This window comes from Halomonas sp. DP4Y7-1, assembly GCF_019800705.1.
Lineage (GTDB): Bacteria > Pseudomonadota > Gammaproteobacteria > Pseudomonadales > Halomonadaceae > Halomonas > Halomonas litopenaei_A.
The window spans coordinates 342,212-564,690 of the sequence record NZ_JAHVKS010000003.1; the positions used below are offsets into that span (position 1 = coordinate 342,212).

A 222,479-nucleotide genomic window follows, 5' to 3' on the forward strand; every position below is an offset into this window, starting at 1 on the left:
TCGACAGGTAGTGCTCATTGTGGGGATTCAGCCCGGTGGTCAGGGCTACGCGCTCCACCACCTGCACCCCGGCCTGGGTCAGGGCATCGACCTTTCTGGGATTGTTGGTCATCAGCTTGAGGCCTTGCACGCCAAGGTGATCGAGCATGGGGACGCACAGGTCATAGCGTCGCAGGTCGGCGGCGAATCCCAGCCGCTCGTTGGCCTCCACCGTGTCGGCGCCCTGATCCTGCAGATGGTAAGCGCGGATCTTGTTGAGCAGACCAATGCCGCGACCTTCCTGGCGCAGGTAGAGGATCACCCCGCGCCCCTCTTGAGCGATACGCTTGAGCGCCTCTTGCAGCTGATAGCCACAGTCGCAGCGCATCGAGAACAAGGCGTCTCCCGTCAGGCATTCAGAATGCACGCGACCAAGCACCGGGGCGCCATCGTCGATATCGCCTAATGTCAGGGCGATATGATCCTTGCCGGTGGCTTCGTCTTCGAAGCCATGCATGGTGAACGTCGCCCAGGGAGTGGGTAGGCGGGAGGCGGCGATGAAGCGGATCGTCACGAGGTACCTCGAAGTCAAGACAACGGTCGGGCCGTCAAGGGGGCGTTTAGTCTATCAGGAACTCGCGCTGGGCTCACGGGAAGCACTCGGGTAAGCCACGACACACGGTCGCAGGGGCCTCTCGTCAGCCAGTCATTGCGGTACAATGCGGGCAAATCTCCTGTTGGATGATGCCTGCATGGAACTGAAGAACGATCGATTTTTGCGCGCTCTGGCACGGCAGCCAGTGGACCGGACACCGGTATGGATGATGCGCCAGGCGGGGCGCTACCTGCCCGAGTACAAGCGGGTGCGTGGCGAGGCCGGGAGCTTCATGGACCTGTGCCGCGATACCGATCGTGCCTGTGAGGTGACGCTGCAGCCGTTGGAACGCTTTCCGTTGGATGCCGCCATCCTGTTTTCGGACATTCTGACGATCCCCGACGCCATGGGCCTTGGGCTGTACTTCGAGACTGGAGAAGGTCCGAAGTTCCGCAAGCCGGTGAGAACCGCCGCTGACGTGGCTGCGCTGCAGGCGCCGGATGCCGAGCGAGATCTCGACTATGTGATGCGCGCGGTCTCCACCATTCGGCGTGAGCTCAATGGTCGGGTGCCGCTGATCGGGTTCTCCGGGAGTCCCTGGACGCTGGCGACCTACATGGTCGAGGGAGCCTCCAGCAAGGACTTCCGTCACGTCAAAAGCATGCTCTACGCCACCCCCGACGTCATGCATCAATTGCTGGATACGCTGGCGGATGCCGTGACGGACTACCTCAATGCGCAGATTCGTGCCGGTGCACAGGCGGTACAGATCTTCGATACCTGGGGAGGGACGCTGTCGACGCCGGCCTATCGCGAGTTCTCGCTCAAGTACATGGAGCAGATCGTGGCGGGACTGGAGCGGGAGCATGACGGTCGCCGGGTGCCGGTGATCCTGTTTACCAAGAATGGCGGGCAGTGGCTCGAGGACCTGGCGGACACCGGGGCGGATGCGCTGGGATTGGATTGGACCACAGAGCTTTCCAATGCGCGCGGCAGGGTCGGCCGGAAGGTGGCCTTGCAGGGCAACATGGACCCGAACGTGTTGTTTGGCACTCCCCAGGCGATTCGTGCCGAAGTCGGCCGTATTCTCGATAGCTACGGCGAAGGGCCTGGTCACATCTTCAACCTGGGCCACGGGATCAACCAGTTTACCGACCCGAGCAACGTGACTGCCTTCATGGACGCGCTGCATGAATTGAGCCCGGCCTACCATGCCAACATCGCGACAGGCTGACGCTAGTGGCGCCACCCGCCAGCGCCCGCGTCATTCAGGCGGGTGGTGGGGGATGGCGTTGTTGCTAGCGGCGGTCATCGCCTGGGGCAGTTTGATGCCGGCCAGCGAGTTGCCCGAAGACCTGCCATGGGACAAGGCCAACCACCTGCTGGCGTATGCCGGATTGGCGGCGTTGGTGGCGCTGGCCTGTGACAGGGCGTGGCTATCGGTGGGGCTGGCCGTCGGCTACGGGGTGCTGATCGAGCTTGCGCAGATCCCGGTGCCTGGCCGCCTGGGGGGAGACCTTTGGGATATGCTGGCCAACACGCTAGGTGCGCTGCTGGGCGTACTGCTCGTCTGTCAGTGCCGACGGCTATGGCGGCGACGGTTATGGCGAGGACGCTGACAGCCGCTTTGGCGGCGCGCTAGAGGCTTGGCTCCTGGCGTCGTCCGGCGGGCTCTTCCTGCTGGGCACGATGGAAATCCAGCCCCGGCTCGCGTTGCTTGCGTTGGGCGAGGGGCTCGGCCTCGCGGGTCACCCGCGCGCTGCCGACGACGGCGTCGTCGTCCTCGATGGAGCGTGCCTGCGATGTCCAGGCCTTGTCGCCATCGTGTACCGCCGGACGCCGGTCATAGGAGCGCGTCACTACGGCGCCTGGCGCAAAGCCGGGGCGCTGGGCACTCAGGTGGTGGGGCAGTAACCACAGCTCCGCCAGCAGACGCAAAGCCAGCATCGTCAGCAGGGTGACCCCCGCGCCCACGGCCAGAGGTGGCCAGCTGTCACTCCAGCTCGACATGGTGACCCATGGAGAGCGTGGTATCAGCCACCACAGGCCGGCAGCAAGAACACCGAGTTGGGCCAGAAGGTGGCAACAAAGCAGGGTGCGCCGGGCCAGGGGGGCGCGGGGTAGCAGGAACTGGCGCATGGTCTGGGTCCTCCAGCAGGTAGCCCGTTTTGGACTATCCACAGATATGAATCTTTGCTCGGCGGTGGAGAGTGTGTGCTCACTTGGCTCGCCGGTGGGCCAAGTCGCTGCATCCTACCCCAAATAGTGTCCTTGTGGTCAGTGTCCGAGATGGGCGACGCAGGTGTCGCCGAAAACCATCAGTTGACGCATCTGAGGTCCGTTGCCATGGTGATTCTGTACCGGTCATTGTGCCGGAGTGACAGAGCTCAGGGAGGCGAGGACTGATCATGACGACCTATATCGTGGTAGCCGATGCGTCACGGGCGCGGATTTTCACCCGTGAAGGGCGCCGGTTTGAAGAGCTGGAGAGTCTTGTGCATGCCGAAGGCCGGCTGCATGAGGGGGATCTAGTGACCGACAAGGGCGGCGATGTTCATGAGTCCAGTGCAACGTCATCTCGCCAAGCGGGTAGCGAGGACGTCGCAACGCATCACCACGAAGTACTGTTCGCACGAGAAGTGGCCGATCGGTTGTACAAGGCCCGAGTGGATAACAGCATGGAGAAGCTGATCATGGTGGCGCCCCCCCGCTTCCTTGGTCATCTGCGCGATAAGCTCGATGCTCCGACTGCCAAGTTGGTCATACACACGCTGTCCAAGGACCTGACCAAGGCAGACAGTGCGCGTATCAGCGATGCGGTGGATGATCTGCGCTGAAATAGGCCCCACGTCGAGCCGTGCCTGTTGCACCGCCGCGACGTGGGGCGCCGTCACGGTATCTGGGGCAGATCGATCTGGTCGCTGCGCTGGATGCCCTCTGTCATGTGGCGGCACTGTCTAAGGAATTCCCGCATGCCGGCCGTGAGGTACTTGTGCCGGTGCCAGATAAAGGTGAACTGACGACTGAGATCCAGCTCCGGTGTGGGCAACGGGGTCAGGCTGCCACGCCGAAAGGCGTCGCGTAGCGCCAGTCGTGAGACGCAACCGATCCCCAGGCCCGACTCCACCGCACGTTTGATCCCCTCGGTATGCTCCAGCTCCAGCAGGATGGTAAAGCGTCCACGACGATGACGTGCCGCCTGCTCCAGGGTCAGGCGCGTTCCTGACCCTTCCTCTCGCATGATCCAGGGCTCTCTCAGCAGACGGTCCAGTTCCACTGGCCCCGTGTTGGCGAGGGGGTGGCGGGGCGAGCAGAACACCACCAGATCATCCTCGACCCAGGGCTGGGTGATAACGTCATCTTCTTCACATTGCCCTTCGATCAGGCCGAGGTCGAGCTGGTGGTGGCGCACCGCATCAATGATGGATCGGGTATTACGTACCTGCAGGCGGACGCGACTGCCGGGATGTCGCTGCATGAAGTCGCTGATCAGCAGGGTCGCCAGATAGTTGCCGATGGTCAGGGTGGCGCCCACATCCAGAGTACCGATGCCCTGCTGTCCCCGTAGCAGTTCTTCCACTTCTTCGGCGCGGTCGAGCAAGGCCACCGCCTTGGGCAGCAGTTGGAAGCCCAGGGCATTGAGCTTTAACCGTTTGCCGATGCGATCCAGCAATTGGCAGTCGAATTGTCGCTCAAGCTCTGCCAAGGCGGTACTTGCCGCGGACTGGGACAGGGACAGGGCGCGGGCTGCCTGAGACACGCTTTCGTGCTGGGCGACGGCCACGAAGACCTCCAGCTGGCGAAGGGTGTAGCGCATGGTTGAGGCTCCTTGAGGGGGGATCAGGCACCCGCCGCGGATAGCAAAATTTCCCGATGAGGACTGCCTATATCAAACAAATAGATAAGACATATCCATACAATTCATTTAACAGATAATATGGCCGGTCTTAGAATTATCCGCAAGATTAAATATCAAGGCTTATTCTTTAAACGTATAAGCCCACGCTTTTAAGGAGTTGGCATGAGCAAGTTTGCCCTGGAAGAGGTGCTGAGCGTTCACCATTGGAACGATTCCCTGTTCACCTTCCGCACCACTCGTGAGCGCAGCCTGCGCTTCAAGAACGGCCAGTTCGTGATGATCGGGCTCGAGGTCAATGGCAAGCCACTGATGCGTGCCTACTCCGTGGCAAGTCCCAATTATGAAGACCACCTTGAGTTCTTCAGCATCAAGGTGCCGGATGGTCCGCTGACGTCACGTCTGCAGCACCTGCAGGTGGGCGACCAGATCATGGTCAGCCGCAAGCCTACCGGTACCCTGGTATGCGACGATCTGCTGCCTGGGCGTAACCTTTACATGCTCTCCACCGGCACCGGCCTGGCGCCGTTCTTGAGCCTGATTCAGGACCCCGAGGTGTACGAGCGCTTCGAGAAGGTGGTGCTGGTGCACGGTGTGCGTCACGTGAATGAGCTGGCTTACGCCGACTTCATCACCAAGGAGCTGCCGGCTCACGAGTACCTGGGCGAGGAGATCAGCGAGAAGCTGGTCTACTACCCCACCGTGACCCGTGAAGACTTCCACACCATGGGCCGCCTGACCGATCACATCCGCACTGGCAAGCTGACCGACGACAAGGGCCTGCCGCCCATCGATCCCAAGCAGGACCGGGCCATGATCTGCGGCAGCCCGGCCATGCTGGATGACACCAGCGCATTGCTCGACGAGCTCGGCTTCAATATTTCCCCGCGCATGGGCGAGCCCGGCGACTACGTCATCGAGCGTGCCTTCGTGGAGAAGTAAGGCACCTCGACAGGACGCCGTAAACGACGACGCCGATGGCCACTTGCCATCGGCGTCGTCGTTGGAGCTGGCGGATTGAATTGCCTGGACTGGCCGGTGTGGCAGTGGTCACTCGCCGAGCGCCTCGGCGATCTCGCGTTCGCCGTCCAGCAGCACCGTCTCGTGGTTACGAATCTTTCTCTGCCCCAATAGATGGACCAGGGCGTGGGCCACGTTGGCTCGGGATATCTGGTTGTTGCCCCCGGTCTCGTCCAGTGACGTGGCCACCCGGCCGGTGGCGTCGTCGTCGGTGAGCCGGCCTGGCTTGACGATGACATGGTCCACCTTGCTGCTGCGCAGATAAGCATCGGCGGCGAACTTGGCGGCCATGTAGGGCCTGAGCTTCTCCGGCGCTTGCAGCGGCTGCTCGGCTCGCATGGCGCTGACCATCAGCATGCGGTCCAGCCCCAGGCGGCTGGCCTCGTCCGCCACCCGTGTAGCGGCGTAGAGGTCGATCAACAGTGTCTTGTCGGGCCCGGTGTTCGGACCGGAGCCGGCGGTGAACAGCACCTGATCGCAACCATCGAAGGCGGCGGCGAAGTCGTCCTCCAGGTCGGCGACGACCGTCTCGATCCCCTGTTGCTCGAACCAGTCGCGCTGCTCGGCGCGGCGGACCATGGCGCGAATCGGATGTCCCTGACGGTGAGCGATGGCGCAGAGCTGGCGGCCGATCTGGCCGTTGGCACCTATCACGAGTGTGGTCATGTCGTCCTCCTTGTCGATACCTGGGAATGACCATGGCGTCGATGGGGAAGACTTTCAATGGGGAGCGAATCGATGGCGACGCCGCCTGCAGGCCGTTACCCTGTGCGTCTTCCCCTTACCCACCCGCTCAGGAGCAGCGATGAATCCTCAGGACTTGGAACGCCTGGTTACCTTGCCGATGCCTTTCGGCAAGCATCAGGGCACCTTGATCGCCGATCTGCCCGGGCCCTACCTGGCGTGGTTTGCTCGGGTCGGGTTTCCCCCCGGAGAGATTGGACGTCTGCTGGCGTTGATGCACGAGATCGACCACAACGGCCTGAGCGACCTGCTGGAGCCGTTGCGACGCCGGGGGTAAGCGGCAGCGAGCGGTATCGGGAAGGAGCCCCCAGGAAGCCGTCGCAATGACGGCGTCCGTGCCGGTCTAGTCAGACCGCGTCCTTGTCGGTCTCGCCTGTACGAATGCGGATGACCTGCTCCAGGGGGAGTGGCGTAAAGAAAGCTGCCATCGCCCTTTGGCGACCACCCGCACCCTTCAAGGTTCGCTTAGACCGCGTCCTTGTCGGTCTCGCCCGTACGAATACGGATGATCTGCTCCAGGGGAGTGGCGTAAAGAAAGCTGCCATCGCCCTTTGGCGACCACCCGCCACCCTTCAAGGTTCGCTTAGACGGCGTCCTTGTCGGTCTCGCCCGTACGAATACGGATGACCGGCTCCAGGGGAGTGGCGTAAAGAAAGCTGCCATCGCCGGTCAGACCGCGTCCTTGTCGGTTTCTCCGGTGCGAATGCGGATGACCTGCTCGAGGGGGGTAACGAAGATCTTGCCATCGCCAATCTTGCCGGTGTTGGCGACCTGCACGATGGCTTCGATGACCTGTTCCGTCATGCTGTCATCCACCGCGACTTCGAGCTTCACCTTGGGCAGAAAATCCACCACATACTCCGCGCCTCGATACAGTTCGGTGTGGCCCTTCTGTCGTCCAAAGCCTTTGACCTCTGTCACAGTAATGCCCTGAACGCCGATCTCGGAGAGCGACTCGCGCACGTCGTCGAGCTTGAAAGGCTTGATAATCGCGGTCACCAGTTTCATGGCGGTTTCCTCATCCTGTCCGTGTAGGGGCGGCGTGCGGCATGTCCGTCGCTAACCCGTGGGCGGCGCGCCGTTGCGCCTGACCTGACTAGTGTGACAAAGCATACCCCTGGCAACCAGCAATAAAAAAGGCCCCCGAAGGGGCCAGGTGGAGCACGCCAGCTCACTGGAGTCGCGGGTAAGCTCAGGCTTACTTCTTGGCGACGTTAAACTCGGGGTAGGCTTCGAGGCCGCATTCGGCAAGGTCGACGCCTTCGTATTCTTCTTCTTCGCTGACACGGACACCCATGATCGCCTTGATGATCAGCCAGACGACCAGGCTGGCGGTGAAGACCCAGGCGAAGATGCCGGCAATACCGAGCAGCTGGGCACCGAAAGTGGCGTCGGCGTTGTTCAGCGGTACCGCCAGGACGCCCCAGATACCTGCAACACCGTGGGCAGAGATGGCACCGACCGGATCATCAAGACGCAGCTTGTCGAGCACCACGATAGCGACCACCACCAGGATGCCGCCTACTGCGCCGATCAGGGTGGCGCCCAGGGCGCTGGAGGACAGCGGGTCGGCAGTGATGGAGACCAGGCCGGCGATGGCACCGTTCAATGCCATGGTGAGGTCTGCCTTGCGGAACCAGATCTTGGCCAGGATCAGTGCTGCAATGACGCCACCCGCGGCAGCCGCATTGGTGTTGACCAGTACCTGGGCCATGTTGTTGGCAGAAGCGATGTCGGAAACCTTGAGCTCGGAGCCGCCGTTGAAGCCGAACCAGCCCAGCCAGAGGACGAAGGTACCCAGTGTGGCCAGCGGCATGTTGGCGCCAGGAATCGCGTAGATCGCGCCGTTCTTGCCGTACTTGCCCTTACGCGGGCCGAGGACCAGCACACCCGCCAGGGCGGCAGCGGCACCCGCCATGTGAACAATGCCGGAGCCTGCATAATCGGAGAAGCCTGCTTCAGACAACCAGCCGCCGCCCCAGGTCCAGTAGCCAGACACTGGATAGATGAAGGCCGTCATGACCACAGCGAAGGCCAGGAAGGCCCACAGCTTCATGCGCTCGGCAACGGCACCGGAGACGATGGACATGGCGGTGGCCACGAACACGACCTGGAAGAAGAAGTCAGCGCGAGCAGAGTAGTAGGGGGCATCTTCGCCACCGGCCAGCACGGCATCGACGCTGTTCTCAGTGCCGATCAGAAAGCCCAGATTGGGAATGATGCCGCCACCGTCGGACGAATACATCAGGTAGTAACCCACCAGCAGATACATGGTGCAGGCCACGGCGAACAGCACGATATTCTTGGTCAGAATTTCGGCGGTATTCTTGGCCCGGACCAGCCCGGCCTCGAGCATGGCGAAACCGGCTGCCATCCACATGACCAGGGCGCCGCAGATGAGGAAGTAGAAGGTGTCCAGCGCGTAGCTGAGTTCACTGATATCAACCATGAGAGTGTCTCGCTATTTATTATCGGGAGTCAGGGCAGGGGCGGACATCAGACCGCGTCCGAACCGCGTTCGCCGGTGCGAATGCGGATGACATCTTCCAGCGGCGTGACGAAAACCTTGCCGTCACCGATCTTGCCGCTGTTGGCCGCGTTGCAGATCGCTTCCAGCACGCTGTCCAGGCGAGCTTCGTCGACGGCCACCTCGACCTTGACCTTGGGCAGAAAGTCCACGACATATTCCGCGCCGCGGTAGAGCTCTGTGTGGCCCTTCTGACGGCCAAATCCCTTGACCTCTGTCACGGTGATGCCCTGGACGCCGTTGTCGGCCAGCGCTTCACGAACGTCGTCCAGCTTGAAAGGCTTGATGATGGCGGTGATCAGTTTCATGGCATGGCTCCCTACGTGCATGGGTGGCGGCTTGTTTCCGCTCGGTGCATGGATACGTTGTCATAGCGGGAAATGTGCCACTTTATTCCTAATATCTTTTATTACATGAACTTGGAGTTAATTGAGGGCGTGTTGGATATGCGGGAGGCTGCATAGCGGGGGTAAATTGCGGCACTGCATCAATGACGATGCACTACTTTGGTGCTTGGCGCTGAGGCGCGTGCGCCATCAGTGAGCGCGCGACGTTCCGTCATGACGGCGGGAAGGACCGTCGTCGTTAGCCCACCTGGCCCGCCAGCGTTGTAGCCAACGTAGGCAGCCAAGAGACATGCGTTGGGCGTCAGGCTTGCGTATGCTGTCGGCAATAGAGTCGCCGTTTTGATGCACAAGGAGAGCCCCATGATCAGTCAGGATCGCATCAGCCGTTTAGCCCAGCAGATTGGAGAGCGTCTGCAGGGCGCTTCTCAGGCCCCGGAAGACATCCAGAAGGGCGTGCAACAGGTAGTGCGTGGCGCCTTCGACCGCCTGGAGCTGGTCTCGCGTGAAGATTTCGACATCCTGATGGATGTACTGCAGCGTACCCGCTCACGCGTCGAGGCCCTCGAGAAACAGGTCGCAGCCCTGGAGAGCCTGGTCGATGAGCGCGCAGCGGCGGGTCAGACAGGTGCCGATGCAACGCCCGCGGTCAGCGAGGAGGCTGCCGAAATCCCCGTACCCCCTGCGACCCAAGGACAGGACGGTGCGGCCAAGGGCGGTGAAACGCCATCGGCGTGATCTCTACCAGAGCACTTGGCTAATGTAGCGGGCCGGCATAGGGATATGCCGGCCCGGCTGTTTCTGGCGTGTGCAGGCGGCGAGGGGTCGATGATCGTGGTCTACTGACAGCCATAACGTCAGCCGTCAGGCAGGGAGCCCATGACGCTTGCCATCATCACGACCCGTGCCGGGGTGGGGCTGGATGCTCCAGAAGTTCAGGTCGAGGCGCACCTGGCCAACGGCTTACCCGGAATGACCTTGGTGGGACTGCCGGAAACCGCCGTCAGAGAGAGTCGCGAGCGGGTGCGCAGTGCCTTTGCGACCTGTGGTCTCGACTACCCCTTGCGTCGTATCACCCTGAATCTTGCCCCTGCCGATCTGCCCAAGGAAGGGGGACGCTTCGACCTGCCTATTGCGCTGGGACTGCTGGTGGCATCGGGGCAGTTGCCTGCGGCGGCGCTGGACGGCATCGAGTGTGCCGGAGAGCTGGCGCTGGATGGGCGGCTTCGTCCTGTCGCCGGCATGCTTCCCTTTGCCATGGCCACCCTTCGGGCTGGGCGGCGATTGATCCTGCCTGCCGCCAATGCCCAGGAGGCTGCGCTGGTCAGCGGCCTTGAGGTGCTTCCCGCCGACCATCTGTTGGATGTCATCGCCCACTTGAGTGGACGGGTGCCGCTACAGACGTGTACTGCGGCAGCATCGTCGATGCCGGTCGAGGCAGCCTTGGATCTCTGTGATGTGCGCGGACAGTATCAAGCGCGTCGCGCCCTGGAGGTAGCGGCGGCTGGCGGTCACAACCTGCTGTTCGCCGGTCCGCCAGGTACCGGCAAGACATTGCTGGCCAGTCGCCTGCCCGGCATCCTGCCTCCCCTTGAAGATCATGAGGCCCTGGAAGTGGCGGCCATTCGCTCCGTCTGTGCGCTGCCATTGTCAGAAGGCTTTGGCTGTCGTCCCTTTCGCTCTCCCCACCACACTGCCAGCGCGGTGTCCCTGGTGGGAGGCGGGTCGAGGCCGCGTCCCGGCGAGATTTCCCTGGCCCACTGCGGCGTGCTGTTTCTCGATGAATTGCCTGAGTTCAGCCGGCAGGTGCTGGAAGTGCTCAGGGAGCCACTGGAGAACGGTTGTGTTATTCTCACACAAAATCAGCGAGAGATTGTGAGATGCCGAAAGCCATCGCGTATATACGTTACTCGTCAGCTATTCAAGCTGACGGGGACAGCGTAGAGAGACAAAAAGCCCCGCTGGAAGCGTTTGAAGAGCGTTTCAACGTAAAAATAAGCGAAATCATTAGTGATGAAGGGGTTTCATCGTTCAGGGGCGACAACATCAAGAGAGGAAAGTTCAGTCAGATTTTAGAAAAAATCGAAAGCGGAGAAATCAGTGAAGGTGACTATATCGTCATCGAATCTATTGACAGAATCAGCAGACAGATTCTATCTAAAACAGCTACGACATTATATCAAATATTAGAGAAAGGAGTCTATATATATACGACTTCTGACGATAGACTCTATCGTACTAAAGACGAAGAAAAAGATTTAGAGAACTATTTGATGATAGGTCTCATTGCGAAGCGTGCGAATGAAGAGAGTGCGACGAAATCGAAACGCAGAAAATCTGCGTGGTTGAAAGCGAAGAGAGAAGCAGAAGAAGGAAAATCATTTCATACAGCCCTGCCGTATGGACTAGAAAAAGACGAAAATGGTGAAGTAGTAATTCACGAAGAGAGAGCGAAAGAGATTCGCTTTATTTTTGAGAATCTGAAAGTCGAAGGGATAACAGCGACAATCAGAAAAGTGAATGAGTGGTCAGAGCGAAAATGGACAAATCGTCACATTCATTTGATGTTTTTGAATAAGTACCCAACCGGCGCTTTGATGAGTCAAAGAAGAGAGGGAGGGAAGAAAGTTTTTGAGAAATATATTGAAAATTATTTTCCGAAAATCGTAGATGAGAAAGACTTTTCAGACGCGCAAAATGCGATGAAAAAGAGGGGAGTTCGTAAGGAATACGGAAACCAATCCAAAGGGTTTCTCAACATATTCCGGCACTGTATAAAGTGTGGAAAATGCGGGGGAACAATGATTTTTATGATAAACAAAAATCAAAGAAAGCAAAAGTTTTGCTACCTCAATTGTGTGAAACGCAAAGAATACAAAAAGGCTTGTGGAGAGCAATTCATACGCTATGAATACGTGCTTGCGTTGTTTCTTGAGAGAGTTAGAAATGTTTTTGAGTTTCAAAATAGACTCAATGAAGAGATGAAAAGTGTTGAATATGAAGTCGATTCATTTGAGTCAATACTAAGTGAGAGCGAGAAAACGCTTCTTGAATTAGTAACAGAAAAAGAAGACAGCGAGCAAAAAACAAAACTTAGAGAGAAAGAGAGAGAGCTTGCGCGTGCGAAATCTATTCTCGAAAATATAGAAAAGAGCCTCGATAGTCTAGAGGGTGTTTATCCACAAATATTGATGAGAAAGCTTCAAGATTCTGAAAGTGAAGTTGAGAGATTAGAGAAAGAAATTGACTCGATAAATCAAGGGAGAAAAGAGAAGATAGGCGTTGCTAGTTTTCTCGAATTCTCTAATTTACTATATACAGAAGCGGGAAGAAGAAGAATCAATGAAGCGCTAAAAAGCAACGATGTTGTTTTTGAAGTAGAGTTCGAAAAGAGAAACAAAAAAGTGACTTTTAGAGATAAAAGCGGAGAAGAAGATGAGGGGTATTTTTTGAGAGGGAGCAGTGATTTTGACTTACTTGATGAGTTTAAGCTCCGCAATATTTCTTGCTACGCTTAGCGTTTCGCGTGTAGCTCAACGAGTATGTTTGCGTAAAAATCGAGAACAAAATCGCGCTGTGCTTTGCTGTTTTTTGCTAAGTTAGGGTTGGCAAATGTGAAAGGTTTTGCTTTCCACATCTCAACCAATTCGTTGAAGTATTTTTCAAAAAGAACCGGGATATTTTGCGGGTCTTTTGCTGTTTTTCCCATTTTTTTGAGGTCAGAAATTAGAGCGATGATGCCATCGAGACCTTCTTCCTGCGCAGCTTTGAGAAGGTTTCCACGTTGCTTGTGTGCGATGATTAGTTGCCAATCTTCGTCAGTAAGATTGACTAGCAAATCAGCGGGGTCATCAGACTCGCTCGCGTCGATTTCATCTTGCTTCTCTTCTTCTAATTCTTCAAATCCAATGAGGTTTTTAAAGCCGGGCGACCAGCTAAGCTGAGAGCGCCCTTTAGTCCCCCTCATATAGTCTATAAAGATAAAAACATCGCGCATATTGTCTGCGCTATCTGCTAAAACTTCGAAAGGAGTTCGAGAGCTAGAAGTGCCTTTTTTCTTTGATTGTTTTGCGATTTCGCCGTCTGCGCCCCACGCATACTCTTTGCCTTGTTTCGTTAAATAGTCAGATTCTGTAGCAAAAGGAATCACGTCAACACCGTATTTACAAAATGCGCGATATTGTTTCTCGTTGTCTTTGTCGAGAAGACCGATTTTGTGAAGAGCATTCCCCCAATTTTTGAGAAAGAAATTGCGGAAAAGGTATTCAGTTTGGTCGTTGTTTTTGTTGTTTTTGACTGTCATCAAAATATGCCTGTGTACGTGCGGGCCATTATTTCCAAACGTGATTTCTGTGCCAATAATTTCCCCTACGAACCCAATTTCTTTTTTGAAATCTTGCCACTTTCTGCCTGATTTCAAATCTCTAGTTGCGAGAATGAAATCTTCAAAAAGAGAAACGGTGGTATCATCTCTTGAGTGAGGGGTAGTGAGCGTGAGCATCACGACTTTTAGGTCAGAACGTAAAAGGTCAGGCGTTGGCATATGCTGTCTTCTTTTTTTCTTTGTGATTTTCCCCTCGTCAAAAAGCTGGTCTTCATAAGCTCTACGCTGATACTCTTGCTCAGAAAGAGCAATCGCTTCAGTGCGTAAATCGGGGTTGTAAGACCACTGGAATGTCTTGATGACGCGCTCAGCGCGTCTTGCTTGAATCAAAGGGGCACAGACAGGACAAACCCATGCGCGAGCGCATACGATGAGGCCACCATAGTGAGTGGTGCCGTGCTCTTTCGAGCGAAGAACAGACACGTTGTCAGCGTGCTTGACGATGCGACACTTGCTGACTTTGTGCCAATTAGCGGGATAGGTTAGACCCTCTTTTTTGCCTTCTATGAAAGCGATTCTTGAGGCTAGGTTTTGGAGTCTGTATCTTTCTACTACTTGCTCTGTTTGTGTTAGTTGTTCTTTCATTTTCTTTACCTTTTAAATTAGAAATTGTTAAAAATACTGCTTTTTTTCTACGGGGAAGCGGATTCGGTGTTACTACCAAGAGAAGCTTAAAACCTTTTCCCTTTTCCGGCCCTTTTTAAGAGATTAACTGCTTGAAAAAGAGCAAAACCAGACAAAATGACAGCTAATGCTGTCAATGTGTTCAAGTGAAATGCTGTCTCGCCATTGATGCTTGTGAATACCATTTGAGAATCCTCCTTTTTTGTTTTCAAAGTATTCGCGCTACGCGCTTAGTCATTGATGTGAGAGAATGTTTCTGATTTGTTAATCAATAGACTTTCAATATATCACAAAGTTTCAATTTGTAAAGACATACAAAGTGTATACTTTTTATGTTAGAGTATGTTAATACTGTAGTTTCGCTGTTTCTATATAGTTAAATTATTTTTAAAAAGACAAAAAAAAGCCGGGGAAAGGGAACCCCGGCAAACAATGGTCAACTAACTAACACAAAACAACTAGCGCGAGAAGTCGAAAGAACTCTTCAACTTCTTTTTAACTTTCTTAAAGAGATAGCGACAGTCAGACTCTTCAATACCAAACATTTCTGAAAGTTTTGAAGGAGTCAAATCGTTAATATTATCGCTAACATATTGAGTCAAATCTTTTTTTTGTTCTTTGCTTAAGTCTTTGTATTTAATCATAATGAAATCCTTTTCATTTAGCTCCTTAATAATATTATATATTATTATTTTTATTTGTCAATAGTTTAATTGTCATTATTTGAATTATTAAAGTTATCAAAAAGACTCCCGCTTATGCCCCCCGCATCGCGGGTCCCGTCATTAGCGGGAGGTCTTTTTTGATTCTGTAAGTAATCAAAAGGCGGACTCGTAGTGATGTAGCGAGAAAAAGATTCACAATCTTTATATTCTAAAAGTGCTGAAAATATCAAAGCGTTTTTGAAGTTCTTATCAACAACAGTAGAATAGTAAGTCTGCCCGTTAACTGTCACATACTTTCTGTATTGCTTCGGTTTCTCATCTTTCATATATATATTACTGAGCTTATAACCCATTGTTCTTAGCTGTGAAGCTGAGAAATAGCTGTCGTATCTCAAACCATCTTGATATGCGAAGAAATAATAGTCACCGTTCTTATATGAATAAAAACTGAAGTCAAAGTTTTCGAGCGGGTGTCTACAAGCTTGTTGCTGTTCTTGTTGTCTTTCAAGAGCAGCAAATCTTGCTGCTTCTTTCATAGCTTCAACATCAATAGATGATGACTGCTCAGGTGCTGAAGTCTGCTCAGTCTGTTGAATAGGTTCTTGCCCTTCTTCGTTAGAACCGAAAAGCTTTGACATAGAGTCACTAGTGAGAAGATTAACAAAACCATACCCTACAATAATATAAAGCAATATCATTTTCTTTTGAAGGAAAGGACTCTTTGCGTCTTTCATTTGACCCTCTCCATTACCACCCAGAGTATATGACTGATAGAAAGGGAAAACGCTTTTCTCATATCTTCTGATAACTGATGCGTCTGCGTCTGTAGACTTTGCGGGGTCTTCTTTGTATAAGACTTGATAAGAGTTCGAAAAACCCAGCATTCGCAGCTTGCGAAGCTGTTTTATTTGCTCTGCTAAGTCCATTACATTCTTGTTGACTTTAGAAGCATTCTGAGTCATTAGAACAACGTCTGAAGACATATGCCTATGCATAGAGAACCAGTTCTCTATATCTCTATAAGTCTTGTCTGAGGGGCCGACTCGGGGGAGGACTTCGTGACACTCGTCAATAATATATAAGGGGCCAAGCGTTCCGCCCGGCACCTTCCAGTCCTGATATTTCGAAAAGTGTTCGAGTCGAGAAAATGGTTTGTTTTCAACGTCGCCATTTTGAAGAATGATGAGATATTGTGTGTCATAACCTTGACTTTGAATATAGTCAACGTTGAGTGGTAGGTTAGTAATAATATAGCGACGTTCGTCTCTCTTCTTTTCTTCTTTCTTTTTTTTAATTAGTGAAAGCAGTGAAGAGAAATTCTTTCGAGAGAATTTCTCTTCTCCAGATGATTTTTTGACGAGTGACGGGAGTGCGTGTTGCTTTGTTGCTTCAAAACTTTTGCCAGAACCCGGCTTTCCAAGTATTGCTGTAATCATTTAGAACTCCTTTTTTTTATTAGAATATAAAACGTCCAATCTGAATAATTTTTCTAACTGTGTAAGCTGTGACGATTATTTGAAAAGCTTCAACTAAACCGATAAGATTAAAAATCTGTAACATCTCGCGAGGAAGTTTTGCGAGAACTTCTTCGATGTTGATATCTGCGAGAATACCTGCGGGTATCATATTAAGTAGATAAAATATCAAGTCCATCCCTTCCAGAGTCAAGATATAAAATATATCGTATAGAGTAGATGAGCCAATAAAGAACTCTATCAGAAAATAGAAGCCCGATGCGGTAAGTAGAAAAACTATGATAATAAGTGGAAATAACATTTTTTAAACTCCTTTTAATCGTCAAAAACTATTCTATATGCTGCTAAGCAAGCAAGTATGAGAATAAGTGTTCTAATATAACCCCATATCCAACAAGGTATCTCGGGCTTAGCGTCAATCCCGAGAGACTCTAAAAGGGGGTGGTGCGGTTGAGGACAAGATTCAGAGCCTACTTGTGGAAACTTGAATGAAGAGAGAAACTTCCCGAGGTCTGTTTCTTTTAGTTTTTCAAATCCTTCTCCAAGACCATCTGAAATACCTCCACGGATTCCATCTTTGTCGAGTTCGTTTTCTGTTTCAGTACAGATAGAGCGTCCGAGCATTTCGAAACACTCAGGTTCTTCGCCGTCGCCTTCGCCGTCGCCTTCACCATCTACACCACCATTGTTGTCAGGGTCAGTAGGGTCGTTAGGGTTTCCACTTAAGTCATCGTCAGTGCCGTCATCAGTGCCATCGCCGTCACCAGTGCCGTCTCCATCGCCTTCACCGGGGTCAGTAGGGTCAGTAGGGTCAGTGTCGCCGTCTCCATCACCAGTGCCGTCGCCTTCATCAGGGTTTGTGTCAACTTCACCACCGGGTTGACAGGGTTCACCGTCTATATAGCAGTCGTCAGAACCGTCATCAGGCTCATCGGGGTCAGTCGTGTCGTCATTTATAGAGTCGTAATATTGATAGTAATCATCGATAATTTCATCGAATGAAGAAGGTAAATGTCTAGTGTCAAAGTCTTGACAGTAAGCATATAAACCATTAGCACCAGAGCCATACGTGTCAGTATCTCTCATAGAGCCATCAGGTTTATATCTAGCGAAATAGCCATAGGCATCCATCACATATTTATATACATAGCCTTCAAAATACTGACCATACTTATTAGGGCCAACAAAGTATTCATCACAACCAATGTGGTATTTTAAGCCTTTGTTTGACTGCGGGTATTCACTGCGTGGCATATTAGGGGGACGTGTGAGACGAAGAACTGGAAGTTTTGTGAAACCTTCACCCGAGTTTAAAACGTCTGAATAGTCAACAAGAGCGATGATTTCTCTGTCACCATTTTCATTGACTTGAGTTTCATAGCATCTAGTGAATCTGTCGTCATAGCTTTCAAACGTTATGTTTGAGCAAGAGAAACGAGGGTCAGCAGGTTCTTCGCTGTCACCGTCTTCGTCGGTGCCATCTTCATTACCGTCCGGGTCGCCGTCAGAACCGTCGTTCGGGTCTTCACCGTCGCCGGGGTCAGGGTCAGTTGTGTTGTCGTCATCGCCTTCGTCGCTGTCGCCTAAGTCGTCGTCGGGGTCTTCTTCTGCGCAGAGTTCGTCACCGCACGCCTTCCCCATAACGCGGAACTGCATTTCATAATTACCTGATGCGTCTTGAAGCCAGAACGCTGAAACGGGTTTATAATAGCACCCTGTGCTCGTGAATGCCGGGGGCTTGATTTTTTCGTCTATTTGCTTGCGTATATATTCATCTGTTTGATAGTCTTCTTCTGTGTAATAATCAATAAATAGTGGAACACTGTTGCGAGAGCGACACTGTTCGTGAGTGATTTCAGTTTCAGCATCGTCAGATTCTTGAGCGTGAGCGTTAAAGCTGAGAAGTAGTGTTGTTATAAGTATAGTTAGTGTTTTCATATCACGATGTTATTCCTCTTATAAAAGCAGAACCAGAAAGCGCTCCGACAATGAAAAAGCCTGCGTATATAACGCCATCCAGTGTTTCTAAGAGTTGAAGTGCTGTTTCTTGTTCCATTTGTTAATGTCCTATATTAAGTTAAAAAAAAGGGCGGGCAATGCCCGCCCTGTCGGTGTTTACTTACTGCCTTTAATCATATTTTTAGCAATATAAACTACAGCAATAGTAGCAACAACAGCAAGTACAGCAGGACCCGCGTCAGCAACAACCACTTGTACTTCTTGGATGTGCTCAACTACTTTTGCGCCTAGTTCAGATGCTCCAGATGTATTCTCTTCCATAAGTCACCTTCCTTATTTTAAGCAACGACAGACCGGCTCTGACAACCTGCCACACCCCCGTGGTGTGGACTAAAAACGGGCAACGCCGTTAATAAGTTTGCGCCCGATAGCTATGCCGTAACCTAAAAAATAGGGGGTAACAACAGCAAAGAAGCCAAGCAACATTGCGCTTTTAGCAACCTCGGGCGACATCCTTTATTCTCCTTGTGAGAGATTAAGTGAGCCAAGAGTAAGACGGCCCTGTCTGTTTACGTAGACAGAAGCTTCAAAGTCTAACTCGTACTTACCGGGCTTATATTCTTTATCGAATATGCCTTCAGCCTTGGTTGGATATAAATCTTTGCCATTGTGTAGCCAGTATGTACCAACTACAAAAGTGCGGTCATTTTTTGAAATTGTTTTCGTTTCTTGTACTTCAATAATCATAGGCGTCTCCTTTATTAGTTTATGCCGTTTTGAATCACTTCATTGAAATCGTCGTCGGGGTCAATAAATGAGAAGAACTCTGATATTTCTTCGTCAGTTATAATTGCGCCACAAAGTTTACATTCGCTATCTTCTTCATATGCTAAACAGTTGTGTTCTATATCCATATTAAAACCCTCTCTTGTTGTTGTTTCAATATATAATATTATAATATTAATATATTAGTCTTGTCAAATAAATAGAGCAAATTAAATTGCCTATATAGAATATGTAGAAGTGCTGATATATGTGCTATTTTCATAAAATCGCGTTGCTCTTTTATGAAAAAAGTTCCCGCGCGATTGTTCGCGCACGGGAACTAACACCCTATATGATATGTCTATATGTTAATATATAAAGAGACGACTGCGTGTCGCTTAAGGCGCGGTTATGCGTTGTACCAACGCCGCGCTCTCCGAGGGCCCTGCCGGGGGCTTATATGTGGATATATAAAGAGTATACGATGTATAAACATAACAATATGAGGATATGATTATGAAAGTATTTGCGAGACTTGAAGTCAAAACGTTCAGCAGAAAAAAAGGTCATTCAGCAGTGAAAGCGTCAGCATATCGAACTGGCGATGTGCTGTATTGTGAGCGAACGAATGAGAACTATGACTTCACAAATAAGAAAGATGTGCTTTTCAGTTCTTGCTCTAATGAGTATATACGACCTGAGCAGATGTGGAACGATGCTGAGCGTGCTGAAAAGCGCAAAGATTCGACTATACAGCGAGAGTTCTTGTTTTCACTTGATAAGCGTTTATCTGAAGAGAATCAGAAGAAGCTCACGAAGCGTATTTGTAAACAGATACAGCGCAAACACGGTTGCTTGTTTGAGTTTGCTATACACAAGGGAAGAAATGGCGACCAACCACACGCGCACATCTTGCTGACTACTAGAAGATTTGAGAACGGGAAGTTCACTGAGAAGACGAGAGAGCTAGACGACAGGAAGAGCGGAGAGATTGACTGGTGGCGCAAGAACGTTGAGAAAGAGACAAGAGACGTTCTGCGTCATCAGTTGAGAAAAAGCTTAAAAAATCAGGGTATTAGCTTTGATTTAAGACCAAAGCTTGGAAGTGTGTGAATCATCTAGCCATTCGAGAGTGGAGAGATTCACATCACCCGAGCCAGTCACGAGCGTCGTTTTCCGGCTCGGTTCCAGCTGGTGGCTGCCATGAACCCCTGCCCCTGCGGCCACCTGGGGGATCCACGCCAGGACTGCAGCTGCACGGCGTCACAGATTCAGCGTTACCAGTCGCGGCTGTCTGGCCCGCTGCTGGACCGCATCGACCTGCAGGTCGAAGTGCCGGGACTGCCGGTTGAAGAGTTGACCTCTCAGCAGCCTGGCGAAAGCACCGCCATGGTGCGGGCGCGGGTGATGGCAGCGCGGGAGCGGCAAATGGCGCGGGGAGGGTTGAACGCGCGCTTATCGGGCAGGGCACTGGAAAACGCCTGTGCCCTGGATGCCACCGAGCGCGCCTGGCTGGCGCAGACACTGGAGCGCTTACGACTGTCGGCCCGGGCCTACCACCGCGTCCTGAGGGTGGCGCTGACGCTGGCCGATCTCGGTGCCAAGGACGCACCAGGGCATGGCGAACTGATCGAGGCAATTGGCTACCGCCAACTGGACCGTCTGCTCAAGCGAGGTTAGTGCTGAGCTTCTCGCCGGGAGATCGCGTGCCGCCGGCTGTCGACGGCACGCGGTCAGGGCTGCTGCCTACTGCTCAAGCACAAAGGGAGCGGTGTACTGGGCCACATTTTCGCGGGTAATCAGCAGGCAGTCGAATAGCACCTTCTCCTCACTGAGGCTGATCTCTCCCGTGCGAATGTACTCATCGGCCAGCTGTACTGCGTGTTCAGAGAACACCGCGACAGGCTGAAGCACGGTGTAGGCCATCTCGCCAGCCTTGACCGCATCGACGGCGTCCGGAGAGCCGTCGAAGCCGCCGACCACGATGTCATCCAGACGCCCGGCTTCCTTGAGCGCGGCAATCGCGCCGAGGGCCATCTCATCATTGCCGCTGATGACGCCGCTGATGTCTGGATTGGCCTGAAGCATGCTCTGGGTCTTGTTGTAGCCCTGGGTGCGGTCCCAGTTGGCCACATCGGAGCCGACCTTCTCCAGGTTTGGGTATTGGCTCAGGACTGTCTCGTAGCCGTTGGAGCGAGTAGCGGCATTGTTGTCCGAGGGGGCGCCAAACAGCTCCACGTACTTGGCATCATCCGCGAAGTGTTGCGCCCACTGCTGGGCGCCAAGGGCGGCGCCCTGTGCGTTGTTGGACACCAGCTGCGCCTTGGCCAGGCCTTGCTGGTTGATTTCGGCGTTGATGGTAAACACCGGAATGCCGGCATCCACCGCCTTGCGCACCGCGCCGATGGAGCCATCGGCGTTGGCGGGGTCGAGAATGATCGCCTTGGCCTGATTGGTGATGGCGGTATCGATCTGATTGCTTTCGGTGTTGGTATCGCCATTGTGCGAGGTCACGTGGGCCTGGTAGCCCAGCGATTCGGCGGTTTCCCGGGCCACCTTGCCTTCGGTGAACCAGTAGGGATTGGACGTGTCGTTGACGATGATCGAGATCAGTCCCGCGTCCTGGGCCTGGGTGACCCCGGCCAGTAGAGGGGCGGTCGCCGCGAGTGCGGCGATGAGCAAGCGCTTGCCTTTGGTGAGGATCATGCTGGTCCCTTCCTTATTGTCGTGTGTCAGGCGTGTGATGCCGGCTTGGCGGCGGAATGCCCCTGAGCCGACGGGCTCTTGGGCATGGAAGTTGCGCTATCTGCGCTGTTGGCGCGCTTCTTGCCGCGGTACTGGATGCTGTTGAGCATTACCGCGAGGACGATGACGGTGCCGGTGAACACGGTCTGCCAGTAGGCGGAGACGCCGATGATGACCAGCCCGTCGGACAGAAAGCCGATGACGAAGGCGCCCAGCAGGGTACCGCGGACATTGCCGCGGCCACCGGTCAGGGCGGCGCCGCCAATCACCACACCGGCAATGGCGGTCAATTCATAGGTGGTGCCGGCGGTGGGGCCGGCGGAGGTCAATTGAGAGGACAGCACCAGGCCGGCAATGGCAGCGCAGATGCCGGACAGCACATAGACGGTGACCTGGACGCGCTTGACCGGTACCCCGGACAGCTCGGCGGCGCGCGCGTTGCCGCCTGTGGAGTAGATCCAGCGGCCAAAGGGCGTGCGGTTGAGCATCAGCATGCAGACGGTGGCCACCGCTGCGAGTACGAGTACCCCGACGGGAATGCCGAACAGGCGATTGAAGCCGAGCCAGTCGAAACCGGTGTTGCCGAGTTCGGCGCTGCCGCCGAGGTTGTTGAAGGTCAGGCCATCGGTCATCAGCAGGGCGGCGCCGCGGGCCACATACAACAGGCCCAGTGTGGCGACGAAGGCTGGCACCTTGAAATAGGCGATCAGCACGCCGTTGATCGCTCCGACCAGGGCGCCGAGGGTGCAGGTCAGAAGCACCACCGCCCATACCGGGGGGTAGACCACCACGCCGAAGATCTCGAAGGACACCCCCTGCATCAAAAAACCTGCAAACACACCGCATAGGCCCAGGGTCGACCCCACCGACAGATCGATGCCACCGGTGAGAATCACCAGCAGCATGCCGATGGAGAGCAGTCCGAAGATGGCCACGTGGGAGGACATGGTCAGGAAGTTGTTGGTGGAGAAATAGACCGGCGACAGTAGCGAGAAAATGATGATGATCGCGATCAGCGCGAAAAAGGCGCGTCCCTCGAGCAGCATCTTGGCGAGGTCGAATCCGCCCTGGGGTTTGGTGATGGTTGGCTTCATGCGAGTGAACTCCACGGGGTCGGGTCAGGCAGCCACGGACTCGCCTGAGGCAGCCATGATCTGTTCCTTGGTCACGCTCGAGTCGAACTCCGCGCTGATGCGGCCACGACTCATGACGATGATGCGGTGAGCGATGCTTAAGCATTCGCCGACTTCGGACGTCGAGTAGATGACGGCCAGGCCTTGGCGGGCGCCCTCCGCGAGCAGCTTGAACACCTCGGCCTTGGCACCGATATCGATGCCTCGACTGGGCTCGTCGAGCATCACCACGCGGGGGTGGGTGGCCAGCATCTTGCCGATGACCACCTTTTGCTGATTGCCACCGGACAGCGAGCCGATGTCGGCGTCGCCGCCGTCGGTCTTGATATGGACGCTGCTGATCGACTCGCTGATCACGCCATGTTCGCGCGGTCGCGAGGTAAACAGCCCCCGGGTAAAGGCGCCGATGCTGGCCAGCGACAGGTTCTGGCCCACCGACATGGTCTGTACCAGACCATCGCGTTGACGGTCTTCGGGCACCAGCACCAGGCCAGCCTCGATGCGTTCAGCGATGTCCAGCGCCGAGATGTCCTGGCCATCGAGCAGGATCTGACCCGCGCTCAGTGGCAGGCGTCCGGCAGCGGCTTCCATGAGCTCGGTACGTCCGGCGCCCATCAGACCGTAGATGCACACGATCTCGCCCGCGCGCACGTCTAGCGATAGCTGATCCACCGCCGAGCGTTCGGGGACGCTGGCATCGGCCACGCTGACGCCGCTGATCGACAGGGCCACCTTGCCCATGGCGTAGCCCTCGGGAGGGGCGCCAAGGTCGAAGCCCTCGCCCACCATATGGCGAACGATCCACTCCAGGTCGATGTCGCGACGCTCGGCGTAGGCGGTCATCTGACCGTCGCGCAGCACCACCGCATGGTCGGTGATGGTGAGCGCTTCCTCGAGGTGATGAGAGATGTAGACGATGGAGACGCCGCGCTCCTTCAGGTCACGAATCACCTTGAACAGGACCTCCACCTCCGAGGCGCTGAGTGCCGAGGTGGGTTCGTCCATGATCAGGATGCGGGAACGGGTAGAGAGGGCGCGTGCGATCTCTACGATCTGCTGCTGGCCCAGGCGCAGGTCCTCCACCGGGGTCAAGGGGTCGATCGGTTCGTCCAGCTCGTCCATCAGCGCCCGCGTCTGGCGCTCTTCCTCGGCGTAGTCGATGCCGCCAGGCCCACGGATCTCGCGACCCATGAAGATGTTGTCGCGCACGCTGAGGTTGGGCGCCAGCGACAGCTCCTGATGGATGATCGAGATGCCGAGCTGCTGGGCATCGGTGGTCGAGGCAAAGGTGACGGGCTGGCCATCCAGCAGGATGCTGCCGGAACTCGGCTGGATCACTCCGGAGAGAATCTTCATCAGCGTTGACTTGCCAGCGCCGTTCTCACCGAACAGCGTGGTCACCTGGCCGCGATGGATATCGAAGTTGACGCCCTTGAGGGCGTGCACGTTGCCGAAGGACTTGGCGACATTACGCGCCGACAGCACGGCGTCGCCGAGGGCGCCAGTGGTGTGGTCGGGAGAGGGGGTGAGTGAGCTCATGGCGGGGGACTCATTGCTGGCGGCCATTACCGCACCTCCAGCGCAACGGGAGTGATCAGCCAGTGGTTGGGATTGATGAGCTTGAACACGCCCACGACGTCCACCGTCTTGCCGGAAAGGTTGGCGGCGTCGATATCGGCCAACACCTGACGTTTCATCTCGCCGTTGATGGCGGCTCCTGCGTTCTGGTACTCGATTTGGTTGGTGAACTGGCCGAAGGAGATCTCGCCGGTGGCATCGCGCAGGTCGGTGCCATTGATCGCAGGGCCAGTCTGCACCCGCACCACCAGGGATGCGGGAAGCTCTGCCACGCTGACCTCGTAGATGCCGGCCTTGGCCTCGCCGGCGACACCGGAGAAGCGAACCGGCATGACGGGCCCGATGCCGGCCATGACACCGTATTCCTGGCTGGCTGCGGCCTTGTCTTCGGCGATGGCGGAGGCCAGCTCGACCGCATCGACCGCACGCCGCTGTACGGCGTCGCGGATCTCGGGAAAGCGCTCGGTGCCGAAGCGCTCGGCAGAAAACTCCCCACTACGGGAGTCCTGCTCGGAACCGATGGTAATGATGGTGGTATCAAGCGCCATGGCAATGATGGCCAAGGTGGCGACGCCCGCGGCGAACAGCCTGCCTCTCTTCCTGCGCAGGCGTGTGGTTGGCCTGGTGAGGGTCGATGTGCTCATGGGTGCCTCATAGTGTGGTGGCCGATGTGCCTGAGAAGGCGCCGTAAAAGACGCCGGAGAAGGCGCCGTAAAAGACCTGTGGGGAAGGCGGACGGTGTGGCTCTTTAGTGATGTGCTTATAGCTATGCGCTTATGGCCATGTGCTTATGGTTATGCGCCTCCTGGTCATTTGATCGACAATAGATCAAATGATGCGACTACTTCAGTCTAGCTCGGCCTGCTTTTGTGTCATCTTTTTAGGGTTAGACTTTAGCAGTGGTGTTTATTCGGTTGATTTATAAGTATTTCCGAGATGGCCACATGGATGTTTTGGTATTTTTAACGTCTATTGAAATAAATAACGATTTTTTCTGTGCTTTTTAGTGTTCATATGATCGAAGCGGCAGAGCGCGGCGGTCCAAGCAGGCCGGCAGAAGTGAGAGCAGTCAGCGATGAGGAGGGCATGGCGGCAGGGAGGGAGGTAGGAGGAGGGATGTAGCAGATGAAGGACCAGCAAGCTGGTCCTGGGTGCAACATGAGGTCGCTGGTGAAACCACCAGCCAGGGTGCTGCTGCGCGTGTCGAAAGGTTACAGCGCGTCGGCGTCGAAGGCGCCATTCAGCACAGTCGACCACAGTGCCGCGCCGTCGCCAGGCCGCCTCAGGCGCAGTTCAAAGCGATAGGGCACCAGCTCTCGATCTGACAGACGCAGGCGCGGGCCATCGGCAATCAGACGGCTATCGATCAGCCACTGCTGGGTGTCCGCGGCGGGGGTATCACCGGGTTGCCAGTCCAGTACCTGGGGGCCATCGTCGATGGTCAGCAGGCCGCGGGTCAGGCTCTCCTGCACGCGGGCGACGCTCAATGACAACCGTTCATCCACATTGGGCGGCGACAGCAGCAGCACCTGATCGATCAGCGGCGTCTCCGCCAGGGGAGGAGCCTGGGCGACCTGCTCGGCGGCATGGTGGCCAAGTCCCAGCAGCGCCTGACGCAAGCTATCGGGGCGCTCCGGCGCTCCCGCGCAGCCGCTGAGCCAGAGCGCCACCAGCCACGTCAGCCATTGCAGAGTGCTGAAAGGATGACGGGTGCTGGATGGGCGGGCAAAGACGTTGGGGAGGAACCGACTCTGGGTCAGGCGTCTGGGCATCGTCGTGACATCCTTTTCACGGGGGGCTCTGCGCTGAGCTGTTGCTCCAAAAAGTGACGCACTTCCTCGAAAAGTTCCAGCCGTATGTCCTCGGCTTCATTCACCAGGTGGTGTCTCGCTTCGGCGTGGCAATGCACCGTGGCCTGGGGGAACTTCTTGCCGAGCACGGCCAGATTCCATGGGCCATCCACGGTCATGTCCTTTTTACCCTGCACGATCAGGGTAGGCAGCTGACAGGGCGGCAGTTGCATCAGGCGCGGCATCCAGCGACGCATGGCCGTGACCCAGCCAGTAGGTAAGCGGACCGGCTGCAGTGGATCCTGCTCCCGCAGGAAGGTCGCGAAATCATCATCGTTGGTATTGGGGCGAAACTTTCTTGGCACACTATCGACGAATGGGCTGACCAGCAGGTGGACCCATGCAGCCCGGGTCCACCCCCAGGGCCTGACCAGCGGTGCCAGCAGCACCAGCGCAGACCAGTGGCCGTCGTCACCGCGGCTCAGAGCGTCGGTGGCGAGGATCGCCCCTCCGGTGCTCTGTCCAAGCCCAATCCAGGGGCCAGAGGCGAGGCCATGGTCCCCCAGGTACTGCTGAAGGGCGCGCAGGCAGTCACCATAGTCCGCGAAGTCTTCAATATCGGCACGCTCACCGCTGGACAGGCCGTGCCCAGGTAGATCCCACAGCACCACGGTCAGTTCGAGCTCCAGCAACAGCTTGAGCAGATGCCGATAAAGGCCAAGGTGGTCGTAATAACCGTGGACTACTACAGCGGTGCCCCTGGGCTTTCGTGGACGCCAGACCTGCGTCCATAGGCGAAAGCGCGGGGTCTCGATATTGCCCGCATGCAGGGTGACCCGGTCGTCGAGTATCGCATCGAGGCGATAGTGCGACAGGTACTGTTCGAGCACCTGCTCCAGGGCCGGGGTGGCGCCAGCCGCGGACAGTCGGCCCCCCTGATTGACGATGGTCGTCAGCGTCTCGATGTCTTCGAGTGGGGTGTAATCGGTCATGGCATCCTCCGCGGGAAGGTGCGGCCGTGTGGCGGGAGCCCGAAGCCAACAAAGTCATCGGGTACGCTGGGTGGGAGCCACCAGCGCGCTGCCCCTCGCTTGCCTGCCCAGTCCCTGTCTGAGTAAGACAGCGAGATGGGGCCGGTGGTTGCCGTCATCCATCTGGTCCGGCACAGCGTGAGGCAGCCCATCGGCAGGCCTGAAAACCTTCCTGTTAACGCATCCTTGCTCATTCCATGCTAGCGATTGCGCCTGTTCGGCACCACTGTTTCCTAATCATTGGTTACGTCGCAGGCTTATCTTTTGGTCTAGCCTTGGGGGAAAGACGAAGCGTTTGGGTTTACATGTGGAATTATTTTCCACAAAATCTTTCGGGAGCAGTCACCTTTCATCCTGTCCGGCCGGATGGTGCCAGGGGGGCACCCAAGGCCCAACGAGGAGCTAGACCCCATGACGCAACGCATTACTCGCCATCGCCTTCAGGTGGCCGCCGAGCTGGACCAGTTCATCAATGATCAGGCGCTGCCCGGCACAGGTATTGATCCCGAGGACTTCTGGAAAGGCGTAGACGCGATCTTTCACGACCTGGCGCCCGAGAATCGTGAGTTGCTGGCCGAACGTGATGCACTGCAGCTCAAGCTTGATGCCTGGCATCGCGAGCACCCCGGCCCGGTCAGTGACATGGCGGCGTATCAAGCCTTCCTGAAGGACATCGGATATCTGGTGGACCCGCCTGCCAAGGTCGAGGTCACAACCGAGAACGTGGATCGCGAGATCGCGTCTCAAGCCGGCCCGCAGCTGGTGGTTCCGGTCAACAATGCTCGCTACTCCCTGAATGCGGCCAATGCGCGTTGGGGCAGCCTTTATGATGCCTTGTACGGCACAGACGCGATCTCCGAGGAGGACGGTTGCGAGAAAGGCTCGAGCTTCAATCCCAAGCGTGGGGCAAAGGTGGTGGCCTACGCTCGCAATGTGCTGGACCAGGCGGCGCCGCTGGCCACAGGCTCACATCGTGATGCGGTGAAGTACTTCCTGCGCGACGGCCACCTGGTCGTCTCACTGGAAGGTGGACGCGAGACCGGTCTGAAGGAGCCCGGCAAGCTGGTGGGATATCAGGGAGATGCCGCTGCGCCCAGCGCTGTGCTGCTGTCCCACCACGGCCTGCACCTGGAAATTCAGGTGGACGACAGTCACCCCATCGGCAAGACCGATCCGGCTCATGTCAAAGATGTGGTCGTCGAGGCCGCGCTGACCTCCATCATGGACTGTGAGGACTCGGTTGCGGCGGTGGACGCCGAGGACAAGGTGGGGGTCTATGCCAGTTGGCTGGGCCTGATGAAAGGAGACCTGACGGCCGAGGTGTCGAAGGGCGGCAGCTCCTTCACCCGTCGCCTGAACCCGGACCGTCAGTACCTGACGCCGGATGGTGGCGAGCTGACGCTGCCCGGCCGCTCGCTGCTGTTCGTGCGCAACGTCGGTCACCTGATGACCAACCCGGCCGTGCTGGATGCTGACGGCAACGAATTGCCCGAGGGCATTCTCGACGCCATCATGACCTCATTGATTGCGCTGCATGACCTCAACAAGAGCGATGATCAGCCGCGCAACTCGCGCACCGGCTCTGTCTATATCGTCAAGCCGAAGATGCACGGTCCGAAGGAAGTGGCGTTTGCCAACACGCTGTTTGGACGCGTCGAAGACCTGCTGGGCATGGCTCGCCATACCCTCAAGATGGGGATCATGGACGAGGAGCGGCGTACCTCGGTGAACCTCAAGGCCTGCATCAATGAAGCCACCAGTCGCGTGGTGTTCATCAACACCGGCTTCCTGGATCGCACCGGCGACGAGATGCATACCGCCATGGAAGCGGGCCCGATGCTGCGCAAGGGCGACATGAAGGGCGCCGACTGGATCCAGGCTTACGAGCGCAGCAATGTGCTGGTCGGACTGGCCTGTGGCCTGCGTGGTCGTGCTCAGATCGGCAAGGGCATGTGGGCCATGCCAGACCTGATGGCGGCCATGATCGAGCAGAAGATTGGTCACCCCAAGGCCGGTGCCAACACCGCATGGGTGCCGTCTCCGACGGCGGCGGCACTGCACGCGCTTCACTACCACCAGGTCGACGTGGCCCAGGTGCAGCGCGAGCTCGAGGAACTGGATGAAAGCGAGCAGCGTGAAGAGCTGCTCAAGGCCTTGCTGACGATTCCGGTGGTCACCTCCGCGGACTGGTCCGATGAGGCGATTCAGCAGGAGCTGGACAACAACTGTCAGGGTATTCTTGGCTACGTGGTGCGCTGGGTCGAGCAAGGCGTTGGTGCTTCCAAGGTGCCGGACATTCATGACGTGGGCCTGATGGAAGATCGCGCCACGCTGCGTATTTCCAGCCAGCATATTGCTAACTGGCTCTATCACGGCGTAGTGGATGCTGCGCGGGTGGAAGAGACGCTCAAGCGCATGGCGAAGGTGGTGGATGGGCAGAATGAAGGCGACCCGGCCTACACGCCGATGAGCCCGGACTTTGCCAACTCCAGCGCTTTCCAGGCCGCCAGCGATCTGATCTTCAAGGGGCGTGAGCAGCCTGCCGGCTACACCGAGCCGCTGCTGCACCACTGGCGCCAGGTCCACAAGGCGAAGTAAGACGCTCAAGACGTTCTCGAGCGCATCACCAGCACCCCCGGGACCCTGTTTCCGGGGGTGCTGCGTTGTGCCCTGGTGGCAAGGGCGTTGAGGTATGGTGTCGCGCCTTGGGGTATGGTGAAGTCGCTGGACTGCTTTCAGGGAGAGAGCCATGACCGTGATGACCGCCGCCGCCATCGAGGATTTTCTCGATGATGTCTTCCCACAGCGCTGTGGCACCATCGAGGCCGTGTCCGAGATGCGTGCGACCATGAGTCTGGCCATCGAGGACGAGCATTTGCGGCCCGGTGCCAGTGTGTCGGGTCCCACCATGATGGGCCTGGCCGACGTGTGTCTGTACGTGGCCATCCTGGCACAGATAGGCCCAGAACCCATGGCCGTCACCAGTAACCTCAACTGCCATTTTCTGCGTCGCGCGCGGGGTGATCGCGACCTTATCGCCAATGCCCGGTTGATCAAGCTTGGGCGACGTCTGGCGGTGGGGGAGGTAGAGCTGTTCTCTGATGGAGATGAGGCGCCGGTGGCCCATGTGACGGCGACCTACGTGCTGCCGGACGCTGACTGATGATCAGCGGGGCTGGCGCCAAAGTCCCCAGGCGAGGGCCAGCCATCCCAGCAGCAACAGCGTACCGCCGATGGGGGTGATCACCCCGAGTGGGCCCAGCCCGGCACCTGCCAGTCCCGCCATGGCCATGGCGTAGAGCGACCCCGAGAACAGCAGCACCCCCACGAGCCACAGTTTCAGGGCCAGCAATTGAGCAGGGATCGGGAACTGCGACCGCCATGCCAGCACGGCCATGGCGGCCAGGGTGTGCCATGCCTGGTAGCGCACGCCGGTGACAAAGGCCGCCGACAGGCGCTCGGGCAAGCGGTCGTGCAGACCATGGGCGGCGAAGGCCCCGAGGCCGACGACGCAGGCCCCGGACAGGGCCAGGGTGATCCACCAGTGGCGATCAGGCATTAGGGGGTCTCTCTGTGGGTGAGGCGTGGAGCGTCTGCCGGCGGCCGGGACAGTTGCAAGGAATCTGCCCCCAACCGTACCCCGAGACGCTGTGAGTCGCTACAATGTGGGCCCCGCGACATCTTGAAAATGAGGTGGCCATGCAGATCCAGCTCAATGGTGAGCCCCACGCCCTCGACCGCGAACAGACCGTGGCAGAGTTGATTGACGCGCTCGGCCTGGGTGGTCGGCGTATCGCCGTCGAACTCAACGAGGATATCGTGCCGCGCAGCCAGCACGCGCAGACGCCGCTGGCCGATGGCGACAGGATCGAGATCGTCCACGCTATCGGAGGTGGTTGAGGCGAGCCATCCCGCTTCACTCTCATGGTGCGCCGCTCGACGGCGGCCCAGAATCGCTTTGCGAGTAAGGACCAGAGCATGACCGATATCTTTCAGGACAGCCCGCTACGGGTCGCCGGCTACAGCTTTTCTTCACGCTTGCTGGTCGGGACCGGCAAGTACAAGGACTTTGACGAGACCGGCGATGCCATCGCCGCCAGTGGCGCGGATGTTGTCACCTTTGCGGTGCGCCGCACCAATCTGGGCCAGGAAGCCGGCGAGCCGAACCTGCTCGACGTCGTCCCACCTGAGCGTTACACCCTGCTGCCCAATACGGCAGGTTGCTACAACGCCAAGGACGCTGTGCGCACCTGTCGCCTTGCCCGTGAGCTGCTGGATGGTCACAAGCTGGTCAAGCTTGAAGTGCTGGGCGATGACAACACCTTGTATCCCAACGTGGTGGAGACCCTCAAGGCGGCTGAAACCCTGGTAGCCGATGGTTTCGACGTCATGGTCTACACCAGCGATGACCCCATCGTAGCCCGAGAGCTCGAGGCGATCGGCTGCTGCGCGGTGATGCCCCTGGGTTCACTGATCGGCTCCGGCCAAGGCATTCAAAACCCCTACAATGTGCGGTTGATCATCGAGCAGGCCAAGGTGCCCGTGCTGGTGGATGCCGGCATTGGCACCGCATCAGAAGCCGCGTTAGCCATGGAGCTGGGCTGCGACGGGGTGCTGATGAATTCCGCCATTGCCCACGCGCGCCAGCCGGTATTGATGGCCGAAGCCATGAAGCACGCGGTACAGGCCGGGCGCCAGGCGTTTCTTGCCGGGCGCATGCCTCGTCGCAACGCTGAAGCCTCCTCACCTTTCGCTGGACGCATCAACGTGTGAAGCCGGCCTTGGGAACGCGCTGTCGTCATGTTGCCAGTGCAGCAGTGGCGGCAGCGCTTTCCGCAGAAGCGCTGCTCACCAGTCACTTTTCACGCCGCCAGACACCATCATGACCGATCAAGAGCGCCCGCAAGAGGGCAAGAATACTGGCCCCGAAGGGCCCGAGGCACCGCTGCATCGTCGCGGTATCAAGAGCTATGTGCTGAGGGCCGGGCGCATGACCCAGGCGCAGACGCGTGGGTTGGAAGAGGTATGGCCGAAGCTTGGCCTGACGCTGGATCAAGGGCGCCAGGACCTCGACGCGTTGTTTGGACGCAGCGCCCCTAGAGTCGTTGAAATCGGCTTTGGCATGGGGGCATCACTGGTCGAGCAGGCTGAAACTCATCCGGATACTGACTTTATCGGCATTGAAGTGCATGCGCCGGGAGTCGGCAAGTTGCTGGATGAAGCCGACAAGCGTGGGCTGACCAACCTCAGGGTGTATCGCGAGGATGCCCTGGCGGTGCTCGAGCAATGTTTGCCGGAAGCCAGCCTGACCACCCTCCAGCTGTTTTTCCCGGACCCTTGGCCGAAGAAGAAGCACCACAAGCGGCGTATCGTTCAGCCAGCCTTTGTGGAGCTGGTGCGCCAGCGGCTCAAGCCGGGCGGCACCCTGCACATGGCGACCGACTGGGAGGCCTACGCCGAGTGGATGGCCGAGGTCATGGATGAGGCGCCGGGCTACGTCAATACGGCGACCGAGGAGACGACACCCTATGTGCCGCGTCCCGACTTTCGTCCGTTGACCAAGTTTGAGGCGCGGGGCGAACGGCTCGGTCACGGTGTCTGGGACCTGATTTACCGCCGCGCCGAGTAAGCCGCGCATCGGCTCCTCGCCCTGGACGCTGGCGCCCTGCAGCCAGCGCCCACAGGGCACCGAGCAACGACACGACCAGGCCACTCAGGCCAAGCATGTCGGTACGATCGCCGAGCAGGACGACACTCAATGCCAGTGTCACTGCGGGCGTCAGCGCGATCAGTGCCGAGGTCGGTGTGACCCCGAAGCGGCCGAGACTGGCGACGAAAAAGCCGTAGCCTCCGAAGGTCGACAGCAGCACCAGCCAGATCAGCGCCACGCCGCTGTCGAGTGTCAGTGGTGGAGGCGTGGGCATGCCTGGCTCCAACAGCAGTGCTGCGACCACAAAGACCAGCGTGGCAGCGCTCAGCTGCAGGGCTAGCCGCAGCACCAGGGAGAGTGGCTCAGGACGCGCATGCTGGGAGCCCGGGCGTGAGGTGTCAGGGGGTGTCAGCACGCTGCCCAGAGAGACCGCCGCCACCGCGAGCAACGGTAGCAGATAGGCCCACCAGGGCGCGCCACCGGCACTCTGCATGTCGCCGGTGATCATGGCAGCGGCGCCCAAGGTGGCCAGTCCCATGCCCCACCACTGAGCCTTCTCACTTTTCTCATGGAGCAGGTGCTTGGCCAGCAAGGCAGCCGCCAATGGCTGCAGGGCTCCGATCAATGCAGCCACCGAAGCACTCACCCCTTCCGCCACGGCGATCAACATCGCCAGCAGATAGACACCAACGGTCAGACTGCCGGTCAGCAGTTCATGCTGAACCTGTTGTCGATTCGGACGCAAACCGGGGCGTCGCCTGAGACAGGCCACCACGACCCAGGCCAGCGCCGCAGCCAGAGCGAAACGGTAGCTGTAGAGGCCCAACACAGGAGTGTTCAGCTCCACCGCCAGACGACTGCCCACGAAGCCACTGCTCCAGCAGAGCACGAAACCTGCTGCGAGACAGCAAGCTCCGACGGTCGTGCTGGGGGCGGTGAGAAGGCCGCGGTGCCCGACGTTTAGCGAAAGGGTGGGTCTTTGCATCGTTACCTCCTCTAGGTATCGGTGGATGAGTCAGCGTTGGCTTAGTCTGCCCAGATGCTAGACTTTCGAGTAGCGAAAGCTTTTGCACGCTGACTTCAATGTTGCTTAACCCTGGAGGAGGTATGGGAGAGGGCCCATCGTTGGATCTTGAAGCATTGCGCAGCTTTGTCACGGTGGCCCAGCAGGGCAGTCTGGCGGGTGCTGCGGCTCTGCGTCATCGCACTGTCAGTGCCTTGAGCATGCAGATCAAACGCCTGGAGGAACGCCTGGACGCGCGGCTGTTGATACGCGGCCCACGGGGCGTATCGCCGTCGCCGGCGGGTGAAGCCTTGCTCCAGGAAGCGCGTGAACTGCTGCGCCAGCACGATAGCCTGGTGGCCAGGCTGACAGGACAGGGACTGAGTGGTCGGGTGCGTTTCGGGATGCCTGAAGGCTATGCGCCGCATTTGGTGGAGCAGATCCTGCCTGATTTCCTGGCCAGCCATCCCAATGTCTTGCTGGAGGCGGTGACGGCGCCGAGTGGAGAGTTGGCGCGTCGCCTGGAACGCGGCGAGCTGTCGCTGGCCGTCGCGCTGGACCGACCCCACCAGCTGGGAGCGGGAGAGTCACTGTGGCAGACCGCCCCGGTGTGGGCTGCGTCGCGTGAATTTCGTCTCACTGATGACGCGCCGCTGCCGCTTGCTCTGCACCCTCTGGACTGCCCATTCCGCTCTCTCGGGGTAGAGGCCCTCGACAGCCAGGGGCGTGATTGGTACGCCGTCTTTACCAGTACCAGTATCCATGCCGTCGAGAAGGCCGTAGAAGTCGGCTTGGCCGTGAGCATTCTCGACCGCCAGCGGCTGACGCCCAGAATGCGGGTGCTGGATGAGCGAGACGGGCTTCCTGAGCTGAGTCACTCACACGCGTGTCTGTACTTCAGCAGGCGAATTGCGGCGGCGTCATGGCCAGCCGTAGACGCCCTGGCGACCTTGCTGCGACAGCGCCTGTCGGGTGCCGGGCCCTGGCCTGCCCATGGTCGCGAGTCACGACAGATGAACGCGGGTAGCTGACGGAGAGCGTCTCGAGGGTAGGCGGAGCACAAAAGAAAACCGCTCCAGAGGGAGCGGTGAAAGGACCGTGACTAGCAATGAGGAGGAGAAACCAGATAGCGACTGGCAGAGTCTGTATCTGGTGTCAGTGGCTCATCAACACTGACAACATCAGCGTAAATCATTCTCATTTTCCCCGTCAAGCGTAACGAGAATTCTTTTTATTCATGCCTTCTGAGCGTCGTTGATCTCTGGCTGGCTGCGTTGGTCTGCGTTGGTCTGGAAAGGGGGAAACAAAAAGGGGAAATGAAAAAGCCGCTCCCAAGGGGGAGCGGCGAAGGACCGTGACTAGCAATGAGGAGGAGAAACCAGATGCGACGAACAACGCCTGGTATCTGGTGTCGGCGGCTCATCAACGCCGACAAGGTAAGCGTAAATCATTCTCATTGATCGCGTCAATACAAACAAGAATATTTTTTATTTAAGGCGGCGGCCAGCGCTGCTGATGCCATCGCGTTGGCCTGGCCGATCGCGGAATGGCCACAGGCCACAATAGAAAAAGCCGCTTCCAAGGGGAAGCGGCGAAAGGACCGTGACTAGCAATGAGGAGGAGAAACCAGATAGCGACTGGCAATGCCTGTATCTGGTGTCGGCGACTCATCAACGCCGACGAAGTAAGCGTAATTCATTCTCATTCGCTTCGTCAACACAAACGAGAATCTTTTTTATATAGGGCCTGTACGGCTCAGGTCAGCTGCATCCACAGTGGCAGCGTCAGCATCGCGGCCAGGGTCTGCGCCGTGATCAGCCCGGCCATCAGCTCTGCGTCGCCACCGAGTTGGCGCGCGAGAATATAGGCAGAGGTGGCGGTGGGCAGCGCCGCAAACAACAGCGCCACATTCAGGCTGACCGGATCGAGCCCGCAGACCCAGCCAAGTGCGAGGACCAGTGCTGGCATGAGGATGAGCTTGGCCAGACTCGATACCCACAGGCCCAGGTCCCGGCGAAGCAGTGCCTGGGGACGAAGTGCCACGCCGACAGCCACCAGACCAAGGGGAAGCGCAGCTCGACCCAGCAGTTCCAGCGTACCGGCCGACCAGCCAGGTAGCCCGATGCCAGACAGGTTGAGTCCAATGCCGATCAGGCACGCCAGAATCAGAGGGTTCTGGGCCAGTGCCCACAGCGAGCGCCAGAGCCCGGAACGTCCCAGGGTTCCGGCGGCAATAAAGGTCAGCACACACAGGACATTGACGGTCGGAATCATCAGCGCCAGCGCTACCGCCGCGACGGTCGCGCCCTGGCTGCCGTGCAAGGCGGCCGCCCCCGCCACCCCGACATAGGTGTTGAAGCGCACAGCCCCCTGAAAGACCGATGTAAAGGCGGCGGCGTCAAGGCCAAGGCGCGGCTTGCACCACCAGAGCAGCAAGGATAGGGCAAGCATGGTGCCGAGCAGGACCACGGCCAGCCGAACCACCGGAACCTGGCTGATATCTGCGCGTGCCAGAGTCGCGACCAGCATGGCAGGAAACAGCAGAAAGTAGATCAGCCGTTCCATGCGTGCCCAGAAGTCGCCACCGGGGAAACGTGCAAGCCCGAGCAGAGCACCCAGCAATATCAGCAGGAAGAGAGGGCCAAGGGCCGCGGTGATGGAGGCCATGTACGATCCTTGTTCGAATGACGCCCGAGGCGACGTGGTGATGCGTTGTTGTCAGTCCAGCGCGTTGATAACTGCGACATTGTCGCGCAGGGGGCTTCGGGATTTTGCTGATAAGCTAAGGTGACACCCATTCTGCTCTGGAGGTCGTCCTCCAACATGGATTCGCGCCAGTCCTCAGCCTCGCGTGGCGCACGTCGTCCACGACTGCGCATGCTGATCACCGTTACCGTGGTCACGCTGCTGGTTGCCCTATGGTACCTGTTGCGCTACGAACTTGGCGATCATCAGGAGACGGTCTGGTACCCCGCAGCCCCAGGGTGCGATCTGCACCAGGGGCCCTGTTCGGCCAGCCTCGGAGAGGGGGAAAGCGTCTCTCTTGCCATCGCGCCTGACAGCAGTATTCAGCCTCTCGTCGCGCTGCCTCTGGCGGTTCGCATCGACGGTGTAGCTGCTGACAACGTGAGGGTGTCATTCGAAGGGGTCGATATGGACATGGGCGAGCACCGTTTTACGCTGTCCGCCGAGCCACCAGACGAGAACGGCGTCAGTCGGTTCATCGGTGAGGGGCAGCTGGGCATCTGTACGCGCGAGACCATGGTCTGGCGTGCCCGGGTCAGCTTCGATACGCCACGAGGGCGCGTAGGCAGTTTTTTCGACCTGGAAGTCGAGCGTAGCCTGCCATGACCTCCCGAATTTCTGCGCGGCGTCGCTGGGCCCTTGGGCTGGCGGGGGGGCTGGTGGTGGCGGCAGCCTTGCTCTGGAGCTTCAGACCCTGGCAGGTTACGCCGTCGTCGGGGCCTGTCGGCGGCAACATCGAACTTCCTGCCACCACCGGCACGTTTTCGCTGTCAGCATTGCAGGATGACCAGGTCGCCGTGCTGTTCTTTGGCTACAGCTGGTGCCCTGATGTCTGCCCCATCAGCCTCGCCGTCGTGCGTCAGGCGCGCCTATCGCTTCCCCCTCAGCTACGCCGTCGAGTGGTGCCGGTCATGATCTCGGTAGACCCCGTACGCGATACGCTGGAGCGACTGGAGGAGTATCTCGCCGCCTTCGGTGACGACATGGTCGGAGCCACAGGGAGTGCCGCCGAACTAGCGGACATTGGCGAGCGCTATGGCGTTGTCTGGCGCAAGGTCGAGACACCAGACTCGCAGATGGAATACGCCGTGGATCACACCGCCTCCCTGTACCTGGTCAAGCCAGACGGTACGATCCTTGAGCGTGTCCTGCATTCACCGACTCCAGGCCCGCTACAGGCAGCCCTTGATCGAGCGCTGGCCGAGTAAGCCAGCAGCCTTTGGGGTGATGCGCGTTGAGCGGATGACGTGCATCAAGGGCGTTGCTGCAGTCGATCGATCATGCTCATCAGCGCGCTGACCTGTCGGCCATCGCGGCTGTCATGCAGCGGGTCCTGTTGCCAGGTGCTCTCGCTGAAACCCCACCAATCCCAGCACCCTTTCGGGTTGGCCAAGCTTGCTTCCGCCTGGGGATACAGCACGACCAGGCCGAGGCGCTCGGCATAGCGATTCAAACCGCTGGCCTTGGCGAAGGCGGACGGCTGGATCGCCTCGTCGTCGGTGTCGTCCACCGCCATCTCACAGCCGTGGAAGGCGACCACGAGCTTGCACGTGTTCTGCTGCTGGTCACAGGCCTCGGGCAGGTACAGAAAACCGGTATCCGCCAGGCCCTTGGCGTCGAACTCGCGCTGGTCGAAGGCGATAAGTCGCGCGTCGCTCGCAAACTCCGCAGGCTCGGCTGACTCAGGTTGCTCGGCAGGCTGGAGCGCGCCAAGCCACCAGGTGAGGAAGTCTCCGGCCAGATCGGTATGACAGTCCAGCAGGTAAGGGGGGCCTCCTTCGCTGCAGTCTGCCAGAGGGATGTCGCTCTCCACGGTGGTGGGCCACCCATGTCCAGCGTCGGGATGAAAGACGGCTTGAAGCTGGCGTTCGTCAGCCAGCCAGCCTTGCCACTGGGTAACGGCTGCGTGGCCTACCGCGGGGTCGATGGTGCCGTCCTTGTCGCCGTGCCACAGGTACACTCGCAGCTCGGCAAGATCGTCTGCGTCCCCTACCCGCGATTGCTCACGATAGCCCTGCAGGCGCCGATCAATGGCTGCCAAGTCCGCTGTACCGTGCCGTTGCCCCATGCACTGACCGAGGGCCACCCCCAGTTCACCCAGGGCGCATCCCCACGGTCCGCTGGCGACCAGGCCCAGCGCCTCGAAGCGTGAGGGCCAGGCCACTGCCAGCTGCTCCGCCATGTAACCCCCGGAAGACACGCCAATGGTGGCGGTATGCTCGACTGATAGACCGAGCGCCGGGAGCGCTGGGGGCTGTGCCAGCGCTGGCATCGCCAAAAAAAACGCCAGCCCCCCGAGGAGGCTGGCGTTGGTCCGGCGAGCTGGGCGCACTGCCTCAGCCTTCATCACTGGGATTGATATCCAGCAGCTCGACCTTGAAGATCAAGGTCTCGTTCGGGCCAATCGGTCCCTGTCCACGGGCGCCGTAGCCAAGCTCCGGCGGAATGACGACTTCCCAGGTATCGCCCACGTTCATCATCTGCAGGGCTTCCTGCCAACCTTCAATGACCTGGCCGACCTGGAAGGAGACGGGCTCGCCACGCTCGTAGGAGCTGTCGAAGACAGTCCCGTCGATCAGCTTGCCTTCGTAGTTGACCTGGACAGTGTCACCCGCTTCAGGTGACTCACCGTCGCCTTCTTCCAGTTCCTTGTACTGAAGGCCGGAATCGGTGGTGGTCACGCCGTCTTTCTCGGCGTTGTCAGCCATGTAGGCCGCGCCTTCTTCCTGGTTGGCGTCTGCCTGTTCAGCCATTTCTTCGGCGCGTTTCTGCTGCTCCTCCGCGCGCTTGGCCATGGCGTCTTCCTGGAACTTGGTCAACGCCGCCGCAATTTCCTCGTCGGTCATGTCCAGGTCGCCGCCGGCGAACACATCGTTGATGGCGTCACTGAAGGCGTCGGTATCGAGGTCTTCCACGTCCTGCTTGATGCTCTGGCCCAAGGTCACACCCAGGCTGTAGCTGAGTTTCTCCTGGTCGCTTTCCGGTGCAGAGAAGGCCAGCGGAGCGGCACCCAGCAGGGCGATCAGCGAAGCGGAAGTCAGCAGTGTCTTCATGGAAATCCTTGTCTGGCGGCGTCGGCCGCAGTGTGAATGTCGTTGGTGTGACTGTATCAGGCGGCAAAGGGTTCCGCATCCGTCGCAGTCTACTCCATACGAACAAGACCCGGATCAGGGATCCGGGTCTTGTTTGTCGTGCTTGGCTTGCCGTCTGGTGACCGACTAGACGACCAGGGTAGGACACTGGGCGGAGCCGGAAACGCGCTGTGCGACGCTACCGAGGATCAGGCTGGCATCGCCGTTGGTGCCCTGGGCCCCAATGACGATCAGATCGCAGTCTCGCTTGCGAGCAAAGCGCACGATGGTGCGTGAGGGGCGGCCACCCTTGACGAAGGCACGCACCTTTTCCAGCGGCACCCCCAGTTCTACTGCATGGTTCTTGGCGTGAACGGCGATTTCGGACGCATATTCCTTGAGCGCGTCGTCTGGCAGATCCAGCTTGTCGGGACGGACCATCGACAGCGAGGCCTCGAGCAGGCTGTGATGCTTGAAAACGCACAGAATATAAAGCTCAGCGCCGGTCAGGTACTGCAGACCCACGCCCTTTTCCAGTGCTTTCATGGCGCCTTTGGAGCCATCTACCGCCACCAGGATACGATTGAACATCGGTTTCTCCTTGAGCCGTAGCTGTGCTATCGGAAGGCAATATCACGCAGGAACAGCGCAATCTGCGGGAACATGATCAACAGCGCTGCTGCCAGGATCAGCAGGAACACGAACGGTGGCGTGCCTTTGATCACGTCCAGATAGGGGCGCTTGAAGATCGCGATGGCGGTAAATATGTCGCAGCCAAACGGTGGCGTGGCCGACCCTATGGCCACCTGCAAGGTGATCAGGATGCCGACCAGCACGGGATCCAGGCCGGTCGCCTCGATGGCTGGCGCAAAAATGGGCGTGAGCACCAGGATCACCACGATCGGATCCACGAACATGCAGGCCACAAAGAAGGCCACGCAGATCGCGATGAGCACGCCGGTGGGCCCCGCCTCATTGATACCCGCTGCCTCCAGCAAGGCCTGGGGGATCTGGGCGAAGGAGATGATCCATGAGAAACCATTGCCTACGGCCACCAGAATGAACACCACGGCGGTGATCAGCCCCGTGGATTTGGCGATCGCATAGATATCGCCCATCTTCAGCGAACGGAACACCACGAACTCGAGCAACACCGCGTACAGTACGCAGGCAGCCGCCGCTTCGGTGGGGCTGAAGATGCCGCCGTAGATGCCGCCGACAATGATGACCGGGAAGCCCAGGGGCCATAGCGCCTGTCTGACGGACGCCAGTCTCTCGCCCCATGACGCCTTGGGTTCTGTCGGTACATCGCGAATCACCGCGTAGGCCACGCAGTAGAGAGAGAACATCAGTAGAATCAGCAGACCAGGACCAATGCCTGCGATGAACAGTTCGCCGATGGATGTTCCGGAAATGACGCCATAGATGATCATGCCGATGCTCGGCGGGATCAGGAAAGCAATGTCACTGGCGTTGATGATCAGGGCCAGGGTGAAGGAGTCGGAATATCCCGCCTTGAGCATGCGTGGACGCAGCGGTGAGCCGACGGCCACCACGGTCGCCTGGGTAGAGCCCGATACTGCACCGAATAGCGTGCAGGAGGCGGCGGTGGACACCGCCAGTCCACCTTTCACATGGCCGATAAAGGCCATGACCATATTGATCAGTCGCTCCGCCGACTGACCGCGGGTCATGATATCGGCGGCAAGGATGAACATCGGCACCGCGATCAGTGAGGCTGGTCTGATGCCGGCCATCATCTGCTGAATCAGTGTATCCATCTGATCCAGCCCGTTGAACATCATGAAGAAGCCGATCACCGCGGCGGTAATCAGCGGAATCATCATGGGAAAGCCCAGCAATAGCAGGGCAATCATGGTTGTGACCATTATCGTTGTCATTGGGCCATTTCTCCTGCGGCTACCGTCACATCACTCATACTTCGGTCTCCGTGTCCTTGTAGCCATCCACTACGCCTGTCGACAGGTAGACGTCGTGGGACGTCAGATTCTTGATGGCCGTCAGCAGGTACTGGATGCCTGTGATCAAGAAGCCCAGCGGGACCCACAGGTAGATCCAGAAAATCGGAATTCCCAGCGCGGGGAGGATGCGCCCCTTGTCGTAGAGGTCGAGGATGTAGATCACTGAGTAGTAGAGCAAAAAGAACATCACCAGTGAGGTGAACAGGGCAATGACCACCATCAGGACGCGGCGCCCACCTACCGGCAGGGCATCGTAGATGGCAGACATGCGGATGTGTCGGCCATGGCGCGCGGCGTAGCCGATGCCGGCAAAGGTGATCATGATGATCAAGATTCGGTTGAGCTCACCGCTGAAGAAGATGCTCTCGCCAAATACAAAACGCCCGATCACGTTGATGATGGTGTTAGCTGCCATCAGCAGCACGCCGACGGCCAGAATGGCGGCCTCCAGCTTGCTGATCGCGTTGTCGATGGTGCCCAGAAAACCAGGCAGCCCCGAGTGATAATTCTTTTCGGATTCTTCGTCGGTCATGTGGCAATCCTTGGTCGGGGGGTACCGGGTGAGAGACACGGGTCTTCACTGTAGCCCTGCCAGCAGCGTAGTGGCCGCGAGGCGCTGATGCCGATAGCGCCTCCAACGCTATGTGTACGCAGACCGGCAGTCGTGCAAACAAAAGGGGGCAGCCAGACTGCGGCTGCCCCCTTGGGAGCGGTCTCGTGGTGACGAGGTTTAACCCTCGCTGCCCTGCACCGCTTCGAGGTCGGCCTTGAACTGGTCAAGCAGCGTCTGACCGCCTTCACCGGTCATCTCGATGAACTTCTCCTCAACCTGAGGAGCGCGATCACGGAAGGCTTGGATCTGCTCTTCGTCCAGACGCGTCACGGTGACCTCGTCGGAGGCGTCCTGGATCTTGGCCAGCGACTCCTCGGCAAGCCCCTTGATGTGCTCGATGGTGGTGTCGTAGGCAGCATCGGTCGCATCCTGGACCAGTTGCTTGTCTTCGTCTGACAGGCCCTCGTAGAAGTCCTGGTTGGCCATCATGGCGGTGGTGAACCAGCCGTGTCCGGTGAAGGTCAGGTTGGGAGACACCTCATACAGACCGCCTGACTCGATCCAGAAGATCGGGTTTTCCTGGCCGTCGATGATGCCGGTCTGCAGACCGCCATACACCTCGCCCCAGGGCAGCGGGGTCGGCGTGGCGCCAAAGGCGTCGTAGGTCTCTGCCAGCAAGGGGTTGGTCATGGTCCGGATCTTCTTGTTATCGAAGTCTTCCGGTGAAGTGATCGGCTCGTCGGCGGTGACCACCATTTCCCCTTCCGGGTACATCTGCAGAAGCTCTAGCCCATGCTCTGCGTAGAGCTCGGGGAACATCTCGTTGATCGCTTTGCTCTCGTCGAAAAACGTGAGAACGGTGCTTTCATCGGTGGGCAGCAGGTAGGGGATAAAGAAGATCTGGGCTTCTGGAATCAGGGCGCCGGTGAAGCCGGGGGACTGGTTGACGAACTGCAGGATACCGTTCTGGGTCTGCTCCATAATGTCGTCAGATTCGCCCAGCTCGCCAAAGCGATAGACCTGGACGGAATGGTCGGAATTGTCTTCAACGTACTGCTTGAACGCCTGAGCAAAGACGTCCTGGACATCGCCCTCGTACTCCTCGTGGGCGTAGCGCCAGTTGTCAGCCATGGCAGTGGAGGAAAGACCCAGCATCAGTGCGCCGATACTGGCGGTGGTCAACAATTGTGTTGCCTTCATTCTTGTGGTTCCTCTGCAGGTGTTGGAGCTAGGGGCAGGTTGAGCGCGCACTGAAAAACGCGCTACACCGCTTTGGCTTCAGCGGGTTAGATTCTGCAAAAAATGCAGTAATTCTCATGCAGTTAAGTTCAGGCTAGCGCGCTGAAGGAAGAGGGTCAAGCTGGCTTTCCATGCTTCTCAGGGCCGTAAATTGCGTTTTTTTCTGTCGTTCGCTGCAAGAAAGAAGAACTTTTTCAAGGCGTGGTCTTGGCTCTGGCAAGGGGGTAAAAGCAAGCCCCTCAAGGCTAATTTTCATGAGCATCTCGAGGCATTGACGCTCCGCTTCGAGTTCTGCGCGCTGGATGCTTGAGCGCACACTCGCGATGCTCGGTTCGTGCTGGGCGGCACGCTTGAGTTGGCGACGAAGCTGGCGCAATGGAACCGTCACCGTTTGCTGCCAGTCGCTGACGTCCGCTGGAACCGGGCCTGTCGTGGCACCATGGCGAAACAGCCAGCAGCGCCAGATCAGCTCACACACATCCCAGCCGTGCTCGTCCTGCAGGATCAGGCACGCCGGCTCTACCCCCGGCCTGGCATAGAGAGCCAGGGCAAACTCCCATAGCGGGTCTGAGGCTAGACGGGGACGCAGCTGCGCGGCGAATTCGGTAGAATCGGTGGGCAAGATGACATCCTTCCTTATTTTCAGTCAGATGCTCGCGGGTAACAGGCCCGACGGGCCTAGTTCGATGGAGCCATGATGATTGCACTGCGCCAAGTCACCCTGCAACGTGGCGCCGAGCCACTGTTCGAAGGTGCCGACCTGACCCTGCATGCGGGGCACAAGGCCGGTATTGTGGGGCCCAATGGCGCCGGCAAGTCGAGCCTGTTCGGGCTGATCCTGGGCGAGATCGGCGCCGACAAGGGCGCGATTGAAATGAGCGGCGGTCAGCGCATCGCCCATATGGCCCAGGAGGTCGAGGCGCTGACCCGGCCCATCGTGGAATACGTGCTGGATGGCGATGCCGAGCTGCGCCGCACCGAAGCGGCTCTGGCCTCCGCCCAGACGGAGGGTGACCATCATCGCGAGGCGGAGCTGCATGGGGCCATCGAGGCGCTGGATGGCTACAGCGCGCCGGCCCGTGCCGCCCAATTGCTGGTGGGCCTTGGCTTCGCTCAGCAGGACCTGGACAAGCCGCTGTCGGCATTCTCCGGCGGCTGGAGAATGCGCGCCAACCTGGCGCGCACCCTGTTCATGCCCTCTGACGTGCTGCTGCTGGATGAGCCTACCAACCACCTGGACCTGGATGCCCTGCTGTGGCTGGAGCAGTGGCTGACGCGTTACCCGGGGACTCTGCTGCTGATTTCTCACGATCGCGACTTTCTCGATGCCGTCTGTGACCACATCGTTCACTTCGATCGTCGCCAGCTGGTGCTGTATCGGGGCAATTACACGACCTTCGAGCGCACCCGCGCCGAAAAGCTGGCGCTGCAGCAGGCCCAGGCCGAGAAACAGCAGGCCAGGCGGGAGGAAATCGAAAAATTCGTCGCTCGCTTTCGCTACAAGGCGACCAAGGCACGACAGGCGCAAAGCCGCTTGAAGATGCTCGAGCGCATGGGCGATATCGCCCTTGCTCACGTCGATTCTCCGTTTCATTTCACCCTGCCGGCGGCAGAGAAGACCTCCCACCCGCTGCTGGTGATCGACGATGCCGCGTTAGGCTATCAGCAGGCGGACGGCGGTCAGCGCGTTCAGCTGTCCAACGTCAAGCTGACGCTGTTGCCGGGCCAGCGTATTGGTCTGCTTGGGCCCAATGGCGCAGGCAAGTCCACTCTGATCAAGTCGTTGACCGGCGACCTGCCCCTGCTGGAGGGGCGGCGTGTGCCCGGCGAACACCTCGCCGTAGGCTACTTTGCCCAGCACCAGCTGGAAGGCCTCGATCTGCAGGCGTCGCCGTTCACCCACGTCCAGCGTTTGTCGCCCAAGGCCGCTGACAGCGACATCCGTCAGTTCCTGGGAGGCTTCGGGTTTCCGGGCGACGATGTCTTTGCCAAGGTCGATACCTTCTCTGGGGGCGAAAAAGCGCGCCTGGCCCTGGCCTTGATCGCCTGGCAGAAGCCCAATCTGCTGCTGTTGGACGAGCCCACCAACCACCTCGATCTCGAGATGCGCGAAGCGCTGACGGAAGCGCTGGCGTCCTTTGATGGCACGGTTATCGTGGTGTCCCACGACCGCCATCTGCTCAAGGCCACGGTGGACGAGTTCTGGAAGGTGGCGGACCACCGGGTAGAGCCCTTCGACGGTGACCTCGAGGACTATCGCGTCTGGTTGAAGACGCGCCTGGAGACGGCCCGGCGCATCGCCCGGGAAGAGAAGGCCGACAAGGCGGATGCCGCGCAGGCAGCACCCAAGGAAGACCGCAAGGCCTCCCGCCGAGCCGCCGCCGAGCTGAGAGAGAAGCTAAGGCCCCTGAAGCGCGAGCGTGATCGTGCGGAAAAGGCCATGGAGGGTGTGCAGGCTGAGCTCGCCGAGGTCGAGGAACGGCTGGGGGACGCGTCGCTGTACACCGATACCGCTCGCAAGCAGGAGTTGACCGAATGCCTGGGTCGCCAGGGCGAGCTCAAGGCTCGCCTCGACGACCTTGAGGCCGAGTGGCTGGCCGCCGAAGAGGCACTCGAGGAGATGCAGGACGCGCTAGCGAGCGGAGACTGAGGGGGCTTCCTCGGTGTGTCCGGGCGAGGCCGCATCCTGTGCATCCATTCGCGCCGCCATGCGCTGCCGTTCTGCCTGCTCGTCTGCCAGGCTGGTCTGCGGCAGCATCAGGTTGAGGGTGACGGCGCTGAGGGCTGCCACCACAATCGGTGAGCTGCCCAGAGCGAGCTGCAAGGTACTCGGGAGGGCCTGCATCGCTTCAGGCGCGGCGGCCAGGCCGAGCCCCAGTGCCAGGGACAGGCTGGCGATGGTCATGTTGCGGCCTGACAACTCATCCCGCGTCAGCAGTTGGATGCCTGTCATGGTGATCATTCCGAATACCGTGATGGTAGCGCCCCCCAGCACGGGATAGGGAATGGTGGTCATCAGCGCGCCGAACTTGGGAATCAGCCCCGCCGCCAGCATGAATACCGCTGCCAGTGCCAGTACGGAGCGGCTGACGACCTTGGTCATGGCCACAATGCCGACGTTTTGGCTGAAGGACGCTGTCGGCAGGGCGGCGAACAGCGCGCCAACCAGGGTACAGATCCCGTTGCCAAGCAGTCCTCCCGAGAGTTCCCGATGATCCAGCTCACGGTTCATGCCACCGATGGTGGTTGCCGACAGGTCGCCAATGGTCTGGACCGAGTTGACCACGCAGATGATCACCATGGACAGGATGGCGGCAGGGGCGAAGTCGAGCGATACCGGTAGCAGGCGTGGGGCGCTGAACCAGGCAGCCTGCTTCACGGCAGTGAAATCGACCATGCCAAGGGCCAGTGCCAGAACGTAGCCGACCACGATGCCGCAGATGATCGCCGCCAGCTTGATAAAGCCTCGGCCGAATTGGGACACCCCCAATACGACGGCGAGCGTGACCAGGGCAACCAGCCATTGCTGTCCGCTTCCATAGTCGGGGCTGTTGCGTCCTCCGGCCATGTAGTGGATGGCGATGTCATACAAGGATAGGCCGATGACCAGCACCACCACGCCGGCGACCACCGGCGGGAAGAGATGCCGCAGCGGTCGAATGCCGATGCCCACCAGCAGCATGGCGATCCCGCCACACAGCTGGGCGCCGAGGATACCTTCCAGGCCAAACTGTGCGCCTACCGCCGTCAAGGTGGGGACATAGGCGAAGCCCACGCCAAAGATGGTCGGCAAGCGGGCGCCGAAGCGCCAGACACCAAACAGCTGGATCAACGTGGACACCGCTGACGCCATTAGAGAGACCTGAATCAGCATCAGTGTTTGGGCCACCGGTGCACCCACGGTGCCCGCCACGATGATGGGCACGGTAATGGTGCCCATGATCATGGCGAGGATGTGCTGCAATGATAAAGGCAGGGCACGGCTCATGGGGGGCCTGCCGTGGAAGTCGAAGACCGAGCGGCTGGCGACATGTCGCTGGTGTGTCATGGATACGGTCATCCGTTGTTATTGTATACAGATGATTGTGGTAAATGTTTCCATGAACATCAAGCGACGTTTTCGACGACGGTCATGTCAGCGTATTGCGACGTGTCACGACCCCTAGCTTTCGAGCAGGAAGGTCACCGGACCGTCGTTGACCAGCGCTACCTGCATGTTGGCTCCGAACTGTCCACAGGCGACGGGGCTGTGGCGCTGGTTCGCCAGATCGAGCAAGTAGTGGAAGAGGCGTTCGCCTTCCGCAGGAGGGGCTGCGCTGGAAAAACTGGGTCTCAGGCCCTTGCGTGTGTCAGCCGCAAGGGTGAATTGCGACACCAGCAGGAGCCCGCCGCCGGCCTGCTGGAGGTTGAGATTCATCTTGTCATCGTCGTCGCCGAACACACGGTAGTGCAGCAGCTTGTGCAGCAGCCGTTCGGCCGCCGCCTCGTCGTCGCCTTTCTCGACGCCTACGAGGGCCAGGAGGCCGTGATCGATGGCGCCAATGGTGCGATCGTCGACATCGACGCTGGCGCGCCTGACGCGCTGAATCAGAGCTTTCATGATGCGAGTGCCTTGGCTGAAAAGGGCATCAGCCTAGCACGGAGAGGTAAGGGTAGGCAGAAGGCGCCGGTCAGCGCCCGAGAAGCGCATCACGGAAGCCATCGTCCAACGGATCGCTGCCCAACCAGATGGCGAACATGGCGATGGCCAGTTCCAGGTTGGGGCTCTGGAACAGCGGCGTTCCATTGAGCGAGAGGGTGAGCTGCTCGCCGCTCCAGCGCAAGGCGTAGCGATCCCCAGGCTGAACGTCGCGATAGCTGTCTGTGAGCCGAGATAGCTCTGAGCGCACGCTGGCGAAACTCACCTCGTTGACCTGCTCGCGCACCGTGCGAGTGGTCGCCTCGGCGAAGTCCTCGGCGTCGATGGCATGGAAGTAATGCAGCACCAACTGTCTCGGGACATCGGATAGCGGCGCCGGTCGAGGAAAGCCTGCGGCCTGGTAGTAGGCGCCGGCGTAGGCGTCCCACACCATATAGGTGAACAGGCCATGACCGAGCATGTCGTAGCGCCGGTCACCTTCAATCGTTCGCGCAAAGCTGGCGTCCTTGACCTGTACCTGCGGTGCGTTCGCGGTGGTGGATTGGGCGTCGGCTTTGGGGGGCAGCGCCATGGTCAGTGTCAGACACGTCATGAGGCTGATGGCGGCAATCAGTCGAGTGAGCGGATGTTGCTGGGGCTGGCGCGGGGGCATGAGACACGTCCTCTGGCACGATGTTGTACAGATCATGGCAAAGGATGCGTTGCTTGTACAGGTTTTGTATATCTTGCTGCGCCTTACCCGTCGGCGATTACCAGGCTCGACACAGCATGATGTCGCAGCGCGGCTCTGCCAGCAGGCGCTTGGTGATCTGGCTGCGACGTCCAGCCTGACTGCGGTTGCCCAGTGCCAGCAGGTCAGGAGGTTGGCGCCGGAGATGGGCGATCAGTACATCCAGTGGATCACCTTGCTCCAGTACCAGCTCCAGCTCAGGCACTCGTTCAAACTCTGCCATCAGCTGATCAATTTCATGTTCGAGCTGGTGTCGCAGGCGAATGACTTCCCGGTCGCGCCATTGGGCAAACTCCGCGTCGGAGCCCAGCTCGCGCTCGCCAGGCACGTCCCAGGCGTGCAGAAGCTCGAGGCGTGACTCCGGGAAATGACGCAGGGTTTCGCGTAGCGTGCGTCGGCAGGTCAGCGAGAAGTCGACCGGCACGAGGATGTCAGTCCATGGGGCAGAGGGCGGTTGGCTGACGGTCAGCACCGGACAGGGTGCGCTGAGCAACACTCTGGCCAGGGTGGTGCCACCGATCAGGTCAGGGTGACCCCGCTTGCGGTGAGTGCCGAGAATGATCATCTCGGCGCTGCGCTCGTGGGCCTCGCGTATGATTTCGGCGTAGGGAGCCCCGGTCACGGTCTGCACCAACAGAGGCGGTTCATTCAGCGCATAGTCTTCACGCAGATCCGTGGCGATGGCATGGATGTCATCGACGACGGCACCTTCCAGGTCACGCAGCACCCGCCGTGGCAGATAGGGGTCAAGGACGTGAAGTACGTCCAGGCGTGCGCCCATGTCGTTGGCCAGGCGAATGGCACGGCCAAAGGCGGAGCGGTTTTCGGCTGACAGATCACAGGCAAACAGCAGGGAGCGAGTCATGGCTCTGCCCTCAGAACGCCAGTGGAGGAACCTTCAGCATGGGTGGGCATGCCGATTCGCGCAAGCGCTCCAAGGTACCACTGCTGTCAGCGCATGATGATCTGATCCCTAAGCCTGGACGACAACAGAAGGTAGCGGCTACCACCAGGCGTGGAAGTGGTGAACCGGGCCCCGCCCGTGCCCCACGGACAGCCGGCGACTGGCATCCAGTGCCTGGTGCAGCCAGCGCTTGGCATCGCCGATGGCGTCGATAATCTGGGCTTCCTGGGCGTCGTGCGGCAGGTGTGCCAGTTTGGCGGTGATGGCAGACGACAGCGCGCAGCCTGTGCCGTGCAGGTTTTGAGTATCGATGCGTGGCGCTGGTAGCCACCGCTCCCCGGTGGGTGAGGCGAGCAGGTCAGGGCAGCTGTCACCGTCGAGGTGGCCTCCCTTGAGCAGGACATAGGGCGCCGATAGCGCGGTCAGTGCTGGCAGCATGGCTTCCATGTCATCTGCACTGGTGGGGATGGGCCGGTCAAGTAATACGGCAGCCTCGGGCAGGTTGGGCGTGATGACGTCAGCCAGCGGCACCAGAATGTCGCGTACGGCGCTAATCCCCGCCTCGTCGACCAGAATATCGCCACTCTTGGCGACCATGACCGGGTCCAGCACGATCCAGCGCGGACGCCGGGCCTCGAGCGCTTCGCGCAGCACCTCGGCGACGTCGCGGCTTGCCACCATACCGATCTTGACCGCGTCGACGCGGACATCATCGAGCAAGTGGTCGAGCTGAACGCGGATGCTGGCGGCCGTCACCGGGTGCACCTCGCGGACCCCACAGGTATTCTGCGCGATCACCGCGGTAATCACATTGGTGGCATAGGTGCCTAGCGCCGACAGCGTCTTGAGGTCACCTTGCAGACCTGCGCCACCGGACGGGTCAGAGCCGGCAATGGTCAGAGTGTGGGGGATGGCTGTGAGCTGGGACATGAACGGCACCGGAAAGTCAGCAGGACCCACAGGATACAAGAGACCAGGTCGAGGGAGCCATGTTCAGTCTGTTTGTGGTAGCGATGGCCAGTGCGACCTTGTTGCCGGGCGGCTCCGAGGTGTGGCTGACGGCACTGTGGTGCCGTGGCGAGTCGCCGTTGGCACTGTGGTGGGTGGCGACGCTGGGCAACACCTTGGGGAGCTTGATCAACGTGGGTCTGGGGCGCTATGCCACCCACTACGTGGATCGGCGGTGGTTTCCGGCATCGCCGCAGGGACTGGCGCGGGCGCAGCGCTGGTATCGCAAGGGGGGAGAAGCCAGTCTGCTGCTGGCCTGGGTGCCGGTAATAGGAGATCCACTGACCGTGCTGGCGGGAATCGCGCGGCTACCTTGGTGGCGCGCGCTGGTGTGGATTCTGGTGAGCAAAGGGGGGCGCTATGCGCTGGTATTGTGGTTAGCGGACAGCTACTTCTCGTGTGGCGCCTGAGCCTGGACCAGGACCTACCACCAAGCCCTATAGCCGGGCCCTATAGCCGGGCCCTAGAGCCAGGCCCTATAGCCAGGCCCTATAGCCAGGCCCTATAGCCAGGCCCTATAGCCAGGCCCTATAGCCAAACCCAGGCTTGACGGAAGCCCCGGCCCAGCCGGGGATAGCAGAAGGGCTGCCGAATGGCAGCCCTTCTGCTGTCGATATCACCGCTGACGGCGATGGTCGACGCGGATCACTCCTGCCCGAGACTGGTGCCGCCGTCCGGGTTACGGGCGTTGTAGTAGGCCTGTTCGGAAATGGCGTGGTAATTCACGACCTTGTCCTGAAACTCGCGATAGGACTCGTAGATGCGGCCGGCGATATCGCTGGAGTCGGCGAGTTCCTGCACGACCTCGGCGGAAATCTCCTGAGCCTGAGCAAGGACATCATCAGGCAGCTTGCGCAGCTGAACGTCGTGCTCGTTGATCAGCGTTGCCAGGGCGTCGTTATTACGTGCGGTGTACTCGTCGAGTACGTCCTGGTTGACGTCGCGAACCGCGCTACGCAGGATCGCCTGCAGGTCGGCAGGCAGTTCTGCCAGAGCGTCATCGTTGATGATGGCTTCGAACATGACCGTGGGCTCATGCCAGCCCGGGTAGTAATAGTATTCGGCGGCCTGGTGAAGGCCAAAGGCCAGGTCGTTATAGGGGCCGATCCACTCGGTGGCGTCGATGGCGCCGGATTGCAGCGAGGTGAAGATTTCGCCGCCTGGCATGTTGACGATGGCCACGCCCATGCGGTTCATGACCTCGCCACCGAGGCCAGGCATACGCATCTTGAGACCGTCCAGGTCGGCGACCGAGTTGATCTCCTTGTTGTACCACCCGCCCATCTGCACCCCGGAGGCGCCGGCCGCCATGACTTCTACTCCGAAGTCGTCGTAGAGCTCGTTCCACAGCTCCAGGCCGCCGCCATAGTGCAGCCAGGCATTCATTTCCTGAGCATTCATGCCAAACGGAACGGCAGCGAAGAACTGGGCAGCGGGTGCCTTGCCCTTCCAGTAGTACGACGCGGAATGGCCCATCTGCGCGGTGCCCTCCGCTACTGCGTCGAAGACCTCGAAGCCGGGAACCAGCTGGCCGGCGCCGAACACTTCAATGGTCAGTCGACCGTCCGACATTTCTTCCACCAGCTTGGCCAGGCGCTCCGGGCCTTGGCCAACGCCGGGAAAGTTCTTGGGCCAGGACGTTACCAGTTTCCACTCGAAGGTGTCCTGAGCCTGTGCCTGGGCACCGATCAGCATAAGGCCGGTGGCACTGGCGAGGGTAATGGCCTTGGCGATTGAGCTGCGTTGCATGTAAGTCCCCTTTTATATGGTGTTGGCGTTGTCGGGACCTGCCGGCCGGGGTAGGGCCAGCGGGTGAATGGCGCTGCCGGGATGTCGGCAGCGTCATGATGCTCGGTCATGCGTCTTGTTGATATAGCCCTTTGATAGGGCTCTTGGATATAGCCCTTGGGTATAGCTCTTGGCTATAGCCCTTTGATATAGCGTGTAGGCAAGGGTCGCTATGGCGATGCAGCTACTATAGATGCCGCGCCGTGGTGCACGTGACTGGCGCCGTCCACGCATCGCCAACGCGGGGGCCATTGCGTGCGGTATGCGCACGCCCATGGCCATGATGATGCCCCGTGTTCCTGTCTGAAAGCGCCGGAAAGCACCGGGAGCCGCTTGTGACCGCGCTCTCCCGGCCTCCTTGAGCAGCACATCCCGAGTTAGAACTGCTCCGGCAGCCAGGTGGCAAGGCCCGGGAAGAACGCCAGCGCCAGCAGCATTCCCAGCTGCAGTACGATGAACGGAATCACACCACGATAGATGGCAGACGTCGGAACGGATTCCGGAGCGACCCCGCGCAGGTAGAACAGCGCGAAACCAAACGGTGGCGTCAAGAACGAGGTCTGCAGGTTGATCGCGATCATGATGCCGAGCCAGATCGGGTCGAGGCCCATGGCCAGCAGAATGGGGCCGACGATCGGCACGACCACAAAGGTGATCTCGATGAAGTCGAGAATGAAGCCGAGCAGGAAGATGACCAGCATCACGATGATGGTGGCACCGACGACGCCGCCAGGCATGTTCTCGAACAGGTGAGTCACCAGTTCCTCACCCCCGTAGGCACGAAATACCAGCGAGAACAGGGCCGCCCCAATCAGAATGAGGAAGACCATGGTGGTGACATGGGTGGTGGAGCGCAGCACTTCCTTGAGGGTGGCCATGTCGAGGCGACGATAGGCCAGGGCCAGCACGAAAGCACCGAAGGCACCAACGGCGGACGCTTCTGTGGGGGTTGCCAGGCCGGTCAGGATAGAGCCCAGTACCGCGACAATCAGCACGATGGGTGGTACGAGCCCCTTGAGCAACAGTAGACCCAGGCCCGAGGTATGGCCCATTTCCGCCATCAGCTCCTGGCGATCAGCCGCGGGTGCTGCGCTGGGCTTGAACATCGCCACCAGGCTCACGTAAACGATGTAGACCAGCACCAGAATCAGGCCTGGCACCAGCGCACCCATGAACAGATCGCCGACGGACACCGTCTTGGGACTGAAGATGCCCATGGACAGCTGGGCCTGCTGATAGGCGCTGGAGAGCACGTCGCCGAGCAGGACCAGGGCGATGGACGGGGGAATGATCTGTCCTAGCGTGCCGGTAGCGCAGATAGTGCCGGTGGCCAGGGACTGGCTGTAGCCACGCTTCAGCATGGTGGGAAGCGACATCAACCCCATGGTGACGACGGTGGCACCGACGATCCCGGTGGAGGCCGCCAGCATCATGCCGACGATGGTCACCGAGATGCCCAGTCCCCCGCGCAGCGAGCCGAACAGCAGTGCCATGGCGTCAAGCAGGGTCTCGGCGACCCGGGACTTTTCCAGCAGCACGCCCATCAAGACAAACAGCGGCACCGCCAACAGCGTCGTGTTGGTCATGATGCCGTAGAGTCGATTGGGGAAGGCGTTGAGATAGCTGCCATCAAAATTGGCGTCGATACCGATGGACTCGAGGCCGAAGCCAAGACCGGCGAAGGCCAGCGCGGTGCCGGCCAGCGACAGCGCGACCGGATAGCCGAACATCAGGACCGTACAGATGACCGCGAACAGCACCAGTGGCATGAACTCCAGCATTTACAGGTGCTCCTCGTTGGCATCGTGGGGGGCTTCGTCTGGGGTCAGGCGCCCGCTAAGGATGAGAGAATTGCGGCAGATTTCAACGATCCCCTGCAGGATCATCAGTAGCGCAAAGGCCGGTATCAGGGTCTTCAGCAGGAACACGCCGGGGATGCCGCCGGCATCGGGGGAACCCTCGAAAATGGCCCAGGATTTGCCGACGTAGCCAAGGCTGGTGGCGATGACGAACACCATCACCGGAAGCAACAGGAACAGCGTGCCCAGCAGATCGACCAGGGCTTTTTTACGTGCCGACATGGCCCGGTAAAAGATATCGACGCGCACATGTCCGCCATGCCGCAGGGTGTAGGCCGCCGCCAGCATGAAGACGGTGGCATGCATGTACATCACCGATTCCTGCATGGGAATGCTGTTGACGCTGAAGGCATAGCGCAGAATGACGATCAGGAACTGAATGATCATCATCGCCAGAATGAGCCAGGAGAGGCCTCTACCCAGGCGTTCGATCAAGGCGTCGAGGGCCGCCAGTGGCCCCGGCAAGCCGGAGGTTGTGGACATGTGAGCTCGCAAGATAGTGTCAGGGCGATCTTGTTTCAGGCAGCGCATCCGCGCGCGGGGAAGCGCGGAGCGGCCTGGCGTCTTGGATAGTGTTGCACGCGGGACCCGTTGCACAGGGTGGCGCGCATCAACGCTGACTATACGGCAGGCAAGGTAGCACTGTCATGGCATCGAAAGTCGAGCCTTGCCGCGGTATCGGTCGTGTGATGCTCGGTTCAGGCGAGTTGTTGGGAATGGCAGGCGCGAATGGCCTTCAGGCAGGGATCTGGCAGGCGAATATCCACCGCGACGGGCAGATGGTCGGAAAACAGCCGGTCGAGGACCTCGACCTCGTCGGCCTCGAGAGAGGACGACAGCAGAATATGGTCCAGCGCACGACTGGGGCGCCAGGACGGGTAGCTCAGCGGCGGATGCACCGGATGCAGCGGCAACGATGCGCAGAATCGATCATGGGCATGCAAGCGCTCTGGTGTGCAGTTCAGATCGCCCATCACCACCACATGCTTGAGGGGCTGGATCAATTCACTCAAGTAGTCGAGCTGCAGGTTCTGGGTGCGCTGGCCGAGGGCCAGGTGTGCCACAAAGAGGTGTAGCGCCTCGGGGCCCTCACCGAAGCGAGCGTGGATGGCACCGCGGCCGGGAAGCGTTCCCGGTAGTCGGTGTTCCTCGATACGGCTAGGTGTCAGGCGCGACAGCAGGCCGTTGCTATGTTGCGCGATACGGCCGAGATTGCGGTTCAGCTGCTGGTAGTGGTGAGGGAAGCCTCCTTGCCGTGCCAGGTAGGTCAGCTGATTCACCTGGCTCGAGCGAAAGCTGCCCCCATCCACCTCCTGCAGTCCCACCATGTCAAAGTGCGACAGCACCTCAGCCATCATGTCCAGGCGACGTTGCCGCTGGGGATGTGGCAACAGGTGCTGCCAGCTGCGCGTCAGATAATGGTGGTAGGCCGAGGTTTGAATGCCCACCTGAAGGTTGAAGGTCACCAGTCTCAGGTGACCTCCTTCGAGGGTAGGGTGATGTTCCTCGGCCAGGGAGCTCATTACTGCGCGGCCTCGCGTTCTTCGCGAACCTGCTCCACCAGCGCTTCGGCGATGCGCGGCATATTGTCGAGGCTGCCAGCGTTGCTGGGCGATACGATGTAGCGGCCATCGACGATCAGTGCCGGAACGCCCATCAGCTGCAGGTTACGCATGGTCGCGCTGGCGCGGTTGATCTGCGATTTGACGCCGAATCCATCCAGGGCCTTGAGGGCATCCTCTTCGCTGACGCCGTAGTCGCTGAAGAAGGCCGCAATATCGTCCGGGTCGGTCAGCTGCTCGCCTTCCTGGTGGATGGCATCAAAGAAATCCTCGTGGACCTCGTCGAGAATCTCCAGCTGTTGGGCAGCATAGAAGGCGCGAGCGTGCTTGACCCAGGTTTCCCCCAGGGTGGCCGGCATGCGTTCGAATTCCACGTCCTCTGGCAGGTCTGCCACCCAGGCGTTCAGCGGATCTTCCAGCGCGTAGCAGTGAGGGCAGCCATACCAGAACACCTCGGTCACGTTGATCTTGCTGTCATCGCTGCCCAGCTGAACAGTGTTGGGTGCAACGGTGTAGTCCTTGCCTTCAGTGACCGGGGCAGCAGCAGCCATGGTGGACAGGCCCAGGCCTACCAGGCCCATCATCAGTGACTTCAGCATGTCAGTATGTCTCCTTGAAATAGACGGTGTACTTCCGCGACCGGCGAGCAGCAGTTCTGCTCCCCTGAGGCTGAAGCCACAAAGCGAACGCTGTTTTGAGTCTACAACGTTAGAAGGGTTCCCGAATATCCCGAATGGCCATGGGGTTGCCGCTGAGTGTCGCCAAACGCAAGCGGGGCGGCTCAAGAGCCGCCCCGCTGATCCGCCAGAAAGATGGTCAGTGCAGTCCTTGCACGTAGTTGGCCACAGCTTCCATGTCGGCGTCGCTCATCTTGGCGGCGATATCCGACATCATGCCGCCAGGACTGTTGGCACGATCACCGGAGGCGAAGGCCTTCAACGTAGTGACCACATACCCCGCGTGCTGTCCGGACAGTGCCGGATAGACCGCGGAGCCTATACCACTGCCGGTGGGGCTATGGCAGGCACTGCAGGCGGGTATGCCCTTGGCGAGATCGCCCGCGCGATAGAGGGCTTCGCCGCGTTCCAGCAAGGCCTCGTCGTCCTTGGCCTGGCCCACCACCGGCTCCTGGCCGGCGAAGAAGGCGGCCACGTCCCAGGCGTCCTGGTCGCTGAAGTTGTCCACCTGACCAGCCATCTGGGGTACCAGACGATGGCCATCTCGAATATCGAGGATCTGCTTGGCCAGATAGGAGGCCTGCTGTCCTGCCAGATTGGGGAAGGTTGGCGCGATGCTGGCGCCGGTCTGGCCGTGACACGCGGCACAGGCGGTTGCCTTGTCGCGTCCAGCGGCGGCGTCTGCGTCACTCTGAAGATCGGCATGGGCGGCGCCAACGACGCCGATGGAGATTGCCAGGCTTGCCAGTAACTGTCTCATCGCTAGTTCACTTATGCCGTTATGATGTTTTCACGGTCCTGCGGGGCGTGGCCTTGAGGCATGCCCGAGTTGCAGGAGGAAGCGCCCGCGCTGAGGCCGGTCGCTGGCAACAGCAGCACAATGGTAAGATGGGTCTCCGGGTCGCAGCCGCCTCAAAGCTTACTATAACCAAACACCCTGAGGGCGGGAATGCCAGGGCCCTCGCCCCTACTTTTGACCACCGTCAGGATTTCTTCCATCTCATGGCTTTCAATTACTCCTTGGCCCGATTTCTTACCAGCGCCCCTACCCTTGCCCGCTGCCCTGAAGACAGCGGTGTGGAAGTGGCCTTTGCGGGTCGTTCCAATGCGGGAAAATCTAGCGCCATCAATGCGATAACCCAGCAGAAGGCGCTCGCCAGGACGTCCAAGACGCCGGGACGCACACAGCTGATCAATGTCTTTTCGCTGGGCGACAACGTGGACCGGCGTCTGGTGGATCTGCCGGGATACGGCTACGCCAAGGTGCCTGAAAAGGTAAAGTTGGAGTGGCAGCGTCACCTGGCGGAGTACCTGCAGAAGCGCCAATCACTGCGCGGCCTTGTGCTGGTGATGGATGTGCGGCATCCGCTGACCGAATTTGACCTTGCGCTGCTGGATGTGGCGGACGAGCGAGATCTCCCGGTCCATATCCTGCTGACCAAGGCAGACAAGTTGAAGCAGGGCGCGGCCAAGAATGCGTTGCAGCAGGTGCGGTCTCGTCTGCGCGAGTGGGAAGACCTGGTCAGCGTCCAGTTATTCTCGGCACTCAAGCGTCAGGGGGTTGAAGACGCCCATCGACGTCTGGATGGGTGGCTCGACCAGGACTGAGCCTGCCAGGGTTGTGGCTCAGCACCTATGGTGCGAGAGCTCTCGGTGTGAGAACACGCCCCTTCAGGACAGCAGGGCCTCTAGCTCGGTGACACAGGTCAGGTGAAAGACGCCGGCAGGCAGGTCCGTCACCTGCGTCTGTGTCGGCGCGATCCAGGCGGCCTGCATGCCTAGCCGTCTGGCAGGCAGGATGTCCTCCTCCCATGAATCTCCCACGTGCAGTGCTCGTTCAGGGCGCACGTTCAACCTCGCCAGCATGGCCAGGAAAGGGCGTGGGTCGGGCTTTGGGGCCAGCATTTCACCAGCGGCGATACGCTCATGAAAATGCCGTGCAATGGCCAAGCGCTCAAAGGCCACATTGCCATTGGTGATGCTGCCGAGCCGGTAGCGTGAGGCGAGACGCTCCAGCATGGCGTCGGCCCCGGGGAAGGGCGTGACGTCGATGCGCAGCTGATGGAACTGCTGCATAGCCCGTGCCGCCCACTCGCCGGCGCTGTCCTGATCCAGGCCGTTTTCGACCAGCAGCTGAACCAGGCTGTGCTCGCGCAGCCAACTGAAGTCGCCGCGTCGGGACCAGTGCTGCCGAGCCATGGCCTGGCGTGCCGCGAGATAGCGCTCAAGATTGATGGGGCCGGTGGCAGGCTCGCCTCGGCGGGCCTGCCACGCAGCAAGCTGGGTATTCAGCCAGTCGACGTGGCCGTGCTCGGTGCGCTGCATGACGCCGGCGTTGTCCCACAGCGTATCGTCTAGATCAAAGGTGATGGCTTCCAGCCGAGACAGGTATGCGGGCGCTAGCACGGTGTCTCTCCAACAAGGTCAGGGTCATCAGGGTCTGGTGCGGTGCTGGCCGGCCTGCGCCGAGCCCTGGGGTGGGCGCGATCGTAGCTCTCCGACAGGTGCTGCCAGTCCAGGCGGGTATAGACCTGGGTGGTCGACAGGTTGGCGTGGCCGAGCAGTTCCTGAACTGCACGCAGGTCCTGGCTGGACTCGAGAAGATGGCTGGCAAAGGAGTGACGCAGTCGATGAGGGTGGAGGTGCTCGGGGAGGCCGCGACGGCGCGCTTGAGTGACCAGGCGCGCCTGAATGGCGCGATGACCCAGGCGTTTCCCGTGCTGTCCGACGAACATGGCCCGCTCGCCATCAGCAGCCAGCGATCCTCGCAATGTCAGCCATTGCTCGATGGCGGCTCTGGCGCGGGAGCCCACGGGTACCTGGCGCGGCTTGTTGCCCTTGCCGACGACCCTGACGCTGGCGCCATGCACATCCCCCAGATCCAGCGCCGATAGCTCCGCCAAGCGCAACCCACTGGAGTAAAGCAGCTCCAGCATGGCCTGATCGCGCACCGACAGCACCGAGCCGTCATGGGGGGTGTCGAGAAAGCGGGCAAGAAGGTCCACATCGACGGGGCGAGGAAGGTCGTTGGGCGCCTTGGGGCCCTGACTCAGGCCCACCGGGTTGTACGCCAGCTGTCCGCAGTCCACCAGATGACCACAGAACCGGGACAGTGCGGCACGGCGGCGCTTGAGACTGCGTGCAGCCAGCCCTCGGCTGCGCTCGGAGGCCAGGAATCGCCGCAGTTCCTTGGCCGTGATGAGGTCATCCTCTGGCGCTGACAGGCTCTGCTGTGCCCGCCAGTCCAGATAGGCGGCCAGGTCTCGTCGGTAGGCGTCGACCGTGGCGCCGCTGGCCGTGCGGGCAAGCTCGCTCAAGAAGTCCGCCACCGCACGATCAAGCGGAGGCTCAGCCGCCATCATGCTCGCTCAGTCGGACGCTCAACCGTACTAGCACATCGGCCAGATACTCGGTGAACAGGGTGTCCATGCTGGCGCGGAAGTGGTCCGGGTCGGCGCTGGCCAACACCACGAAGCCCTGGGGTTCGCCCAGGGTCATGCGGGCGATCGCGCAGGAACCGGACTTGGTCGGCGCCTTGGCATGGGGCACCAGTCGCTTCCAGTCGGTGGGCGTCAGGCGTGTGCAACGGCTGGCGCGGCCATCGAGCAAAGCGGTCAAGCGCTGACCCGTGTGCTCGTCGAGGACGTGGCGCGGCGCCTGAGGCGGGCGCGGGTCGCGATCGGTCAAGCTGGCGGGGCACCAGACTGCTACTGCCGGAGTCTGGAAACGCTCGCTCAGCTGGGTCGCCAGCGCCTGCCCCAGGGCATCGTTGTCCTGGGCCTCGAGCAGCGCCAGCACCAGTTCTCGGGTTCGACGGTACTGGGCTTCATTGTGTCGGGCCGAGTCGAGCAATTGTTCCAGGCGCAGTTCAGCACCCTCTGCGCGTTTGCGCAGATCGTAGACCAGGCGCTCGAGCAGAGAGGTCGCACCCTGAGTTTCCGGATGAGGCACCTTCAGGCTTTGCAGCAAGCCTTCACGGCCAACGAAAAAGTCCGGATGGCGCGCCAGCCATTCGGCGACCCGGTCCGGATCCAGCGTCTTGCGAGGCTCTGGGGCGGCTTGGGGCATGCGCGTCTCCCTGTGTAACGGTCGGTGTCAAAGTGTCAGCCATGCTGGCAGCTTAGCGTAGTCGGGGAGCGTCCAATACGTAAGAGATCAACGTAGCGGGATGCGACCATCAAACACTCGCTCGGCAGGCCCGGTCATGATCAGCGGCTGGTCTTCTCCGGCCCAGCGTATGCTCAGGTTGCCGCCAGGCAACGCCACCGATACCGGGCTATCCAGCAGACCCTGGCGAATACCGCAGGCGACTGCGGCGCAGGCGCCGGTGCCGCAGGCCAGCGTCTCGCCACTGCCGCGTTCGAACACCCGCAGACGGATGCTCTGGCGCGACAGAATCTGCATGAAGCCGACATTCACCCGGCGCGGAAAGCGCGGATGATGCTCGATCAGCGGGCCCAGACGCTCTACCGGGGCGCTGGCCACATCATCGACGCGGATGACGGCATGAGGGTTGCCCATGGAGGCGACGGCGATGTTCAGGGTCTCTCCGTCCACCTCCAGCGTATGCAGCAACTGGTCAGCGTCGGCGTCAAAGGGCAGCGCGGCAGGAGCAAAGCGCGGTGCGCCCATGTCCACGCTGACCTGTTCGTCTTCGTGCACGTCAAGGACCAGCGGCCCTCCGGCGGTCTCGACATGGATCTGGCGTTTATGGGTCAGGCGCTTGTCGCGCACAAAGCGGGCGAAACAGCGCGCTCCGTTGCCACAGTTTTCCACTTCGCTACCGTCGGCGTTGTAGATCCGATAGCGAAAGTCCATGTCGGGATCTCGCGGCGGTTCCACCACCAGCAGTTGATCAAAGCCAATGCCGAAGCGGCGATCGGCGAGGCGGCGAATGTCTTCCGTCTCGATACGCGCGCGCTGGGTGACCAGGTCGATGACCATGAAGTCATTGCCCAGGCCATGCATCTTGGTGAAGTGCAGCAGCATCAGCGCGACTCTCCGGCGGCGTCGGGCAGTGATTCACCTGCCCACAGGTCTTCAATGCGTTCTCGCTGCCGCACGACCTGCCAGCTGTCTCCATCCACCAGCACTTCCGCGGGGCGCGGCCGGCTGTTGTAGTTGGAGGCCATGACGAAGCCGTAGGCACCGGCCGAACGCACCGCCAGCAGGTCTCCCGGCGCCACGGCGAGACGACGTTCCTTGCCCAGGAAGTCGCCGGTTTCACATACCGGGCCGACCACATCATAGATATCGCTGTCGCGCTGCTGGCGCGTATCGACCTCAATGATGGCCTGCCATGCCTGATACAGCGACGGTCGAATGAGGTCGTTCATTGCCGCATCGACAATGGCGAAGTTCTTGGTTTCACCTGGCTTGAGATAGGTCAGGCGGGTCAGCATCACGCCGGCATTGGCGGCGATCGAGCGACCAGGCTCGAACAGCAGCGTCAGCCGTTCACCACCTTCCCAGCGAGACAGGCGCTCCAGCAACTTCGAGGCATAGTCGAAGGGCGCCGGGGGCGTCTCGTCACGGTAGGGCACGCCAAGGCCACCGCCCAGGTCCAGGTGGGACACCTCGATGCCTTCTTCGCGCAGACGGTCGAGCAGCACCAGCAGGCGTTCCAGGGCGTCCAGGAAGGGGGCGATCTCGGTCAACTGTGAACCGATATGGCAGTCGAGGCCTTCGATGCGCAGGTTAGGCAGCGTCGCCGCCAGGCGATAGACCTCAAGGGCGTCGTCGACGGCGATGCCGAACTTGTTGTCCTTGAGGCCGGTAGAAATGTAGGGATGGGTACCGGCGTCCACGTCCGGGTTCACCCGCAGCGAGACCGGGGCGACCTTGCCGAGACGACCGGCGACCTGGTTGAGGACCTCGAGTTCCGGACGGGACTCGACATTGAAGCACTTGATGCCGACCTCAAGGGCGCGAGCCATTTCGCCAGGTTGCTTGGCAACCCCGGAAAACACGATCTTGGCGGGGTCCCCGCCCGCTGCCAGGACGCGCTCTAGCTCGCCCTCGGAGACGATGTCGAAACCGGCTCCCTGGCGTGCCAGAACGTTGAGTACGGCCAGGTTGCTGTTGGCCTTCACGGCATAGCAGATCAGGTGTGGATGATCACCAAGGGCTTCCTGGTAGGCCTTGAAGTGGCGCTCCAGGGTGGCCCGTGAATAGACGTAGCAGGGGGTGCCCACCTGGTCAGCGATGCGCGCAAGGGGGACCGCTTCCGCGTGGAGCTCGCCCTCGCGATAGTTGAAGTGATCCATGCTCAGCCGTCGCTCCCTTCAGTGTTGCCGTCTTGATCCTGATCTTGGCCCTGGGCGTTGCCATCTTCACCCTGGTCGTCCTGGTCCACGCTGTCGCGAGGGCCGTAGCGCTCTGCGGCCTCCTCGTCGCCTGGCAGGTACAGCGGGCCCTTTTGTCCGCAGCCGGCCAAGCTGGTCATCGCCAGCAGCAGTATCAGCAGCAGTGCAGAGGTAGCGCGGCTCATTGGCGGGCTCCTTGGTCAGTGGCGATGGCCTTCAGCGCATCGCGAGCCCGCTGGGCAGCGGCGCGGACCTGGTCGGGGGCGGTGCCTCCGATATGGCAGCGGGCTGCTACCGAGCCTTCCAGCGTCAGCACATCAAAGACATCGTCGCCGATGGTATCGGAGAACTGGCGCAGTTCGTCGAGGCTCATGTCCGACAGGTCCTTGCCGCTCTCGATGCCATAGGCGACCGATTGACCCACGATTTCGTGGGCGTCGCGGAAGGCGACGCCCTTGCGCACCAGGTAGTCGGCCAGGTCGGTGGCGGTCGAGAAGCCCTTGCGTGCAGCCTCGCGCATGGAATCGCCCTTGGACTCGATGGCCGGCACCATGTCGGCAAAGGCGCGCAAGCAGCCCTTGACGGTGTCCAGGGTGTCGAGCAGCGGCTCCTTGTCTTCCTGATTGTCCTTGTTGTAGGCCAGCGGCTGAGACTTCATCAGCGTCAGCAGGCCCATCAGATGACCATAGACACGACCGGTCTTGCCGCGCACCAGCTCAGGCACGTCGGGGTTCTTTTTCTGCGGCATGATCGATGAGCCGGTGCAGAAACGGTCCGGCAGGTCGATGAAGTCGAACTGGGCGCTGGTCCACAGCACCAGCTCTTCACTCATGCGCGACAGGTGCATCAGCAGCAGGCTGGCGAAGGCGGTGAATTCAATGGCGAAGTCACGATCGCTGACGGCGTCCAGGCTGTTCTCGGCGGGGCGCTCGAAGCCCAGCAGCTGAGCGGTCAGGTGGCGATCGATGGGGTAGGTGGTACCCGCCAGCGCGGCGGCGCCCAGGGGCAGCACATTGACCCGCTTGCGGCAATCCAGCAGGCGCTCATGATCCCTCGCCAGCATTTCCTGCCAGGCCAGCAGGTGATGGCCAAAGGTGACCGGCTGGGCCGTCTGCAGGTGCGTGAAGCCCGGCATGATGGTATCTGCTTCGCCGTCGGCCAGCTCGATCAGCCCGGCACGCAGCCGTGCCAGTTCGCTGGCGACCAGATCGATTTCTTCGCGCAGGTAGAGGCGAATATCTGTCGCCACCTGGTCGTTACGCGAACGGCCGGTATGCAGCTTCTTGCCGGTGATGCCGATCTTCTGCGTCAGGCGCGCCTCGATATTCATGTGCACGTCTTCCAGTGCCACCGACCACTCGAAAGTGCCTTCGGCAATCTCGGTCTCGATCTCCTTGAGGCCGGTCACGATGGCGTCACGCTCTTGTTCGCTCAGCACCCCTACCTGGGCCAGCATGGTGGCATGAGCGATGGAGCCCTGAATGTCGTGGCGTGCCAGGCGCTGATCGAAGTCGACCGAGGCGGTGAAACGGGCGACAAAGGCATCGGTGGGTTCACTGAAGCGTCCGCCCCAGGACTGATTGGTGGTCTGGCTCATTGAAGGACTTCCTGAATGACGATGCGATGGCGACGGGCGCGACGTCGGGCCTGCAGGCGAGGACAGTGTCGGGAGCCGCTGTCGAGGTATGGGCCAGAGTGTACCAGAGTCGGCCAACGAGGCGAGGGCGGTATCGGGCCCGGTAACGAAAGTCGGCCAACGAGCGAGGGCGATATCGAGCCCGACAACAAAAGTCTCGGACCCAGGGGGCTGAGACCGGGGTGAAGGCGAAGATGGCGGCAAAAAGGACGGCAAGGCTGGCTCAGGTCGATTTTACTGACGGGGGCCGTGCTTTATGATGACGCCATTCACTTAATATGGCGGACGCGGCGATGTGGTCGCGAGCCCGACCAGGGAGTAGCAACGTGCAACAGATGTCCAGGCTGCGTATCGCGACGCGTAAGAGCCAATTGGCCATGTGGCAGGCCGAACATGTCCGCGATCGCCTGATGGCGATTCATCCTGACCTTGAAGTCGAGCTGGTACCCATGTCGACGCGTGGGGACAAGATCCTCGATACCCCGCTGGCCAAGGTCGGCGGCAAGGGACTGTTCGTCAAGGAGCTGGAAGAGGCGATGCTCGACGGACGAGCGGACATTGCCGTGCACTCCATGAAGGATGTCCCGATGCAGTTCCCCGAAAGCCTGGGGCTGTCGGTGATTCTCGAAGGGGCCGAGCCCACCGACGCGTTTGTGTCCAACGACTACGGTTGCCTTGAGGACCTTCCCGAGGGGGCTCGACTGGGCACATCCAGCCTGAGGCGCGGGCTGCAGATGCGCGAAGCGCGCCCCGATCTGGAGGTGATCAGCCTGCGTGGCAATGTGCAGACCCGCCTGGCCAAGCTTGACGGCGGTGAGTTTGACGCCATTCTGCTGGCGACATCCGGACTAAAGCGCCTGGGCCTTGAAGACCGTATCGCCCAGGAGCTGCCCCCCGAGGTGTGTTTGCCTGCCTGTGGGCAAGGCGCCCTGGGGATCGAGTGCCGTATGCATGATACCGAGCTGGTGTCATTGCTGGCGCCGCTTGATGATATCGAGACGGCGACGCGAGTGCGTGCCGAGCGTGCTATGAATACGCGGCTTGAAGGGGGCTGTCAGGTCCCCATCGGCGGCCACGCTATCTACGAAGATGATGGTCGGACGCTGTGGCTGCGTGCCTTGGTGGGTACCCCGGACGGCACGCGAGTGCTGCGAGCCGAGGGTCGCGGCTCGGTAGACGAACCGGAGGCGTTGGGTATTCGTGTGGCCGAGCAGCTGCTCGAACAGGGAGCCAGCGATATTCTGGCTGAGGTGTACGGGCCGCGCTGATGTCTGCACCGGTGTTGCTGACTCGACCGGGCGCTCGCGGCCAGGTGTTGGCAGAAGCCGTCGCTGCGTTCGGGCTGTCAACGCTTCGGCTCGAGGTGATGCGGCAGGAAACTGTGCCAGAGACGGCGGATGCAAGGTCGGCCTGGCTCGACATCGATCACTTTCATAAGGTGATAGTTATCAGCCCCGCCGCCGCCGAGCAGTTGGTCGAGGCGCTCGACCGATATTGGCCGCAGCTGCCGCAAGGGCTCGAGCTGTATGCCGTGGGGCAGGCGACGGCCGCGCTGCTGTATCAGGCCTTGGGCGTGAGGGTACGTCTGCCCACTGCGGCCGCCGGGGAAGAAACCAGCGAGGCCTTGCTGGCACTTCCGTCGCTCAAGCGGCTTGATCAGCAGCGAGTGTTGCTGGTGGCAGGTGAAGGAGGGCGGTCGTTGCTGGGTGAGACGCTTGCTCAGCGAGGAGCGCGGTTGACGCGGGTAGAAGTGTATCGGCGCCGTCTGTTGCCGCTGGCAGAGGATGCCGCGCAGCGGCTGGCTGCGGGGGACTACGGGGCGTTGGTGGTCAGTAGCGGAGAAATCCTGGAACATCTGGCAAGATGGTGTTCAGAGGCCGCCTTTCAACGACCGCTGGTCGTTTCCAGCCAGCGGTTGGCTACACTGGCGAAAACGCTGGGGTTTCGCGTCCCGGTCGTGGCGTCTGGCGCGTCTCCTGTGGCGCTGGCAGCTGCGGTAGCAAGGACCTGCGACCCAGAGGATGGCGAATGAAGATCTCGAAAAGGGCTAGCGACAGATGAGCAACCAACAGCACGATCAGGACGAGCAGCAGACGGCGTCCGCCTCCGGCAAGCAAGGAGCACAGGCCGCGACCTCAGGCACGGAACCCGCCAAGGGTGGTGCCGGCAGGGGAGGCGCCCAGCGGCGCTCGAGGCGTCGCGACAAGAACAACAGCAGCTCGACCGGGTCCGCTTCGCCGTCTTCCACCGCCGCGTCGGCCAGCAGCAAGAGTGGCTCTTCTGACAATGCGGCCGCGTCGAGCGCTGGCGACAAGGCGACCTCAGCGTCGAAAGATGCGGCCTCCAGTGCTACCACGTCGGCAGCCAAGCCAGCCGCTGATGCCAAGCCGCAAAGCGCGGACGCGTCTGCCTCCACCCAGTCGAGCGACTCCCGCTCCAAGACGTCTGCTTCTAGCTCTAGTGCATCGAGTTCAAGCGCATCGGACTCAGCCAAGACGAAGGCTGCCGCGACGGGTGCGACTTCCTCTGCGTCCACTGGCTCGTCCGGTGGCCGCGCCAAGGGTGGCTCCGCCGGTAGCGGTGGAGGCGCGGCATCGACCAGCGCCACATCGACCTCTTCGGGCGGTTCCGGTGGAGGCAAGGCCGGTGTCGTTGCGCTGGTGTTGGTGCTGCTGTTGATCGCTGGCGTGGCCTTTGTCGGTTTCAAAGGGTGGCAGCTTCAGCAGGCCATGTCGGCCCGGATCGATCAGCTCAAGCAGAACACGCCGAGCCTGAGCGATGTCCAGGAGCTGTCATCACAGCTGGAAAGCGGGCTCAACGAGCGCCGCGAGACCATGGGGCAGGCGGTCGACGGGATCAAGAGTGATTTCGCGGACTACAAGTCCGACGTCAATCAGACGCTGGACCGCGTGCTGGCGGAACTCTCCAAGGAACAGAATGCCGATGAGCGCGACTGGCTTCATGCCGAGGCTGCCTATCTGCTGAGGCTGGCCAACCAGCGCCTGCAGCTGGAGCGCGACGTGGAAGGTGCCGCTGCCCTGCTGCGGACCGCAGACGCGCGCCTGGAAGAGGCCGATAACCCGGCGCTGGTGCCGGTGCGTCGTGCCATTGCCGAAGAGCTGGCCGCGTTGCAGTCGGTGCCCAAGGTGGACCGCACAGGGCTCTACCTGGCCCTGAACGCCCAGCAGGAGCAGATCGCCGGATTGCCGCTGGCCCAGGACATCGAAGAATTCACGGCGGACACCACCATCGAGGAGGCGCCGGCAGGGGCCTGGCAGGAGCAGCTCGCTCGGGTCGGGGAAGAACTCAAGGAGCTGGTGACGGTCCGTCATCATGACCAGGCTCTCGAGGCGCTGATCACCCCCGAGCAGGAATCCTACCTGCGTCAAAGCCTGCGTCTGGTCCTGGAACAGTCGCAGCTGGCGCTGCTGAAGGAAGAAACCGGGCTGTACGAAGCGAGCCTCGACAAGGCCATCACCTTGCTTCAAGGCTACTACGATGGCGACAACGAGGCGGTGCAGGCTGTGATTGCACGCCTGGGTGAGCTGAAGAGCCATGCCATTCGCCCTGAGCTTCCCGACATCAGTGCCTCCCAGCAAGCGCTGGCCAGGTTTATCGAGCAGCGCTTCGAGGCGGGTGCATCCGGCCAGGGAGGTAACGCATGAGAAAGCTGATCCTGCTCATCGTCGTTGGCCTTGCGGTCGGGGCGCTGTTCGGCCAGCTGATGATGTCCGTTCCTGGCTATTGGTTGGTCAGGGTGGGGGACACCTCCTTCCAGACCTCCTTCTGGTTCGGTCTGGTCATCCTGTTGGCGCTGTTCATCATTGTGCACTTTGCCTTGCGCGTTCTGGTGCGCATGAGTCGCCCGGTCAGCCGTTTCAAGGTGTGGAATTCTCGGGCCCGTAATCGCACCGCCATGAAGCGTACCGTGCGCGGGCTGGTTGCGCTGGCGGAAGGTCGCTGGAAGCGAGCCGAGAAGGCCCTGGTCAAGGCGGCGGACGACTCCAGCACGCCGTTGGTCAACTACTTGTCCGCGGCGCTGGCGGCTCACTACCAGGGACGCTACGACCAGGCCGATACGCTGCTCAAGCGTGCACATATTTCGACCGATGGGGCCGATCCTGCGGTAGGTATGATGCAGGCTCAGCTGATGCTGGACCGTCAGCAGTACGAAGAGGCGCTGGCGATTCTGACGCGTCTCGACCGGCACCTGCCACGTCACCCGCAGGTACTCAAGCAGCTGAAAGCCGCGTACATCAGCGTCAGCGACTGGGATGGCCTGCGTCGCCTGCTGCCGCGCCTGGCTGACCAGCAGCTGATCTCTCGGGAAGAGCGTGAGGCACTGGAGCTGCAGGCCTATCGTGAGCTGATTCTCCAGGAAACGCGCAACCCCGAAGATATCGAGCGAGTGCGCAACCTGTGGTCCGACATGCCGGAGTACCTGCGCAGCAACGTCGACTTGCTGGTGCTGTACACCGAGACGCTGGTGCGTTGCAACGAGCAGGTGATTGCCGAGAAACTGCTGCGCCATTCGCTCAAATCCAACTGGGACAGCCGTCTGGTGCTGCGCTACGGCTTGCTGGGTGTGGATGCCTCGCGCCAACTGGTCACCGCCGAGAAATGGCTGCAGGAACGCCCCAATGATCCGGACCTGCTGTTGACCCTTGGTCGACTGGCCCTGCGCAATGCGTACTGGGGCAAGGCCCAGGAGTACTTCGAGGCGAGCCAGCGTCAGCGGCCGAGCGGCGTGGTCTGTGCAGAACTCGCACGGCTCTATGCCAACCTGGGTGAACACAACAAGAGCCAGCTCTACTATCGTCAGAGCGTCGAGCTTCTCGACAAGTCGTTGCCGTCACTACCGCAACCTAGCGACGCCCAGCAGGCCTGATCCCAGGACTGCGACCGACGCCGCAGAACGACCGCCAGGGGCGGGGCCAATAGGCCCCGCCCCTGGCGTTTGCGGGTCCTTGGCGGTCGTTGCTGAACGTGGCCGAGCGTCACACAAGGCGCCCGAGCTCGTGGCAGGAGGCCTGCCATCTTCAGGTGCCGGATGAGCGCTGCCAGAAGCTGCATGGGAGTGGTTCCAGCGATAGGCGAGCAGCCAGGTGCTGTAAGGAACCGTATGGGACAGGCGAGCCGCCTGGCGCCAGGTGGGAGATGCCAGGAGCCGTGTGTGGGGTAGGCGTTACCAGCAGTGAAAAAATGAGGGCGGCCCATGGGCCGCCCTCGCTGTTATTGAAGATCAGGTCAATTGCCTTCCGGGTCATAGTCACCGCGGAACTTGGCATTGGTTTCAGCGTACTCGCGGGTCTCGTGCTCGCGAGGGGCGTCGACGCTGCCTTCTTCTCCAGGTAGTGGCGCGGTATCTTTCTCCTTGCCGGTGGATACCACGTCCTTTTCGACCAGACGCAGGTTGGCGGCAGGTGCCTTGCCTTGCTTGTCTTCGCCGAAATAGACGGTGGTATGAGGGAAGGGAATCTCGATACCCGCCTCGTCCAGGTGCATCTTGACCAGGCGATTGTAGGCGCGCCCGATGGCCCACTGGTTGCCTGGTGTGGTCTTGATGCGGACACGAATGTTGACCGAGCTATCGGCCAGGGCGATGACACCCGCCACCTCGAGAGGCTCGAGAATTTCCGTCTTCCACTGGTCGTCCGACGACAGCTCGTCGAAGGCATTGCGCAGGGCAACGATCGCTTCATCCACGTTTTCGCGGTATGCCACACCGTATTCGCCGACATGGTAGGCAAAGCCACGCATGTAGTTGGACACCACATCCACACTGGAGAAGGGAACCAGGTGATAAGTGCCGTGCAGGTCACGAATACCCACCGAACGGATGCTGAGCTTTTCTGCGGTACCGGTAATACCGCCCAGGGTCACTACGTCACCCGTATTCATGGCGTTCTCTACCTGGATGAAGATACCGGTAATGATGTCCTGGACCAGTTTCTGCGCACCGAAACCGATAGCCAGACCCAGCACACCGGCACCGGCGATCAATGGCCCGATATTGATGCCGATCTCCGACAGCACGATCATTGCCGTCATGGTGACGATGGCAATCGCCAGGGCATTGCGGAACAGCGACAGCAAGGTCTGGGCCCGGGCAGAAGGCACGCCACGGCCAGTGGAGGGGTTGAGCTTGTGCTCTATGAAGCTGGCCAGAGCGATCCAGGTGCCGGCAGCCACCACCAGGATAATGACCACATTGATGACCTGGCTGACCAGCAGGCGCCCGGCTTCTGACGCGTACCAGGTGGCCATGTCGAACACGCCCCAGGCATTGAGCAGCGCCATGGCGGCAACGATCAGGATCAATACGTTGACGATGCGCAGCAGGGTGGGCACGTAAGAGTTAAGCCGGGTTTCCAGCAGCGGCAGCTTCTTGTTGAGCTCGCTGGACAGGGTAATGCGGCGTCCTACTGCCTGTACCAGCAGCCGCGAGATCAGCATGGCCGCCAGCACGATGCCGAGGGTCTTCAGCGTGGCCATCAAGACAAATGGCAGAGCGTCCTCGGGACGTGTCAGGGTCAGTACCAGCACCACCGAGAAGTAGATGATGGCCCACAGGTGCCAGGTACGGCCCAGCATACGCAGTGCCACGCCGGAGGCGGCCAGGCTGGAACGCACCGCAGAATCGAACAGCGCATCCCGCAGCTTGGTGCGGTTGATCAGTACCACGGTGATGGCATACAGGTAGGCACCGATCATGATCAGGGCGCCAATGCCCTCGCCGACACTGTAGGAAAGATAGGTGTTGATCAGCGGCACCACGACCATCAGGCCGTAGCCGGTCAGCCCGATCAGGCGCGCGATCCAGCGGTTCCAGTAGGACGCATTATCGGCGGAAATCGGCAGCAGGCGTAGCCCCTCGTAGCGGGAGGCGAACAACATGCGGACAGCCGCCTTCAGCAGCTCAATGACCAGGAAGGCGTTCAGGAACAGCGATGCCCTTGTCGACAGGCTTCCGGTTTCACCAATCGCGAAGGTGGCGGCCAGGTTGCCGCCCACGTAGGCAAGCCCAACCACAGCGGCGTCGACGATCACGGCCAGGACCACACACAGCACCAGCCGAATGGTCGGATTCAGCGTCTGACCATTCTGTGAATACTGGCTCAGGCGGGTGAACAGCGGCCTGACCAGTCGTCGGATGACCACGAACATGACGAAGGTGGCCAGAATCACCAGTCCGAGATTGATGGCCGCTTCGGTGAAGAGCTCGTAGTTGAGCTCACCTTCCGAGAAGGCGCCATTCACCATGGCTCCGAAGATATTGACCAGGTTCTCGAACTGAAAGCCAAATTCGGTGACGACGCGGCTGGTCATATCGGCCAGCTGTTTTGGCAAGGTCGCATCGGCCGCGGTATCGATGGCCGCGCCGCCGGCAGCTTGAGCCTGTTCCGGGGCGTTCTCCGCCATCTGGCGCAGCTGTTGGATCAGTTGGCTACGAGACTGCTCGTTTTCCAGCAGGTCAGCCAGGGTCGAATAGGCTGGGCCGTCGCCAGAAGCGTTTGCGGTGCCATCTCCATCCGCTTGCTGAGCAAAGGCTGGGCCAGCGAACAATATCAGGGCGAGCAGCAGCACGCGTGAGAGTCGAGAGCAGAGTCGTGAGGGCATCACGCAAACCTTCTCCTGTAATTGATGGAGCCTGAGGACAGGCGAGGGCATGATCGAGCGATTCTGGCGCAGGCTAACATGTTCGATCAGCGCTTGTACGTCATCAATGATGTACAAAACTTGTACGTATTGCCAATTCTGTGCCATATTGACGGTGAACGCATCCCATGCGCTTCATCCCTGCTAGGCAAGCACAAGTTCGCCGCCCTCCCGGGCGGCGTTTTTTTTCGCGTCCCTGCCAGGCGGGCACCTGCATTGAGAGCCTGCTTTGACAGAAACGTTCTGTGCCGTGCCGGTTTTGCGTAGTAAATCGCTCCCCGGATCTGCTGGTGTGTCGCCACGACAAAGGGCAGCCACTGGCTTACCATGACGCTTTTGTCGGAGCGCAAGGCGATGGATGGGTGGACGCTGACCAGTGTGGCGCTGGGAGGAGCCTTGGGTGGCATGGGGCGGCTGTTCGTCAGCCGCTGGGCAGCCTCGGCCTGGGGCAGCCGGTTTCCCTGGGGCACCATGCTGGTCAATCTGCTCGGTGCCCTGGTGATAGGTCTGCTGGCAAGCCTGCTGGAGACCGGTTCAACGCTGGCGCTGATGCTACTCACTGGGGTCATGGGTGGCTTCACTACCGTCTCTTCGTTCAGCCTGCAAACCCTCGACTTGTGGCGAGAAGGGCGCTTGATGGCGGCCATCGCAAACGTGGGCGTGACCTTGATCGTCGGCTTGTCGGCGGTGGCCGCCGGATGGATGCTGGGTAGCCTCATCGATGGCCTGCTGCTGGGCCGGGAGGCGCTCCCATGAGGATCCGTCGTGAAGTGGCATGGCTGTATCTGGCCGTAGGGGTGGGGAGCGCCCTGGGCGCGGTGTGTCGCCTCAGCGTCGGTATGATGGTGGCAGGGCTTGTCGCTTCTCCGTTTCCCTGGGCGACCCTGCTGGTCAATGTGCTGGGATCCTGGCTGATCGCCCGCTTTGCCACCCACGCGGGTCTGAGTGGCAGCCGGCGTCTGGCGCGTCTGCACCCTTGGGCGGTGGCAGGCTTCTGTGGTGGCTTTACTACCTTTTCCCTGTTCAGCCTGGAAGTGGCTGAACTGGTCATCGCAGGGCGCCCCGGCCTGGCCTTGGCCTACCTGACGGTGAGTGTTCCTCTGTGGCTTGGGGCGGCCTGGGCAGGAGATGCCCGTGCACGCAGCGTATTGGCCCGACGCACGGCGGCGGTTGGCGCGAAGCGCGGCTAAGACTGAACGCAGTCAAGCTCGCCCCGCAGGGGGTCTGGAGCGAGCTTGAAGGTCTGCTGTCGTCAGGGTTTCGTTGCTGCGTCGTGCTTGGACGATGCGCCCTTGCGGGACGTCTTGGTCGCTTGGTCAGCGTGCTTGTTCCTGGGTGTTTCTGCCGCGCTGAAGTGTTCTCTTACCAGACCCAGCAGTCCCTGGGTCGAGGCGTCGAAGTCCTGGCTGCGCTCGTCGATCTTTTCGCTGATCTCACCGGCAATCCGCTTGCCGAGCTGGACGCCCCACTGGTCAAAGGAATTGATGTTCCAGATCACTCCCTGGACGAACACCTTGTGCTCGTAAAGAGCGATCAAGGCGCCCAGGTTGCGCGGCGTCAATTCATCGAGCAGCAGCACACTGGAGGGTCGGTTACCTGGACAGCTGTAAGGATCCAGGTCGCCGCCCTGGCTACTGCCTTCCATGAAGGCGTTGGCCTGAGCCAGCATGTTGGTCAGCAGGGCGAAGTGGTGGTCCTCGACGCCGGGCTCGGGCTTCAGCGACGCGATAAAGTCGATGGGCACATAGCGAGTGCCCTGGTGCAGCAGCTGGAAGAAGGCATGCTGGCCGTTGGAGCCGGTCTGACCCCAGACGATGGGCCCGGTCTTGTAGTCCACGGGACGCCCGAAGATATCCACCGACTTGCCGTTGGATTCCATGTCGAGCTGCTGCAGGAAGGCGGGCAGCTGATGCAACGCCTGGTCGTAGGGCACGATGGCCTGGGTTTCGGCGCCGACAAAGTTGATGTACCAGATGCCGATCAGCGCCATCAGCACCGGCATGTTGTCGGACAGCGGCGCGGACAGGAAATGCTGGTCCATCTCGTAGGCGCCTTCGAGCATCTCGATGAAGCCGTCGTAGCCGATAGCCAGCGCGATAGGCAGGCCGATCGACGACCACATCGAGTAGCGTCCGCCGACCCAGGCCCAGAACTCAAAGATATTCTCTTCGCGGATGCCGAATTCCATGGCCGCTTTACGGTTGGTCGAGGCAGCGATGAAGTGAGCGCCGATGTCGGCATCATCACCCGCATTCTCGATGAACCAGCGACGGGCAGTACGCGCGTTGAGCAGGGTTTCCTGGGTCGAGAAGGTCTTGGTGGAGACGATGAACAAGGTGGTCGCCGGATCGAGGCTTCTCAGCACCTTCTGAATATGAGCGCCATCGACGTTGGAGACGAAATGGAAGTTCAGGTCCGCCTGTCGGTACTTGAGCAGCGCACGGCTGGCCATGTTGGGCCCCAGGTCCGAGCCGCCGATGCCGATGTTGACGATGTCGCGGATACGCTCGCCGCTGTAGCCCTTCCAGGTGCCACTGCGCACTTCCTCGGAGAAGCGCTTGATCTGCTCGCGAGTGGCGTGGATTTCGGGCATCACATCCTTGCCGTCGGCAATGACCGGCGTGTCGCCCAGGTTGCGCAATGCGGTATGCAGGACCGGCCGGTCTTCGGTGACGTTGATGATATCGCCGGAGAACATCTGCGCGCGCCGCTGTACCAGGGCGGAGTGTTCTGCCAGCTCCATCAGCTTGTCGAGCACCTTGTCGGAGATCTGATGCTTGGAATAGTCGAGAAAGAGCCCACCCACGCGCAGGCTCATCTTGTCGAATCGCTTGGGATCAGCAGCAAAGTAGTCACGGATGCGGTCGTTGGCGGTTTCTTCACGCAGCTTCAGCAGTGATTGCCAGGTCACGCTTCGGGTCAGTTGGAACACGGATGAATCCTCGATACGAATTAGTTGTTGTCACTACGAGAAGAAATCCACGCCTGGGCGTCGGGTATCCTCATCTCGTAGTCCTGGCCGAGCCAGGGGGAGCTCATCATGAAGTCGGCGCTGGAGGGATTGCAGGCCACCGGCACGTTCCACAGGGCAGCAAGGCGCAGCAGCGCCTTGACGTCAGGGTCGTGGGGCTGCGGCGAGAACGGATCCCAGAAAAAGATCAGCAGGTCTAGCGCCTGTTCGGTGATCCTGGCGCCAATCTGCTGGTCACCGCCCAGCGGACCGCTCATCAACCCTTCCACGTCCAGTCCCAGGGTGTGGCTGAGACGGGCGGCCGTGGTCCCGGTGCCGACCAGCTGGTGCGCCGTCAAGGTGTCCTTCCAGCGTGAGGCCCAGTCCATCAGCTCCTGCTTCTTGCCATCGTGGGCGACCAGAGCGATGCGTTTACGAGCCGGGAGTACACGGCTGACTTCCTTGACGGGCTGAGACATGCGAGGCCTCCGATGAAAGGCGGGGTGAATGGTGTCACCATGTTCAGGGATACCATAGAGTGTTGAAGGTAATATTACTACGAAGATGCCGTGCGACTAAGGTATGAACCGCGAAGGCTCCAGAGCTGAATCGCAAGCAAGTTGGCGAATTACGGGAACTATTAGAGTGTCCTCTATCAATGTTTTGCTGAAAATGTTGTAAGTTTAGCAAAATAGTGCTTGAGTCCCGGCGCTGTCTGTACCACATTGGTGCCCACTGACGACGTCCTTGCGGGGGATGTGCAACTTCATCAATCCCGCCTACCGTCGAGCTCTATGGCCTTCATGCAAGATTGTTTTTCGCCGCTCAGGGGGATTTTCGCTATGACTCTCAAGGTTGCCATCAATGGATTTGGTCGCATCGGCCGCAATGTGCTTCGCGCGCTCTACGAGAACGGCTACCGGGATCGTATCGAGGTCGTGGCCATCAACGACCTGGGCGATCCGTCCCTCAACGCCCACTTGCTGCGTCATGATACGGCCCATGGCCACTTTCCTTTCAAGGTAGAACATGACGAGGAAAGCTTGAGCGTCGACGGCGATCGTATCGCTATCCTGTCCGAACGTGATCCCGCCAGCCTGCCCTGGACAACCCTTGGCGTGGACATCGTGATGGAGTGCACGGGGCTGTTCACCAAGCGTGCCGATGCCGGCAAGCACATTGACGCTGGTGCCGCCAAGGTGCTGGTGTCGGCGCCTAGCCCCGATGGCGACGCCACCATTGTCTTCGGCGTGAATGACAGCGTGCTCAAGGCCAGCGACATCATCGTCTCCAATGGCTCGTGCACCACCAACTGCCTGGCGCCGGTGGCCAAGGCGTTGAATGATGCCGTGGGCATCGAGAACGGTCTGATGACCACCGTTCACGCCTACACCAACGATCAAAACCTGTCCGACGTGTACCACACGGACCCCTACCGCGCGCGCAGCGCTACCCACTCCATGATCCCGACCAAGACCGGCGCCGCGGCGGCGGTGGGCAAGGTGCTGCCGGAGCTGAATGGCAAGCTGGATGGCCTGGCGGTGCGAGTGCCGGTCATCAATGTGTCCCTGGTCGACCTGGTGTTCACTGCCTCACGCGACACCACCAAGGAAGAGATCAACGAGATCGTCGCCAAGGCGGCGGCCAGTTCTCCGGTACTTAACGTCAACGCCCAGCCGCTGGTGTCGATCGACTTCAACCACGACCCGGCCTCCTCGACCTTCGACGCCAACCACACCCGCGTCAACGGCCGCCTGGTCAAGGTCATGGCCTGGTACGACAACGAGTGGGGCTTCTCCAACCGCATGCTGGATACCGCCCTGGCGATGCAGGCCGCCAAGTAACAACGCCAGCAGGCAAGCGCCTCGCAGCTCAGCTAGCAAGCGAAACGCCGCTGCCCGCTGCCATAGGTGAGCATGGTGTGGCATGCTGGGGCCTGGGGTGCATGGTTGCCCCGACCCCTGATAAAGACGCCGAAGCAGGCTTGCTTCGGCGTCGTCGTGCGCAAGGATCGCTATGCTTCCCGATTACTCCTGGCTCGCCTGGGGCCTGATCATCCTGTCCACCTATTTGACCGGTATTTCCAAGGGCGGCTTTGCCGGAGGGTTCGGCACCCTGTCGGTACCGCTGATGGCCTTGGCCATCGACCCCATCGCTGCTGCCGGTCTGTTGTTGCCCCTGCTGCTGGTGATGGATGGGCTGGCGGTCAAGGCCTGGTGGGGACACCAGGATATGGCCGAGGTGAAGCGGCTGATACCCGGCATGGCGATCGGTGTGGTAGTGGCGACCCTGGTGGCGGGCCGTCTCGATGAGGATCACGTCAGGCTGCTGCTCGGGGTGATTTCCTTGCTGTTCGTGGTCTACATGGTGCTCAAGCCGGCGGCCTCCAAGCCGATCGCCCCCCTTTGGGCCTGGCCTGCGGGCATTGCCACCGGCATCACCAGTTTTATTGCCCATGCCGGGGCGCCGCCAATGAACCTCTACCTGGTGCCCAGGCGACTGCCCAAGACCACCTTCATCGCCACCACCACTCTGGTGTTCGCCGCCGTCAACACCATGAAAGTGCCACCCTACCTGTGGCTGGGCGAGATCAACCTCACCAGCATCTGGGCGTCGCTGGCGCTGGTGCCCGTGGCCTGGTTCGGCATCAAGAGCGGTCTGTGGTTGCAGCATCGGGTCAACGAGCGGCTGTTCTATCGGCTGGTGGTGCTAGCCATGGCGGTGGTGGGGGTGCAGTTGATCGTCAAGGCGCTGGGCTAGGGCTTGTTTGAAAAGTGCCTGCGCTCGGTAATACGGCGTTAAAAACCGGACCGAAATGCTCATTTACACCCCGTAAACTGCGCTTTCTAACCGATTTTTGCCTTGTCTAACCTTCGCTCGTCGACTTTTCGGGTAGCGCCTGGCGACGGGCTGTTGTGGGCTCACGCCGACATAAAGTCGTTCCAGCGTCTGACCAGGTAGTTGTGTTCGTCCATGACCGTGTTCCACACAGCGATACGGCTCATGCGGGTCAGATAATCTCCGCCGTCGCGGACCTCGCCCTTGTGAATCATGCCGCACGGCCCTGAAGGGCCCGCGAGCTCCTCTGCCGCCGGTTTGCCGGCATACCAGAAGTCCCACTCGGCGGTGGTCAGGTGAGGACGTGTCAGCTCCGGCGTGGAAATATAGTAGCCCTGACGGGCCATCACCGCGCCGGGCCAGCCAGAGAGCCACCAGTTCATGTAGTCGTAGGCGGCGTCCAGGGTTCTGCCCGTGACACCTCGAGATAGCGACATACCGCCGTACCAGGCACGGTACCCCTCCCGTGGCGCTGCCATGCGCACCTTGATCTGGCGCTGTTTTAGCGCCGTCATCGCTGGCGACCACAGGCTCTCGATGCCGACGCGGCCGCGCACCATATCCGAGGAGGCCTGATCCTGGTTGCTCCAGAAGGTGCGAAAGTGCTGCTTTCCCTTGAGGGTGATCAGGCAGTCAATCAGCGTATCGATGTCATTGACGCTCAGGTTGCCCAGGTCCTCGAAGGTCACCAAGCCCGCTGCCTGGGCGGCCAGAGCCGCGTCAATGGCGCCGATGGCGCTATCGTTCTGCAGGCTGACCATGCCGCGCCAGCGCGGGTCCAGCAGCCAGGCCCAGCTCTCTTCTGCGTCGGAGAGTCCCTCCGGCAGCATGTCTAGACGGTAGCCAAAGCTGTCGACGTTGTGACTGACGGGCAACATGGTGATGTGTTCCGTCGGCCGTGGGCCACAGCTGCCGTCGGGCTGGACGTAGAGGCGGTCCACCGGATTGCCACCGGCACCTCTTGGGGCATGGGGCGTCAGGCGGCCGGTCTTGGGCAGGTCATTGATGGACCCCCAGTGTTCCAGACGGCTCAGCTCGATCGGTTGAATGGCGCCCGCGGGCCACACGAAGTCGACGTTGTGGAACCACTGATCGTAGATATCAAAACTGTCGGGGGCCAGCACGCCGGCTCTCTGGGCGGCTACGCCGTCCATCACCGTGAACTCCAGGCGCAGACCGAGATCTTCTCGGGCGCGCTCGCGAATGCTGTCGAGCAGCGTCACTGAGGTGCCAAGCACACGCAGGGTCACGGGGCCACGTTGCACATAGGGGGCGTCGTGCTGGGTGTCAGGCATGCTGAATCCTTGGGCTGGGGTGATCGCTGATGCGCTCCATGAAGGTCGTCAGCGATTGTGTCACGCGCTCGGCATCGATGTCGCGGGTAATGAAGATCAGCTCCGAGTGACGGTCGTGCGCCGGCCACGTCTCGACATGCTCAGGCGGATGAATCGTGTGCTGGACGCCATGCAGCACGACCGGGCGGTCATCGCCGTGCACGTGAAGCACCCCCTTGACTCTGAGGATGTCACTGCCATGGCGATTAAGCAGCATGGACAGCCAGATGCCCAGGCACGTCCAGTCTACGTCGCCTTCCAGGCCCAGTCGAAAGGAGCGGATGTTGCCGAGATGGTCGGGGTCATGCCGGACGGGGTTGCGCCATGGCCCCAGCCAGTCCTTGACCTGCCCAGGGGTGAACCGCTGAAGGTGTGGGCCGCTGGCAAACAGGCTATCACTAGGCTGATCGAGGGCTTCCCTGCCCATCCGTTGAGCAGCGGGGTTGAGCGCATCCAGCAGTGATTCGAGCTGTGTCAGCGCATGGTGCTCCACCAGGTCGGTCTTGCTGATCACCAGCTTGTCGGCCACGGCGACCTGAGCCTCCCAGACCGGGTGAGCGGCGCGGCTGTCGACGGCATTGACGGCATCCACCAGCGTCAGGTTGGTGCCGGGACGCAGGTGGTGTCGCAAGACCGGATCGGCGGTAATGGTGGAGGCGATCGGACCAGGATCGGCCAGGCCCGTGGTCTCCAGGATGATTCGTTTGAACGGTGGTATGTCGCCGTCCTGGCGTCGAGTCAGCAAGCGCCTGAGCGCCTCGGACAGCTCGCCGCGGATGGTGCAGCAGACGCAGCCACTGGAGAGCAGTACGGCATCTTCGGCAATATCACCGATCAGCCGGTCGTCGAGCCCCACGTCTCCGAATTCGTTGATCAGCACTGCGCTATCGCCAAATGCCTCACTGGCAAGGACCGACTTCAGCAGGGTGGTCTTGCCTGCACCGAGAAATCCGGAGATCACATGGACGGGGAGCACGGGGGTGTTCTCGCTCATAAGGGAGTCTCGTGTCGCGCGATGGTGTCAGGCAAGAGACGCCAGAAAATCGGCATCCAACGGGTCAAGCTGGCGTCCGCACATCTGCTCGGCCTGCTGCCAGACGCCACCCAGGTCCTGCACGATATCGCGCTTGCCGGTGGCGTTTGCCAACACGAAGCTGGCCGCCTGGAAGTCCTCGATGGTAATGCGACTCGGCGCAAGTACCCGATTGATCAGGGTGACCCGGTAGGCACGGGCGCGCCTGCGCGCGAAGTGGGCCTGCTCGGGGTCCTCGATGGTGGTGCTCCAGTGGCTTTCGCCGCCGAATGCACCGCACAGTCCGCACATGCCAACCTCCGATGGCGCCGTCGGCGCCGAATGAATGTGATTTAGGCCGTCAGCGACGAGCTGGCGGCAAGGGCCACCCGCAGCAGTGCTTCGTCCTCGCCGCAGGGTCCGCTCAGCTGCAGACTGGTGTGCTGGCGGTCGTCGTCACGTCCGCTGGGCAGCGCCACCGCTGGCGAGTCGAGCAGGCTTGCCACCATGCTCAGGCGCAGCGTCGCCAGATTGACCTCGGCGAAGTGCTCGGGGTCGGCTTCCAGCGGCGCGAGCAAGGGCGCCACATGCGCCACCGTGGGCGTCAGCAGGGTCGCGCCGGCAAGCTCCTCGCGCAGCCGAGTCTTGAGCGCCCGGCGCAGGCGGTACAGGCTGACCACGCTGTCCGGGGGCATCTGGCGGGCGGCCGCCAGGCGCTTGCGTACCCGGGGGTCCATGGCCTCGGCATCGGGGCCTTCCAGCAAGGCGCGATACTCGGTGTAGGCCTCCGCCGCGCCCAGCCAGCCGTGGCGGGCGATGGCCTCCAGGGTGTCGGCGACGCTGGCCACGCGGCGACGGATGATGTGGAAGCCGGCGTCCTCAAGGCGGCTGGCGCAGGCCTCCAGATTGTCGCCTACGGCGCGGGATACCCTCGGGTCGTCGAGGCAGCCTGTATCGAGCACGATCACCGACTGTTCGGGCGCGGCGGCGGCGCGGGCCAGCGGCGCGCTGCCGCGCATCGTGTCGTCGATGGCCAGGCAGTCCTCGAGGGTGGTGGCGATGACGCCGATGGTGTCCAGGCTGTCGGCCAGCGGTGTCACGCCCTGGCGCGAGTGGCGGGCCTGGGAGGGGCGATAGGACACCAGCCCATTGAAGGCCGCCGGGACACGCAGCGAGCCGGCGGTGTCGGTGCCGATGGCGGCGGGCACGATGCCTGCCGCGACCGCCACCGCAGAGCCTGAGCTCGAGCCGCCGGGCGCCCGTGGCTCGGCGCCGGCTGGCGTATGGTGCGGTGTGCCAAAGTGCGGGTTCAGGCCCAGCCCCGAGTAGGCGATCTCGGTGAGGTTGGTCTTGCCGATGCCGACCATGCCCGCGCCGGCTGTGTGGCGTACCGCCTCGGCGTCGCGCGCGGCCGGCGTCTTGCCCAGCACCTTGCCGCCGGCGGTGGTGGCGGTGCCGGCGATATCGAACAGATCCTTCCAGGCCAGCGGCACACCGTCGAGCGGTCCGCGCAGGGTGCCCGAGCGCTGACGCTGGGCACAGGCCTCGGCCTCCACCAGAGCGCGTTGCTCGGTCAGCGAGATAAAGACGGCGTCACTGTCGGCGGCCCGGGTCAGGCATTGGCGGGTCAGCGCGACCGGATCGAGTTCGCCGCGTCGGATGGCCTCGCCGATGGCCAGGGCGGTGAAGGGGGAGGCAGGCATGCACGTCTCCTGTTGCGGTTGGTGGGCGCCGCCGCGGGCGGCACCAGACGACGACTCAGCGATCCTCGCGCTTGAGCGCGGAGTCGGGGATGTCACCGGTTTCCAGGCGTTCGAAGCGTCCCTGCTCGGTATAGACCCAGTTGCGTCCCACCGAGGTGGCCAGGAAGCGGTCATCAAAGCCTGAGCGGATCTCCTCCTGAGGGTACCGGCGCAGGATCCAGGCCTTCATCAGTACCACATAGACCACCAGGGCGGTGACGAAACCCACGGCGTAGGCATACTCGAGAAAGATCAGCGCGAGAGTGCCACCGGCGAGCCAGGCAATCAGCCCTGCGGGATTGAAGCCACCACAGAAACGGAACTGCCCTGCAGGATCAAACAGCGCGGGTACATTGAGGCGACGCCGGCGCAGCAGATAGTAGTCAGCCACCATGATGCCCCCGACGGCAGACAGCACGGCGCCGTAGTAGCTCAGAAAGGTGAACAGGTTATCGAGAATCAGCCATGGCATTGACGCGGTGCCGACCACCCCCGCGATGACCAGCGCGACCGGATAGCTGACCCTTGGCGCCCCGGCATTGACGAAGGTCAGGGCCGCCGGAATCAGGTTGGCAGCATTGTTGGTCGACCATTGGGCCAGGATCACCATGGCCAGCAACGCAATCAGGGTGAAGCCGCCGCCTTGGCCCTGGATGACGGTGACCGGGTTCCAGTCGCCCGCCGCAATAAAGGAGACGCCGCCGATCAGTGCAATCCAGGCTTGTGTGGCGGGCAGCGCCAGGAACTGCGCCACGAAGACGTTGCGATTGCGCTGGAAGAAGCTTCTGGCACCCGCCTCGGTCTTGAGAAAGCGGGTGAGGTTGGGGATATCGACGGCGAGCGCCGACCAGAAGGCCATGTTGGCAAAGAACAGTCCCAGCGCCGCCACGTCCTGATCGCCGGCAAAGGTCCAGATGTTGATGCCTTGGGTCTCGGCCAGTACGTCCAGGGTGAAGTACATCCATACCGAGATGGCCACGATGCAGGGCGCGGCGATCGACGCCAGTAGCTCTACCGCGCGGATACCGAGGGCGGTATTGACGATCTGCACGACGGCGAACAGCAGGTACCAGAGCACCCAGTTGTCGAGGCCCCACAGGTATTCGACGATGCCGTTGAGGGCCAGCGCCCCCAGGTACGTTTGGACGCCGAACCAGATAGCCGCGACGATGCCGCGTGATACGGCGGGCAGGTGGGTGCCCTTGAGGCCGAAGGGAGCGCGCAGATAGACCGCGAACGACAGGCCGTGCTCGGTACCGATATCGGCCGTCAGGCTCATCACCACGCCCAGGACCAGGTTGGCCAGGAAGATGATGGCGACCACCTGGACCAGTGGCAGGCCAGCGACACCGCCAGCGCCTAGCTGGAAGGTGGCGATGATGACGGCCATGCCGATCCAGAGCCAGATGAAGCCCAGAAAGCCGATGGTGCGCTGATTGAGCCATACCGGCAGGATCGCCGCCTCCAGCAGATGATCGCTGGCGTTGGCCGAGGAGGGCGTCGTCGCTTGAGATGACGTACCGGAGCGCGTCGAAGGGGCAGGGGGCGGCAATGTGTGTTGAGTGCTTGTCATGGTATCGCACCTGGGTGTGAAAGGTTGTTGTTGGGAGCGATAGCGCCGGAGAGGGGAGGAGATCTCTCAAGGTCGCGTAAATGCAGTATGGATACAAAAACCATTTTTTGACAAGCTTTGCCTCTAGCCTTAAGCCGCATTTGGTACGGAAAGTAAATGCAATAGGCTGTTTTTTCGGCATAGTAGAGCCCCGGCGCGAGCGCTCCAGATGGGGTCGGGCGTGGATGACCGGGCTGCTTTCGTCGACAGGTGTCATTTTGAGCGGGTCGAAAGGGGCGGCATGAGCTGCCAGACTATGGGGCTGCCTTGCGGCAGGGCGGCTCGCCAACGACAGGGAGGGCGACTTCTGGATACGGCAGAAAAGACCAGCACGCACGGTGGGGGACGCCCGCCGCGCTATGCAATGATTCAGGATTCGCTGCGGGACGCCATACGTTCAGGCCGTGTCGCGCCCAATCAGGTGTTGTTGGAAGGACCGCTGGCACGGTTGTTCGGGACCAGTCGCGGGCCGGTTCGCAAGGCGCTGGAGCTGCTGCACGAACAAGGGGTGATCAGCCGCTTTGAAGGACGTGGCTTTGTGGCAACGCCGCACCCTGGGGCCGTGTCCCCCGCCCGGGAGCCGTTGACGGCTGAGCGCTTGGGGCTGTGTGACGACCAGGCACCGGTGGTGGACACAAGGCCCGCGGCTGAGCGGATTTACGCTGAAGTGGAAGAGGCGGTGGCGACGTGCCTCGCCTTTGGCCATTTTCGCATCGTGGAAACCACCCTCAGCGAGCACTATGGGGTCAGCAGGACGGTGGCACGCGAGGTGCTGGGGCGGCTGCGTAGCCAGCGACTGATCGAGAAGGATCGCCACTCGCACTGGTTGGCAGGCCCGCTGACGGCACAGGCCGTGGCCGAGGACTACGAGATCAGGATCCTGCTCGAGCCGGCGGCACTGAAGGCTTCGGGGCCGCATCTGGCGCGTGACGAGCTCGAGGCCATGCAGGCGCGGGTGCAGCAGCTGATCGATGCGCCTGAACAACAGAGCGCTGCGACCCTTGCGCGGCTGGAGCAGGATCTGCATCAGCACTGTCTGCGACACTATCGCAACCGTAAGGCCGGCGAAATGATCGCCCAGAGCCAGCTGCCGGTGATGGTCAATCGCATGTTCTTCCAGGTGTTGGGGGTGCCAAGCGATGAGCCGCTGCTGGTAGAGCACAAGCTTGTCATCGATCACCTGCTATATGGCGCCTTCGATGCTGCCGCCTCCAGCCTGCAATCACACCTCCAGGCCGCCGCTGAGCGTACCCGGCGTCGCCTCAAGGTGCTGTCAGTGTTTCCTGAACCTGAACTGCCGCCTTACCTGCAGCGCATCGTATGATCCCTGGCGGTGGCGATCTCCCCTGTTGCTGCTGACGTCAGGTCTCCGGCGTCGCTATCTCTCTAGCATGACCGGCAGCCGCTGACCTCTCGTTCTGCTGTCGCTGGCCGCTTCTGGGGCTGTGGCTCAGCCCCTGTGGCTTTCCCTTTTCCCTCTCCCTCTCTCTATCCCTCTATCCCCCTATCCCCCTTCTGCTTCCACTGATGCTTGCCGCGGCTGCGTCATGCTGGGGCACTGAAAAATGTCATCGGAATGCGATGATCAAAAAAATGACGTTCTGCGTTTTTATCCGTTCCTGCGCTTTCTCTTTTTTCGACTTTAGTTGTATTTCTTGCGAGTCCCAAGATTCCCGGTGCTTCTTTCCTGTTGTTTCTATTTTGTTGAGAAAAAAGGCGTTAGTGCGTTCTTTGCGGTGGATGAGAGCGTCTGTCGATGGATCCCTTACGCCTCGAAAGCGAAAAGCTACCGTCTTGACAAAAATGACCTTTGTATCCAGTCTTCAATTGAAAGGCGATGTTCTGGAGAGGTGAGCTGCGCTCTATCCCGTGTCCAGATGCCCATGGCGTGGCCGGTTTCGCCAACAGATCTCAATAACTCCAAGTGACAAGACGAGGTTTACACGATGGCCAAGAAAGAAATTCTCTGTGCGTTTGGTGTCGACGTGGATGCCGTGGCCGGCTGGCTCGGCTCCTATGGCGGCGAAGATTCACCGGACGATATCTCCCGCGGGCTGTTCGCTGGCGAGGTCGGCGCCCCCCGCCTGCTCAAGCTGTTCGAACGCTACAACCTCAAGACCACCTGGTTCATTCCCGGCCACAGCATCGAGACCTTCCCCGAGCAGATGAAGGCAGTGGTCGACGCGGGTCATGAAGTCGGCGTGCACGGCTACAGCCACGAGAACCCCATCGCCATGACCCGCGAGCAGGAGCGCGATGTCCTTGATCACAGCATCGAGCTGGTGACCAAGCTGTCCGGCAAGCGCCCCACTGGCTATGTCGCTCCATGGTGGGAGTTCAGTCCGGTGACCAACGAGCTGCTGCTCGAGCGGGGCATCAAGTACGACCACAGCCTGATGCACAACGACTTTCATCCGTACTACGTGCGTGTAGGCGACTCCTGGACCAAGATCGATTACTCCAAGTCCGCCAAGGAGTGGATGAAGCCCCTTGAGCGGGGTGAGGAAACGGATCTGATCGAGATTCCCGCCAATTGGTACCTCGATGACCTGCCGCCGATGATGTTCATCAAGAAGTCTCCCAACAGCCACGGCTTTGTCAGCCCGCGGCAGCTGGGCGAAATGTGGCAGGACCAGTTCGACTGGGTCTACCGCGAGAATGACTACGCAGTATTCACCATGACCATTCACCCGGATGTGTCCGGGCGTCCCCAGGTGCTGATGATGCTCGAGCGCCTGATTGAGCACATGCAGAGCCACGAGGGCGTGCGCTTCTGCACCTTCGACGAAATCGCCGACGACTTCGCCAAGCGCCACCCCAGAACCTGAACGAACCGAAGGGATGCTCTCGCTCGGCGCCGTTGCCGGGCGAGCCACCAAGCCTTCACGTTTCGCCCCGCCTGACCTTCACACCACAACGATAACGAACAAAGGGTGACGTCGATGACTGAACCAACCTCCACTGTGTCCTCCAGTGCCCCTGGCACGGCTCCCGCCGACGCAGAAGCCCCCTGGAACGCGGTCATAACCAAGAAACAGATTGGCTATGCCTCTCTGGTCTGCTTTATCGCCTGGGTGGCGTCGGTCTACGACTACACTCTGTTTGGCACCTTGCTGCCGGTGATCGCCGAGGACTTCGGTTGGACCACCGCCAAGGCCACTGCCGTCAATACCTGGGCCACCATCGGGGTCTTTCTGGTCTCTCTGGTGGTCGGCACGATGCTCGATCGCTTCGGTCGCAAGAAGACCCTGATCTTTCTGGTGATCGGGGGCGCGGTCAGCTCGGGTCTGTCGGGGATCGCCATCGGTGCGGCGTCCATGGTGATCATCCGCGCCTTCTCTGGCTTTGCGGTTTCTGAAGAGGTGGTCAATGCCGTCTACCTCAACGAGATCTACAAGAAGGCCAAGGGGCGTGGCTTCATGTATAGCCTGGTGCAGAGCGGCTGGCCGGTGGGTGCCCTGCTCGCCGCCGGGATGACCTCACTGCTGCTGCCCATAGTGGGCTGGAGAGGAAGCTTCTTCGTGGCCGCCTGTGCCTCGATCATTGTCATCGTGATGGCGATCAAGCTGCCGGAATCCCCTGTCTTCGCCGCCATCAAGGAAGTCGAGCGCCGGCGCAAGGCGGGTGACGACAGCGGGGCGGCGAGTCTTGCGGCCGAACACGACATCGAGGTCAACAATGGCGAGAACCTGGGACTCAAGGGCGTGTTCTCGCCAGAGCTGCGTCGCCACACCATCTCCCTTTCGCTGGTCTGGCTGTTCAGCTGGATGGCGATCCAGGTGTTTGCGGTATTGGGTACCACAGTGCTGGTCGAGGCCAAGGGTGTCAGCTTCGAGAGTTCCCTGTATGTCCTGATCCTGGCGAACGCCGTGGGCTTTGTCGGCTACCTCAGTCATGGCTGGGTAGGTGATCGTATCGGGCGTCGCAATACCGTGTTGCTGGGCTTTCTGCTCGGGGGCATCGCCAGCATGCTGATGCTGTTGGGGCCGGCGACCGATGGCTTTGTCTATGCCATGTACGCGGTCACCCTGTTCTTCCTGCTCGGCCCGTTCGCCGCCATCCTGTTCTACATGGGGGAGTCCTTTCCGGCTCACGTGCGTGGCACCGGCGCCAACGTCGCCCACGTCATGGCGCCGGTGGGGGCGATCATCGGTTCCGGGCTGGTGTCACTGCTGCTGACCGCTGGTGTCAGCATGACCTGGGCGGCGATTCTGGCCGGCTCACTGCCGCTGCTGCTTAGTGGTCTATTGATGTTCGGTACGCGTCAGGTCGATCACCGCGAAGAGGATGTTCTCAAGGAGGTGGCAGCATGAGTCGCTTGATGCGTGACGATGGACTGGAAGGCAAGGTCGCCATGATCTCTGGTGCGGCCAGTGGCATCGGGCAAGCCCTGGCGGTCAGTTATGCCAAGGCGGGGGTCAAGGTGGTTGCTGGCTTTTATCCGGGCGACCCCCATGATGTCGAGACCACCGTTGCCGCGGTGCGAGAAGCCGGCGGCGAGTGCCTGGCGGTGGCGGTGGACGTGCGTGATGGCGAGCAGTGTGATGCGCTCGCCCAGGCCGCCGTCGAGCACTTTGGGCGACTGGATATTGCGGTTGCAGGCGCGGGAATCCTGCGCCAGGCCGCGCTGGAAGACCTCACCGACGATGCCTGGAATGACATGCTGTCGGTGGACCTGACCGGGGTCATGCGGATCTTCCGCTCCGCCGCCAGGGTGATGACCGGGCCTGGCGCCATGGTCGCGGTGTCCTCCATCGCCGGGGGCGTGTATGGCTGGGATGACCATGCCCATTATGCCGCCGCCAAGAGTGGCCTGGTGGGGCTGGTGAAGTCATTGGCGGTGGAGCTCGCCCCACGAGGTATTCGCGTCAACACCCTGATTCCTGGATTGATCGAGACGCCACAGTCATTGGACCCGGTCAACTCCCTGGGGCCGGAAGGCCTGGCGGCGGCAGGCAAGGTGATTCCCGCTGGACGTGTTGGGCACGCCGATGAGGTCGCCCGCACGGTGCGCTTTCTGACCAGCGATGACGCCTCTTACGTCACCGGACAGCAGCTGATTGTCGACGGCGGCCTGACCGTGCGCTGGCCCAGCTGACACCCTTGCGGGGGTGGGCCAGCTCACCCCCGACTTTCCCCAGAGGAGGATCGTTGCATGACACTCAAGCTTGAAGGCAAGGTGGCTCTGGTGGTGGGAGGTGGCAGCGGTATCGGTCGCGCCATTGCCTCGCTGTTTCACGCCGAGGGCGCCGTCGTTGCGCTGGCGGATCGTAACGCCGATGCCTGCGCTCAGCTGGCCGATGAGCTCGATGCGCGGGCCAGCGTCCACCGCGTGGATGTCTCCGACGAGGCCTCGGTGGCGACCATGGTCGATGAGGTGATCGGCCGCCATCAACGCATCGACGTGCTGGTCAACAGCGCCGGAATACTCGACGAAACGCCGTTTCTGGAGATGAGTGCGGACACCTTTGACCGCATGATTGGCATCAACCTGCGCGGGGTCTTTCTGGTCAGTCGGGCCGTGGCGCCACACATGGTGGAACGCAGGAACGGACGCATCATCAATGTGGCTTCACAGCTGGCGCTCAAGGGCGGCACGGGGCTGTCCCACTACTGCGCGGCCAAGGCCGGGGTGCTGGGGCTGACCAAGTCCATGGCCCGGGACCTTGCTCCCTACAACGTGCTGACCAATGCGATTGCCCCTGGTCCTATCCTGACCCCGATGCTGGAAGGGCTGAGCCCGGAATGGATCGCCGACAAGGAAGCCGAATTGCCCCTCGGGCGTTTCGGCAGAGCCGAGGAGGTGGCGCCTTCGGCGCTGATGCTGGCGGCGTCGCCGGACGGTGATCTGTATCTTGGCCAGACGCTTGGGCCCAACAGTGGCGACGTGATGTAGCCATCGTCCACGGGAGCCCCTTCATGGTGACTCTTCTGCTGATCAAGTGGCTGGCGACCGCGTCAGTGGTGATCGGTGTCTCGTTGGCCGCCGTCCGCCTGGGCCCCGGGATTGGCGGGGTACTGGCCGGCACCCCGATCGTGCTGGGACCAGGTTACTTCTTCATGCTGCGTGAGCAGCCAGGTGGCCTGGTCGCAGATGCCGCGCTGGGGTCATTGCACGCCATGCTGGCCACCCTGGCCTTCTGTCTGGCCTTTGTGCTGGCGTCGGGTCGCTTTGGAGCCTGGGCCAGCGCCGGTATTTCCGCGGGCCTGTGGTGGGTGGCAGCAGCGGTCGCCAATGCGCTACCCGGTGGTGTGGGACTGGCACTGATCGTGTTTCTTGCCTGTCTGGCCATGGCCATGCGACGGCTGCGCTCGCTTCACCTGGCATCGGTGTCGGTATCGGCGCCGGTACGCTGGGTCGATCTACTGCTTCGGGGTTCTCTGGCGGGCGCCATCGTGTGTCTCGCCACGCTGTTGGTCGGCACCTGGGCACCCGCGGTATCGGGCATGGTCCTGAGCTTCCCGATCGGTATGCTTACCATCGCCCTGACCCTGCACCAGCGCTACGGAGCAGCGGCAGCGCGTGCCACCCTGGCCAGCACCCAGCTGGGCATGTTGAGCCTGGTGGCCTTCAGCGCCGTCCTCGCACTCAGTGCCGATACTCTTCCCCCCACGACCGCCTTCAGCCTTGCCGTAGCGGCAGCGTTAGCCACCAGCGGCGCCTTATGGGCGAGGCAGGTGGTTGGCTGGCGCTGCGCGAGGACTTCCAGGAAATCCGGCTAGGCTCATCGATGACATGCAAAAAAAACCCCACCGAGGTGGGGGAAAGAGAGAGACCTGCTTAAGTCTGGTGAGCGATAGCAGGCTTACTCGACATGCCTGATTCTGCAAAAAGCTCTGATGCGCGTTTCCGTAGGGTGTCTCCCTCATTCGTGATTCAGAGGTGTCTCTTAGTCAGGCGTGGTCGGCATTTTGGTCCTGCCATGGCGAGAAGGGCGTCAGTCGAATATGCTGTTGGCCGGCCAAGCCCGGCAGGTGTGTACCTGGCGCGGCACTATAAAGGAAAGAAGAGGTGCTGGCCCCGCCCATTGTCGACTGGAGACACCACCCCATGCGTCATCTTCGTAGCCGAGGCTCCAGGGCCTTGACGGCCGTGCTGGCCGGTACCTTTCTGCTGAGCGGTCTAGCGGCTGGCACCGCCAGTGCGCAGACTCGTCTGACCTACAAGTCGGCGTCTGCCGGCACCGCCTATTACCAGATGGGGGTCGAGCTATCCGAAGCCATCAAGGCCGGTACCGAGGGTGAGGTCACGCTCACCTTGGAAGAAAGCCAGGGATCGGTGCAGAACGTCATGGAAGTGATGGCGCGGCCCGGTAATTATGTCTTTACCTCCCCCCCGGGCCTGGTCAGCAAGGCACGCGAATCCAGCGGCCCGTTCGAGAACCGCAACCATCCGCGCTTCCAGGAGATTCGCGCGCTGTTCCCGATTCCGTCACTGACCATGCATTTTGTGGTGGCCGGCGAGCAGGACACCCTGTCGCTGGATGAACTGGCTGGCAAGCACCTGCTGATCGGCCAGGGCTCCTTCGGCGCCAGAGAGGCTGCGCGCTATCTGGACCTGTTCGAGCTCGCCGATCAGGTCGAGGTCGACGACGCCGACGTGGGCAGCGCTCCCGATGCGCTCAAGAATGGGCAGATCGACGCCTTTGCCACCGCGAGTTCTTTCCCCGCGCCCAATGTGATCGAGACGGCGGCGAGCCACGATGTCGGGCTGGTGTCCTTCAGCGAGGCCGAGGTGGAGGCAACCGGAGCTGCGCCTCAGATCATTCCCGCCGGTACCTATGCGGGTGTGGATGAAGACGTGCTGACCACGTCACTACCGGTGGTGGCCTATACCACCAGCGCGATGGATGAAGAGACCGCCTACACCCTCACCAAGACCTTCTGGGAACGGCGAGAGGCGATGGCCAAGACGTCCCCCTGGTGGCAGGCCATTTCTCCTCAGATGCTGGCTAACCTCGAGGGACCTCTGCATCCCGGAGCGCTTCGCTACTACGAGGAATCCGGCGTTCAGATTCCTGACGCTCAGCGCTGATCATTCCTTGAGCTGACAGAGTATTCGCCATGAATGCCATTCCCGGCTGCGTGGCGAATACGCGTTTTCCTGGCTCCTCTTTATCGATTTTCCGTAAAACTGGCCTGGCCACTGCCGCGAAGATCACTTCGGGTAATGGCACCGTCCCTGCTGAAATAGTGATGTCATGAGTTCAAGCGATGCCGCCCGCTCGGCCACCGACAACGACGCCCGACGCACCCTCACGCCTGTGTGGGTGGGCCTGGGTACCCTGTCGGTGGTGTTCCACCTTGGCCTGATCTTCCATGGCCTGACTCCGGCGCTGATCAGTCGCCCTCTGCACATGGCGCTGGTGCTGCCATGGGTACTGGTGTTTTCCGCCCGCACTCGCTGGCAGCATGCCAGCGGCCTAGCACTGACGGCGCTGGGTGTCGCTGCCTGTCTGTTCATCGTCATCAACGAGGATGCCCTGAGCGGCCAGTATGGCTTTATCGATACCCCGTTGCAGATGGCGGTGGGCGTGCTGTTGATCGTCGTCGCGCTGGAAGCCGCGCGGCGTGCGATCGGCTGGCCATTGCCACTGGTGACGGCGTTGGCGCTGGGCTACGCGGCCCTGGGCCAGTATCTACCCGGTGAGTTCGGTCATCCGGGGCTGCCCATGGCAAGCCTAGTGGGCTCGCTGACCATTGCCGAGGGTGGCCTGTGGGGCAAGCTGACCGGGGTCAGCGTGTCGGTGGTCGCCATCTTCGTGATCTTCGGCGCGGTGCTGAATGCCGGTGAAGCGGGTCGAGGATTCATGAACCTCGCAGGTGCCGCGGCGGGTCGTCTGACCGGAGGTGGCGCCAAGGTATCGGTGATCTCGAGCGCCTTGATGGGGTCGATCTCGGGCTCGGCGTCGGCCAATGTGGCCTCCACCGGCGCCATCACGATTCCTTCCATGGCCCGGCTTGGCTACCCGCGCTCGCTGGCCGGTGCGGTCGAAGCGGTAGCCTCGTCCGGTGGCCAGATCATGCCGCCGTTGATGGGGGCTGGCGCCTTCGTCATGGTCGAGCTGACCGGGACTCCCTACACCGAGATCATGGGCGCGGCGCTGCTGCCGGCGTTTCTCTACTTCGCCACGGTGTGGATCGGTATCAATGCCTTCGCGACTCGCCATGACTTGAAGCCTGTGGCTGCGGAAGATCGCCCGGCGCTGCGTGAGGTGGTCACGACGGCACTGTTCTTTGCGGTGCCCTTCGCGATCCTGCTGGAACGTATCTTTCACGGCGGCAACACGCCCCAGTATGCTGCCAGCGTGGCGATCTTCGCAGGGCTTGCCCTGTTGGCCATGAATGCCGAGCTCAAGGTGTCGGGGGCGGAGTTTCGCGCGCGCCTGGCCCAGGCAGCGCTGACGGCCGGTCGCCAGATTGCCGTCATCGGGGCCATAATTCTTTGCGCCTCCCTGGTCATTGGTGTGCTGGCGCTCACCGGGCTGGGGGTCAAGGTGACCTCTGCCATTCTGTCGCTGTCCGGTGGGCAGCTATGGCCGGCGCTGCTGCTGACCGCGCTTGCCTGCCTGGTACTGGGTATGGAAGTGCCGACCACTGCGGCCTATGTCATCTGTGTGTCGGTGGCTGGACCCGCGCTGACCGAGCTGGGGTTGCCAGTGCTGACGGCTCACCTGTTCGTATTCTGGTTCGCGCTGCTCTCCACCATCACCCCGCCGGTGTGCGGGGCGGTGTTCATCGCTGCTGGCATGGCCGATGAAAACTGGCTCAAGGTCGCGGCCAAGGCCATGGCGCTGGGGGTCGGTCTGTACCTGATCCCGTTGGCCATGGTGGCGCATCCGGCGCTTTTGGATCTTGGCGGTGGGATTGTCCTTGCCCTGGGCACGACCCTTGGCGTGCTGCTTGGCCTGGGGCTGACGTCCTACGGACTGATCGGACGCTTCCGCTGGTGGGTCAGGTTGGTGCTGGTGGCGTTGGGGCTTGGCGTGATCTTCGTCCCCTGGCCTGTGCTCTGACCGGTGTTCTTACCGGTGCTCTGGTCTGTACTCTGTCCGGTGCTCTGGTCTGTACTCTGAGCCGTTCTCTGGCTGTTACGACGGGGGCAAGGCCATCGAAAAAACGGTGGTCGTTAGACGATAATTCCTGCATCGATGATGTGATGATGAGTGAGCGACGGGAGCGCAAAAAAGGATAAATAGCTGCTTTTCATGAGCGGCTATTCCGTGCGTTTTATTGTTAAGTTTGTAGGTTCTTCTAATAAAAAATTGTCGCTTTCTCGGAAAGTCATTGCGATGTGATGGCTCACGTCGAGGGCTTGGGTAGGATTCTCCTGTGACTACATGGATGTTGCCAGGAGAGGATCTTTCATGCCCATTACGTGCGCTAGATTGGATATTGATCCCTTGTCGATGGCCTGCCATCGAACGCTGTGCCGATGCCAGCAAGGCTGGCATTTATGAGCGATCCCTCCTGGTGGAAGGCGCTACGCGCCTCTTTCGATATTCCGCTGTCACAGAACGAGCGGCTGCTCCAGCTTGAACTGCACGGTGCCACGTCAGCGGGCCCAGCCCTGATCCCCCACCGTCTGGTCGGGCAGGAGCAGATGTCACGCCCGTTCTGCTATCGCCTCGATGTGATCGCCCAGCGAGGCGATATCGAGCTCAAGTCCTTGATGGCCCAGCCCGCCACCATCGCGATTCGTCAGGCCGATGGGCGCTACCGGTCGCTGTCCGGTCTGGTCGAGACCGCGGCGCTATTGGGCGAGGATGGCGGCGTCTTCTACTACCAGCTGACCCTGGTGCCTTGGCTTGCGATGCTGAACCTGGGACGCGACAGCCGCATCTTTCAGGACAAGAGCGTCCTTGAGATCATCGAAGACGTCTTTTCTGGCCATGATATCGCCCGGGGCGGCTGGCGCATCGACGTACGTCGCGACTACCTGGCGCGCAGCTACTGCGTGCAATACCGCGAGAGCGACTACCATTTCGTCAACCGCCTGATGGAACAGGAAGGCCTGTTCTACTACTTCGAGCATTCTCAGGGCGATGGCCAGCACATTGGCCACAACGATAGCCACAACAGCAGCCTCAACAACAGCCAGAGCGCCGGTAGCCCAAGCGCTGAGACCGCTCTTCACCGTCTGGTGATCACCGACGATGTGGCCACCTGCCAGGCGGTCGCGCCGCGCCAGATTCGCTTTCATCGCCAGGCCGCCACCGAGACCGAAGACGCGCTTACCCAATGGGGCGGACGTCGCCAGCAGCAGGCGACAAGGGTCAGCCTTGCCACCTACGACTACAAGCAGCCTCGCCTGGTCAAGCGCACTGACCTGCTGTCCCGCGACAAGCAGGGTAACCTCTCGGACGAGGAGGTTTACGACGCCCCCGGCGAGTACTACTACCATGACCACTATCACGGCGAGCGGCTGACCGAGCATCGGCTCGCGGCTTTGGAATCTCGCGCCAAGCGCTTCTTTGGCAGTGGCGGCGCCCGCCAGCTTCAGGTCGGTCGCTTCTTCGAACTGACCCAGCACGCTCAACATGACCGCGGCGAGACTACCGAACGCGAATTCCTGGTGTTGGGTCTCAGCCTGTTCGCCGAGAATGCCCTGCCGGTCTCGGCCCACCTCCACACCTTGCCCGGCAGCCTGCAACAGGAACTGCTGGATGCCCGCCGGGCCCACGGACTTGAGGACGACAGTCTTCATCGTGACGACTACCAGCGTGCCGGTACCGGCCACTACCTGATGGACCTGGAGGCCCAGCGCCTGACCCAGCCCTACCGCTCGGCGCTGGATCATCCTCGACCTGTCATGGGGGGACCCCACACCGCCATCGTGGTGGGACCCGAGGGTGAGGAAATCCACACCGACCGGCTCAACCGGGTGAAAGTGCAGTTCCATTGGGATCGGCTGGGGCAGCGGGATTCCCAGTCGAGCTGCTGGCTGCGAGTCAGCGAGGCCAACGCCAGCGCCGGTTGGGGCGGTGTCTTTGTCCCGCGTATCGGCCAGGAAGTGATCGTCAACTTCCTCGAAGGAGACCCGGACCGCCCGCTGATCACCGGGCGCGTCTATAACGGTGATGAACAGCCCGAGTGGCATTCCAACGGTCTGCTATCCGGCTTCAAGTCCAAGACCTACCGGGGTAACACGTACAACGAGCTGGTATTCGATGACGCCACCGACCAGGAGCGGGTTCGTCTTAATTCCGAGCACGCCAAGACTCAGCTGAACCTGGGCTACCTGATCCACCAGCAGGGCAACACCCGCGGCGACTTTCGCGGTACCGGCTTCGAGCTGAGAAGCGACGCCTTTGGCGCTGTACGCGCCCATCAGGGACTGCTGCTGACGACCTGGGGGCAACTGGGCGCGAACGGTGAACAGCTGGCCCTGGCCCCGGCGTATCAAGAGCTCGCCAGCGCCTGGCAACTGGCCGATAGCCTCAGTCAGAGTGCGGTGGAGCACAGCGCCGACGCCTTGGCCGCCCGCGCCAACCTGAAGCAAGCCGCCGACGACACCCAGGGCGTGGCGGGTGAGGCCACCCAGGCCAACGCGTTCGACGGCGGAAGCGCACGCACGGCAAGTCTTGGCGGGCGCGGCCAGGCCGGGAGTTTGAAGCAGTCCTGGTTGCACCTGGCGTCTCCTGCGGGCATCGCCGCGAGCACCCCGCAGTCCACCCATTTTGTCCAGGGTAAGTCGCTCAGCGTCACCAGCGGTGAGGACATCAACCTGGCCACGGGCAGGAGCCTGCTGGGTGCGATATCCGAGGCGCTCTCGCTGTTCGTGCAGCGCGCCGGCATCAAGCTGTTCGCCGCCCAAGGCAAGGTCGATATCCAGGCCCAGTCAGATGAGATGGCCCTGACCGCCGAGAAGCAGCTGACCATCACCTCCACCGAGGACAGCGTACACATCGCTGCCGAAGAGGAAATCCTGCTGACCAGCGGCGGAGGCTATATCCGCCTCAAGGATGGGGATATTCAGATCCACGGGCCGGGACTGGTGGACCTGAAGGGCGCGCAGCATAGCTTTGCGGGGCCGACAAGCTTGCAGCAGTTGCTGGCTCCATTGCCCGAGCCTCAAGGAATATTTTCCGAGTTTTTCGTTCTGCGTGACAAGAAGACGAATTTGCCCCTGCGTTTCGCAAAGTACCGGATCGTGACTGCAGAGGGCAGGGCTATCGAGGGTCGTAGTGACGAAGAGGGGCGGACGCAGAAGGTAGTTACCCGTCAACCAGAGCGCCTGAGCATCACGGTTCTAGACCGGCTTGATGACCTGGATGACATTTTTGATGCGCAGGGAGGCGTGTGACATGACAGAGGCTTCGACACTACCCGCTGATACGGAAGATGGTAATGCCCAAACCCGCCTGATGCCGCAAGGACGTGATGTTGCGATTGGAGGCTCGCCGCTGCTGTTCTATGCGGTGGGGCGAGATAAGTTGGTGAGCGTGTCACCCGAGGGAGCTGCGCACTTTATTGAGGAGTGCCGGTTAATGGAAACCGTGGTGGAGGAGCATCAACATGCACTAGATGAGCTATCCGCTGCCACTAGTAACTATATTGCGTTGATGATGTCGGACATCCGTGATCAACAGTTTGTTATGGACAGAGAGTCCTTGAGGCAACAGGTCCTGACAGCGCAACGCAAGGTGGACGAGAAAAATCGTGCGCTGAAGGATGTGATTGAGCCGCTGACGGAGTTGAGTAGCGAAACGAACAAGGTGATGGAGCTAATCCCTATTCAACGAAGAGCTTCAAGAACTGAACACTTCAGACTGGTGTACGCCAGGTCTCATATCATCAGAGCGATATCTGAAGAGATACCGTTAAGCGGTGGTAGCGGTAATGCTAGCCAGACGGTGCTCACCAACGGACGTGTCGATACTGACAAGCTAGTGCGCCAGATGGTGAATGTCAGTGGTGAAGCTAAGGTGAAAGCAGATTTTCCGTGGTTTGAAGATTGGCTGAAGAAGGAAAAAGAGACAGTTGATCTGTTTAAGTGGTCTGAGGCGATCAACGAAAACCTGTCTGCGAAGTACGAATTGCTTGAGGGTGAGGAACACGATAAGGATAGCTCGCGTGTTGAGCTATCTGCTGAAGCTCAGTTGATGCGCTGGACATCAGGTGCAAGTGGTATGAGCGGAGAGTTCAACCCCTTTCAAGGAAAAGCCTCCCTCAAGGCTGACGCAAAAGCAGAATTGGTCCTGGCGGAAGCCAAGGCATCATTGGATTTTTATACTCCCGCTGGTGGCCTGATGCTGGCCTGTGAGCTTCCCAATGAAGCCGGGATCATTGATCTGGGGATGATACGGTCGCATGCGTTTATCACCTGTAGTGGAGGGGTTGGAGCCAGCGTAGCCGCCGAGTTGAGTTTGAATATCGATATGCGTGATGGTCTGTTGCAGACTCGTGGTGTGCAAGGACAGCTTGCCCAACGAGGACTACCCGGCGAGCAGCGGTCGGTGGTGCGTCAGTCAGGTGCACCCCAGCTGGATAATAGTGAAATCGCCGGGGGAATGGCAGCCTTTGCCGGAGGCCAAGCGATCGCAACCTTCGGGGTGCAGCTTGAATGGAAGAACCCCGAAGAAGGCAATAAGTTTAAACCTTTTGCAAAAAGTGCACCAAGTGCTGTGGGAATGTTGGGGATCGGTGCCGCTGCCAATTTCTCTGTTTACTATGATAATGGAAAGTTTCGAATATCTGCTCAGGCTGGGGTGTGCTGTGGGATTGGACTTAAAGGTAAAATCGATTTCGAGGTGGATGCTGGCCTGATCTACGAATTTGCTAAATGGGTGGCTTATCAACTGAAGAACATTGATTATTCAAGGCTGTTTTTCATTAATGAAGATGCATTTTACGTGTTATCAAATGTTATCGCAATAATGGTCGCTGAAGGAGGAGATATTTCTGATTATTTGGCTGATACAGCAGATGTTGTAGAAAAACTTGCCAGTGAGGTGTTTTCTGAACTATCGAGCAATGCAGAAAACGCTTATAAGAGAAGCGATTTGGCCGAGCGAATCAATGAAAATCCTGACTTACTTAGATATGCGACTCCGGATACAAAAGGGCTGATTATCTACTGGCTGATGCAAACTAATATCTTCGATGTTTACCATCCCTTGAATAGGGATGTTGAGGGCTGGTGGGAAAACCCCAGTCTGTTTGGTTTTATGAACGAAAGGAAGACCGCGATTATGCACGTTCTTCACTTGGTTCAGTCCAAGAGTGAGATGAGAAATGTCATGAGGCGTATCACTCCTAAGGTTGGAGAAATCATTGATAGTAGAACAGGTGAGGAAATGGTTTCTTGCTTTTTGGCAAGAGGCGAAAGAGAGCTGCCTCCTCCGCTATCGAGTCATTTCGAGCGTGCGTTTGTCTACCTCCGAGCGAGCTTGATAAGAGATGCGTCATCTGTGGGTACTGAAATAGTAAGAAACGATGACTTGAAATATAGGCTGCAGGAGGATGTGTCACGCTATTTTAATACACCATGCGAAAATGAAACACAGTGTATACTTGAAATTGACGTGTTAAGTGAAGAGTGAAGTGGGGGGATAAGCTGATGTACTTTGCCTTCGGTTCGTCCCGGTTTTGGTTTAGCACGAATTGTCTGTAAATTTATCGGATAGCAAGCCAGTTTAGTATTGAGTTTCGGCGGAAAATTATATAAATCACGATTGATCATCGTGAGCTAGTGAGCACCGAAATGTGTAGAGGTGCGCGGGGCTGTGAGTGAGACTTAATATGGGTTCGTCCAACGCTAGGTCTGGTAGCGAATGCCGACGGTTGACGATCAGTTTCGCTCTATACATCTCTGAGAAACCGGCTCCTCTTAAAACCTTATACTCTCCCTCATTTGGACCGACCGGGTTATTCCTAGGTGATGTTTTATAAAAGTTCTCATCGTACCAGTCCTTTACCCACTCGAATCCATTTAACCCCATCTGGTAGAGACCGATTGAGTTGGGTGGATAAAGGCCAATGGTATGTGGTCCCATGCTTCCCGATGGAGTACTGGACTTGATTTCGTCGCGAGTCGGATAGTTGACGCCTGGGTTCATATACTTTCCATCGAAGGTGCCATATAGCTGAAACTGCCCACGTGAACGTGCGGCGTATTCCCACTGCGCCTCGGTGGGAAGTGAGAAGGGAAGCCCGGTCTGATCGCCCAGCCATTCGCAGTAGTTTCGTGCCTGATACCAGTCGACTCCGGCAGGGATGTTTGAGGCGCGATATTGAAATTCGTAACCGGCGGTGTTGATCCTTGGCAACCCCATCGCCTCGGTATAGATGTCGTAGTCAGCGTAGGATACCTGGACGGCGGAAATGGAGAAGCTGTCCAGCGTCACTTCGTGCACGGGTTTATTGTCGCTATCCGCTGTATAGGTTCTTCCGCCAGAATTGGGCATAAGCGGCCCAAAATCTCCCATCTGGAAGCTGCCGCCTTCAACAAAGACCATGTTATCCATGGTTTTCTGGATGAGCGCCGCAACGGCCTCTTGGTTAACCGGTGAGCCGGCGTCCCTGTGGCCTCCGATTCCTTCCTGCGAAGCACTGCTGTCACACCCGGTCATCACGAGGCAGGCAATAATGGGTACGCTGAGTCGATAAAACCTTTCCATGGTTTCGCTCCATCACGATATTCGTGCGACAAGGGTGCTCGCAAAGCAAGCTTACCATTCGACCGGACAGTGCCTTGTGAGTGATTTCCCACAAATTATTCCGATCTGTGGGTTCCCCTATCTCCTAGGGGGGCGTCATGGCTGTCCAGGTAGGGATAAGTGGGGACTAAGCGTCGACACGTATCGGTGGCCTGAAGGAGTTTTAACTCAACGACGGGGCTTGGGAGTTCGGAGGATGATAGTGATGAAGTGGGCCCTTCCCCCTGTGTGACTCTCCACCATAGGGAAACACTGCATAAATGCCTGCGCCGCCGACTTGCTGCGTTACGCGCTGCTCGAACTCCTCACCGATACCGCATAAGCTCCGAGTGCTGCGCTGCGGGCGCCTGGTACCGCTCGGCTGATGACGTCAGCGCTTCCATCGGGAAAGCGGCGGCAAGTACCTGCCACACCGCATACGTTATCGAGGTTGATGCATCATGCCGGTTTTTTTCGCGCAAACGTCGTTCTGAAATGCTCCCGTAGGGCGCCACTGTTTCCCAATGCCGGCTCTTGCTGCACCTCATCCATGAGCGGTCGGTTGGCGTACAGAATCCAGGTGTCCAGCGCTGGTCCCAGAGGGCGCAACAGTCGCAGTTGATCTGGGTAGAGGGCCAGGGCCTGTTCGGCGACGATGGCGGCGTCGGCTTGGCCGTCGAGCAGGCCTTCCAGGGCGGCGACGATGGTGGGGGCGTCGCGTTGCTCCAGTCCCGTTAGGTCGGTGTAGTGACGGGTCGCCGGTTGACGCAGGACGCTTGTAGGGTTGGCGACGTCCTTGCGCGCGACCAGTGCCAAGGGCCGGCTTGGGGCAATGAAGCTATCCACGGGAAAGGCGCGGTGCATGAAGCGTCCGACGCAGTCGGCGTGACTGAAATGGGCGCTGACCTGCAACACATAGTCGTGATGCCCGTCCACCAGGTCCTGAAAGGCCTGGGGGAAGTCGTTTACCAGCTGGACGGTCGGCGAGAGTGGGCTGTCTTTACCGCCAAGATCCTGACGCCGGAGCTCAAGATAGCGGGCCAGGATCAAGGCGTGGTTGCTGTCTTCAGGGCCGAGGGTGGCGAAGTTCATGGGGGCTCCGGTAGTGGGCAGACGATAGTGGGGGTACTTCTTTTAGGCGAAAGCTTGCTCCGGGGCAACTCTGGTCGAACTGTCAGGGCGGGCGGTCTCTGGCAGAATACTCCCCCTGACGGACAAGCGAACAAGGAAACTCCATGGCTCACCTGCTGCGCATCGTGATGATCCACGGCCACCTGGAAGGGGTGGTCGAACTGGATGTCGATGGTCACACCAATATCTGTGGCACCAATGCCTCGGGCAAGACCACGCTCCAGCGTCTGGTGCCGGTGTTCTACGGTGAGCTGCCCAATAAGGTGGTACCCAAGACCCGCAAGAAGTTCGACGCCTTCTATCTACCCCACGGCAACAGCTACCTGATCTACGAGTATCGTCGCGAGGCCGGCAATGTCTGTCAGGCGGTGCTGACGCGCAAGTCCGATGGCGGCATCGAGTACCGCTTTATCGGCGCGCCGTATCAGCCCGGTCATTATCTGGTGGAAGCCAACGGTGGCGTGACAGCACTCGGCTACAGCGATTGGGCCAGCCAGTTGAGGCGAGATAACGTGCCGATGTCCGCCAAGTTGACGGCCACCTCGGAGTACCGCGCCGTCATCCAGAACGACTTCACCCATCAGCAGGGCAACCGCAAGGACAGTCTGCGACTGCGCCAGATGGCCGCCCAGTTCAGCCTGGTCAAGCCTGAGCGTCGTATCCGCCATATGGAGAAGTTGATCAGTGCGGTGCATGCCAAAGAGGGCAAGATGGACACCCTCAAGACCATGCTGGCGGCGATTTTCGAGGAGGACGGCGTCGAACTGCCGGTGACGCGCATCCGCAGCACCAAGGCGCGGGAGTGGATCGCTCAGATGCGTCAGTCCAAACGCCTGGAGCCGCTGGAGCGGGCGTTGGCGCAGCTGGATGAGCTGGACCATGAGGTAGCCGAGCGCGAGACCATCTTGTGGCAGTTGAAGCCCCAGCTCGAGGCTGACCGCCACCGCGCCGAGCGCACCTTGGCCGACACCGAGGCGGAGATCGCTCGCCGCAAGCAGGAGTTTCAGGAGCGTGAAGCGGAATATGGCCACCTGCGCGACGCCTTGAATGACCGCCTTAGCGAGATGACCAGCGAGCTCGAGCAGACTCAGCGGGAGCTATCGGATCTGCAGGATACCTTCGAGGCCTTCGAAGAAGCCGACATGCCGGCACTTGAGCGAGACGTCCAGTCGCTGCCCCAGTGGCGCGACCAGAGTCAGCAATTGCGCGAGCACCTGGCGGTGATGCAGTCCGCCTTTCAGGAGCACCAGTCACGGCTTGAGGGCCGGCTGCGTGAGCTGGCCGATGAGCTGGCCCGCCAGCAGGAGGAGGCCCAGGCCCGCATCGACGAGTTGGGCGAGACCAGGGAAGAGCTGCGCAATCAGCAGTGGCAGCAGCAAAGCGAGCTGGAGCAACGCTACCAGTCCCAGCGCCAGGAGCTCGATGACAGCTACCGTGAACGCCTCGACGCAGGGCTTCAGCGGGTAGCCGAACTGAAGGCGCAGCTGTCGGCCAGTGCCGCCACAGCAGAAGAGATGCAGGAAGCGGAGCTCGCCCAGGCGCGCCTCGACCAGGCCCAGAGCGATCGTGACGCCAGCGGGGAAACCCTGAGTGCCTTGCGCGAAGAGTACGACACGCTCAAGCGCAGTCGAGACCAGGCGGAGCAGGAGCTCAACGACGCCCGTCACCAGCTGGCCAAGGCCGAGGCACACTGCCACGCGTTGCACCAGCAGCGTGATCCCGCGCAAGGCACGCTGCGCCACTTCCTGCGCTACCACCGACCGGGCTGGGAACAACGTCTGGGCAAGGTGATCGCGCCTGAGCTGCTGGAGCGTCGCGACCTGTCACCCAAGGTCGGCGAACACGACCACGATGAGCTGTTCGGCGTCGGGCTCGACCTGGCCGCGGTGGATGTGCCGGAGTACGCGCAGGATGAGGCGAGCCTGGTCGTCGCCATCGAGCAGGCCGAGGCCGCGCTGGTGCGCGCCGAGAACGCCGAACAGGCCGCCGAGCGTCAGATGAAGGCCTGCAACGAGCGGGTACAGTCTGCCGAGGATGCCGTGCGGCGAGCGCGTATGGAGGTCAAGCGCGCCGAGTCGGAGGTGGATTACGCCCGGGATGCGCGCAGCCAGCTGCAGGAGCGCCATGGGCGCCAGCAGAAGACTCGGCGTCAGGCGCTGGAGGAGTCACTGGCCGCTCAGCAGGCGAGTCATGATGACCTCAAGCAGGAAAAAGGTGATGCCCTCGACACTCTGGCCAAGACCCATCAGGCGCAGCTACTGGAGGTGAAGGCCGATGCCCAGAGCCGCCTGGATGGCATCGACGACCAGATCCGCCAGCACAAACAGTACCTGAGCGATCAGAAGCAGGAGCACCAGCGCCAGCGCCAGGAGCTCGAGGCCGCCTTCGATCGTGAGCTGCAGGAGCAGGGCGTGGACCTGGACTCACTCAGGGATACCAAGGCGCGGCTTGCCGCCTTGGATCAGCGCATCCGCGACACCGCCGGCCGTCAGGAGCAGCTGGAGGACTATCGCCGCTTCATGCGCCTGGACTGGGGGCAGCGCAAGCCGCAGCTGGTGGAGAAGGAAACCCGTCTGATTCGTGACAAGGAGACCGCCGAGCGCGAGCGCGAGCAGCGCAAGGCCGAGTTCCAGTCTGCCCGCAGCGCCCACCAGCAGGCGCTGGCGGAGTTGTCCACCCGGCGCAGCACCGAGAGCGGCATCATCGACGCCCTCAAGCCGCTGCTGGTGCAGGTCGAGCAGCTGCCGCTGGACCCAGCCCCGGCGCCCCAGAGTCAGGCACCCGGGGATGTGCACGAGCGTATCGAGCGAGCCCACCGAGCGCTAAGCGAGCGTGCCACCGAAATGGATGCCCTGCGCAAGGGGTGCGAGCAGGTCGAGGGGGAGCTGATCAAGGGCGCCAGCGCTGGCTTTATCGATACCCTGAGCGCCGAGCGCGACAAGCTCCGCGATGAGCTCCAGGGTAGCGCCGACGTCGGTCCTCGGCAGCTGTTGCCGCTGCTGCGCGGGATGCTTACCCTGCTCGAAGACCAGCAACAGCAGCTGGTGCAGCAGGGGCGCAACCTGGGGGCGGACCTCGACAAGTTCTTCACCGTCTTTCGTGACCTCAACCGACGCATCAGCGCACAGAGCCGGCGGCTATCCGAGGAGGTGGCCGACGACCTGCGCCTGGAAGGCATCACCAAGGCCGAGGTCAAGATCCAGTCCACCATCGACGAGCTGGGTTTCTGGGAGCCGCTCAAGCGCTTCGCCCAGGACTATCGTGACTGGCAGGACGCCGGTGGCCTGCCCGGAGACGACTACCTCAATGCCCTGGCCGATGTGGTCGACCTGCTGCGCAGCGACCAGCAGTACAGCTTCGAGAGTCTGCTGCGCCTGGAGCTGCACCTTAATGAAGGCGGCACCGACCTGGTGATCAAGAACGACCGCCAGCTGCTCGAGTCGTCGAGCCACGGCATGGCCTACCTGATCCTGTGCAAGTTCCTGCTGGCCTTCACCCGCCTGCTGCGCGGCCAGGCCGAGATCAGCGTGCACTGGCCCATCGACGAGATCGGTACCCTGGCCTATCACAACGTCGAAAAACTGTTCGAGGCCTGTGACAGCAATCACATTCACATCGTCGGCGCCTTCCCCAACCCGGAGTCCGATGTGCTGCTGCTGTTCCACAACCGCTACCTGATCGACCGTGACGCCAGTGATCCTCGCCGCCGTCGACTCAAGCGCATCGAACCCCGGCTCAGCAAGCTGGCCCAGCGACTCAAGCAGCGCAGTGAAGAGGAGCTCACCCTATGATCGAACACGGCCCCCTGCTGGAGCGCCTTTTGGCCGGCGAATTCATCTGCGCGATCAGCGACGAGAGCGCCTTTCGCAAACTTGAAGACGACGACGTTCGCGAGCAGATCGACACCTACCTGCGTCCGCTCAACCGCCGTCTGGCCAGCAATGAGGACCGCAGCGTCCACTTCCTGGCCTGGCGGCAGCTGGGCGAAGACGCCCGTGAGCAGCTGTCGCGCCAGCTGGGCGATACCGTCAACAGCCTGCTGCCGCTGCTGGAGTGGCTGCAACTGGTACAGGAAGCGCTGGGCCAGGATGCCCTGGCGGCGCCTGGCGATGTGCTCAAGCCGGCGGAGTTCAGCGCTCGCTGCGAGGACAACCAGAGCCTGCGCGAACGCCTGGAGCGCCTTGCCACCGATCCTTTTTTCGGTTCCCAGAGCGAGCAGCTCGACGCCCAGATGAAGCAGGTGTTCAAGCGACTCAAGGAACACGGCTACCTGCTGCAGCCCCACGCTGATCGTCAGGTCTATCTGGTCACCGGCAAGATCGATTATCTGGTCGAGCTGGTACGCTTCATTCGCGACGAAGAAAGCCTGCCGGTGGATGATGAGGCACCGGCCCGTCAGGAGTCCCTGCTATGAGCGAGGAACACACGCTCGAAAGCCGGTTGATGGCCACCGGCACCGAGCGTCTCTCCTTGCTGGGACGCTACGCCGACGTCCTGATGCAGGGCTACTCCCGTGACGAGGTGCCGCTGGAGCCGCTGACTGACGGCGCCCTGCGCAAGCTGCTGGCGGCGCGCATCCTGTGGCGCCCAGACGAACACGGAGCGGTCAAGCTGACCCCCAAGGTGCGCGAGCTGATCGCCGAGATGCTGGCCGATGAGACCCGCCGCCACGTCAACGCCGACGTCGGTGAGACCCTTGAGCAGATTCGCAACCTGGTACAGAGCTATCGTGAAGCGGTCAATCGCGGTGAGCACTACCAGCAGGGGCCCCTGATGCTGCGCTTGCGCCAGGAGGTGGACGACCTCAACGGCCGCTTCGCCGACGCCATCGACAGTCTGTGGCAGCGCCTCAACAGCGATTTTGGCTTTGTCAGCCGCCTCAACGACAAGATCCGCGAGAACGACCGTGCCCAGAAGCAGATCGTGCGTCTGCTCGACGGCATGGCATTGATCGACTTCGAAGAGCTGATCGAACTGGTGGGCAGTGATGGGTCGTTGCGCAAGCTGCTGATCAGCCAGCTGCAACAGCAGCTGAGTCTGCACTACACCAACCTGCGTGAGGTGCAGGGGCGGCTGATCGAGCTGATGGCGCGCTTTCGCCAGCAGCAGCAGCAGAGCCGACTGGTGGCCGGTATGGCCGCCTTCCTGCGCGAGCATCCGGGGTTTCTTCCCGGAAACTACACTCGCAGAAGCGAGGTGCCAGAGCTGTTCAATCGGGCAAGCCCCTTGCAGGCAGCGGGTTCGGTGGCCCTGGACCACCATCACGACAGCGACACGATCGCCAGCCTGCTGCACGCCTTGCCGGTTGCGGTTCACCGCCCCGAGATCGTCGAGGCCGCTGGCCCCGCCCAGGTGGAGGAACCAAGCCTGGTGGAGGCCCGCCAGCAGGCGCTGAAGCAGGATGTAGAGCGCTTCTACCTGGACGTGGTGGACCGCAGTGCCGCGCCAGACGGGAGGCCGGGAGATGTCAGTGCCCTTGAGTACCTGGCCGATAGCGAGCTCGAATGGGATCAGGAAATCTGGCTGTTTCAGGTCATCGCCGAGTACCAGGGGCTGCCGCGGGAAGAGCAGCGCGCGTTTCGGTTGATCCCCGAGGAAAGCCCGGCAGGTCCCTTCAATGACGTCCAGCTGATTCACGACGTCAGTCTGGTGTTGGCGGTGTAGCGGGCGATGGCGTTGGCGAGACGCGAGCTCAATGCGGGTGGCCGGGGAGAACGCAGGCGGGTTTTGACGCTTCCCTGTTTGTCACCTAAATTGACATATATCTATGTCGTAATGGGTGTCAGATATGTCCTTTGAGATTCGTGAAGCGGTGAATGCCGAGGGCTATATCAGCGCCGATGCCTTGCCCAAGGCGCTTCATATAACGAAAAGCGAATTTGCTCGCGCCATCGGCCTCAGCCAGAGCGCCATCGTTCGCAAGGAGCGGCTGCATGCCGTCTCGACGCAACAGCGGTTGCGCCAGGCCTATGAAATACTCAAACGCATCGAGCCCTGGGCTGGCTCAATCAGCGCAGCCTGGTCGTGGTTTCGCAGCTACCCGATTGCGGCCCTGGGCGATATGACGGCGGAAGAACTGGTCAGGCGAGGTCGAGCCGATGATGTTCGCGCGTATCTATCGCATATCGCCGAGGGGGGCTATGCGTGAGCCTGCGGAGTCACGGCTTTCACTTCAACGGGCTGGTGTATCGAGGGCACAACCCTCTCTGGCAGCACGCACCTGAATCCGGAGATGGGGCGGCGCTGAATGGCGGGCGCTGGAACCGCGTTGGCCAGCCCGCACTCTACACCTCAGCGCGGTTCGAGACCGCCTGGCTGGAAGCGCAACAGGGAATGCCCTTCAAGACACAGCCGCTGACGCTGTGTACCTATGAGGTCGACTGTGGTCCGCTGCTTGACCTATGTGATCGGGATGTCTGTGCCCTCGTCCATCCCGACGTGGACAGCTGGATGCACGAGGCCTGGCTGGCGAAGAGGCTCGCACGTCAAAGCGTGCTCACCTGGGAGATTGCCGACGAGCTGATTCGCCAAGGCATTGTCGGCATACGAGTACCGTCGCAGGCGACGGGGGCCGGTGCCCGTGACGTCAACCTGGTGTTCTGGAAATGGTCTCGCTCTCGCCCGACCAAGGTCAGGGTGATCGATGATGAGGGGCGGCTGAGCCGCTGAAGTAGCGCATCGTCAGCGCCACAGTTCGAGATGTCCAGCGCAGCCAGTTATCCCGTGTTGCCCCTCAACGTTTTCCTTTCTCCTGCCCATTCTCCCTTTCCCTTTCCCTTACCGCTTTTCGCTACAACTGCCGCCGCCAGCGATTCTCGATGGTGTCCAGTTCGGCGGGTCCGTACAGCGCCTGGTCGTGGCCGCCGTAGTGGGCCCACAGCTGGTCGCCGAAGTCGAAGTGCCACCATTCGCTCGGCAGGTTGGTGAATCCCTGAGCGGTCATGGCGTGGTACAGCAGGCGACGGTTGTCCCGCGCCGCGCGCTCGTCATCGGTCAGCGTGGCCTTGTGTTCCAGAAAGGCGGTGTGGGAGGCCGGCAACGCTTCGTCGAACAAGGTGCCCATGGGCAGCGGCAGGCCATCGGCATCGCACAGGGTCACGTCGACGGCGCCGCCGCTCAGGTGCGGGCTCGGCGCATCGGCACGGGTGCTGGGTTCGGCCACAAACTCACGGGTACGGTTTAGCAGCTCAGCCTCATCAATGTCTGGATGGTTGCCGCGAATGGCTTCCATCAAGGTGTCGAACAGGTACTGCTGAACTCGCCACGGACGCCAGCCGTCCAGCACGATCAGGCCTACGCCGTCAGGCAGCGAGCGCGCCGCCGCCAGCACGCGGCGATAGACGCCTTCACGCAGATAGCACTCGTTGATGGCGCCAGGAATTCCCAGGCGGGCGTAGGCGGGAAATACCTTGACCGGTGATGGGGCCAGGCTCATGGGCACCAGGGGCTCATCCAGCCCCTGAATAGGAATCTGGCGCAGTTGGGCCCAGGAAGGCTCAGCGGATAGAGGAATCGCCATGGCTGGGGTCTCGGGATGTGCACAGGGATGACGGTCGTCACCGCTGTTATTGATGCCGTTGTTGCAGCTCTCGTTGCAGGTCTCGTTGCAGCCTTCGTTGGAGGTCATGGAGGTTCTCATCCCAGAGCGGTCGGAAGCCATAGGGTCAGGGAGGGCACCAGGATCAGTGCCACCAGGACCAGCAGGGCGATGACCACGAAGGGCCAGATGGTACGAAACAGCGCGGTGATCTCCAGCCGGCTGACGGCAGCGGCGACGAATACGCAGGCGCCCATCGGCGGCGTGATCAGCGCGATGGTGATGTTGAGGGTGATGATGATACCCAGGTGGACCGGGTCGATGCCTGCCATCATGGCCACTGGCGCAAAGATCGGTGTCAGCAGCATCAGCGCCGAGACCTCTTCCATGAACATGCCGGTGATGAAGGTGATCAGGCTGAGCAACAGCAGAATGATCACCGGACTATCGACGTAGGGGGTCAACAGCTCGACGAACTGGTAGGGCACCTGGGCGTAGGACAGCAGCCAGCTGACCGTGCTGGAGGCGGCCATGATGACGAAGATGGCGGCGGTAAGGCGGGTCGTGTCGACAAACGCACGCCACAGCGCCAATAGATTCAGGTTGCCAGCCAGCACCCCATAGAGGGCCACGTAGGCCACGGTCAGCGCTCCTGATTCCGTGGGTGTGACCAATCCCATGACGATGCCGGCGACAATCAGGAAGGGGGCCATCAGGGCAGGCAGGGCGCCAAGGGCAGCCACCCCCAGCTGGCGCGCACCGGGCCAGCCATCACCCTTGGGCAGCCCCTTGCGACGCGCGTAGACAGCATTCATGGCCATGAAGGCGGCACCCAGCAACAGCCCGGGAATCACGCCGGCAAGGAACAGATCGCCCACTGAGGTGTTGGTCAGCGAGGCATAGAGGATCATGAAGATGCTGGGCGGGATGATCGGCCCGATCAGCGAGCTGCCCGCCGTCAGGCCTGCGGCGAAGGCCGTCGAATAGCCTTCCTTGCGCATCGCAGGGACCAGCAGAGAGCCCAGTGCCGAGGTATCGGCGACCGCCGATCCATTGACCCCCGCAAAGAACACGCTGGACACCACATTGACGTGGCCCATGCCGCCGCGCAGATGGCCGACCAACAGACGCGCCAGCGCCATCAGCCGGTCGGTCAGCTTCGAGGCGTTCATCAGGTTGCCGGCGAGGATGAACAGTGGGATGGCCATCAATGAGAAGGCATCGATGCCGCCAAAGAACTGCTGGGGCATCATGCGGGGAATCATCGACAGGTCGACGAAGGCGAAACCGACCACGGCGGTGGCCAGCAGCGAGATGAACAGAGGCAGGCCCAGCAGCACATGGACGACAAAGACCGCCAGCATGGCAAGCGTCATGATGTGGCCCCCCGGTCGTGCTGAGCGGCGTCGGCGTCGCCGTCCTGGGTCGGTAGCGGGAATGGGCCATGGCACAGCGCCATCAGCGTCAGCAGCGCAAAGCCGAGCGGCACGGACATGACCGGCACGGCCCGACTAATGCCCAGGCCTTGGCTCTGGAACATCGCCACTGATTGCGCGTAGTGAAAGCTGAACCAGGCTCCGCCTGCGGCAAGTGCCAGGGTCAATAGCCACTGGTAGACCGAGAGGATGCGCCCCAGCGTGCGTGGAATCAGCCGCTCGATCAGCGCGACCCGCATATGACCGCCTTCGATCCAGACGCTGCCAAGGGCCAGCATGACCGCGCCGATGATCAGGTAGCGGGCCAGCTCATCGGTCCAGATGGGGGCCCCGCCGGCTAGATAACGCGCGGCCACACCATACAGCATGGCCAGCAGATCAATGAGCAGCAGTGCACTCGCGCTCCATAGCGATAGTCGCCGCAGCGCCATGACGGGCCGGCTTTGGGCAAGGGACCAGGACATGGGGAGGCTCTCCCACAGGTTGGTGAAACAGGATGAACCGGCCTCCTGGAGCGGAGGCCGTTGTACGTGCTGGAGCATTCTTCGTCTTGCGCTCAGGCCTGCGCACTCACGTCAGAGCACTCATGTCGCCATACCGATATCAGAGCGCTTAACGTTGAGCCGCTAATATCAGAGCGCTTGTTCAGAGCACCTATTCAGAGCACTTGTTCAGAACACGTGTTAAGAGAGTCTGGGTCAGTGCACTGTGTACCGGGCAGCCAGACGGTCGTCGACGCTGCCCGGTGTTCAGTACTAAGTGCTCAGGTCTCAGGTCTACTGGGCGCTGAGTTGAAGTCCGGCGTCGTCGAGCGCCATGTCGATATAGCGCTGTTCGATGTTCTGGTCCTTCAGCCACTCAAGATAAGCCGGCTGGCCCTGCTGGCGGAAGGCTTCCAGCTGCTCTGGGTTAGGACGAATGACCTCCATGCCTTGCTCTTCCAGGTAGGCAATGCGCTCATCGACCTTGGCCTGGTTCTGTTCGCGAGCAAGCTGGTTGGCTTCGGCGACCGCCTCACGGAAGGCAGTCTGGGTCGCCTCGTCCCAGCCATTGATCATGCTGGTGTTGCCCACCAGGAACTGGTCGGAGTACTGGATGTTGGCTAGCGTCAGGTAGTCCTGAACCTCATAGAGGCTGCCGAGGATGATATACATCGGCGGGTTCATCTGGCCGTCAGCGACGCCGGTTTTCAGCGCCATGTAGACTTCGGTCCAGGGAATGGGCGTGCCGGACGCGCCGAAGGCCTCATAAAGTGCGACCTGGCTGGGGTCCATGGCGCGGAAGCGCAGCCCTTCGAAGTCCGCCGGTTCGGCGATTGGCGTCTTGTCGTTGGTGAAGGCCAGGAAGCCGCCTTCCTCGACCACCGCCAGCAGTTCCAGTCCGGCGCGGCCCTCCAGGTCTTCCTGAACCGCTTTCCAGTAGCTGCCTTCGTCGAAGAACTGGCGAGCGTCATCGAAATCCTGGAACAGGAAGGGGATCGCGCTGACGAACACTTCGGGGACGATGGGCGACATGCCGGCGAAGGACGCAATGTTCAGGCTCGGCGACGCCATGGTCTGCTCCATGCGCTCCTGCTCTTCACCCAGCATGCTGTTGGGGTACAGCTTGAGCTCAAGCTCGCCTCCGGTTTTTTCCTCGACCAGTTCCTTCAAGTTGGTGGCGAACACGTGCACCGCGTTCTTGTCCGGGTCGGGAGCGCCGTTATAGCTCAGGTTGACGGTGGTTGCGGCCAGCGCTGAGGCGGCGGTCAACCCCATTGTCGTGGCGGTGGTCAGGGCAGCAAGCAGGGGCAGTGGACGAAACAGGCTCATGAGGGACTCCGGTGTTGTGGTGTTATTGTGCGGCAACGCTGTCTATCGATAACGAGACTAGGCGTTGTCGCGTTGACTAATCAAACCCCAAGGCGTTGATCTTTTGGCAACGCCAGCATGGTCTGGCGTTTGGCAGCACGTCGGACGGGCCCTCAGGCAACGCCGCTCTGGCGATGTGGGGCCAGCAGGCGTGGCGCATCATCGGCAAAGAAGCGCATGCCGCGACGCAGATGCGCCAGGCAGGCCTCTGCCGCCACCGGCAATGGCCGGCCTTGACGACTGACGATCTGAGCGCGGGCCCCGTTGAGCACCGGATGTGCCAGCGGCAGCACCCGAATCAGCCCCTGGGCGATGTCATCGGCGACGGTCAACTCGGGCATAAAGGTGACGCCGCTACCGGACCTGACGAAATTCCTCAGGACGGTGACCGAGTTGGTATGCAGCCGTGAACGCAGATGGAGGCGCTCCTGATGGGCGACCTGATCGACCATCTGGCGCATGCCAAAGGGGCTGTCCATCAGCCCCAGTGGCCAATCGCTGATTTCGGCCAGGGTCAATGGTGCCTGGCGCCGAGTCAGCGGATGGTCGGCAGGCACGATCAGATCCAGGGGGTGGCGGCGCTCCACATGACAACGCAGTAGCGGGTCCATGGGTGGCGCGTACAGCAGGGCCAGATCCACCTCGCGGTCACGGACCAACGCCATGGCCTCGTTGACGCCGGCCATGACCACCACAATGTCGATGCCAGCATGCGCCGTCATGAAGGTCTGCAAGGGGGCATTGACCAGGTCAGCGATAAAGCCCTCGCCCACGGCCACTCTGACCTCACCGCTATCCAGGCTCTGAAGCGCGCTCAGGCGCGACAGCGTTGCCGTTTCGGCATCGCATCGAGCGCGATGGTGTTCCACCAGCAGGCGGCCGGCTTCGGTCAGGGTGACGCCATCTGGGTGGCGGGTCAGCAATGGGATCGAAAGCTCTTCTTCCTGGCGACGGATCAAGCGACTGATGGCGGAGACGTCCACATTCAGGTGGATGGCTGCGCCCCGCAGGGAACCACGTCGCTGTACTTCGCACAGATACGCCAGAGCGCGGCCGTTGAGCATTGTCGTTCCTTATCGATGATGACCGGTGGTTGTCAGCATGTCGCAGGCAACTTGGCGAGGGTGACAGAGAGTGGCAGACTCTTTGTGCCCACAAGGCATAGACCAATAACCATAACGCAAAAAGGAACTTACGGATGCGATCGTTTTCTCGCCCTGTGCTATTGAGTGCCCTGCTGGGGCTCACCGCTTTGTCGGCTTCGACCCTGGTGACAACGGCCCAGGCCGACGAGCCGCTCAAGCTGGGGGTGGATATCCCGTTCGAGCCCTTCGAGTACCGCTTGCCTGATGGCACCCTGACGGGCTTCGAGGTAGAGCTTGGGGAAGAAGTGTGTCGGCGCATCCAGCGTCAATGTGAATGGGTCGAGCAAAGCTGGGATGGCATCATCCCGGGGCTGATGGCCCGCAAGTACGACGCCATCATGTCGTCCATGGCGATCACTGAAGAGCGTCGCCAGCAGGTGTTGTTCTCCGAGCCCTACTATTCCAACCCCAGCGTCTGGGTGACGCTGCGCGGCAGTGAAGTGGATCCCGACGACCGTGCGAGCCTGGAGGGCCTGACCGTTGGCGTGCAGCGCGGCACCATTCGTGATCGCTTCATCACCGATACCTACGGCGACATCATGGAAGTGCGTCGCTATGCCACCGCCGAGGACCTGGCGCTGGACGTCAAGACCGGACGCCTGGACAGCGCCTTCATGTACTACCCGCTGGCGCTGGCCAACCTGCAGGTGGATGAGCCCGACAGCGAGGTGGTGGTCAGCTCCGAGCTGATTCGCGAGCCCAAGTCCTACTTTGGCCACGGTGTGGCGGTGGCGTTTCGTCCTCGCGACGAAGACCTGGCCGCACAGTTCAATCAGGCCCTGGCCGAGATCAAGGAAGACGGCACCTACGACGAGCTGATGCACAAGTACGTGGACTACGATATCAAGATCTGAGGCAAGAGCTGTGCTTCTGCCAGTTTAACGTCAACGGGGCAGCCTCTGGCTGCCCCGTTGACGTCGCTGCCTGGTATCAGCTGCCGTCCTTGGCGCCTGGCTCCAGAATCTCTCGCGCCATGTGCCGGCCCGCCTGGGTGAGGTGCAAGCGCTCACCCTCCTGCACGACAAGCTGGCGCTGGCGGGATAACTCAACCGCGCGACGCGCCCTGGCAGGTGTCCACATAAGATGCTCGCGCAGCGCCTGGGTCACGTTTTCCACCGCCTTTTCGGGGCCATCTTCGTGGTGATAGAGGTGCACCATCAGGGTACGGCTTTCGTTGAGGTCACGCTGGCGGCGACGGCTCAGCCACTGGGCGCACAGGCCATAGCGCGGACCGAGCAGAAAGGCCAGAGCCAGGAAGACGCCGGTCATGACGGCCATCATGCCGCCAATCGACACGTCCCATGCCACCGCCAGCATATAGCCGGAGACGCTGGAGGCGGCCGCGATCAGCGAGGCATAGACAAAGATCTTCCATAGCCGGTCGGTGAGCAGATACGCCGCGGATGGCGGAACAATGACGAATGCCACGAACAGCACCGCACCCACAGCATCGAAGGCTGCGACGGCGGTACCGCTGGTCAACATCAGCAAGGCATAGAACAGTGCCGTGGGGGCGAAGCCTAATGCCTTGGCCAGGGCCTCGTCGAAGGTGGCGAGCTTCAGCTCCTTGTAAAAGGCCGCCACGAACAGCAGGTTGAGCAAGGTCATGGCGCCCATGGAGATTAGCGCGCGGGGCACCTCCGCGCCTCCGATGGTCAGGGTATCGAGCCAGACGAAGCCGATTTCCCCCAGCAGCACCGTATGGGCGTCGATATGCACGTCGCTGGCGTAAAGGTTGATCAGCAGCACGCCCAGCGAAAACAGCACGGGAAACACCAGACCAATGGCGGCATCCTTCTTGACCCTTTGCGTCGAGACCAGCAGTTCGGTCAAGAAGACGGTAAGGATGCCGGTCAGCGCTGCGCCGATGATCTGCACCGGGCCGTTGGCTTGATGGGTCGCCAGCCAGACGACCACGATGCCGAGCACGATAGAGTGACCGATGGCGTCTGACAGCATGCTGGTCCCGCGCAGCACCAGAAAGGTGCCGACCAGGCTAGAGGCGATGCCCACCAGCGCCCCGACCAGCATGATCATCAGTGGAATGTTGTCGAATAGGGTGGCCATTAGTGTGCTTGCTCCTGCCCGAGCGTCGCCAGAATGCGTTCTGCCTCCTGGCAGCCTGCTGGCGTCAGTACCCAGCGTTTGTTGTTGCCGGGCTCATGGGGGGGAGGGGCCTGCTCGATGATCAGTCCGCGAGCCATCAGGCGGGCAAGAGCCCTGCGGCTATCTGCGCCCAGGTAGGTGTCCAGCATGCGTTTTTCTGAGCGATAGTGGCGGTCTGCGTGGTGGCTTGCCAGCTGGTAAAGCGTGGTCAGCACGCGCTGGTAGCGGAGCTGGCGTCGGTCACGTCGCAGCTTGAGGATCTCCCACAAGAAGCCACGTCTGGGGGCGAATAGCAGGGACACCAGGACCACGCTGGAAAGGCTCAGGATGATCAGCGGACCCGTCGCAAGGCCGGGGCCCGTGGCGCTGATGACGGCGCCCACGACACCGCCGAGAATGCCGAACAGCGCCGACAATGCCACCATCGACTCGAGCCGGTTGGCCCACTGACGGGCGGCAACGGCAGGGGCGATGACCATGGCAGCCATCAGCACCACGCCGACCATCTGCAGGCCAATGACCACCGCCAGGGCGATCATGATCGTCATCAACCCATCCAGCAGCGACACTGGCATGCCTTGGGTCGCGGCAAACTGGGCATCGAAGGACACCAGCTTGAACTCTTTCCACAGGCCGGCGACCAGGGCCAGGGCCACGCCGCCCACGGCAGCCATGATCCACAGGTCGCTTCTCAGCGTGGCCGCCGCCTGGCCGAACAGAAAGGCATCCAGGCCGCCCTGGGAGGCGTTGCCCGTGCCTTGAATGTACGTCAGCAGCACTACGCCGATAGCGAAGAAGACGCTCAGCGAGATGCCCAGGGCGGCGTCGGTCTTGAGCCGACTCATGCGGGTCAGCAGCAGCATCACCAGGGCAGCCAGGGAGCCAGTGAACAGCGCGCCAGCAAGAATGCTGCCCATTTCACGACCCCCGGCGATGATGAAGCCCAGGCAGACCCCTGGCAGCGCTGCATGGGACAGGGTATCGCCGAGCAGGCTCTGCTTGCGCAGCACCGCAAAAGAGCCCAGCACGCCGCTCACCAGTCCCAGCATGGCAGCACCGAGCACCACATTCTGCAGAGTGTAGTCACCGAGGAGGCTGGCCAGGCTCATCCCGGCACCTCCTCAGAATTGGCCGGGGCGCGTGGGCCGGGGATGGCACTGGTGACATCGTCAAGCAGGGCAATCTGGCCCCCATAGGCACGCCGCAGATTGTCGGCGGTGTAGACCTCATCCACCGGACCTTGGGCGATCACGCGGACATTGAGCATCAGCATCCAGTCGAAGTAGCTGCGAACCGTCTGCAGATCGTGATGCACCACGATGACCGTCTTTCCCTGATCGCGCAGACGCCTGAGGATATCGACGATGGCGCGCTCCGTGGTCGCGTCGACGCCGGCCATGGGCTCATCAAGGAAATAGACATCGGCGTTCTGCACCAGGGCGCGGGCAAGGAATACCCGCTGCTGCTGGCCGCCGGAAAGCTGGCTGATCTGGCGCTCGGCGAAGCGTTCCATGCCCACCATCTCGAGCGCCGCCATGGCCTCACGTCGCTCGCGTCGCCCCGGACGCCTGAGCCATCCCAGGCGTCCGTAAAGTCCCATGGTGACGACGTCCAGCGCCGTGGTGGGAAAGTCCCAGTCCACCGTCGAGCGCTGCGGCACATAGCCGACGCGGCGCCGGGCCTGGCGGTAGGGATGGCCGTGCAGGGTGACGTGGCCAGCGATGCTCGGGACCAGGCCGAGGATGCTCTTGATCAGCGTGCTCTTGCCGGCACCGTTGGGCCCGACAATGGCGGCCATCACGCCTGGCGGCACGTCGAAGTCGATGTCCCACAATACGGGCTTGCCGTGGTAGCTGACGGTCAGGTCCTCTACGTGCAGGGCAAGGTTCGGTTCGTGCAGCTGCTGGCTCATGGGGTCGCTCCTGTCGCCGTCGCCCCGTCTGGCAGGGCGACGCGCGCTACATACTTAAGGTTCGCTGGGCATCTGGGTGGCTTGTGCCACTCGCTCGGTCCAGTCGGCGAGGCTGTCTGGCCAGGCAACGGTGTGTCCACCGAGTGCCGCGACAATCTGCTCGGTATTACTCTTCAGCATGCCGATATAAGTCCCTTCCGGGGTGTTCTCATCGCCCATGGCATCAGAGTAAAGCTGCCCGCCGATAGCGATACGGTGGCCCTGGTCGGCAGCCGCATCGATGACCGCCTGCACCGTACGTGGGTTGATGGTGCTCTCCACAAACATGGCGGGTACCCCCTGGGCCACGACCTTGTCTGCCATGCGCCGAATATCGGCGACACCGGTCTCAGTGGCGGTGGAAAGCCCCTGAATGCCGGCAACCTCGATGCCATAGGCGCGGCCGTAATAGCCAAACGCATCGTGGGCGGTCAGCAGGATGCGTTGATCGGCTGGGATACTGTCGATACTGGCCTGGATCCACTCATCGAGCGCGAGCAGCGATGCCTGGTAGGCCTCTGCACGCGCATCGATCGCCGCAGCGCAGTCAGGGCGCTGCTCGCTAAGCAGGGCGGCAATGGTCGGGATGTTCTGGGCCCAGAGCGCCGCATCCATCCACAGGTGGGGGTCCACGCCGTAGGCGTCCTGGGTGTGGATAACCTGATCGTCGGTAATCGCCTGCTCACTGACGGCAGCGGTGGGCTTGATGCGCGAGAATCGCTCGAAGACCTTGCCCAGCTGACCCTCCAGTGAAAAGCCGCTGTAAAGAATCAGCTCGGCCTCATCGAGATCGTGCACGTCCCGGGCGCTCGCCTGGTAGAGATGTGGATCGATGCCCGGACCCATCATGGTGTTGACCGCAACACAGTCTCCGCCCACCTGCTCGACCAGATCACTGAGCATCCCGATGGTCACGACGGTGGCGAGGGGTGATACCTCCCCAGCGGTGTCATCCTGAGCATGGGCAAGGCCGATACTCGACAGGCTGGTAGCCGTCAGCAGCGGAAGCAGAAGGGCCGAACGACGCATGAACAGGACTCCCTTGATGATGGGCAAGCGCGAGTATCTCGCCAACGTGCCATTTGGCTATCATTTATAGACAAGGCTAAGTTTTGGCGAGATACAGGGCAATCGTCAAGAGGCGCGCCTCAATCGCATCAATGGACGTTGACTATATTTGGGCCGACGCCAGGCGTGGGCGCAGGGTCTGGCAGCGTTGAAGTCTGTCAGGGCTCGAGGAAGCGCTCGAAGGCCGCCAGCGTTTCTGCGCTGACGTGATGTTCAATGCCTTCGGCGTCGACCCTGGCGGTTTCGGGAGTGATGCCGAGTTTGATCAGCACCGCTTCGACGATCTGGTGGCGTTCGCGACTGGCATCCGCCAGGGCCTGCCCCTTCTCGGTGAGGAAGATGCCGCGATAGGGCCGCTTGATGATCAGGCCTTCCTCGTCGAGGCGCTTGAGCATCTTGGCCACCGTGGGCTGGGCCACGCCCAGGCGGCGGGCGATATCCGTCTGACGCGCTTCACCGCCGTCGGTGATCAGATCCGAGATCAACTCGACATAGTCTTCGATGAGCTCGGTGCGGCGAGCATCCCTTGCCTTGCGAAACCCCTCGACGTGGCTTTCAGGAGAGATCAGCGATGCGCGTTCGTCGTGGTTGAGGGGGTCGTTCATGGGGGATGGTATCGCCTCGGGTCAAGGTGTCCATCTTGCCAATTGGTGACAGTATTGCAAGTTTGGCGCTGCCGTGATGCCAGTGAGGCTGCCCTATTGTTGACTTGGCGCGGGTTCGGTCATCGGCAAGCAGGGGCGTGTCGCGAGTGCCAGGAACTGCTTGAGCGGAAGCGGGGCCGAGTAAAGGTAGCCCTGAAAGGAGCGACAGCCAAGCTCCAGCAGTCGCTCCTGTTGTGCAGTGGTCTCGACGCCTTCCGCAATGACGCCCAGCTTGAGGGTCTGGGCGAGGGCGATAATGGTCTGGGCGATGGGGGCTGCGGTAGGGTCTTCGGTCAGGTCGCGAACAAACGCAACGTCGATCTTGAGCGTATCCAGGGGAAGCCGCTTGAGATACGCCAGAGAGGAGTATCCGGTGCCGAAGTCATCGATGGCGAAGCGCACTCCGAGATCACGCAGCTGGCCCAGAGTATCGATCACCGGATAGGCCTCTCCCAGCATCAGCGATTCGGTGAGCTCCAGGGTGAGCTGGCGGGCGGGGGCACCGGTCTTGGCCAAGGCTGCCTTGACCCCGGAGACAAAATCAGCGCGTTGAAACTCTCTCGCGCTGACATTGACCGACAGAGTCCAATGTCGTCGGTGCTCATGCTGCTGCCACTCGGCCAGCAGCTGGCAGGTCTGGTGCAGCACCCAGTTGCCCAGGTCGACAATCTGGCCGGTTTCCTCCGCCAGGCTGATGAAGGTGCTGGGGGAGATCAGACCGCGTTCGGGGTGTTCCCAGCGCAGCAGCATCTCGGCGCCGAGGATGTTGCCCAGATCATCCACCTGTGGCTGCATGTGAAGTCGTAGCTGATCTTCCTCGACGGCGGTCTTGAGCTGTCGCTCCAGCCTGAGGCGTGCGTCCAGTCGTTCAACCATGCAGGCTTCAAAGGCACAGGGGCGCTGTACCCCTTCGCACTTGCTTTCAAGAAGCGCCAGTCCTGCCCGCTTGAGCAGCTCGCCGACGCCAAGCTCTCCCCCGCGAAACAGCAGGAAGCCCCCGCTGACGTGGCAACTGTGACGCTCTCCGGCGAGGGAGTAGTCGCCGTTGAGGCTTTCCAGCACCTGCCGGGCCTTGCTGCGGGCTTGGTCCATGGCACTCTCTGGCGTCACTGACAGTCCGTCATAGAGCAGGGCGAATTCGTTGCTGGAAAGGCGTGCCAGATCGCTCGGTTGTCTGGCCCAGGGCTTCAATCTGGCGGCCAGGGCCTTGAGCAGGCGATCGCCGGTGGCCTGCCCCAGGGCGTCGTTGATGCCCTTGAAGTTATCGATATCGACAAGCAGCAGCATGATATGGCGCCCGCTGACATCACTGGCCAGCTGCAGCGCATGGATGCGTTCTTGCAGCGAACTACGGTTGGGCAGTGTCGTCAGGGCATCGTGATAGGCCTGATAGCGGATGCGCTGCTGGGCATTGTGGTGCGCCGTGGTATCACTGAGCGTCGCCACGAAGTGGCCTGCGCTGTCTTCTTCGGCGCGCACGCGGTTGATGCTAAGGCGTGCGGGAAAGCGATGGCCGGCACGATGACGAACCTCCACATCGCCGATCCAGGCGCCGTTCTCTTTCAGCGAACGCAGAATGTTGCCGCGATAGTGATCGAAGCGCAGCAGGGTATTGAGGCGCAGCAGCGAGTGGCCCTGGAGATCGGTGTGCGGCACCCCGGTCAACGTCTCGAAGGCGTGGTTGCACATCACCATACGTGCGCGCTGGTCGAGCAGCACGACGCCATCGTGCATCGACTCGATGACATCCACCAGCTGACGCCGGGACACCTGCATGCGGGCGGCGCTGTCCTGGAGTTTGCGATCGACCAGCACCGACGCCAGCGCCGTCAATGCGAACAATGAGGCAAGCACGATAACGGCGATCGCCACTATAGCGTCATGGCCAGCACTGTGGGGAATCGCCTCCCAGCCTGGTTCGGGCAAGAAGTGCACGGCCATCATGGCCGAGTAGTGCATGCTGCAAATGGCCAGCGATGCCAAGGTTGCCGCGATGAGGCTGCCGAGACGAATGCCATGAAAGCGGGGTAGGTCTCTCGCGGCGTGAAAGCAATGAATACTGGCGATGCCGAACGGCAGAGAAATCAGCAGAGACAAGATCAGCGGAGTCGGCGAAAAGCGCATGCTCGCAGGTAGCTGCATGGCCGCCATGCCGGTGTAATGCATGGTGGCAATTCCCGCGCTGAGAATGCAGCCTGCGACCACCTTGTGAACGGTGGAAAGTCCCTTGCGTGCCATGGCAGCAACCGCAATGAGCCCTGCTGCTATAGCGGGCAGCAGAGAGACCAGGGTCAGGCCCAGGCTATGATGGGCAGGAAAGGGCAGGCGATAGGCCAGCATGCCGGTGAAGTGCATGCTCCAGATGCCAAGTCCCATCATGGTGCCCCCGGCAAGCCACCAGATCTGACGGCGGTGCTTCCAGCGGGAGGCATTGACCCTTTCTGCCACGGCCATGGCAGAGTAGACCGACACCAGCGCCACCAGGCAAGACAGCACCACGAGCCAGGGAATATGTTCACCTTGGATGGCCTGGGCTACCTGTGGGTAGCTGATGAAAAGGGGAGGCATGAGGTAGAGGCGGTCTCTTGTGGGAAAGCCTTCGAACACACCCTCATTGATTAGCATGGCCTGGCGCGTAGGGCAAAGACTTGTTGAGCGAAGGACGTGCCAGGAGAGGCGGGGATCGTGCACATTTTTGTGGAAAACGGGCGCTGTGTGCCGCTCAAGAAGGGAGGAATGCCTTACATACTTCGCCGTCTAATAGTGCTGTGTTGTCCGTTGGGACGGGGGCGCCATGGTGCGCCCTTGAGCCGACCTAAGACCACGCCAGGCGTGCGCACAAGCCGCCCTGGGACCGATTGGAGAGTGACAGACTCACGCCCTGTTGACGTGCCATGGCGGTAACGATGGAGAGCCCAAGACCGCTGCCAGTCACCGATGAGTCGCTGGCTCTGTGGAAGCGTTCGCTCACGCGATTGAGGTGGCTCTCGGCGATGCCTGGACCACTATCGAGAATGCACAGTATCGGGCCGGAGGACGCCGATTCCAGGGTCACATGAACGGTGCTGTTGTCGGGAGAATAGCGCAACGCATTGTCCATCAGGTTGCGCACCATGATGCCGATCTCGGTGGCGTTACCGGCAACGAAGACGTGGGGCAGATCGACCAGCTCGATGATTTGATTCCGGGCCTGGGCCAGCGGCCAGAGCTCCGCGGCCAGGTCCTGCAGCAGGGCGCGTAGATCCACCTGCTCATGTGCTGCACTCGAGTGTCGATCGACCCTGGCGAGCACCAGCAACTGCTCGACCACGCGCTGCAGGCGCTCGACGCCCTGACGTGCCTTGGGCAGGGCGTTGCTCTCGCCAGCGATAGCATTGTCCAGGTGGATCTTCATGGCGGCCAACGGGGTGCGTAGCTCGTGCGCCGCATCGGCGGTGAACCGTCGCTCCTTCTCCAGGGCGGCCTTCAGGCGTTTCAGAAAGTCATTCAGGGCGCCCCTCAAGCCTTTCAATTCATCGGGTACGTCGAGCAGGATTTCGCCCAGGTCGCCGGAATCACGGTGCTCGACTTGCTCGGACAAGCGACGGATCGGCGTCAGGCCGCGGCGAATATGGCGCAGCACCAGCAATAGGCAAAGGGGCATCAGCAATACCATCGGCCACAGCTGGTTAAGGGCAATTCTCTCGATGATATCGGAGAAAAACTCCCGCTCGATGCCGATCTGCAACCATAGCCCACGGGAGTCATCGTGCAGGGCGAACACTCGCCAACGCGATTCCTCCAGCGAGCGCCAGCGGAAGCCTTGCTCGACGGGAGCGGTCATCTGAGCTTTGGCATCATGCCAGCCCGGGCCGATCAGCAGGGGCTTGCCGGCATCGTTCCACAGGCCAAAGCCGACCTTGCGTTCTTCATGGTGAAAGGTCTGTCCGTCAGCCTGGTCGAGGCTGCGCACCGCACCGCTTTCGGCGTAGAGCCTGGTGCTTGCTTTACGTTGATCCATCCACTGTGCCAGGCGCTCGTAATCTTCCGCCTCAGGTTCGGCGGGGAGCATGCTCATCAACCCGCGACCGGTGATGGCCAGCTGCGCATCAAGAATTTCTTCCAGCTCGTTCTGCGAGATCAGCCAGGCGGCGATGACCGAAAGAATGGTCACCAGGGTCAGCGTCAGCGCCAGGGTTCTGAACAGGTAGCGACGAATCGACATCATGGGGAAGGCGCCAGGAAATCAGTGTTGAGGCGGTATCCGATGCCGCGCACTGTGGTGATCATTTCCTTGTGAAGCTTCTTACGAAGGTGGTGGACATGCACTTCAAGTGCATTGGATTCGAGCTCCTCGCCCCAGCCATACAGCAGTCCTTCCAGCCGGGGCCGCGACAGCACCTGGCCAGGGTGCCTGGCAAGTTCAGACAGCAGGGCAAATTCGCGTCGACTCAGAGTGACCTGGTGTCCCTGCCAGTCCACAAGGTGTCGAGCTTCATCGATGGACAGGCAACCAATGTCGACGGTCGAGCTGGCGCGCCCGGCGGCGCGCCGCGTGATGACACGCAGGCGGGCCAGCAGCTCCTGCAGGTCAAATGGCTTGAGCACGTAGTCATCGGCACCGGCGTCCAGTCCTTGAATGCGGTCCTCGATGGCATCTCGAGCGGTCAAGATAAGAACGGGCAGAGAGCTGGTAAGGCGCAGGCGACGCAGTAGATCGACCCCATCGCAGTCCGGTAGACCCAGGTCCAGAACCATGACCGAAAAGGGTTCGCACGCCATGGCCCGGAGCGCCTGAGAGCCCTGGGTAAACCAGTCCACGGCGTAGCCCTCACGCTCCAGCGCGACCTTGATGCCGTCACCCAGCAACGGGTCGTCTTCCACCAATAATGCTCGCATACCCCAGATCCTCGCCCGGCACGTTGCCAACGTCGTCAGTATGACGGAGGTGGCCTTAAGGCAGTCTTAAGTTTTGGCCATCTATTGACCTGGGGACAGGTGTCTCATTGCAAATCTTTCCACGCGAGCTCCATTGGGGAGCGCTCGCTATCCGTCAATGGTGTAGAGGGCTAAAGAGGCAAGCTTCGGGATGACCTAGTCGTGGTCGCGAAGCGCGTAGATGTAAGCGTCAACCTGGCTGCCGTCTTGCTGAGTGACGGTGACCAGTACGCGTTGGTACTCAGGTCCCTCGAACTCATCGAGCTCCTGCCAGTGGTGCTGCAAATTGTCTGATTCGAAGACATGACCGCTGATCAGCTCACCTTGTGCGTCCGGCACCATGCCGGGAGAGCCCATGGCGGCTCCCCAGCCGGCCTCCAGCAGCCGTCCACGGGTAGTGCCAGCCACCCATTGCCCGCCAATCCGCTGCATCACATGTTCGTTGGGGCGCCCTGGGCCCAGTGTGCCGTAAATAAAAAGGCGGTCCATCGGTAGGCTCCTTATGATGGGAAATAAAGCGAGATTTTGCAGATCTTGGCATTGCCACACAAGCGGGGCCCTGTGTAATGCCTGGCAGAAGCGCTGGCAGACGAGCTCAGGGCCTGGGAAGGGGCGTGTACGTGCCGACATTCTCCCTCGGCCTGTCTCTGATGCCTGCAGCCCCCCCTGGGGGAGGTTCTTTTGTCGGTTTTGGTGGAGGCGGCGGGAATCGAACCCGGGGTAGGTAGAACGCGCCGACACTCGCCCTGGGGTCGGTCTTTGATACCCACAGACACAAAAAAGCCACCTGCTGATGAGGTGGCTTTTTCGTCGGTGTTGGTGGAGGCGGCGGGAATCGAGCCCGGGGGGTGTGAAAAGCGCCGACACTCGCCCTGGGGTCGGTCTTTGATACCCACAGACACAAAAAAGCCACCTGCTGATGAGGTGGCTTTTTCGTCGGTGTTGGTGGAGGCGGCGGGAATCGAACCCGGGTGTGTAGGAAGTGCCGACACTCGCCCTTGGGTCGGTCTTTGATACCCACAGACACAAAAAAACTTCCCGGTGGGAGGTTCTTTCGTCGGTGTTGGTGGAGGCGGCGGGAATCGAGCCCGGGTGTGTAGGAAGTGCCGACACTCGCCCTTGGGTCGGTCTTTGATACCCACAGACACAAAAAAACTTCCCGGTGGGAGGTTCTTTCGTCGGTGTTGGTGGAGGCGGTGGGAATCGAGCCCGGGGTGTGTAGAAAGCGCCGACACTCGCCCTGGGGGACGCTGTTAAACGAAAAATGCCACCGCTAAGGGTGGCATTTTTCTGGTGTTGGTGGAGGCGGCGGGAATCGAACCCGCGTCCGCCGACACTCGCCCATTGGCTCTACATGCTTAGTTCCGTCATTTTGTTTAACGCCTCAGGCTCCGACGGGCAGGATCCTGAAACGCGATTCCTCGTAAGTTTAGCGATTGACGAGAGGACAGCGCCAACCGCGATCTCACCTATCTTGGCTCATAGCCCATTGGCAACGGATGAGCGCGTCGCCGCCGGGTAGGACAAGAAGCTAACAGGTTTTAAGCTGCCAGCGCGCCCTGAGCGTAGTTTTCGTCGTTTGCGACTATTTAATCGTGATGTTGGATTTACGAGATACATCACGCTCTCGGCATGCACCTCAGGGGTTGTCATCGGCGTCGAAACCATGTCGCCCCCGTAACGCCCCGCCAGTGTACCAAAGATACTGCGGGAAGTGCCAGATCTGACGCTTCAGGCGCGATTTTGTTCCCTCATTACGCGACCTTTCTGCCGCTGCCAGTCCCGGTCTTTCTCGGTAGCGCGCTTGTCATGCAGCTTCTTGCCCGTTACCAGCGCAAGCTCGCATTTCACCCGGCTGCCTTTCCAGTACAGCTTGAGTGGGACGCAGGTGTGGCCCTTGTCCTGGGTGCGCGAAAAGATCTTGGCGATCTCCTTGCGGTGCAGCAGTAGCTTCCGTGTTCGTGTGGGGTCTGCCACTTCGTGGGTGCTGGCCGTGTTCAGCGGCATGATATGGCTGCCCAATAGCCATGCCTCACCATTCTTGACCAGGATGTAGGTGTCGGTGAGCTGGGCCTTGCCGGCGCGCAGGCTCTTGACTTCCCACCCCGCCAGCGCCAGGCCGGCCTCGAAGGTCTCATCGATGTGGTACTCGAAGCGTGCCTTCTTGTTCTGGGCGATGGTGTTGTTGCCAGGACCCTTGTCCTTTCCCTTCTTGCTGGCCATGGAACCTCTTTGATCTCTGAGTCGGTCCCGAGGACGTTATCGTCATCGGGGTGGCCTCTGATGCATCTGTCCATTCCTGCCGCTGCAGCAAGGCGACGACGGCACCGTCGAGCCTGGTGGCTGGATGACTCCTCGGTATTGCTCCTCGAAGAGGGAGTCCAGTCCGGCGGTGGAAGCGTGATACCATTCAAGGCCGAAACAACCGCTCATGATACGCCCTGGGCTTCTGGAAGTCAGCGGAGAGGTCAATGCCAACCGTCAATCGATCCGCCATGGTGCGGCACACTCCCAAGCAGATGTTCGATCTGGTGAACGATTTCGAAAGCTATCCTGAGTTCCTGCCGGGATGTCGCCGTGCCCGCCTGGTGGAGGAAGAGCCTTCACACCTGGTGGGGGAAATGACCCTGGGCAGGGCCGGGATCGAGCAGACCATTGTGACCCGTAATGACCTTCACGAGCCGGAGCGGATTGAGCTGTCGTTGGTAAAAGGGCCGTTCAAGCGCATGAGCGGGCGCTGGAAGTTCACTGCTATGGGCGACAACGTGTGCAAGGTGAGCCTGGAAATGGACTTCGAGTTTTCCAGTCGGCTGTTGGGCATGGCGTTCGGCAAGGTCTTTCAGCAGATTGCCGGCCAGCAGGTAGATGCCTTCACTCGTCGTGCTGATGAGCTGTATGGACGCTGACGCTGACGCTCCCGCGACGGCACAGGAGCGCATCACGGTCGAGGTCGCCTTTGCCTTGCCGCACAAGCAGAGGCTGGTGGCGCTGCGACTTCCGGTTGGGACGACGGCCACTCAAGCCGTGGCGGCGGCACATCTGCCGGCGCTGTTTCCTGAATTGCCTGCAGACACCTTCACCGATGCCAGCCTTGGCATCTTTGGCAAGACGCTGCGTGACCCGTCGCAGCACGTGCTGCGTAACGGAGACCGTGTCGAAGTCTATCGCCCGCTGAAGATTGATCCGAAACAGGCCCGCGCGCAGCGCGCAGCCCGCGACCGCTGAGATGATCAGCGGTCGCGGGCCTGTGCGTCGGGGCTGCAGCCGATCCGTTCGAGGGCTTACTCCCGCTCGGGATCGACGGTGCGGTTGTAGATAGGTTCGATGTTGGCCTCGCCGTCGGGGTTGTCATCGGCCCCGCCGCTGGTCGGTCCGACACCGTAGCTATGCTTGCCGGCGACGTCCGGGTCCATGCTGAAGTCGCCATCGCGCTCGATGTTGACCAAGTTGTTGCCAGCAAAGGTCAGCGTGACGCGTCGTTGCATCACATCTCCGTAGGCTTCATCCAGTCGATAGACATAGTCCCACTGCTCGGCGTTAAACGGCGCCTCCAGCAGCGGAGAGCCCATCAGGTTGATGACCTCCTGGCGTGACATGCCTGGGCGCAGCTGTTCGACCATATTGTTGGTCACCAGGTTGCCCTGGGCCAGGTCGCGCTTGTACACGCTGAAATAGGTGCAGCCACTGGTCAGTGCCAGGGCCAGTGAAAGGGTGACAATTCCGGTCAGCTTTTGCATTTGCGCCTGTTCTTCACTATCGTGGGGTCGGTCGATCATACCCGACCCTACCTGATACTGCGAAGAGCAACCATGGCCGACAAGAACCATGAATTGCGCAAGGCCGGACTGAAAGTCACCCTGCCGCGCGTTAAGATCCTGCAGATCCTCGAATCTGCCACCGATCAGCACCACCTGAGTGCCGAGGACGTGTACAAGACGTTGCTCGAAGCTGGCGAAGATGTAGGCCTGGCCACGGTATATCGTGTGCTGACTCAGTTCGAGTCAGCGGGCCTGGTGATACGACACAATTTCGACGGTGGCCATGCGGTCTTTGAGCTCTCTCAGGAAGAGCATCATGACCACATGGTGTGCCTGGAAAGTGGCGAAATCATCGAGTTCTTCGATGAAACCATCGAGCGTCGCCAGCAAGAAATTGCGGAAGAGCACGGTTTTGAGCTCGTGGACCATGCGCTGGTCCTCTACGTCAGACCGAAAGGCTCCAAGGCCACTCGTCAGGAAGGTATCGCCAAGCGTTAAGATTGGCGCTCCTTGCCTGAGCTCAGGTGTACAAGCCTCCGCCCTAGGGTGGAGGCTTTGTTGTGTCTGCCTGTTTTTTGTCGACGGATGTGTGCAGTGTGTCCGTCGGTCAATGGTGGGCGCGCTGGCTGGCGTCGAGCATCTCGCGGGCATGGGCGAGCGTCTGATCGGATAGCTTGACCCCTCCCAGCATGCGAGCCAGCTCGCCAACTCGTCCGGCCTCGTCCAGTAGCGCCATATGCGTCGAGGTGCTGTCTTTACGGGCCTTCTTCTCGATATGCAGATGGTGGTGCGCCTGTGCGGCGACCTGTGGCAGGTGTGTGACCGTCAATACCTGGCCACCTTCGCCAAGACGCTTGAGTAGCTGCCCCACGATCTCGGCCGTGGCGCCTGATACCCCGACATCCACTTCATCGAACACCAGGCAAGGAATGGTCGAGTGCTGTGCCGCGATGACCTGAATCGCCAGGCTGATGCGTGACAGCTCACCCCCAGAGGCGACCTTGGCCAGAGGCCTGGGTGGCTGGCCGGGGTTGGCTGCAATCAAGAAGCGCACCCGGTCCATGCCTTCGGGGGCGGCGGCATCGCGCTGGCTGACTTCTACCTCGAAGCGCGCCTTGCCCATGGCCAGGAAGGCCAGCTGCTGCTGAACCTCCTTGCCAAAGCGCTTCGCCGCCTTGTGGCGTTCACCGCTGACCTTTTCCGCCAACTGTCGCCACTCTGCCTTGAGGGCATCGGCCTTTTCGGTCAGTGCTTCCAGGTCCTCGTCGCCACCCTCAAGGCCTTCCAGCTCGGTGGACAGGCGCTGATGCAGGGTGACGATCTCCTCTGGCAACACGTGATGCTTGCGGGCGATTCGGTGGGTTTCAGCCAGTCGTTGCTCGACCCATGCCAGGCGCTCAGGGTCGAGTTCGACACTTGCCATGACCTGGTGAAGCTCTCTTCCGGCCTCTTCCAGTTGGATGCTGGCATCCCCCAACAGCGCCAGAGCGTTAGCCAGTGCCCCCTGGTTGCTGCCCGGCAAGGCCGCAAGGCGCTGGGTGGCCTGGTGCAGCAACGGCAGTGCGCCACCCTCGTCATTGTCACAGCAATCCAGTGCAAACTGGGTCTCTGCCAAGCGCGTTTCAGCGTGGGCGAGAAGTTCCTGTTCCTGTTCCAGGCTGTCGAGCTCCTCCTCGCCCAGGCCCAGCTGGTCGAGCTCTTCCACCTGGTAGCGCAACAGCTGCCGACGCGCACGAATGTCGTCGCTGTCGTCGGCCAGGCGCTTGAGCTGGCGGCGGGTGGCCTGCCACTCACGGTAGAGCTCGGCCAGGCGTGCCACCGACTCGCGGTGGCCGGCCAGGTCATCCAGCAGCCTGAGGTGGGTGTCCTCTGCCAGCAGCGCCTGATGGGCATGCTGACCATGGATCTCGATCAAGGTCTCGCCCAGAGACTTCAAGTCAGCGATGGTGGCCGGCTGACCATTGATCCAGGCCTTGGAGCGACCGCTCTTGGTCACGACCCGACGCAGCAGGCAGTCATCGGCAGACAGCTCTCGGCTCTCCAGCCAGGTGCGTGCATTGGGTAGGCCGCTGATATCGAAGCGTGCGCTCAGGTCGGCGCGAGATTGTCCGTGTCGGACGCTGCCCGCGTCGCCACGCTCACCCAGGCAGAGCCCGAGGGCGCCGAGCAGGATGGACTTGCCTGCACCGGTTTCCCCGGTAATAGCGGTCATGCCACCGTCAAGCTCAAGCTCGAGGTGGTCGACGATGGCAAAATCCTGGATCGAGAGTTCGGTCAGCATGCGGGCCTCCGGGTGACGCTACCTGGAGCAGGTAGCGGTAGGTGCTCAATGCTTGATCCCGGTGAGGATGGAAGGATGGACGCATCCGTGCCGGGAGGGCGGTAGACGGGTACTGGTTATCTATCCATGACTTGGTGTTTTATACAGTAGTTGAGGCACGCCGACAATGCACGCCGACGTGCCGATGTCGGCGCCGTCATTGGCGAATGGCTGTTCGTGTGAGTCAGATCAGCCTTCGGGGCCCTTGAGATTGTCCTGGCCAGCCCCATATATCCCTGCAGTTTGCGGCCGAGGGAAGCAGGCGATGTCACGCTTCCTTGCGGTCAATCACTTTACAGGCGGTGCCACCGCGATTGTTGGAATGCTTCAGGAGGCTGCACATGGCCAAAGATCCCCAGACCCCGCTGGATGACGAACTCGCACGCCAGGAACAGGAAGGCGATCCGCAGCAGTCTGCAGAGACTGCCGAAGCGATCGAAGGCGAGTTGGATGACATCATCGACTTGGCTGAGGATGACGCCCAGGGCGACGCCGTGGAAGGCAGTGACAATCCTGAGGCTGAGGTGCTGGCCGCACGGGTCGAGGAGCTCGAGCAGAGCGTGGCCGATGCCAAGGATCAGGCGCTGCGTGCAGCGGCAGAGGCGCAGAACGTTCGCCGCCGTGCAGAAGCGGAGGCTGAAAAGGCCCGCAAGTTCGCGCTGGAGAAGTTCATCAAGGACCTTCTGCCGGTGGTAGATAGCCTCGAGAAAGCCCTTGAGGCCATGGGCGAAGATGCCTCTGAAGCGCATCGCGAAGGGGTTTCCATGACCCTCAAGATGCAGCTCGACGTGCTGGGCAAGTTTGGTGTCGACATCGTCGAACCCCATGGCGAGCCGTTTGATCCGCAGTTCCACGAGGCCATGGCCATGGTGCCCAATCCCGAACTTGAGCCCAACACCGTCATGGACGTGATGCAAAAGGGGTATGTGCTCAACGGCAGACTGGTGCGCCCGGCCATGGTGGTCGTCAGCCAGGCCGCCGGCTAAGCCGGACGCCCGAAAACGTTAAGGGTTGTCGCGCCGGAAAGCGGATGGGGACTTGAAAACGGCGATAACGCCCCCCAGATAGTCGGCAACCCCGCGGTTAACGCCGCAACACGAACTTTAGTTACGCAATACACGAATTCGAGGATTTCCTATGGGACGCATCATCGGCATTGACCTTGGTACCACTAACTCTTGTGTGGCCGTGCTCGACGGCGACAGCGCCAAGGTAATCGAAAACGCAGAAGGCGCACGCACCACTCCGTCCATCATCGCCTACACCGATGATGGCGAGACTCTGGTGGGGCAGGCGGCCAAGCGTCAGGCGGTGACCAACCCGGAAAACACCCTGTACGCGATCAAGCGTCTGATTGGCCGTCGTTTCAAGGACGACGTTGTCCAGAAGGACATCAAGATGGTGCCGTACACCATCGCCGAAGCCGACAATGGTGACGCCTGGGTCGAGGTGAAGGGCAAGAAGCTTGCGCCGCCCCAGGTCAGCGCTGAAGTGCTGAAGAAGATGAAGAAGACCGCTGAGGACTATCTTGGCGAAGCCGTGACCGAGGCGGTCATCACCGTGCCGGCCTACTTCAACGACAGCCAGCGTCAGGCTACCAAGGACGCCGGCCGCATTGCCGGTCTGGAAGTCAAGCGCATCATCAACGAGCCGACCGCTGCTGCCCTGGCCTACGGCATGGACAAGTCGCGCGGTGACAAGACCATCGCGGTCTATGACCTGGGTGGCGGTACCTTCGATATCTCCATCATCGAAGTGGCTGACGTCGACGGCGAAACCCAGTTCGAAGTGCTCGCCACCAACGGCGATACCTTCCTGGGTGGTGAGGACTTTGACCTCAAGCTGATCAACTACCTGGTCGATCAGTTCAAGGCCGACAGCGGTATCGACCTGTCCGGGGACAACCTGGCGATGCAGCGCCTGAAGGAAGCTGCCGAGAAGGCCAAGATCGAGCTGTCCAGCGCGCAGCAGACCGACGTCAACCTGCCTTACATCACCGCTGACAACACTGGCCCGAAGCACCTCAACGTCAAGGTGACCCGCGCCAAGCTCGAGTCACTGGTGGAAGAGCTGGTCAGCCGTTCGCTGGCACCGTGCAAGACCGCTCTGTCGGACGCTGGCCTGTCTGCCTCCGAGATCGACGACGTGATCCTGGTCGGTGGCCAGACCCGCATGCCGATGGTGCAGTCCAAGGTGGCCGAGTTCTTTGGCAAGGACGCTCGCAAGGACGTCAACCCGGACGAGGCCGTGGCTGTGGGTGCTGCGATTCAGGGCGGCGTGCTTGGCGGTGACGTCAAGGACGTGCTGCTGCTCGACGTGACGCCGCTGACCCTGGGCATCGAGACCCTGGGTGGCGTGATGACGGCGCTGATCGAGAAGAACACCACCATTCCGACCAAGAAGACCCAGGTGTTCTCGACTGCCGATGACAACCAGACAGCCGTGACCATTCACGTGCTGCAGGGTGAGCGCAAGCAGTCCAGCGGCAACAAGTCACTCGGCCGCTTCGACCTGTCCGATATTCCGCCGGCACCGCGTGGCGTACCGCAGATCGAAGTTGCCTTCGACCTGGATGCCAACGGTATCCTCAATGTGTCCGCCAAGGACAAGGCGACCGGCAAGGAGCAGTCCATCGTCATCAAGGCCTCCAGCGGCCTGTCCGATGACGAGATCGAGCAGATGGTCCGCGATGCGGAGGCCCATGCCGATGAGGACAAGAAGTTCGAAGAGCTGGTCGCACTGCGCAACCAGGCCGATGGCATGATCCACGCCTCGCGCAAGACTCTCGAGGAAGCCGGTGACAAGGCGTCCGAGGAAGAGAAGCAGGCTATCGAGAGCGCCATCAAGGAACTCGAAGAAGCCCTGCAAGGCGATGACAAGGACGCCATCCAGGCCAAGCTTGATGCCTTGACCGAGGCCTCCGGCAACCTGGCGCAGAAGATGTACGCCGAGCAGGCAGATGCCGGCCAGCAGGCGGGCGACGCCGAGGCAGGCGCTGGCGCCAAGAAGGAAGATGACGTGGTCGACGCCGAGTATGAAGAAGTCAACGACGACCAGAAAAAGCAGTAACCACGACATCTGAACCTCGGATGACACCAGCGCGGGAGCCTGCCTCCCGCGTTGGTGTTGCTGAGGATCGCTACGGAGGCGGACAGACCCATGTCCAAGCGAGACTACTACGAGGTACTGGGTGTCGAGCGCGGTGCCGATCAGAAGGACATCAAGAAGGCCTATCGGCGGCTGGCACAGAAGTACCACCCGGACCGCAACCCGGACGATGACACCTCGGCGGAGAAATTCCGTGAAGTGTCCGAGGCCTACGAGGTACTGACCGACAGCGAGAAGCGCGCGGCCTATGACCAGTTCGGCCATGCCGGCGTCGACGGTCAGGGCGGTGGTGGCTTCGGCGGCGCCGGGGCTGGCGGCTTCAGCGATATCTTCGGGGATGTCTTCGGTGACATCTTTGGCGGTGGCGGCGGTCGTCGCAACCCCAACGCCCCGCAGCGCGGCAGCGATCTGCGCTACAACCTGGAGCTCGACCTCGAAAGTGCCGTGGCCGGTACCAGTGTGGACATTCGCGTGCCTCGCCACGTCGAGTGTGAGCGCTGTGACGGTGATGGTGCGGAGCCCGGCTCCACCAAGGAGACCTGCCCCACCTGTCACGGTCATGGTCAGGTACGCATGCAGCAGGGCTTCTTTGCCGTGCAGCAGACGTGTCCGACCTGTCATGGCAGCGGCCAGCACATCAAGGTGCCGTGCCACAAGTGCCATGGCGAAGGGCGCGTGCGCGAGACCCGCACCCTGTCGGTCAAGATTCCGGCTGGCGTCGATTCCGGTGATCGCATTCGCCTCAACGGTGAGGGCGAGGCTGGGGTCAACGGTGGCCCGCCTGGCGATCTGTACGTGCAGGTGGCGATCAAGCCGCACCATATCTTCGAACGGGATGGCCGTCACCTGCAGTGTGAAGTGCCGATCAACTTTGTTGATGCGGCCCTTGGTGGAGAGCTGGAAGTGCCCACTCTGGATGGGCGCGTCAAGCTGAAGATTCCGGCAGAAACCCAGACAGGCAAGCTGTTCCGGTTGCGTGGCAAGGGGGTCAAGCCGGTTCGCGGAGGCCCCGCGGGTGACCTGTTGTGCCGCGTGGTGGTGGAAACACCGGTTAATCTCAGCGAAGAGCAGAAAGACCTGCTCCGCAGCTTCCAGGACAGCCTCGGTGGCAGCAATGCCCAGCATTCGCCGAAGAAGTCGAGCTTCTTCGACGGTGTGAAGAAGTTCTTTGAAGATATGAAGCTGTAAGTCGCTGCTGGCCAGCGACCCGGGACTACCCGGGCTGATGTGACCCGCCAACCCCCGGCGCCATGCGCTGGGGGTTGGCGTTTGTCAGACAGGCACAAAAGGACGTGGGGACACATGGACCAGGATATGAGCCAGGGCCTGAATCAGGGCTTAAACCAGGGCTTAAACCAGCGCTTAAAACAGGGCATGAGCCTGCGCATTCACCAAGGCATAGGCCATGGGTGATCAGGACCGGCCGCTTGCGGGCATCGTGCTGCGGATTGGCTCCGGCCTGCTGTTTGCGGCGATGCTGATTTGCGTGAAATGGGTGAGTGACGACGTACCGCTGGGACAGGTGGTGTTCTTCCGCTCCGCCTTCGCGCTACTGCCTATCGTGGTGTTCCTGGCCTGGCGTCACGAATTTCCTAAAGGACTGGCCACTCGCCGCCCTGGCGGCCACCTGCTGCGTTCCAGTCTTGGCGCTGCGTCGATGTTTGCCACCTTCGCTGCCTTGGCCAGATTGCCGGTGGCGGAGGCAACCCTGTTGGCACAGCTCGCCCCCGTGCTGATGGCCATCGGCGGTGTCGTGATGCTGGGGGAACGCTTCACCCTTCCGCGGGCCCTGGCACTGATGCTGGCTGTCGCTGGGGTCGCCGTGCTGGTTGTCCCGGATATCGGTGACAGCCACAAGGCCGGCCAGCTATCCGGTTATGCGTTAGGCGTGTTGGGGGCGTCGTTGACGGCTGCTGCGCTGGTGACTGTACGACGTATCTCGCGCACTGAAGGCGCTGGTGCCATCGCGTTCTATTTCGTGCTGGCGTGCACCCTGGCGGGACTGGCGACGTGGCCATTGGGTTGGGTGGCGCTGCCGACGGAGACACTGACGCTATTGATCCTGTCGGGGCTGTTCGGTGGCGCGGCTCATATCTGCATGACCCTGGCGCTGCGTTTCGCGGAAGTGTCGCGACTGGCGCCTTTTGAATACATTGCGCTGATCTGGCCCGTGTTGGCAGACGTCTGGCTATTTGGCCAGCCGCTATCGTCGGGCTTTCTGCTGGCGCTGCCTCTGATGCTGGGCGGGGCGGCTCTGGCGGCGATGGAAGGGCGCCGCCTAGGCTTTCGCCGCAGGCGCCCTGACACGTTGAAGTAGGCTAGCCGGGCGAATCTAGCACTTCCCTAGATAGCGTCTTCGACAATCAGTTGCGGGACCCCCATGGAGCAGGGTTCAACCCTGGCTCTGACGCGGTAGACCCGCTCCAGCAGCTCGCTGGTGACAACGTCTTTGGTGGCACCACATGCGACCAGACGGCCCTGTTCCAGCAGCATGGCCTGGTCGGTGAAGCGTAGTGCCTGTCCCAGGTCGTGAATGGCCACGAGGATGAGCATCTCGCGCTCACTGGCCAGACGCCGCAGGATGGTCAGAAGCCCGACCTGGCGATGCAGGTCCAGCGCAGAGGTGGGTTCATCCAGCAGCAGCACCTCGGGTTCCTGCACCAAGGCTTGTGCCGCATTGACCATCTGGCGTTGGCCACCGCTTAAATCCCCGATATCCCGCTCACTCAGGTCGGCGATGCCGAGCTCCGCCAGGGCTCGTTCGACCTGGGTCAGGTCCTGTGGCTGCACCTTCATGCCGCGCCCTTGCATGCGAGCCAGCAACACCGCTTCATAGACGGTCAGCACTGCGCTGGCGCCGTTGTCCTGGGTCATGTAGGCCATCGGGCGATCTTGCCGCGCGCCTTCCAGAATGGCCTGTCCGGATCCCTTAAGTACGCCGAAGACGCGACGAAACAGGGTCGACTTGCCAGCGGCGTTAGGGCCCAGCAGCGCCACGACCTGGCCGCCATGAAAGGTCGGGGTAGTGATCTCGGCAAGAATCTGGCGCCGACCGTAGCGCGCCGAAAGACGATCAAGACGTAGGCTTACCATGAGGCCTTCTTATGATTGAGCACGAGAAACAGGAAGAAGGGGATTCCCACCAGCGAGGTGATGATACCGATGGGGATGACCGTGCCTGGCAGGATCACCTTGGACAGCACTGAGCCAATGGACAGAATCAGGGCGCCACACAGGGCGGATCCCGGCAGGAAGAAGCGTTGATCCTCTCCGACCAGCAGGCGGGCGATGTGGGGCCCGACCAGACCGATAAAGCCGATGGTACCGACAAAGGCGACGGAGACCGCTGCCAGCAGGGAGACCAGCACCAGCACTTCGAGGCGCAGCCGCCGAGGCTTCAGCCCCATGCTTTCCGCCTTGGTGTCGCCCAGACGCATCGCCGTCAGCGCCCAGCCGTGACGGGCCAGCAGCGGCACCACCAGCAGCAAGACGCCGAGGGCGATCCATAGCTTGGGCCAGGTTGCCTTGGTCAGGCTGCCCATGGTCCAGAAGACGACGGCAGATACCGCTTGCTGGCTGGCAAAGAACTGAATCAGCGCCATCAGGGAATTGAAGATGAAGACCATGGCGATGCCTAGCAGCACGATGGTCTCGATAGTGACGCCACGCTTGAGGCTAAGCGCATGAATGAGGAACGCCGTGAGCATGGCCATGACAAAGGCGTTGATGGGGATGACGTAGTCCAGTGCTGCCGGGATGATGGCAACGCCGAAGGCCAGCGCCAGGGCCGCGCCAAAGCTGGCACCGGCAGAGATACCCAGGGTGAAAGGGCTGGCCAGAGGATTGCTGAGGATGGTCTGCATCTGGGCGCCGGCAATGGACAGGCTGGCACCGACGACCAGGGCCATCAAGGCGACAGGCATGCGTATTTCCCAGACGATGACCCGCGCCTGTGCCTCGACCTGGTCAGGCGTCAGCAGAGCCGCGACTACCTCGGCGAGGGTGAAGCGGGCTGGCCCCAGTGCCAGGTCGATACATAGGCTGAGTGCCAGGGCTGCCACCAGCGCCGCCAGAATGATCTGGCGGCGCAGGACCAGTGCACGATAGGCGTCGCGACCGCTGTGATGGACGACCGCCGTACTGTCATTGCTCATCCAGAGTGATCCAGTAGCCGGGCTCGTAGTCGGTGGGCAGGAAGCGCTCGTGCAGCTCCTGGAAGGTTGCCTCGGGGTCCAGGTCCTCGAACAGTTCGGGGTGGAGCCACTTGGCCAGTTGCTGTACTGCCACAAAGTAGTAGGGACTGTTGTAGAACTGGTGCCAGATGGCGTGGAACTGACCCTGCTCCACGGCAGTGATGCCGGTCATTGCAGTGCGCTGCGTCAGCCGTTCCAGCTTGGTGCGAGCCGCGTCCATGTCAGCGCCAGGGCCCATGCCAACCCAGTTGCCGCCAGGCACATAGGCGTCCCAGTTGCCACCGGTGACCACCACGTGGTCAGGATTGGCGGCAATGATCTGCTCCGGGTTGAGGGTGCCGAAGGTGGTGGGGATGATGCCGTCGGCGATGTTGCTGCCCCCCGCCAGTTCGACGTATTCACCGAAGTTGCCGGGCCCGAAGCTCATGCAGCAGTCATCCGAGTAGCCACCGGCGCGATCGATGAATACGCTGGGACGCTCGGGATTCGCTTTTGCGATCACATCGGTCACTTTGGCCAGCTGTTCTTCCGAGAAGTCGATGAAGGCCTCGGCCTGTTGCTGCTTGCCGAGCAGCTCGCCCATCAGGCGCATGGAGGGAATCGTATGCGCCAGCGGATCCTCGCGGAAGTCCACGTAGACGATCGGAATGTCGAGCTCTGCCAGCTTGTCATCGTAGCCTGCGTCTTCCGTAGCGGCGCGAGCTTCCAGGTTCATCAGGACCACGTCGGGAGACAGCGAGGCGGCCTGCTCGACGTCGAAGGTGCCGTCCTTGAAGCCGCCGAATGTCGGCAGCTCCAGCAACTCGGGAAACTTCTCGGCGTAGCGCGAGTAGCTGTCCGGGTCGGCCTGGGAGAAGTCTTCACGCCATCCCACCACGCCTGCAAAGGGAGCGTCGGGCTGAAGTGCGCCCAGCAGATAGATCTGGCGGCCTTCGCCAAGAATGACTCGCTCAACCGGGGTCTCGAGGGTGACCTGGCGTCCGGCCACATCCGTGACAGTAGTAGTATCGGCCATGGCGGCCGCAGCCGCGAACGGGGACAGGGCCGCTAGGCCAAACATCATGAAAGGTTTCATCGAGACTGGGTTCTCAGGTGGTGAAGGACGGCCGAGTGCCCTGCATACATGGCTTGGGGGCGATCCAGGTGTCTTCCGTCGCAGAAAAGGCAACGCTGCGTTGCCTGACGTGGCGCGTGAGTCGGCGCTATTCTACTGCGACGTATTCGTATTCGTAAAAACGGTGAACAGTATGGTGGATTCCCAGGCTATCGTCGAGACGTCATCCGGGCAGCGCTTGATCAATCGGCTGTGCAAGCACTGGGCGCACAAGCTCGAGGTGGATGCGGCGTCGGGACGGGTGGTTTTCCCTGGTGGCGAGTGTCTGATGACCGCGTCAGAGACGCAGCTCAAGGTGGACCTTGAGGCGCAGGACGCGGAGCAGCTGGCACGCTTGCAGGGCGTGGTGGCCAGCCACCTGGAGCGTATGGCCAGCAAGGAGACGCTGCGCATTCACTGGCAGTAGTAAGCTGTCATAGCCAGCCGGCTCGTCGAAAGTGACGATAAAGCGCGCCGCAGCATAGTCCCATGGCCCCCAGTGCCATGGGATAGCCCATGCGCCAGTCCAGTTCTGGCATATGCGTGAAGTTCATTCCCCATACGCCGGCAAGAATGGTCGCCACGGCGAAAATGGCCGCCCAGGAAGCCAGGCGTTTCTGCACCTCTCCTTCGTCGATGGCAATCATGGCCAGGTTGACCTGAATGGCGGTGGTGATCGTCTCGCGGATGGTGTCGACGGCAGCTTCAATGCGATGCAAGTGGTCGTAGACGTCACGAAAGTAATCCTGGGTGCCTTGGCAGAGCGCGGGCACGCGTCCGCCAAATAGATGGGCACTGGCTTCGGCCAGCGGGTTCACCGCATGCTTGACGCACATGATGCTGCGCTTGAGCTGATAGAGACGTTTCAGGCTGGTTCTTGCGTTGCCTTTGACGAACATCTGTTCCTCGATGCTTTCAAGCTCTGCCTCCAGGCTCTCGAGAATCGGAAAATAGCGGTCTACCACCACATCCATCAGCGCATACAGCACGAAGGCCGGCCCCTGTTTGAGGAGTTCTGGCTCTCGCTCGCACCGGTGCCTGACATCGGTAAACCCGCGATGGTGGTGCTGGCGTACCGACAGCACATAGCCAGGTCCCGCGAAGATGGCCAGCTGGCCGAACTGGATCTCCTCCTGTAGCGCCGACATCATCTGGGTCACCACGAACAAGGCATCCCCATACTCTTCCACCTTGGGGCGCTGGTGGCCTGCCAGGGCATCCTCCACCGCCAGTTCGTGCAGCCCGAATACCTCCTGGAAGGTGGCCAGTTCGTCTGCGTCCGGATCATGCAGGGCGACCCACACGAAGCGATGGGGATGGGCAAGGTGGGCGGCCACCTCACTGGCATCAATGTCGCAGAGCCGACGACCCTCTTCATAGGCTACGCAGTTGATGATCATGGCTACCTCCCCCGTGCGATCGAGATGTCGTTGCTGAAAAGGTAGCTGGTGCTGTCGCTGGTCATCCGTCTTTGCAGTGCGAGGCACAGCAACGTGGTGACGGTCCCTTGGCAAAACGGCTCGGACTATCTATCTTTATATAAAGATACTTTGCATAAAGATAGCTGTTCGAGCGGCGAGGGAGAGCGGTCATGACAGAGACAGGGCCATCAGGTGGCAACAGGGACATCGGTCCAGCGGCAGGTTCGGCCAACATCGATGCTGCGGGCGAAAAAGATGCCATAGACCGCCTTCAGGACGAGTGGCGGCGCGCGCTACCTGCACAGGATCCCGCGGATATGGGGATTTTTACGCGTCTTTACCGAGTGCTGAAGCACGTGGATCGACGAGTGAATGCGGTTTTTCGTGAGCACGGCCTGAAAGAGGGTGAGTTCGACCTGCTCGCCACTCTGTATCGACGTGATGCTCCTGACGGTTTGACACCCAATGAGCTGTGCGAGGCTGTGGTGCTGACCTCAGGGGCCATGACACATCGCCTCGACCGCCTGGTGGAGCGGGGGTTGGTGGAGCGGGTGGCGCATCCCAGCGATCGCCGAAGCGTGCTGGTCAGACTGAGCGAGGCGGGTAGAGCCATGATCCCTGGCCTGCTCGATGCCTACCTGGAGTCGCTGGCACAGATGCGCTCAGGGCTCGCTGATGAGCAAGCAGATGCCCTGGCCAATGGGCTGCGTCAACTGTTGCTGACATTGGAGGAGCGCCAATGAGCTCGCTAGCCCGGTCTTCCTGGAGGGCTGGCGCCTTGCCTGCCCATCTTGGCATGGTGTTGTGGGCCTTGCTGGTGGGGCTGTCATTCCCGGCCGTCGGGCTGCTCAGTCAAGGACTGCCGCCGCTTGCGCTGACATCGTTACGCTTCGTGATTGCAGCGGCTGCGGTGTTGCCGCTGGTTTGGCGGGCGCCAGGCCTTTGCCCCAGTCGTCCCGGGCTGCTGCTGTATGGGCTGATGGGGCTGTGTCTGGCAGGTTTCTTCGGCGCCATGTTCTGGGTGGCGCACCTGACCAGTGCCCTGTCCATGGCCACCTTGTTCGTGAGCGTACCGCTGCTGGCGTACTGCCTTGGGCGACTGGTGGGCGTTGAGGATCCTGCGCTATCGCTGCTGGGGCTGCTGTTGCTGGGGGCGGCAGGCGCCATCGCGTTGGCGTGGGCCGAGGCAGGGGGTTCCTTTGCCAATATGCGCCTAGGCACGGGGGAGCTGGTCTTCTTCCTGGGCTGCATCGCCTCTGCGCTGTATCCGGTGCTGTCGAAACTGGGCTTGGCCAGAGGTTGGCTGTCGCCCCATGCGGGGGTGCGAACGCTGTGGAGCCTGGTGCTGGGGGCGCTGCTGATCGGCTTGCTGGGTGTCGCGGCCGGGGATTCGACCGCCTTGCTACAGATGACCTCCAGAGATCTCGGGATCTTGGTGTATCTCGGTCTGTTCTCCAGTGGCATGACGTTCTGGCTGCAGCAGTATGCTACGGCCACGCTGACTCCAGCAGGGGTCACTGCCTATGGCTATCTCGTGCCGTTTGTCTCGATGTGGCTGCTATTCGTGCAGATGCCGACGCGCATATCCTGGCTGTGGTTGCCTGGGAGTGTGCTGGTCGTTGCCGCCATTGTGCTGCTGTTGCGACGGGACATGCGCCAACGGCGCCACACAGTGCCCAGGACGGATGCTGAGCCGGGATGTCGAATGGGGTAAGTACACTTCGTTAGTTGTGCGGTAATGCGCAAATCTCGCTTTCGTATGCGTTTGTATCTAAATGTGACGTGACGTTATCTCTGGCGGGCGGTAAAGGTGGCTCATCGGCGTTTATGGCCATGGAGCTCGTCATGTCAGGTATCTGTTCTTCTTCCTTTACAAACCGACAGCCAGAGCAAGGCCCAGCCACTGACTCGGAGTCATTTGCACCCTCTTCTTCCGTGGCTGATGCGGGTGGGCCAGCCATGGCGTCATCTGGCGACGGTTTTTCCGACGCCTTGGCCGAGCGCTACGACCAGCTGGCTCAAGATCCCCGCTACTGTATTTTTACCGGGTCGGTGCTGCACTACCTGGGGCTGGAGGAAGGGGTTGTCGGCAAGCGGGTGCTCGATGTGGGGTGTGGCAACGGCGACCTGGCGGCAGATATGCGTCGTCAGGGTGCGAGTGAGGTGGTGGGCGTCGATATCAGCCCCGCGCAGATAGCCCTGGCCAGACAGCGCCATGGTGGGTTCGGCATGACGTTCCGTGTGGAGGATGCCTATCAGCCGCTAGCCCTGCCCGAGGCGCCCTTCGATACCTTGGTCAGCGTCTTTGCCTTCCATTTCATTCAGGATCCAGAGCAGTTGGCTCGTGCGTGTCGCAATCTCTTCGAGGCGCTGAAGCCTGGCGGCCTGCTGGTGTGGCTGGATATCACCCATGACTATGTGTTCGATCCAAAGCGAATGGCGCGGCTGGAAGCCTTGACCAGCTATCGCTATGACCCTGGGGTGGCGCCGGGGCAGCGTCCGGCTCCCTGGAGTCGCGTGGCGGGTCAGGTGCGCTCGGGGTCTGCCTGGTTACCGGTGGACCATGTGGCCATTCCCGGCAGAACCGTGGTCGAAACGCTGCAGCGCGTGGGCTTTTCGCAGGTCCGGCGCGAGCCGTTGCGATTTCCTGATGCCGAGTCAGCTTGGTTGTGGGGGCCAGAGGGCTTCAATCATCACCTGCTGGTGGCCCGTCGCTAGACATTGGTGGTCCCGCTGGAAGGGGAGTGTCAGCGAGGCCCTGACGCAGGCGGAAGCAGCTCAGCAGATTGCGCTGAAGTGCACTGAAGTTGTCGTCGCTGACCATCAGGATGCTGCCTTCTGGCAGCCTTGCCAGTCCTTCCATGTTGTCGATTCGCCAGCCGTCTCCTGCAGACAGGCTGGCAAGACGTGTGACGTCGACGGTCGGGGGTTGGTGCAGTTCGACCAGGCTCAGGGTGATGGTCAGAGGGTGTGGTGGGGTGAACGCCCGCTCCAGGGCCAGCAGACGGGGCGAGCGAGTGCTGGCAGCGTCTTCGAGTGTCAGTAGCTCTGTCAGTGCGCTGCCAGGTGCCGATGCCAAGGGGTAGTGCCAGCGGGTGACCGGTGTGTCGTCGCCGGGCAGGCTGAACAGCAGCGTATGGCGGCTTGAGACGTCGTCGGAGGGAGGCTGTGGCATGTCGGTCGGTGGGGCTTCCAGTCCCGCGAGCAGGCCGATGCCGGGCACCCAGGCAAGCGCCTCCAGGCTCTGGTTGTCAGCAGCGCTGGCCGTCAAAGGGGAGCGTATGATCCGTCCGCTTGATACACCGGTGGTGGTGAAGCCTTCGACGCGGTGATCCTGTTCAAAGCCCACCAGCAGCTGCGTATTGCCTGCAACGTTGTCGCGGTCATTCATCAGTACCAGAGACTCGGCGTCTGCCGCCTTGCCTTCCAGGCGGCGACCGTCTCGGTCCGCCAGTCGGTGGCTCGATAGCGCCGTGAGGTCAACCAGCCGGCCATCGCGAAATACGGGGGTCGCCTGGTGTAGGCGTCCACGATCCGATAGCAGATACAGGCGCTGTTCATCGTTGTCCCAGGCCATGGCGGACAGCCCGCCCAGGGGCACCGGCGAGACATCATCAAGCGGCTGCCATTCGCCGGGTAGCGCCAGGGTGCCGCAGAACTCGAGCGCTGCCGGCGCGGGGGCATCACCCTGAAGGTTGGCGGAGGCGACCTGGGTAGTGCAGCCGCTGAGCCACGACGACAGGATGATCAGTCCGATGGCCAGGCAGTGTGGGGGCAGGGGCTTGGGCAACATGGAGGCCTCATTGAAGCGTGGGCAAGGCATTGTGGTGTGGCATTGGTATACTGCGCCAAGTTTCTTGCAGTTTTATCATTGGTCAGCGCTGGAGTTTGCATGAGTTCAACCGCCCCTCGTATTGCTATTGTCGGCGTCGCCGGTCGCATGGGTCGCACCCTGGTCAACGCCGTCGCCCAGGATGAAGCGGCTTCTCTCGCCGGTGGTATCGTTGAGCCGGGCAGTTCGCTGACGAACGCAGACCTGGGAGAGCTCGCGGGTATCGGTCGGCTGGAGGTGACTGCGGTCGATTCCCTGGACGCTATCGTCGATGATTTTGACGTCTTGATCGACTTCACCGCGCCAAAGGTGACGCTGGCCAACCTGGCGTTCTGCGCCCAGCATGGCAAGGCGATCGTGATTGGCACCACGGGCTTGTCCGATGACGAGCTGGCCGAGCTCGACAGCTATCGCGACCGGGTCGCCATGGTGTTTGCGCCCAACATGAGTGTCGGTGTGAATCTGACGCTGAAGTTGCTGGAAACCGCGGCGAAGGCGCTTGGCGATGAAGGTTACGACATCGAAGTGATCGAGTCCCATCATCGACACAAGGTGGATGCCCCCTCCGGCACGGCGCTGCGCATGGGCGAGGTGGTTGCCGCCGCTCTGGATCGTGATCTCAAGGAGCACGGTGTGTTTGAGCGCGTCGGCCAGTGCGGCCCCCGTGATGCCAAGGAGATTGGCTTCGCTACCGTGCGTGCAGGGGATATCGTCGGTGAGCACACCGTGATGTTTGCGACGGAAGGTGAGCGCATCGAGATCACCCACAAGGCGTCTAGCCGCATGACCTTTGCCCGCGGTGCTGTGCGCGCTGCGCGCTGGGTGGCCGGGCGCGATGCCGGACGCTATGGCATGAACGATGTGCTGGGGCTTGAGTAAGTCTGTCTGGTCGCAACGTTCGGTGGCAAAGGCTGCCGGGGGTTGATGCGTGAACGGGGGTAGTCAGATACCTCTGAATGCTGTAACATTCCAAAAATTTCGGCCGAGCCGGGCATGAAAGTGCCGCCCAGAAAGCGCATTTAACGACGCTTGCTGGCGTAGTGTGGCGGCCGTGCATTCCGAGCGAATGACAACAAGCGGGATGAAACCGGTCAAACACCGGGTTTCGTCCCGCTTTTTTACGGCCCGGCCCCTCGTGTGCTTGTCATGCGGCGGGCCGGGTCGGTGCCGAATGGCCTGGCGACAGGCTGTCACGGGCGGTGGCAGCGGTCGTGGATACCTTGACGAGCTTTGGGAGGACGTAGCGTTGAACAAACCCGCAATATTGGCCCTGGAAGATGGCAGCGTATTCCACGGCACGGCCATTGGTGCAGACGGGCAGACCAGTGGCGAAGTGGTGTTCAATACGGCCATGACCGGCTATCAGGAAATTCTCACCGACCCTTCCTACTCTCGACAGATCGTCACGCTGACCTACCCTCATATTGGCAATACCGGCATCAATCCCGAAGACATCGAGTCTTCCAGCATCGCCGCCGCGGGCCTCGTCATCCGCGACCTCCCGTTGGTTGCCAGTAACTTCCGCTCCACCCAGAGCCTGTCCGATTATCTCGCCAGTCAGAATGTCGTCGGTATCGCAGATATCGATACGCGCCGCCTGACGCGCATTCTGCGCGACAAGGGGGCCCAGAATGGCGCCATCCTGGCGGGCAGCGAGGCCGAGGGCGATGACGCCGTAGCGCGCGCGCTGGAAGCCGCGCGTGCCTTCCCGGGGCTCAAGGGCATGGATCTGGCGAAGGTGGTGTCCTGTAGCGAAGCGTACGAATGGAATGAAGGCGAATGGCAGCTGGGCGAAGGCTACGTTGACGCTGCTGCCGGCGAGCGCCCCTTCCACGTGGTGGCCTACGACTATGGGGTCAAGTTCAATATTCTGCGTATGCTGGCCAGCCGCGGGTGCAAGTTGACGGTGGTGCCGGCGCAGACGCCAGCGGCTGAGGTGCTGGCGATGAAGCCCGATGGCGTGTTCCTGTCCAACGGCCCCGGCGACCCCGAGCCCTGTGACTATGCCATTGAGGCAATCCGCGAGATTCTGACCACCCAGGTGCCGGTCTTTGGTATCTGTCTGGGTCACCAGCTGCTGGCGCTGGCCAGTGGGGCAACCACGGTCAAGATGAATCATGGTCATCACGGTGCCAACCACCCGGTGCAGGATCTCGATTCCGGGCATGTGATGATCACCAGTCAGAACCACGGCTTTGCCGCCGACGAGACATCGCTTCCGGACACCCTGCGAGCGACCCACCGCTCCCTGTTTGACGGCACCTTGCAAGGTATCGAGCGTACCGATTGCCCGGCCTTCAGCTTCCAGGGTCACCCCGAGGCGAGCCCAGGCCCCCGCGATGTGGCGCCGCTGTTCGACCGCTTCATCGACATGATGCAAAACCGTCGTTAAGGCGCTCACCCAGACTCCGGTTCATCGTCCAATTTTCTTGCGGGAAGCACCATGCCCAAGCGTACAGACCTGAAAAGCATCCTTATCATCGGCGCAGGCCCGATCGTCATCGGTCAGGCCTGCGAGTTCGACTACTCCGGCGCCCAGGCCTGCAAGGCCCTGCGTGAAGAAGGGTTCCGCGTCATCCTGGTCAACTCGAACCCGGCGACGATCATGACCGATCCCGCCATGGCCGACGCTACCTATATCGAGCCGATCACCTGGCAGGCAGTAGAAAAGATCATCGAGGCTGAACGCCCCGATGCGGTGCTGCCGACCATGGGGGGGCAGACCGCGCTGAACTGCGCACTGGACCTGGATCGTCACGGTGTCCTGGAAAAGTATGGCGTTGAGATGATCGGGGCCAATGCCGACACTATCGACAAGGCCGAGGATCGCGACCGCTTCGACAAGGCGATGAAGAATATCGGTCTGGAGTGCCCCAAGGCCAAGATCGCTCACAGCATGGACGAGGCCTGGGAGATTCAGAGCGAGCTGGGCTTCCCGGCCATCATCCGGCCGTCCTTCACCATGGGCGGGTCTGGCGGCGGCGTCGCGTACAACAAGGAAGAGTTCAAGGAAATCTGCCATCGTGGCTTTGAGCTCTCTCCGACCCATGAGCTGTTGATCGACGAATCGCTGCTGGGGTGGAAGGAATACGAGATGGAGGTCGTTCGCGACAAGAACGACAACTGCATCATCGTTTGTGCCATCGAGAACTTTGACCCCATGGGAGTCCACACGGGTGACTCCATTACCGTGGCGCCTGCGCAGACGCTGACGGACAAGGAATATCAGATCATGCGTGACGCTTCTCTCGCGGTGCTGCGCGAGATCGGCGTCGAGACCGGTGGCTCCAACGTCCAGTTTGGCGTGGACCCCGAGACCGGGCGCATGGTGGTCATCGAGATGAACCCGCGTGTATCGCGCTCCTCTGCGCTGGCCTCCAAGGCCACCGGCTTCCCGATTGCCAAGATCGCTGCCAAGCTGGCGGTGGGCTACACCCTGGATGAGCTGCAGAACGATATTACCGGCGGGCGCACTCCGGCCTCGTTCGAGCCGTCCATTGACTACGTCGTCACCAAGATTCCGCGTTTCACCTTCGAGAAGTTTCCCCAGGCCAATGACCGCCTGACCACCCAGATGAAGTCGGTGGGTGAGGTCATGGCGATCGGTCGGACCTTCCAGGAGTCTCTGCAGAAGGCCCTGCGCGGCATGGAGACCGGTAATGATGGCCTCGATCCCATCGTGACCGACTTCAGCGCCGACAACATGGCGCTGATCAAGGGCGAGCTGCAGGCTGCCGGTGCCGAGCGCATCTTCTACATCGCCGACGCCATGCGTTCCGGCATGAGCGTGGAAGACGTCTTTGAACTGACCAATATCGACCCCTGGTTCCTGGTCCAGCTCGAAGATATCGTCAAGATCGAGCAGGATCTGGCCAGTCGCTCGCTGTCCTCGCTGGATGCCCGTGAGATCTATCGCCTCAAGCGCAAGGGCTTCGGTGACGCGCGCCTGGCCAAGGTGCTTGGCGTGTCCGAGGACGATGTGCGCAAGGCGCGCCAGGATGCCGGTATCCGCCCGGTGTACAAGCGGGTAGACACCTGTGCCGCCGAGTTTGCCTCCGACACCGCCTACATGTACTCGACCTATGAGGAAGAGTGCGAGGCCGAGGTCAGCGACCGCCAGAAGATCATGGTGCTGGGTGGAGGTCCGAACCGTATCGGCCAGGGTATCGAGTTCGACTACTGCTGCGTCCATGCCGCCTTCGCCATGCGCGATGACGGCTACGAGACCATCATGGTCAACTGCAACCCCGAGACCGTGTCCACCGACTACGATACCTCTGACCGTCTGTACTTCGAGCCGGTGACTCTGGAGGACGTGCTCGAGATCGCCGACAAGGAAAAGCCGGTCGGCGTGATCGTCCAGTTCGGTGGCCAGACGCCGCTGAAGCTTGCCCGTGCCCTCGAGGCCGCTGGTGTGCCGATCATTGGTACTACCCCGGATGCGATCGACCGTGCCGAGGACCGCGAGCGTTTCCAGCAGATGATCGACAAGCTGGGTCTGAAGCAGCCCCCCAATGCCACCGCCAGAAGCTTCGATGAGGCCTTCTCCAAGGCCGAAGCGATCGGCTACCCGCTGGTGGTGCGCCCGAGCTACGTGCTGGGCGGCCGGGCCATGGAGATCGTCTACGACGCCAGCGAGCTCGAGAACTACATGACCCATGCGGTCAAGGTCTCCAATGACTCGCCGGTATTGCTCGACCATTTCCTCAGTGCGGCGGTCGAGGTGGATATCGATGCAGTGTCCGACGGCGATCAGGTCGTGATCGGCGGCATCATGCAGCACGTGGAGCAGGCCGGTGTGCACTCGGGCGACTCCGCCTGTGCGCTGCCGCCGTACTCGCTGCCGGCGGACGTCCAGGACGAGATGCGCGAGCAGGTCAAGCGCATGGCCGTCGAGCTGGGCGTGAAGGGTCTGATGAACGTCCAGCTGGCCTGGCAGGACGGCGAAATCTACGTCATCGAGGTCAACCCGCGTGCCTCGCGCACCGTGCCCTTCGTATCCAAGTGCATCGGCACCTCGCTGGCGCAGGTTGCCGCCCGCTGCATGGCTGGCGTCAGCCTCAAGGAGCAAGGGTTCGAGCGGGAGATCGTGCCGCATTTCTATAGCGTCAAGGAAGCGGTGTTCCCGTTCAACAAGTTCCCCGGTGTGGATCCGATCCTGTCGCCGGAAATGAAGTCCACCGGCGAGGTGATGGGCTCTGGCGAGACCTTTGCCGAGGCCTTTTACAAGGCTCAGCTGGGTGCTGGCGAGGCGATCCCGCCGCTGACCGGTGATCGCAAGGCGTTCCTGTCGGTACGCGAGCCGGACAAGGCGGGTGTTATCGAAGTGGCGCGTTCTCTGGTAACATTGGGCTTCACACTCTGTGCGACCCGAGGAACGGCGGCAGCCCTTGAACAGGCTGGTCTGCCCGTTGAGGTCGTCAGTAAGGTTTACGAAGGCCGGCCGCACATCGTCGATTCCATCAAGAACGACGAGATCGCCTATATCGTCAATACCACCGAGGGCCGCCAGGCCATCAACGACTCCTCGGTGATCCGCCGCACCGCACTCGCCCACAAGGTTCCCTATGCCACGACGCTGGCAGGGGCCAGTGCCGTTTGCTTGGCGCTCGAGTACGGCAATGCCGTTACCGTGCGGCGGCTACAGGAACTGCATGCAGGAGCGAATACATGAACAAGGTCCCGATGACCGTCGCCGGTGAGCAACGCCTGCGTGAAGAGCTCGAGCAGCTCAAGAGCGAGGCTCGCCCGACAGTGATCGCTGCCATCGCGGAAGCCCGCGAGCATGGCGACCTCAAGGAAAACGCCGAGTACCATGCTGCCCGCGAGCAGCAGGGCTTCATCGAAGGCCGTATTCAAGAGATCGAGGGCAAGCTGTCCAACGCCCAGGTCATCGACGTCACCAAGTTGCCGAAGACGGGCAAGGTGATCTTCGGCGTGACCGTCGAGCTGTTGAACCTGGATACCGACGAAGAGGTGACCTACCGCATCGTTGGTGAGGATGAGGCCGACATCAAGGAGCGTCGCATCTCCGTCACGTCACCCATTGCCCGCGCCTTGATCGGCAAGGAAGAAGGTGAAGTGGTGCTGGTGCGCACTCCTGGCGGCGAAGTCGAGTACGAGATAACCGGCGTCGAGCACATCTAAGCGCAACTCTCCCGCTCCAACGACACCGCCCCGCCAGGCAACCTGGCGGGGCGGTGTCGTTTGGTGCTAAGGCTGGCCCTGAGCCATCGCCTTCCGCGCTTGGCGGCTGACCTGGTAGCCGTCAGTGGCTAGCGCTGTCAGTGGCGGCCGTGGTGGTTCTCGAAGCGAGTGATGTTGGACAGCTTCGGGTTGGCCTTAGGGTTCTTGCGATACAGCAGGGCGACCTTGCCGATCTTCTGGATCAGCTCGGACTTGCTCTGGTTGACCAGTTCGTCCAGCACGGCGGTGCGGTCGTCGCGGTCGGGAATCGCCAGCTTCACCTTGACCAGTTCATGGTCATTGAGGGCGCGTTCGAGCTCGGCCAACAGGCCCTCGGAAATGCCGTTCTCCGAGGCCGTGACCACCGGGTCGAGGTGGTGGCCGATGCTGCGCATTGCTTTCTTTTGTGCCTGTGACAAGCTCATGGTATCTTGCTTCATTCCGTATTGGCCGTTGGGCGCGTGACCGCACATGGTACGGGTAAACCCCGTGCGGTGAAAGCGATGTCGCCTGTCGATTGTCGTCGATGGCGCCCCCGGCATCCATTTTTTCAATCGCTGTCGGCGCTTACCGGACCCCCCCATCGATACGCCTTCGACCCGGGTGTCGTCCGAACCGATACCGCGCTTCATGGTCATTCTCTGTCCAGGTGAGCGGCACTCCGAACGGAGCAGCCTGTAGACCATCTCATCCATTGGTCTCGGTCAGTCGCTTCAGGACATCGTCCCCGGCAACTTCTCTCAGGTGGTGTAGTGGCAGCCTCTCGTCCCCCTTCCAGCAAGAAATCCTCCAGCAAGAAGCCCTCGTCCAGCAAGACGAGCGCGAGCTGGCTGAAGGAGCACTTCGACGATCAGTATGTCCAGCAAAGTTGGCAGGATGGCTATCGCTCCAGGGCGAGCTACAAGCTGGTTGAGCTAGATGACAAGGACAAGCTGCTCAAGCCCGGTATGACGGTGATTGACCTGGGCGCTGCTCCAGGCGGCTGGAGTCAAATAGCGGCCGAGCGAGTGGGGGACAGTGGCGTTGTCATCGCCTCGGACATCCTGGAGATGGATGCCCTGGCGGGCGTCGATTTCGTTCAGGGAGATTTTACCGAAGACAGTGTGCTCGATGAGTTGCTGGCGCGCCTGCAAGATCGCCCGGTAGACCTTGTGATGTCGGATATGGCCCCCAATATGAGTGGTATGGCGGCGATCGATCAGCCGCAGGCCATGTACCTGGTGGAGCTGGCGCTGGACTTGGCAAGGCAGACGCTGCGTCCCGAGGGCACCTTTCTGGCGAAAGTGTTCCAGGGCGAAGGCTTTGACGAGTACCTGAAGGAGCTGCGTGGTGCCTTCCGCAAGGTTGTCACGCGCAAGCCCGGTGCCTCGCGGGCGCGCTCCCGGGAGGTGTACTTGCTGGCCCAGGGGTTCAAGGGGTAGCGGCAGCCGGCTGCCACGCCCTCGCTCCAGTAACAGGCTTCGGACACAGGCGTCGGTCTCAGCGAGTGGCGGCGAGATTCGGGGCGACGCAAGGCGTCTCGATAGCTTTCGACTAATGCTGCGATAATGTCAGATGTGCTCGCTATGAGGCCAAATTCATGGCGGGGCAGAGGTATACTGCTGGTGGCGCTCGCTGAAATCAGCGCAGTGACACCTTGGGTCGGTCGCAACAGGCTGGCTGAACAAGGCTGGCTCATGTAGTGTCGAACCCTTAGGCACCATAGGCCGACAGATTCTTGCAATTGAGGGTGGTCCCTTGAACGACATGGCGAAGAACCTGATTCTGTGGTTGGTCATCGCGGCGGTGCTGCTGACGGTGTTCAACAACTTCAGCGTCGAGAATGCACCGAACCAGATGAACTACTCACAGTTCGTCCAGCAGGTGCAAAATGAACAAGTACGCAGTGTGACCATCGATGGTTACACGATCAGCGGTGAGCGCAACGATGGCTCCAGCTTCCAGACGATTCGCCCTTCGGCGGAAGATCCGAAGCTGATGGATGATCTGCTGTCCAATAACGTGACTGTGGTGGGCAAGAAGCCCGAACAGCAGAGCTTATGGACGCGGCTGCTGATTGCCAGCTTCCCGATCCTGCTGATCCTGGCCATCTTCATGTTCTTCATGCGTCAGATGCAGGGTGGCGGCGCCGGTAAAGGCGGCCCGATGAGCTTCGGCAAGTCGAAGGCGAAGCTGCTGTCCCAGGATCAGATCAAGACGACCTTTGCGGATGTTGCTGGCTGCGATGAGGCCAAGGAAGAGGTCGAGGAGCTGGTCGACTTCCTGCGCGACCCCACCAAGTTCCAGCGTCTGGGCGGAACGATTCCCCGTGGTGTGCTGATGGTGGGCCCGCCTGGTACGGGTAAGACCCTGCTGGCGAAGTCCATCGCTGGTGAGGCCAAGGTCCCGTTTTTCTCGATCTCCGGCTCTGACTTTGTCGAGATGTTCGTGGGTGTCGGTGCTTCCCGTGTTCGCGACATGTTCGAACAGGCCAAGAAGCAGGCGCCCTGCATCATCTTCATCGACGAGATCGACGCCGTAGGTCGCTCGCGCGGTGCCGGCATGGGTGGCGGCAACGATGAGCGTGAGCAGACCTTGAACCAGTTGCTGGTCGAGATGGACGGCTTCGAGGCCAATGAAGGCATCATCGTGATCGCTGCCACCAACCGCCCCGACGTACTCGATCCGGCCCTGCTGCGCCCCGGTCGCTTCGACCGTCAGGTGGTGGTGCCGTTGCCCGATATTCGCGGTCGTGAGCACATCCTCAACGTCCACCTGCGCAAGGTGCCGCTGGCTGATGACGTCAAGCCGACCTTCATCGCTCGTGGTACCCCCGGGTTCTCCGGTGCCGACCTGGCCAACCTGGTCAACGAGGCAGCCCTGTTCTCGGCCCGCCGCAACAAGCGTCTGGTGGGTATGGAGGAGCTGGAGCTGGCCAAGGACAAGATCATGATGGGCGCCGAGCGCCGCTCCATGGTCATGACCGAAAAGGAAAAGCTGAATACCGCTTACCACGAGGCCGGCCATGCCATCATCGGTCTGGTCATGCCCGAGCATGATCCGGTGTACAAGGTCACCATTATTCCTCGTGGGCGTGCGCTGGGTGTGACGATGTTCCTGCCGGAACAGGATCGCTACAGCCTGTCGCGGCAGCAGATCATCAGTCAGATCTGCTCATTGTTCGGCGGCCGTATCGCCGAGGAAATGACGCTGGGTCCGAATGGCGTCACGACGGGGGCATCCAACGACATCAAGCGCGCCACTGAGCTTGCTCATAACATGGTGGCCAAGTGGGGGCTGTCGGAAGAGATGGGTCCGATCATGTACGACGAGGACGAGTCGCATCAGTTCCTCGGCGGCCCGGGTCAGGGCGGCGGCAAGCTCAAGTCCGGCGACACCACCACGCGCCTTGATCGGGAAGTCCGCAAGATCATCGATGGCTGCTACGAGCAGGCACAACAGATCCTCGAGGACAATCGCGACAAGCTGGATGCCATGGCCGACGCGCTGATGCAGTACGAGACCATCGATGCCGATCAGCTCAAGGACATCATGGAAGGTCGTGATCCGCGTCCACCCAAGGACTGGGATGAGCCTGGCTCCGGTGGTGGGTCTCCGGTGACCGGCGATCCCGCTGCCACTGCCGACAATGATCAGCCCAGTGCTGACAGCGAAGAAGGTGACGAGGAAGACGATGACAGTCCCGGTCGTCGTCCCTCCGACCCCCTCGGCGGCCCCGCCGGCAGCTGATGCTCTGCCCCTGACAGAGGCGCCCCACGGGGCGCCTCTGGCGTTGCAGGGGCAGCTGTCGCACGATGCTGCGATAGTGGCCCTCATCTCGTGTCTTACCATGTCTCCAGCCAGGACTTTTTCACCGATGGAATCTCGTTATCCCGCCGTGCTGCCCTGCGGCCGTCATCGGCTCGATCTCACCTTTCCCCGCGTCATGGGCATTCTTAACGTGACGCCTGATTCTTTCTCTGACGGCGGGCGCCACATGGTGATCGATGATGCCCTGCGTCACGCTGAACAGATGCTGGCGGAAGGTGCCGCCATCATTGACGTGGGTGGCGAGTCGACCCGACCGGGGGCCGCTCCGGTGAGCGCCCAGCAGGAAATGGATCGCGTTGCTCCCGTGGTTGAGGCGCTGGTGCGCGAGCTGGACGCCCTGGTGTCGGTGGATACCTCGACGCCTGAGGTAATGCGGGAAAGCGCACTGGCTGGCGCAGGCATGATCAACGACGTGCGCAACCTGCGGCGCGAAGGTGCGCTGGCAGCGGCGACCGGAACGGGGTTGCCAGTAGTGCTGATGCATATGCTGGGTGAGCCGGGCGATATGCAGGACGCACCGAGCTACCCGGAACCGGTCGAGGAAGAAGTCGCGCGCTTCCTGGAATCCCGTGTCGCAGAATGTGAGGCTGCTGGGCTGCGTCGGGAACGTATCTTGCTGGACCCGGGCTTTGGTTTCGCCAAGACGGTAGAGCATAATCTTCGCCTATTGCACCGCATGGAGCGTCTAGAAGCCCTGGGGCTTCCGCTGCTGGTCGGCATGTCTCGCAAGAGCATGATCGGCAAGGTGCTCGATCGCGCTGTCGAAGAGCGTCTGCCGGGAGGCCTGGCCTTGTCGGCGCTGGCGGTCGAGCGCGGTGCTCGCATATTGCGCGTTCACGATGTGGGGCCCCATGTGGACGCGGTGAACATGACTTGGGCCGTTCTCGAGGAAGGAGAACACCATGGCTAGACGCTACTTTGGCACGGACGGAATTCGCGGCACCGTCGGGCAGGCGCCCATCACCCCTGACTTCATGCTCAAGCTTGGATGGGCGACTGGGCGCGTGCTCGAGCCGCGCCGGCAGCGGGCGCGCGTGTTGATTGGCAAGGATACGCGGATCTCCGGCTACATGTTCGAGTCGGCCCTCGAGGCAGGGTTGTCGGCAGCTGGCGTTGACGTCATGTTGCTGGGGCCAATGCCGACGCCCGGTATTGCCTACCTGACGCGTACCTTCAGGGCGGATGCCGGCATCGTGATTTCGGCGTCCCACAACGCCTATCAGGACAATGGCATCAAGTTCTTCTCGGCCGAAGGCGCGAAGCTGGGTGATGAGATCGAAGAACGGATCGAAAAAGCCCTGGAAGAGACGCTGACCACCGTGCCGCCGGATGAGCTGGGCAAGGCAAGTCGCGTCGATGACGCTGCCGGGCGCTACATCGAGTTCTGCAAGTCGACCATTCCGGACCGCGTCAACCTGCATGGGCTGCGGATCGTCCTCGATTGCGCCCATGGGGCCACGTACCACATCGCTCCTGCGGTATTCAAAGAGTTGGGTGCCAAGGTGACCCTGGTAGGCGCCGAGCCAGATGGCCTGAATATCAACCGTGAGGTCGGCTCGACCCATCCCGCGGCGTTGCGCGCCGCAGTGATTCAGCAGGGGGCTGACCTGGGGGTGGCCTTCGATGGGGATGGCGACCGCGTGTTGATGGTCGATGCCGATGGTCATGAAATCGATGGCGACGACATGCTCTACCTGATCGCCAAGGACCGCCACGAGCGAGGCGAACTGGGTGGGGGAGTGGTCGGCACCCTGATGAGCAACTTTGGGCTGGCGGCAGCGCTGGAAGGCATGGGTGTGCCGTTCGAGCGGGCCAAGGTCGGCGACCGTTACGTGATGGAGCGACTGGCGGCCAACAACTGGTTGCTTGGCGGCGAGTCGTCGGGTCATATCGTGTGCCGCCATGTGCAGACGACGGGGGATGGTATCGTCTCGGCGCTGCAGGTGTTGTCCTACATGGTACGCGAGGAGAAGCCGCTGTCGCGGTTGCTGTACGGTTTCGAGAAAGCCCCCCAGTCACTGGTCAACGTGCGATTGCCTGCGGGTGTTGATGCCAAGGCCGTGATGGCAGAGCCTAGCCTGGACGCTGCGACCAAGGCCGTAGAGGCGGAGTTGGGTGCTGAAGGGCGAGTGCTGCTGCGTCCATCCGGCACTGAGCCGTTGATTCGCGTCATGGTCGAGGGTCGCCCCCATCTGGACGTTGAGGGGCTGGCACGTCGCCTTGCCGATGATGTGCGTGGGCTGGTGAGCTGACCCTGTCCCTTGCGGCGGCACGCTGACGCCAGTTCTGACACTATCGGGGCCGCTGCTTGGCTCCAGGTACTGGGTCGGCGTGTCCGTCATGATTGTTGTCTTGACAGGGCCTCTCCTATACCATTTCGGCCCACCTTGAAAGAGGATGATCCATGCGTGCACCGCTGATTGCCGGCAACTGGAAGATGAACGGCTCGCGTAGCCTGATCGACAGCTTCGCCGAAGCGCTGTCCCGTGCCGACCTGCCCGAGGCGGTTACCGTAGCGCTGGCTGTACCTTTTCCCTATGTCGGAGCGGCGCGAGAGGCGCTTCCATCCTCCGTGCGTGTCGCTGGTCAGACGCTGAGCGACAAGCCAGATGGCGCCTATACCGGTGAAGTCAGTGGCGCCATGCTGCGTGATGTTGGTGCACAGATGGTGCTGGTGGGCCATTCTGAGCGGCGCACGCTGTTCGGAGAAGATGACGCCGCAGTGCTGGCCCGGGTCCAGGCGGCGCTCCATCAGGGCCTGACGCCGGTGCTTTGCCTCGGCGAGACCCTCGAAGAGCGCGATGCGGGTCGCACCGAAGAGGTGGTGCTGGGACAGTTGTGCGCGGTATTGGACGTGCTCGACAGTGATGCGCGAGCCCGTCTCGTGCTGGCCTACGAGCCGGTGTGGGCGATTGGCACAGGGCGTACCGCGACACCCGAGCAGGCGCAGCACGTGCATGCGGCCATCCGAGCGCGACTCGAGCAGTACGGTGGCGCCCTGGCGGCGTCCATGCAGGTTCTCTACGGCGGCAGCATGAAGCCCGATAATGCGGCGGAATTGCTGGCCCAACCGGACATCGACGGCGGCCTGATCGGCGGAGCATCGCTGAAGGTCGACGATTTTCTAGCCATTTGTCAGTCAGCAGGTTGAATCCATGCAAGTTGCCATTCTCATGATCCACGTGGCGATCGCTATCGCCCTGGTCGTCCTTATCCTGCTGCAGCAGGGCAAGGGTGCCGATGCCGGCGCTTCGTTCGGTGGCGGTGCCTCTCAGACCGTCTTTGGTTCCCGTGGTAGCGGCGGTTTTCTGTCCAAGGCCACCGGCGCGCTGGCGGCATGCTTCTTTGCCACCTCGCTGACGCTGGCCTATTTCGCCTCCGAGGCAGGCAATGCTGCGCCAGTGGCAGGTATTCCTGACGCCGAGGTCATCGAGCAGCAAAACGGTACGCCGACACTGGACGACAGCTCCACTCAGAACAGCGCACCAGCGCAAGGTGAGGAAAACACCGAAAATTCCGCGCCCACGCTTGACGGTGAGTCAGCTGATGTGGATAATGCTGCGCCAGTGCTGGAGGACAGCGATAGCTGATCTCCGGACTCCCCTAGCCGAAGTGGTGGAATTGGTAGACACGCTATCTTGAGGGGGTAGTGACCGTATGGTCGTGCGGGTTCAAGTCCCGCCTTCGGCACCATTTTCCAAACGGCATCGCCGTTGGGAAAACAAGCTCTCCTGGTACGCCCAGTGATCTTTTCAGGGTTGGCGGTTCGGTGAGATGCCTTGACGCCCTGGTCATGGCGAAGTATACTCACCGGCCTAGATTGATGCGGGGTGGAGCAGTCTGGTAGCTCGTCGGGCTCATAACCCGAAGGTCATCGGTTCAAATCCGGTCCCCGCTACCATCTTCTTGGCAGGCATGCAGGTATCCTCAAGGGGCATGCGTAACATCTGCCAGATGGTGACAGGTTTCTTGGAAAAGCCCCTTCCTGTGAAGGGGCTTTTTGTTAGCAGCTTGCCGGGTGTGCCCGGCAGCGCGAACGCCAATCAGCCACCTGACTTTCCTGTTCACTCCCGGCCAGGTGCTGATGCAACGGCTGTAGGAGCTTTCATTCGTGGCGACCAAAGATGCTGCGCTCAATGCGTTGATCGAACCGGTGGTATCTGCCATGGGGTTCGAACTCTGGGGTATCGATTACCTGTCCCAGGGAAAACATTCCCGTCTGGTGATTTATATCGATCATGCCGATGGTGTCAGCGTCGACAACTGTGCCGATATTAGTCGCCAGGTCAGCGCCATCATGGACGTCGAAGACCCGATCGCTGGTGAATACCGGCTCGAGGTGTCTTCGCCGGGCATGGATCGTCCGCTGTTCACGCTCGACCAGTTCTCTCGTTACGCCGGCCATCACGTTGCGCTGAAGTTGCGCTCCCCGTTCGAAGGGCGGCGCAAGTTTCAGGGACTGCTGGCAGGCGTCGAGGGCGATGAGGTACTGGTTCAGATCGACGGCGAGGAATATTGCTTCCCGATCGATGGTATCGATCAGGCGCGGGTGGTACCGCAGTTCGATAACTGACGTACTCGGGTGCGCCACGGCTGATGCGCAACAGTTGACGCACGACAAGAGAGAACAAGGATCGGTTTTTTGGCGAGGCTTTAAGGCATGAGTAAAGAAATTCTGGCGGTCGTTGATGCGATCTCCAATGAAAAGGGTGTCCCCCGCGAGGTCATCTTCGAGGCCGTAGAAGCTGCGCTGGCAAGTGCCTCGCGCAAGCGCTTCGAGGATGAGGAAGCCAGCGTGCGCGTGCACATCGATCGCGTGACGGGTGAGTACGAGACCTTCCGTCGCTGGGTGGTGGTCGAGGACGACGACTTCGACGGCCCGGATGCCGAAATCAAGCTGACCTTCGCCGAAAAGCGCGATCCGCCGCTGGGCCTGGGTGACGTGGTTGAAGAACGCATCGAGAATGCCGCCTTCGGTCGTATCGCCGCACAGACCGCCAAGCAGGTGATCGTGCAGAAGGTCCGCGAAGCTGAGCGTGCCGAAGTCGTACGTATCTATGCCGAACGCGAAGGCGAGCTGGTGGCAGGGATCGTCAAGAAGACGACACGTGACGGGTTGATCATTGATCTGGGCGACAACGCTGAAGCGTTCCTGCCGCGCAGTGAGATGATTCCCGGCGAGCGCTATCGCATGAACGAGCGTGTGCGTGCCCTGCTGGTCAAGGTCGACGCCGAGGCGCGCGGTGCGCAGCTGATTCTGTCGCGTACCAACCCGCAGATGATCATTGAGCTGTTCAAGATCGAAGTCCCGGAAATCGCCGAGCAGCTTATCGAGATCAAGGGTGCGGCACGTGATCCTGGCTCTCGCGCCAAGATTGCGGTCAAGACCAATGACCGTCGGATTGATCCGGTAGGTGCTTGTGTCGGTATGCGCGGTTCGCGGGTACAGGCGGTGTCCTCCGAGCTTCAGAATGAGCGCGTAGACATCGTGCTGTGGGATGACAATCCTGCACAGCTGGTGATCAACGCCATGGCACCGGCGGACGTGGCCTCCATCCTGGTGGATGAAGATGCCCATGCCATGGACGTCGCCGTAGCGGAAGACAACCTGGCCCAGGCCATCGGCCGTAGTGGTCAGAACGTGCGTCTCGCGTCGGAGCTGACCGGGTGGCGTATCAACGTCATGACCGAAGCCGACGCCGAGGCCAAGCGCGATCAGGAAATCGACAGCCTGGTCGAGCACTTCGTTCAGCATCTGGACATCGACGATGATGTCGCCCGGCTGCTGGTCGAGGAAGGGTTCACCTCTCTGGAAGAGGTGGCCTACGTGCCGGTCGAGGAAATGCTGGAAATCGAAGAGTTCGACGAAGACCTCATCGAGGAGCTTCGAGCTCGCGCCAAGGACGAGCTCTTGAACCTGGCCATTGCCTCCGAGGAGGAACTGGACGGAGCCCAGCCGGCGGATGATCTGCTTGAGATGGACGGTATGGAGCGCCACCTGGCCTTCATTCTGGCTAGCCGTGGTATCAAGACCATGGAAGATCTGGCCGAACAGTCCGTCGACGATCTGGTGGACATCGAAGAGGTGGACGAAGAGCGCGCCGCGGCATTGATCATGACCGCCCGTGCGCCTTGGTTCGAGAGCGAACAGTAACAGGGTCACGGGCTGAGGAGGGTCGTAATGTCAGAGATGACCGTTAAGGATTTTGCAGCAAAGGTGGGGCGTGAAGTGCCCCGTCTGCTGGAGCAGATGAAAGAAGCCGGACTCGAGCACAAGTCGGAAGGCGATGCCGTGTCCGAGGAAGACAAGCGCAAGCTGCTGGACTTCCTGACCAAGAGCCACGGTGGTGGTGCAGGCGTCGGTGCTGGTGCGCGCAATCGCATCACCCTGACCCGCAAGACGCGCAGCAAGATCAAGACCAGCGAGCGCGGCAAGACCATCGAGGTTCAGGTTCGCAAGAAGCGCACCTACGTCAAGCGCGAAGAGACCCCGGAAGAAACCCCGGCCCCGGCCGAGGACCACGGTCCGCGTCAGCTGGTCGGTGATATGGCCGATTCGCGTGCGCGTCGTGAGGCTGAAGAAGCCGAAGCGGCCAAGCAGCGCGCCGAAGAGAAGGCGGTTCAGGAAGCCGAGCAGGCGGCCAAGGCCCAGCGTGAAGCGGAACAGGCCGCCGCAGTGCCCGATATCCCCGTGCCCGAGCTCGATACCTCCGCGCCTGCCGGAGACGAGCCCCCGGCGCCGCCGAAGGAAGGCCGTGGTGATGTGCGCCGCGCTGCCGTCAAGAAGGCTGCGGGCAAGGGCGGCAAGAAGGGTCGCAACGAGCGTGACGACGACGACCGTAGCGATCGCGAAGAGCGTCGCCGTGGTGGCGGCAAGAAGGTCAAGCGTGCCGAGCGTCGTGGCAGCCGCCGTGGTGGCAGCCAGGGCAACGGCAAGCATGGCTTCCAGAAGCCGACCCAGCCGATCGTCCGTGAAGTGTCCATTCCCGAGTCCATCTCGGTGGCGGACCTCGCCGACAAGATGTCGATCAAGGCCAACGAAGTCATCAAGGCCATGTTCACCATGGGCGCGGCGGTGACGATCAACCAGACCATTGACCAGGACACCGCGGCGATCGTGGTGGAAGAAATGGGTCACACGCCCAAGCTGGTCAAGGATGATGCCCTCGAGACCGAAGTGCTCGAAGCCATCTCCTACGAGGGTGAGGAAATCACTCGCTCTCCGGTGGTCACGGTCATGGGTCACGTCGACCACGGCAAGACCTCGCTGCTCGACTACATTCGTCGTGCCAAGGTGGCTACCGGTGAGGCAGGGGGCATTACCCAGCACATCGGTGCCTATCACGTCGAAGACGACAGTGATGGTGTGACCTTCCTGGATACGCCTGGACACGCGGCGTTCACCGCCATGCGTGCCCGTGGTGCCAAGGCCACTGACGTTGTCATCCTGGTCGTGGCTGCCGACGACGGCGTGATGCCTCAGACGATCGAAGCGGTCGAGCACTCCAAGGCAGCGGAAGTGCCGATGGTGGTGGCGGTCAACAAGATCGACAAGCCGGAAGCCGATCCCGACCGGGTTAAGAACGAGCTGTCCCAGCACGGCGTCATCTCGGAAGAATGGGGTGGTGACACCCAGTTCGTCCACGTCTCCGCCAAGACCGGCGAAGGCATCGAGGCGCTGCTGGAGGCGGTCCACCTGGTGTCCGAAGTGCTCGAGCTCAAGGCAGTCCCGAGCGCGCCTGGCAAGGGCGTGGTGGTCGAGTCGCGGCTCGACAAGGGACGTGGTCCGGTGGCTACCGTACTGGTCCAGAACGGTACGCTGAAGAAGGGCGATATCGTCCTGGCAGGCCTGCACTATGGTCGCGTACGTGCGCTGACCAACGAGCTTGGCAAGCAGGTCGATGCGGTGGGTCCCGCCATGCCGGTGGAGATCCAGGGCCTCGACGGCACGCCGGAAGCCGGTGATGACTTCATGGTTGTCGCCGACGAGAAGAAGGCCCGTGAAGTGGCCAACTTCCGTCAGGGCAAGTACCGCGAGATCCGTCTGGCACGTCAGCAGAAGGCCAAGCTCGAGAACATGTTCTCGCAGATGGGTCAGGAAGAGGCGGCCAAGGTCAACATCGTGCTCAAGGCCGATGTGCAGGGCTCGTTGGAAGCCATCAAAGGCGCCCTCGAGGAGCTGTCCACCGACGAGGTGCAGGTCTCCGTGGTGTCCTCCGGTGTCGGCGGTATCACCGGTACCGATGCCAACCTGGCCCTGGCCAGTGAGGCGATCGTGGTCGGCTTCAACGTGCGTGCCGACGCGGCTGCCCGCGAGATCATCGAGCGTGAAGGTCTGGAGCTGCGCTACTACAGCGTCATCTACCACCTGATCGACGAGGTCAAGCAGGCCATGAGCGGCATGCTCGAGCCTGAGTGGAAGGAAGAGATCGTCGGTGTGGCCGAGGTCCGTGACGTCTTCCGTGCACCGAAGATCGGTGCGGTGGCTGGCTGTATGGTGGTCGAAGGCACGGTCTTCCGTAACAAGAAGATCCGCGTGCTGCGCGACAACGTGGTCATCTACGAAGGTGAGCTCGAGTCGCTGCGCCGCTTCAAGGACGACGTCCAGGAAGTGCGCAACGGCATGGAGTGTGGCATCGGCGTGAAGAACTACAACGATGTCCAGGTCAACGACAAGATCGAGGTCTTTGACCAGGTCAAGGTCGAGCGCACGCTGTAAGCGTTCGGGGAGTCGTTATCCATGCGCGAATTCAAGCGTACCGACCGAGTGGCCGACCAGCTCCAGAAGGAGCTGGCGGTCCTGATCCAGCGCGAGGTCAAGGACCCGCGCCTGGGGATGGTCACCGTCAGCGGCGTCGAGGTCAGCCGTGATCTTGGCTATGCCGACGTGCATATCACCCTGCTGGGGGAGCAAGACCCCGAGCGGATCAAGGAAAACCTTCAGGTGCTCAAGCGCGCTGGTGGTTTCCTGCGTAGCCAGGTGGCGCGTCGTATCAAGCTGCGCCATGTGCCGGAATTGCGCTTTCATTACGATGAAAGCGTGGTTCGCGGTCAGCACCTGTCGTCCCTGATCGAGGAGGCGGTAGCGAGCGATCGTTCGCGCCACGCCGATGATCAGGATGACACTTCCGAGGGTGAAGACGGGGCCAAGGACTAATGGCTCGTCGTCGCCGAGGATTACCGATCGACGGCGTACTGTTGCTGGACAAGCCCAAGGGCATGTCCAGCAATTTCGCATTGCAGCGGGCGAGGCGCCTGTACCAGGCGCAGAAGGCCGGTCACACCGGCACGCTGGACCCCATGGCGACGGGGCTCTTGCCGGTACTGTTCGGCGAAGCCACCAAGTTTTCCAGCCATTTGCTTGAAGCTGACAAGGTGTACCGGACCCGGGTGGAACTGGGTCGCAGCACGGACACCGGTGATGCCGAGGGCAACGTCATTGCCGAGGGTGTGGTGCCCTCGCTGTGCGAGGCGGATGTTGCATCCATGGTCGACAGCTTCATTGGTGAGCAGGATCAGCTGCCACCAATGTACTCTGCGCTGAAACATCAGGGGCGCAAGTTGTATGAACTAGCCCGAGAGGGCAAAAGCGTAGATCGTGCAACGCGACGGATAAGGGTGTATGATGCCCGGCTACTCTCGACGAGCCTTGCCGGGAATGCACCCGCCTTCGAGTTGGAGGTCCGGGTCAGCAAAGGCACTTATGTGCGTACCCTGGCCGAGGACATGGCCAAGGCGCTGGGATGCGAAGGACATATTTCGCAGCTCAGAAGGCTCAAGACAGGCCCTTTCGATGCCGAGGGCATGCTCGATTTCGAGATGCTCGAGGCCGATGACGCCGCCGCACGTGAAGCGCATCTAGCGCCGATCGACAGCCTGCTTCAGCATCTGCCGGCACACCGCCTCAGTGAGGCTGGTGCTGCGGCCATGCGCTTTGGGCGAACCGCCCGTGGCGAGGTGGAGCAGCACGCGTTGGCCCAGATGACGGCCAGCGAAGGATCACTGTATCGACTTTATCAGGGCGAGTCCTTTATCGGGCTTGGTCTGGTGGAGCCAGTCGGGGACATCGTGCCTCGGCGCCTGCTGAGTTCGTTCGTCGCGGGCTCGGGGCAAGACTGACCTCCTCAAGGGGTTGTGGCAGCTGGAGACTGCAAATATGCGTGGTCTCCGACATTCATCATTCAGGCATATTGCTTACTGGAGAGACAGATGGCACTTACCGCCGAACAGAAGGCCGACATCGTCAACGAATACGGCCGTGGTGACAACGATACCGGTTCCCCCGAGGTTCAGGTGGCCCTGCTGAGCGCCAACATCAACGGCCTGCAGGATCACTTCAAGACCAACAAGCAGGACCACCACTCCCGTCGTGGCCTGATCCGCATGGTCAACCAGCGCCGCAAGCTGCTGGACTACCTCAAGCGCAAGGATTTCGAGCGCTATCAGTCTCTGATCCAGCGTCTGGGCCTGCGTCGCTAAGCAGTGCTGACATGACAAGGCTTCCTTGTGGAAGCGGCGTCACACAAAGGGCAGTCCTTCGGGGCTGCCCTTTGTCGTTTTTGGCCGCAGTAGGGGAGGCCAGGCAGGTCCTTTGTCCTTTGTGGTGGCCCTCGCGGGTCTGACCCCCTAAAATAGTGCGCGAGTCAAAACGACCCAAACATCGAAAAGTAAAGGAAGTCGCCGTGAATCCGGTCAAAAAGACGTTTCAGTACGGTCGCAGCACCGTCACTCTGGAAACCGGGCGTATCGCCCGCCAGGCCACCGGTGCCGTGATGGTCACCATGGACGACACCGTGGTGCTGTGCACCGTGGTGGCAAGAAAGGAAGCCAACCCCAGCCAGCCTTTCTTCCCGTTGTCCGTTCATTACCAGGAAAAGACCTACGCGGTCGGCAAGATTCCTGGCGGCTTCTTCAAGCGTGAGGGACGCCCCACCGAGAAGGAAACCCTTACCTCTCGACTGATCGATCGTCCGATCCGTCCGCTGTTCCCCAAGGGCTTCATGAACGAAGTCCAGGTGATCTGCACCGTGCTGTCCACCGATCGCAACCATGATCCGGATATCGCTGCGATGATCGGCACCTCTGCCGCTCTGGCCATTTCCGGTGTGCCTTTCAATGGCCCCATCGGTGCTGCACGCGTGGCCTTCAACGAAGAGCGCGGCTACTTCCTCAACCCCACCGTGGAAGAGCTCGAAGGCTCCGAGCTGAACATGGTCGTGGCCGGTACCGAGAAGGCCGTGCTGATGGTCGAGTCCGAAGCAGAAGAGCTGCTCGAGGACGAGATGCTGGGCGCCGTGCTGTTCGGTCATCAGGAGATGCAGACCGTCATCCAGGCGATCAACGAGCTGACCTCCGAGGCCGGCAAGGCCAAGTGGGAGTGGCAGCCTGCCGCCGAGAATACGCCGCTCAAGGATGCCGTCGCCCAGGGCTTCGAAGCCAAGGTCGGCGAGGCCTACCGCATCACCGACAAGATGCAGCGCCAGGATGCCCTGTCTGCGCTCAAGGCCGAGGCCGTCGCACAACTCGCCGGTGAAGAAGAGGGCAAGTTTGACGCCTCCGAGGTCGAAGGCGCCTTCGCCGGTCTCGAGAAGCGCGTGGTGCGTGCTCGCGTGATCAAGGGCGAGCCGCGTATCGACGGTCGCGACCACAAGACCGTGCGTCCGCTGGCCATCGAGGTCGGTACCCTGCCCAAGACCCACGGCAGCGCCATCTTCACCCGTGGCGAGACCCAGGCGGTGGTCGTCGCGACCCTGGGCACCCTGCGTGACTCCCAGCTGATCGAATCGCTGGAAGGTGAGCGCAAGGACCGTTTCCTGCTGCACTACAACTTCCCCCCCTACTCGGTGGGCGAGGCTGGCTTCATGGGCGGTCCCAAGCGTCGCGAGATCGGTCACGGCCGTCTGGCCCGTCGTGGTGTCCAGGCCATGCTGCCGGCGGAAGAGGACTTCCCCTACACCATTCGCGTGGTCTCCGAGATCACCGAGTCCAACGGCTCCAGCTCCATGGCCTCCGTCTGCGGCACCTCGCTGGCACTGATGGACGCCGGTGTGCCGATCAAGGCTCCGGTCGCGGGTATCGCCATGGGCCTGGTCAAGGACGCCGACGGCTACGCCGTGCTGACCGACATCCTCGGCGACGAGGATCACCTCGGCGACATGGACTTCAAGGTGGCCGGTAGCGCCGAGGGTGTCACCGCCCTGCAGATGGACATCAAGATCGAGGGTATCGACGAGCAGATCATGGAAACGGCCCTGAACCAGGCCCATGATGCGCGCATCAGCATCCTCGAGCAGATGAACACCGTGATCGCCGAGAGCCGCGCCGAGGTGTCCGACAACGCGCCCTCCATGGCCACCATCAAGATCGACCCGGACAAGATCCGCGACGTCATCGGCAAGGGCGGCGCCACCATCCGCAAGATCTGCGACGATACCGGCGCCTCCATCGACCTGGATGACGACGGCACTGTGCGCATCTACGCCGAGGACAAGAAGGCGGCCAAGAAGGCCATCGATACCGTGCTGGCGATCACCGCCGAGGCGGAAATCGGCAAGCTGTACCGCGGCAAGGTGGTGCGTATCGCCGACTTCGGCGCCTTCGTCAACATCATGCCTGGCACCGACGGCCTGGTGCACATCTCCCAGATCGTGCCAGAGCGTGTCAATGACGTGCGTGATTACCTGAACGAAGGTGATGAGGTGGTGGTCAAGGTGCTCGACATCGACAACCGCAATCGCGTCAAGCTGACCATCAAGGAAATGACCGAGGAAGAAAAGGCGGCTTTTGAAGCTGAGGAAGCCGCTACCGAGGTCTAATGACGGCAAGCCATCGACGCCCCCGTTGCTGACGCCGCGGGGGCGTTTTTGTGTTACGCCCCTGATCGTCAAGTGCGTAGGGGATGAGGTTTGAGGCAAGCATGAGTGATGAGGGTAGTGGCTCTGGCATGACGACCGTCACCCAGCGACGAGACTGGTGTGCCGTGTTCAGCGTAATGGCAGGTATCTTCCTGCTGGTCACGGCAGAACAGCTGCCTATTGGCTTGCTATCGCAGCTCGCTACGTCGCTGGATGTCAGTGAAGGGCAGGCAGGCCTGATGATTACGGTTCCTGGCGTCGTCGCCGCCTTTGCCGCGCCTTTGCTGCCGGTCGCGGTAGGGCGCCTGGACCGACGCTATCTGCTGACAGGCCTCATGCTGGTCATGACCATCGCCAGCGTGCTCGGCGCGCTGATGGACAGCTTCGCAGGGCTGTTGGCGACTCGCGTGCTCATCGGCTGCTGTATCGGCGGTTTCTGGGCCATAGCCGGTGGTTTGGCCGGCAGGCTGGTCGCGCTGGAGCATGTGCCGAGGGCGATGTCATTCATTTTCAGTGGTGTGGCAGCGGCGACGGTGTTGGGGGTTCCTGCCGGCACCTGGCTTGGGGGTGTCACTGACTGGCGTATTGCCTTTGCCGCCCTGGGTGGACTGAGCCTGCTGGTGTGTCTCTGTCTATGGCAGCTGCTGCCGTCCTTGCCCGCGCAGAAACCGGTTCGTCTGGTAAGCCTGGGCGGACAGCTGAAACTGCCAGGCGTGTGTATCGGTGCACTCGCAACCGCCCTGATCGTGGTCGGCCACTTCGCCGCCTATACCTTTATCAGCCCCATTTTGCAGCGACTCGGGGGAATCCCATTGAGTGATGTCTCGCGTCTGTTGCTGCTGTTCGGTGCTGCCGGTCTGATGGGCAATTTCATTGCCGGTGGGCTGGCGGGCCGCCAGCCGTATCTGACGGTGCTATTGATTCCTCTGGTGCTGGCTGGGGTGGCGCTGGGCTTTCCGTGGTTTGGCGTCACCGCGACCGGCGCAAGCGCGCTGTTGATGCTGTGGGGGTTTGTGTTCGGTGGCATTTCGGTCAGCCTTCAAACCTGGATACTGCGCTCGGCGACCAATCCGGAAGCGGCCACCGCCATGATGGCCTTCGTCTTCAACCTATCGATTGGTCTTGGCGCCCTGTCCGGCGGGCGGGTGGTCGATAGCTGGGGACTGTCGTCGGTACTCCTGGCAGCGGGTGGCCTGTTCTCCATCGCCGCTTTGCTGGTGCTGGCGACACCCTCACGCGTGGTGGGCCGTCAGCGATCCTCCCACGGGTGAGCGCGTACAAGGGCCTAATCTTGCGTGTTTCTTTTCATCAAGTATCGAACGTGAGGAATGCTGATGCTTCCATCCTTCGTGCGCCCGTCCTCCTGGCGAGGCTGGCTGTTGCTGGGGATCTTTGGGGTGATCGTGCTGGCCGGGGTGTGGCCCGTGATCGAATGGATCAACCGGGCCGAGTTGGTGCTGGGCGTCCCCGCTATCGTTGCCTGGAGCTATGTGATCTTGCTGTGCTGCGTGCTGGCGATGCTGCTGGGAAATCGTTTGCTTCGAGAGAAAGGAGAGGATGACGGTGAGCACTGAATGGCTGCCGCTTGGTCTGACATTGGGCTATGTTCTGGTGGCGATGGTGATTGGTCTGGGTGGGCGTCGTCGCGGATCCCGCTCGGCGTCAACCCTGGAGGAATGGGGAGTCGCGGGGCGCAGCATGGGGCCGGTCACACTGTATCTGTTGATTGCCGCCGGTAGCGTCAGTGCCTACACCTTCATGGGAGCACCGGGTTGGGCCTATGCCAAGGGCATTCCGGTGTTCTATGTGGTGGTCTATCTGGGGTATCTCGCACTGGTAGCGTGGTACTTCGGGCCCAAGGTATGGGCCTTTGGCGCCCACTTTGGTCATGTTACCCAAGCCAGCGCCATCGCCGATCGCTATCAGAGTCGAGCGCTTGGTGCTCTCGCTGCGCTGGTGATGGCAGTGGGGTCATTGGCCTATGCGGTGCTGCAGACGGTCGGCTCGGCTTACATTTTGCACGTGATGAGTGGCGGCCTGATACCGGTATGGGCGGGGGTTGTGGTCGTCCTTGGCGCCATTGCTGTGTATCTCACCCTGCGTGGTCAGCGTGCCATAGGCCGCACCAATGTGTTTCAGGGGGTGCTGATGTTCGTGGTGGCCTGGATAGTGGGCCTGTGGGCCACCCATGTGTTTACCGGTGGCTGGCACTTTGCCGATGTCTATCAGCAGGTCCTTGAACAGCGTCCCGAGTACCTGACGCTGCCCGGCGCCGGAGGCGACATGAGTTTTGCCTTCTGGACCACATCGATCATCGTATCCATGCTGTCTTTCATGCCGCCGGTATGGACCCAGTGGATGAGTGCCACTTCAGCGCGCTCCCTGCGTCTCGCTGCCACCTGGCTGCCTAGCTACTACCTGGTGATCCTGCCGTTGGTGACGGTGGGCTTTATCGGCGTATTTGCCCTTCCTGGTCTGGATCGAGCGGACACGGTGGTACTCGAATATGCGATGACGCATCTGCCTGTGGTGCTGGTGGGTCTGCTGGGTGCCGGGACTCTGGCGGCGTCCATGTCGTCTTCGGAGCCCTTTATCCATTCTGTGGCACTGAGCCTGAGTCGCGATGTGATCGCGCCCTGGGCCGGGTGGTCAGATGAGCGGGCGGGGCAATGGGCGAAGCGCCTGGTGGTCGCTCTGATGGCTCTGATCATTGCCCCTCTGGCCATTGCTGAGCCAGGTAGCCTGGTCATGATCCTGCTGATTGGTCTGGGGTTCGCCTCTCAGGTGGTACCGGCATTTATTGGCATGTTCTTCTGGCCCAGAGCGAACGCGCCAGGGGTCATCGCGGGTATCCTCGTCGGGTTTATCGTGACGGTGACCTGCATCACTCTGTGGCCGCATCCGCTGGGTATCCACGCTGGGTTCTGGGGGATGATGATCAATCTGCCGGTGTTCGTCGGCGTGACACTGATGACCTCTCCCACCGACCCGGCGGTGGTCGACCGCTTCTTCCGCCTTGCGGCCCCCTGGTGGACGACGCGTGGCGTGCAGGCAGAAGCGTGATCACGCCTGATGGCGCGTTACCCAGACATGCAAAACCCCCGCCGCTGGCGGGGGTTTTGCTGTGTTTCCACTGCGGTCGACCTGTCGATCAGCGCTCGATGGCGAGCGCCACGCCCTGACCACCGCCGATACACAGGGTGGCCAGGCCTTTCTTGGCGTCACGGGCGATCATCTCGTGGACCAGGCTGACCAGGATACGGCAGCCGGAGGCTCCGATCGGGTGACCGATAGCGATAGCGCCACCGTTGACGTTGATCTTGGAGGTGTCCCAGCCCAGTTCCTTGTTGACGGAAAGTGACTGGGCGGCGAAGGCTTCATTGGACTCGATAAGATCCAGCTCTTCATGGGTCCAGCCGGCCTTTTCCAGACAGCGGCGAGTGGCCGGTGCCGGTCCGATGCCCATGATGGCCGGGTCAACGCCAGCGTTGGCGTAGGCCTTGATACGGGCCAGCGGCGTCAATCCGAGAGCTTCTGCCTTGGCAGCGGAACAGAGCATGACGACGGCGGCGCCATCGTTGATGGAGGACGCATTGCCAGCGGTCACGGTGCCATCTTTCTTGAAGGCGGGGCGCATGCCACCAAGCTTTTCCGCGGTGACCTCGCGCGGGTTTTCGTCGGTGTCAAAGACGACCGGGTCACCCTTGCGCTGCGGGATCTCGATAGGAACGATCTGACCCTTGAAGCGGCCTTCCTTTATGGCTGCGGCTGCCTTCTGCTGAGAGGCAGCGGCAAACTCATCCATGTCTTCGCGAGTGATACCGTATTTTTCTGCCAGGTTTTCGGCGGTGATGCCCATGTGGTAGTTGTTGAAGGCGTCCCACAGGCCGTCATTGACCATGGAGTCGACCGCTTTCCAGTCGCCCATGCGCTGGCCGGTGCGCGAATTTGGCAGCACGTGGGGTGCCAGAGACATATTCTCCTGGCCACCGGCGATGATCACCTCGGCGTCGCCCAGCATGATCGCCTGAGCACCCAGGTGCAGCGCCTTGAGGCCGGAACCACAGACCTTGTTGATGGTCATGGCAGGTACGGCGTCGGGCAGGCCTGCCTTGATCGAGGCTTGGCGTGCTGGATTCTGGCCTACTCCCGCGGTGAGTACTTGCCCCAACAGAACTTCGTCGACCTCTTCCGGCTTGATGCCGGTCTGCGCTATCACGTCCTTGATCACGGCGGCTCCCAGGTCGCTGGCGGGAATGCCGGCGAGCGAGCCTCCGAAGGAACCAACGGCGGTACGACGTGCAGCAACGATCACCACTTCTTGCATGGAGTGTCTCCTGACTTGTAGGGGCTGTCCCGTCAGCATAGGGAGCCTTGTGCAGCGCGGCAATCCCCGGATGCCGGGTTTCTACGGGGGACTTTAGTATAGCTACCGGGTCTGGTTTTGGAGGCGTTGTGGCCAATCGCGCATAGAGGCAAGGCTCCTCTCATCAAGCCAATACGGATGTATGGCGAGGGGAGCCGCCCCGCGGTGACTTACATCGTGGCCTTGGCGGCGAGGCGCTCGATGGTGTCGACCAGCTGGTCTGCATGGGTAATACCCACCGCCCCTTCCGGGGTGTCTTCTTCTTCCGGGAAGTGGTTGATGTGAATTACCTGCATTCCTGCCTTGAGGCCTGCTTCGACACCGACGGCGGCATCATCGATGACGACGCAGTGCTCGGGGGATACGCCCATGGCCTCTGCAGCGGCTAGGTAGAGTCCAGGGTCCGGCTTCCATACACCCAGCTCGTAAGCGCTGAAGAGGTGATCGCCGAAGTGCGGGGCCAGTCCGGTGGTCGCCATGGCCAGTCGAATCTTGGCGATAGGGCCGTTGGAGGCTACCGCCTTGGGGTGGTCGGCCAGGGCGTCCAGCGCCTGCGGGATACCCGCTATCGGCACGAGTTCCTGCTCCATGCGCTCGGCCATGTTGGCGCGCAGGCGATCTTCCATGATCTGACGCTGGTCGTCAGCCAGCGAGCCGAAACGTCTTTCCAGCTCCTGCACGATGTCGAGAAAGCGGACGCCGCGAAATTCCTCCATGTACTGTTCTGCGGAAAACGGCAGGCCAAAGGGCGGAAAGGTGTCGGCCATGGCACGCGCCAGCAACGGCTCGCTGTCTACCAGGGTGCCGTCGGAATCGAACAGCAGGCAAAGGGGCGGCTGAGTCTGGGACATGGGTTCCTCATAGATGGAGCGGCGACCGCGTCGACGGTCGCCACCAGGATGGTCAGACAAAATCCGGTGCAATCAGACGGGGTATGGTCAGCACGATGTCGGGGAAGACAATCAGCAGCAAAATGACCGCCAGCATGATCGACAGGTACAGCATGGTCGTGCCAAGCGCCTTGAGCAGGGGAATTCCCCCGATCTTGGCGGATATCATCAAGCACAGTCCATAGGGGGGAGTGATCAGCCCTAGGCCGAGGGCCATGACGGCGATGACGCCGAACTGCACGGGATGAACGCCCGCCTGCATGGCCAGGGGCTGGAAGATCGGTGCCATGATGGCCATTGCCGGCAGTGAGTCCATGAAGGTACCGATGACCAGCATGACCACCGTCATGATGATGAGCAAGGTGATCGGGTCGGTGATGTTGACGCCTTGCATCAGCTTGGGAGGTATCTGGTAGAAGCTGATCAGGTAGCCGAAGATGGCCGCGCCGACGAGGCTGAAAAGCGACAGCGAGCACAGCCGTACCGTGTCGGTGGACGCATCGAGTACTTGGCGGAAGCTGAGCTCCCGATAGACGATGAAGCCCAGAGCCAGGGCGTACAGCACGGCGATCACGGCGGCCTCTGTCGGGGTGACGATACCCAGCGTGATGCCGCCAATGATGACCACCGGGATGCCGGCAGCCAGCAGCCCGTCCTTGCCGGAACTGGCCAGTTGTCGCCAGCTGGCGCGGGGACGCACGGGCACCTGGTAGCGTCGCACATAGCCGACGTTCATCAGCAGCTGTGCGATGCCGATCATCACCCCTGGCAAGATACCACCGAGAAACAGACCCGCAATGGAGGTGTTGGTCAGCGCTCCCCAGACGATCATGTTGATCGACGGGGGAATGATGATGCCCATCACCGATGATGCTGCCGTCACGGCAACGGCAAAGTGAGTGGGGTAGCCCTCTCGCTGCATGGCTGGAATCAGCACGGTGCCGACGCCTGCGCTGTCGGCCGTAGACGAACCCGATACGCCGGCAAACAGCATGCTGACCATGACATTGACATGGGCCAGGGCGCCTTTGACATGACCCACCAGGCGCATACACAGGGTGATCAGGCGATCCGTGATACGCGCAGCGTTCATCAGATTGCCAGCCAGCAGAAACAGCGGCACGGCGAGCAACACGAAGGAGTCCATGCCGTTGTACATGCGCTGGAACATGACCCAGTAGGTCAGACGGGGGTCGAGTATCACCATGCCGACCGCCGTCAGTACCAGCGCCATGGCAATCGGCACGCCCACCACAATCAGTACGCCAAGCAGGCCGAACAGCAGCCACGGCAGGATAAAGAGTGCATCCATGGAGATCATGAGGGCCTCCCGTCACTAGCGTCCTGAGAGGGCGTCTCCAAGGTCACCTGGTGACCTTGCTGCGCATCGATGGATTCCTGTACGGGGTCTGGAGTGTTCATGGCAGCTTCCATGCTATCGAGGCCGTCGAGTGCGGCACGGACCAGACGTTCGATGGCGAACAACATGATGAACACGCCGCAGACCATGAAGGTGGCGTAGACGAAGATCATCGACATGCCGGAGGCCGTGGCGCTGCGACGAAGACCCGAGAGGGCGAACTCCTGGCCGTGCACGACGAAGATCGTGCCGACGGCAAGACAGGCAAGATCACGTATCCAGCGGGTCAGTCGATCGGCGCGGGAACCTCGCGGAAAGGCTTCCAGCACGAAGTGATCCGCATGCAGCACGCCAATGGCGGTGCCGAGCATGATCATCCACTGGAACGCAAACCGGCTGAACTCTTCTGTCCAGTACAGGCGAGGCAGCAAAGGCAGGTTGCGGCTGACGATTTGATAGATGATCAGGGCGATAAAGCCGAACAGCAGGGCCAGCAATACCCAGTGCAGCAGTTTCTCCAGGGCGCGATTGATGCGCGCAAGAAGATCCAGGAAGAGCCTCATGGCTTCATCCTCTTGAGACGGTGGGCACCGGGGCTGGCCCCGGTGCTTGAAGGATCATTACTCGGCGTTGACGATCATCTGATGGAGCTCGCTCAGCCCCATTTCGTCAATCACTTCGGCGAGCGGTTCACGTACGATCTGTTGCATCTGCTCGCGGTCGAGCTCATGCAGGGTGGCCCCTTCTTCCACCAGCAGCTCGAGTGCTTCGGCATCTTGTTCGAGCTGCACGCCGCGGGCGTAGCTGGCGGCCTGGCTGGCGGCTGCCATGACCGCTTCCTGCTGGGCATCGTCCAGCCGGTCCCAGGTCAGTTCCGACATGGTCAGCAAGCGCACGGTGATGTCATGCTCGGACAGACCGATATGGGGCGCTACCTCGTGGAAGCGCATGCGGTGGATCCACTCGGCTTCATTGAGCAGGCCATCGATGGCACCCAGTTGCAGACCGGTGTAGATCTCTTTCCATGCCATGACGGTCGGGTCTGTCCCCAGCGCCGACCAGGCGGTGATGAGGGGCTTGGTAGGATTGGTGCGCAGTTTCATGCCAGCGAGATCATCGAGACTTTCCAGCGGGCGGCTGGAGACGATCTGGCGCTTGCCGCCACCAAAGAACGCCAGCACTTTCACGCCGGTTTCGGCGGTGATCTGGTCGGCGATTTCCCGGCCCACGTCGCCGTCCAGGACGGTCTGCCAGTGCTCCTGATCGCGATACAGGAAGGGAATGGAGAAGACATTGGCCGTGTCAGAGAAGTCGGTGATCAAGCCGGGGTTGACGATGGACATATCCAGGGCGCCAGCCATCAGCTGCTCAAACATCTCGGTCTCGTGGCCAAGCACGGAATTTCCCATGATCTGGACGCCAAGATCGACGTCCTGCTCTTCCAGCAGTTCCTTGAACCGGGTGGCGCCAAGGTGATAGGCGGTGTCTTCCGTGCCGCCATGACCAAAGCGCAGGTCGTAGGCGTGAACCGGGGCAGTAAGACTCAGTCCTGCGACCAGCGTGGCGCCGGCCAGCAGGGTCTGGCCGAGGCGAGTCAGGGTAGTGCGGCGGGAGGGGGTGAGGGCGTGTGTCATGATTACCTCATTTATTGTGGTGTGTATCTGGGGTGGAACCGGTGGAGCCAGTGAGTCGGGAGACCTGCCGAAGCTGTCGCCCGGCGTCTATCCGTCGTTCAGTTCGTCTGCATTGACCGGGCTCAGTGGGCGTTGGCCGCTGAGCGCCAGGCGAATATTGTCGATAGCGCGCTGTGCCATGGCCGTGCGGGTTTCGTGAGTGGCGGAGCCAATGTGGGGTAGCGCCACCACGTTGGCCATGTGCGGCAGCGGGGAGTCGGCGGGCAAGGGTTCCTTCTCGAATACGTCGAGACCGGCTGCATGCAGGGTGCCGTCCTTGAGCGCTGCAATCATGGCGGCTTCATCGACCACCTTGCCCCGGGCGACGTTGACGAAGATCGCTCCGGCCTTCATGCGGGCGAACTCGGCGGCGCCGATCAGCTTTTCCGTTTCTGCGGTCAGTGGCACTGTGACACAGACGATGTCCGCTTCTTCCAGCAATTGATCGAGCTCTCGGTGCTGTGCACCCAGTTCTGCGTCCAGTGCCGGCTTGGGCGAGGCCTTGGCGTAGAGAATCTTCATGCCGAAGCCCAGCGCACCGCGACGGGCGATGGCAGCACCGATACGCCCCATGCCGACCATGCCTAAGGTCTTGCCGTGCACGTCGGTGCCGAAGTGAGATTTGTCGATGCTTTCTGTCCACTTGCCGTGTTTGATCAGCTCGGCCAGCTCGATGGCGCGCCGGGCGGTACTCATGATCAACAAGAAGCCGGTGTCGGCGGTGGTCTCGGTCAGCACATCCGGCGTGTTACACAGCAAGATGCCGCGACGGGTCAGCTCCTCGACAGGGTAATTGTCATAGCCCACCGAGATACTGGCGATGGCCTTGAGCTGCGGGGCCTGATCGAGCAGGGCTGGAGTGATCTTGAGGCTGGCGCCGACCAGTCCGTGGGCCCGTGACAGGGCGTCCATGAACTCAGGGTCATCGGCATGGGTCACGTGAGGTAGGTAGTCGACCTCGAAGTCAGCGCGAAGGCTGTCGAGCTGATCGGCGCTGATCTCGCGAAACACCAGAATACGTCGGGTCATGGGGGACTCTCTTGTCGTTGTCGCGGTTGTTGTTACTGTCGTGGTCGGATAGCGGTCGGATCGTGGCTGCCAGTGGGGGTGTTGCCGCGAGGATGTCCCAGGCGGCAACACCACGGCTCAGGCAGGCAGCGCGGCTTCCAGCTGGCCCAGCCGAGCACGACTCGGCAAGCCTTCCATGTCGCCCAGGACTTGCACCTGCGCGGCACCGATCAGGTTGGCGCGCTTGAGCGCCTCACGGGGATCCAGGCCGTCCAGCATGGCGCTGACGAAACCTACCGCGAAGCCGTCGCCAGCACCGACCGTATCCACCACCTTGGCGACCGGCACGCCGGGTACGGTGAAAGCCTCATCCTGACCTGTGAGACGGCCGCGGTAGAAACTGCCTTCAGGCCCCAGCTTGATCACCACCGCCTCGGCACCCTGGTCCAGGTAGAAGCCTGCGATGTCATGGGCCGTGTCTTGGCCGGTCAGCAACCTGCCCTCGGCAAGGCCAGGCAAGACCCAGTTGGCATGGGCGGCAAGGTCATTGAGGGTCGTGCGCATCTGCTGCTCGCTGGCCCACAGGGTGGGGCGGAGGTTGGGGTCGAACGATACGCTGACCCCGTGCTGGCGGGCCTGGCCCAAAAGATGGCGCGATAGCGCCAGACAACTCGCCGATACGGCGGGCGTAATGCCGGTTGCATGGAGGTGCCGCAGTGATGGAATGTCGATCTGGGCTGCGTCCGCCACCGACATCTGGCTGGCGGCGCTGTTCTTGCGCAGGTACTCGACCTTCGGGTCGGCGCCTCCCTCGGCGCGTTCCTTGAACACCAGGCCGGTGGCATGGTCCGGGTCGGTGGTCAGATAGCGGCAGTCGAGACCTTCTTTTTCCAGCGTCGAGCGCAGATAGCGACCAAAGCTGTCGTTGCCGACACGACTCATCCAGCCAACGTTGAACCCCAGTCTCGACAGGCCGATGGCGACGTTGGTATCGGCCCCCGCGCAGCCGCGTGAGAAGCGTTCGACGTCGGCCAGATCGCCAGGCACGTCGGCAACGAACAGGGCCATGGCCTCGCCGAAGGAGAGAATGTCGGGAGTATCGTGGTTCATGATGGAATCTCGGGTGATGAAGAGGTGGCCAGTGGCCGCTGGGTCGATCCTCTCGGAACAAGGGTAGGGGCGAACATGTGGCGACGCGCTGCTGTCGCCTGATGGCTGCTGCGCTGCTTCAGACAGTCAACAGCAGCCTGGCCGATCAGGTCGGTAGGCTGCTCCAGCGTGGTGATGCCGGGATCGGTCAGGTCGCACCACTCTAGCTCGTCGATACCCATCAACCCGATCTCTCCCAGGGGGTAGCCGAGGTATTTCATCCGTCGTGCCACGGCCAGGGTGACCTGGCCGTTGGCACAGAGAACGGCGCAGGACGGATGAGGGTGATCCACATGACGGGCAAGCGCCGCGTCCAGCGCCTGGTGGTCTTTCAGCTCGAGCGCCAGCGTCTGTGCATCAACAGCGCGTGCACGACATTGCGTCTCAAAACGCTCCAGGCGGGCCTGGCGTGAGCTCGCCTGAGCTGGGGGCTCAGACACAAACAGCAGGCGGGTGTAGCCCTGCTCGACCAGGTGGTCGATGGCCATATCGATGGCGGTGGCGTTATCCAGGCCCACCTCATCGACATCGACTCCCTTGAGCGAACGGTCCAGCAGCACCATCGGAGTTCCGCTCGCCGCCAGCTGTGCGAGCGCATCGCTGTGGCGGCCCGCCGCATTCACCACCAGCCCTTCGATACGATAGGAGGACAGTAACGCCAGCTGCTGGCGCTCCTGATCAAGGTCGTTGTCGCTGTTGCATAGCATGAGCGACAGCCCGGCCTGTCGGCAGGCCTTTTCCACGCCGTGCATGATGGCGACGGAGTACGGATTGTGGATATCGGCAACCAGCATGCCGATCAAGCCTGAGGGACCTCCTTTGAGTCCTCTGGCCATGGGGTTCGGTTGATAGCCCAAGGCCGTTGCCGCCGCCACGATACGCTCCTGCATGGCCGTAGACAGGCGCTCGCGCTCACCGCTGTAGTAGCGGGATACACTGGTCTTGGAGACCCCGGCTTCGCGGGCAACTTCCAGAATCGTGGCGCGGTGTTGTCGTTGGTTCATGCTCTGGCAGAGTCTCAGGCGGGGTTGATGGCGCGAAAAAGATATGGGTTCAAGAGATGGCCATGGCGGCGGCGTCACGCCACTCTGGGTCAAAATGGGAACGTTCCCATATGGTGCAAAGCTTAGGCGTCAAGGCGGGCGTCGGGCAAGACGTCAGGGCTTAGACAAAGGTCGGGTGTGACGCGCATCAATGAAAAGGCCCGGCAGCAAGCCGGGCCATGAAAAGCAGAAGTGAGCGATCTTAGGGCAGCGTTGAAGTCATCAGCCGAGCGGCCCGAGGCGACCGCCGCGCAGATCCGAAGCCTATGCGGTATAGCTGAGAAGTTCGAGCAGCGCGCAACGCAGTGAACCGTGGTCGCAGGCCTTTATGCGGTGTTTTCTTAGCCGCTGGATATCATCGAGTGGCGGTTGCGGTCGCGCTGGAGGCGGCCGATGACGGTGGGCAGTTGAAACATGCTGGTGATCATGTGGGCGCCCTCAGGGGTCTCCTCTGCATCGGCAAAGCGATTGAGGTGTATCACCGTCATGCCGGCGGCTAGGGCCGCCTGGACACCAACGATGGCATCGTCGATGGCCACGCAGTCCTCGGCGGCGAAGCCCATGATGCTTGCCGCGTGAAGATACAGGCAGGGATCAGGCTTCCAGCAATTCGCGGTGTAGCCGCTGAAGAGCCGGTTGCCAAAGACCTCCGTCAAGCCGACGGTGGCCAGGGACGTGCGTACCTTGTTTTCAGGCCCATTCGAGACCACGCCCATGGAATAGCGGGATAACGCCGCCAGCGCTTCGGTGGCGCCGGCAATTGGCGTCAGGTCGGTGGCCAGGCGGCGGTTGAGGTTGGCACGCATGCTGGCTTCGAGAGACTCGAGGTGGTCGGGGTCGACACGGCCATGCTGAGCCTCGAGCGCCGCGACGATATTGCGAAACCGCGCCCCGCGAAAATCGCCCATGTAATCTTCGGCCCTGAAGGGAAGGCCGGCTGCAGTCAGGCTGACGGCCATTTCTGCCGCCAGTAGTGGCTCGCTGTCTACCAGCGTGCCGTCACAGTCAAATAGAAGGCATAGAGGGCGGGGCATGGGAGCGACCTCGCGAGTCGTGCAATAGCGTTATCGAACAGTGTTGCAGATTTCCGCGGAGTCTGCCTGTGTTCGTAGGCGAAAACCATAATTTTTGAACACTGTTTTCTCACGCTGCGTATTGTGCACTATTGCGGTGCATGAATGACCGGTTTGAGGGGAGGGGGCGGTCTTGGCTATGCTGATTTGGCGTGATGTTCGACATCTCACATTCGGGGAAGGAGTACCCGTTTGATTTGCCCGCCAGTGAAGCGGGCATCGTCACCGTTCAAGGAGGTAAATGTGAAGGAAGAAACACTGTGGTCCATTGTCGGATCCGTCGCCGCGGTAGGGGCCAGCCTGATGTCGAGACAGGCAGCCGAGAAGACGTATCGCAAGGTGGCGGATGCCGAGCCGCCGGATAATCCTGAGCGGGACGACGTGCGCTGGCGGGACGCGCTGCTATGGGGCGCTGCCACGGGAGTCCTGGTGGGCGTAGCGCGGGTCGTCGGGCGCAGCGCCGGCAACAAGGCCCTCGCTCAGCGCCGGCGCTCGCGGCACCGTCTGCCTCGACCCGGCAAGTAGACGTTTCGCGGGCCTGGCTGTGTGGCTGGCGCTCAGGGCGCCAGCTTCCTCCATGATGCCTGGCGGTGCCCCTCATGACGTGACCTTCCTCTGGGCCTGGCCCACCAGCCCCAGCCCCAAGCCCCAGCCCCAAGCCCCAGCCCCAAGAGTCCCGGGGGGCGGATAACGCATCATCCGCAGAGACGTTCCGGGTGAGCCCTTATTTTCCTGTCTCAGTAGCGCTTGCCCGGGTCGATGCCCCTGTCAGTCAATGGCCTCCCCTCCTGAGAGCCCTCGCTCGTCACTGCGCTGTAGTGCGCCATGTCTATCGCTTGGGCACAGCTATGTCTCAGGGGAAATGATGAGATGTGTTTCACTCGCGGAGAGCTCCAGCGTCCGACAAGAAGGGCGTGCCTTCGAGTTGCCCTGAACAAATGCGCCACCCGCCGCAGGGTCAAGATCGTGTCATGACCTAGACGGCTGGCACCGCGCGCTTCCCCGAGTGGACGAGATCATTTATCGACATGAGTAGAAAGACATGAGTAGACGAGGGCCGCGACGATGACGCCGCTTTGGAAGGCATACCGGTTCGTGCGCCGCGAAAAACGCACTGCCGAGGCGGCCTTGTCTCGGGAGGCGCTGATCGACGTGCTGGACCGTGCCCGGGACCGGGGAATCTCTCTGAACCCGCGACCCTCCGCCGGCATGACGGCGCTAGGCTTGCTGTGCTTGTTGCTCGGGACGTTGGGCTTTGTCATTACGCTGGCGGGGGGGCTCTCCTGGCCGTGGCTATTGCCCCTGGCGGTGATCGGGGTGGCTCTGCTTGGGTTTGACTTCCATGCCACCGAACATGTCGCCGCCTTTCTGCGTCAGCTGGTGCAGCGCGCGGCAGAGTTGGACTTTCGCCTGGCCGAGCCGGACGTGGATCTTGGCGCCATGCTGGCGACGCTGCGCGGCAAGATCACCGATTTTCAGCGGACATACTCAGACAATGGCGAGCTGCTCTATTGTCGCAAGGCGATCGATGACCGTGTTGCGGGTGAGTACTGGGTTTACCGGTTTGCCTATGACGAGGGTACGGACAAGGACCGCCGCACCTACTATCGCAATGGTCTGATCTGCGATCTGCAACATGTCGCGGCGGTGGATCTTTGCAACCTGCGAGAGGGGAAATGGCGCCCGCTGCATCATGGCAGTACAGGTGAGGTGTGGGGAGAAGGCGACTTCGCCCGTTACTTCGTTGCCTGTACGGAAGAGAGCGAGGCACTGGCGGCGTTTCTCTCCGGCGATGTGATCGATACGCTGGTGCGGCTGGCGCGAAGCCTGCCGGACCTCAATGTGCAGGTGACACGGGATCACTTGCTGTGTCTGTCCTGGTCGGGAGAAGATCCCTATGCGCGTCTGTTCGAGCCTGTCGCCGCCAATGGTCCGTCCCTGGCGCCCTTCACCGCCAGCCATGCACCGGGTGAGGATCCCGATGAGGTCTATCGGTCTCTGGAGCGCCGACTGCGTGCTCCGCGCCAGCTGACAGCGCTGGAGCCGGTGTTGGACGCCATTGCGGATATTCGTGCAGACCTGTCACTCGTCACGCACAGAGCGGACAGCAACATTCCGTTGAGGCGGCGCCTGGAAGACGCTACCGACTAAGCCACAGGATGATGGCTGCGGGCTGCGGGCTGCGGGCTGCGGATCAGTAAGGTACCGTCTGCGCTCTGATGAATCAGCGCCTGCCCCGCAGCCGATACTACAACGCCCTCGCCTCCTTGGGAGGCGAGGGCGTATCGATCCAGCGGGCTGCTCGCGGTGGTGTTACTTCACCTTGGGGTCCAGCTCTCCGCGGGCATAGCGTTCGAACATGTCGTCCAGGCTGATCGGCTTGATCTTGCTGGCATTGCCGGCAGTGCCGAAGGCCTCATAGCGGGCGATGCAGATATCCTTCATGGCCGTCACGGTCAGCTTGAGGAACTTGCGCGGATCGAACTCTGCCGGGTTTTCAGCCAGGAAGCGGCGCACGGCACCCGTGGAGGCGAGACGCAGGTCGGTATCGATGTTGACCTTGCGCACACCGTGCTTGATGCCTTCGACAATTTCCTCAACCGGTACACCGTAGGTCTCGGGAATCGCCCCGCCGTGGGCGTTGATGACCTGGAGCCATTCCTGGGGCACGCTGGAAGAGCCATGCATGACCAGGTGGGTGTCCGGAATACGCTCGTGGATTTCCTTGATGCGCTGGATCGACAGCGTGTCGCCGGTCGGCGGGCGTGTGAACTTGTAGGCACCGTGGCTGGTGCCGATGGCGATTGCCAGGGCATCGACACCGGTGGACTTGACGAAGTCAGCCGCTTCTTCCGGATCCGTCAGCAGTTGGTCATGGCTGAGCTTGCCTTCCGCGCCGATACCGTCTTCTTCGCCGGCCATGCCGGTTTCCAGGCTGCCCAGGCAACCCAGCTCGCCTTCCACGGACACGCCGCAGGCATGGGCCATATCGACCGTACGGCGAGTGACGTCGACGTTGTAGGCGTAGTCGGTAGGCGTCTTGCCATCTTCGCCGAGTGAGCCGTCCATCATGACGGAAGAGAAACCGAGCTGGATGGAGCGTTGGCACACCGCAGGACTGGTGCCGTGATCCTGGTGCATGACCACCGGGATATGCGGAAACTCTTCAACCGCGGCGAGGATCAGGTGGCGCAGGAAGGGAGCGCCGGCGTATTTACGCGCCCCTGCGGAGGCCTGCAGGATGACCGGTGAGTCGGTGGCATCGGCCGCTTCCATGATGGCGCGGACTTGCTCAAGGTTGTTGACGTTGAAGGCCGGGACGCCGTAGCCGTGTTCGGCGGCGTGATCCAGCAGTTGGCGCATGCTGACGAGTGCCATGGAGATACCTGAATCTATTAGGGGTAAGGGGCGTGCCGCAGGCACGCCCATGACGTAATCGGGTGGTTAGGCGTCAGTGGCCTGACGTGCCGCTGCTTCCAGGGCAGCGACCGCGGGCAGTTCCTTGCCTTCGACATACTCAAGGAAAGCGCCGCCACCGGTAGAGATGTAGGACACCTGGTCGGCGATGCCGTACTTGTCGATGGCGGCCAGGGTGTCACCACCGCCGGCGATGGAAAAACCGTCGCTCTGGGCAATCGCGTGGGACAGGGCCTCGGTGCCACCGCCGAATTGGTCGATCTCGAACACGCCCACTGGGCCGTTCCACAGGATCGTGCCGGCGCTTTTCAGCATATCGCCCAGGCGCGCGGCGCTCTCTGGACCAATGTCCAGAATCATTTCATTGTCCGCAACCTGGTCGACTGGCTTGGTGACCGCCTCTGCCGAGTCGGAAAACTCGGTCGCCACGACCACATCGGTAGGCAGCGGGATCTCGACCTTGGCCATCAAGGCCTTGGCTTTGCCCACCAGATCGGCTTCGTACAGCGACTTGCCGACGTTATGTCCCGCCGCTGCGATGAAGGTATTGGCGATGCCTCCGCCAACGATCAGTTGATCGCACTTCTCGGACAGGGCGTTGAGCACCTCAAGCTTGGTGGAAACCTTGGAGCCACCGACAATGGCCGTCATCGGCCGTCTGGGCGTGGCCAGGGCTTTCTCCAGGGCATCGAGTTCGGCGGCGAGCAGCGGGCCGGCGCAGGCAGTGGGAGCAAAGCGTGCGACGCCGTGGGTCGAGGCCTGGGCGCGGTGGGCGGTGCCGAATGCATCCATCACGAACACGTCGCAGAGTGACGCATAGCGCTGGGCCAGGGCATCGTCGTCTTTTTTCTCACCCTTGTTGAAGCGCACGTTCTCGAGCAGTACGACGTCGCCGTCTTCCAGTTCCGGGGCCTGGTCCAGATAGTCGGTGACCAGTCGTACCGGACAGTCCAACAGGTCGCCCAGGTAGGCAGCCACCGGTGCAAGCGTGAACTCATCGGCGGGCTCACCTTCGGTGGGGCGCCCCAGGTGGCTCATCAGCAGGACCTTGGCGCCAGCATCCCGGGCGGCCTTGATCGTCGGCAGACTGGCGCGCAGTCGGGCATCACTGGTCACCTGACCATGCTTGACGGGTACGTTGAGGTCTTCACGAATCAGCACCCGCTGACCCTTGAGGTCGAGATCGGTCATCTTGCGCACGTTCATGTCGGCAGATCCTCGTCTGAACGGTCTGAGAGAGACATCGAGTAGGAAAGAATGGCCAGGGGAAGAGGCATCACGGTAACGCTCGGGGCAACTGGTTCAGGCGTGTGGCCACGTCGAGCATGCGGTTGGCGAAGCCCCATTCATTGTCGAACCAGCACAGCAGCTTCAGCAGGCGACCACCGGCCACCCGCGTCTGGGTGGCGTCTACGATACCGGAGCGAGGATCGTGGTTGAAGTCGATGGACGCCATGGGCTCCTCGGTGTACCCCAACAGGCCAGCAAGCCGGGAGTTGCTGGCCTCCTGCAGCAGGCGATTGACAGCCTGGGCCGAGGTATCGCGCTGCACACAGATCGACAGGTCCATGGCCGATACATTGATGGTCGGCACCCGCACATGCAGGCACTCGAAGCGCTCTGCCAGGTGCGGCATCAGGCGGTTGATCCCCCGCGCCAAACCGGTATCCACCGGCACGATAGACTGCATGGCCGAGCGAGTCAGGCGCAGATCGGTCTGGTGGTAGGCATCGATCACGGGCTGGTCGTTCATGGCCGAGTGAATGGTGGTCGTGACACCATGCTCGATGCCCAAGGCTTCATCCAGAATGGTCAGGATCGGCACCAGACAGTTGGTGGTGCACGATGCTGCCGAGATCACCCTGGCGGAGGCAGTCAGATCGCTGTCATTGATGCCGGTGACGATGGTGGCGTCGACATCGCTCTCTGCGGGCTGTGAGAACAGCAGACGCCGGGCACCGGCAGCCAGATGTCGCTCGGCGGTAGCGCGGTCCTTGAAGCTGCCCGAGCACTCCAGCACCAGGTCGATATCCAGCGCTTTCCAGGGTAGTCGGTCGGGCTCTGCCTCTGACAGCACGCGGATGGGGTGCCCATTGATCAGCAGGTGGCCATCGCGGCTTTCCACACTGCCAGGAAAGCGACCATGGGTCGTATCGTAGCGAGTGAGGTAGGTGATGGTATCGAGGCCCGATAGCTCATTGATGGCGACCACTTCCAGGGAAGGGTCATTGCGCTCGATGAGGGCTCGCAGGACGCACTGGCCAATGCGACCGTAGCCATTGATGGCAATACGCTGGGCCATGGGGCTCGACACTCTCCTGAGTGGGATGGACACAGGCGCGAGAGTCTATCTCAAATCGGCCCCCACGTCGCGGCTACTGGCCGCTTGTGGCGTGCTATGAGGCAGTGAATCGTTTCAGCCAGCAAGGCCTGTCAGCTCCCAGGCCAATGGCATCAGCAAGGCCGTCAGTACGCCGGTCAAGGTCATGCCGAGCGATGCAAAGGCGCCAGCAGTGGGGCCCAGTTCAAAGGCACGCACCGTGCCGATGGCGTGGCCGTTGATACCCAGCGCCAAGCCCAGCAGACGCTGATCGGTGATCCTGAACACCTTGCCCAGCAAGCTGACACAGGCCGTTGCCGCGACGCCGGTGATCAGCAGGCCCCCCATCAAGATCGACACGGAGCCTCCCAGGCGCTCTGTCACCCCCATGGCAATAGGGGCGGTCACTGACTTGGGGGCCAGCGAGGCCAAAAGCTCCGGTGGCGCCCCCAGCGACCAGGCGATGGCCAGCGCATAGAAGGCGGCCAGCACCGTAGAGATGGGCAAGCACACCAGCAGTGGTTTCCACAGCGCGCGTACGTGGTGCATCTGCTGATAGAGCGGCACGGCCAAGGCGACGGTGGCGGGGCCCAGTAGTAGCATCAGCCACTGTGCTCCTTCGCGATAGTCCGCGTAGTCGATGGAGCCCCCCTTCAGCAAGGCAGCAAGCAGCAGCGAAGCCAGCAATACCGGGGGACACCATCCCGGCGAGCCCAGGCGTTTGAACAGGGCCATACCCGCGAGATAAGCGCCAATCGACAGCACGATGGCCAGCATGGGCATGCTCAGATAATCCGTGATGGACAGGCTCATGGGGTTTTCCTGAAGGGAGCAGACGGCGTGTCTTGGGGAAGCAGACGCTGCATCAGCCACAAGGTGCTGGCCACGCTAAGCAGGGTACCAAGCGTCAGCGCCAGGCCGACCGCCAGCCAGTAACCGGCCAGCTGGTCGAAGACCCAGAACACGCCGACCACGCCGGGCATGATCAGCATCGCCAGCAGCATGATCAAAGGTTGTGCCGCCGCAGCAATGTCGGCGTGCATTCTGCCACGCGCCAGCAGGAAGCCCGTCATCAGCATCAACCCCACGACGCCAGGGGATAGTGGCAGCTGTCCGACGCCTGTTGCCAGGTCGCCAGCCAGCCAGAACAGGCAAAGCCACAGGAAACCTCGTAGAACCGATGTATTGAGCGCCGCCATATCATTCCTCAAGTGCGTCATGTCACTGACTGGGGCCAATGGAAATGAGCCATTGTGCCGATAACTGACACCCGGGTCAGCTTTGGGGGCTCTCGTTCGTGATGCTCTTCCGCTACCCTGTTGACGTTGACCTTTACCGACCGCCCGACGGATTCGGGCACGACAGGGAGATGCATGATGAGTGATATTGCCAGCTGGCTGGGCGCCGAGGCAGAGGATCTGTTGACGCACGAGTGTCGTGGAATTGCCAAGGAGCAGCTGCACCTGCCCGGTGCCGACTTTGTCGACCGCGTCATGATGGACTCCGATAGGACCCCGGCGGTGCTGCGGGGCATGCAGACGCTGTTCGATCACGGCCGGCTGGGCGGCACAGGATATCTGAGTATCCTGCCAGTGGATCAGGGGATCGAGCACTCCGCCGGGGCATCCTTTGCGCCCAACCCCATCTACTTTGATCCCGCCAACATTGTCGAATTGGCCATTGAAGGGGGCTGCAATGCCGTGGCCTCTACCCTTGGTGGTCTGTCGTCGGTCGCGCGTCGCTACGCTCATCGCATTCCGATGATGCTCAAGCTCAACCATAACGAGACGCTGACCTATCCCGCCCTGTATGACCAGACGCTGTTCGCTGAGGTCGACCAGGCCTTTGACATGGGCTGCGTAGCGGTCGGTGCAACGATCTACTTTGGCTCACCGGAAAGCCGTCGTCAGATCGAAGAGATCAGTGCCGCCTTTGAGCGTGCGCACGAGCTGGGGATGGTTACCGTGCTTTGGGCCTACCTGCGTAACCCGGGCTTCAAGCATGAGGGTACGGATTATCACGTTGCCTCAGACCTCACCAGCCAGGCGGTCCACCTGGCGGCAACGCTCAAGGCGGATATCGTCAAACAGAAGCTGCCTGAGAACAACGACGGCTACCGCAAGATCGGCTTTGGTAACACCCATGAAAAGGTCTACAGCGAGCTGACCAGCGATCACCCCATCGACCTGGCCCGTTATCAGGTGGCCAACGCCTACATGGGGCGTGCCGGGCTGATCAACTCCGGGGGCGCTTCGAGCGGGGAGGGGGACCTGACCCAGGCCGTGCGCACCGCTGTCATCAACAAGCGTGCCGGGGGCATGGGGCTGATATCCGGCCGCAAGGCGTTTCAGAAGCCGATGCGCGAGGGCGTTGCCCTGCTCAATGCGATTCAGGACGTCTATCTCGCCCCGGATGTGACAATCGCCTGACGGCGACTGAGAGTGTCAGGCAGACATTGATCTCCTAACGGGCGTCTCTAGCGGCGCCTCGAGAACCCGCCAGTTCCAACAGGGACTGGCGGGATTTTTTTTGGAGGGCTTGATTTTCGTCTTTTGACACCTATGTAGCGTTTAGGGGAAACCCCCTGTCACAACGTTACTGTCGGAGGTGTTCACCATGTTTGGAGATCTCAGGCGTTTCGATGCAGAAATGGATGCTCCTTTCCGCTGGATGCAACAGTGGCTGGACCAGGCGTCACCCTTCTCTTCCAGAGCGTTCTCGCCTCACCATCTTTCCACCCCGTACGGGGCAGCGGATATTCGCTCGGTGGCAGCGGATAGCTTTCCTGCCATCAACATTGGTCGTACCGATGACGCAGTGCACGTATATCTGTTTGTGCCCGGCATGGACCCCGCCTCACTGGAGCTGAGTGTGCAGGGCAACCTGCTGACGATCAGTGGTCGGCGCGAAGACGCAGCAGAACCTGCGGATGCGTCCCCGACGCGATACCGACAGGAGCGCTTTAGCGGCGACTTCAAGCGCAGCATCGCGTTGCCGGAAGGAGTCGATGTGGACCGCGCTCGGGCGTCTCACCGTCACGGCGTCTGCGAAGTCGTGTTGCCCAAGCGCGAGGAGCTGAAGCCGCGGCGCATCCAGGTCGACGCTTTGCACTGAAACGACTCGACAGGAGGACATAGCGATGAACGACGTAGCACGCCATGAACCTGCGCCGGTTTCCCAGAGTGGCTCTCCCCATGCATCACAACAGACACCGCTGCCGGCGCGGGACAAAGAACACCTGATGCCAAGGGTGGATATTCGTGAGGACGGGGAGGCCGTCGTGCTCGTGGCCGATATGCCTGGGGTGTCCAGGGACGGCGTGAGTATCGAGGTACATGACGGGGTGCTGTCCATTGAGGGCGAAATGGCACTGTCTATCCCTGATGGGATGGCCTCCCTGTATGCAGAGTACAAGGCCAGTGGCTACGCTCGGCGTTTTACTCTGAGCCCTGAGCTCGACACGGATGGTATCGTGGCGAACATGGAGCATGGCCAGTTGACCATCAGACTACCGCGAAGGGCGAGTCATCAACCGCGCCGCATAGAGGTCGAGGCGGCCTAGGTCAGAGCGCCTGTTCAGCCACTCAGGCCCGTCTCTCTCGCTGCCGTGAGTCAGCTCGGTGCGGTTCGATAAAAAAGGGGCACGGCGTTCGCCGTGCCCCTTTCATTTTTCGCTCACCACCAGTACGCGCTGTCAGCAGCCACACGCTGAGTGTGGAACCTGTAGCCGGACTGGCTGAGCTAAGCGCTGATGGCCTAGTCGAGCAAAGCCTTGGCGCGGGCCACCAGGTTGTCCACGGTGAAGCCGAAGTGCTTGAACAGATCGCCGGCAGGTGCCGATTCACCGAAGCTGGACATGCCGATGACGTCGCCGTCCAGGCCCACATACTTGGTCCAGTAGTCGCGGTGTCCCGCCTCGATGGCCAGGCGTGCACGCACATTGCGCGGCAGGACCGACTCTCGGTAGTCAGCGTCCTGGCTGTCGAACACATCGGTGGCCGGCATCGACACTACGCGCACCTGCTTGCCGTCGGCCTCAAGTGACTCGGCGGCTTGCATGGCCAGGGTCAGCTCGGAACCGGTGGCGATCAGGATCAGCTCAGGGGTGCCTTCACTGTCCTTCAACACGTAGCCGCCGCGCTGGATATTGGCCAGCTGGCTCTTGCTGCGGTCCTGGTGGGGCAGGTTCTGGCGTGACAGGACCAGCGCAGTGGGGCCGGCGCTGCGCTTGATGGCATGGGCCCAGGCTGCTGCCGTCTCGACCGCATCCGCAGGACGCCAGGTGCACAGGTTGGGGGTGGTGCGCAGGCTGGTCAGCTGCTCGATGGGCTGGTGGGTCGGTCCGTCTTCACCCAGGCCAATGGAGTCGTGGGTGTAGACGAAGATCGCCTGCTGGTTCATCAGCGCCGCCATGCGCACGGCATTGCGCATATATTCCATGAAGATCAGGAAGGTGGCACCGTAGGGAACGAAACCACCATGCAGCGCGATGCCGTTCATGATGGCGCCCATACCGAACTCACGCACCCCGTAGTGCAGGTAGTTGCCGCCAGGGGCTTCCGGGGTGATGGCTTCAGCGCCCTTCCAGAAGGTCAGGTTGGACGGTGCCAGGTCGGCGCTGCCGCCAAGCAATTCTGGCAGCTGCGGGCCAAGCTCGTTCAGACAGCCAAGGGACGCCTTGCGTGAGGCGATGGTGTCGCCTTTTTGCTGTGCCGCCTCAACCAGTGCTTCGCTGTTCAGTTCGCTAGGCAGCTCGCCCTTCTGACGCCGCAGGAATTCACGCGCCAGTTCCGGGTGTGCCTCCTGGTAGCGTTCGAAGCGTGCTTGCCAGTCCGCCTGGTGCTGCTTGCCGCGCTCGCAGGCATCCCAGCCCTGATACACCTCTTCGGGGATGTGGAACGGCGCATGGGGCCAGTCAAGCTGCTTGCGGGCTGCGGCGACTTCTTCCTCGCCCAACGCAGCGCCGTGACACTCTTCCTTGCCCTGCTTGTTCGGGGAGCCGAAACCGATGATGGTCTTGCAGATGATCAGGCTGGGGCGATCATCCTGGGCGCGGGCCATCTCGATGGCCGCCTTGATCTCCTCGGGCTTGTGGCCGTCGACATTGGGCACCACGTGCCAGCCGTAGGCCTCGAAGCGCTTGGCAGTATCGTCGGTGAACCAGCCTTCGACCTCACCGTCGATGGAGATACCGTTGTCGTCGTAGAAGGCGACCAGCTTGCCCAGCTTGTGAGTTCCGGCGAGGGAGGCGACCTCATGGGAGATGCCTTCCATCAGGCAGCCGTCACCCAGGAAGCAGTAGGTGTGATGATCGACGACTTCATGACCCGGACGGTTGAACTGCGCCGCGAGCGTGCGCTCCGCCATGGCCATGCCCACCGCGTTGGCCAGCCCCTGACCAAGCGGTCCAGTGGTGGTCTCGACGCCTGGCGCGTAGCCGTATTCCGGATGGCCGGCGGTCTTGGCGTGCAGTTGACGGAAGTTCTGCAGCTCTTCCAGGCCCAGGTCATAGCCGGACAGGTGCAACAGGGAGTAGAGCAGCATGGAGCCGTGGCCGTTGGACAACACGAAACGGTCGCGATCGGCCCACTTGGGATCGTCGGGGTTGTGGACGAGATAGTCGTTCCACAGTACCTCAGCGATATCGGCCATGCCCATCGGGGCTCCGGGGTGGCCGGAGTTGGCTTTCTGGACAGCATCCATGGAAAGGGCGCGAATGGCGTTGGCCAGTTCGAAACGGGACGGCATTGAGGGCTCCTCGCCTGGGGCAAAGTGTCAATCTGACGTTGGCGTGCCCGGTGTGGGCGGCGCAGCGGCGTCAAGGCTGAGCGCCGCCAGTCAAGCCCGCGGACAGCGAGGGCGAAGGGGCGGCGCAGATCGGTCGGGGACATATTGTCGCCGGAAAAGGGCGATCCATCAAATGCACGCAGCCTTGACCCCGGCCGTAGCGGCGGCCCGCAGGCAGCCGGATCGCTAGGAACAGAGCGGTCGAGCGTGTAGAATTCTGCTCCGCCAGGTCCGCGCGGAATCTGCACATTGCGCCTGCTCCAGCGGACGCTTCTGTTTCCACCTGCCAGGCCCGCCTGCCGATTATCCTACAGAGGGTCGAGGACGCCATGAGCGAATACTCCCTGTTTACCTCCGAGTCCGTGTCCGAAGGACACCCGGACAAGATTGCTGACCAGATTTCCGATGCCGTGCTCGATGCGCTCATCGCGCGGGACAAGAATGCCCGCGTGGCCTGCGAAACGCTGGTCAAGACTGGTGTCGCCATCGTGGCCGGTGAGATCACCACCTCCGCCTGGGTCGATCTCGAAGATCTGGTGCGCAAGGTGATCATGGATATTGGCTACACCTCCTCCGACGTAGGCTTCGACGGGGAAACCTGCGGGGTGATGAACCTGATCGGCAAGCAGAGTGTCGAGATCGCCCAAGGCGTGGATCGCGACAAGCCGGAGGATCAGGGGGCTGGCGATCAGGGGCTGATGTTCGGTTACGCCACCAACGAGACCGAGTCGTACATGCCGGCGCCGATTCATTACAGCCATCGTCTGGTCGAGCGTCAGGCCGAGCTGCGCAAGCAGGGCTTGCTGCCCTGGTTGCGCCCAGATGCCAAGAGCCAGCTGACCATGCGCTACGACGATACGGGCAAGCCCTGTGCCGTCGACGCGGTGGTGCTATCGACCCAGCATGATCCGGAGATCGATCAGGAACAGCTGCGTCAGATGGTGCAGCGCGAGATCATCGAACATGTGCTGCCGGCTGAGTGGCTGTCGGACAACACCCGCTACCACATCAATCCGACCGGCAAGTTCGTGATTGGTGGTCCGGTAGGAGACTGTGGACTGACCGGGCGCAAGATCATTGTGGACACCTACGGTGGCATGGCGCGCCATGGTGGCGGCGCCTTCTCCGGCAAGGACCCGTCCAAGGTCGACCGCAGCGCCGCCTATGCAGGCCGCTATGTGGCCAAGAACATCGTGGCAGCGGGGCTGGCAGAGCGCTGTGAGATTCAGGTGTCCTACGCGATCGGGGTAGCAGAGCCGACCTCTGTTTCCATCAATACCTTTGGTACAGGCCGTATCGACGATGAGCGTATCGTCGAGCTGGTGCGTGAACACTTCGACCTCCGCCCCAATGCGATTACCCGCATGCTCGACCTGCTGCACCCCATGTATCAGCTGACAGCGGCCTACGGCCACTTCGGCCGTGAACCCTTCGAGGCCAGCTATAGCTGGACCGATACCGAGGGCGAGACTCACACCGAGACCTTCACCGCCTTCCCGTGGGAGAAGGTGGATCGTGCCGACGCGCTGCGGAGTGCAGCAGGGCTGTAATGTGCCCGCTGGTGATAGATTGAAGACACGCTAGCCTCCCGTCTGGTGTCCGTGATGCCAAGACCCGTCCAGCCAAGCTGGGCGGGTTTTTTTTGCTCGGCCAGCGATCGGCAAGGGGCGATATCTCTAAGGCTGGGTGAAAAGCTACTAACTGCGAAGACGATGCTTACTTTCTTGCGAATTTGTGTGAGCGTTTCTCCCCTTTTGTGACGACAAGATGGGGGGCGGAGTGTGATTTGATCCCGGTTCTATTCCTTAGCAAGCATGTCCACAGTAGCCTTCGCAGCCGCCGACTAAACTGACCAGTATCCGGCCAGGTGCCAGCGTCCTCCAGGACAGAGGAACCGCCATCCAAGAGGCCCCGTCAGGCAAATGTGCTGCCTGGTTGCCCACAGCGATACGACAGGGGAATCGAACAAATGAGCCGATACCAGGAGCAGCAGAGGGTCGATACGCGCTATCCCCCAACAATGACATCACCAGTCACGTCATGGTCAGACACAGGTTCAGAGCCATGGTCAGACACATGTTCAGAACCATGCGCAGAAAGGTCATCTCGCGAGCCTCAGGGCGGGTGCCTGGAAGGCGACGCCTATCTGCAGTACCGCGAGTTGTTCTTGACCAAGCTGGCGCTTGAAGTTGCGGCGGCCTTGGCGACATTCCTGGTGACCGCCGCCGCCATCATGATGATGTTGTTGCAGCAGCAGGGCTTGCTCACGGCCGTCATCGTGATTGCCTTGAGTGTTCCAGCATTCGTGCTGGCGACCCAGCGGCTGTCGCGGCTTGCCGGCAATGTTGTCATGCCGACCCACCGGCCAGCCGGGGAGGCCTCGCTATGACGATCGCACAGCAGATATTGCTGGGTATCGCCATTGCGTCTCCGCTGCTGGGGTTGACGTGGTGGGCGGTAAAGCGGAGTGACCGGCACCTTCGGAGCCGCCAGCACGGCGACATCTGAGTCTGCGTGTAGCGCGGGGGCGATGGTGGGGCGGTTGGTGGGGCGATAGTGAGGCGATAGTGGGGCGATAGTGGGGCAATAGTGGGCGACAGTTCAGGACCTGCCGGTCAGGGCTTCAGGTGACAAAGGCCAGCGAGTGCCTGTCTCGAATCCCTGTCTCTAAGCCCGGTCTTAAGCCCGGTCTCGGCATCTAGTCGCTGTCTGCAATAGCTGTCGTGAAGATGTCGTGCGAGCCAGCAGGTCTGGTGTTGGTGGCCACGGAGGGCCAGTGATGCGCAGCAAGGATACCAGCGTCATCGGCGCCGTCATCCCTAGGTGGCGCGCTCTGCTCCCATGGATACTACTGCTGATGTGGTGGCCGCTGTCCGGCGCTGCCATGGCCCAATGTCCCGCGTGGTCCCACGCGATTGCCAGCGAGCAACTTGCCGAGAGAAAGCAGCGGCTCGATGCCTGGGAGCTTGCCTATCGGCAGGATGGTAGCTCACCGGTCAGTGACGATGTGTTCGACCAGGCCTGGCAGCGTTATCAGGAGTTAGGTGTCTGCTTCCCGCTCGCCGTTCCCGACGCTGCAGAGGCAGGCGCCTCGTTGTCTGTTGATGAGACGCTGTCTGTTGACGAGGCGCTGTCTGACCAGCGGCTGTCACATCCGGTGGCTCATGGAGGCTTGCGCAAGGCCGAGGATATCCGCCAGGTGGAGCAGTGGCTGGATAGAGTATGCGCGGAGCCTCCGGCGACTGCCAGCGCCAGACCTGTTGCCAGTGGGGTCCAGGCATTGTCTCGCGACGGGTTGTTTGACGCCGGTACCGTCGACGCTCTCTCGATTACCGCCGCGGTGGAGTTGGCAACCTCGAGGGCGAGCGGCTGTACACGAGATATCTGGATACAGCCCAAGGTCGATGGCGTCGCGATGACGTTGATCTATCGGGACGGTCAGTTGGCGGACCTTGTCAGCCGTGGCAACCGCCATGAAGGGCGTCGCTGGACTCACCACGCTGCCATGATAGACGCCATCCCCAAGCACCTACCTGACGCCTGGTCTGCATGGGCCAATGACGGCACCCTGGTGTTTCAGGGAGAGCTGTTCGAGCGACTGTCCCAGCACGTACAGCGGACCCAGGGTGGCAGCGGTGCGCGCAACCGGATCGCCGGATGGCTGGCGCGTGATGCGCTGACACAGGAACAGGGGCAGCGTATCGGAGTGTTCATCTGGGGTTGGCCAGCCGGGCCTGACGACATGGAAGATCGCCTTGCTGGCCTCGAGGCGCTGGGCCTAGGCCTGGTAGCGCAGTTCAGCTATCTGGTGTCCATGCCATCTCAGGTTGCCGACTGGCGCGATCGCTGGCATCGCACGCCGTTGCCGTTCGCCACCGATGGGGTGGTGGTGAAACGCGGCCGGCGACCTGGCGCAGCATTCTGGACGGACCAACCGCCAACCTGGGCATTGGCATGGAAGTATCCGCCACGGGAAGCCCTGGCGGAGGTCGCCGGCATCGACCTCCGGATCGGGCGTAGTGGTAGGATCACTCCGGTGGCACGGCTGGTGCCGGTGACCATCGACGGGCGCACGCTGAGCCAGGTCAGTCTGGGTAGCCTGGAGCGCTGGCGCCAGTGGGACCTGCGCCCTGGGGACCAGGCAGTCATTCAGCTTGCTGGTTTGATCATTCCTCAGGTGAAGAGCGTTGCCTGGCGAGCCCCCCAACGTGCTCCACTGACGCTTCCAGACCCAGAGGACTATGACTATCTCAGCTGCTGGCATCCCACGCCTGACTGCTACCAGCAGTTTCTGGCTCGCTTGGAGTGGTTGAGCGAAGCGGCAGCGCTGGATCTGGATGGCGTCGGTGAGGGTACCTGGCAGGCACTGCTGGAGGCGGGGTTGGTCGATGACCTGCTCGCCTGGCAGCGGCTGACGCCACAGCAGCTGGCCCAGGTCGATGGCATCGGGCCAGTGACCGCGCAGCGTCTGTTTGACGTTTTCTCCCGTACACCTGAGCGCAGCTTCAGCCGCTGGATTCGGGCGCTAGGGGCTCCCGCGTCGGGGGATCTGGACGAGAGCGATAGCTGGAGCGGGCTGGTCGCAATGACGCAGCGGGACTGGCTGGCTCGTGAAGGGGTTGGAAGCGTGGGCGCGGCGCGCTGGCGCCGGTTTGTGATGCACCCGGAGGTGCAAGCGTTGGCGCAGCAGCTGGCGGGGGTCGGCGTGGCGGGATTCGCTGAGTCTTACCCGGTGGATGATGGCGCTACCGACGTGGCAGGCACATTGGCGCAGTAGTGCGCCCTGCGGTCATCGGATCGTCACGGCCACGCCACGCCGCTGTCACCAAGAAGAGACAGGCTTTAGGGCGTCACAGGAGGATGCTCATGGCCACGTCACTGACCGCCCGTACCCTGTTTGTTTCCGATCTTCACCTTGGCACTCGCGACTGTCAGGCAGCGCTGCTGTCGCGGTTACTGCGCCGAGTTCGCCCCGAACGCTTGTATCTGGTCGGAGATGTCATCGACCTGATCGCCATGCATCGACGCGCTGCGCTGCCTGCCGAACAGCAGCGGCTGGTAGGGCGCATCCTGCGTTTGGCCAAGGGCGGATGCGAGATCATCTATATTCCCGGAAATCATGACGCTGCGTTGCGCCAACTCTGTGGCTTGCGCATGCATAGGGTGCGTATCGAGCGTCGTGCGATCCACGAAACCGCCGACGGGCGTCGTCTGCTGGTCAGTCACGGCGACGAGTTTGATACTCACGTACGCCTGGCCCCATGGTTGATGGCCTTGGGTGATGGCATGCATCAGTTCGTGCTTTCGCTTAACCGTTGGTGCAACAAGGCGCGCAGTCTGCTGGGCTTGCCGTACTGGTCACTGGCAGCCGCGGTGAAAGGCCGTATCGGTGCCGCGCAGCGGTACGTGCAACAGTTTGAGCAGGCCGCGATCCATCAGGCCAGCCGAGAAGGTCTGGATGGCTATGTGGGGGGGCATATCCACAAGGCCGGTTTTCGCGCCCAGAATGGCGTGCTGTACTGCAATGACGGTGATTGGGTAGAGCACTGCACGGCTCTCATTGAGCGTCCCGATGGCAGTTTGGCATTGATCGATTGGGAGGGGCGTGTGATCGAGGCCGAACCCGCGATGCCACGTGCCTGCCCCGAGGGTGCCCTGGCGGGGGCCTGAGAGGGATTGAGAAGGGCCGAGAAGGGCCGAGAAGGGCGGGCTGTTACCCGCCATCGAGAGGCCCCCGTTCGCTTCCTGGCCTGACTCAGCGTTCGTTGTTCAGGCCTCTTGGCCGACAGCGGCGCCGCGGCCGCCGGTTAGCTCGCTGGCCTTTGCCAGCGTCCTGCCGGCCTCCAGCAGTTCCTCCGCCAGTCGTGGGTCATTGACCGTGCGTGCCATGGCCAGACTGCCGATCATCGCAATCATCTGACCGAGCGCGCGTTTTCGCGCGTCGCTGTCCATCTCTGATGTCCCGAGAAAGCGCTCCAGAAAGCCTTCCAGCAGGGCGGTGTAGGTGGAGCGTACCTGCTCGTCGCGCTGTGCTACATCGCTGACTAGACAGGCCAGCGGACAGGCCACCTCGTCCTTGTCGAGGGACTGACTCAGATAGGCATCGATACGCGCTTCTCGACTTTCGAGCTGCTCGAGCTCAATGGCCCCACGTCTGGCCGCATGACGAATGGCATTGGCGTAGAGCGATGATTTGCTGTCGAAGTGGGCGTAGAAGGCACCCCGGGTCAGGCCGGCGTCGGCCATCACCTCGTCGATGCTGACGGCATCGTAGCCTCGTTGGGTAAAGCAGCGGGCCGCTGCATCGAGAATGCGATGGCGGGTCTCGCGCTTGCGTTCGTTGCTCCAGGGCATGGGCGGTATCCGGCGACAAAATATGTTGTTGAACATATGGTGCCAGCGGCCATGCTGCAAGACGAGTGAGTACGACTCACACAGCAGACGTCGGCGACTGCCGGCGGTTCCGTGTCTGATAGATAGGGGAGGTTGGCATGGCAAGTGTTTATATAGTAGGTCCGTCGTTCTCGAATTTCGTGCGTAGCGTGATGCTGGTGTGTCATGAGAAGGGCATAGAGTACAGCGTTGGCCTTGAGGCCGATGGTATCTCCGTGGGGCTGCACACGCCCGAGCTGCTTGCACTCAACCCCTTCGACAAGATTCCGGTCTTGCTGCATGGCGAGCGGCGCCTCTATGAAAGTGTTGCCATCTGTCGTTATCTGGACGCCGCCTTTGAGGGCCCAGCGCTGCTGCCAACGGATATCTGGGAGCGTGCCGTGGTGGACCAGTGGTGCAGTGCATTGGCCACCCAGGTGGACCAGGCCATCGTCAGACGCTACTTGCTGGAACTGGTGTTCCCCAGGGGAGCCAATGGCCAGGTGCGTGCAGACAAACTGAGTGAAGCCACCCCGGACGCGCAGAAGATGCTGGGGATTATCGACGCACGGCTGGAGGGAAGAGACTATCTGGCGGGGAATGACTTCACTCTGGCGGATGCGCTGGCGGCCCCCATGCTGGATTACATGGTGGCCACGCCGCCTGCTCAGCCCCTGGTCGAGGCGGTCCCCCGGGTCCGCGCGTATGTGGAACGGCTAAGGGCGCGCCCCTCAGGCCAGGCGGTTCTGGTAGAACCCGTTTTTCCGGGTAGGGCCTCGGGCTAGCTCAGTCCCACCAGTGCCAGCATGGCACTGAGATATAGCGGGATGACCAGGGGCGCAGCCAGGGTGGTGATGAGCACCGCCAGCGCGCCTTTTTCTGGGGCGATACCCAGCTCCATGGCCACCACCACCACGTTGGCGGCCATGGGCACGACGCCGACCAGCAATAACGCCAGCGCCATATCCCTAGTCAGCCCGATGGTCAGCTGCAGCAGCACAACGGCTATCAGCATCAGCACTGGCCAGAGGGCGTAGCGCACTGCCACACAGGCGCCAATGAAACGACCGTCCAGCGAGCGCGGCGATACGCGGCCCAGCGTCATACCGATGATCATCATGCCGAGCAGGGTGTAGGTGGCAGGAAACACCGCCATGGCATCGGTGACCTCGGCGGGTACGTGAATGCCAATGCCTTCCACCAGCAGCGCTGCCAGAAACGCGTAGACCAGTGGCAGTCGGACAATCTTGAGCAGGCTGTCGCGCACTGAGAAGCGCCCTCTGGCACTAAGGTAAAAGCCCACGGTGAACTCGTAGAGGGTGACGCCGAGAGCGCAGAACAGATACAGCGTGACGCCCGAGGGCGGCAGCAGCACCAGCGCGACAGGCAGGCCGAAGTAGCCGGTATTGCCGGTGCCCGCCGAGAAGGCAAGCACCGATCCCTCTTCATCTGGAAGCCAACGCTTACCCAGTAGATTGACCCCCATCGCCACCAGGCTTGCGATCACGAACAAGGCTGCTGTCAGCGCCAGGTAGGCGGGGGTGGGCCCACCCAGCACCAGGGCTCTGAAGAAGGTCAACGGAGCGATCAGGTAGACCAGCAGTGTCGCCACGGGGCGAGCATCCACTCTCAACATCCTGGCTGCCAGTACCCCTAATGCGACGAAGGCGAGCAGCGTCCACAGTGGGCCCATCAGTGAGCTGGGGTCGACAGCCATGAACATCATCCTTGAGTGAGTGGCGAAGCCAACATGATGCCCGTTGGCAGTGAGGGTGTCAGTAGACCATTGATGACGCCAGCCACAGGAGTCTTTAGAATTTATGGTTATCAATTTCTCTTTTTTTATATGAAAGAAATTGAAGTTCACTCGCGAAACTTTCATTGGTGGTCACGCGGTGGAGTCGTCACAATGGCGGACATCACATGATCGGGCACCCTGTGGCGGTGATCCGCCACTCGCGATAAGGACCACTGGCTATGAGCGCACAAGAGCACCCGTTGGGCATCAGCTTTGAATTTTTCCCTCCGAACACCGATGCCGGGCGGGAGAAATTGATGCGCAACAGGGATCTTCTGGCCGAGCGTAACCCGCGGTTCTTCTCAGTCACCTACGGCGCCGGCGGCTCGACGCAGAACCGTACCATCGCGACCGTCAATGCCGTGCGTGAGAGCGGTATCACCACTGCGCCGCACCTGTCGTGCATCGGCAGCGAGAAAGCCCAGCTGCGGGATCTGCTGACAGACTACAAGGCCCAGGGCATCAATAGCCTGGTGGCGCTACGCGGTGATCTGCCTTCGGGTATGGGGGGCATCGGTGAGCTGCGCTATGCCAATGAACTGGTAGAGTTCATCCGGCAGGAAACCGGGGATCACTTCGAGATCGCGGTGGCCGCCTATCCCGAGTCGCATCCTCAGGCCCCGAGCTTTGAGGCTGATCTCCAGAATTTTGCGCGCAAGATGAACGCCGGAGCGAACCTGGCGATTACCCAGTACTTCTTCACTGCGGACGCCTATTTCCATTTCGTCGAGCGAGCGCGCCAGCTGGGCGTGGAAGCGCCGATCATTCCCGGCATCATGCCGATCACCAACTACTCCAAGCTGGCGCGTTTTTCTGACGCCTGCGGGGCGGAAATTCCGCGCTGGATTCGCAAGCAGCTGGAAGCCTACGGTGACGATAGCGCGTCTATCGCGGCCTTCGGGGAAGAGGTGATCTCGCGCCTGGCACAGCGGCTGCTGGATGGCGGCGCTCCCGGCCTGCACTTCTACACCCTGAATCAGGCAGAGCCGACGCTGAAGATCGTTGACAATCTTGCCGGTCATTGACTGTCGGGTTGACCTTCGGCGCTCACATAACAACAACGCTGGACCCTTGGCCCGATGCGGGCCACCACGATAACAAGAACGAAGGCCTCGCCATTGGCGGGGCCTTCGTCGTTGGTGGGCCTCATGGCCCGCTCCGAGTGGCCAAAAGAACGCCCCGCCAGATGGCGGGGCGAGGGTTAGTTGACGTCACATCGGCGCACTGCGCGTGTATCAGCCAGTCGTGGCACTTCTGGCGCCACCGCCGCTGGCGCGCTGCATGAAGAACAGGCCGATGGCAATGGCAAGACCCGCCAGGTCGGTGACGATGCCGCCGTAGATCAGGCACAGGGCGCCCACCAGCATCACCAGGCGTTGCCAGGCCTTGACCGGGCCAAAGAACCAGGCTTGTACGGTAGCTGCCAGCAGCACGATACCGATGGTCGCAGTGGTACCTACCCTGAGGATCTGTGCCCAGTCGCCTTCCATCAGCATGGCCGGGCTGTAGAAGAACATGAACGGCACGATGAAGGCCGCCAGGCCGATCTTGAACGAGGCCACCGAGGTCCCCATGGCGTTGTCACCTGAAATGCCTGCTGCGGCATAGGAAGCCAAGGCCACGGGCGGCGTAATGGCAGACACCACGGCGAAGTAGAACACGAAGAAGTGGGCGACCAGCGGCTGAATGCCGATATCGATCAGGCCGGGGGCGACCACCGATGCTGCCACCGCATAGGCCGCCGTGGTGGGCATGCCCATGCCCAGCAGGATCGAGATGCACATGGCAAAGAACAGCGCCAGCAGCTGACTGACGCCGGCCAATCCAAGCAGCAGGGAGGAGAAGCGAGCACCCACACCGGTCAGCGCGATGACCCCGACGATGAGGCCGGCGCAGGCACACACCGCGATGATCTGGATCGACATGGTGCCGGCCAGGCTCAAGGCGCGAAGGATGGAGCGTATTCCCATCTTGTGCGGCGACAGCCAGCTGACGACAGCCGCGGAAGCGGTGGCCAGGGTGCCGGCACGGATCACCGAGTAGCCCATGAACAAGGCTACGATCAAGATGATGATCGGAGCAAACAGGTAGACCTGCTTGATCAGCGATGAGAACTGGGGAATTTCTTCCTTGCGCATGCCACGCATGCCCTTGCGGGCCGCCTCGAAGTCAACCATGAAGTAGACGGAGGCAAAGTACAGGATGGCGGGAATCAGCGCCGCGACCGCGATCTCGGTATAGGGAATCCCGGTGATCTCGGCCATGATAAAGGCCCCTGCACCCATGATCGGCGGCATGATCTGGCCGCCAGTAGAAGCAGCGGCTTCGATGGCGCCGGCGCTTCGGGCGGGGTAGCCGACTTTCTTCATCAGCGGAATCGTAAGCGAGCCGGTGGATACCACGTTGCCGGCACTGGTGCCGTTGATCATGCCCATCAGGCCAGAGGCAAAGATCGAGACCTTGGCCGGGCCACCGCGCGCACGACCGGCACCGGCGAAGGCAAAGTTGACGAAGTAGTCGCCGACCTTAGACGCCTGCAGGAAGGCGGCAAAGATGATGAACAGGATGATATAGGTCGATGACACGGCGGTCGTCGGCCCCAGAATGCCAGCATCGGTGTAGACCTGGCTGAAGAAACGTCCGAGTGACAGCCCGGGGTAGCCGAGGAAGCCCGGCAGCCAGGGGCCCATGAACACGTAGGCCAGGAAGATCGCCGAGATGACGACCAGCGCCAGGCCGGCCACCCGGCGGGTGAGCTCCAGGATCAGCAGCGAACCGGCGATGGCGGCCCAGCTGATACCCATGGGGGCAAATGAGGTGCCGGTCGAGGCGCGCAACGGACTGTTGAAGACCACCAGCAGGTAGCCTGCCACGGCGGCGGCACAGACCATCAGCACCACGTCAGCAAGCAACAGCTGATGACGCGCCTGGCGAGGAATCCATGACAGCGCGATGGCCCCCAGGGTGGCGATGATCAGGGGGGCGCCGTAGTGCCAGTTTTCGATGGCAGGATCGATGCGCATGGCGCCGCCTGCCATGGTCTGCTGCATCAGCACCGTCTGCAGCAATGCGTAGGCGGCAGGCACCAGCAGGACCAGAGCAATAATGCTGGCCCAGCGGGGGGCGCCGTCCTGGCCCTCCTCAACGAAGCGGGAGCCGGTATACAGGCCAAAGCCGAGGATCAGGGCGCCGGCGATATGGATAATGCGGAACGACCAGGTCTCGATGGGATAGATATTGAGGGAGACCAGGTGAAAGACGGTATAGGCCACGGCCAGAATGCCGAATAGCCACCACTTGCCGCCTTCGAACAGACGACGATTGGGTTCGACGGCTTCGTCGTCGACGCCCGAGGCGACGATGGGTTCGACCGGAGTGTCGGTCGCCTGCTCGTCGCGGGGAGAATCGGGGGTGTGAGTCATGGAGCGATACCTTGGGAAACGAACGACCGGCCAGTGCCCCGCCCGCAGCCTGGCTGCGGGCGGGTAACAGCGTTACTGCTTGACCAGAGACGGATCGATCTCGTAGCCGTTTTCTTCGTACCAGCGCGCGGCGCCGGGGTGGAACGGCAGCACGGTGTTGTACTGAATGTTGTCAGGGATGGTGGTGGCGGCACTGCGGTGCACGTCCAGCATCTTGTCGTTGTTTTCCATGGTTACCTTGGTGACCTCGTAGACAAAGTCTTCCGGCAGGTCACAGCCAGCGATGGCGAAGTTCCACATGGACACCGCACGGGCATCTTCCTCGAGGGTCGTGTAGGTGCTGGCCGGGATCTGGAAGGCCGAGACCGGGAAGGCCTCGAGGATCTGCTGCTGCTCTTCCTCGGTGAATTCGATGATGTTGACGTCCGTCTGCACTTCGAGCTGGCTGACCGCAGGGATCGGAATGCCGGCGGCAAAGGCAATCACGTCGAGCAGGCCGTCCTGCAGCTGACCGCCAAGGTCAGACCAGCCTCCGTTGCGGCGATCAAAGTTGACGCCCAGCTCTTCCAGAATGGCCGGGAAGTAGGTGTCGGAGGTGGAGGCTGCCGGGCCGAAGCCGATACGGGCGCCGTCGGGAATCTCGGAGATTGAGGTGATGCCGCTGTCGGACAGGGCGGTGATGGAGAACGGAGTCTCGTACATCGGGAACAGGGCACAGACGTTGTCCATCTGGATGCCAGGGGCCAGCGGGCTCTTGCCGTTCACTGCGTCGGAAGCCGGACCCATGGTGGTCAGGCCGAAGGCGACATCGCCACCGTGTACCAGGGCCAGGTTCTGTGTCGGGCCGCCGGTGACTTCGCCGCCACCGGACAGACCGAGCTGGTCAGCGACCAGGTTGGCCCAGCCGGAGCCGTAGACGAAGTAGGTGCCGCCTTGGCTCGCGGTGCCAACGGTGAAGCTCTCAGGCCAGTCTTCGCGATCTGCCTGAGCAGCAGCGGAGACCAGCAGGGTGCCGGCAAACGTGGTGGCGAGGACGCCGGTGAGGAGGCGAGTGGAGGTGCTCATGCAATGTCTCCCAATGCGATGGACGTTGTGATTATGGGTCGTGATGACGGTGCTGCGATCTCAAGCGTAGTCAGAGATGACGAAATGAGATGGCAGTTGGCCGTCAGTCGGTCAACGCAATAAACATCGCAAGGGGTGTGCCTTTTTAATAAAAGGCTAATAAATTCAAGTTTTTATGATTTTTTATTTAGACAATAGTCGAAAACGCTGTGACGCCTCATGTCCGATATCTCGCACGGATGGCCGAAGCGGGTGTGCGGAAATCCGCATGTTGGCCCAGGCAGGGCACGTCCTGGCGGCGTAGTGATCTACCAGGACGGTGGCAAGGGGTCGGGACGGGGTATCCTGCAGTGCTTTTCAGTTCCGCTTTCTGGGTCAGTACCGCTTTCTGAGTCAGTACCGCTTTCCGGGTCAGTGGCGCTTGCCGGGATCGAGAATGCGCACTGGCTGAATCTCTTCTGCCGCTGGGGCGTCGTGTTCCTGATTGACCCGTGTCGCCAGCTCCTCGAGCACGTCGTCTTCGATCGGCAGCTGCTCGAAGAAGTCACAGCTGACGCATTCTCTGTAGCGCACGCCGTTCTGCTCCCAGGCGCGGATGCGGTCCATTTCAGCACAGCGTGGGCAGACCACGCCGGCGATGAAACGTTTCTTTACGGTCATCGTTGTCTCCGTATAGGGCGACGCCTCCGCAAGGTGCGGAGGCGTCGATGGTCACGGGTATCAAGCGGCGCGAATACCACTGTGGCGTAGCAGCGGTTCGATACTGGGATCGCGACCGCGGAAGGCCTTGAACAGGTCCGCGGCGTCACGGGCTCCACCCTGCTCAAGGATTTCGCGGCGGAAGCGAGCACCGGTCTCGGCGTCAAAGGTGCCGGCTTCCTCGAAGGCACTCCAGGCATCGGCGGACAGCACTTCTGCCCACTTGTAGCTGTAGTAACCTGCCGCGTATCCGCCGGCGAAGATGTGACCGAAGCTATTCTGGAAGCGGTTGAAGTCGACTCTGGGGACCACCGATACCTTCGCTCGCACGTCATCCAGCAGCGCCTGAATCTCCGCCGCGCTGGGCGCCGCTGGTTCCAGGTGCAGGCGGAAGTCGAACAGCGACAGCTCTACCTGGCGCAGCAGACCCATGGCGGACTGGAAATTCTTGGCTGCGATCAGCTTGTCGAACAGCTCGTCAGGCAGCGGCTCGCCGGTCTCGACATGTCCAGAGATCAGGTCAAGCCCCTCACGCTCCCAGCAGAAATTCTCCATGAATTGGCTAGGCAGCTCGACGGCATCCCAGGCAACCCCATTGATACCGGAAACATCGGCAACGTCCTGGCGGGTCAGCATGTGATGGAGACCATGCCCGAACTCATGGAACAGCGTGGTGACCTCATCGTGGGTCAGCAGTGCCGGCTTGTCGCCGACCGGGCGGGTGAAATTGCAGGTCAGGTAGGCCACCGGCAGCTGCAGCTCACCGTCGCGGCGACGGCGGACACGGCATTCATCCATCCAGGCTCCGCCTCGCTTGCCCTCGCGAGCATAAAGGTCGAGGTAGAAGCCGGCGATGGGGGCGCCGTTTTCATACAGCCGGTAGAAGCCCACATCTGGGTGATAGGTGGGAGCGTCGCTGTCGCGCTCGACCTGCACGCCGTAGAGCCTTTCCACCACGCTGAACAGGCCTTGAACCGCCTTGGGGGCCGGAAAGTAGGGACGCAGCTGCTCCTGGGAAATGGCGTAGCGCGCTTCACGCAGCTTCTCGCTGGCAAAGCCGATGTCCCAGGGGGCCAGAGCCTCCAGACCCAAGGTGTCCTTGGCGAAGGCATCCAGCTCGCTGAATTCCTGCTGGCCCTGGTCCAGCGCGCGCTCGGCCAGGTCGTCGAGGAAGCCGACGACCTGGCTGGGGCTGTCGGCCATCTTGGTGGCCAGTGAGTAGTCGGCGTAGGTCGCAAACCCCATCAGTTCGGCCATCTCGCGACGCAGTGCGAGGGTTTCTTCCATGATCGGGGCGTTGTCATATTCGCCGGCATTGGGCCCCTGGTCCGAGGCACGAGTGACGAAGGCGGTGTACACCTCTCGGCGCAGTTCGCGGTCCTCGGCATAGGAAAGCACCGGGAAGAAACTGGGGAAGTCGAGGGTGATGCGATACCCCTTCTTGCCCTTGGACTCAGCGTTGGCTGCCAGTGTATCGAGGGCGCTCTGGGGCAGCCCCCCCAGACGGCTGTCGTCCTCGAGGTCCAGCGACCAGGCCTGGGTAGCATCCAGCAGCTGATTGGAGAAGGTGCTGGACAGGCTCGAGAGGCGTGAGCGGATTTCCGCCGAGCGCTGCTTCTTGTCGGCCGGCAGGTCGACGCCTGCCAGGCGAAAATCACGCAGTGCGTTGTTCACGGCGCGTTGCTGGGCGTCACTGAGGGTCGCGAAGTCTGGACTATCCTTGAGCGCCTGCCAGGCACGAAACAGCCCTTCATGCTGGCTGATCCAGGTGCTGTAGGCGGAGAGCTTCTCGAGACAGCCATCGTGAGCCTCACGCAGCTCAGGGGTGCTCATGGTCGAGTTGAGGTGGGAGACCGGCGACCAGGCCTGTGCCAGGCGATCGCTCAACTCCTCCAGTGGCGCCGCCAGGCTGGCCCAGGTGGGCGTCGCTTGCTCGGCTTCAGCCACCAGTGCTTCGACACCGTCGCGCAGCTCCTCAAGCAAGGTGTCGACCGCCGGGGCGACATGCTCAGGGCGAATCTCACCGAAGGGCGGCAGGGTGTGGCGTTCAAGCAGCGGGTTGCGGGACATGTGCACCTCTCGAATTCGACAATGGTTCAGTAAATGCGGGCGACTGTCGCCTGTTTCAATGTGCTAGTCTTGCGCCCTTCGTTTTTCTCGATGTGGACACCGAAAGACCATGAACCAGACGCTGGAACGCTGGAGTTCGCGCCGCGCCTTTATCCTGGCCGTGACCGGGGCCGCCGTGGGCCTCGGCAACATATGGCGCTTCCCCTATATCACCGGCGAAAACGGGGGAGCTGCCTTCCTCTTGCTGTATGTGGGGTTTGTGGTGGTGCTGGGCCTGCCCGTGATGATGGCCGAGATCATGATCGGCCGGGCCGGACGCAGGAGCCCGATGCAGTCGTTGGCGGAGCTGGCACGCCAGCGTGGCACCTCGACTCACTGGAAGTGGCTTGGTCTGTTCGGGGCCTTTACCGTCTTCTGTATTCTGTCGTTCTACTCGGTGGTGTCCGGCTGGTCCATCGATTTCATGGTCAACGCCTTCAGCGGCGGCTTTGCCGGCAAGAGTGGCCCGGAGATCGGCGCTGGCTTCGACGCCTTTCTCGCAGACCCACTGCGCATGACGTTCAACCACACCCTGTTTTTGGTCATGACCATGGTGGTGGTGGCCGCGGGTGTGGCCAAGGGGCTCGAGCGCCTCAATAACCTGCTGATGCCTGCGCTGTATCTGTTATTGATCGTGCTGGCTGGCCACGCCGTGACCATGGACGGTTTTGGTCCCGCCATGGCATGGCTGTTCACACCGGATTTTTCGGCGCTGACGCCGATGGTCTTCGTCCATGCCATGGGCCATGCCTTCTTCACCCTGGCGGTGGGTGCCTGTGCCTTGATGGCCTACGGCGCTTACATGCCTGACCATCAAAGCCTGCCCGGTGCCGCCGGTGCAGTGGCGGTGCTGGACGTGCTGGTCGCGCTGCTGGCCGGTATCGCCATCTTCTCGGTGGTGTTCACCCAGGGCATGGATCCTGGCGAAGGCCCTGGCCTGGTCTTTGTCACACTGCCGGTGGCCTTTGCGGATCTGCCTGGCGGTGCCTTCTGGCTTGGGTTGTTCTTCCTGTTGCTGTTGCTGGCGACCTGGACGTCGTCGATCAACCTGGCCGAACCGATGGTATCGACCCTGGTGGGATGGGGGCTCAGTCGTCGTCTGGCGGCATTGGCGGTGGGCATCTGCGTGTGGTTGGTGGGGCTATTATGTGTGCTGTCGTTCTCTACCTTGAGTGACGTCCACGTGATTGGCAGCATGAACTTCTTTGGCGTGGTCAGCACCATCCCGCCCGAGATCTTCCTACCCCTCGGCGGCCTCTTGATCGCCATCTTTGCCGCGTGGGTAATGCCTGAGCGCGAGGCGCTGCGGGCGCTGGATGCTGGTCCCAACGGCTTTCGCGTGTGGCGCGCGGTCGTTCGCTGGGTCTCTATTCCGCTGGTGCTGGTGGTGCTGTTCAGCAGCCTGCTGTAGCCGCCGCTGACCGCGTTGCCCTTGTACCAGCCACGCTTCTCGAATAGCTGATAAGGAGTGCCGAGCATGACCGATAGTAACGACAACGCAGCGTCTGGCTCCCCCGTGTCGTCGCCCGCTCCCGTTTTTCCGGTGATCCGCTCCTGGCAGGGCAAGGCGCCGGTGCTGGGGGCGCGGGTCTACGTCGACCCCCAGTGCATGGTGCTGGGTGACGTGGTGTTGGGAGATGACTGCTCGGTGTGGCCGATGGCGGTGATTCGTGGTGACATGCACCGCATCCGCATCGGCTCCCGCACCAGCGTGCAGGATGGCAGCGTACTGCACATCACCCATGCCAGCGATTTCAATGCGGGGGGCTGGCCCTTGACCATCGGTGATGAGGTCACCATCGGCCACAAGGCCGTGCTGCATGGCTGCACCTTGGGTAACCGGATCCTGGTTGGCATGGGGGCCATCGTGATGGACGGGGCGGTGGTCGAGGATGAGGTGATCATCGCCGCCGGCGCCGTGGTGCCGCCCGGCAAGCGGCTGGAAAGCGGATACGTCTATGCCGGCAACCCGGCCAAGGCATTGCGCCCCTTGAAGGACAGTGAGCGGGCCTTCTTCCCCTATACCGCCGGCAACTACGTGAAGCTCAAGGATCAGTATCTTGAGGAAAATGCAGCCGGTTAACGTCGGTGCCGCAACGAGAGCACATCAGAAAACGCTGCCAAGGCAGCGTTTTTTTATGCTCATGTTCATTCCAACCAATTGTTTCTATTGAACTGCCGGGCGATAATCTGGTCATTTATCCAGTGCTGTATGTTTTTCGAGGAGCCTTCCCGGCATGGCCAACTTCCGCACCCACCTCAGCGTGGCCGCCGCCGGCGGCGCGGTGCTGGCCCATGGAGGCTGGCAGGCGGGGCTATGGTCGGCGCTCGATAGCCTGCCGATTCTGGCGCTGACCACCCTGGGTGGGATTTTGCCGGATATCGACTCGGACAGCTCCAAGGCCATCCGGCTGGTCTTCAACCTGCTGGCGGTGCCTGCGGTGGTGGCCGGGGCGGTGATGCTGCAGGAGCGGCTGAGCGACGGCACCCTGCTGTTGGTCTGCGGAGGTATCTATCTGGCGGTGCGCTATCTGGCGGGGGCGATATTCGCCCGCTTCACGGTTCATCGTGGCCTGTGGCATTCACTGCTGGCAGCGTCGATGTGCGGGTTGGCCACGAGTGCCATCAGTCATCGCTTGTTTGCCCCGCCTGATGCCATGGCCTGGGCCCACGGGGCCGCGCTGACCATGGGGTTTGCCATCCACCTGTTGCTCGACGAGCTGTACAGCGTGGACCTGGATGGGGCGCGCCTGAAACGTTCCTTCGGCACCGCTTTCAAGCCGTTCGACTGGGGCGACCCTGGCAATTCCGTGGCGATGCTGTGCGTTACCTTGAGTCTTGCGCCTTGGCTGCCTTCCTGGGATGTCTTGCAGGGATTGCTCGATCAGGGCGTCGCACTGGTGTCATCGCGCTGGCGATAGTCATCCGGCTTGAGCTCATGTTTCTTGAGCTTGTCGTAAAGCGTCTTGCGCGGCAGTCCCAGGTGCTCACACACGTCGTTGATCCGGCCATGATGTCGTGCCAGCGATTGACTCAACAGCTGCTTTTCGAAGAGTTCGACTTGGCGGGGCAGGGGAAGCTCGCCGCCGTCACTGCCGACGCCTTCCATCAAGGCGTCGAGGCGATAGTCGCAAGTACTGCCGAGCAGCACGTAGCGCTCCGCCAGGTTGCGCAGCTCGCGGGCGTTGCCGGGCCAGTCGTGGGCCAGCAGCACCGAGACTCCAGGCGCGTCCAGGGGAGGCGCTTCCATGCCGCTGCGGCTGGCCGCGACCGCCGCGAAGTGCTGAAACAGCAGGGGAATGTCTTCGCGTCGCTCCCGCAGGGGCGGGATCGACAGCGTGACGACATTGAGGCGGTAGTAGAGGTCTTCCCGGAATTCGCCTGCTTCGGCGGCTTCTCTCAGGTCGATCTTGGTCGCGGCAATGACCCGGATATCCAGCGCCACAGGCGTGTTGCTGCCAAGCCGCTCCACCTGCCGTTCCTGCAGCACCCGCAGCAACTTTACCTGGAGTGCCAGCGGCATCGATTCGATTTCATCGAGGAAGACAGTGCCCCCCTCGGCGTGCTCGAACTTGCCAATACGCCTTTCCACGGCGCCGGTAAAGGCGCCTTTCTCGTGTCCGAACAGCTCCGACTCGATGGTGCTTTCCGGCACAGCGCCGCAGTTGATGGCGACGAAGGGCCTGCCGCCCCGGGCGCTGCGTTCATGAATCGCCCTTGCCACCAGGTCCTTGCCGGCGCCTGTCTCGCCGAACAACAGCACATCGGCTTCCACTTGGCTGATGCGTTGCACCATGGAGGATAGCCGTTTGATGGCCGGCGTGCGCCCGACCAGGCGGGGGCCGGGTGCCGTCTGCTGGGCCTCCAGCTCCGCCTTGAGATAGCGGTTCTCCAGGCTCAACCGGCGCTTGTCGATGCCGCGCCGAACCACCTCACTCAGGCGTTCACTGGGGAAGGGCTTTTCGAGAAAGTCCCAGGCCCCCTCGCGCATGGCTTCCACCGCGGTGGACACGTCGCCATGGCCGGTAATCAGCACCACGGGAAGGTCGGGATCACGCTGGCGAATTTCCTTGAGCAGGGCCATCCCGTCCATGCCAGGCATGCGAATGTCGCTGATCACCACGCCAGAGAAGTCCTTGTTTAACGTGGCCAGGGCCTGTTCGGCACTGGCGAAGGGCTCGGGGTGGTAACCCGCCAGCTCCAGGGTCTGGCCAAGGGTGACCCTCAGGTGCTCCTCGTCATCGATGATCATCACGGGGGGCGCGTCAGACATGGGGCGGCTTCTCTTGGTAGGGCATGGAACCGGGAGCCGGTGTGCTGGCGGCCCGTGGAAGGTCGATGGTAAAGCGTGCACCGCCCAGTGGCGAGACGCTGGCGGCCAGCCGTCCCCCCAGATCATCAATGATTCGGGCAGAGATGGACAGCCCCAAGCCAAGTCCGGCACCGGGTGCCTTGGTGGTGTAGAAGGGTTCGAAGACCTGGCGTCGTTGTGGTTCCGGAATGCCGGGGCCGTTGTCATCCACTCTGATGGTAATGCTGTCCTCGGTGGCCGCGACACCGAGGACAAGCTTTGGCTCGGCGACGTGGGCCATGGCTTGCAGCGCATTGCCGATCAGGTTGACCAGCACCTGTTCCAGCCGGACCAGGTCAGCCAGCACCCATGGCGCTTCGTCGGGAAGGTCGAACACGACGTCGACATGCTGCTCGTCCAGACGTGTCTTGAACAGCCGCAGCGCATAGTCAATGCAGGCACGGGTGGACACTGGACTCGGTGGCTCCCCGCTCTTGCGTGAGAACTGGCGCAGCTGGGCGCTGATGTCGGCCATGCGTCCAGTGAGTTCAATGATCTCGCCCAGATTGGTGTCGACCGTGTCCAGACGTTCCCGGGCGAGAAAGCCTCGGGCATTCTCCGCGTAGGCGCGAATCGCGGCCAGCGGTTGGTTCAGCTCATGATTGATACCGGCAGCCAGCTGACCGAGAACGGCCAGCTTGGCCGCCTGGATCAGCTCGTCGCGGGTCTGTCGCAGGGTGGCTTCGGTGCGCCGGCGCTCATCGATTTCCGCGGACAGACGCTGGTTGCTGGCGACCAGATCCTGGGTGCGGCTGGCGACGTTGCGCTCCAGTTCATCTCTGGCCTTGGCCAGGGTGGTGCGTTCCCGTTCAGCAAAGGCCTCGCGCTCGCGACGAAGTCGGTGCCGTTGCCAGCCAACGCCGCAGGCCAAGGCCAGCAAGCCATACAGCCCCCCGCCCATCAGCATGGCTTGCCACTGGGCGTCATTGACCGGGCCCATGGGCTTGAGAATATGCATCTGCCAGCCAAGCGTCGCAAAGTCGCGGGTAACGCTCAGATACCGTTGGTCGGCCAGCGGGCCTTGGGTAAAGCCCACCAGGCGTGCCCCTTGGTCCAGCTGGTCGTGGGTGAACAGGTGGCTGGCGGTCAGCGGCTCGTCGGCGTAGCGACGTGATGAGCGCAGCTGGTCAAGGCGCTCGGGGCTGAGAGGATCGAGCGACGTAAGTCTCAGTTCTGGCTGGCTGGACATGAACACGATACCGTTCTGATCGACCACCAGCAGGCTGGAGTTTGGGCCTTGCCAGCTGGCTTCCAGCGCGTCGACGCGAATCTTGACCACCATGACGCCGGCGGGGGTCGCGTCCGGTGCGGTGTCATCCAGCCAGACCGGGGCCGAAAAGTAGTAGCCACGATCCATGGAGACTACGCCGAGGCCGTGGAAGCGGCCATAGTGCCCGGCAATGGCATCCTGGTAGTAGGGGCGAAAGCGGTAGTTTTCGCCGATGAAGGTATCTTCGCGGTGCCAGTTGCTGGCCGCCAGCGTTGTGCCTTCGGCATCGAGCAGGTAAATGTCCGACACCCCGGTGGTACTTCTGAAGCGATTGAACAACCGGTTGAGCGGCATGGCGTTCTGGTCGTCGGGTGCACTCAGGTAGCGCTTGACCGTCTCCCGCGTGGCGAGAAGTTCTGGCAGATATTCATGGCGGGACAGGTAGCCGGTGAGGCCGGTGGCCGATAGCCTCAATTCGGTTTGCGCATCTCGTTGCAGGGTGGTCAGGGCGCGCTCCCTGGCGATATCCGCACTTTGCCAGATGACCAGCGCCAGGCCGAGGATGAGCGCGGCCAGCAGGGCCAGGGTAAGCGGACGCCGGTGGCGTGTCTTTTGCCCGCTCATCATCGCCTAGAGTGACCGTCTCGGAGGCATCACCTGGGCCCGTCTGAGCGCTCGCTGCGCCCGCGTTTCGGCGCGTTCCATCTCGAGCAGGCCTTCCTCGACATAGACCAGGTGTTCATGGGAGCGTGCCTGGGCATCTTCTGCGCGGCCCTCGAGAATGGCGTCGAGCAACGCCCGGTGCTGGGTCATGAGCCGTGGGCGCGACTCGGGCTTCTCGAACAGGTGGGCCAGGTTGTCCACGATGCTGCGCTCCAGCAGGTGGAAGATGCCGCGGATCGTGTGCAGCAGCAGGACATTATGGGCGGATTCGGCGATCGCCAGGTGAAAGGCAGCGTCCGCCTTGGCTTCGCCCTTGGGGTCCTCGCCGAGAAAGGCGACCTCGAGTTCCTCGAAGCGTTGGATCAGCAGTGCCTTGTCCGTGGGTGTGGAGCGCAGCGCCGCATAGTAGGCGGACAGGCCTTCCATGGCATCACGGAATTCCAGAAGATCCAGGTGGAACTCACCGTGTCGCGACAACATTTCCAGCAGCGGATCACTGTAGCCGCTGTTCAAGGATTCCGTGATGTAGGTGCCACCACCCTGTCGACTTACCAGCAGCCCCCTGGCAGCCAGTTTCTGGATGGCCTCTCGCAGAGACGGACGCGATACGCCAAAGCGCTCAGCCAGCTCGCGCTCGGGAGGCAGTCGCTGGCCTGGCGTCAGGCTGCCTTCAAGAATCAGCGCCTCGAGTCGTTCGGTAATCACGTCGGCCAGGCGTGGCTGGCGCACGGGTTGGTAAGCCATGTGGGCGTCACTGGTCTGTGAGATGTGTCCAGAGTGTACCGCTTAGAAATTGGTATTACCAAAAAATGAGCATGATGAGACGTCATGCAGTCTGTGGATACTCGCCAGCAATTCAATAGCTTGTGGCGCCGTTAATTTCCTGTAATACCAAAGTATAGAGGGATTGCTGGGCAAAAGCCGGCAACAGGTTTGACACTGTAGTGGCGCGACTCTACTGTGCCTTTATTCGGCGTTGTCAATTGGTTTTACCAATTTACCCAATTCGCGGGGTAGGCCTTGTGCCACCAGCGTCCGTACCTGACTTGATAGGCCTTTTCGGCAGCTCTCTGTTGGCTATGGAGCATGGGTCAAGCCAGGGCGGGGAACAATAAACGACAGCGCCTGCCGTGCCTGACCCTGAGGACCCCACCATGACCGCCGTCAAGTTATACCCTCCTCGACCCGACAAGGTTTACTTGTTTGGGACCTGCCTGATCGACATGCTGTATCCCGAGGCCGGGCTGGATAGCCTGCGCCTGCTGGAGCGAGAAGGCATCGAGGTCATCTACCCCCAGGACCAGACGTGCTGCGGTCAGCCGGCCTATACCTCTGGGTATCATAGTGAGGCTCGTGAAGTGGCGCGGGCTCAACTCGACCTGTTTCCCGGGCCCTGGCCCATCATCGTGCCGTCCGGCTCCTGTGGCGGCATGATGCGAACGCACTACCCGGACCTGTTTGCGGGAACCGAGGACGAGGCGAAGGCTAGAGAGTTGGCGAGCCGGGTCTTCGAGTTGACCGAGTTCCTGGTGCACGTCTGTCACCTGACGCTTGATGATCGGGGCGCCCCGGAAAAGGTGGCGATGCATACCTCTTGCAGTGCGCGCCGTGAGATGGGCCTGGCTGACACCGGGCCGGCTCTGTTGCAGCGCCTGGGGCATGTCGAGTTGGTAGAGCAGGAACGAGCCAGCGAGTGCTGTGGATTTGGTGGAACCTTTGCGGTGCGCCACCCAGAGGTGTCCGGCGCCATGGTCGAGGACAAGAGTCGTGCGCTGGAGGCCGCAGGCGCGGATCACTTCGTCACCTCTGACTGCGGCTGCTTGATGAACATCGGTGGACGCCTGGCTCATCGCGACAGCTCGCTCAAGGGTGAGCATATCGCTTCCTATCTGTGGCGGAGGACCTCATGAACCAGCCGGTACAGACGTTCACTCCTCAGGCGTTTCATCAGCAGGCCCATGCGGCGCTGGAGAACCCTCAGATCCGTGCCAATTTCCGTAAGGCCATGGATGGACTGATGGGCAAGCGGCGCGAGGCGTTTTCAGATTGGGATCTGGAGACCTTGCGCCAGCTTGGCGCCAATATTCGCCTGCGTGCCCTGTCCAAGCTGCCGGACCTGCTGGAGCAGTTGGAGGCGAACTGCGAAGCCAACGGTATTCGCGTTCATTGGGCGGAGAATGGCGAGCAGGCCTGCGCAATGATCACGGAGATCTGCCAGCAGCATGGCGCCTCTTCGGTGATTAAGGGCAAGTCCATGGTGTCCGAGGAAATGCACCTCAATGCTCACCTCGAGCAGGCCGGTATCGAGGCGCTCGAATCCGATTTGGGAGAGTACCTGGTCCAGCTCAACGAGCAGACGCCCTCGCACATCATCATGCCGGCGATTCACCTTAATACCGATGAAATCTCCGACATCATGCATGACCGCACCGGGACGGAACGCACCCGGGATGTCGATGCCATGACGGCCGCGGCACGTGCCCAACTGCGCGAGCGATTCATGGCGGCAGATGTCGGGGTATCCGGGGTCAATTTTGCGGTCGCCGAGACAGGCACGTTGTGTCTCGTGGAAAACGAAGGCAATGGCCGTATGACGACGACGGCGCCGCCCGTGCATATTGCGGTGACAGGTATCGAAAAGGTGGTGGAGCATCTCGCGGATGTTGCCCCGCTGTACGCATTGCTGACCCGCTCGGCGACCGGTCAGCATGTCACCACCTACTTCAACATGATCAGTTCACCGCGCAAGGCGGGTGAGCACGATGGGCCCAAGGAAGTTCACCTGGTGCTGGTGGACAGCGGACGTTCGCGGATCTATCAAGATGACGAGCTGCTGGATACGTTGCGCTGCATCCGCTGTGGGGCCTGCATGAACCACTGCCCGGTCTACACTCGGGTCGGTGGGCATACCTATGGCACCACCTACCCAGGGCCGATTGGCGCCATCCTCATGCCTCACCTGATGGGGCTGGAAGCCACCAAGGACCTGCCGTCGGCATCGAGTTTGTGCGGTGCCTGTGGCGAGGTCTGCCCGGTCAAGATCCCCATTCCCGATCTGCTGGTGCGGTTGCGTCGTGAAGCGGTCGGTGACGGAGTCGGTAATGTGCCGGGAGCCGGCGTCAAACGGTCGCGCAAGGAAGTGGCCGCCTGGAAAAGCTGGCAGTGGCTGGCGACGCATCCCAATGCCTGGCGCGGCGCCAGTCTGATCGCCGGTAGTTTCAGGGGGCTGGCACCGTCTCACCTGGGGCCATGGACGGAGTACCGCACGGCTCCCAAGCCTGCAAAGTCGTCGCTTCATACGCTGATCAAGCGTCACCGCAAGGAGCAGGATTCATGAGCGCAAGAGACAGTATCCTGGCTCGCCTGCGAGATCGCCAAGGCAGCGCTCTGGTAGCGCCGGAAAGTGACTTCGCTGTCGTGACAGGACGGGGCTGGTCCCGTGAAGAGCGGGCGGAGCGGTTCACTCGCTGGATTACTTCGGTGCATGGCGAGGTGGTCCGCTGCAACACGGCGGATTGGACCGATGCGCTTGCACGTGTGCTGGCAGAAAAGCAGATTCGCCGGCTGGCGCTGGGGCGACAGCATCCAGTGGCCCTGGCCGCGCGCGATGCCCTGGCAAGCCACCAGGTGGAGCTGATCGATGCCGATCGCGACATCGAGGCCTGGCAGGAGGAGCTGTTTCAGCATGTCGACGCGGGGCTGACGTCAACCCGTGGCGGGATTGCTGAGACGGGCAGCCTGTGGCTATGGCCCGACGCGGACGAGCCGCGCCTGCTGAGCCTCGTGCCACCGCTGCATATTGCGGTGCTGGATGTCGACGCCATCGAGGATACGCTGTTCGATGTCATCACTCATCAAGGGTGGGCGAGCGGCATGCCGACCAACGCTCTGTTGATTTCTGGTCCCAGCAAGACGGCGGACATCGAGCAGACCCTGGCCTACGGGGTGCACGGCCCTCGCGAGTTGGTAGTTATTCTGCGCGACGGTTGACGCACCGATACGCGAAGAAAGTACGACACTACCGAGTCGGCCTGCGCGGATGACCCTGACGTTTGTCATATAAGTTGGCTATAGTGTTGTGCTTCCGATATCGCATAGTTGTCGGTGCACGGAGTGCAACCCGTTACATGGAGGCAGGCATGTCGAAACAACCGCTGGGCGAAAAGCGCCCGATATTCCTTTCCTTTTCCCCAGTGGTGCTGGTCGGCGGATTGTCGCTGGCAGTGTTGCTGGCGGGCTGTCAGGAAGGAGCGGACGGAGAGTCCGCGAATGATGGCCAAGCCAGCTCATCTGCCCAGGGCCGCTTTATCGAGGCGCCGGAAAGTGCGGCCGGCGAAACGATCGAAGGCGAGCTGACATCGCAGAGTGGCGTCAACCTCAACAATGGGTCGCGCTTTGGAAGCCACTGGGTCTGTGGCAGCGAAGGTGCGGGTGAGCTGTATCAGCTGGATTCGCCGTTCGCCGCCACGCTCTCGGTCTATGACGAACGTGGCCGTTGGCAGGGCGGGGCGGAAAGCTCTGAGCAGGCGCCGGCATCGCTGCTGCTGGGGCCGTCAGAAGGTTGCTCGCTGGTGGTCGTCAACAGCACCGACATGTCCGGCTTTGGCCCCTATGCATTGACACCTTCCCAGCAACAGGGCGCCGAGTCGCTGACGGATGGCGAGGCTGTCGTCGGCGTTCTGGGCGAGGAGACGGCCAGTTACCCCATCAGCCTGGACGACACCCGTCAGGTCACTCTGACGCTGGCCGGCGCGTCCAGTGCCGCGCTGGTGCTCGAAGGCAACGATGCATCCCACAAGGCAGCCCGCTGTGGCGATGACCAGCAGACGCTGGAGGCCTTCCTGACGCCTGGCGATTACGAGGTGCGTCTGGTGCCGGGTCAGCCGGTGAAGGAGCGGGTGGATGTTGCCTGTGAAGATGACTTCGTCAGCGTGGGCGGCGGCTATCGTCTGACGATGGAACAGGCTGACCTGTCGCGTGGCGAGCGCAACAGCGGTCCGCTGCGTTCTGGTGACAGCATTACCGGCACGCTGGATGACGCCTCTTCCAGCAACACCTACGAGCTTTCTATTGCAGAGCCCACCAACGTCACTCTGTCGCTCAGCTCAGATGACTTCGATACGGTTCTGCAGGTGCGCGGCGGCCAGACCAACATCGATGTCGATGACACTGGCAGCGGCACCAATTCCCTGCTTGAAAGCGTTCTCATGCCAGGCGACTACCGCGTGGTGGTCACTGGCTATGGCGGAGAGTCCGGAGCCTATGCACTTGAGCTCGACACGACGCCGTTTGATGGCGAGCTGAAGAACGATGGCGAGCTCGTTCCTGGCGAATCCGTTCAGGGCATGGCGGGTGGTATGCAGCCCAATACCTACACCCTGACCATCGAACAGGCCTCCGAAGTATCGATCGGAGTGTCGTCCTCGGCGTTTGATACCCAGCTCTATCTGGAGGGCAACGGGGTAGCCTTGAGCGATGATGACGGCGGTGGTGGCACCAACTCCCGCATCGATACCGTGCTGGAGCCGGGCAGCTACCGGGTCGAAGTCAGCAGCTACTCGGGTTCGTCAGCCGGGACCTTCCTGCTCGAGTCCAGCGTCAATGCCTTTGACGGTGAGTTGCGAAACAGCGGCGAACTGCAGTCAGGCGAGACGGTGCGAGGCATGCTGGGAAGCAGCGGTAGCAATGGCTACACCTTTACGCTTGATGAGGCGGCTGAAGTGACGCTGGAACTGAACTCCAGTGCCTTCGATGCCTTGCTGGGCTTGAGCGGAGGAAGTGTCGACACCAGTGACGACGATGGCGGTTCTGGCACCAATTCGCGCATCCATGCCGTACTGGAGCCGGGTACGTATCAGGTGAGCGCGCAAAGTTTCAGTGGCAGCGGCAGTTATTCACTGAGGCTGACACAGCAGCCGTTCAGCGGCGATTTCCGCACCGGTGGTGAGATTCGCACTGGCGAAACGGTGTATGGCCAGCTTGAGGTCAATGGCGAGCTGACCTATACCCTGGTCGTCGAGGAGGCTGGTGTGGTCAGCGTCGAGACCCAGTCGGAGGCCGTGGATACCCTGCTGGAGCTCGAGGGTAATGGCGTCTTCTTTCAGGATGACGACAGCGGCAGCACCGACCTCGGGTCATTGATCGAGACCACGCTGGAGCCTGGTGAGTACCAGGTCTCGGTCACCGGCTACGGTGGCAATGGCGGCATTGTTCGCGTCGATGTCAGGCCCTGATAACCGGTGCCAGGATAGCAGGCCTACTTGTGGAGGGCGGGTCTGCGCATCTGCGCGAAGCAGGCCTGCTGACTAACCCCGAAGCGCCAAACGCCACTCTCAGGAGTGGCGTTTTTGCATCTGAACAGCTGCAATACTAGCCATCGGACAGGGAGAGCATCATGACGGCCATTTCCACCACACCCCCCAGCATCTCCATGGACTCGCTGGTCGAGCGATTGAAGCAGCATCTGCCAGACGCGCGCCTGGTCACCGACCCATTGCGACGCTTGGCCTATGGGACGGATGCCAGCTTTTATCGGTTGGTGCCAAGCCTGGTGGTGCGGCCGCAGACCGAGCAGGAGCTGCGCTTTGTGATTGAGGCCTGCCGCGAGGGGCACTGGCCGATGACCTTTCGCGCGGCCGGCACGTCATTGTCCGGGCAAGCCATCACCGACGGTGTATTGATTCAGCTCGGCCGTGGTTGGCGGGGTGCCGAAGTGCTCGACAATGGGGCTCGCATCGACCTGCAGCCCGCTGTCATTGGTGCCAGGGCCAACGAATTGCTGGCGCCCTTCGATCGCAAGATCGGCCCTGACCCTGCGTCCATTGCCAGCTGCATGATCGGCGGTATCGCGGCGAATAACGCATCCGGCATGTGTTGTGGCACCGCTCAGAATACCTATATGACGCTCGACAGTATCCGCGTGGTGCTGCTGGATGGTGCTGTGCTCGATACCGCTGACACGGCCAGTGTCGAGGCGTTCCGCAAGAGTCACGCGGTGCTGCTGGACGGGTTGGAGCGGCTGGCCGCCGGCGTGCGTACCGATGTCGAACTGGCAAAGCGTATTCGCCACAAGTACCGGCTCAAGAATACCACCGGCTACGCGCTGAACAGTCTGCTGGATTACCGTGATGGCGTCGACATCCTGGCCCACCTGATGATCGGGTCTGAAGGGACTCTCGGTTGTATCACGCGCATTACGTATCACACCGTGCCAGAACCACCCCGTCGTGCAGCGGCCATGATCTTCTTCCCCGACCTGGGCAGTGCCTGTCGTGCGACCATCGCGCTCAAGGGTACGGGGGTAGCGGCAGTAGAGCTGATGGATCGTGCCGGACTCCGCGCGGTGGAGCGGCAGCCAGGGATGCCCGAGCACCTTCGTGATCTGCCGTCAGGTGCCACCGCGCTGCTGGTGGATGTTCGTGAGCAGGATGGCGACACCTTGGCTGCGCGTATCGATGACGTCAATCAGGCCCTTGAGGGCATCATGACGCTGGAGCCTGTCACCTTCACTGAAGATCCCGTCAGCTACGCCCTCTACTGGAAAGTGCGCAAGGGGTTGTTCCCGGCGGTGGGTGCCGTTCGCGACCTGGGGACGACGGTGATCATCGAAGACGTTGCCTTTCCGATCGAGCGGCTGGAGGAGGGCGTTGCCGCGCTGACCGCCGCGTTCAAGCGCCATGGCTATGACGATGCCCTGCTGTTTGGTCACGCGCTTGAGGGCAACCTGCATTTTGTTTTCCCACAGGGCTTCGAGCGCGCGGGCGAAAAAGAGCGTTATCAGGCCTTGATGGCTGACGTCGCCCAACTGGTGGCGGTTGAGTTCGGTGGCTCCCTGAAGGCGGAGCATGGCACAGGCCGCAACATGGCCCCCTTTGTCGAGCTGGAATGGGGCAAGGAAGCGTATGACCTGATGTGGCAGATCAAGGCGCTGTTCGACGCGGACCATCTGTTGAATCCCGAGGTCATGCTGACCCGAAATCCAACCTTGCACCTCGAGAACTTGAAGCCTCTGCCCGAGGCTGACGCCATCGTCGATCGCTGCATCGAATGTGGCTTCTGCGAAGCGGTGTGCCCCTCCCGGGAACTGACGCTGACACCCCGCCAGCGCATCGTGCTGACGCGTGAGCAGGCCAGGCTGGCCAACCTTGAGCAACCCACCGATGCAGACAGGGAGCGGTCGGAAGCCTTTGGTCGGACAGCACTTTATGACATCGATACGTCCTGTGCGGCAGATGGTATGTGTGGTACCCGCTGTCCCGTCGGCATCAATACCGGCGAGCTGGTGCTTGCCATGCGTGAAGAGCGGCATGTCGGCAAGCAGCAGTTGGCGAGACGCATCGGACGGCATTTTTCCGGTGTGACCCGAGTCGCACGAAGTGGCCTGCGAGGGGCAAGCGTCGCAAGGGCGGTGATCGGCGACAGGCTGATGGCGACGGCAAGCCAGGGCTTGCACCGGGTCAGCAACAAGAGGATTCCCCAGTGGATTCCGTCGATTCCCGCGGCCGCCCCCATTCGCGTGTTGTCATCCGTGGCCCAGGTGGGCGAGGGGCGCGACCCAGTGGTGTACTTTCCCTCCTGTGCTACGCGAGTCTTCGGCGCAGACAAGCGCGACAGCAGTGCGCGGGCGGTAATGGAAGTGGTACTGGCGCTTCTGGACAAGGCCGGCTATGACGTGATCATTCCTGAAATGCCGGGTCATCTGTGCTGTGGCATGCCCTTTTCCTCGAAGGGGATGGCGAATGAGGCCATGCACAAGGCGAGGGAGTTGAACCGAGAGCTCTTGGCCGCAAGCCATAACGGCAGGGTGCCGATCCTCTTTGATACCAGCCCCTGCAGTCAGCAGGTGGAGCAGCACCTTGATGCGCGTTTGAAGATTCAGGAGCCGGTCGCGTTTGCCCATGACTATCTGCTGCCTCGCCTGGACATCGCCCCGGTGGAAAGCAAGGTCGCCGTTCATGTGACCTGCTCCAGTCATCGCAAAGGCCTGACTGAGGCGTTTATCGCGCTGGCTCGTGCATGTGCCAAGGACGTTGTCGTTCCAGAGGGCATCAGCTGCTGTGGTTTTGCGGGCGACAAGGGTTTACGGGTGCCAGAGCTGACCGCATCGTCCCTGCAGGACCTTGCGGGGCAAGTGGTGGGCTGCGAATTTGGTGTCTCCAATTCGCGAACCTGTGAAATGGGGATGACCGAGCACTCAGGCCTGACGTACCACTCAATCCTTGAGCTGCTTGATCGTGCCAGCCAGCCGAGGGGCGTCAACTCATAGCACACTTCTGCGCGCGCCTTTATGGGTAGAGGTGCGGCTTGGCGCCCCGATAGAAGTCGCCAACGGAGTGTAGATAGAGCGCGTGTGCAGGAGCGTATGACCGGGTGTGTGACAAAGAAGAGACAGGGCGATGAACTTTTTTGATTCAGGCTATTGCCAAGCTGCCTCGAGATCCGTAAAGTACGCATCCGCTGCCGGCGACGAGCAAACGTCACAGGCGGTGAAGAGTGGTAAAAGTAGTTGATTTGAAAAGGCTTTTTTAAGCTTCTCGGAAAAATCACTGCTTGACGAGCAACGAGAAATTGGTAGAATGCTCGCCACTTGATCGGAGTCGCCGACAGGGCATCGAAGGATGTGCTGAGGCACGCTTCGCTCTCTTTTGAAGTCTGCAAGCATCGCTTGCAGGACGCAAAAGAAAGCGCTTGACGAAACGCTTCGATTCTGTAGAATACGCCTTCCTCGCAGGGCGCTGAGCAAAGCGCTCGGCAACAGCGAGGCGCTCATTGAGCTCACCAGAGTCAAGAGCACGCTCTTTAAAAATTGATCAGGTAATTCATGTGGGCGCTTGCCGATGAGTCAGTGACAATGTCACTGAAATATCAAGGCAAGCGACTCGTCAAACGAGACGTTTGAACCTTGAGCCAAGTTTGGTCCGCTTAACGGACTATCAGACTTTAAACTGAAGAGTTTGATCATGGCTCAGATTGAACGCTGGCGGCAGGCCTAA

198 protein-coding genes, 2 tRNA genes, 1 other RNA gene and 4 pseudogenes (1 of these 205 cut by a window edge) are annotated in these 222,479 nt (G+C 61.2%); 98 read left to right on the forward strand and 107 right to left on the reverse strand.

The features are described 5' to 3' along the window. Positions 1-553, reverse strand: the 5' portion of a protein-coding gene (gene ribA / locus KUV72_RS07975) for a GTP cyclohydrolase II (protein ID WP_206942213.1). Its footprint begins 83 nt before the window's first position; 553 of the gene's 636 nt are visible here — the first part of the coding sequence; the start codon lies at positions 551-553; its stop codon lies off the left edge, out of view. A gap of 178 nt (positions 554-731) precedes the next feature. Between ribA and hemE the strand changes: the two genes are divergently transcribed. Both hemE and KUV72_RS07985 read left to right on the forward strand, forming a co-directional pair. After that, complete coding sequence (gene hemE, locus KUV72_RS07980) at positions 732-1,808, forward strand: uroporphyrinogen decarboxylase (protein ID WP_206942215.1); 1,077 nt, start codon at positions 732-734, stop codon at positions 1,806-1,808. Positions 1,809-1,860: 52 nt separating this feature from the next. Beyond that, positions 1,861-2,193 carry a VanZ family protein gene (locus tag KUV72_RS07985; RefSeq protein ID WP_261317393.1) on the forward strand — a complete coding sequence of 111 codons (333 nt, stop codon included), beginning with the start codon at positions 1,861-1,863 and terminating at the stop codon, positions 2,191-2,193. Between the two features lie 19 nt (positions 2,194-2,212). On the opposite strand, the gene KUV72_RS07990 is transcribed toward KUV72_RS07985, so the two are convergent. Continuing rightward, on the reverse strand, positions 2,213-2,713 hold the full coding sequence (locus KUV72_RS07990) for a hypothetical protein (protein ID WP_206942219.1): 501 nt from the start codon (positions 2,711-2,713) through the stop codon (positions 2,213-2,215). A 269-nt stretch (positions 2,714-2,982) separates the two neighbouring features. Here KUV72_RS07990 and KUV72_RS07995 point away from each other — a divergent pair, with 269 nt between their 5' ends. Next, positions 2,983-3,411 carry a host attachment protein gene (locus KUV72_RS07995; protein WP_206942221.1) on the forward strand — a complete coding sequence of 143 codons (429 nt, stop codon included), beginning with the start codon at positions 2,983-2,985 and terminating at the stop codon, positions 3,409-3,411. 53 nt (positions 3,412-3,464) lie between these two features. Here the strand turns inward: KUV72_RS07995 and KUV72_RS08000 are convergent, their stop codons facing one another. After that, entirely contained in the window at positions 3,465-4,391 is a 927-nt protein-coding gene (locus tag KUV72_RS08000; protein WP_206942223.1) for a LysR family transcriptional regulator, read from the reverse strand. A 204-nt stretch (positions 4,392-4,595) separates the two neighbouring features. On the opposite strand from KUV72_RS08000, the gene KUV72_RS08005 reads away from it, so the two are divergent. Next, positions 4,596-5,372: a ferredoxin--NADP reductase gene (locus KUV72_RS08005; RefSeq protein WP_045993904.1), complete on the forward strand. Its 777-nt coding sequence runs from the start codon at positions 4,596-4,598 to the stop codon at positions 5,370-5,372. A 108-nt stretch (positions 5,373-5,480) separates the two neighbouring features. Here KUV72_RS08005 and KUV72_RS08010 read toward each other — a convergent pair whose 3' ends face one another. Next, the gene (locus KUV72_RS08010) at positions 5,481-6,116 is read right to left on the reverse strand and encodes an SDR family oxidoreductase (RefSeq protein WP_222237963.1); all 636 of its coding nucleotides are present in this window, start codon (positions 6,114-6,116) and stop codon (positions 5,481-5,483) included. Between the two features lie 139 nt (positions 6,117-6,255). Here KUV72_RS08010 and KUV72_RS08015 point away from each other — a divergent pair, with 139 nt between their 5' ends. Continuing rightward, positions 6,256-6,471, forward strand: coding sequence for a DUF3820 family protein (locus KUV72_RS08015; RefSeq protein ID WP_045993906.1), 216 nt, complete (start codon positions 6,256-6,258; stop codon positions 6,469-6,471). 392 nt (positions 6,472-6,863) lie between these two features. On the opposite strand, the gene glnK is transcribed toward KUV72_RS08015, so the two are convergent. The 3 genes from glnK to KUV72_RS08030 all read right to left on the reverse strand — a co-directional run bounded on the left by glnK (position 6,864) and on the right by KUV72_RS08030 (position 9,029). Next, positions 6,864-7,202 carry a P-II family nitrogen regulator gene (gene glnK, locus KUV72_RS08020; protein WP_206942236.1) on the reverse strand — a complete coding sequence of 113 codons (339 nt, stop codon included), beginning with the start codon at positions 7,200-7,202 and terminating at the stop codon, positions 6,864-6,866. 190 nt (positions 7,203-7,392) lie between these two features. Then, the gene (locus KUV72_RS08025; protein WP_222237964.1) at positions 7,393-8,643 is read right to left on the reverse strand and encodes an ammonium transporter; all 1,251 of its coding nucleotides are present in this window, start codon (positions 8,641-8,643) and stop codon (positions 7,393-7,395) included. Between the two features lie 47 nt (positions 8,644-8,690). After that, the gene (locus tag KUV72_RS08030) at positions 8,691-9,029 is read right to left on the reverse strand and encodes a P-II family nitrogen regulator (protein WP_206942240.1); all 339 of its coding nucleotides are present in this window, start codon (positions 9,027-9,029) and stop codon (positions 8,691-8,693) included. Positions 9,030-9,428: 399 nt separating this feature from the next. On the opposite strand from KUV72_RS08030, the gene KUV72_RS19820 reads away from it, so the two are divergent. The 3 genes and pseudogenes from KUV72_RS19820 to KUV72_RS08045 all read left to right on the forward strand — a co-directional run bounded on the left by KUV72_RS19820 (position 9,429) and on the right by KUV72_RS08045 (position 12,583). Continuing rightward, positions 9,429-9,803: an accessory factor UbiK family protein gene (locus KUV72_RS19820; protein WP_224851911.1), complete on the forward strand. Its 375-nt coding sequence runs from the start codon at positions 9,429-9,431 to the stop codon at positions 9,801-9,803. Positions 9,804-9,944: 141 nt separating this feature from the next. Then, positions 9,945-10,937: pseudogene (locus tag KUV72_RS08040) on the forward strand (YifB family Mg chelatase-like AAA ATPase); the annotation flags it as partial. A gap of 8 nt (positions 10,938-10,945) precedes the next feature. Continuing rightward, positions 10,946-12,583 carry a recombinase family protein gene (locus KUV72_RS08045; RefSeq protein ID WP_222237966.1) on the forward strand — a complete coding sequence of 546 codons (1,638 nt, stop codon included), beginning with the start codon at positions 10,946-10,948 and terminating at the stop codon, positions 12,581-12,583. Here the strand turns inward: KUV72_RS08045 and KUV72_RS08050 are convergent. The 7 genes from KUV72_RS08050 to KUV72_RS08075 all read right to left on the reverse strand — a co-directional run bounded on the left by KUV72_RS08050 (position 12,580) and on the right by KUV72_RS08075 (position 18,919). After that, positions 12,580-14,034 (reverse strand): hypothetical protein, encoded by a 1,455-nt coding sequence (locus KUV72_RS08050; RefSeq protein ID WP_222237967.1) that lies wholly within the window; start codon positions 14,032-14,034, stop codon positions 12,580-12,582. The two genes, KUV72_RS08045 and KUV72_RS08050, sit on opposite strands and share 4 nt — an antisense overlap. A 497-nt stretch (positions 14,035-14,531) precedes the next feature. Beyond that, a complete protein-coding gene (locus KUV72_RS08055; protein ID WP_222237968.1) occupies positions 14,532-14,717 on the reverse strand; it encodes a hypothetical protein in 186 nt (61 codons plus the stop codon). Positions 14,718-14,782: 65 nt separating this feature from the next. Beyond that, entirely contained in the window at positions 14,783-16,174 is a 1,392-nt protein-coding gene (locus KUV72_RS08060) for a zonular occludens toxin domain-containing protein (RefSeq protein ID WP_222237969.1), read from the reverse strand. 354 nt (positions 16,175-16,528) lie between these two features. Further along, positions 16,529-18,151 carry a hypothetical protein gene (locus tag KUV72_RS08065; protein ID WP_222237970.1) on the reverse strand — a complete coding sequence of 541 codons (1,623 nt, stop codon included), beginning with the start codon at positions 18,149-18,151 and terminating at the stop codon, positions 16,529-16,531. A gap of 177 nt (positions 18,152-18,328) precedes the next feature. Next, positions 18,329-18,493 (reverse strand): hypothetical protein, encoded by a 165-nt coding sequence (locus KUV72_RS08070; RefSeq protein ID WP_222237971.1) that lies wholly within the window; start codon positions 18,491-18,493, stop codon positions 18,329-18,331. Between the two features lie 69 nt (positions 18,494-18,562). After that, the gene (locus tag KUV72_RS19825) at positions 18,563-18,685 is read right to left on the reverse strand and encodes a hypothetical protein (protein WP_261317394.1); all 123 of its coding nucleotides are present in this window, start codon (positions 18,683-18,685) and stop codon (positions 18,563-18,565) included. 3 nt (positions 18,686-18,688) lie between these two features. Then, complete coding sequence (locus KUV72_RS08075) at positions 18,689-18,919, reverse strand: hypothetical protein (protein ID WP_222237972.1); 231 nt, start codon at positions 18,917-18,919, stop codon at positions 18,689-18,691. A gap of 534 nt (positions 18,920-19,453) precedes the next feature. Between KUV72_RS08075 and KUV72_RS19830 the strand changes: the two genes are divergently transcribed. Both KUV72_RS19830 and KUV72_RS08080 read left to right on the forward strand, forming a co-directional pair. Continuing rightward, the gene (locus KUV72_RS19830; RefSeq protein WP_261317395.1) at positions 19,454-20,050 is read left to right on the forward strand and encodes a MobA/MobL family protein; all 597 of its coding nucleotides are present in this window, start codon (positions 19,454-19,456) and stop codon (positions 20,048-20,050) included. A 9-nt stretch (positions 20,051-20,059) separates the two neighbouring features. After that, positions 20,060-20,617, forward strand: a pseudogene (locus KUV72_RS08080) (ATP-binding protein); the annotation flags it as partial. Between the two features lie 66 nt (positions 20,618-20,683). Here the strand turns inward: KUV72_RS08080 and KUV72_RS08085 are convergent. From KUV72_RS08085 to KUV72_RS08110, 6 genes are all read right to left on the reverse strand, one after another. Then, positions 20,684-21,643 carry a D-ribose ABC transporter substrate-binding protein gene (locus tag KUV72_RS08085; protein WP_261317396.1) on the reverse strand — a complete coding sequence of 320 codons (960 nt, stop codon included), beginning with the start codon at positions 21,641-21,643 and terminating at the stop codon, positions 20,684-20,686. Between the two features lie 26 nt (positions 21,644-21,669). Beyond that, positions 21,670-22,776, reverse strand: a complete 1,107-nt coding sequence (locus KUV72_RS08090) for an ABC transporter permease (protein WP_222237973.1) — start codon at positions 22,774-22,776, stop codon at positions 21,670-21,672. 24 nt (positions 22,777-22,800) lie between these two features. After that, positions 22,801-24,354: a sugar ABC transporter ATP-binding protein gene (locus KUV72_RS08095; protein ID WP_222237974.1), complete on the reverse strand. Its 1,554-nt coding sequence runs from the start codon at positions 24,352-24,354 to the stop codon at positions 22,801-22,803. A 26-nt stretch (positions 24,355-24,380) separates the two neighbouring features. Then, complete coding sequence (locus KUV72_RS08100) at positions 24,381-25,037, reverse strand: DUF2291 family protein (RefSeq protein WP_222237975.1); 657 nt, start codon at positions 25,035-25,037, stop codon at positions 24,381-24,383. 567 nt (positions 25,038-25,604) lie between these two features. Further along, positions 25,605-26,165, reverse strand: a complete 561-nt coding sequence (locus tag KUV72_RS08105; RefSeq protein ID WP_261317397.1) for a hypothetical protein — start codon at positions 26,163-26,165, stop codon at positions 25,605-25,607. Then, positions 26,150-27,175: an alpha/beta hydrolase gene (locus KUV72_RS08110; RefSeq protein ID WP_206942242.1), complete on the reverse strand. Its 1,026-nt coding sequence runs from the start codon at positions 27,173-27,175 to the stop codon at positions 26,150-26,152. Before KUV72_RS08110 ends, KUV72_RS08105 begins: the two co-directional genes overlap by 16 nt. Positions 27,176-27,625: 450 nt before the next feature. Here KUV72_RS08110 and KUV72_RS08115 point away from each other — a divergent pair, with 450 nt between their 5' ends. Together KUV72_RS08115 and KUV72_RS08120 are read left to right on the forward strand one after the other, a co-directional pair. Further along, complete coding sequence (locus KUV72_RS08115) at positions 27,626-29,812, forward strand: malate synthase G (RefSeq protein ID WP_206942243.1); 2,187 nt, start codon at positions 27,626-27,628, stop codon at positions 29,810-29,812. Positions 29,813-29,963: 151 nt separating this feature from the next. Then, complete coding sequence (locus KUV72_RS08120; RefSeq protein ID WP_206942244.1) at positions 29,964-30,377, forward strand: PaaI family thioesterase; 414 nt, start codon at positions 29,964-29,966, stop codon at positions 30,375-30,377. A 3-nt stretch (positions 30,378-30,380) separates the two neighbouring features. Here KUV72_RS08120 and KUV72_RS08125 read toward each other — a convergent pair whose 3' ends face one another. Beyond that, complete coding sequence (locus tag KUV72_RS08125) at positions 30,381-30,773, reverse strand: DUF423 domain-containing protein (RefSeq protein WP_206942245.1); 393 nt, start codon at positions 30,771-30,773, stop codon at positions 30,381-30,383. A 140-nt stretch (positions 30,774-30,913) separates the two neighbouring features. Here KUV72_RS08125 and thiS point away from each other — a divergent pair, with 140 nt between their 5' ends. The 3 genes from thiS to trmB all read left to right on the forward strand — a co-directional run bounded on the left by thiS (position 30,914) and on the right by trmB (position 32,843). Beyond that, positions 30,914-31,114, forward strand: coding sequence for a sulfur carrier protein ThiS (gene thiS / locus KUV72_RS08130; protein WP_206942247.1), 201 nt, complete (start codon positions 30,914-30,916; stop codon positions 31,112-31,114). A 78-nt stretch (positions 31,115-31,192) separates the two neighbouring features. Further along, positions 31,193-31,987: a thiazole synthase gene (locus tag KUV72_RS08135; protein ID WP_206942249.1), complete on the forward strand. Its 795-nt coding sequence runs from the start codon at positions 31,193-31,195 to the stop codon at positions 31,985-31,987. A 109-nt stretch (positions 31,988-32,096) separates the two neighbouring features. Further along, the gene (trmB, locus tag KUV72_RS19835) at positions 32,097-32,843 is read left to right on the forward strand and encodes a tRNA (guanosine(46)-N7)-methyltransferase TrmB (RefSeq protein ID WP_242520804.1); all 747 of its coding nucleotides are present in this window, start codon (positions 32,097-32,099) and stop codon (positions 32,841-32,843) included. A 58-nt stretch (positions 32,844-32,901) separates the two neighbouring features. On the opposite strand, the pseudogene KUV72_RS08140 reads toward trmB, so the two are convergent. Next, a pseudogene (locus tag KUV72_RS08140) lies at positions 32,902-33,849 on the reverse strand (DMT family transporter); the annotation flags it as partial. A gap of 122 nt (positions 33,850-33,971) precedes the next feature. Between KUV72_RS08140 and KUV72_RS08145 the strand changes: the two are divergent. Next, positions 33,972-34,898 carry a LysR substrate-binding domain-containing protein gene (locus tag KUV72_RS08145; protein ID WP_206942253.1) on the forward strand — a complete coding sequence of 309 codons (927 nt, stop codon included), beginning with the start codon at positions 33,972-33,974 and terminating at the stop codon, positions 34,896-34,898. Positions 34,899-35,622: 724 nt separating this feature from the next. Here the strand turns inward: KUV72_RS08145 and KUV72_RS08150 are convergent. Further along, complete coding sequence (locus KUV72_RS08150; protein WP_206942255.1) at positions 35,623-36,534, reverse strand: AEC family transporter; 912 nt, start codon at positions 36,532-36,534, stop codon at positions 35,623-35,625. Positions 36,535-36,690: 156 nt separating this feature from the next. On the opposite strand from KUV72_RS08150, the gene KUV72_RS08155 reads away from it, so the two are divergent. Both KUV72_RS08155 and KUV72_RS08160 read left to right on the forward strand, forming a co-directional pair. Then, positions 36,691-37,218, forward strand: a complete 528-nt coding sequence (locus KUV72_RS08155) for a hypothetical protein (protein ID WP_222237977.1) — start codon at positions 36,691-36,693, stop codon at positions 37,216-37,218. Next, positions 37,215-37,820, forward strand: a complete 606-nt coding sequence (locus KUV72_RS08160) for an SCO family protein (RefSeq protein WP_222237978.1) — start codon at positions 37,215-37,217, stop codon at positions 37,818-37,820. The genes KUV72_RS08155 and KUV72_RS08160 overlap by 4 nt, the downstream gene beginning before the upstream one ends. A 44-nt stretch (positions 37,821-37,864) precedes the next feature. Here the strand turns inward: KUV72_RS08160 and KUV72_RS08165 are convergent, their stop codons facing one another. From KUV72_RS08165 to KUV72_RS08195, 7 genes are all read right to left on the reverse strand, one after another. Next, positions 37,865-38,794 (reverse strand): PHB depolymerase family esterase, encoded by a 930-nt coding sequence (locus KUV72_RS08165; RefSeq protein WP_261317398.1) that lies wholly within the window; start codon positions 38,792-38,794, stop codon positions 37,865-37,867. A gap of 154 nt (positions 38,795-38,948) precedes the next feature. Next, the gene (locus KUV72_RS08170; RefSeq protein ID WP_206942260.1) at positions 38,949-39,665 is read right to left on the reverse strand and encodes an FKBP-type peptidyl-prolyl cis-trans isomerase; all 717 of its coding nucleotides are present in this window, start codon (positions 39,663-39,665) and stop codon (positions 38,949-38,951) included. A gap of 165 nt (positions 39,666-39,830) precedes the next feature. After that, on the reverse strand, positions 39,831-40,274 hold the full coding sequence (locus KUV72_RS08175) for a universal stress protein (RefSeq protein WP_206942262.1): 444 nt from the start codon (positions 40,272-40,274) through the stop codon (positions 39,831-39,833). Between the two features lie 26 nt (positions 40,275-40,300). Further along, positions 40,301-41,584: a TRAP transporter large permease gene (locus KUV72_RS08180; protein ID WP_206942263.1), complete on the reverse strand. Its 1,284-nt coding sequence runs from the start codon at positions 41,582-41,584 to the stop codon at positions 40,301-40,303. Positions 41,585-41,618: 34 nt separating this feature from the next. Beyond that, positions 41,619-42,197 carry a TRAP transporter small permease gene (locus tag KUV72_RS08185; protein ID WP_206942264.1) on the reverse strand — a complete coding sequence of 193 codons (579 nt, stop codon included), beginning with the start codon at positions 42,195-42,197 and terminating at the stop codon, positions 41,619-41,621. Between the two features lie 198 nt (positions 42,198-42,395). Further along, positions 42,396-43,418, reverse strand: coding sequence for a TRAP transporter substrate-binding protein DctP (gene dctP / locus KUV72_RS08190; RefSeq protein ID WP_206942265.1), 1,023 nt, complete (start codon positions 43,416-43,418; stop codon positions 42,396-42,398). Between the two features lie 133 nt (positions 43,419-43,551). Then, entirely contained in the window at positions 43,552-44,079 is a 528-nt protein-coding gene (locus KUV72_RS08195; protein WP_222162190.1) for a TIGR02444 family protein, read from the reverse strand. Positions 44,080-44,154: 75 nt separating this feature from the next. On the opposite strand from KUV72_RS08195, the gene KUV72_RS08200 reads away from it, so the two are divergent. Then, positions 44,155-46,107, forward strand: a complete 1,953-nt coding sequence (locus tag KUV72_RS08200; protein ID WP_222238059.1) for an ABC-F family ATP-binding cassette domain-containing protein — start codon at positions 44,155-44,157, stop codon at positions 46,105-46,107. Here the strand turns inward: KUV72_RS08200 and KUV72_RS08205 are convergent. The 5 genes from KUV72_RS08205 to thiD all read right to left on the reverse strand — a co-directional run bounded on the left by KUV72_RS08205 (position 46,090) and on the right by thiD (position 50,660). Then, positions 46,090-47,505, reverse strand: coding sequence for a uracil-xanthine permease family protein (locus KUV72_RS08205; protein ID WP_222237979.1), 1,416 nt, complete (start codon positions 47,503-47,505; stop codon positions 46,090-46,092). The two genes, KUV72_RS08200 and KUV72_RS08205, sit on opposite strands and share 18 nt — an antisense overlap. 114 nt (positions 47,506-47,619) lie before the next feature. Next, on the reverse strand, positions 47,620-48,057 hold the full coding sequence (dtd, locus tag KUV72_RS08210) for a D-aminoacyl-tRNA deacylase (protein WP_222237980.1): 438 nt from the start codon (positions 48,055-48,057) through the stop codon (positions 47,620-47,622). A gap of 70 nt (positions 48,058-48,127) precedes the next feature. Next, positions 48,128-48,748, reverse strand: coding sequence for a chalcone isomerase family protein (locus KUV72_RS08215; protein ID WP_222237981.1), 621 nt, complete (start codon positions 48,746-48,748; stop codon positions 48,128-48,130). A 97-nt stretch (positions 48,749-48,845) separates the two neighbouring features. Further along, positions 48,846-49,691 (reverse strand): universal stress protein, encoded by an 846-nt coding sequence (locus KUV72_RS08220; RefSeq protein ID WP_206942271.1) that lies wholly within the window; start codon positions 49,689-49,691, stop codon positions 48,846-48,848. Between the two features lie 138 nt (positions 49,692-49,829). After that, complete coding sequence (gene thiD, locus KUV72_RS08225) at positions 49,830-50,660, reverse strand: bifunctional hydroxymethylpyrimidine kinase/phosphomethylpyrimidine kinase (protein ID WP_206942281.1); 831 nt, start codon at positions 50,658-50,660, stop codon at positions 49,830-49,832. Positions 50,661-50,719: 59 nt separating this feature from the next. Between thiD and KUV72_RS08230 the strand changes: the two genes are divergently transcribed. Continuing rightward, positions 50,720-51,148 (forward strand): YqaA family protein, encoded by a 429-nt coding sequence (locus tag KUV72_RS08230; RefSeq protein WP_206942282.1) that lies wholly within the window; start codon positions 50,720-50,722, stop codon positions 51,146-51,148. Positions 51,149-51,383: 235 nt separating this feature from the next. Here KUV72_RS08230 and KUV72_RS08235 read toward each other — a convergent pair whose 3' ends face one another. From KUV72_RS08235 to KUV72_RS08260, 6 genes are all read right to left on the reverse strand, one after another. Next, positions 51,384-52,487: a TRAP transporter substrate-binding protein gene (locus tag KUV72_RS08235; protein WP_206942283.1), complete on the reverse strand. Its 1,104-nt coding sequence runs from the start codon at positions 52,485-52,487 to the stop codon at positions 51,384-51,386. Positions 52,488-52,903: 416 nt separating this feature from the next. Beyond that, positions 52,904-54,307: a TRAP transporter large permease subunit gene (locus KUV72_RS08240; RefSeq protein WP_206942284.1), complete on the reverse strand. Its 1,404-nt coding sequence runs from the start codon at positions 54,305-54,307 to the stop codon at positions 52,904-52,906. Beyond that, on the reverse strand, positions 54,308-54,868 hold the full coding sequence (locus KUV72_RS08245; RefSeq protein ID WP_206942285.1) for a TRAP transporter small permease subunit: 561 nt from the start codon (positions 54,866-54,868) through the stop codon (positions 54,308-54,310). A 215-nt stretch (positions 54,869-55,083) separates the two neighbouring features. After that, positions 55,084-55,908, reverse strand: coding sequence for an endonuclease/exonuclease/phosphatase family protein (locus tag KUV72_RS08250; RefSeq protein ID WP_206942286.1), 825 nt, complete (start codon positions 55,906-55,908; stop codon positions 55,084-55,086). Beyond that, positions 55,908-56,546 carry a thiol:disulfide interchange protein DsbA/DsbL gene (locus KUV72_RS08255; protein WP_222237982.1) on the reverse strand — a complete coding sequence of 213 codons (639 nt, stop codon included), beginning with the start codon at positions 56,544-56,546 and terminating at the stop codon, positions 55,908-55,910. The genes KUV72_RS08250 and KUV72_RS08255 overlap by 1 nt, the downstream gene beginning before the upstream one ends. Positions 56,547-56,763: 217 nt before the next feature. Next, positions 56,764-57,384: a c-type cytochrome gene (locus KUV72_RS08260; RefSeq protein ID WP_206942289.1), complete on the reverse strand. Its 621-nt coding sequence runs from the start codon at positions 57,382-57,384 to the stop codon at positions 56,764-56,766. Positions 57,385-57,626: 242 nt separating this feature from the next. Here KUV72_RS08260 and yihA point away from each other — a divergent pair, with 242 nt between their 5' ends. After that, positions 57,627-58,232, forward strand: a complete 606-nt coding sequence (gene yihA / locus KUV72_RS08265) for a ribosome biogenesis GTP-binding protein YihA/YsxC (RefSeq protein WP_206942291.1) — start codon at positions 57,627-57,629, stop codon at positions 58,230-58,232. A gap of 63 nt (positions 58,233-58,295) precedes the next feature. Here the strand turns inward: yihA and KUV72_RS08270 are convergent, their stop codons facing one another. From KUV72_RS08270 to argH, 7 genes and pseudogenes are all read right to left on the reverse strand, one after another. After that, positions 58,296-59,030, reverse strand: a complete 735-nt coding sequence (locus KUV72_RS08270) for an HAD family hydrolase (RefSeq protein ID WP_315857870.1) — start codon at positions 59,028-59,030, stop codon at positions 58,296-58,298. Beyond that, a complete protein-coding gene (locus KUV72_RS08275; protein WP_222238061.1) occupies positions 59,024-59,983 on the reverse strand; it encodes a tyrosine recombinase XerC in 960 nt (319 codons plus the stop codon). The genes KUV72_RS08270 and KUV72_RS08275 overlap by 7 nt, the downstream gene beginning before the upstream one ends. After that, complete coding sequence (locus tag KUV72_RS08280; RefSeq protein WP_206942293.1) at positions 59,973-60,692, reverse strand: DUF484 family protein; 720 nt, start codon at positions 60,690-60,692, stop codon at positions 59,973-59,975. The genes KUV72_RS08275 and KUV72_RS08280 overlap by 11 nt, the downstream gene beginning before the upstream one ends. Before the next feature lie 87 nt (positions 60,693-60,779). Then, positions 60,780-61,613 carry a diaminopimelate epimerase gene (dapF, locus tag KUV72_RS08285; protein ID WP_222237983.1) on the reverse strand — a complete coding sequence of 278 codons (834 nt, stop codon included), beginning with the start codon at positions 61,611-61,613 and terminating at the stop codon, positions 60,780-60,782. Further along, positions 61,613-62,890 (reverse strand): diaminopimelate decarboxylase, encoded by a 1,278-nt coding sequence (gene lysA / locus KUV72_RS08290; protein ID WP_222237984.1) that lies wholly within the window; start codon positions 62,888-62,890, stop codon positions 61,613-61,615. The genes dapF and lysA overlap by 1 nt, the downstream gene beginning before the upstream one ends. 107 nt (positions 62,891-62,997) lie before the next feature. Further along, positions 62,998-63,114 (reverse strand): annotated as a pseudogene (lptM, locus tag KUV72_RS20045) (LPS translocon maturation chaperone LptM); the annotation flags it as partial. Further along, the gene (argH, locus tag KUV72_RS08300) at positions 63,111-64,526 is read right to left on the reverse strand and encodes an argininosuccinate lyase (RefSeq protein ID WP_222237985.1); all 1,416 of its coding nucleotides are present in this window, start codon (positions 64,524-64,526) and stop codon (positions 63,111-63,113) included. The gene argH and the pseudogene lptM, both read right to left, overlap by 4 nt. Positions 64,527-64,900: 374 nt before the next feature. Between argH and hemC the strand changes: the two genes are divergently transcribed. Both hemC and KUV72_RS08310 read left to right on the forward strand, forming a co-directional pair. Beyond that, on the forward strand, positions 64,901-65,833 hold the full coding sequence (gene hemC, locus KUV72_RS08305; protein ID WP_242520844.1) for a hydroxymethylbilane synthase: 933 nt from the start codon (positions 64,901-64,903) through the stop codon (positions 65,831-65,833). Further along, complete coding sequence (locus tag KUV72_RS08310; protein ID WP_222237986.1) at positions 65,833-66,597, forward strand: uroporphyrinogen-III synthase; 765 nt, start codon at positions 65,833-65,835, stop codon at positions 66,595-66,597. The genes hemC and KUV72_RS08310 overlap by 1 nt, the downstream gene beginning before the upstream one ends. Before the next feature lie 45 nt (positions 66,598-66,642). Here KUV72_RS08310 and KUV72_RS19840 read toward each other — a convergent pair whose 3' ends face one another. Beyond that, entirely contained in the window at positions 66,643-67,206 is a 564-nt protein-coding gene (locus tag KUV72_RS19840; protein ID WP_261317400.1) for a hypothetical protein, read from the reverse strand. A 19-nt stretch (positions 67,207-67,225) separates the two neighbouring features. Here KUV72_RS19840 and KUV72_RS19845 point away from each other — a divergent pair, with 19 nt between their 5' ends. Both KUV72_RS19845 and KUV72_RS08320 read left to right on the forward strand, forming a co-directional pair. Further along, positions 67,226-68,230 carry a uroporphyrinogen-III C-methyltransferase gene (locus KUV72_RS19845; RefSeq protein WP_315857871.1) on the forward strand — a complete coding sequence of 335 codons (1,005 nt, stop codon included), beginning with the start codon at positions 67,226-67,228 and terminating at the stop codon, positions 68,228-68,230. Continuing rightward, positions 68,227-69,453 (forward strand): heme biosynthesis HemY N-terminal domain-containing protein, encoded by a 1,227-nt coding sequence (locus KUV72_RS08320; protein ID WP_206942309.1) that lies wholly within the window; start codon positions 68,227-68,229, stop codon positions 69,451-69,453. The genes KUV72_RS19845 and KUV72_RS08320 overlap by 4 nt, the downstream gene beginning before the upstream one ends. A 359-nt stretch (positions 69,454-69,812) precedes the next feature. Here KUV72_RS08320 and ybiO read toward each other — a convergent pair whose 3' ends face one another. After that, a complete protein-coding gene (gene ybiO, locus KUV72_RS08325) occupies positions 69,813-72,185 on the reverse strand; it encodes a mechanosensitive channel protein (protein ID WP_206942311.1) in 2,373 nt (790 codons plus the stop codon). 366 nt (positions 72,186-72,551) lie between these two features. Here ybiO and crcB point away from each other — a divergent pair, with 366 nt between their 5' ends. Next, a complete protein-coding gene (gene crcB / locus KUV72_RS08330) occupies positions 72,552-72,980 on the forward strand; it encodes a fluoride efflux transporter CrcB (protein ID WP_261317401.1) in 429 nt (142 codons plus the stop codon). Further along, positions 72,977-73,414 (forward strand): fluoride efflux transporter FluC, encoded by a 438-nt coding sequence (locus tag KUV72_RS08335; protein ID WP_222237988.1) that lies wholly within the window; start codon positions 72,977-72,979, stop codon positions 73,412-73,414. The genes crcB and KUV72_RS08335 overlap by 4 nt, the downstream gene beginning before the upstream one ends. A gap of 62 nt (positions 73,415-73,476) precedes the next feature. Here the strand turns inward: KUV72_RS08335 and pgi are convergent, their stop codons facing one another. Together pgi and KUV72_RS08345 are read right to left on the reverse strand one after the other, a co-directional pair. Then, positions 73,477-75,156 carry a glucose-6-phosphate isomerase gene (gene pgi / locus KUV72_RS08340; RefSeq protein ID WP_222237989.1) on the reverse strand — a complete coding sequence of 560 codons (1,680 nt, stop codon included), beginning with the start codon at positions 75,154-75,156 and terminating at the stop codon, positions 73,477-73,479. Positions 75,157-75,176: 20 nt separating this feature from the next. Then, positions 75,177-75,653: a methylglyoxal synthase gene (locus KUV72_RS08345; RefSeq protein WP_222162175.1), complete on the reverse strand. Its 477-nt coding sequence runs from the start codon at positions 75,651-75,653 to the stop codon at positions 75,177-75,179. Between the two features lie 363 nt (positions 75,654-76,016). Here KUV72_RS08345 and gap point away from each other — a divergent pair, with 363 nt between their 5' ends. Next, positions 76,017-77,018: a type I glyceraldehyde-3-phosphate dehydrogenase gene (gene gap / locus KUV72_RS08350; RefSeq protein ID WP_222237990.1), complete on the forward strand. Its 1,002-nt coding sequence runs from the start codon at positions 76,017-76,019 to the stop codon at positions 77,016-77,018. A 172-nt stretch (positions 77,019-77,190) separates the two neighbouring features. Beyond that, complete coding sequence (locus tag KUV72_RS08355; RefSeq protein WP_222237991.1) at positions 77,191-77,934, forward strand: sulfite exporter TauE/SafE family protein; 744 nt, start codon at positions 77,191-77,193, stop codon at positions 77,932-77,934. Positions 77,935-78,095: 161 nt separating this feature from the next. On the opposite strand, the gene KUV72_RS08360 is transcribed toward KUV72_RS08355, so the two are convergent. From KUV72_RS08360 to KUV72_RS08380, 5 genes are read right to left on the reverse strand one after another with little or no spacing between them, the layout of a single operon-like run. Further along, entirely contained in the window at positions 78,096-79,307 is a 1,212-nt protein-coding gene (locus KUV72_RS08360) for a PotD/PotF family extracellular solute-binding protein (RefSeq protein ID WP_261317402.1), read from the reverse strand. Further along, positions 79,300-80,340 (reverse strand): CobW family GTP-binding protein, encoded by a 1,041-nt coding sequence (locus KUV72_RS08365; RefSeq protein ID WP_222237992.1) that lies wholly within the window; start codon positions 80,338-80,340, stop codon positions 79,300-79,302. Before KUV72_RS08365 ends, KUV72_RS08360 begins: the two co-directional genes overlap by 8 nt. 27 nt (positions 80,341-80,367) lie before the next feature. Continuing rightward, on the reverse strand, positions 80,368-80,670 hold the full coding sequence (locus KUV72_RS08370; RefSeq protein WP_206942323.1) for a hypothetical protein: 303 nt from the start codon (positions 80,668-80,670) through the stop codon (positions 80,368-80,370). Between the two features lie 41 nt (positions 80,671-80,711). After that, positions 80,712-82,061: an amidase family protein gene (locus KUV72_RS08375; RefSeq protein WP_222237993.1), complete on the reverse strand. Its 1,350-nt coding sequence runs from the start codon at positions 82,059-82,061 to the stop codon at positions 80,712-80,714. 55 nt (positions 82,062-82,116) lie between these two features. Next, positions 82,117-83,673, reverse strand: coding sequence for an NCS1 family transporter (locus KUV72_RS08380; RefSeq protein WP_261317403.1), 1,557 nt, complete (start codon positions 83,671-83,673; stop codon positions 82,117-82,119). A gap of 280 nt (positions 83,674-83,953) precedes the next feature. Between KUV72_RS08380 and KUV72_RS08385 the strand changes: the two genes are divergently transcribed. The 10 genes from KUV72_RS08385 to KUV72_RS08430 all read left to right on the forward strand — a co-directional run bounded on the left by KUV72_RS08385 (position 83,954) and on the right by KUV72_RS08430 (position 99,257). Next, complete coding sequence (locus tag KUV72_RS08385) at positions 83,954-85,036, forward strand: GntR family transcriptional regulator (RefSeq protein WP_222237994.1); 1,083 nt, start codon at positions 83,954-83,956, stop codon at positions 85,034-85,036. Between the two features lie 622 nt (positions 85,037-85,658). Then, entirely contained in the window at positions 85,659-86,540 is an 882-nt protein-coding gene (locus KUV72_RS08390) for a polysaccharide deacetylase family protein (protein WP_206942328.1), read from the forward strand. Positions 86,541-86,654: 114 nt separating this feature from the next. Next, a complete protein-coding gene (locus KUV72_RS08395) occupies positions 86,655-88,025 on the forward strand; it encodes an MFS transporter (protein WP_206942330.1) in 1,371 nt (456 codons plus the stop codon). Next, complete coding sequence (locus KUV72_RS08400) at positions 88,022-88,810, forward strand: SDR family NAD(P)-dependent oxidoreductase (protein WP_222162168.1); 789 nt, start codon at positions 88,022-88,024, stop codon at positions 88,808-88,810. The genes KUV72_RS08395 and KUV72_RS08400 overlap by 4 nt, the downstream gene beginning before the upstream one ends. A 57-nt stretch (positions 88,811-88,867) precedes the next feature. Beyond that, the gene (locus KUV72_RS08405) at positions 88,868-89,608 is read left to right on the forward strand and encodes an SDR family NAD(P)-dependent oxidoreductase (RefSeq protein ID WP_222237995.1); all 741 of its coding nucleotides are present in this window, start codon (positions 88,868-88,870) and stop codon (positions 89,606-89,608) included. A gap of 23 nt (positions 89,609-89,631) precedes the next feature. Continuing rightward, positions 89,632-90,435: a hypothetical protein gene (locus KUV72_RS08410; RefSeq protein WP_206942336.1), complete on the forward strand. Its 804-nt coding sequence runs from the start codon at positions 89,632-89,634 to the stop codon at positions 90,433-90,435. Positions 90,436-90,763: 328 nt separating this feature from the next. Next, positions 90,764-91,747: a TAXI family TRAP transporter solute-binding subunit gene (locus KUV72_RS08415; RefSeq protein ID WP_206942338.1), complete on the forward strand. Its 984-nt coding sequence runs from the start codon at positions 90,764-90,766 to the stop codon at positions 91,745-91,747. Positions 91,748-91,913: 166 nt separating this feature from the next. Beyond that, positions 91,914-93,728 carry a TRAP transporter permease gene (locus KUV72_RS08420; RefSeq protein ID WP_222237996.1) on the forward strand — a complete coding sequence of 605 codons (1,815 nt, stop codon included), beginning with the start codon at positions 91,914-91,916 and terminating at the stop codon, positions 93,726-93,728. Between the two features lie 440 nt (positions 93,729-94,168). Beyond that, positions 94,169-97,018 carry a type VI secretion system Vgr family protein gene (locus KUV72_RS08425; protein WP_222237997.1) on the forward strand — a complete coding sequence of 950 codons (2,850 nt, stop codon included), beginning with the start codon at positions 94,169-94,171 and terminating at the stop codon, positions 97,016-97,018. A 1-nt stretch (position 97,019) separates the two neighbouring features. Beyond that, entirely contained in the window at positions 97,020-99,257 is a 2,238-nt protein-coding gene (locus tag KUV72_RS08430; protein ID WP_222237998.1) for a hypothetical protein, read from the forward strand. Positions 99,258-99,383: 126 nt separating this feature from the next. Here KUV72_RS08430 and KUV72_RS08435 read toward each other — a convergent pair whose 3' ends face one another. Next, on the reverse strand, positions 99,384-100,334 hold the full coding sequence (locus tag KUV72_RS08435; protein ID WP_222237999.1) for a formylglycine-generating enzyme family protein: 951 nt from the start codon (positions 100,332-100,334) through the stop codon (positions 99,384-99,386). Between the two features lie 477 nt (positions 100,335-100,811). Further along, on the reverse strand, positions 100,812-101,444 hold the full coding sequence (locus tag KUV72_RS08440) for a hypothetical protein (protein ID WP_261317404.1): 633 nt from the start codon (positions 101,442-101,444) through the stop codon (positions 100,812-100,814). A gap of 143 nt (positions 101,445-101,587) precedes the next feature. On the opposite strand from KUV72_RS08440, the gene KUV72_RS08445 reads away from it, so the two are divergent. The 5 genes from KUV72_RS08445 to KUV72_RS08465 all read left to right on the forward strand — a co-directional run bounded on the left by KUV72_RS08445 (position 101,588) and on the right by KUV72_RS08465 (position 108,152). Continuing rightward, positions 101,588-105,274, forward strand: coding sequence for an ATP-binding protein (locus KUV72_RS08445; RefSeq protein ID WP_222238000.1), 3,687 nt, complete (start codon positions 101,588-101,590; stop codon positions 105,272-105,274). Continuing rightward, positions 105,271-105,897 carry a condensin complex protein MksE gene (locus KUV72_RS08450; protein ID WP_222238001.1) on the forward strand — a complete coding sequence of 209 codons (627 nt, stop codon included), beginning with the start codon at positions 105,271-105,273 and terminating at the stop codon, positions 105,895-105,897. Before KUV72_RS08445 ends, KUV72_RS08450 begins: the two co-directional genes overlap by 4 nt. Then, positions 105,894-107,147, forward strand: coding sequence for a hypothetical protein (locus KUV72_RS08455; RefSeq protein ID WP_222238002.1), 1,254 nt, complete (start codon positions 105,894-105,896; stop codon positions 107,145-107,147). The genes KUV72_RS08450 and KUV72_RS08455 overlap by 4 nt, the downstream gene beginning before the upstream one ends. Before the next feature lie 124 nt (positions 107,148-107,271). Then, a complete protein-coding gene (locus KUV72_RS08460) occupies positions 107,272-107,631 on the forward strand; it encodes an XRE family transcriptional regulator (RefSeq protein WP_222238003.1) in 360 nt (119 codons plus the stop codon). Beyond that, positions 107,628-108,152, forward strand: coding sequence for an RES family NAD+ phosphorylase (locus tag KUV72_RS08465; protein WP_222238004.1), 525 nt, complete (start codon positions 107,628-107,630; stop codon positions 108,150-108,152). Before KUV72_RS08460 ends, KUV72_RS08465 begins: the two co-directional genes overlap by 4 nt. Positions 108,153-108,273: 121 nt before the next feature. On the opposite strand, the gene KUV72_RS08470 is transcribed toward KUV72_RS08465, so the two are convergent. The 5 genes from KUV72_RS08470 to KUV72_RS08490 all read right to left on the reverse strand — a co-directional run bounded on the left by KUV72_RS08470 (position 108,274) and on the right by KUV72_RS08490 (position 113,370). After that, complete coding sequence (locus KUV72_RS08470; protein WP_222162498.1) at positions 108,274-109,002, reverse strand: M15 family metallopeptidase; 729 nt, start codon at positions 109,000-109,002, stop codon at positions 108,274-108,276. Positions 109,003-109,118: 116 nt separating this feature from the next. Next, positions 109,119-110,396, reverse strand: a complete 1,278-nt coding sequence (locus KUV72_RS08475; protein WP_206942377.1) for a TRAP transporter large permease — start codon at positions 110,394-110,396, stop codon at positions 109,119-109,121. After that, entirely contained in the window at positions 110,393-110,920 is a 528-nt protein-coding gene (locus KUV72_RS08480) for a TRAP transporter small permease (protein WP_206942379.1), read from the reverse strand. Before KUV72_RS08480 ends, KUV72_RS08475 begins: the two co-directional genes overlap by 4 nt. 312 nt (positions 110,921-111,232) lie before the next feature. Continuing rightward, a complete protein-coding gene (gene dctP / locus KUV72_RS08485; protein ID WP_222162158.1) occupies positions 111,233-112,267 on the reverse strand; it encodes a TRAP transporter substrate-binding protein DctP in 1,035 nt (344 codons plus the stop codon). A gap of 152 nt (positions 112,268-112,419) precedes the next feature. Continuing rightward, positions 112,420-113,370 (reverse strand): LysR family transcriptional regulator, encoded by a 951-nt coding sequence (locus tag KUV72_RS08490; protein WP_222238005.1) that lies wholly within the window; start codon positions 113,368-113,370, stop codon positions 112,420-112,422. A gap of 134 nt (positions 113,371-113,504) precedes the next feature. On the opposite strand from KUV72_RS08490, the gene KUV72_RS08495 reads away from it, so the two are divergent. Further along, complete coding sequence (locus KUV72_RS08495) at positions 113,505-114,305, forward strand: transporter substrate-binding domain-containing protein (protein WP_222238006.1); 801 nt, start codon at positions 113,505-113,507, stop codon at positions 114,303-114,305. 76 nt (positions 114,306-114,381) lie between these two features. Here the strand turns inward: KUV72_RS08495 and KUV72_RS08500 are convergent, their stop codons facing one another. The 11 genes from KUV72_RS08500 to smpB all read right to left on the reverse strand — a co-directional run bounded on the left by KUV72_RS08500 (position 114,382) and on the right by smpB (position 126,360). Further along, on the reverse strand, positions 114,382-115,518 hold the full coding sequence (locus KUV72_RS08500) for a metal ABC transporter permease (RefSeq protein WP_222238007.1): 1,137 nt from the start codon (positions 115,516-115,518) through the stop codon (positions 114,382-114,384). Continuing rightward, positions 115,518-116,666 carry a metal ABC transporter permease gene (locus tag KUV72_RS08505; RefSeq protein WP_222238008.1) on the reverse strand — a complete coding sequence of 383 codons (1,149 nt, stop codon included), beginning with the start codon at positions 116,664-116,666 and terminating at the stop codon, positions 115,518-115,520. Before KUV72_RS08505 ends, KUV72_RS08500 begins: the two co-directional genes overlap by 1 nt. Further along, positions 116,663-117,469: a metal ABC transporter ATP-binding protein gene (locus KUV72_RS08510; RefSeq protein ID WP_206942391.1), complete on the reverse strand. Its 807-nt coding sequence runs from the start codon at positions 117,467-117,469 to the stop codon at positions 116,663-116,665. Before KUV72_RS08510 ends, KUV72_RS08505 begins: the two co-directional genes overlap by 4 nt. A gap of 54 nt (positions 117,470-117,523) precedes the next feature. After that, positions 117,524-118,537, reverse strand: a complete 1,014-nt coding sequence (locus KUV72_RS08515; protein WP_206942393.1) for a metal ABC transporter solute-binding protein, Zn/Mn family — start codon at positions 118,535-118,537, stop codon at positions 117,524-117,526. A gap of 197 nt (positions 118,538-118,734) precedes the next feature. After that, a complete protein-coding gene (gene mntR, locus KUV72_RS08520; protein ID WP_206942395.1) occupies positions 118,735-119,181 on the reverse strand; it encodes a manganese-binding transcriptional regulator MntR in 447 nt (148 codons plus the stop codon). Positions 119,182-119,274: 93 nt separating this feature from the next. After that, the gene (locus KUV72_RS08525; protein WP_222238009.1) at positions 119,275-121,788 is read right to left on the reverse strand and encodes an EAL domain-containing protein; all 2,514 of its coding nucleotides are present in this window, start codon (positions 121,786-121,788) and stop codon (positions 119,275-119,277) included. Between the two features lie 247 nt (positions 121,789-122,035). After that, positions 122,036-123,427, reverse strand: coding sequence for an ATP-binding protein (locus KUV72_RS08530; RefSeq protein ID WP_222238010.1), 1,392 nt, complete (start codon positions 123,425-123,427; stop codon positions 122,036-122,038). Continuing rightward, positions 123,424-124,098, reverse strand: coding sequence for a response regulator transcription factor (locus KUV72_RS08535; RefSeq protein ID WP_206942402.1), 675 nt, complete (start codon positions 124,096-124,098; stop codon positions 123,424-123,426). The genes KUV72_RS08530 and KUV72_RS08535 overlap by 4 nt, the downstream gene beginning before the upstream one ends. Before the next feature lie 195 nt (positions 124,099-124,293). Continuing rightward, positions 124,294-124,626, reverse strand: a complete 333-nt coding sequence (locus tag KUV72_RS08540; protein ID WP_206942404.1) for a gamma-glutamylcyclotransferase — start codon at positions 124,624-124,626, stop codon at positions 124,294-124,296. 808 nt (positions 124,627-125,434) lie between these two features. After that, positions 125,435-125,814: a transfer-messenger RNA gene (gene ssrA / locus KUV72_RS08545) on the reverse strand. A gap of 54 nt (positions 125,815-125,868) precedes the next feature. Beyond that, positions 125,869-126,360 (reverse strand): SsrA-binding protein SmpB, encoded by a 492-nt coding sequence (smpB, locus tag KUV72_RS08550; protein WP_206942442.1) that lies wholly within the window; start codon positions 126,358-126,360, stop codon positions 125,869-125,871. A gap of 248 nt (positions 126,361-126,608) precedes the next feature. Here smpB and KUV72_RS08555 point away from each other — a divergent pair, with 248 nt between their 5' ends. Both KUV72_RS08555 and KUV72_RS08560 read left to right on the forward strand, forming a co-directional pair. Further along, positions 126,609-127,043, forward strand: coding sequence for a type II toxin-antitoxin system RatA family toxin (locus KUV72_RS08555; RefSeq protein ID WP_206942443.1), 435 nt, complete (start codon positions 126,609-126,611; stop codon positions 127,041-127,043). Then, on the forward strand, positions 127,033-127,362 hold the full coding sequence (locus tag KUV72_RS08560; RefSeq protein WP_222238011.1) for an RnfH family protein: 330 nt from the start codon (positions 127,033-127,035) through the stop codon (positions 127,360-127,362). The genes KUV72_RS08555 and KUV72_RS08560 overlap by 11 nt, the downstream gene beginning before the upstream one ends. A gap of 56 nt (positions 127,363-127,418) precedes the next feature. On the opposite strand, the gene KUV72_RS08565 is transcribed toward KUV72_RS08560, so the two are convergent. Next, positions 127,419-127,913 carry an outer membrane protein assembly factor BamE gene (locus KUV72_RS08565; protein ID WP_308126691.1) on the reverse strand — a complete coding sequence of 165 codons (495 nt, stop codon included), beginning with the start codon at positions 127,911-127,913 and terminating at the stop codon, positions 127,419-127,421. Positions 127,914-127,946: 33 nt separating this feature from the next. Here KUV72_RS08565 and fur point away from each other — a divergent pair, with 33 nt between their 5' ends. Beyond that, positions 127,947-128,393 carry a ferric iron uptake transcriptional regulator gene (gene fur, locus KUV72_RS08570; protein WP_206942445.1) on the forward strand — a complete coding sequence of 149 codons (447 nt, stop codon included), beginning with the start codon at positions 127,947-127,949 and terminating at the stop codon, positions 128,391-128,393. 109 nt (positions 128,394-128,502) lie between these two features. Here fur and recN read toward each other — a convergent pair whose 3' ends face one another. After that, on the reverse strand, positions 128,503-130,176 hold the full coding sequence (gene recN / locus KUV72_RS08575) for a DNA repair protein RecN (RefSeq protein ID WP_222238012.1): 1,674 nt from the start codon (positions 130,174-130,176) through the stop codon (positions 128,503-128,505). A gap of 380 nt (positions 130,177-130,556) precedes the next feature. On the opposite strand from recN, the gene grpE reads away from it, so the two are divergent. The 4 genes from grpE to KUV72_RS08595 all read left to right on the forward strand — a co-directional run bounded on the left by grpE (position 130,557) and on the right by KUV72_RS08595 (position 135,640). After that, a complete protein-coding gene (gene grpE / locus KUV72_RS08580; RefSeq protein ID WP_222162151.1) occupies positions 130,557-131,201 on the forward strand; it encodes a nucleotide exchange factor GrpE in 645 nt (214 codons plus the stop codon). A 151-nt stretch (positions 131,202-131,352) separates the two neighbouring features. After that, complete coding sequence (gene dnaK / locus KUV72_RS08585) at positions 131,353-133,284, forward strand: molecular chaperone DnaK (protein ID WP_206942450.1); 1,932 nt, start codon at positions 131,353-131,355, stop codon at positions 133,282-133,284. A gap of 90 nt (positions 133,285-133,374) precedes the next feature. Further along, positions 133,375-134,511 (forward strand): molecular chaperone DnaJ, encoded by a 1,137-nt coding sequence (dnaJ, locus tag KUV72_RS08590; RefSeq protein WP_206942452.1) that lies wholly within the window; start codon positions 133,375-133,377, stop codon positions 134,509-134,511. A 217-nt stretch (positions 134,512-134,728) separates the two neighbouring features. Beyond that, positions 134,729-135,640 carry a DMT family transporter gene (locus KUV72_RS08595; protein ID WP_222238013.1) on the forward strand — a complete coding sequence of 304 codons (912 nt, stop codon included), beginning with the start codon at positions 134,729-134,731 and terminating at the stop codon, positions 135,638-135,640. A gap of 26 nt (positions 135,641-135,666) precedes the next feature. On the opposite strand, the gene KUV72_RS08600 is transcribed toward KUV72_RS08595, so the two are convergent. From KUV72_RS08600 to KUV72_RS08610, 3 genes are read right to left on the reverse strand one after another with little or no spacing between them, the layout of a single operon-like run. After that, positions 135,667-136,416, reverse strand: coding sequence for an ABC transporter ATP-binding protein (locus KUV72_RS08600; RefSeq protein WP_222238014.1), 750 nt, complete (start codon positions 136,414-136,416; stop codon positions 135,667-135,669). After that, positions 136,410-137,477, reverse strand: coding sequence for a FecCD family ABC transporter permease (locus KUV72_RS08605; RefSeq protein WP_222238015.1), 1,068 nt, complete (start codon positions 137,475-137,477; stop codon positions 136,410-136,412). Before KUV72_RS08605 ends, KUV72_RS08600 begins: the two co-directional genes overlap by 7 nt. Beyond that, positions 137,467-138,579, reverse strand: a complete 1,113-nt coding sequence (locus KUV72_RS08610) for an ABC transporter substrate-binding protein (RefSeq protein ID WP_409995882.1) — start codon at positions 138,577-138,579, stop codon at positions 137,467-137,469. Before KUV72_RS08610 ends, KUV72_RS08605 begins: the two co-directional genes overlap by 11 nt. 184 nt (positions 138,580-138,763) lie before the next feature. Here KUV72_RS08610 and KUV72_RS08615 point away from each other — a divergent pair, with 184 nt between their 5' ends. Beyond that, entirely contained in the window at positions 138,764-139,036 is a 273-nt protein-coding gene (locus KUV72_RS08615; protein ID WP_222238016.1) for a DUF2218 domain-containing protein, read from the forward strand. A gap of 7 nt (positions 139,037-139,043) precedes the next feature. On the opposite strand, the gene corA is transcribed toward KUV72_RS08615, so the two are convergent. Continuing rightward, entirely contained in the window at positions 139,044-140,009 is a 966-nt protein-coding gene (corA, locus tag KUV72_RS08620) for a magnesium/cobalt transporter CorA (RefSeq protein ID WP_222238017.1), read from the reverse strand. Positions 140,010-140,200: 191 nt separating this feature from the next. On the opposite strand from corA, the gene KUV72_RS08625 reads away from it, so the two are divergent. The 3 genes from KUV72_RS08625 (at position 140,201) to KUV72_RS08635 (ending at position 142,748) form a co-directional block, all read left to right on the forward strand. After that, the gene (locus KUV72_RS08625) at positions 140,201-140,773 is read left to right on the forward strand and encodes a MarR family winged helix-turn-helix transcriptional regulator (RefSeq protein WP_222238018.1); all 573 of its coding nucleotides are present in this window, start codon (positions 140,201-140,203) and stop codon (positions 140,771-140,773) included. After that, a complete protein-coding gene (locus tag KUV72_RS08630; protein WP_261317407.1) occupies positions 140,770-141,744 on the forward strand; it encodes a DMT family transporter in 975 nt (324 codons plus the stop codon). The genes KUV72_RS08625 and KUV72_RS08630 overlap by 4 nt, the downstream gene beginning before the upstream one ends. A gap of 245 nt (positions 141,745-141,989) precedes the next feature. Continuing rightward, on the forward strand, positions 141,990-142,748 hold the full coding sequence (locus tag KUV72_RS08635; protein WP_222238019.1) for a class I SAM-dependent methyltransferase: 759 nt from the start codon (positions 141,990-141,992) through the stop codon (positions 142,746-142,748). Here the strand turns inward: KUV72_RS08635 and KUV72_RS08640 are convergent. After that, positions 142,717-143,823, reverse strand: coding sequence for an esterase-like activity of phytase family protein (locus tag KUV72_RS08640; protein WP_222238020.1), 1,107 nt, complete (start codon positions 143,821-143,823; stop codon positions 142,717-142,719). The genes KUV72_RS08635 and KUV72_RS08640 overlap by 32 nt on opposite strands. Before the next feature lie 99 nt (positions 143,824-143,922). On the opposite strand from KUV72_RS08640, the gene dapB reads away from it, so the two are divergent. From dapB to greA, 4 genes are all read left to right on the forward strand, one after another. Continuing rightward, positions 143,923-144,741, forward strand: a complete 819-nt coding sequence (dapB, locus tag KUV72_RS08645; RefSeq protein WP_206942468.1) for a 4-hydroxy-tetrahydrodipicolinate reductase — start codon at positions 143,923-143,925, stop codon at positions 144,739-144,741. A gap of 367 nt (positions 144,742-145,108) precedes the next feature. After that, a complete protein-coding gene (carA, locus tag KUV72_RS08650) occupies positions 145,109-146,254 on the forward strand; it encodes a glutamine-hydrolyzing carbamoyl-phosphate synthase small subunit (protein WP_222238021.1) in 1,146 nt (381 codons plus the stop codon). Positions 146,255-146,305: 51 nt separating this feature from the next. After that, the gene (gene carB, locus KUV72_RS08655) at positions 146,306-149,536 is read left to right on the forward strand and encodes a carbamoyl-phosphate synthase large subunit (RefSeq protein ID WP_222238022.1); all 3,231 of its coding nucleotides are present in this window, start codon (positions 146,306-146,308) and stop codon (positions 149,534-149,536) included. Beyond that, a complete protein-coding gene (gene greA / locus KUV72_RS08660; protein WP_206942482.1) occupies positions 149,533-150,009 on the forward strand; it encodes a transcription elongation factor GreA in 477 nt (158 codons plus the stop codon). The genes carB and greA overlap by 4 nt, the downstream gene beginning before the upstream one ends. A gap of 137 nt (positions 150,010-150,146) precedes the next feature. Here greA and yhbY read toward each other — a convergent pair whose 3' ends face one another. Further along, positions 150,147-150,473 carry a ribosome assembly RNA-binding protein YhbY gene (gene yhbY / locus KUV72_RS08665; RefSeq protein ID WP_206942611.1) on the reverse strand — a complete coding sequence of 109 codons (327 nt, stop codon included), beginning with the start codon at positions 150,471-150,473 and terminating at the stop codon, positions 150,147-150,149. 327 nt (positions 150,474-150,800) lie between these two features. Here yhbY and rlmE point away from each other — a divergent pair, with 327 nt between their 5' ends. The 18 genes from rlmE to KUV72_RS08755 all read left to right on the forward strand — a co-directional run bounded on the left by rlmE (position 150,801) and on the right by KUV72_RS08755 (position 169,775). After that, positions 150,801-151,469, forward strand: a complete 669-nt coding sequence (rlmE, locus tag KUV72_RS08670; RefSeq protein WP_206942483.1) for a 23S rRNA (uridine(2552)-2'-O)-methyltransferase RlmE — start codon at positions 150,801-150,803, stop codon at positions 151,467-151,469. 316 nt (positions 151,470-151,785) lie between these two features. Further along, positions 151,786-153,777, forward strand: a complete 1,992-nt coding sequence (gene ftsH / locus KUV72_RS08675; protein WP_222162144.1) for an ATP-dependent zinc metalloprotease FtsH — start codon at positions 151,786-151,788, stop codon at positions 153,775-153,777. Between the two features lie 196 nt (positions 153,778-153,973). Next, positions 153,974-154,768, forward strand: coding sequence for a dihydropteroate synthase (gene folP, locus KUV72_RS08680; protein ID WP_222238066.1), 795 nt, complete (start codon positions 153,974-153,976; stop codon positions 154,766-154,768). Further along, positions 154,761-156,110 carry a phosphoglucosamine mutase gene (gene glmM / locus KUV72_RS08685; protein WP_206942485.1) on the forward strand — a complete coding sequence of 450 codons (1,350 nt, stop codon included), beginning with the start codon at positions 154,761-154,763 and terminating at the stop codon, positions 156,108-156,110. The genes folP and glmM overlap by 8 nt, the downstream gene beginning before the upstream one ends. Before the next feature lie 152 nt (positions 156,111-156,262). Continuing rightward, positions 156,263-157,009, forward strand: a complete 747-nt coding sequence (gene tpiA, locus KUV72_RS08690) for a triose-phosphate isomerase (RefSeq protein WP_206942486.1) — start codon at positions 156,263-156,265, stop codon at positions 157,007-157,009. A 4-nt stretch (positions 157,010-157,013) separates the two neighbouring features. Beyond that, on the forward strand, positions 157,014-157,448 hold the full coding sequence (secG, locus tag KUV72_RS08695; RefSeq protein WP_206942488.1) for a preprotein translocase subunit SecG: 435 nt from the start codon (positions 157,014-157,016) through the stop codon (positions 157,446-157,448). Between the two features lie 16 nt (positions 157,449-157,464). Beyond that, positions 157,465-157,551 (forward strand) — tRNA-Leu (locus KUV72_RS08700). Between the two features lie 131 nt (positions 157,552-157,682). Next, positions 157,683-157,759 (forward strand) — tRNA-Met (locus KUV72_RS08705). A 210-nt stretch (positions 157,760-157,969) separates the two neighbouring features. Beyond that, complete coding sequence (rimP, locus tag KUV72_RS08710; RefSeq protein ID WP_206942489.1) at positions 157,970-158,431, forward strand: ribosome maturation factor RimP; 462 nt, start codon at positions 157,970-157,972, stop codon at positions 158,429-158,431. Positions 158,432-158,518: 87 nt separating this feature from the next. Continuing rightward, a complete protein-coding gene (gene nusA / locus KUV72_RS08715; protein ID WP_206942490.1) occupies positions 158,519-160,012 on the forward strand; it encodes a transcription termination factor NusA in 1,494 nt (497 codons plus the stop codon). Positions 160,013-160,039: 27 nt separating this feature from the next. Beyond that, positions 160,040-162,577, forward strand: coding sequence for a translation initiation factor IF-2 (gene infB, locus KUV72_RS08720; RefSeq protein ID WP_206942491.1), 2,538 nt, complete (start codon positions 160,040-160,042; stop codon positions 162,575-162,577). Between the two features lie 21 nt (positions 162,578-162,598). Further along, a complete protein-coding gene (rbfA, locus tag KUV72_RS08725) occupies positions 162,599-163,015 on the forward strand; it encodes a 30S ribosome-binding factor RbfA (RefSeq protein WP_206942492.1) in 417 nt (138 codons plus the stop codon). Next, positions 163,015-163,977, forward strand: coding sequence for a tRNA pseudouridine(55) synthase TruB (gene truB / locus KUV72_RS08730; protein ID WP_206942493.1), 963 nt, complete (start codon positions 163,015-163,017; stop codon positions 163,975-163,977). The genes rbfA and truB overlap by 1 nt, the downstream gene beginning before the upstream one ends. 90 nt (positions 163,978-164,067) lie before the next feature. Then, entirely contained in the window at positions 164,068-164,337 is a 270-nt protein-coding gene (rpsO, locus tag KUV72_RS08735) for a 30S ribosomal protein S15 (RefSeq protein WP_206942494.1), read from the forward strand. 203 nt (positions 164,338-164,540) lie between these two features. Beyond that, entirely contained in the window at positions 164,541-166,673 is a 2,133-nt protein-coding gene (pnp, locus tag KUV72_RS08740; RefSeq protein WP_222238023.1) for a polyribonucleotide nucleotidyltransferase, read from the forward strand. 101 nt (positions 166,674-166,774) lie between these two features. Next, the gene (locus tag KUV72_RS08745; RefSeq protein ID WP_261317409.1) at positions 166,775-167,983 is read left to right on the forward strand and encodes an MFS transporter; all 1,209 of its coding nucleotides are present in this window, start codon (positions 166,775-166,777) and stop codon (positions 167,981-167,983) included. 63 nt (positions 167,984-168,046) lie between these two features. Next, positions 168,047-168,286, forward strand: coding sequence for a hypothetical protein (locus KUV72_RS08750; protein ID WP_206942497.1), 240 nt, complete (start codon positions 168,047-168,049; stop codon positions 168,284-168,286). A gap of 43 nt (positions 168,287-168,329) precedes the next feature. After that, a complete protein-coding gene (locus KUV72_RS08755; protein ID WP_409995884.1) occupies positions 168,330-169,775 on the forward strand; it encodes a sodium:solute symporter in 1,446 nt (481 codons plus the stop codon). Positions 169,776-169,863: 88 nt separating this feature from the next. Here the strand turns inward: KUV72_RS08755 and KUV72_RS08760 are convergent, their stop codons facing one another. From KUV72_RS08760 to KUV72_RS08800, 9 genes are all read right to left on the reverse strand, one after another. Beyond that, the gene (locus tag KUV72_RS08760) at positions 169,864-171,039 is read right to left on the reverse strand and encodes an acetyl-CoA C-acetyltransferase (protein ID WP_206942501.1); all 1,176 of its coding nucleotides are present in this window, start codon (positions 171,037-171,039) and stop codon (positions 169,864-169,866) included. Between the two features lie 209 nt (positions 171,040-171,248). Next, entirely contained in the window at positions 171,249-171,929 is a 681-nt protein-coding gene (locus tag KUV72_RS08765) for an HAD-IA family hydrolase (RefSeq protein WP_206942503.1), read from the reverse strand. A 52-nt stretch (positions 171,930-171,981) separates the two neighbouring features. Beyond that, complete coding sequence (locus KUV72_RS08770) at positions 171,982-173,289, reverse strand: TRAP transporter large permease (RefSeq protein WP_206942504.1); 1,308 nt, start codon at positions 173,287-173,289, stop codon at positions 171,982-171,984. After that, positions 173,286-173,891 (reverse strand): TRAP transporter small permease, encoded by a 606-nt coding sequence (locus KUV72_RS08775; RefSeq protein WP_206942505.1) that lies wholly within the window; start codon positions 173,889-173,891, stop codon positions 173,286-173,288. The genes KUV72_RS08770 and KUV72_RS08775 overlap by 4 nt, the downstream gene beginning before the upstream one ends. A gap of 57 nt (positions 173,892-173,948) precedes the next feature. Next, positions 173,949-174,962, reverse strand: coding sequence for a TRAP transporter substrate-binding protein (locus tag KUV72_RS08780; RefSeq protein WP_222238025.1), 1,014 nt, complete (start codon positions 174,960-174,962; stop codon positions 173,949-173,951). An 87-nt stretch (positions 174,963-175,049) separates the two neighbouring features. Then, a complete protein-coding gene (locus KUV72_RS08785) occupies positions 175,050-176,030 on the reverse strand; it encodes a 2-hydroxyacid dehydrogenase (protein ID WP_222238026.1) in 981 nt (326 codons plus the stop codon). Positions 176,031-176,147: 117 nt separating this feature from the next. Continuing rightward, the gene (locus tag KUV72_RS08790) at positions 176,148-177,119 is read right to left on the reverse strand and encodes a sugar kinase (RefSeq protein ID WP_222238027.1); all 972 of its coding nucleotides are present in this window, start codon (positions 177,117-177,119) and stop codon (positions 176,148-176,150) included. Beyond that, positions 177,116-178,162 (reverse strand): LacI family DNA-binding transcriptional regulator, encoded by a 1,047-nt coding sequence (locus tag KUV72_RS08795; RefSeq protein WP_222238028.1) that lies wholly within the window; start codon positions 178,160-178,162, stop codon positions 177,116-177,118. The genes KUV72_RS08790 and KUV72_RS08795 overlap by 4 nt, the downstream gene beginning before the upstream one ends. A 380-nt stretch (positions 178,163-178,542) precedes the next feature. Continuing rightward, the gene (locus KUV72_RS08800) at positions 178,543-179,235 is read right to left on the reverse strand and encodes an HAD family hydrolase (protein WP_206942510.1); all 693 of its coding nucleotides are present in this window, start codon (positions 179,233-179,235) and stop codon (positions 178,543-178,545) included. 282 nt (positions 179,236-179,517) lie between these two features. Between KUV72_RS08800 and KUV72_RS08805 the strand changes: the two genes are divergently transcribed. Together KUV72_RS08805 and KUV72_RS08810 are read left to right on the forward strand one after the other, a co-directional pair. Then, a complete protein-coding gene (locus KUV72_RS08805) occupies positions 179,518-179,799 on the forward strand; it encodes a DUF4235 domain-containing protein (RefSeq protein ID WP_222162134.1) in 282 nt (93 codons plus the stop codon). 540 nt (positions 179,800-180,339) lie between these two features. Further along, positions 180,340-181,425 (forward strand): hypothetical protein, encoded by a 1,086-nt coding sequence (locus KUV72_RS08810; protein ID WP_222238029.1) that lies wholly within the window; start codon positions 180,340-180,342, stop codon positions 181,423-181,425. Between the two features lie 162 nt (positions 181,426-181,587). Here the strand turns inward: KUV72_RS08810 and fba are convergent, their stop codons facing one another. From fba to KUV72_RS08835, 5 genes are all read right to left on the reverse strand, one after another. After that, a complete protein-coding gene (gene fba, locus KUV72_RS08815; protein WP_206942515.1) occupies positions 181,588-182,652 on the reverse strand; it encodes a class II fructose-bisphosphate aldolase in 1,065 nt (354 codons plus the stop codon). Positions 182,653-182,718: 66 nt separating this feature from the next. Further along, entirely contained in the window at positions 182,719-183,897 is a 1,179-nt protein-coding gene (locus KUV72_RS08820) for a phosphoglycerate kinase (RefSeq protein WP_206942517.1), read from the reverse strand. Between the two features lie 70 nt (positions 183,898-183,967). Next, positions 183,968-184,993: a type I glyceraldehyde-3-phosphate dehydrogenase gene (locus tag KUV72_RS08825; RefSeq protein ID WP_206942519.1), complete on the reverse strand. Its 1,026-nt coding sequence runs from the start codon at positions 184,991-184,993 to the stop codon at positions 183,968-183,970. 114 nt (positions 184,994-185,107) lie between these two features. Continuing rightward, the gene (locus KUV72_RS08830; RefSeq protein ID WP_206942521.1) at positions 185,108-185,824 is read right to left on the reverse strand and encodes an LrgB family protein; all 717 of its coding nucleotides are present in this window, start codon (positions 185,822-185,824) and stop codon (positions 185,108-185,110) included. Continuing rightward, a complete protein-coding gene (locus KUV72_RS08835) occupies positions 185,821-186,210 on the reverse strand; it encodes a CidA/LrgA family protein (protein ID WP_222238030.1) in 390 nt (129 codons plus the stop codon). The genes KUV72_RS08830 and KUV72_RS08835 overlap by 4 nt, the downstream gene beginning before the upstream one ends. 177 nt (positions 186,211-186,387) lie before the next feature. On the opposite strand from KUV72_RS08835, the gene KUV72_RS08840 reads away from it, so the two are divergent. From KUV72_RS08840 to KUV72_RS08850, 3 genes are all read left to right on the forward strand, one after another. Next, entirely contained in the window at positions 186,388-187,440 is a 1,053-nt protein-coding gene (locus KUV72_RS08840; protein WP_206942525.1) for a class I fructose-bisphosphate aldolase, read from the forward strand. A gap of 187 nt (positions 187,441-187,627) precedes the next feature. After that, positions 187,628-188,125 (forward strand): Hsp20/alpha crystallin family protein, encoded by a 498-nt coding sequence (locus KUV72_RS08845; RefSeq protein WP_222238031.1) that lies wholly within the window; start codon positions 187,628-187,630, stop codon positions 188,123-188,125. 25 nt (positions 188,126-188,150) lie between these two features. After that, the gene (locus tag KUV72_RS08850) at positions 188,151-188,573 is read left to right on the forward strand and encodes an Hsp20/alpha crystallin family protein (RefSeq protein WP_222238032.1); all 423 of its coding nucleotides are present in this window, start codon (positions 188,151-188,153) and stop codon (positions 188,571-188,573) included. 194 nt (positions 188,574-188,767) lie between these two features. On the opposite strand, the gene tkt is transcribed toward KUV72_RS08850, so the two are convergent. Further along, positions 188,768-190,759 (reverse strand): transketolase, encoded by a 1,992-nt coding sequence (gene tkt, locus KUV72_RS08855; RefSeq protein WP_206942526.1) that lies wholly within the window; start codon positions 190,757-190,759, stop codon positions 188,768-188,770. Between the two features lie 368 nt (positions 190,760-191,127). Between tkt and metK the strand changes: the two genes are divergently transcribed. The 5 genes from metK to KUV72_RS08875 all read left to right on the forward strand — a co-directional run bounded on the left by metK (position 191,128) and on the right by KUV72_RS08875 (position 196,468). Further along, on the forward strand, positions 191,128-192,348 hold the full coding sequence (gene metK, locus KUV72_RS08860; RefSeq protein WP_222238033.1) for a methionine adenosyltransferase: 1,221 nt from the start codon (positions 191,128-191,130) through the stop codon (positions 192,346-192,348). Between the two features lie 617 nt (positions 192,349-192,965). After that, positions 192,966-193,187, forward strand: a complete 222-nt coding sequence (locus KUV72_RS08865; RefSeq protein WP_206942530.1) for a hypothetical protein — start codon at positions 192,966-192,968, stop codon at positions 193,185-193,187. Next, positions 193,184-193,306: a hypothetical protein gene (locus tag KUV72_RS19850; protein ID WP_261315831.1), complete on the forward strand. Its 123-nt coding sequence runs from the start codon at positions 193,184-193,186 to the stop codon at positions 193,304-193,306. Before KUV72_RS08865 ends, KUV72_RS19850 begins: the two co-directional genes overlap by 4 nt. A 271-nt stretch (positions 193,307-193,577) precedes the next feature. Further along, positions 193,578-195,575, forward strand: a complete 1,998-nt coding sequence (ligB, locus tag KUV72_RS08870; protein WP_222238034.1) for an NAD-dependent DNA ligase LigB — start codon at positions 193,578-193,580, stop codon at positions 195,573-195,575. 89 nt (positions 195,576-195,664) lie between these two features. Further along, positions 195,665-196,468: a UDP-2,3-diacylglucosamine diphosphatase gene (locus KUV72_RS08875; protein ID WP_222162128.1), complete on the forward strand. Its 804-nt coding sequence runs from the start codon at positions 195,665-195,667 to the stop codon at positions 196,466-196,468. A gap of 99 nt (positions 196,469-196,567) precedes the next feature. On the opposite strand, the gene KUV72_RS08880 is transcribed toward KUV72_RS08875, so the two are convergent. Continuing rightward, positions 196,568-197,152, reverse strand: coding sequence for a TetR/AcrR family transcriptional regulator (locus KUV72_RS08880; RefSeq protein WP_222238035.1), 585 nt, complete (start codon positions 197,150-197,152; stop codon positions 196,568-196,570). Between the two features lie 137 nt (positions 197,153-197,289). On the opposite strand from KUV72_RS08880, the gene KUV72_RS08885 reads away from it, so the two are divergent. Continuing rightward, positions 197,290-197,955 carry a glutathione S-transferase family protein gene (locus KUV72_RS08885; protein ID WP_222238036.1) on the forward strand — a complete coding sequence of 222 codons (666 nt, stop codon included), beginning with the start codon at positions 197,290-197,292 and terminating at the stop codon, positions 197,953-197,955. Here KUV72_RS08885 and KUV72_RS08890 read toward each other — a convergent pair. Beyond that, a complete protein-coding gene (locus KUV72_RS08890; RefSeq protein ID WP_222238037.1) occupies positions 197,952-198,887 on the reverse strand; it encodes an AEC family transporter in 936 nt (311 codons plus the stop codon). The two genes, KUV72_RS08885 and KUV72_RS08890, sit on opposite strands and share 4 nt — an antisense overlap. 260 nt (positions 198,888-199,147) lie before the next feature. On the opposite strand from KUV72_RS08890, the gene metF reads away from it, so the two are divergent. Beyond that, positions 199,148-199,993, forward strand: a complete 846-nt coding sequence (metF, locus tag KUV72_RS08895; protein WP_206942538.1) for a methylenetetrahydrofolate reductase [NAD(P)H] — start codon at positions 199,148-199,150, stop codon at positions 199,991-199,993. Between the two features lie 210 nt (positions 199,994-200,203). Here metF and KUV72_RS08900 read toward each other — a convergent pair whose 3' ends face one another. The 4 genes from KUV72_RS08900 to prlC form a co-directional block, all read right to left on the reverse strand. Then, positions 200,204-202,390: a TRAP transporter permease gene (locus tag KUV72_RS08900; protein ID WP_206942539.1), complete on the reverse strand. Its 2,187-nt coding sequence runs from the start codon at positions 202,388-202,390 to the stop codon at positions 200,204-200,206. A gap of 72 nt (positions 202,391-202,462) precedes the next feature. Beyond that, positions 202,463-203,455 (reverse strand): TAXI family TRAP transporter solute-binding subunit, encoded by a 993-nt coding sequence (locus KUV72_RS08905; protein WP_206942540.1) that lies wholly within the window; start codon positions 203,453-203,455, stop codon positions 202,463-202,465. A gap of 411 nt (positions 203,456-203,866) precedes the next feature. Further along, on the reverse strand, positions 203,867-204,115 hold the full coding sequence (locus tag KUV72_RS08910) for a YheV family putative zinc ribbon protein (RefSeq protein WP_206942541.1): 249 nt from the start codon (positions 204,113-204,115) through the stop codon (positions 203,867-203,869). Between the two features lie 60 nt (positions 204,116-204,175). After that, positions 204,176-206,224, reverse strand: a complete 2,049-nt coding sequence (prlC, locus tag KUV72_RS08915) for an oligopeptidase A (RefSeq protein WP_222162124.1) — start codon at positions 206,222-206,224, stop codon at positions 204,176-204,178. Positions 206,225-206,333: 109 nt separating this feature from the next. Here prlC and KUV72_RS08920 point away from each other — a divergent pair, with 109 nt between their 5' ends. From KUV72_RS08920 to KUV72_RS08930, 3 genes are all read left to right on the forward strand, one after another. After that, on the forward strand, positions 206,334-207,674 hold the full coding sequence (locus tag KUV72_RS08920) for a sodium-dependent transporter (protein WP_206942546.1): 1,341 nt from the start codon (positions 206,334-206,336) through the stop codon (positions 207,672-207,674). A 66-nt stretch (positions 207,675-207,740) separates the two neighbouring features. Beyond that, positions 207,741-208,346: a gamma carbonic anhydrase family protein gene (locus tag KUV72_RS08925; protein ID WP_222238038.1), complete on the forward strand. Its 606-nt coding sequence runs from the start codon at positions 207,741-207,743 to the stop codon at positions 208,344-208,346. A gap of 154 nt (positions 208,347-208,500) precedes the next feature. Then, positions 208,501-209,184: a metal-dependent hydrolase gene (locus KUV72_RS08930; RefSeq protein ID WP_206942548.1), complete on the forward strand. Its 684-nt coding sequence runs from the start codon at positions 208,501-208,503 to the stop codon at positions 209,182-209,184. Here the strand turns inward: KUV72_RS08930 and KUV72_RS08935 are convergent. From KUV72_RS08935 to KUV72_RS08945, 3 genes are read right to left on the reverse strand one after another with little or no spacing between them, the layout of a single operon-like run. Beyond that, positions 209,148-210,536 (reverse strand): sigma-54-dependent transcriptional regulator, encoded by a 1,389-nt coding sequence (locus KUV72_RS08935; RefSeq protein ID WP_206942549.1) that lies wholly within the window; start codon positions 210,534-210,536, stop codon positions 209,148-209,150. The genes KUV72_RS08930 and KUV72_RS08935 overlap by 37 nt on opposite strands. Beyond that, positions 210,529-212,448, reverse strand: a complete 1,920-nt coding sequence (locus tag KUV72_RS08940; protein WP_222238068.1) for an ATP-binding protein — start codon at positions 212,446-212,448, stop codon at positions 210,529-210,531. Before KUV72_RS08940 ends, KUV72_RS08935 begins: the two co-directional genes overlap by 8 nt. 6 nt (positions 212,449-212,454) lie before the next feature. Next, the gene (locus KUV72_RS08945; protein ID WP_206942550.1) at positions 212,455-213,231 is read right to left on the reverse strand and encodes a GntR family transcriptional regulator; all 777 of its coding nucleotides are present in this window, start codon (positions 213,229-213,231) and stop codon (positions 212,455-212,457) included. Positions 213,232-213,641: 410 nt separating this feature from the next. Between KUV72_RS08945 and KUV72_RS08950 the strand changes: the two genes are divergently transcribed. The 5 genes from KUV72_RS08950 to KUV72_RS08970 all read left to right on the forward strand — a co-directional run bounded on the left by KUV72_RS08950 (position 213,642) and on the right by KUV72_RS08970 (position 221,752). Continuing rightward, positions 213,642-214,397: a (Fe-S)-binding protein gene (locus KUV72_RS08950; RefSeq protein WP_222238039.1), complete on the forward strand. Its 756-nt coding sequence runs from the start codon at positions 213,642-213,644 to the stop codon at positions 214,395-214,397. Next, complete coding sequence (locus tag KUV72_RS08955) at positions 214,394-215,824, forward strand: LutB/LldF family L-lactate oxidation iron-sulfur protein (RefSeq protein ID WP_206942552.1); 1,431 nt, start codon at positions 214,394-214,396, stop codon at positions 215,822-215,824. The genes KUV72_RS08950 and KUV72_RS08955 overlap by 4 nt, the downstream gene beginning before the upstream one ends. Beyond that, positions 215,821-216,477: a lactate utilization protein C gene (locus tag KUV72_RS08960; RefSeq protein ID WP_222238040.1), complete on the forward strand. Its 657-nt coding sequence runs from the start codon at positions 215,821-215,823 to the stop codon at positions 216,475-216,477. The genes KUV72_RS08955 and KUV72_RS08960 overlap by 4 nt, the downstream gene beginning before the upstream one ends. Positions 216,478-216,626: 149 nt before the next feature. Next, the gene (locus tag KUV72_RS08965) at positions 216,627-218,720 is read left to right on the forward strand and encodes a hypothetical protein (protein ID WP_222238041.1); all 2,094 of its coding nucleotides are present in this window, start codon (positions 216,627-216,629) and stop codon (positions 218,718-218,720) included. Between the two features lie 161 nt (positions 218,721-218,881). Next, the gene (locus KUV72_RS08970; protein WP_261317413.1) at positions 218,882-221,752 is read left to right on the forward strand and encodes an FAD-binding and (Fe-S)-binding domain-containing protein; all 2,871 of its coding nucleotides are present in this window, start codon (positions 218,882-218,884) and stop codon (positions 221,750-221,752) included. Positions 221,753-222,479 lie beyond the last annotated feature (727 nt).

What these genes read in the sequence shown, in the direction of transcription:
- KUV72_RS19830 (WP_261317395.1), top strand. Translation starts at nt 19,454, where the DNA reads ATGAAAGTATTTGCGAGACTTGAAGTCAAAACGTTCAGCAGAAAAAAA.
- KUV72_RS08745 (WP_261317409.1), top strand. Translation starts at nt 166,775, where the DNA reads ATGAGTGATGAGGGTAGTGGCTCTGGCATGACGACCGTCACCCAGCGA.
- KUV72_RS08630 (WP_261317407.1), top strand. Translation starts at nt 140,770, where the DNA reads ATGAGCTCGCTAGCCCGGTCTTCCTGGAGGGCTGGCGCCTTGCCTGCC.
- KUV72_RS08280 (WP_206942293.1), bottom strand. Translation starts at nt 60,692, where the DNA reads ATGCCCCAAGCCGCCCCAGAGCCTCGCAAGACGCTGGATCCGGACCGG.
- KUV72_RS08375 (WP_222237993.1), bottom strand. Translation starts at nt 82,061, where the DNA reads ATGCCTGCCTCCCCCTTCACCGCCCTGGCCATCGGCGAGGCCATCCGA.
- KUV72_RS08405 (WP_222237995.1), top strand. Translation starts at nt 88,868, where the DNA reads ATGACACTCAAGCTTGAAGGCAAGGTGGCTCTGGTGGTGGGAGGTGGC.
- KUV72_RS08240 (WP_206942284.1), bottom strand. Translation starts at nt 54,307, where the DNA reads ATGCTGGAGTTCATGCCACTGGTGCTGTTCGCGGTCATCTGTACGGTC.
- metF (WP_206942538.1), top strand. Translation starts at nt 199,148, where the DNA reads ATGAGCGCACAAGAGCACCCGTTGGGCATCAGCTTTGAATTTTTCCCT.
- KUV72_RS08940 (WP_222238068.1), bottom strand. Translation starts at nt 212,448, where the DNA reads ATGAGCGGGCAAAAGACACGCCACCGGCGTCCGCTTACCCTGGCCCTG.
- yihA (WP_206942291.1), top strand. Translation starts at nt 57,627, where the DNA reads ATGGCTTTCAATTACTCCTTGGCCCGATTTCTTACCAGCGCCCCTACC.
- KUV72_RS08065 (WP_222237970.1), bottom strand. Translation starts at nt 18,151, where the DNA reads ATGAAAACACTAACTATACTTATAACAACACTACTTCTCAGCTTTAAC.
- infB (WP_206942491.1), top strand. Translation starts at nt 160,040, where the DNA reads ATGTCAGAGATGACCGTTAAGGATTTTGCAGCAAAGGTGGGGCGTGAA.
- KUV72_RS08885 (WP_222238036.1), top strand. Translation starts at nt 197,290, where the DNA reads ATGGCAAGTGTTTATATAGTAGGTCCGTCGTTCTCGAATTTCGTGCGT.
- KUV72_RS08355 (WP_222237991.1), top strand. Translation starts at nt 77,191, where the DNA reads ATGCTTCCCGATTACTCCTGGCTCGCCTGGGGCCTGATCATCCTGTCC.
- KUV72_RS08440 (WP_261317404.1), bottom strand. Translation starts at nt 101,444, where the DNA reads ATGAACTTCGCCACCCTCGGCCCTGAAGACAGCAACCACGCCTTGATC.
- KUV72_RS08780 (WP_222238025.1), bottom strand. Translation starts at nt 174,962, where the DNA reads ATGACACACGCCCTCACCCCCTCCCGCCGCACTACCCTGACTCGCCTC.
- KUV72_RS08090 (WP_222237973.1), bottom strand. Translation starts at nt 22,776, where the DNA reads ATGAAGCCAACCATCACCAAACCCCAGGGCGGATTCGACCTCGCCAAG.
- KUV72_RS08390 (WP_206942328.1), top strand. Translation starts at nt 85,659, where the DNA reads ATGGCCAAGAAAGAAATTCTCTGTGCGTTTGGTGTCGACGTGGATGCC.
- KUV72_RS08900 (WP_206942539.1), bottom strand. Translation starts at nt 202,390, where the DNA reads ATGACTCACACCCCCGATTCTCCCCGCGACGAGCAGGCGACCGACACT.
- KUV72_RS08955 (WP_206942552.1), top strand. Translation starts at nt 214,394, where the DNA reads ATGAACCAGCCGGTACAGACGTTCACTCCTCAGGCGTTTCATCAGCAG.
- KUV72_RS08770 (WP_206942504.1), bottom strand. Translation starts at nt 173,289, where the DNA reads ATGATCTCCATGGATGCACTCTTTATCCTGCCGTGGCTGCTGTTCGGC.
- grpE (WP_222162151.1), top strand. Translation starts at nt 130,557, where the DNA reads ATGGCCAAAGATCCCCAGACCCCGCTGGATGACGAACTCGCACGCCAG.
- KUV72_RS08810 (WP_222238029.1), top strand. Translation starts at nt 180,340, where the DNA reads ATGACGCCGCTTTGGAAGGCATACCGGTTCGTGCGCCGCGAAAAACGC.
- KUV72_RS08775 (WP_206942505.1), bottom strand. Translation starts at nt 173,891, where the DNA reads ATGAGGCTCTTCCTGGATCTTCTTGCGCGCATCAATCGCGCCCTGGAG.
- dctP (WP_206942265.1), bottom strand. Translation starts at nt 43,418, where the DNA reads ATGAAGGCAACACAATTGTTGACCACCGCCAGTATCGGCGCACTGATG.
- KUV72_RS07990 (WP_206942219.1), bottom strand. Translation starts at nt 2,713, where the DNA reads ATGCGCCAGTTCCTGCTACCCCGCGCCCCCCTGGCCCGGCGCACCCTG.
- KUV72_RS08825 (WP_206942519.1), bottom strand. Translation starts at nt 184,993, where the DNA reads ATGGCCCAGCGTATTGCCATCAATGGCTACGGTCGCATTGGCCAGTGC.
- KUV72_RS08555 (WP_206942443.1), top strand. Translation starts at nt 126,609, where the DNA reads ATGCCAACCGTCAATCGATCCGCCATGGTGCGGCACACTCCCAAGCAG.
- KUV72_RS08185 (WP_206942264.1), bottom strand. Translation starts at nt 42,197, where the DNA reads ATGACCGACGAAGAATCCGAAAAGAATTATCACTCGGGGCTGCCTGGT.
- trmB (WP_242520804.1), top strand. Translation starts at nt 32,097, where the DNA reads ATGACCGATCAAGAGCGCCCGCAAGAGGGCAAGAATACTGGCCCCGAA.
- KUV72_RS08800 (WP_206942510.1), bottom strand. Translation starts at nt 179,235, where the DNA reads ATGCCCCGCCCTCTATGCCTTCTATTTGACTGTGACGGCACGCTGGTA.
- KUV72_RS08005 (WP_045993904.1), top strand. Translation starts at nt 4,596, where the DNA reads ATGAGCAAGTTTGCCCTGGAAGAGGTGCTGAGCGTTCACCATTGGAAC.
- KUV72_RS07985 (WP_261317393.1), top strand. Translation starts at nt 1,861, where the DNA reads ATGGCGTTGTTGCTAGCGGCGGTCATCGCCTGGGGCAGTTTGATGCCG.
- KUV72_RS08430 (WP_222237998.1), top strand. Translation starts at nt 97,020, where the DNA reads ATGACAGAGGCTTCGACACTACCCGCTGATACGGAAGATGGTAATGCC.
- fba (WP_206942515.1), bottom strand. Translation starts at nt 182,652, where the DNA reads ATGGCACTCGTCAGCATGCGCCAACTGCTGGATCACGCCGCCGAACAC.
- KUV72_RS08310 (WP_222237986.1), top strand. Translation starts at nt 65,833, where the DNA reads ATGTCTGCACCGGTGTTGCTGACTCGACCGGGCGCTCGCGGCCAGGTG.
- KUV72_RS08260 (WP_206942289.1), bottom strand. Translation starts at nt 57,384, where the DNA reads ATGAGACAGTTACTGGCAAGCCTGGCAATCTCCATCGGCGTCGTTGGC.
- KUV72_RS08910 (WP_206942541.1), bottom strand. Translation starts at nt 204,115, where the DNA reads ATGACCGTAAAGAAACGTTTCATCGCCGGCGTGGTCTGCCCACGCTGT.
- KUV72_RS08455 (WP_222238002.1), top strand. Translation starts at nt 105,894, where the DNA reads ATGAGCGAGGAACACACGCTCGAAAGCCGGTTGATGGCCACCGGCACC.
- KUV72_RS08610 (WP_409995882.1), bottom strand. Translation starts at nt 138,579, where the DNA reads ATGATGTTTGGCCTAGCGGCCCTGTCCCCGTTCGCGGCTGCGGCCGCC.
- smpB (WP_206942442.1), bottom strand. Translation starts at nt 126,360, where the DNA reads ATGGCCAGCAAGAAGGGAAAGGACAAGGGTCCTGGCAACAACACCATC.
- KUV72_RS08535 (WP_206942402.1), bottom strand. Translation starts at nt 124,098, where the DNA reads ATGCGAGCATTATTGGTGGAAGACGACCCGTTGCTGGGTGACGGCATC.
- hemE (WP_206942215.1), top strand. Translation starts at nt 732, where the DNA reads ATGGAACTGAAGAACGATCGATTTTTGCGCGCTCTGGCACGGCAGCCA.
- KUV72_RS08425 (WP_222237997.1), top strand. Translation starts at nt 94,169, where the DNA reads ATGAGCGATCCCTCCTGGTGGAAGGCGCTACGCGCCTCTTTCGATATT.
- KUV72_RS08840 (WP_206942525.1), top strand. Translation starts at nt 186,388, where the DNA reads ATGAGTGATATTGCCAGCTGGCTGGGCGCCGAGGCAGAGGATCTGTTG.
- KUV72_RS08565 (WP_308126691.1), bottom strand. Translation starts at nt 127,913, where the DNA reads ATGATCGACCGACCCCACGATAGTGAAGAACAGGCGCAAATGCAAAAG.
- KUV72_RS08160 (WP_222237978.1), top strand. Translation starts at nt 37,215, where the DNA reads ATGACCTCCCGAATTTCTGCGCGGCGTCGCTGGGCCCTTGGGCTGGCG.
- KUV72_RS08380 (WP_261317403.1), bottom strand. Translation starts at nt 83,673, where the DNA reads ATGACAAGCACTCAACACACATTGCCGCCCCCTGCCCCTTCGACGCGC.
- thiS (WP_206942247.1), top strand. Translation starts at nt 30,914, where the DNA reads ATGCAGATCCAGCTCAATGGTGAGCCCCACGCCCTCGACCGCGAACAG.
- KUV72_RS08930 (WP_206942548.1), top strand. Translation starts at nt 208,501, where the DNA reads ATGGCCAACTTCCGCACCCACCTCAGCGTGGCCGCCGCCGGCGGCGCG.
- rpsO (WP_206942494.1), top strand. Translation starts at nt 164,068, where the DNA reads ATGGCACTTACCGCCGAACAGAAGGCCGACATCGTCAACGAATACGGC.
- truB (WP_206942493.1), top strand. Translation starts at nt 163,015, where the DNA reads ATGGCTCGTCGTCGCCGAGGATTACCGATCGACGGCGTACTGTTGCTG.
- KUV72_RS08615 (WP_222238016.1), top strand. Translation starts at nt 138,764, where the DNA reads ATGGTGGATTCCCAGGCTATCGTCGAGACGTCATCCGGGCAGCGCTTG.
- dnaK (WP_206942450.1), top strand. Translation starts at nt 131,353, where the DNA reads ATGGGACGCATCATCGGCATTGACCTTGGTACCACTAACTCTTGTGTG.
- KUV72_RS08235 (WP_206942283.1), bottom strand. Translation starts at nt 52,487, where the DNA reads ATGCAACGCAGCTCAATCGCCAAGGCCATTACCCTCGCCAGTGCCACC.
- KUV72_RS08030 (WP_206942240.1), bottom strand. Translation starts at nt 9,029, where the DNA reads ATGAAACTGATCACCGCCATCATCAAGCCTTTCAAGCTGGACGACGTT.
- KUV72_RS08755 (WP_409995884.1), top strand. Translation starts at nt 168,330, where the DNA reads ATGGTGATTGGTCTGGGTGGGCGTCGTCGCGGATCCCGCTCGGCGTCA.
- KUV72_RS08560 (WP_222238011.1), top strand. Translation starts at nt 127,033, where the DNA reads ATGGACGCTGACGCTGACGCTCCCGCGACGGCACAGGAGCGCATCACG.
- KUV72_RS08790 (WP_222238027.1), bottom strand. Translation starts at nt 177,119, where the DNA reads ATGAACCACGATACTCCCGACATTCTCTCCTTCGGCGAGGCCATGGCC.
- KUV72_RS08540 (WP_206942404.1), bottom strand. Translation starts at nt 124,626, where the DNA reads ATGGACCGCCTTTTTATTTACGGCACACTGGGCCCAGGGCGCCCCAAC.
- KUV72_RS08395 (WP_206942330.1), top strand. Translation starts at nt 86,655, where the DNA reads ATGACTGAACCAACCTCCACTGTGTCCTCCAGTGCCCCTGGCACGGCT.
- ligB (WP_222238034.1), top strand. Translation starts at nt 193,578, where the DNA reads ATGCGCAGCAAGGATACCAGCGTCATCGGCGCCGTCATCCCTAGGTGG.
- KUV72_RS19820 (WP_224851911.1), top strand. Translation starts at nt 9,429, where the DNA reads ATGATCAGTCAGGATCGCATCAGCCGTTTAGCCCAGCAGATTGGAGAG.
- KUV72_RS08445 (WP_222238000.1), top strand. Translation starts at nt 101,588, where the DNA reads ATGGCTCACCTGCTGCGCATCGTGATGATCCACGGCCACCTGGAAGGG.
- KUV72_RS08510 (WP_206942391.1), bottom strand. Translation starts at nt 117,469, where the DNA reads ATGAGCCAGCAGCTGCACGAACCGAACCTTGCCCTGCACGTAGAGGAC.
- KUV72_RS08635 (WP_222238019.1), top strand. Translation starts at nt 141,990, where the DNA reads ATGGCGTCATCTGGCGACGGTTTTTCCGACGCCTTGGCCGAGCGCTAC.
- KUV72_RS08205 (WP_222237979.1), bottom strand. Translation starts at nt 47,505, where the DNA reads ATGACACACCAGCGACATGTCGCCAGCCGCTCGGTCTTCGACTTCCAC.
- KUV72_RS08145 (WP_206942253.1), top strand. Translation starts at nt 33,972, where the DNA reads ATGGGAGAGGGCCCATCGTTGGATCTTGAAGCATTGCGCAGCTTTGTC.
- KUV72_RS08500 (WP_222238007.1), bottom strand. Translation starts at nt 115,518, where the DNA reads ATGGCCACCCTATTCGACAACATTCCACTGATGATCATGCTGGTCGGG.
- KUV72_RS08765 (WP_206942503.1), bottom strand. Translation starts at nt 171,929, where the DNA reads ATGTCCCAGACTCAGCCGCCCCTTTGCCTGCTGTTCGATTCCGACGGC.
- KUV72_RS08460 (WP_222238003.1), top strand. Translation starts at nt 107,272, where the DNA reads ATGTCCTTTGAGATTCGTGAAGCGGTGAATGCCGAGGGCTATATCAGC.
- KUV72_RS08965 (WP_222238041.1), top strand. Translation starts at nt 216,627, where the DNA reads ATGTCGAAACAACCGCTGGGCGAAAAGCGCCCGATATTCCTTTCCTTT.
- KUV72_RS08970 (WP_261317413.1), top strand. Translation starts at nt 218,882, where the DNA reads ATGACGGCCATTTCCACCACACCCCCCAGCATCTCCATGGACTCGCTG.
- KUV72_RS08640 (WP_222238020.1), bottom strand. Translation starts at nt 143,823, where the DNA reads ATGTTGCCCAAGCCCCTGCCCCCACACTGCCTGGCCATCGGACTGATC.
- KUV72_RS08320 (WP_206942309.1), top strand. Translation starts at nt 68,227, where the DNA reads ATGAGAAAGCTGATCCTGCTCATCGTCGTTGGCCTTGCGGTCGGGGCG.
- KUV72_RS08275 (WP_222238061.1), bottom strand. Translation starts at nt 59,983, where the DNA reads ATGGCGGCTGAGCCTCCGCTTGATCGTGCGGTGGCGGACTTCTTGAGC.
- KUV72_RS08530 (WP_222238010.1), bottom strand. Translation starts at nt 123,427, where the DNA reads ATGATGTCGATTCGTCGCTACCTGTTCAGAACCCTGGCGCTGACGCTG.
- KUV72_RS08515 (WP_206942393.1), bottom strand. Translation starts at nt 118,537, where the DNA reads ATGCGTCGTTCGGCCCTTCTGCTTCCGCTGCTGACGGCTACCAGCCTG.
- KUV72_RS08505 (WP_222238008.1), bottom strand. Translation starts at nt 116,666, where the DNA reads ATGAGCCTGGCCAGCCTCCTCGGTGACTACACTCTGCAGAATGTGGTG.
- KUV72_RS08215 (WP_222237981.1), bottom strand. Translation starts at nt 48,748, where the DNA reads ATGCCCCCGCGCCAGCCCCAGCAACATCCGCTCACTCGACTGATTGCC.
- KUV72_RS08150 (WP_206942255.1), bottom strand. Translation starts at nt 36,534, where the DNA reads ATGGCCTCCATCACCGCGGCCCTTGGCCCTCTCTTCCTGCTGATATTG.
- KUV72_RS08110 (WP_206942242.1), bottom strand. Translation starts at nt 27,175, where the DNA reads ATGACCGATTACACCCCACTCGAAGACATCGAGACGCTGACGACCATC.
- KUV72_RS08070 (WP_222237971.1), bottom strand. Translation starts at nt 18,493, where the DNA reads ATGGAAGAGAATACATCTGGAGCATCTGAACTAGGCGCAAAAGTAGTT.
- KUV72_RS08760 (WP_206942501.1), bottom strand. Translation starts at nt 171,039, where the DNA reads ATGCAAGAAGTGGTGATCGTTGCTGCACGTCGTACCGCCGTTGGTTCC.
- KUV72_RS08230 (WP_206942282.1), top strand. Translation starts at nt 50,720, where the DNA reads ATGTTCAGTCTGTTTGTGGTAGCGATGGCCAGTGCGACCTTGTTGCCG.
- nusA (WP_206942490.1), top strand. Translation starts at nt 158,519, where the DNA reads ATGAGTAAAGAAATTCTGGCGGTCGTTGATGCGATCTCCAATGAAAAG.
- KUV72_RS08245 (WP_206942285.1), bottom strand. Translation starts at nt 54,868, where the DNA reads ATGTCCACAACCTCCGGCTTGCCGGGGCCACTGGCGGCCCTCGACGCC.
- greA (WP_206942482.1), top strand. Translation starts at nt 149,533, where the DNA reads ATGAACAAGGTCCCGATGACCGTCGCCGGTGAGCAACGCCTGCGTGAA.
- KUV72_RS08820 (WP_206942517.1), bottom strand. Translation starts at nt 183,897, where the DNA reads ATGAACGTGCGCAAGATGACCGATCTCGACCTCAAGGGTCAGCGGGTG.
- KUV72_RS08385 (WP_222237994.1), top strand. Translation starts at nt 83,954, where the DNA reads ATGAGCTGCCAGACTATGGGGCTGCCTTGCGGCAGGGCGGCTCGCCAA.
- KUV72_RS08055 (WP_222237968.1), bottom strand. Translation starts at nt 14,717, where the DNA reads ATGATTAAATACAAAGACTTAAGCAAAGAACAAAAAAAAGATTTGACT.
- dapB (WP_206942468.1), top strand. Translation starts at nt 143,923, where the DNA reads ATGAGTTCAACCGCCCCTCGTATTGCTATTGTCGGCGTCGCCGGTCGC.
- ybiO (WP_206942311.1), bottom strand. Translation starts at nt 72,185, where the DNA reads ATGCCCTCACGACTCTGCTCTCGACTCTCACGCGTGCTGCTGCTCGCC.
- KUV72_RS08045 (WP_222237966.1), top strand. Translation starts at nt 10,946, where the DNA reads ATGCCGAAAGCCATCGCGTATATACGTTACTCGTCAGCTATTCAAGCT.
- dctP (WP_222162158.1), bottom strand. Translation starts at nt 112,267, where the DNA reads ATGAGCCTGTTTCGTCCACTGCCCCTGCTTGCTGCCCTGACCACCGCC.
- KUV72_RS08450 (WP_222238001.1), top strand. Translation starts at nt 105,271, where the DNA reads ATGATCGAACACGGCCCCCTGCTGGAGCGCCTTTTGGCCGGCGAATTC.
- KUV72_RS08920 (WP_206942546.1), top strand. Translation starts at nt 206,334, where the DNA reads ATGAACCAGACGCTGGAACGCTGGAGTTCGCGCCGCGCCTTTATCCTG.
- corA (WP_222238017.1), bottom strand. Translation starts at nt 140,009, where the DNA reads ATGATCATCAACTGCGTAGCCTATGAAGAGGGTCGTCGGCTCTGCGAC.
- tpiA (WP_206942486.1), top strand. Translation starts at nt 156,263, where the DNA reads ATGCGTGCACCGCTGATTGCCGGCAACTGGAAGATGAACGGCTCGCGT.
- KUV72_RS08400 (WP_222162168.1), top strand. Translation starts at nt 88,022, where the DNA reads ATGAGTCGCTTGATGCGTGACGATGGACTGGAAGGCAAGGTCGCCATG.
- argH (WP_222237985.1), bottom strand. Translation starts at nt 64,526, where the DNA reads ATGAGCCAGACCACCAATCAGTCCTGGGGCGGACGCTTCAGTGAACCC.
- KUV72_RS08015 (WP_045993906.1), top strand. Translation starts at nt 6,256, where the DNA reads ATGAATCCTCAGGACTTGGAACGCCTGGTTACCTTGCCGATGCCTTTC.
- KUV72_RS08470 (WP_222162498.1), bottom strand. Translation starts at nt 109,002, where the DNA reads ATGGCGATTCCTCTATCCGCTGAGCCTTCCTGGGCCCAACTGCGCCAG.
- KUV72_RS08170 (WP_206942260.1), bottom strand. Translation starts at nt 39,665, where the DNA reads ATGAAGACACTGCTGACTTCCGCTTCGCTGATCGCCCTGCTGGGTGCC.
- KUV72_RS08960 (WP_222238040.1), top strand. Translation starts at nt 215,821, where the DNA reads ATGAGCGCAAGAGACAGTATCCTGGCTCGCCTGCGAGATCGCCAAGGC.
- KUV72_RS08335 (WP_222237988.1), top strand. Translation starts at nt 72,977, where the DNA reads ATGAGGATCCGTCGTGAAGTGGCATGGCTGTATCTGGCCGTAGGGGTG.
- KUV72_RS08075 (WP_222237972.1), bottom strand. Translation starts at nt 18,919, where the DNA reads ATGATTATTGAAGTACAAGAAACGAAAACAATTTCAAAAAATGACCGC.
- KUV72_RS08370 (WP_206942323.1), bottom strand. Translation starts at nt 80,670, where the DNA reads ATGTGCGGACTGTGCGGTGCATTCGGCGGCGAAAGCCACTGGAGCACC.
- KUV72_RS08255 (WP_222237982.1), bottom strand. Translation starts at nt 56,546, where the DNA reads ATGCTGAAGTCACTGATGATGGGCCTGGTAGGCCTGGGCCTGTCCACC.
- mntR (WP_206942395.1), bottom strand. Translation starts at nt 119,181, where the DNA reads ATGAACGACCCCCTCAACCACGACGAACGCGCATCGCTGATCTCTCCT.
- KUV72_RS08025 (WP_222237964.1), bottom strand. Translation starts at nt 8,643, where the DNA reads ATGGTTGATATCAGTGAACTCAGCTACGCGCTGGACACCTTCTACTTC.
- KUV72_RS08360 (WP_261317402.1), bottom strand. Translation starts at nt 79,307, where the DNA reads ATGCCTGACACCCAGCACGACGCCCCCTATGTGCAACGTGGCCCCGTG.
- KUV72_RS08000 (WP_206942223.1), bottom strand. Translation starts at nt 4,391, where the DNA reads ATGCGCTACACCCTTCGCCAGCTGGAGGTCTTCGTGGCCGTCGCCCAG.
- KUV72_RS08475 (WP_206942377.1), bottom strand. Translation starts at nt 110,396, where the DNA reads ATGACGCTTGCCATGCTGGCGGTCTTTGTCGTCCATGTGCTGCTGGGC.
- KUV72_RS08490 (WP_222238005.1), bottom strand. Translation starts at nt 113,370, where the DNA reads ATGCTCAACGGCCGCGCTCTGGCGTATCTGTGCGAAGTACAGCGACGT.
- KUV72_RS08180 (WP_206942263.1), bottom strand. Translation starts at nt 41,584, where the DNA reads ATGACAACGATAATGGTCACAACCATGATTGCCCTGCTATTGCTGGGC.
- KUV72_RS08365 (WP_222237992.1), bottom strand. Translation starts at nt 80,340, where the DNA reads ATGAGCGAGAACACCCCCGTGCTCCCCGTCCATGTGATCTCCGGATTT.
- KUV72_RS08155 (WP_222237977.1), top strand. Translation starts at nt 36,691, where the DNA reads ATGGATTCGCGCCAGTCCTCAGCCTCGCGTGGCGCACGTCGTCCACGA.
- KUV72_RS08850 (WP_222238032.1), top strand. Translation starts at nt 188,151, where the DNA reads ATGAACGACGTAGCACGCCATGAACCTGCGCCGGTTTCCCAGAGTGGC.
- KUV72_RS08950 (WP_222238039.1), top strand. Translation starts at nt 213,642, where the DNA reads ATGACCGCCGTCAAGTTATACCCTCCTCGACCCGACAAGGTTTACTTG.
- hemC (WP_242520844.1), top strand. Translation starts at nt 64,901, where the DNA reads ATGTCCAGGCTGCGTATCGCGACGCGTAAGAGCCAATTGGCCATGTGG.
- KUV72_RS19825 (WP_261317394.1), bottom strand. Translation starts at nt 18,685, where the DNA reads ATGTCGCCCGAGGTTGCTAAAAGCGCAATGTTGCTTGGCTTCTTTGCT.
- KUV72_RS08905 (WP_206942540.1), bottom strand. Translation starts at nt 203,455, where the DNA reads ATGAGCACCTCCACTCGCCTCCTCACCGGCGTCCTCGCCACCACGTTT.
- KUV72_RS08600 (WP_222238014.1), bottom strand. Translation starts at nt 136,416, where the DNA reads ATGGTAAGCCTACGTCTTGATCGTCTTTCGGCGCGCTACGGTCGGCGC.
- KUV72_RS08605 (WP_222238015.1), bottom strand. Translation starts at nt 137,477, where the DNA reads ATGAGCAATGACAGTACGGCGGTCGTCCATCACAGCGGTCGCGACGCC.
- KUV72_RS08750 (WP_206942497.1), top strand. Translation starts at nt 168,047, where the DNA reads ATGCTTCCATCCTTCGTGCGCCCGTCCTCCTGGCGAGGCTGGCTGTTG.
- KUV72_RS08420 (WP_222237996.1), top strand. Translation starts at nt 91,914, where the DNA reads ATGAGTTCAAGCGATGCCGCCCGCTCGGCCACCGACAACGACGCCCGA.
- crcB (WP_261317401.1), top strand. Translation starts at nt 72,552, where the DNA reads ATGACGCTTTTGTCGGAGCGCAAGGCGATGGATGGGTGGACGCTGACC.
- KUV72_RS08495 (WP_222238006.1), top strand. Translation starts at nt 113,505, where the DNA reads ATGCGATCGTTTTCTCGCCCTGTGCTATTGAGTGCCCTGCTGGGGCTC.
- KUV72_RS08125 (WP_206942245.1), bottom strand. Translation starts at nt 30,773, where the DNA reads ATGCCTGATCGCCACTGGTGGATCACCCTGGCCCTGTCCGGGGCCTGC.
- KUV72_RS08175 (WP_206942262.1), bottom strand. Translation starts at nt 40,274, where the DNA reads ATGTTCAATCGTATCCTGGTGGCGGTAGATGGCTCCAAAGGCGCCATG.
- KUV72_RS08050 (WP_222237967.1), bottom strand. Translation starts at nt 14,034, where the DNA reads ATGAAAGAACAACTAACACAAACAGAGCAAGTAGTAGAAAGATACAGA.
- KUV72_RS08220 (WP_206942271.1), bottom strand. Translation starts at nt 49,691, where the DNA reads ATGACTCGCTCCCTGCTGTTTGCCTGTGATCTGTCAGCCGAAAACCGC.
- secG (WP_206942488.1), top strand. Translation starts at nt 157,014, where the DNA reads ATGCAAGTTGCCATTCTCATGATCCACGTGGCGATCGCTATCGCCCTG.
- KUV72_RS08835 (WP_222238030.1), bottom strand. Translation starts at nt 186,210, where the DNA reads ATGGCGGCGCTCAATACATCGGTTCTACGAGGTTTCCTGTGGCTTTGC.
- KUV72_RS08875 (WP_222162128.1), top strand. Translation starts at nt 195,665, where the DNA reads ATGGCCACGTCACTGACCGCCCGTACCCTGTTTGTTTCCGATCTTCAC.
- KUV72_RS08120 (WP_206942244.1), top strand. Translation starts at nt 29,964, where the DNA reads ATGACCGTGATGACCGCCGCCGCCATCGAGGATTTTCTCGATGATGTC.
- thiD (WP_206942281.1), bottom strand. Translation starts at nt 50,660, where the DNA reads ATGTCCCAGCTCACAGCCATCCCCCACACTCTGACCATTGCCGGCTCT.
- KUV72_RS08060 (WP_222237969.1), bottom strand. Translation starts at nt 16,174, where the DNA reads ATGATTACAGCAATACTTGGAAAGCCGGGTTCTGGCAAAAGTTTTGAA.
- KUV72_RS07995 (WP_206942221.1), top strand. Translation starts at nt 2,983, where the DNA reads ATGACGACCTATATCGTGGTAGCCGATGCGTCACGGGCGCGGATTTTC.
- KUV72_RS08480 (WP_206942379.1), bottom strand. Translation starts at nt 110,920, where the DNA reads ATGTCCTGGTCCCTTGCCCAAAGCCGGCCCGTCATGGCGCTGCGGCGA.
- KUV72_RS08890 (WP_222238037.1), bottom strand. Translation starts at nt 198,887, where the DNA reads ATGGCTGTCGACCCCAGCTCACTGATGGGCCCACTGTGGACGCTGCTC.
- KUV72_RS08830 (WP_206942521.1), bottom strand. Translation starts at nt 185,824, where the DNA reads ATGAGCCTGTCCATCACGGATTATCTGAGCATGCCCATGCTGGCCATC.
- KUV72_RS08925 (WP_222238038.1), top strand. Translation starts at nt 207,741, where the DNA reads ATGACCGATAGTAACGACAACGCAGCGTCTGGCTCCCCCGTGTCGTCG.
- metK (WP_222238033.1), top strand. Translation starts at nt 191,128, where the DNA reads ATGAGCGAATACTCCCTGTTTACCTCCGAGTCCGTGTCCGAAGGACAC.
- KUV72_RS08135 (WP_206942249.1), top strand. Translation starts at nt 31,193, where the DNA reads ATGACCGATATCTTTCAGGACAGCCCGCTACGGGTCGCCGGCTACAGC.
- folP (WP_222238066.1), top strand. Translation starts at nt 153,974, where the DNA reads ATGGGCATTCTTAACGTGACGCCTGATTCTTTCTCTGACGGCGGGCGC.
- KUV72_RS08105 (WP_261317397.1), bottom strand. Translation starts at nt 26,165, where the DNA reads ATGCCCAGACGCCTGACCCAGAGTCGGTTCCTCCCCAACGTCTTTGCC.
- dnaJ (WP_206942452.1), top strand. Translation starts at nt 133,375, where the DNA reads ATGTCCAAGCGAGACTACTACGAGGTACTGGGTGTCGAGCGCGGTGCC.
- KUV72_RS08785 (WP_222238026.1), bottom strand. Translation starts at nt 176,030, where the DNA reads ATGACCCGACGTATTCTGGTGTTTCGCGAGATCAGCGCCGATCAGCTC.
- glmM (WP_206942485.1), top strand. Translation starts at nt 154,761, where the DNA reads ATGGCTAGACGCTACTTTGGCACGGACGGAATTCGCGGCACCGTCGGG.
- KUV72_RS08095 (WP_222237974.1), bottom strand. Translation starts at nt 24,354, where the DNA reads ATGAGCTCACTCACCCCCTCTCCCGACCACACCACTGGCGCCCTCGGC.
- KUV72_RS19850 (WP_261315831.1), top strand. Translation starts at nt 193,184, where the DNA reads ATGACGATCGCACAGCAGATATTGCTGGGTATCGCCATTGCGTCTCCG.
- KUV72_RS08845 (WP_222238031.1), top strand. Translation starts at nt 187,628, where the DNA reads ATGTTTGGAGATCTCAGGCGTTTCGATGCAGAAATGGATGCTCCTTTC.
- fur (WP_206942445.1), top strand. Translation starts at nt 127,947, where the DNA reads ATGGCCGACAAGAACCATGAATTGCGCAAGGCCGGACTGAAAGTCACC.
- KUV72_RS08525 (WP_222238009.1), bottom strand. Translation starts at nt 121,788, where the DNA reads ATGCCTCCCCTTTTCATCAGCTACCCACAGGTAGCCCAGGCCATCCAA.
- KUV72_RS08435 (WP_222237999.1), bottom strand. Translation starts at nt 100,334, where the DNA reads ATGGAAAGGTTTTATCGACTCAGCGTACCCATTATTGCCTGCCTCGTG.
- gap (WP_222237990.1), top strand. Translation starts at nt 76,017, where the DNA reads ATGACTCTCAAGGTTGCCATCAATGGATTTGGTCGCATCGGCCGCAAT.
- KUV72_RS08945 (WP_206942550.1), bottom strand. Translation starts at nt 213,231, where the DNA reads ATGGCTTACCAACCCGTGCGCCAGCCACGCCTGGCCGACGTGATTACC.
- recN (WP_222238012.1), bottom strand. Translation starts at nt 130,176, where the DNA reads ATGCTGACCGAACTCTCGATCCAGGATTTTGCCATCGTCGACCACCTC.
- tkt (WP_206942526.1), bottom strand. Translation starts at nt 190,759, where the DNA reads ATGCCGTCCCGTTTCGAACTGGCCAACGCCATTCGCGCCCTTTCCATG.
- carB (WP_222238022.1), top strand. Translation starts at nt 146,306, where the DNA reads ATGCCCAAGCGTACAGACCTGAAAAGCATCCTTATCATCGGCGCAGGC.
- KUV72_RS08250 (WP_206942286.1), bottom strand. Translation starts at nt 55,908, where the DNA reads ATGAGCTCCCTGGCCGAGGAACATCACCCTACCCTCGAAGGAGGTCAC.
- lysA (WP_222237984.1), bottom strand. Translation starts at nt 62,890, where the DNA reads ATGGATCACTTCAACTATCGCGAGGGCGAGCTCCACGCGGAAGCGGTC.
- KUV72_RS08165 (WP_261317398.1), bottom strand. Translation starts at nt 38,794, where the DNA reads ATGGCGGAGCAGCTGGCAGTGGCCTGGCCCTCACGCTTCGAGGCGCTG.
- dtd (WP_222237980.1), bottom strand. Translation starts at nt 48,057, where the DNA reads ATGAAAGCTCTGATTCAGCGCGTCAGGCGCGCCAGCGTCGATGTCGAC.
- dapF (WP_222237983.1), bottom strand. Translation starts at nt 61,613, where the DNA reads ATGCTGCTGCACTTCACCAAGATGCATGGCCTGGGCAATGACTTCATG.
- yhbY (WP_206942611.1), bottom strand. Translation starts at nt 150,473, where the DNA reads ATGAGCTTGTCACAGGCACAAAAGAAAGCAATGCGCAGCATCGGCCAC.
- KUV72_RS08115 (WP_206942243.1), top strand. Translation starts at nt 27,626, where the DNA reads ATGACGCAACGCATTACTCGCCATCGCCTTCAGGTGGCCGCCGAGCTG.
- KUV72_RS08415 (WP_206942338.1), top strand. Translation starts at nt 90,764, where the DNA reads ATGCGTCATCTTCGTAGCCGAGGCTCCAGGGCCTTGACGGCCGTGCTG.
- KUV72_RS08085 (WP_261317396.1), bottom strand. Translation starts at nt 21,643, where the DNA reads ATGATCCTCACCAAAGGCAAGCGCTTGCTCATCGCCGCACTCGCGGCG.
- KUV72_RS08100 (WP_222237975.1), bottom strand. Translation starts at nt 25,037, where the DNA reads ATGAGCACATCGACCCTCACCAGGCCAACCACACGCCTGCGCAGGAAG.
- KUV72_RS08625 (WP_222238018.1), top strand. Translation starts at nt 140,201, where the DNA reads ATGACAGAGACAGGGCCATCAGGTGGCAACAGGGACATCGGTCCAGCG.
- KUV72_RS08345 (WP_222162175.1), bottom strand. Translation starts at nt 75,653, where the DNA reads ATGTCTCAGCCCGTCAAGGAAGTCAGCCGTGTACTCCCGGCTCGTAAA.
- KUV72_RS08200 (WP_222238059.1), top strand. Translation starts at nt 44,155, where the DNA reads ATGATTGCACTGCGCCAAGTCACCCTGCAACGTGGCGCCGAGCCACTG.
- KUV72_RS08795 (WP_222238028.1), bottom strand. Translation starts at nt 178,162, where the DNA reads ATGAACCAACGACAACACCGCGCCACGATTCTGGAAGTTGCCCGCGAA.
- rbfA (WP_206942492.1), top strand. Translation starts at nt 162,599, where the DNA reads ATGCGCGAATTCAAGCGTACCGACCGAGTGGCCGACCAGCTCCAGAAG.
- glnK (WP_206942236.1), bottom strand. Translation starts at nt 7,202, where the DNA reads ATGAAACTGGTGACCGCGATTATCAAGCCTTTCAAGCTCGACGACGTG.
- KUV72_RS08880 (WP_222238035.1), bottom strand. Translation starts at nt 197,152, where the DNA reads ATGCCCTGGAGCAACGAACGCAAGCGCGAGACCCGCCATCGCATTCTC.
- KUV72_RS08935 (WP_206942549.1), bottom strand. Translation starts at nt 210,536, where the DNA reads ATGTCTGACGCGCCCCCCGTGATGATCATCGATGACGAGGAGCACCTG.
- prlC (WP_222162124.1), bottom strand. Translation starts at nt 206,224, where the DNA reads ATGTCCCGCAACCCGCTGCTTGAACGCCACACCCTGCCGCCCTTCGGT.
- KUV72_RS08595 (WP_222238013.1), top strand. Translation starts at nt 134,729, where the DNA reads ATGGGTGATCAGGACCGGCCGCTTGCGGGCATCGTGCTGCGGATTGGC.
- KUV72_RS08010 (WP_222237963.1), bottom strand. Translation starts at nt 6,116, where the DNA reads ATGACCACACTCGTGATAGGTGCCAACGGCCAGATCGGCCGCCAGCTC.
- KUV72_RS08410 (WP_206942336.1), top strand. Translation starts at nt 89,632, where the DNA reads ATGGTGACTCTTCTGCTGATCAAGTGGCTGGCGACCGCGTCAGTGGTG.